Annotated in this window: 249 protein-coding genes, 11 tRNA genes and 3 pseudogenes (2 of these 263 only partly in view); 145 read left to right on the top strand and 118 right to left on the bottom strand. The window is 52.2% G+C overall.

Going from position 1 to position 225201, the window contains the following annotated elements:
• Window positions 1–44: the start of a phage late control D family tail protein gene (locus GC087_RS17545; RefSeq protein WP_324028917.1), read on the bottom strand. It extends 1093 nt beyond the left edge of the window; the window shows 44 of its 1137 coding nt (coding positions 1–44); the start codon lies at window positions 42–44; its stop codon lies beyond the left edge, outside the window.
• 153 nt (window positions 45–197) lie between these two features.
• On the opposite strand from GC087_RS17545, the gene GC087_RS17540 reads away from it, so the two are divergent.
• The 6 genes from GC087_RS17540 to GC087_RS17515 are packed head-to-tail and all read left to right on the top strand — an operon-like array spanning window position 198 to window position 5877.
• A complete protein-coding gene (locus GC087_RS17540; protein ID WP_324028915.1) occupies window positions 198–1379 on the top strand; it encodes a phage tail sheath subtilisin-like domain-containing protein in 1182 nt (393 codons plus the stop codon).
• Window positions 1380–1895, top strand: a complete 516-nt coding sequence (locus GC087_RS17535) for a phage major tail tube protein (protein WP_324028913.1) — start codon at window positions 1380–1382, stop codon at window positions 1893–1895.
• A 48-nt stretch (window positions 1896–1943) separates the two neighbouring features.
• Window positions 1944–2261 carry a phage tail assembly protein gene (locus GC087_RS17530; RefSeq protein ID WP_324028912.1) on the top strand — a complete coding sequence of 106 codons (318 nt, stop codon included), beginning with the start codon at window positions 1944–1946 and terminating at the stop codon, window positions 2259–2261.
• Between the two features lie 5 nt (window positions 2262–2266).
• The gene (locus tag GC087_RS17525) at window positions 2267–2422 is read left to right on the top strand and encodes a GpE family phage tail protein (RefSeq protein WP_032424037.1); all 156 of its coding nucleotides are present in this window, start codon (window positions 2267–2269) and stop codon (window positions 2420–2422) included.
• Window positions 2409–5375, top strand: coding sequence for a phage tail tape measure protein (locus GC087_RS17520; RefSeq protein WP_324028910.1), 2967 nt, complete (start codon window positions 2409–2411; stop codon window positions 5373–5375). The genes GC087_RS17525 and GC087_RS17520 overlap by 14 nt, the downstream gene beginning before the upstream one ends.
• A gap of 13 nt (window positions 5376–5388) precedes the next feature.
• Complete coding sequence (locus GC087_RS17515; RefSeq protein ID WP_324028909.1) at window positions 5389–5877, top strand: phage tail protein; 489 nt, start codon at window positions 5389–5391, stop codon at window positions 5875–5877.
• Window positions 5878–6070: 193 nt separating this feature from the next.
• Here GC087_RS17515 and GC087_RS17510 read toward each other — a convergent pair whose 3' ends face one another.
• The 16 genes from GC087_RS17510 to GC087_RS17435 form a co-directional block, all read right to left on the bottom strand.
• Window positions 6071–6604: a tail fiber assembly protein gene (locus GC087_RS17510; protein WP_324028908.1), complete on the bottom strand. Its 534-nt coding sequence runs from the start codon at window positions 6602–6604 to the stop codon at window positions 6071–6073.
• Window positions 6604–7911 carry a phage tail protein gene (locus tag GC087_RS17505; protein ID WP_324028906.1) on the bottom strand — a complete coding sequence of 436 codons (1308 nt, stop codon included), beginning with the start codon at window positions 7909–7911 and terminating at the stop codon, window positions 6604–6606. Before GC087_RS17505 ends, GC087_RS17510 begins: the two co-directional genes overlap by 1 nt.
• Entirely contained in the window at window positions 7901–8515 is a 615-nt protein-coding gene (locus GC087_RS17500) for a phage tail protein I (protein ID WP_324028904.1), read from the bottom strand. The genes GC087_RS17505 and GC087_RS17500 overlap by 11 nt, the downstream gene beginning before the upstream one ends.
• Window positions 8508–9404 (bottom strand): baseplate assembly protein, encoded by an 897-nt coding sequence (locus tag GC087_RS17495; RefSeq protein ID WP_324028902.1) that lies wholly within the window; start codon window positions 9402–9404, stop codon window positions 8508–8510. Before GC087_RS17495 ends, GC087_RS17500 begins: the two co-directional genes overlap by 8 nt.
• Window positions 9391–9759, bottom strand: a complete 369-nt coding sequence (locus tag GC087_RS17490; protein ID WP_324028900.1) for a GPW/gp25 family protein — start codon at window positions 9757–9759, stop codon at window positions 9391–9393. Before GC087_RS17490 ends, GC087_RS17495 begins: the two co-directional genes overlap by 14 nt.
• Entirely contained in the window at window positions 9756–10337 is a 582-nt protein-coding gene (locus GC087_RS17485; RefSeq protein WP_324028898.1) for a phage baseplate assembly protein V, read from the bottom strand. Before GC087_RS17485 ends, GC087_RS17490 begins: the two co-directional genes overlap by 4 nt.
• Window positions 10334–10972, bottom strand: coding sequence for a phage virion morphogenesis protein (locus GC087_RS17480; protein ID WP_324028897.1), 639 nt, complete (start codon window positions 10970–10972; stop codon window positions 10334–10336). The genes GC087_RS17485 and GC087_RS17480 overlap by 4 nt, the downstream gene beginning before the upstream one ends.
• Window positions 10965–11435, bottom strand: a complete 471-nt coding sequence (locus GC087_RS17475; protein ID WP_324028895.1) for a phage tail protein — start codon at window positions 11433–11435, stop codon at window positions 10965–10967. Before GC087_RS17475 ends, GC087_RS17480 begins: the two co-directional genes overlap by 8 nt.
• A 210-nt stretch (window positions 11436–11645) precedes the next feature.
• Window positions 11646–12083 carry a DUF2570 family protein gene (locus GC087_RS17470; RefSeq protein WP_064352817.1) on the bottom strand — a complete coding sequence of 146 codons (438 nt, stop codon included), beginning with the start codon at window positions 12081–12083 and terminating at the stop codon, window positions 11646–11648.
• A complete protein-coding gene (locus GC087_RS17465; RefSeq protein ID WP_064352816.1) occupies window positions 12080–12625 on the bottom strand; it encodes a lysozyme in 546 nt (181 codons plus the stop codon). Before GC087_RS17465 ends, GC087_RS17470 begins: the two co-directional genes overlap by 4 nt.
• A complete protein-coding gene (locus GC087_RS17460) occupies window positions 12609–12911 on the bottom strand; it encodes a phage tail protein (protein ID WP_324028893.1) in 303 nt (100 codons plus the stop codon). The genes GC087_RS17465 and GC087_RS17460 overlap by 17 nt, the downstream gene beginning before the upstream one ends.
• Window positions 12902–13102 (bottom strand): tail protein X, encoded by a 201-nt coding sequence (locus GC087_RS17455; RefSeq protein ID WP_324028891.1) that lies wholly within the window; start codon window positions 13100–13102, stop codon window positions 12902–12904. The genes GC087_RS17460 and GC087_RS17455 overlap by 10 nt, the downstream gene beginning before the upstream one ends.
• On the bottom strand, window positions 13102–13626 hold the full coding sequence (locus GC087_RS17450; RefSeq protein WP_324028889.1) for a head completion/stabilization protein: 525 nt from the start codon (window positions 13624–13626) through the stop codon (window positions 13102–13104). The genes GC087_RS17455 and GC087_RS17450 overlap by 1 nt, the downstream gene beginning before the upstream one ends.
• Before the next feature lie 98 nt (window positions 13627–13724).
• Window positions 13725–14582, bottom strand: coding sequence for a phage terminase small subunit (gpM, locus tag GC087_RS17445; protein ID WP_324028887.1), 858 nt, complete (start codon window positions 14580–14582; stop codon window positions 13725–13727).
• Window positions 14583–14627: 45 nt separating this feature from the next.
• Complete coding sequence (locus GC087_RS17440; RefSeq protein WP_324028885.1) at window positions 14628–15677, bottom strand: phage major capsid protein, P2 family; 1050 nt, start codon at window positions 15675–15677, stop codon at window positions 14628–14630.
• A gap of 23 nt (window positions 15678–15700) precedes the next feature.
• Window positions 15701–16537, bottom strand: a complete 837-nt coding sequence (locus GC087_RS17435) for a GPO family capsid scaffolding protein (RefSeq protein WP_324028884.1) — start codon at window positions 16535–16537, stop codon at window positions 15701–15703.
• A 159-nt stretch (window positions 16538–16696) separates the two neighbouring features.
• Here GC087_RS17435 and GC087_RS17430 point away from each other — a divergent pair, with 159 nt between their 5' ends.
• Together GC087_RS17430 and GC087_RS17425 are read left to right on the top strand one after the other, a co-directional pair.
• Entirely contained in the window at window positions 16697–18427 is a 1731-nt protein-coding gene (locus tag GC087_RS17430) for a terminase large subunit domain-containing protein (protein WP_324028883.1), read from the top strand.
• Window positions 18427–19485 (top strand): phage portal protein, encoded by a 1059-nt coding sequence (locus tag GC087_RS17425; RefSeq protein ID WP_324028881.1) that lies wholly within the window; start codon window positions 18427–18429, stop codon window positions 19483–19485. The genes GC087_RS17430 and GC087_RS17425 overlap by 1 nt, the downstream gene beginning before the upstream one ends.
• Before the next feature lie 397 nt (window positions 19486–19882).
• Here the strand turns inward: GC087_RS17425 and GC087_RS17420 are convergent, their stop codons facing one another.
• The 4 genes from GC087_RS17420 to GC087_RS17405 are packed head-to-tail and all read right to left on the bottom strand — an operon-like array spanning window position 19883 to window position 21890.
• On the bottom strand, window positions 19883–20335 hold the full coding sequence (locus tag GC087_RS17420) for a hypothetical protein (protein WP_324028880.1): 453 nt from the start codon (window positions 20333–20335) through the stop codon (window positions 19883–19885).
• 3 nt (window positions 20336–20338) lie between these two features.
• A complete protein-coding gene (locus tag GC087_RS17415) occupies window positions 20339–21241 on the bottom strand; it encodes an endonuclease/exonuclease/phosphatase family protein (RefSeq protein ID WP_324028878.1) in 903 nt (300 codons plus the stop codon).
• A 17-nt stretch (window positions 21242–21258) separates the two neighbouring features.
• A complete protein-coding gene (locus GC087_RS17410) occupies window positions 21259–21618 on the bottom strand; it encodes a type II toxin-antitoxin system HicB family antitoxin (protein ID WP_324028877.1) in 360 nt (119 codons plus the stop codon).
• The gene (locus tag GC087_RS17405; protein WP_324028875.1) at window positions 21615–21890 is read right to left on the bottom strand and encodes a type II toxin-antitoxin system HicA family toxin; all 276 of its coding nucleotides are present in this window, start codon (window positions 21888–21890) and stop codon (window positions 21615–21617) included. Before GC087_RS17405 ends, GC087_RS17410 begins: the two co-directional genes overlap by 4 nt.
• A gap of 275 nt (window positions 21891–22165) precedes the next feature.
• On the opposite strand from GC087_RS17405, the gene GC087_RS17400 reads away from it, so the two are divergent.
• Entirely contained in the window at window positions 22166–22480 is a 315-nt protein-coding gene (locus GC087_RS17400; RefSeq protein ID WP_324028873.1) for a hypothetical protein, read from the top strand.
• On the opposite strand, the gene GC087_RS17395 is transcribed toward GC087_RS17400, so the two are convergent.
• From GC087_RS17395 to GC087_RS17355, 9 genes are all read right to left on the bottom strand, one after another.
• Window positions 22477–23298, bottom strand: a complete 822-nt coding sequence (locus GC087_RS17395) for a DUF4225 domain-containing protein (protein ID WP_324028872.1) — start codon at window positions 23296–23298, stop codon at window positions 22477–22479. The genes GC087_RS17400 and GC087_RS17395 overlap by 4 nt on opposite strands.
• 95 nt (window positions 23299–23393) lie before the next feature.
• Window positions 23394–25784: a replication endonuclease gene (locus GC087_RS17390; protein ID WP_324028870.1), complete on the bottom strand. Its 2391-nt coding sequence runs from the start codon at window positions 25782–25784 to the stop codon at window positions 23394–23396.
• Complete coding sequence (locus GC087_RS17385; protein ID WP_324028868.1) at window positions 25781–26695, bottom strand: DNA cytosine methyltransferase; 915 nt, start codon at window positions 26693–26695, stop codon at window positions 25781–25783. Before GC087_RS17385 ends, GC087_RS17390 begins: the two co-directional genes overlap by 4 nt.
• A 10-nt stretch (window positions 26696–26705) precedes the next feature.
• Window positions 26706–27704, bottom strand: coding sequence for a Dam family site-specific DNA-(adenine-N6)-methyltransferase (locus GC087_RS17380; protein WP_324028866.1), 999 nt, complete (start codon window positions 27702–27704; stop codon window positions 26706–26708).
• 1 nt (window position 27705) lies between these two features.
• Window positions 27706–27918 carry a hypothetical protein gene (locus GC087_RS17375; RefSeq protein WP_324028864.1) on the bottom strand — a complete coding sequence of 71 codons (213 nt, stop codon included), beginning with the start codon at window positions 27916–27918 and terminating at the stop codon, window positions 27706–27708.
• A gap of 86 nt (window positions 27919–28004) precedes the next feature.
• Window positions 28005–28235, bottom strand: coding sequence for a phage filamentation protein Fil family protein (locus GC087_RS17370; protein WP_324028862.1), 231 nt, complete (start codon window positions 28233–28235; stop codon window positions 28005–28007).
• Between the two features lie 12 nt (window positions 28236–28247).
• Entirely contained in the window at window positions 28248–28421 is a 174-nt protein-coding gene (locus tag GC087_RS17365) for a hypothetical protein (protein ID WP_324028860.1), read from the bottom strand.
• Window positions 28411–28671: a hypothetical protein gene (locus GC087_RS17360; protein ID WP_324028859.1), complete on the bottom strand. Its 261-nt coding sequence runs from the start codon at window positions 28669–28671 to the stop codon at window positions 28411–28413. Before GC087_RS17360 ends, GC087_RS17365 begins: the two co-directional genes overlap by 11 nt.
• Window positions 28672–28683: 12 nt before the next feature.
• Window positions 28684–29148: a hypothetical protein gene (locus tag GC087_RS17355; protein WP_324028857.1), complete on the bottom strand. Its 465-nt coding sequence runs from the start codon at window positions 29146–29148 to the stop codon at window positions 28684–28686.
• Window positions 29149–29270: 122 nt separating this feature from the next.
• On the opposite strand from GC087_RS17355, the gene GC087_RS17350 reads away from it, so the two are divergent.
• Window positions 29271–29570, top strand: coding sequence for an XRE family transcriptional regulator (locus tag GC087_RS17350; RefSeq protein ID WP_324028855.1), 300 nt, complete (start codon window positions 29271–29273; stop codon window positions 29568–29570).
• Window positions 29571–29639: 69 nt separating this feature from the next.
• Entirely contained in the window at window positions 29640–30662 is a 1023-nt protein-coding gene (locus GC087_RS17345) for a phage integrase (RefSeq protein WP_324028854.1), read from the top strand.
• Window positions 30663–31083: 421 nt separating this feature from the next.
• Here the strand turns inward: GC087_RS17345 and GC087_RS17340 are convergent, their stop codons facing one another.
• On the bottom strand, window positions 31084–31416 hold the full coding sequence (locus tag GC087_RS17340; RefSeq protein WP_033738713.1) for a seryl-tRNA synthetase class IIa: 333 nt from the start codon (window positions 31414–31416) through the stop codon (window positions 31084–31086).
• Between the two features lie 400 nt (window positions 31417–31816).
• Between GC087_RS17340 and cueR the strand changes: the two genes are divergently transcribed.
• The gene (gene cueR / locus GC087_RS17335; protein ID WP_006117867.1) at window positions 31817–32233 is read left to right on the top strand and encodes a Cu(I)-responsive transcriptional regulator; all 417 of its coding nucleotides are present in this window, start codon (window positions 31817–31819) and stop codon (window positions 32231–32233) included.
• On the opposite strand, the gene GC087_RS17330 is transcribed toward cueR, so the two are convergent.
• The 5 genes from GC087_RS17330 to tesA form a co-directional block, all read right to left on the bottom strand.
• Window positions 32209–32667, bottom strand: coding sequence for an NfeD family protein (locus GC087_RS17330; RefSeq protein WP_033738715.1), 459 nt, complete (start codon window positions 32665–32667; stop codon window positions 32209–32211). The genes cueR and GC087_RS17330 overlap by 25 nt on opposite strands.
• Window positions 32667–33581 (bottom strand): SPFH domain-containing protein, encoded by a 915-nt coding sequence (locus GC087_RS17325; RefSeq protein WP_006117865.1) that lies wholly within the window; start codon window positions 33579–33581, stop codon window positions 32667–32669. Before GC087_RS17325 ends, GC087_RS17330 begins: the two co-directional genes overlap by 1 nt.
• Window positions 33582–33639: 58 nt before the next feature.
• Window positions 33640–34497 (bottom strand): co-chaperone YbbN, encoded by an 858-nt coding sequence (locus GC087_RS17320; RefSeq protein WP_006117864.1) that lies wholly within the window; start codon window positions 34495–34497, stop codon window positions 33640–33642.
• 79 nt (window positions 34498–34576) lie between these two features.
• A complete protein-coding gene (locus GC087_RS17315) occupies window positions 34577–35350 on the bottom strand; it encodes an SDR family oxidoreductase (RefSeq protein WP_033738720.1) in 774 nt (257 codons plus the stop codon).
• 20 nt (window positions 35351–35370) lie between these two features.
• Window positions 35371–35994, bottom strand: a complete 624-nt coding sequence (gene tesA / locus GC087_RS17310) for a multifunctional acyl-CoA thioesterase I/protease I/lysophospholipase L1 (RefSeq protein ID WP_174250603.1) — start codon at window positions 35992–35994, stop codon at window positions 35371–35373.
• Here tesA and ybbA point away from each other — a divergent pair.
• Both ybbA and ybbP read left to right on the top strand, forming a co-directional pair.
• Window positions 35962–36648 carry a putative ABC transporter ATP-binding protein YbbA gene (gene ybbA, locus GC087_RS17305; protein ID WP_058701138.1) on the top strand — a complete coding sequence of 229 codons (687 nt, stop codon included), beginning with the start codon at window positions 35962–35964 and terminating at the stop codon, window positions 36646–36648. The two genes, tesA and ybbA, sit on opposite strands and share 33 nt — an antisense overlap.
• Complete coding sequence (gene ybbP / locus GC087_RS17300; RefSeq protein ID WP_282498974.1) at window positions 36645–39062, top strand: putative ABC transporter permease subunit YbbP; 2418 nt, start codon at window positions 36645–36647, stop codon at window positions 39060–39062. The genes ybbA and ybbP overlap by 4 nt, the downstream gene beginning before the upstream one ends.
• A 43-nt stretch (window positions 39063–39105) precedes the next feature.
• On the opposite strand, the gene purK is transcribed toward ybbP, so the two are convergent.
• The 4 genes from purK to ppiB form a co-directional block, all read right to left on the bottom strand.
• Window positions 39106–40170, bottom strand: coding sequence for a 5-(carboxyamino)imidazole ribonucleotide synthase (gene purK, locus GC087_RS17295; protein WP_058701136.1), 1065 nt, complete (start codon window positions 40168–40170; stop codon window positions 39106–39108).
• A complete protein-coding gene (purE, locus tag GC087_RS17290; protein WP_006117858.1) occupies window positions 40167–40676 on the bottom strand; it encodes a 5-(carboxyamino)imidazole ribonucleotide mutase in 510 nt (169 codons plus the stop codon). The genes purK and purE overlap by 4 nt, the downstream gene beginning before the upstream one ends.
• A gap of 312 nt (window positions 40677–40988) precedes the next feature.
• Entirely contained in the window at window positions 40989–41705 is a 717-nt protein-coding gene (gene lpxH / locus GC087_RS17285; RefSeq protein ID WP_033738726.1) for a UDP-2,3-diacylglucosamine diphosphatase, read from the bottom strand.
• Complete coding sequence (gene ppiB / locus GC087_RS17280) at window positions 41705–42199, bottom strand: peptidylprolyl isomerase B (RefSeq protein WP_006117856.1); 495 nt, start codon at window positions 42197–42199, stop codon at window positions 41705–41707. The genes lpxH and ppiB overlap by 1 nt, the downstream gene beginning before the upstream one ends.
• Window positions 42200–42414: 215 nt before the next feature.
• Here ppiB and cysS point away from each other — a divergent pair, with 215 nt between their 5' ends.
• Complete coding sequence (gene cysS, locus GC087_RS17275) at window positions 42415–43800, top strand: cysteine--tRNA ligase (protein ID WP_058701135.1); 1386 nt, start codon at window positions 42415–42417, stop codon at window positions 43798–43800.
• Window positions 43801–43842: 42 nt separating this feature from the next.
• Window positions 43843–44949, top strand: a complete 1107-nt coding sequence (locus tag GC087_RS17270) for an AAA family ATPase (protein ID WP_058701134.1) — start codon at window positions 43843–43845, stop codon at window positions 44947–44949.
• 26 nt (window positions 44950–44975) lie between these two features.
• On the opposite strand, the gene ybcJ is transcribed toward GC087_RS17270, so the two are convergent.
• The gene (ybcJ, locus tag GC087_RS17265; protein ID WP_006117853.1) at window positions 44976–45188 is read right to left on the bottom strand and encodes a ribosome-associated protein YbcJ; all 213 of its coding nucleotides are present in this window, start codon (window positions 45186–45188) and stop codon (window positions 44976–44978) included.
• Window positions 45188–46054: a bifunctional methylenetetrahydrofolate dehydrogenase/methenyltetrahydrofolate cyclohydrolase FolD gene (gene folD, locus GC087_RS17260; RefSeq protein WP_006117852.1), complete on the bottom strand. Its 867-nt coding sequence runs from the start codon at window positions 46052–46054 to the stop codon at window positions 45188–45190. Before folD ends, ybcJ begins: the two co-directional genes overlap by 1 nt.
• A gap of 174 nt (window positions 46055–46228) precedes the next feature.
• On the opposite strand from folD, the gene GC087_RS17255 reads away from it, so the two are divergent.
• The 6 genes from GC087_RS17255 to GC087_RS17230 all read left to right on the top strand — a co-directional run bounded on the left by GC087_RS17255 (window position 46229) and on the right by GC087_RS17230 (window position 50026).
• Entirely contained in the window at window positions 46229–46732 is a 504-nt protein-coding gene (locus tag GC087_RS17255) for a DUF1198 family protein (RefSeq protein WP_054634384.1), read from the top strand.
• Window positions 46733–46826: 94 nt separating this feature from the next.
• A tRNA-Arg gene (locus GC087_RS17250) sits at window positions 46827–46903 on the top strand.
• A gap of 166 nt (window positions 46904–47069) precedes the next feature.
• On the top strand, window positions 47070–48284 hold the full coding sequence (locus GC087_RS17245; protein ID WP_324030658.1) for a tyrosine-type recombinase/integrase: 1215 nt from the start codon (window positions 47070–47072) through the stop codon (window positions 48282–48284).
• Window positions 48285–48427: 143 nt separating this feature from the next.
• Window positions 48428–49309: a DUF6387 family protein gene (locus GC087_RS17240; protein WP_324028851.1), complete on the top strand. Its 882-nt coding sequence runs from the start codon at window positions 48428–48430 to the stop codon at window positions 49307–49309.
• 196 nt (window positions 49310–49505) lie between these two features.
• Window positions 49506–49703: a helix-turn-helix transcriptional regulator gene (locus GC087_RS17235; protein WP_022622636.1), complete on the top strand. Its 198-nt coding sequence runs from the start codon at window positions 49506–49508 to the stop codon at window positions 49701–49703.
• A gap of 101 nt (window positions 49704–49804) precedes the next feature.
• Window positions 49805–50026, top strand: coding sequence for a hypothetical protein (locus GC087_RS17230; RefSeq protein ID WP_324028849.1), 222 nt, complete (start codon window positions 49805–49807; stop codon window positions 50024–50026).
• A 37-nt stretch (window positions 50027–50063) separates the two neighbouring features.
• On the opposite strand, the gene GC087_RS17225 is transcribed toward GC087_RS17230, so the two are convergent.
• From GC087_RS17225 to GC087_RS17175, 11 genes are all read right to left on the bottom strand, one after another.
• Window positions 50064–50306, bottom strand: coding sequence for a hypothetical protein (locus GC087_RS17225; protein WP_324028847.1), 243 nt, complete (start codon window positions 50304–50306; stop codon window positions 50064–50066).
• Window positions 50299–50643 carry a hypothetical protein gene (locus GC087_RS17220; RefSeq protein WP_324030656.1) on the bottom strand — a complete coding sequence of 115 codons (345 nt, stop codon included), beginning with the start codon at window positions 50641–50643 and terminating at the stop codon, window positions 50299–50301. Before GC087_RS17220 ends, GC087_RS17225 begins: the two co-directional genes overlap by 8 nt.
• Window positions 50644–50645: 2 nt before the next feature.
• Window positions 50646–51491 carry an ORF6N domain-containing protein gene (locus GC087_RS17215; protein ID WP_324028846.1) on the bottom strand — a complete coding sequence of 282 codons (846 nt, stop codon included), beginning with the start codon at window positions 51489–51491 and terminating at the stop codon, window positions 50646–50648.
• Complete coding sequence (locus GC087_RS17210; RefSeq protein WP_324028844.1) at window positions 51484–51723, bottom strand: hypothetical protein; 240 nt, start codon at window positions 51721–51723, stop codon at window positions 51484–51486. Before GC087_RS17210 ends, GC087_RS17215 begins: the two co-directional genes overlap by 8 nt.
• Window positions 51724–51789: 66 nt before the next feature.
• Window positions 51790–52302, bottom strand: a complete 513-nt coding sequence (locus tag GC087_RS17205; RefSeq protein ID WP_324028842.1) for a hypothetical protein — start codon at window positions 52300–52302, stop codon at window positions 51790–51792.
• Window positions 52280–52519, bottom strand: a complete 240-nt coding sequence (locus GC087_RS17200) for a ParE family toxin-like protein (protein ID WP_324028840.1) — start codon at window positions 52517–52519, stop codon at window positions 52280–52282. Before GC087_RS17200 ends, GC087_RS17205 begins: the two co-directional genes overlap by 23 nt.
• A complete protein-coding gene (locus GC087_RS17195) occupies window positions 52516–52854 on the bottom strand; it encodes a hypothetical protein (RefSeq protein WP_324028838.1) in 339 nt (112 codons plus the stop codon). Before GC087_RS17195 ends, GC087_RS17200 begins: the two co-directional genes overlap by 4 nt.
• Entirely contained in the window at window positions 52851–53054 is a 204-nt protein-coding gene (locus GC087_RS17190) for a hypothetical protein (RefSeq protein WP_324028836.1), read from the bottom strand. Before GC087_RS17190 ends, GC087_RS17195 begins: the two co-directional genes overlap by 4 nt.
• Entirely contained in the window at window positions 53051–53266 is a 216-nt protein-coding gene (locus GC087_RS17185) for a hypothetical protein (RefSeq protein WP_324028834.1), read from the bottom strand. Before GC087_RS17185 ends, GC087_RS17190 begins: the two co-directional genes overlap by 4 nt.
• A gap of 67 nt (window positions 53267–53333) precedes the next feature.
• Complete coding sequence (locus tag GC087_RS17180; RefSeq protein ID WP_324028832.1) at window positions 53334–53657, bottom strand: hypothetical protein; 324 nt, start codon at window positions 53655–53657, stop codon at window positions 53334–53336.
• 215 nt (window positions 53658–53872) lie between these two features.
• A complete protein-coding gene (locus GC087_RS17175; RefSeq protein ID WP_416383421.1) occupies window positions 53873–54610 on the bottom strand; it encodes an XRE family transcriptional regulator in 738 nt (245 codons plus the stop codon).
• Between the two features lie 108 nt (window positions 54611–54718).
• Between GC087_RS17175 and GC087_RS17170 the strand changes: the two genes are divergently transcribed.
• Genes GC087_RS17170 through GC087_RS17150 form a run of 5 tightly spaced genes read left to right on the top strand, consistent with a single transcriptional unit; the run spans window position 54719 to window position 58420 of the window.
• Entirely contained in the window at window positions 54719–54937 is a 219-nt protein-coding gene (locus GC087_RS17170) for a transcriptional regulator (RefSeq protein WP_324028831.1), read from the top strand.
• 21 nt (window positions 54938–54958) lie between these two features.
• Window positions 54959–55768, top strand: coding sequence for a helix-turn-helix domain-containing protein (locus GC087_RS17165; RefSeq protein WP_324028829.1), 810 nt, complete (start codon window positions 54959–54961; stop codon window positions 55766–55768).
• On the top strand, window positions 55765–56637 hold the full coding sequence (locus tag GC087_RS17160) for an ATP-binding protein (protein WP_324028827.1): 873 nt from the start codon (window positions 55765–55767) through the stop codon (window positions 56635–56637). Before GC087_RS17165 ends, GC087_RS17160 begins: the two co-directional genes overlap by 4 nt.
• Window positions 56634–58007 (top strand): replicative DNA helicase, encoded by a 1374-nt coding sequence (locus tag GC087_RS17155; protein WP_324028825.1) that lies wholly within the window; start codon window positions 56634–56636, stop codon window positions 58005–58007. The genes GC087_RS17160 and GC087_RS17155 overlap by 4 nt, the downstream gene beginning before the upstream one ends.
• Window positions 58004–58420: an antiterminator Q family protein gene (locus GC087_RS17150; protein WP_324028823.1), complete on the top strand. Its 417-nt coding sequence runs from the start codon at window positions 58004–58006 to the stop codon at window positions 58418–58420. The genes GC087_RS17155 and GC087_RS17150 overlap by 4 nt, the downstream gene beginning before the upstream one ends.
• A 143-nt stretch (window positions 58421–58563) precedes the next feature.
• Here the strand turns inward: GC087_RS17150 and GC087_RS17145 are convergent, their stop codons facing one another.
• Complete coding sequence (locus GC087_RS17145) at window positions 58564–59109, bottom strand: super-infection exclusion protein B (RefSeq protein WP_324028821.1); 546 nt, start codon at window positions 59107–59109, stop codon at window positions 58564–58566.
• Window positions 59110–60167: 1058 nt separating this feature from the next.
• On the opposite strand from GC087_RS17145, the gene GC087_RS17140 reads away from it, so the two are divergent.
• The 33 genes from GC087_RS17140 (at window position 60168) to GC087_RS16980 (ending at window position 86190) form a co-directional block, all read left to right on the top strand.
• Complete coding sequence (locus tag GC087_RS17140; RefSeq protein WP_324028819.1) at window positions 60168–60410, top strand: hypothetical protein; 243 nt, start codon at window positions 60168–60170, stop codon at window positions 60408–60410.
• Window positions 60411–60580: 170 nt separating this feature from the next.
• The gene (locus GC087_RS17135; RefSeq protein ID WP_205956718.1) at window positions 60581–60934 is read left to right on the top strand and encodes a phage holin, lambda family; all 354 of its coding nucleotides are present in this window, start codon (window positions 60581–60583) and stop codon (window positions 60932–60934) included.
• Window positions 60918–61343 (top strand): lysozyme, encoded by a 426-nt coding sequence (locus tag GC087_RS17130; protein ID WP_324028816.1) that lies wholly within the window; start codon window positions 60918–60920, stop codon window positions 61341–61343. Before GC087_RS17135 ends, GC087_RS17130 begins: the two co-directional genes overlap by 17 nt.
• Complete coding sequence (locus GC087_RS17125; protein WP_324028814.1) at window positions 61340–61792, top strand: Rz lytic protein; 453 nt, start codon at window positions 61340–61342, stop codon at window positions 61790–61792. The genes GC087_RS17130 and GC087_RS17125 overlap by 4 nt, the downstream gene beginning before the upstream one ends.
• 126 nt (window positions 61793–61918) lie before the next feature.
• On the top strand, window positions 61919–62158 hold the full coding sequence (locus GC087_RS17120; protein ID WP_324028812.1) for a hypothetical protein: 240 nt from the start codon (window positions 61919–61921) through the stop codon (window positions 62156–62158).
• A gap of 313 nt (window positions 62159–62471) precedes the next feature.
• Entirely contained in the window at window positions 62472–62708 is a 237-nt protein-coding gene (locus tag GC087_RS17115) for a DUF4282 domain-containing protein (RefSeq protein WP_205957428.1), read from the top strand.
• A gap of 385 nt (window positions 62709–63093) precedes the next feature.
• Complete coding sequence (locus tag GC087_RS17110; protein WP_324028810.1) at window positions 63094–64551, top strand: glycosyltransferase family 2 protein; 1458 nt, start codon at window positions 63094–63096, stop codon at window positions 64549–64551.
• Window positions 64533–65123 (top strand): hypothetical protein, encoded by a 591-nt coding sequence (locus GC087_RS17105; RefSeq protein WP_324030652.1) that lies wholly within the window; start codon window positions 64533–64535, stop codon window positions 65121–65123. The genes GC087_RS17110 and GC087_RS17105 overlap by 19 nt, the downstream gene beginning before the upstream one ends.
• Window positions 65120–65461, top strand: coding sequence for an HNH endonuclease signature motif containing protein (locus GC087_RS17100; RefSeq protein ID WP_324028809.1), 342 nt, complete (start codon window positions 65120–65122; stop codon window positions 65459–65461). The genes GC087_RS17105 and GC087_RS17100 overlap by 4 nt, the downstream gene beginning before the upstream one ends.
• The gene (locus tag GC087_RS17095; RefSeq protein ID WP_324028807.1) at window positions 65461–65661 is read left to right on the top strand and encodes a hypothetical protein; all 201 of its coding nucleotides are present in this window, start codon (window positions 65461–65463) and stop codon (window positions 65659–65661) included. The genes GC087_RS17100 and GC087_RS17095 overlap by 1 nt, the downstream gene beginning before the upstream one ends.
• A gap of 151 nt (window positions 65662–65812) precedes the next feature.
• Window positions 65813–66298: a phage terminase small subunit, hendrixvirinae-type gene (locus GC087_RS17090; protein ID WP_082999236.1), complete on the top strand. Its 486-nt coding sequence runs from the start codon at window positions 65813–65815 to the stop codon at window positions 66296–66298.
• A gap of 6 nt (window positions 66299–66304) precedes the next feature.
• A complete protein-coding gene (locus GC087_RS17085; RefSeq protein WP_324028806.1) occupies window positions 66305–67819 on the top strand; it encodes a terminase large subunit in 1515 nt (504 codons plus the stop codon).
• A complete protein-coding gene (locus tag GC087_RS17080) occupies window positions 67819–69090 on the top strand; it encodes a phage portal protein (protein ID WP_324028804.1) in 1272 nt (423 codons plus the stop codon). The genes GC087_RS17085 and GC087_RS17080 overlap by 1 nt, the downstream gene beginning before the upstream one ends.
• Before the next feature lie 17 nt (window positions 69091–69107).
• Window positions 69108–69785 (top strand): HK97 family phage prohead protease, encoded by a 678-nt coding sequence (locus tag GC087_RS17075; protein WP_324028802.1) that lies wholly within the window; start codon window positions 69108–69110, stop codon window positions 69783–69785.
• A 1-nt stretch (window position 69786) separates the two neighbouring features.
• Entirely contained in the window at window positions 69787–70944 is a 1158-nt protein-coding gene (locus GC087_RS17070; RefSeq protein ID WP_324028800.1) for a phage major capsid protein, read from the top strand.
• A gap of 33 nt (window positions 70945–70977) precedes the next feature.
• Window positions 70978–71310, top strand: a complete 333-nt coding sequence (locus tag GC087_RS17065) for a head-tail connector protein (RefSeq protein ID WP_082999231.1) — start codon at window positions 70978–70980, stop codon at window positions 71308–71310.
• A complete protein-coding gene (locus GC087_RS17060) occupies window positions 71310–71651 on the top strand; it encodes a phage head closure protein (protein WP_324028798.1) in 342 nt (113 codons plus the stop codon). The genes GC087_RS17065 and GC087_RS17060 overlap by 1 nt, the downstream gene beginning before the upstream one ends.
• Window positions 71648–72094 carry an HK97-gp10 family putative phage morphogenesis protein gene (locus tag GC087_RS17055; RefSeq protein ID WP_324028797.1) on the top strand — a complete coding sequence of 149 codons (447 nt, stop codon included), beginning with the start codon at window positions 71648–71650 and terminating at the stop codon, window positions 72092–72094. Before GC087_RS17060 ends, GC087_RS17055 begins: the two co-directional genes overlap by 4 nt.
• Window positions 72091–72438, top strand: coding sequence for a tail completion protein gp17 (gene gp17, locus GC087_RS17050; protein WP_324028795.1), 348 nt, complete (start codon window positions 72091–72093; stop codon window positions 72436–72438). Before GC087_RS17055 ends, gp17 begins: the two co-directional genes overlap by 4 nt.
• 55 nt (window positions 72439–72493) lie before the next feature.
• A complete protein-coding gene (locus GC087_RS17045) occupies window positions 72494–72949 on the top strand; it encodes a phage tail tube protein (RefSeq protein WP_324028793.1) in 456 nt (151 codons plus the stop codon).
• Between the two features lie 70 nt (window positions 72950–73019).
• The gene (locus GC087_RS17040; protein ID WP_064352391.1) at window positions 73020–73430 is read left to right on the top strand and encodes a phage tail assembly chaperone; all 411 of its coding nucleotides are present in this window, start codon (window positions 73020–73022) and stop codon (window positions 73428–73430) included.
• 23 nt (window positions 73431–73453) lie between these two features.
• Window positions 73454–73726 (top strand): phage tail assembly protein T, encoded by a 273-nt coding sequence (locus tag GC087_RS17035; protein ID WP_164482262.1) that lies wholly within the window; start codon window positions 73454–73456, stop codon window positions 73724–73726.
• 20 nt (window positions 73727–73746) lie between these two features.
• Window positions 73747–77091 carry a phage tail tape measure protein gene (locus GC087_RS17030; protein WP_324028791.1) on the top strand — a complete coding sequence of 1115 codons (3345 nt, stop codon included), beginning with the start codon at window positions 73747–73749 and terminating at the stop codon, window positions 77089–77091.
• 9 nt (window positions 77092–77100) lie between these two features.
• Window positions 77101–77442: a phage tail protein gene (locus GC087_RS17025; protein WP_324028788.1), complete on the top strand. Its 342-nt coding sequence runs from the start codon at window positions 77101–77103 to the stop codon at window positions 77440–77442.
• A gap of 51 nt (window positions 77443–77493) precedes the next feature.
• Window positions 77494–78231 carry a phage minor tail protein L gene (locus GC087_RS17020; protein ID WP_324028786.1) on the top strand — a complete coding sequence of 246 codons (738 nt, stop codon included), beginning with the start codon at window positions 77494–77496 and terminating at the stop codon, window positions 78229–78231.
• Between the two features lie 2 nt (window positions 78232–78233).
• Window positions 78234–78953 carry a C40 family peptidase gene (locus GC087_RS17015; protein ID WP_324028785.1) on the top strand — a complete coding sequence of 240 codons (720 nt, stop codon included), beginning with the start codon at window positions 78234–78236 and terminating at the stop codon, window positions 78951–78953.
• A complete protein-coding gene (locus tag GC087_RS17010; RefSeq protein WP_324028783.1) occupies window positions 78946–79569 on the top strand; it encodes a tail assembly protein in 624 nt (207 codons plus the stop codon). Before GC087_RS17015 ends, GC087_RS17010 begins: the two co-directional genes overlap by 8 nt.
• Before the next feature lie 51 nt (window positions 79570–79620).
• Entirely contained in the window at window positions 79621–82863 is a 3243-nt protein-coding gene (locus GC087_RS17005) for a TipJ family phage tail tip protein (RefSeq protein ID WP_324028781.1), read from the top strand.
• Window positions 82863–83174 carry a hypothetical protein gene (locus GC087_RS17000; protein WP_324028780.1) on the top strand — a complete coding sequence of 104 codons (312 nt, stop codon included), beginning with the start codon at window positions 82863–82865 and terminating at the stop codon, window positions 83172–83174. Before GC087_RS17005 ends, GC087_RS17000 begins: the two co-directional genes overlap by 1 nt.
• Before the next feature lie 3 nt (window positions 83175–83177).
• Complete coding sequence (locus GC087_RS16995; protein WP_324028778.1) at window positions 83178–83849, top strand: hypothetical protein; 672 nt, start codon at window positions 83178–83180, stop codon at window positions 83847–83849.
• Window positions 83850–83936: 87 nt separating this feature from the next.
• A complete protein-coding gene (gene cor / locus GC087_RS16990; RefSeq protein WP_324028777.1) occupies window positions 83937–84161 on the top strand; it encodes a phage exclusion lipoprotein Cor in 225 nt (74 codons plus the stop codon).
• Window positions 84162–84224: 63 nt separating this feature from the next.
• Window positions 84225–85529, top strand: a complete 1305-nt coding sequence (locus tag GC087_RS16985) for a tail fiber domain-containing protein (RefSeq protein WP_324028776.1) — start codon at window positions 84225–84227, stop codon at window positions 85527–85529.
• 298 nt (window positions 85530–85827) lie between these two features.
• Entirely contained in the window at window positions 85828–86190 is a 363-nt protein-coding gene (locus GC087_RS16980) for a helix-turn-helix domain-containing protein (protein WP_324028774.1), read from the top strand.
• 440 nt (window positions 86191–86630) lie between these two features.
• Here GC087_RS16980 and GC087_RS16975 read toward each other — a convergent pair whose 3' ends face one another.
• From GC087_RS16975 to GC087_RS16965, 3 genes and pseudogenes are all read right to left on the bottom strand, one after another.
• Window positions 86631–87449, bottom strand: coding sequence for a DUF3037 domain-containing protein (locus GC087_RS16975; RefSeq protein ID WP_416383440.1), 819 nt, complete (start codon window positions 87447–87449; stop codon window positions 86631–86633).
• Window positions 87446–88186 carry a HipA family kinase gene (locus GC087_RS16970; protein ID WP_324028770.1) on the bottom strand — a complete coding sequence of 247 codons (741 nt, stop codon included), beginning with the start codon at window positions 88184–88186 and terminating at the stop codon, window positions 87446–87448. Before GC087_RS16970 ends, GC087_RS16975 begins: the two co-directional genes overlap by 4 nt.
• Window positions 88187–88667: 481 nt before the next feature.
• Window positions 88668–89114: pseudogene (locus GC087_RS16965) on the bottom strand (site-specific integrase); the annotation flags it as partial.
• A gap of 31 nt (window positions 89115–89145) precedes the next feature.
• Here GC087_RS16965 and GC087_RS16960 point away from each other — a divergent pair.
• Both GC087_RS16960 and GC087_RS16955 read left to right on the top strand, forming a co-directional pair.
• Window positions 89146–89319, top strand: a pseudogene (locus GC087_RS16960) (Rha family transcriptional regulator); the annotation flags it as partial.
• 98 nt (window positions 89320–89417) lie between these two features.
• Window positions 89418–89912, top strand: coding sequence for a hypothetical protein (locus GC087_RS16955; RefSeq protein ID WP_058701132.1), 495 nt, complete (start codon window positions 89418–89420; stop codon window positions 89910–89912).
• 82 nt (window positions 89913–89994) lie between these two features.
• Here GC087_RS16955 and GC087_RS16950 read toward each other — a convergent pair whose 3' ends face one another.
• Complete coding sequence (locus GC087_RS16950; RefSeq protein ID WP_324028768.1) at window positions 89995–90363, bottom strand: hypothetical protein; 369 nt, start codon at window positions 90361–90363, stop codon at window positions 89995–89997.
• 98 nt (window positions 90364–90461) lie between these two features.
• On the opposite strand from GC087_RS16950, the gene GC087_RS16945 reads away from it, so the two are divergent.
• Window positions 90462–90644, top strand: coding sequence for a hypothetical protein (locus tag GC087_RS16945; RefSeq protein WP_324028766.1), 183 nt, complete (start codon window positions 90462–90464; stop codon window positions 90642–90644).
• 23 nt (window positions 90645–90667) lie between these two features.
• Here the strand turns inward: GC087_RS16945 and GC087_RS16940 are convergent.
• A pseudogene (locus GC087_RS16940) lies at window positions 90668–91794 on the bottom strand (IS3 family transposase).
• Window positions 91795–91999: 205 nt separating this feature from the next.
• Here GC087_RS16940 and GC087_RS16935 point away from each other — a divergent pair.
• A complete protein-coding gene (locus GC087_RS16935) occupies window positions 92000–92446 on the top strand; it encodes a hypothetical protein (RefSeq protein ID WP_058701129.1) in 447 nt (148 codons plus the stop codon).
• Window positions 92447–93778: 1332 nt separating this feature from the next.
• Here GC087_RS16935 and GC087_RS16930 read toward each other — a convergent pair.
• A complete protein-coding gene (locus GC087_RS16930; protein ID WP_033738740.1) occupies window positions 93779–93988 on the bottom strand; it encodes a hypothetical protein in 210 nt (69 codons plus the stop codon).
• A 1532-nt stretch (window positions 93989–95520) separates the two neighbouring features.
• Between GC087_RS16930 and GC087_RS16925 the strand changes: the two genes are divergently transcribed.
• Complete coding sequence (locus GC087_RS16925; RefSeq protein ID WP_324020298.1) at window positions 95521–97122, top strand: ArnT family glycosyltransferase; 1602 nt, start codon at window positions 95521–95523, stop codon at window positions 97120–97122.
• 30 nt (window positions 97123–97152) lie between these two features.
• Here the strand turns inward: GC087_RS16925 and GC087_RS16920 are convergent, their stop codons facing one another.
• A complete protein-coding gene (locus GC087_RS16920) occupies window positions 97153–97596 on the bottom strand; it encodes an ECs1072 family phage-associated protein (protein ID WP_039342951.1) in 444 nt (147 codons plus the stop codon).
• Window positions 97597–98544: 948 nt separating this feature from the next.
• Here GC087_RS16920 and GC087_RS16915 point away from each other — a divergent pair.
• The gene (locus GC087_RS16915) at window positions 98545–98736 is read left to right on the top strand and encodes a hypothetical protein (RefSeq protein ID WP_164483039.1); all 192 of its coding nucleotides are present in this window, start codon (window positions 98545–98547) and stop codon (window positions 98734–98736) included.
• 255 nt (window positions 98737–98991) lie between these two features.
• Here the strand turns inward: GC087_RS16915 and GC087_RS16910 are convergent, their stop codons facing one another.
• Window positions 98992–99147, bottom strand: a complete 156-nt coding sequence (locus tag GC087_RS16910; RefSeq protein WP_164483040.1) for a hypothetical protein — start codon at window positions 99145–99147, stop codon at window positions 98992–98994.
• A gap of 282 nt (window positions 99148–99429) precedes the next feature.
• On the opposite strand from GC087_RS16910, the gene GC087_RS16905 reads away from it, so the two are divergent.
• The gene (locus GC087_RS16905; protein ID WP_164483041.1) at window positions 99430–101058 is read left to right on the top strand and encodes an ABC transporter substrate-binding protein; all 1629 of its coding nucleotides are present in this window, start codon (window positions 99430–99432) and stop codon (window positions 101056–101058) included.
• 268 nt (window positions 101059–101326) lie between these two features.
• On the opposite strand, the gene GC087_RS16900 is transcribed toward GC087_RS16905, so the two are convergent.
• Complete coding sequence (locus GC087_RS16900) at window positions 101327–102871, bottom strand: methyl-accepting chemotaxis protein (RefSeq protein ID WP_324028763.1); 1545 nt, start codon at window positions 102869–102871, stop codon at window positions 101327–101329.
• A 12-nt stretch (window positions 102872–102883) separates the two neighbouring features.
• The gene (locus GC087_RS16895) at window positions 102884–103153 is read right to left on the bottom strand and encodes a hypothetical protein (protein WP_058701125.1); all 270 of its coding nucleotides are present in this window, start codon (window positions 103151–103153) and stop codon (window positions 102884–102886) included.
• A gap of 138 nt (window positions 103154–103291) precedes the next feature.
• Here GC087_RS16895 and GC087_RS16890 point away from each other — a divergent pair, with 138 nt between their 5' ends.
• Window positions 103292–103999, top strand: a complete 708-nt coding sequence (locus GC087_RS16890; RefSeq protein WP_324028761.1) for a DUF1868 domain-containing protein — start codon at window positions 103292–103294, stop codon at window positions 103997–103999.
• Between the two features lie 357 nt (window positions 104000–104356).
• Here GC087_RS16890 and GC087_RS16885 read toward each other — a convergent pair whose 3' ends face one another.
• Entirely contained in the window at window positions 104357–104527 is a 171-nt protein-coding gene (locus tag GC087_RS16885; protein ID WP_033738761.1) for a hypothetical protein, read from the bottom strand.
• 216 nt (window positions 104528–104743) lie between these two features.
• Between GC087_RS16885 and GC087_RS16880 the strand changes: the two genes are divergently transcribed.
• The 16 genes from GC087_RS16880 (at window position 104744) to GC087_RS16805 (ending at window position 119704) form a co-directional block, all read left to right on the top strand.
• Window positions 104744–104878 carry a hypothetical protein gene (locus GC087_RS16880; RefSeq protein ID WP_255421286.1) on the top strand — a complete coding sequence of 45 codons (135 nt, stop codon included), beginning with the start codon at window positions 104744–104746 and terminating at the stop codon, window positions 104876–104878.
• A 118-nt stretch (window positions 104879–104996) separates the two neighbouring features.
• Window positions 104997–105689, top strand: a complete 693-nt coding sequence (locus GC087_RS16875) for a hypothetical protein (RefSeq protein WP_239001166.1) — start codon at window positions 104997–104999, stop codon at window positions 105687–105689.
• A gap of 867 nt (window positions 105690–106556) precedes the next feature.
• Window positions 106557–107975: a sugar porter family MFS transporter gene (locus GC087_RS16870; protein WP_072209526.1), complete on the top strand. Its 1419-nt coding sequence runs from the start codon at window positions 106557–106559 to the stop codon at window positions 107973–107975.
• A 686-nt stretch (window positions 107976–108661) separates the two neighbouring features.
• Window positions 108662–109189 carry a fimbrial protein gene (locus tag GC087_RS16865; protein ID WP_033738765.1) on the top strand — a complete coding sequence of 176 codons (528 nt, stop codon included), beginning with the start codon at window positions 108662–108664 and terminating at the stop codon, window positions 109187–109189.
• An 89-nt stretch (window positions 109190–109278) separates the two neighbouring features.
• Window positions 109279–109824, top strand: coding sequence for a fimbrial protein (locus GC087_RS16860; protein WP_158281340.1), 546 nt, complete (start codon window positions 109279–109281; stop codon window positions 109822–109824).
• A 22-nt stretch (window positions 109825–109846) separates the two neighbouring features.
• Complete coding sequence (locus tag GC087_RS16855) at window positions 109847–112360, top strand: outer membrane usher protein (RefSeq protein WP_172912263.1); 2514 nt, start codon at window positions 109847–109849, stop codon at window positions 112358–112360.
• A 90-nt stretch (window positions 112361–112450) separates the two neighbouring features.
• Window positions 112451–113191 carry a fimbria/pilus periplasmic chaperone gene (locus GC087_RS16850; RefSeq protein WP_324028758.1) on the top strand — a complete coding sequence of 247 codons (741 nt, stop codon included), beginning with the start codon at window positions 112451–112453 and terminating at the stop codon, window positions 113189–113191.
• Between the two features lie 5 nt (window positions 113192–113196).
• On the top strand, window positions 113197–113817 hold the full coding sequence (locus GC087_RS16845; RefSeq protein WP_324028756.1) for a fimbrial protein: 621 nt from the start codon (window positions 113197–113199) through the stop codon (window positions 113815–113817).
• On the top strand, window positions 113810–114097 hold the full coding sequence (locus GC087_RS16840) for a fimbrial protein (protein WP_324028754.1): 288 nt from the start codon (window positions 113810–113812) through the stop codon (window positions 114095–114097). Before GC087_RS16845 ends, GC087_RS16840 begins: the two co-directional genes overlap by 8 nt.
• Window positions 114098–114379 (top strand): fimbrial protein, encoded by a 282-nt coding sequence (locus GC087_RS16835; protein ID WP_324028752.1) that lies wholly within the window; start codon window positions 114098–114100, stop codon window positions 114377–114379.
• Window positions 114376–115005, top strand: coding sequence for a hypothetical protein (locus GC087_RS16830; RefSeq protein ID WP_226375890.1), 630 nt, complete (start codon window positions 114376–114378; stop codon window positions 115003–115005). Before GC087_RS16835 ends, GC087_RS16830 begins: the two co-directional genes overlap by 4 nt.
• A 13-nt stretch (window positions 115006–115018) precedes the next feature.
• Window positions 115019–115588: a fimbrial protein gene (locus GC087_RS16825; RefSeq protein ID WP_324028750.1), complete on the top strand. Its 570-nt coding sequence runs from the start codon at window positions 115019–115021 to the stop codon at window positions 115586–115588.
• Window positions 115581–116564, top strand: a complete 984-nt coding sequence (locus GC087_RS16820; protein ID WP_033737423.1) for a hypothetical protein — start codon at window positions 115581–115583, stop codon at window positions 116562–116564. Before GC087_RS16825 ends, GC087_RS16820 begins: the two co-directional genes overlap by 8 nt.
• A gap of 48 nt (window positions 116565–116612) precedes the next feature.
• Window positions 116613–118325, top strand: a complete 1713-nt coding sequence (locus GC087_RS16815) for a PglL family O-oligosaccharyltransferase (protein ID WP_324028747.1) — start codon at window positions 116613–116615, stop codon at window positions 118323–118325.
• 123 nt (window positions 118326–118448) lie between these two features.
• A complete protein-coding gene (locus GC087_RS16810) occupies window positions 118449–119027 on the top strand; it encodes an EAL domain-containing protein (RefSeq protein ID WP_324028745.1) in 579 nt (192 codons plus the stop codon).
• Between the two features lie 344 nt (window positions 119028–119371).
• Window positions 119372–119704 (top strand): DUF6694 family lipoprotein, encoded by a 333-nt coding sequence (locus GC087_RS16805; RefSeq protein WP_033737428.1) that lies wholly within the window; start codon window positions 119372–119374, stop codon window positions 119702–119704.
• A gap of 224 nt (window positions 119705–119928) precedes the next feature.
• On the opposite strand, the gene GC087_RS16800 is transcribed toward GC087_RS16805, so the two are convergent.
• From GC087_RS16800 to GC087_RS16790, 3 genes are all read right to left on the bottom strand, one after another.
• Window positions 119929–120600, bottom strand: coding sequence for a class I SAM-dependent methyltransferase (locus tag GC087_RS16800; protein ID WP_324028743.1), 672 nt, complete (start codon window positions 120598–120600; stop codon window positions 119929–119931).
• A gap of 146 nt (window positions 120601–120746) precedes the next feature.
• On the bottom strand, window positions 120747–121193 hold the full coding sequence (locus tag GC087_RS16795; protein ID WP_033737433.1) for a DUF421 domain-containing protein: 447 nt from the start codon (window positions 121191–121193) through the stop codon (window positions 120747–120749).
• Between the two features lie 9 nt (window positions 121194–121202).
• A complete protein-coding gene (locus GC087_RS16790; protein WP_054688007.1) occupies window positions 121203–121697 on the bottom strand; it encodes a hypothetical protein in 495 nt (164 codons plus the stop codon).
• 292 nt (window positions 121698–121989) lie between these two features.
• Between GC087_RS16790 and GC087_RS16785 the strand changes: the two genes are divergently transcribed.
• Window positions 121990–123285 (top strand): glycoside hydrolase family 28 protein, encoded by a 1296-nt coding sequence (locus tag GC087_RS16785; protein ID WP_416383439.1) that lies wholly within the window; start codon window positions 121990–121992, stop codon window positions 123283–123285.
• 17 nt (window positions 123286–123302) lie between these two features.
• On the opposite strand, the gene GC087_RS16780 is transcribed toward GC087_RS16785, so the two are convergent.
• Window positions 123303–123812, bottom strand: a complete 510-nt coding sequence (locus tag GC087_RS16780; RefSeq protein WP_324028741.1) for a hypothetical protein — start codon at window positions 123810–123812, stop codon at window positions 123303–123305.
• A 495-nt stretch (window positions 123813–124307) separates the two neighbouring features.
• On the opposite strand from GC087_RS16780, the gene GC087_RS16775 reads away from it, so the two are divergent.
• Window positions 124308–125033, top strand: coding sequence for a YoaK family protein (locus tag GC087_RS16775; protein WP_058701116.1), 726 nt, complete (start codon window positions 124308–124310; stop codon window positions 125031–125033).
• On the opposite strand, the gene GC087_RS16770 is transcribed toward GC087_RS16775, so the two are convergent.
• Complete coding sequence (locus GC087_RS16770; RefSeq protein WP_110267786.1) at window positions 125030–125932, bottom strand: lipid kinase; 903 nt, start codon at window positions 125930–125932, stop codon at window positions 125030–125032. The two genes, GC087_RS16775 and GC087_RS16770, sit on opposite strands and share 4 nt — an antisense overlap.
• Window positions 125933–126092: 160 nt before the next feature.
• Here GC087_RS16770 and GC087_RS16765 point away from each other — a divergent pair, with 160 nt between their 5' ends.
• The 3 genes from GC087_RS16765 to GC087_RS16755 all read left to right on the top strand — a co-directional run bounded on the left by GC087_RS16765 (window position 126093) and on the right by GC087_RS16755 (window position 127264).
• A complete protein-coding gene (locus tag GC087_RS16765) occupies window positions 126093–126365 on the top strand; it encodes a cupin domain-containing protein (protein ID WP_033737438.1) in 273 nt (90 codons plus the stop codon).
• Between the two features lie 21 nt (window positions 126366–126386).
• On the top strand, window positions 126387–126806 hold the full coding sequence (locus GC087_RS16760) for a DUF4186 domain-containing protein (RefSeq protein ID WP_324028739.1): 420 nt from the start codon (window positions 126387–126389) through the stop codon (window positions 126804–126806).
• Window positions 126807–126946: 140 nt separating this feature from the next.
• Window positions 126947–127264: a KPN_00521 family repetitive protein gene (locus GC087_RS16755; protein ID WP_033737439.1), complete on the top strand. Its 318-nt coding sequence runs from the start codon at window positions 126947–126949 to the stop codon at window positions 127262–127264.
• Between the two features lie 48 nt (window positions 127265–127312).
• Here GC087_RS16755 and GC087_RS16750 read toward each other — a convergent pair whose 3' ends face one another.
• Window positions 127313–128506 (bottom strand): AI-2E family transporter, encoded by a 1194-nt coding sequence (locus GC087_RS16750; protein ID WP_033737441.1) that lies wholly within the window; start codon window positions 128504–128506, stop codon window positions 127313–127315.
• A gap of 376 nt (window positions 128507–128882) precedes the next feature.
• On the opposite strand from GC087_RS16750, the gene GC087_RS16745 reads away from it, so the two are divergent.
• Window positions 128883–130145 carry an acid phosphatase gene (locus tag GC087_RS16745; RefSeq protein WP_324028737.1) on the top strand — a complete coding sequence of 421 codons (1263 nt, stop codon included), beginning with the start codon at window positions 128883–128885 and terminating at the stop codon, window positions 130143–130145.
• A gap of 33 nt (window positions 130146–130178) precedes the next feature.
• Here the strand turns inward: GC087_RS16745 and GC087_RS16740 are convergent, their stop codons facing one another.
• On the bottom strand, window positions 130179–131372 hold the full coding sequence (locus GC087_RS16740; protein WP_054634334.1) for a zinc-dependent alcohol dehydrogenase: 1194 nt from the start codon (window positions 131370–131372) through the stop codon (window positions 130179–130181).
• Window positions 131373–131765: 393 nt separating this feature from the next.
• On the opposite strand from GC087_RS16740, the gene GC087_RS16735 reads away from it, so the two are divergent.
• The 4 genes from GC087_RS16735 (at window position 131766) to GC087_RS16720 (ending at window position 136059) form a co-directional block, all read left to right on the top strand.
• The gene (locus tag GC087_RS16735) at window positions 131766–133049 is read left to right on the top strand and encodes an HAAAP family serine/threonine permease (protein WP_054634333.1); all 1284 of its coding nucleotides are present in this window, start codon (window positions 131766–131768) and stop codon (window positions 133047–133049) included.
• A gap of 159 nt (window positions 133050–133208) precedes the next feature.
• Entirely contained in the window at window positions 133209–134303 is a 1095-nt protein-coding gene (locus GC087_RS16730) for an ABC transporter substrate-binding protein (RefSeq protein WP_039342958.1), read from the top strand.
• Window positions 134304–134683: 380 nt separating this feature from the next.
• A complete protein-coding gene (locus GC087_RS16725) occupies window positions 134684–135115 on the top strand; it encodes an RcnB family protein (protein ID WP_033737446.1) in 432 nt (143 codons plus the stop codon).
• A 107-nt stretch (window positions 135116–135222) separates the two neighbouring features.
• On the top strand, window positions 135223–136059 hold the full coding sequence (locus tag GC087_RS16720; RefSeq protein ID WP_205951376.1) for a Cof-type HAD-IIB family hydrolase: 837 nt from the start codon (window positions 135223–135225) through the stop codon (window positions 136057–136059).
• Between the two features lie 46 nt (window positions 136060–136105).
• Here the strand turns inward: GC087_RS16720 and GC087_RS16715 are convergent, their stop codons facing one another.
• Window positions 136106–137254 (bottom strand): iron-containing alcohol dehydrogenase, encoded by a 1149-nt coding sequence (locus tag GC087_RS16715; RefSeq protein WP_282498591.1) that lies wholly within the window; start codon window positions 137252–137254, stop codon window positions 136106–136108.
• Between the two features lie 290 nt (window positions 137255–137544).
• Here GC087_RS16715 and gntT point away from each other — a divergent pair, with 290 nt between their 5' ends.
• Window positions 137545–138861 carry a gluconate transporter gene (gene gntT, locus GC087_RS16710; RefSeq protein WP_110267785.1) on the top strand — a complete coding sequence of 439 codons (1317 nt, stop codon included), beginning with the start codon at window positions 137545–137547 and terminating at the stop codon, window positions 138859–138861.
• Window positions 138862–138913: 52 nt separating this feature from the next.
• Here the strand turns inward: gntT and GC087_RS16705 are convergent, their stop codons facing one another.
• Window positions 138914–139159, bottom strand: a complete 246-nt coding sequence (locus GC087_RS16705) for a hypothetical protein (protein ID WP_006118397.1) — start codon at window positions 139157–139159, stop codon at window positions 138914–138916.
• Between the two features lie 863 nt (window positions 139160–140022).
• Here GC087_RS16705 and pagP point away from each other — a divergent pair.
• The 5 genes from pagP (at window position 140023) to tatE (ending at window position 142845) form a co-directional block, all read left to right on the top strand.
• Complete coding sequence (pagP, locus tag GC087_RS16700) at window positions 140023–140556, top strand: lipid IV(A) palmitoyltransferase PagP (RefSeq protein ID WP_110267826.1); 534 nt, start codon at window positions 140023–140025, stop codon at window positions 140554–140556.
• 150 nt (window positions 140557–140706) lie between these two features.
• Entirely contained in the window at window positions 140707–140916 is a 210-nt protein-coding gene (cspE, locus tag GC087_RS16695) for a transcription antiterminator/RNA stability regulator CspE (RefSeq protein ID WP_006118399.1), read from the top strand.
• 311 nt (window positions 140917–141227) lie between these two features.
• Complete coding sequence (locus tag GC087_RS16690) at window positions 141228–141659, top strand: GNAT family N-acetyltransferase (protein WP_110267784.1); 432 nt, start codon at window positions 141228–141230, stop codon at window positions 141657–141659.
• A 39-nt stretch (window positions 141660–141698) separates the two neighbouring features.
• Window positions 141699–142496, top strand: coding sequence for a deaminated glutathione amidase (locus GC087_RS16685; RefSeq protein ID WP_324028735.1), 798 nt, complete (start codon window positions 141699–141701; stop codon window positions 142494–142496).
• Window positions 142497–142641: 145 nt separating this feature from the next.
• Window positions 142642–142845 carry a twin-arginine translocase subunit TatE gene (gene tatE / locus GC087_RS16680; protein ID WP_006118401.1) on the top strand — a complete coding sequence of 68 codons (204 nt, stop codon included), beginning with the start codon at window positions 142642–142644 and terminating at the stop codon, window positions 142843–142845.
• 111 nt (window positions 142846–142956) lie between these two features.
• Here tatE and lipA read toward each other — a convergent pair whose 3' ends face one another.
• From lipA to leuS, 13 genes are all read right to left on the bottom strand, one after another.
• Window positions 142957–143922, bottom strand: coding sequence for a lipoyl synthase (gene lipA, locus GC087_RS16675; RefSeq protein ID WP_006118402.1), 966 nt, complete (start codon window positions 143920–143922; stop codon window positions 142957–142959).
• Between the two features lie 169 nt (window positions 143923–144091).
• Window positions 144092–144748, bottom strand: a complete 657-nt coding sequence (gene lipB / locus GC087_RS16670) for a lipoyl(octanoyl) transferase LipB (protein ID WP_039342901.1) — start codon at window positions 144746–144748, stop codon at window positions 144092–144094.
• Between the two features lie 173 nt (window positions 144749–144921).
• Entirely contained in the window at window positions 144922–145185 is a 264-nt protein-coding gene (ybeD, locus tag GC087_RS16665; protein ID WP_006118404.1) for a DUF493 family protein YbeD, read from the bottom strand.
• Window positions 145186–145288: 103 nt separating this feature from the next.
• Window positions 145289–146500 (bottom strand): D-alanyl-D-alanine carboxypeptidase DacA, encoded by a 1212-nt coding sequence (dacA, locus tag GC087_RS16660; RefSeq protein WP_324030650.1) that lies wholly within the window; start codon window positions 146498–146500, stop codon window positions 145289–145291.
• A gap of 132 nt (window positions 146501–146632) precedes the next feature.
• Window positions 146633–147763 (bottom strand): endolytic peptidoglycan transglycosylase RlpA, encoded by a 1131-nt coding sequence (gene rlpA, locus GC087_RS16655; RefSeq protein WP_054687999.1) that lies wholly within the window; start codon window positions 147761–147763, stop codon window positions 146633–146635.
• Window positions 147764–147773: 10 nt separating this feature from the next.
• On the bottom strand, window positions 147774–148886 hold the full coding sequence (mrdB, locus tag GC087_RS16650) for a peptidoglycan glycosyltransferase MrdB (RefSeq protein WP_006118407.1): 1113 nt from the start codon (window positions 148884–148886) through the stop codon (window positions 147774–147776).
• 8 nt (window positions 148887–148894) lie between these two features.
• Entirely contained in the window at window positions 148895–150799 is a 1905-nt protein-coding gene (gene mrdA / locus GC087_RS16645) for a peptidoglycan DD-transpeptidase MrdA (RefSeq protein ID WP_033737455.1), read from the bottom strand.
• A gap of 34 nt (window positions 150800–150833) precedes the next feature.
• Window positions 150834–151304 carry a 23S rRNA (pseudouridine(1915)-N(3))-methyltransferase RlmH gene (gene rlmH, locus GC087_RS16640; RefSeq protein ID WP_006118409.1) on the bottom strand — a complete coding sequence of 157 codons (471 nt, stop codon included), beginning with the start codon at window positions 151302–151304 and terminating at the stop codon, window positions 150834–150836.
• A gap of 3 nt (window positions 151305–151307) precedes the next feature.
• Window positions 151308–151625, bottom strand: coding sequence for a ribosome silencing factor (gene rsfS, locus GC087_RS16635; RefSeq protein ID WP_006118410.1), 318 nt, complete (start codon window positions 151623–151625; stop codon window positions 151308–151310).
• Window positions 151626–151715: 90 nt separating this feature from the next.
• Window positions 151716–152357 carry a nicotinate-nucleotide adenylyltransferase gene (gene nadD, locus GC087_RS16630; RefSeq protein ID WP_006118411.1) on the bottom strand — a complete coding sequence of 214 codons (642 nt, stop codon included), beginning with the start codon at window positions 152355–152357 and terminating at the stop codon, window positions 151716–151718.
• Window positions 152350–153381: a DNA polymerase III subunit delta gene (gene holA, locus GC087_RS16625; protein WP_162286302.1), complete on the bottom strand. Its 1032-nt coding sequence runs from the start codon at window positions 153379–153381 to the stop codon at window positions 152350–152352. Before holA ends, nadD begins: the two co-directional genes overlap by 8 nt.
• Window positions 153378–153977: an LPS assembly lipoprotein LptE gene (lptE, locus tag GC087_RS16620; RefSeq protein ID WP_006118413.1), complete on the bottom strand. Its 600-nt coding sequence runs from the start codon at window positions 153975–153977 to the stop codon at window positions 153378–153380. Before lptE ends, holA begins: the two co-directional genes overlap by 4 nt.
• A 14-nt stretch (window positions 153978–153991) precedes the next feature.
• Window positions 153992–156574: a leucine--tRNA ligase gene (gene leuS, locus GC087_RS16615; protein ID WP_039342889.1), complete on the bottom strand. Its 2583-nt coding sequence runs from the start codon at window positions 156572–156574 to the stop codon at window positions 153992–153994.
• A gap of 222 nt (window positions 156575–156796) precedes the next feature.
• On the opposite strand from leuS, the gene GC087_RS16610 reads away from it, so the two are divergent.
• The gene (locus tag GC087_RS16610; RefSeq protein ID WP_006118415.1) at window positions 156797–157279 is read left to right on the top strand and encodes a zinc ribbon-containing protein; all 483 of its coding nucleotides are present in this window, start codon (window positions 156797–156799) and stop codon (window positions 157277–157279) included.
• A 33-nt stretch (window positions 157280–157312) separates the two neighbouring features.
• Here GC087_RS16610 and GC087_RS16605 read toward each other — a convergent pair whose 3' ends face one another.
• From GC087_RS16605 to miaB, 9 genes are all read right to left on the bottom strand, one after another.
• Window positions 157313–158038, bottom strand: coding sequence for an amino acid ABC transporter ATP-binding protein (locus GC087_RS16605; RefSeq protein ID WP_324028732.1), 726 nt, complete (start codon window positions 158036–158038; stop codon window positions 157313–157315).
• Window positions 158039–158716, bottom strand: a complete 678-nt coding sequence (gltK, locus tag GC087_RS16600) for a glutamate/aspartate ABC transporter permease GltK (RefSeq protein WP_006118417.1) — start codon at window positions 158714–158716, stop codon at window positions 158039–158041.
• The gene (locus tag GC087_RS16595) at window positions 158716–159456 is read right to left on the bottom strand and encodes an amino acid ABC transporter permease (RefSeq protein WP_006118418.1); all 741 of its coding nucleotides are present in this window, start codon (window positions 159454–159456) and stop codon (window positions 158716–158718) included. The genes gltK and GC087_RS16595 overlap by 1 nt, the downstream gene beginning before the upstream one ends.
• 153 nt (window positions 159457–159609) lie before the next feature.
• Window positions 159610–160506 carry an amino acid ABC transporter substrate-binding protein gene (locus GC087_RS16590; RefSeq protein ID WP_033739290.1) on the bottom strand — a complete coding sequence of 299 codons (897 nt, stop codon included), beginning with the start codon at window positions 160504–160506 and terminating at the stop codon, window positions 159610–159612.
• A gap of 492 nt (window positions 160507–160998) precedes the next feature.
• Window positions 160999–162522, bottom strand: coding sequence for an apolipoprotein N-acyltransferase (lnt, locus tag GC087_RS16585; RefSeq protein WP_110267825.1), 1524 nt, complete (start codon window positions 162520–162522; stop codon window positions 160999–161001).
• Between the two features lie 4 nt (window positions 162523–162526).
• Window positions 162527–163408: a CNNM family magnesium/cobalt transport protein CorC gene (gene corC, locus GC087_RS16580; protein ID WP_324028730.1), complete on the bottom strand. Its 882-nt coding sequence runs from the start codon at window positions 163406–163408 to the stop codon at window positions 162527–162529.
• Window positions 163409–163489: 81 nt separating this feature from the next.
• Window positions 163490–163963: an rRNA maturation RNase YbeY gene (gene ybeY, locus GC087_RS16575; RefSeq protein ID WP_033739295.1), complete on the bottom strand. Its 474-nt coding sequence runs from the start codon at window positions 163961–163963 to the stop codon at window positions 163490–163492.
• Entirely contained in the window at window positions 163960–165021 is a 1062-nt protein-coding gene (locus GC087_RS16570; protein WP_033739297.1) for a PhoH family protein, read from the bottom strand. The genes ybeY and GC087_RS16570 overlap by 4 nt, the downstream gene beginning before the upstream one ends.
• 207 nt (window positions 165022–165228) lie before the next feature.
• The gene (gene miaB / locus GC087_RS16565; protein WP_033739300.1) at window positions 165229–166653 is read right to left on the bottom strand and encodes a tRNA (N6-isopentenyl adenosine(37)-C2)-methylthiotransferase MiaB; all 1425 of its coding nucleotides are present in this window, start codon (window positions 166651–166653) and stop codon (window positions 165229–165231) included.
• Between the two features lie 168 nt (window positions 166654–166821).
• Here miaB and ubiF point away from each other — a divergent pair, with 168 nt between their 5' ends.
• Window positions 166822–167994 (top strand): 3-demethoxyubiquinol 3-hydroxylase, encoded by a 1173-nt coding sequence (gene ubiF, locus GC087_RS16560; RefSeq protein ID WP_324030648.1) that lies wholly within the window; start codon window positions 166822–166824, stop codon window positions 167992–167994.
• Between the two features lie 93 nt (window positions 167995–168087).
• On the opposite strand, the gene GC087_RS16555 is transcribed toward ubiF, so the two are convergent.
• From GC087_RS16555 to nagB, 12 genes are all read right to left on the bottom strand, one after another.
• Window positions 168088–168162, bottom strand: a tRNA-Gln gene (locus GC087_RS16555).
• 26 nt (window positions 168163–168188) lie between these two features.
• A tRNA-Gln gene (locus GC087_RS16550) sits at window positions 168189–168263 on the bottom strand.
• 6 nt (window positions 168264–168269) lie between these two features.
• Window positions 168270–168346, bottom strand: a tRNA-Met gene (locus GC087_RS16545).
• A 22-nt stretch (window positions 168347–168368) separates the two neighbouring features.
• Window positions 168369–168443: transfer RNA gene (locus GC087_RS16540), tRNA-Gln, on the bottom strand.
• Window positions 168444–168477: 34 nt separating this feature from the next.
• Window positions 168478–168552 (bottom strand) — tRNA-Gln (locus tag GC087_RS16535).
• 22 nt (window positions 168553–168574) lie between these two features.
• A tRNA-Leu gene (locus GC087_RS16530) sits at window positions 168575–168659 on the bottom strand.
• Between the two features lie 10 nt (window positions 168660–168669).
• Window positions 168670–168746: transfer RNA gene (locus tag GC087_RS16525), tRNA-Met, on the bottom strand.
• Window positions 168747–168963: 217 nt separating this feature from the next.
• The gene (gene asnB / locus GC087_RS16520; RefSeq protein WP_324028728.1) at window positions 168964–170634 is read right to left on the bottom strand and encodes an asparagine synthase B; all 1671 of its coding nucleotides are present in this window, start codon (window positions 170632–170634) and stop codon (window positions 168964–168966) included.
• A 304-nt stretch (window positions 170635–170938) separates the two neighbouring features.
• Window positions 170939–171691 (bottom strand): HAD-IIA family hydrolase, encoded by a 753-nt coding sequence (locus GC087_RS16515; protein WP_033739305.1) that lies wholly within the window; start codon window positions 171689–171691, stop codon window positions 170939–170941.
• A gap of 40 nt (window positions 171692–171731) precedes the next feature.
• Window positions 171732–172952 carry a DNA-binding transcriptional regulator NagC gene (nagC, locus tag GC087_RS16510; RefSeq protein WP_033739308.1) on the bottom strand — a complete coding sequence of 407 codons (1221 nt, stop codon included), beginning with the start codon at window positions 172950–172952 and terminating at the stop codon, window positions 171732–171734.
• 7 nt (window positions 172953–172959) lie between these two features.
• On the bottom strand, window positions 172960–174108 hold the full coding sequence (nagA, locus tag GC087_RS16505) for an N-acetylglucosamine-6-phosphate deacetylase (protein ID WP_324028726.1): 1149 nt from the start codon (window positions 174106–174108) through the stop codon (window positions 172960–172962).
• 60 nt (window positions 174109–174168) lie between these two features.
• Entirely contained in the window at window positions 174169–174969 is an 801-nt protein-coding gene (nagB, locus tag GC087_RS16500; RefSeq protein ID WP_039337946.1) for a glucosamine-6-phosphate deaminase, read from the bottom strand.
• A 318-nt stretch (window positions 174970–175287) separates the two neighbouring features.
• Here nagB and nagE point away from each other — a divergent pair, with 318 nt between their 5' ends.
• From nagE to GC087_RS16485, 3 genes are all read left to right on the top strand, one after another.
• Entirely contained in the window at window positions 175288–177321 is a 2034-nt protein-coding gene (gene nagE, locus GC087_RS16495) for an N-acetylglucosamine-specific PTS transporter subunit IIBC (protein WP_058701104.1), read from the top strand.
• A gap of 151 nt (window positions 177322–177472) precedes the next feature.
• Complete coding sequence (gene glnS / locus GC087_RS16490) at window positions 177473–179140, top strand: glutamine--tRNA ligase (protein WP_324028724.1); 1668 nt, start codon at window positions 177473–177475, stop codon at window positions 179138–179140.
• A gap of 232 nt (window positions 179141–179372) precedes the next feature.
• On the top strand, window positions 179373–179768 hold the full coding sequence (locus tag GC087_RS16485) for a hypothetical protein (RefSeq protein ID WP_033739315.1): 396 nt from the start codon (window positions 179373–179375) through the stop codon (window positions 179766–179768).
• Window positions 179769–179827: 59 nt separating this feature from the next.
• Here the strand turns inward: GC087_RS16485 and fur are convergent, their stop codons facing one another.
• From fur to ybfF, 5 genes are all read right to left on the bottom strand, one after another.
• Window positions 179828–180271, bottom strand: a complete 444-nt coding sequence (gene fur, locus GC087_RS16480) for a ferric iron uptake transcriptional regulator (RefSeq protein ID WP_033739317.1) — start codon at window positions 180269–180271, stop codon at window positions 179828–179830.
• Window positions 180272–180295: 24 nt separating this feature from the next.
• Window positions 180296–180466, bottom strand: coding sequence for a hypothetical protein (locus GC087_RS16475; RefSeq protein ID WP_158281339.1), 171 nt, complete (start codon window positions 180464–180466; stop codon window positions 180296–180298).
• 142 nt (window positions 180467–180608) lie between these two features.
• A complete protein-coding gene (gene fldA / locus GC087_RS16470; RefSeq protein WP_039337955.1) occupies window positions 180609–181139 on the bottom strand; it encodes a flavodoxin FldA in 531 nt (176 codons plus the stop codon).
• Window positions 181140–181270: 131 nt separating this feature from the next.
• The gene (ybfE, locus tag GC087_RS16465; RefSeq protein ID WP_006118432.1) at window positions 181271–181546 is read right to left on the bottom strand and encodes a LexA regulated protein; all 276 of its coding nucleotides are present in this window, start codon (window positions 181544–181546) and stop codon (window positions 181271–181273) included.
• A gap of 163 nt (window positions 181547–181709) precedes the next feature.
• The gene (ybfF, locus tag GC087_RS16460) at window positions 181710–182474 is read right to left on the bottom strand and encodes an esterase (protein WP_054634318.1); all 765 of its coding nucleotides are present in this window, start codon (window positions 182472–182474) and stop codon (window positions 181710–181712) included.
• A 250-nt stretch (window positions 182475–182724) separates the two neighbouring features.
• On the opposite strand from ybfF, the gene seqA reads away from it, so the two are divergent.
• Together seqA and pgm are read left to right on the top strand one after the other, a co-directional pair.
• On the top strand, window positions 182725–183276 hold the full coding sequence (gene seqA / locus GC087_RS16455) for a replication initiation negative regulator SeqA (RefSeq protein WP_006118434.1): 552 nt from the start codon (window positions 182725–182727) through the stop codon (window positions 183274–183276).
• A 25-nt stretch (window positions 183277–183301) separates the two neighbouring features.
• On the top strand, window positions 183302–184942 hold the full coding sequence (pgm, locus tag GC087_RS16450) for a phosphoglucomutase (alpha-D-glucose-1,6-bisphosphate-dependent) (protein WP_033739321.1): 1641 nt from the start codon (window positions 183302–183304) through the stop codon (window positions 184940–184942).
• Window positions 184943–184981: 39 nt separating this feature from the next.
• On the opposite strand, the gene kdpE is transcribed toward pgm, so the two are convergent.
• On the bottom strand, window positions 184982–185656 hold the full coding sequence (kdpE, locus tag GC087_RS16445; protein WP_006118436.1) for a two-component system response regulator KdpE: 675 nt from the start codon (window positions 185654–185656) through the stop codon (window positions 184982–184984).
• A 256-nt stretch (window positions 185657–185912) separates the two neighbouring features.
• Here kdpE and GC087_RS16440 point away from each other — a divergent pair, with 256 nt between their 5' ends.
• The gene (locus GC087_RS16440; protein WP_054634317.1) at window positions 185913–186113 is read left to right on the top strand and encodes a YbfA family protein; all 201 of its coding nucleotides are present in this window, start codon (window positions 185913–185915) and stop codon (window positions 186111–186113) included.
• Window positions 186114–186486: 373 nt separating this feature from the next.
• On the opposite strand, the gene GC087_RS16435 is transcribed toward GC087_RS16440, so the two are convergent.
• Window positions 186487–186957 (bottom strand): carboxymuconolactone decarboxylase family protein, encoded by a 471-nt coding sequence (locus tag GC087_RS16435; RefSeq protein WP_110267778.1) that lies wholly within the window; start codon window positions 186955–186957, stop codon window positions 186487–186489.
• A 57-nt stretch (window positions 186958–187014) separates the two neighbouring features.
• Here GC087_RS16435 and GC087_RS16430 point away from each other — a divergent pair, with 57 nt between their 5' ends.
• From GC087_RS16430 to GC087_RS16375, 12 genes are all read left to right on the top strand, one after another.
• Window positions 187015–187485 carry a MarR family winged helix-turn-helix transcriptional regulator gene (locus GC087_RS16430; RefSeq protein ID WP_282498598.1) on the top strand — a complete coding sequence of 157 codons (471 nt, stop codon included), beginning with the start codon at window positions 187015–187017 and terminating at the stop codon, window positions 187483–187485.
• Window positions 187486–187618: 133 nt separating this feature from the next.
• Complete coding sequence (locus tag GC087_RS16425; protein WP_324028720.1) at window positions 187619–188578, top strand: YbgA family protein; 960 nt, start codon at window positions 187619–187621, stop codon at window positions 188576–188578.
• Between the two features lie 12 nt (window positions 188579–188590).
• The gene (gene phrB / locus GC087_RS16420) at window positions 188591–190018 is read left to right on the top strand and encodes a deoxyribodipyrimidine photo-lyase (RefSeq protein WP_039337966.1); all 1428 of its coding nucleotides are present in this window, start codon (window positions 188591–188593) and stop codon (window positions 190016–190018) included.
• Window positions 190019–190035: 17 nt separating this feature from the next.
• Window positions 190036–190779 (top strand): type 2 GTP cyclohydrolase I, encoded by a 744-nt coding sequence (locus GC087_RS16415; protein WP_133745081.1) that lies wholly within the window; start codon window positions 190036–190038, stop codon window positions 190777–190779.
• A gap of 155 nt (window positions 190780–190934) precedes the next feature.
• Entirely contained in the window at window positions 190935–191591 is a 657-nt protein-coding gene (pxpB, locus tag GC087_RS16410) for a 5-oxoprolinase subunit PxpB (RefSeq protein ID WP_324028718.1), read from the top strand.
• A complete protein-coding gene (gene pxpC / locus GC087_RS16405) occupies window positions 191585–192517 on the top strand; it encodes a 5-oxoprolinase subunit PxpC (protein WP_324028716.1) in 933 nt (310 codons plus the stop codon). The genes pxpB and pxpC overlap by 7 nt, the downstream gene beginning before the upstream one ends.
• Entirely contained in the window at window positions 192507–193244 is a 738-nt protein-coding gene (pxpA, locus tag GC087_RS16400) for a 5-oxoprolinase subunit PxpA (protein ID WP_324028714.1), read from the top strand. The genes pxpC and pxpA overlap by 11 nt, the downstream gene beginning before the upstream one ends.
• 57 nt (window positions 193245–193301) lie before the next feature.
• On the top strand, window positions 193302–194033 hold the full coding sequence (locus GC087_RS16395; RefSeq protein WP_006118446.1) for a DUF969 domain-containing protein: 732 nt from the start codon (window positions 193302–193304) through the stop codon (window positions 194031–194033).
• A complete protein-coding gene (locus tag GC087_RS16390; RefSeq protein ID WP_324020211.1) occupies window positions 194030–195046 on the top strand; it encodes a DUF979 domain-containing protein in 1017 nt (338 codons plus the stop codon). The genes GC087_RS16395 and GC087_RS16390 overlap by 4 nt, the downstream gene beginning before the upstream one ends.
• Before the next feature lie 6 nt (window positions 195047–195052).
• Window positions 195053–195700, top strand: coding sequence for a pyroglutamyl-peptidase I (gene pcp / locus GC087_RS16385; protein WP_324020210.1), 648 nt, complete (start codon window positions 195053–195055; stop codon window positions 195698–195700).
• An 11-nt stretch (window positions 195701–195711) separates the two neighbouring features.
• Complete coding sequence (nei, locus tag GC087_RS16380) at window positions 195712–196500, top strand: endonuclease VIII (protein ID WP_324028712.1); 789 nt, start codon at window positions 195712–195714, stop codon at window positions 196498–196500.
• Between the two features lie 94 nt (window positions 196501–196594).
• Window positions 196595–197182, top strand: coding sequence for a GNAT family N-acetyltransferase (locus tag GC087_RS16375; RefSeq protein WP_110267774.1), 588 nt, complete (start codon window positions 196595–196597; stop codon window positions 197180–197182).
• Window positions 197183–197262: 80 nt separating this feature from the next.
• Here the strand turns inward: GC087_RS16375 and GC087_RS16370 are convergent, their stop codons facing one another.
• The gene (locus GC087_RS16370) at window positions 197263–198546 is read right to left on the bottom strand and encodes a citrate synthase (protein WP_006118451.1); all 1284 of its coding nucleotides are present in this window, start codon (window positions 198544–198546) and stop codon (window positions 197263–197265) included.
• 625 nt (window positions 198547–199171) lie between these two features.
• Here GC087_RS16370 and sdhC point away from each other — a divergent pair.
• The 22 genes from sdhC (at window position 199172) to GC087_RS16260 (ending at window position 218980) form a co-directional block, all read left to right on the top strand.
• Complete coding sequence (gene sdhC / locus GC087_RS16365) at window positions 199172–199561, top strand: succinate dehydrogenase cytochrome b556 subunit (RefSeq protein WP_033739345.1); 390 nt, start codon at window positions 199172–199174, stop codon at window positions 199559–199561.
• Window positions 199555–199902 carry a succinate dehydrogenase membrane anchor subunit gene (sdhD, locus tag GC087_RS16360; RefSeq protein WP_006118453.1) on the top strand — a complete coding sequence of 116 codons (348 nt, stop codon included), beginning with the start codon at window positions 199555–199557 and terminating at the stop codon, window positions 199900–199902. The genes sdhC and sdhD overlap by 7 nt, the downstream gene beginning before the upstream one ends.
• On the top strand, window positions 199903–201669 hold the full coding sequence (gene sdhA / locus GC087_RS16355; protein WP_006118454.1) for a succinate dehydrogenase flavoprotein subunit: 1767 nt from the start codon (window positions 199903–199905) through the stop codon (window positions 201667–201669).
• 14 nt (window positions 201670–201683) lie between these two features.
• Window positions 201684–202400 (top strand): succinate dehydrogenase iron-sulfur subunit, encoded by a 717-nt coding sequence (locus tag GC087_RS16350; RefSeq protein ID WP_006118455.1) that lies wholly within the window; start codon window positions 201684–201686, stop codon window positions 202398–202400.
• A gap of 200 nt (window positions 202401–202600) precedes the next feature.
• Complete coding sequence (sucA, locus tag GC087_RS16345; protein WP_006118456.1) at window positions 202601–205408, top strand: 2-oxoglutarate dehydrogenase E1 component; 2808 nt, start codon at window positions 202601–202603, stop codon at window positions 205406–205408.
• 15 nt (window positions 205409–205423) lie between these two features.
• Window positions 205424–206647: a 2-oxoglutarate dehydrogenase complex dihydrolipoyllysine-residue succinyltransferase gene (gene odhB / locus GC087_RS16340; RefSeq protein ID WP_006118457.1), complete on the top strand. Its 1224-nt coding sequence runs from the start codon at window positions 205424–205426 to the stop codon at window positions 206645–206647.
• Between the two features lie 68 nt (window positions 206648–206715).
• Window positions 206716–207882 carry an ADP-forming succinate--CoA ligase subunit beta gene (sucC, locus tag GC087_RS16335; protein WP_006118458.1) on the top strand — a complete coding sequence of 389 codons (1167 nt, stop codon included), beginning with the start codon at window positions 206716–206718 and terminating at the stop codon, window positions 207880–207882.
• Complete coding sequence (gene sucD, locus GC087_RS16330; RefSeq protein WP_006118459.1) at window positions 207882–208757, top strand: succinate--CoA ligase subunit alpha; 876 nt, start codon at window positions 207882–207884, stop codon at window positions 208755–208757. Before sucC ends, sucD begins: the two co-directional genes overlap by 1 nt.
• Window positions 208758–209499: 742 nt before the next feature.
• Window positions 209500–211071, top strand: a complete 1572-nt coding sequence (cydA, locus tag GC087_RS16325) for a cytochrome ubiquinol oxidase subunit I (RefSeq protein ID WP_006118460.1) — start codon at window positions 209500–209502, stop codon at window positions 211069–211071.
• Between the two features lie 11 nt (window positions 211072–211082).
• Complete coding sequence (gene cydB, locus GC087_RS16320; protein ID WP_324028711.1) at window positions 211083–212222, top strand: cytochrome d ubiquinol oxidase subunit II; 1140 nt, start codon at window positions 211083–211085, stop codon at window positions 212220–212222.
• A 15-nt stretch (window positions 212223–212237) separates the two neighbouring features.
• Window positions 212238–212351, top strand: coding sequence for a cytochrome bd-I oxidase subunit CydX (gene cydX, locus GC087_RS16315; RefSeq protein WP_006118462.1), 114 nt, complete (start codon window positions 212238–212240; stop codon window positions 212349–212351).
• The gene (gene ybgE, locus GC087_RS16310) at window positions 212351–212644 is read left to right on the top strand and encodes a cyd operon protein YbgE (protein ID WP_006118463.1); all 294 of its coding nucleotides are present in this window, start codon (window positions 212351–212353) and stop codon (window positions 212642–212644) included. Before cydX ends, ybgE begins: the two co-directional genes overlap by 1 nt.
• A gap of 181 nt (window positions 212645–212825) precedes the next feature.
• Window positions 212826–213230: a tol-pal system-associated acyl-CoA thioesterase gene (gene ybgC, locus GC087_RS16305; RefSeq protein WP_006118464.1), complete on the top strand. Its 405-nt coding sequence runs from the start codon at window positions 212826–212828 to the stop codon at window positions 213228–213230.
• Window positions 213227–213913 carry a Tol-Pal system protein TolQ gene (gene tolQ, locus GC087_RS16300; RefSeq protein WP_033739349.1) on the top strand — a complete coding sequence of 229 codons (687 nt, stop codon included), beginning with the start codon at window positions 213227–213229 and terminating at the stop codon, window positions 213911–213913. The genes ybgC and tolQ overlap by 4 nt, the downstream gene beginning before the upstream one ends.
• Window positions 213914–213926: 13 nt before the next feature.
• Complete coding sequence (gene tolR / locus GC087_RS16295) at window positions 213927–214355, top strand: colicin uptake protein TolR (RefSeq protein ID WP_006118466.1); 429 nt, start codon at window positions 213927–213929, stop codon at window positions 214353–214355.
• 26 nt (window positions 214356–214381) lie between these two features.
• A complete protein-coding gene (tolA, locus tag GC087_RS16290; RefSeq protein WP_324028710.1) occupies window positions 214382–215671 on the top strand; it encodes a cell envelope integrity protein TolA in 1290 nt (429 codons plus the stop codon).
• 115 nt (window positions 215672–215786) lie between these two features.
• Window positions 215787–217082 carry a Tol-Pal system beta propeller repeat protein TolB gene (gene tolB, locus GC087_RS16285; protein ID WP_033739351.1) on the top strand — a complete coding sequence of 432 codons (1296 nt, stop codon included), beginning with the start codon at window positions 215787–215789 and terminating at the stop codon, window positions 217080–217082.
• A 52-nt stretch (window positions 217083–217134) separates the two neighbouring features.
• The gene (gene pal / locus GC087_RS16280; RefSeq protein ID WP_006118469.1) at window positions 217135–217656 is read left to right on the top strand and encodes a peptidoglycan-associated lipoprotein Pal; all 522 of its coding nucleotides are present in this window, start codon (window positions 217135–217137) and stop codon (window positions 217654–217656) included.
• Window positions 217657–217665: 9 nt separating this feature from the next.
• Window positions 217666–218472, top strand: a complete 807-nt coding sequence (cpoB, locus tag GC087_RS16275; RefSeq protein ID WP_033739354.1) for a cell division protein CpoB — start codon at window positions 217666–217668, stop codon at window positions 218470–218472.
• Between the two features lie 166 nt (window positions 218473–218638).
• Window positions 218639–218714, top strand: a tRNA-Lys gene (locus tag GC087_RS16270).
• A gap of 60 nt (window positions 218715–218774) precedes the next feature.
• Window positions 218775–218850 (top strand) — tRNA-Lys (locus GC087_RS16265).
• Between the two features lie 54 nt (window positions 218851–218904).
• Window positions 218905–218980: transfer RNA gene (locus GC087_RS16260), tRNA-Lys, on the top strand.
• 311 nt (window positions 218981–219291) lie between these two features.
• Here the strand turns inward: GC087_RS16260 and GC087_RS16255 are convergent.
• Window positions 219292–221127: a methyl-accepting chemotaxis protein gene (locus tag GC087_RS16255; RefSeq protein ID WP_324028709.1), complete on the bottom strand. Its 1836-nt coding sequence runs from the start codon at window positions 221125–221127 to the stop codon at window positions 219292–219294.
• Between the two features lie 111 nt (window positions 221128–221238).
• Window positions 221239–222699 (bottom strand): AlkA N-terminal domain-containing protein, encoded by a 1461-nt coding sequence (locus GC087_RS16250; protein ID WP_324028708.1) that lies wholly within the window; start codon window positions 222697–222699, stop codon window positions 221239–221241.
• A gap of 158 nt (window positions 222700–222857) precedes the next feature.
• Between GC087_RS16250 and GC087_RS16245 the strand changes: the two genes are divergently transcribed.
• From GC087_RS16245 to pnuC, 3 genes are all read left to right on the top strand, one after another.
• Window positions 222858–223367 carry a methylated-DNA--[protein]-cysteine S-methyltransferase gene (locus GC087_RS16245; RefSeq protein WP_058701088.1) on the top strand — a complete coding sequence of 170 codons (510 nt, stop codon included), beginning with the start codon at window positions 222858–222860 and terminating at the stop codon, window positions 223365–223367.
• Between the two features lie 130 nt (window positions 223368–223497).
• Window positions 223498–224559, top strand: coding sequence for a quinolinate synthase NadA (gene nadA / locus GC087_RS16240; RefSeq protein WP_006118473.1), 1062 nt, complete (start codon window positions 223498–223500; stop codon window positions 224557–224559).
• Window positions 224560–224584: 25 nt separating this feature from the next.
• Window positions 224585–225201, top strand: the 5' portion of a protein-coding gene (gene pnuC / locus GC087_RS16235) for a nicotinamide riboside transporter PnuC (RefSeq protein ID WP_324028707.1). Its footprint extends 106 nt past the window's final position; the window shows 617 of its 723 coding nt (coding positions 1–617); it begins with the start codon at window positions 224585–224587; its stop codon lies beyond the right edge, outside the window.

Genomic DNA, 225201 nt, shown 5'->3' with positions numbered 1-225201 from the left:
TTGACGGCGTCATTAAGTGATTTGGTCAGGTCTGTAAGTGCCATGCTTTCCCCCTTCTTCCGGCGAAGGATCCCACGCGCGCGGGAGACGCCAAACCGGTTTTTGTTGTCGCCGTCCGGCCAGACCTGCAATAGCGTGAGTGGCGGTCAGACATGGGGGATTATCACTGCGAACTCAATAACGTAATGGTGGAAACTATGGCGGAATCTCGCTTTCATGGTGCCCGCATCCGGGAGAATACCGACCTTGTGGCGGCTATCAATGACATTGAATCCAGTGTCATTGGGGTTGTCACTGTTGCGGATGATGCCGATTCGGAAACCTTTCCCCTGAATACCCCCGTGTTACTGACACGGGTTAACAACGTGCTGGGTAAGGCGGGTAAAACCGGCTCCCTGTACAAAACGCTCAAAGCCATCGCTGACCAGACCAGCCCGAAGGTGATCGTTGTGCGCGTGGCAGAGGCCACTGAAGAGGAAGGAGGTAAAACGCAGGCACAGCTTATCATGGGCGGCACGGCAGAAGACGGCGGCTATACCGGTATGTACGCATTTCTGACGGCAGAACAGAGGGTCGGCTATCGTCCGCGCATTCTGGCTGTGCCTGGGTACGACACGGAAGAAGTGACCTCCGCGTTGTGCGTCATTGCACAAAACCTGCGCGCGTTTGTCTATGCCAGTTGTTACGGCTGTAAGACGATGGCAGAAGCCATCACCTACCGCGCAACCTTCGCCTACCGCGAACTTATGCTTATCTGGCCTGATTTCATCGCCTACAACCCGCTGACCGGAGAGAACGAAACCTTTCCGGCCCCGGCGTATGCCTGCGGCCTGCGTGCGCTGACTGACAACAATCAGGGCTGGCACAAATCGCTTTCCAACGTGTCGGTCAAGAACGTGCTGGGTATTTCGCAGGATGTTTTCTGGTCGCTACAGGCCGAAGACAGCGACGCGAACGAACTCAACAACAAGGAGATTACGACGCTTATCAAGCGTAACGGTTTCCGGTTCTGGGGCAACCGCGTCACGGATACCAAAGATTACATCTTTGAGGTTTATACCCGTACCGCCCAGATTCTGGCTGACAGCATTGCAGAAGCGCAGTTTGAGGTCATTGACGAACCGCTTACCCCGGCCAACGTCAAGGATGTGGTCAGCGGTATCAGCGGAAAACTCAGCTCGCTGGTGACGCAGGGGCGGCTAATCGGCGCTGAATGCTGGTTTGATATCCTGGATAACCCGACAACCGGTCTCCGTCAGGGGCAGGTGCGCATTCGCTATAAATATACGCCCGTTCCACCGATGGAGGATCTGACGATGTACCAGACCTTCACCGATGAATACTTTGAATCGGCGTTCTCTTCGCTGGGAGGTGCATAAATGGCCGTTCCTCACAAACTGCGCCTGTTCACCTGCTTTGTGAACGGCAGCAACTGCATTGGCAAAGTCTCGTCCGTGACGTTGCCAAAACTGACCCGTAAGACTGAAGATTTTCAGGGCGGCGGAATGATTGGCTCCGCTGCGGTAGATCTCGGTCTGGACAGTGGCGCACTGGATACCACGATGGTGGTGGGCGGTCTGGTTCAGTCGCTTCTGCTGAACTACTGCGGCGATATCGACGAAACCCGCTTCCGCTTCGCCGGTGAGTATTACACCGATGGCGAAAGCCTGCTGGTTGAGGTCGAACTGCGTGGCCGTATCACCGAAATGGACGGCGGCGAAAGCAAGCAGGGAGAAGACACCTCCGTCAGTTACACGATGAAGAACACCTATTACAGGCTCACCATCGACGACAAGCCGCTGTTTGAGTTTGATCTGCTGAACTTCATCTACAGGAAAGACGGCAAGAATATCTACCCTGACCGCATCACGTCTGCGCTGGGAATGGGTAACTGATTAACCTGATAAGTGGCGGTACCCCCGTGCCGCCCGGAGTATTCAACGATGAGCAAGAAAACCGATAACGCCATTACGCTGGCTAAGCCCGTTGTACGCGGCGATGAGAAAATCACTCAGGTAGCAATCACGGATGAGATCAAACAGGCTGGCTCCCTGCGTGGGCTGAAGCTGGTTAACGTGATGAATATGGATGTGGATTCAGTGGCGGTACTGCTGACCCGCGTCACGTCACCGCGCCTCAAACAGACTGAGATTAACGAAATGGATACCCGCGATTTCGTCAGCCTGTCAGAAGCGCTCGTCCCTTTTTTGACACCTGCGGGGTCTGGAGCATCGAGCGAGGTGGAGACGGAGAATCAGTAACACTTCTGCGGTTCGACCTGATCGACGATCTGGTTGCTGATATCGCGGTTGTTTTCAACTGGCCGCCCTCTGAAGTCTTCACGATGGAACTGGGTGAAGTCATAGCCTGGCGTGAGCGGGCGGCTGTCCGAAGTGGAGCCAGTGACAGTGAAAAGCCTTAGTATCCGCGTCGCGCTCAGCGCGATCGATAAACTTACCCGCCCGGTCAATGCCGCCCGCCAGAGTGCGGGCGGTTTGTCTGAATCCCTCAAAAGAACACAGTCCCGCATTAAAGAACTGGACAGGCAGTCACGCACGTTCAACCGCCTGCGCGACAGCGTACAAACGACCTCCCGCAAAATCGACGACGCCAGCCGGACGCTTCAAGGGCTGAATCAGGCGCAGCGGGAAGGTACACAACTCACAGACAAGCAAAAAGCCCATATGGCAGCGCTGGCCGCAAAGCTGGAGCGGCTTAACTCTGCACGCACCCAGGAAATGGTTAAGCTGCGCGCCGCCTCACAGGCACTGCGCAGCCACGGCGTTTCACTGGTCGGCAGCGATCGCACCATTCAGAGCGCCATACGCCGAACCGAACAATATAACCAGACGCTTGAGCGGGAACGGCGACAGCTTGCCGCTGTCACGCAGGCTCGTGCGCGCTACGACCAGATGCAGCTAACGGCGGGCAAACTTCGCGGTCATGGCACAATGGCCGTTGCCGGGGCCACTGCTGCCGGTTACGCAGCGGGACGCTTCTTGTCCCCCGCCGTTGGGTTTGACCGTGAAATGTCGCGCGTGCAGGCGCTGACCCGCATAGATAAAAGCTCAGCGGACTTTTCAGCACTGCGCGAGCAGGCCAAAAAGCTGGGCGCTGAAACACAGTTCACCACGACTGACGCCGCCAGCGGGCAGGCTTTTCTGGCTATGGCCGGTTTCACTCCGCATGCCATTCAGGCCGCACTGCCCGGCGTGCTCAATATGGCGCTGGCCGGTGGCATGGATTTAGGCGAAAGCGCTGATATCAGCTCAAACATCCTGTCTCAGTTTCGCCTCGATCCCAAAGAAATGGATCGCGTCAGTGACGTATTAACGGGGGCATTCACCCGCACCAATACCGATTTGCAAAATATCGGTGAGGCGATGAAGTACGCCGGGACGGGCCTTTCCAGCCTGGGCGTCAGCGTCGAACAGACCACGGCCATGATTGGCGTGATGGCGAATGTAGGCCTGCGCGGGAGTATCGCCGGTACGGGCTTGCAGGCCACATTTTCACGTCTCGCCGCGCCAACCGGCAGGGCGAAAGATGCCCTTAAAGAACTGGGCGTGCAGGTCGCTGATGCAACGGGGAAAATGCGCCCTGCTGAAGCGGTTCTCACCGACCTCTATAAAAAGATCAGCAAATACGGCGACACCGATAAGCTCTCTTTCTTTAAAGACATCGCAGGTGAGGAAGCGTCAAAGTCATTCCAGGCGCTGGTTATGTCAGCCGGGAGCGGCGAACTTCAGAAGCTGCTGGGTGAACTGAAAAACGCCAAAGGTGAAGCACAGAAAGCCGCAAAAATAATGGCGGATAACCTTGATGGCGATCTCAGGAATCTGGACAGCGCATGGGAAGGCTTCCGCATCCAGATTAACGATCTCGTCGATAATCAGCTACGCGGCCTGACTCAGGGACTGAGTGACGTTGTGGGGAATATGACGCAGTGGGCGAAGGAAAGCCCGAAGCTCGCTCAATCCCTGCTGGTTGTTGGTGGTAGCATTTTGGCACTCACCGCCGCCATTGGTGGCCTATCGCTGGCGGTCGGCCTGCTGATGGGGCCGCTGGCTAAACTCCGGTTAGGTTTTACTCTGCTGACAGGGGACAGGGGCATAGCCGGAGCGGTTGCCGCTCTGCGAACACTCGGCACGGCTTCCGGCCCGGCAATGGCCGGCTTGCGCGGATGGGCGCCGGTTCTCGGCTCATTAGCAGGGAAAATGCGGGGTGTTTCAGCCATCATACCCGCAGTGCGTGGCGCACTTATGGGAGTATTTCTTGCACCTGGTGCCGCGCTGGGCGCACTGACCAGAAACCTCGGAATGCTTGCTCTTCGCCTCACGGGTTTTACGACCATATGGACCATTATCACAACTGCTGTCTCTGTGCTGGGTACTGCGCTGTCACTGCTGTTGAGTCCGATTGGCCTGATAGTAGGGGCGTTTATTGCTGCCGGTGTGCTTATCTGGCGTTACTGGGAGCCTCTCAAGGTGGTTTTTTCGGGCGTATTTACCGGCATCATGGAAAAGCTGGCCCCGTTACGCGAGACCTTCGCGCAATTCAGCCCCATCTTTGACGCGATGGGCAACGCCATCAGCAAAGCCTTTAACTGGTTTAAATCTCTGCTTTCCCCGATTGATGCAAGCAAAGATACCCTGGATAAATGCACCAGCGCGGGGCAGGTGTTCGGCAGGGTGCTGGGCGGTGCACTTAATCTGGTTCTGGCACCCGCAAAAATGCTGCTGGACACGCTCTCATGGACGCTTGAAAAGCTGGGCGCCTTGCCGGATGAGGCCGAGAAAGCACGTAAAAAGATAGAAGAGGCGCAGGCGATGACACTTCTCCGTGGCAAAGTCGCGCTTCTTCAGGGCGATATCGCTGAAGTTGCACCGAAAAAAGTTGAGGTGAAAAACGTTCCGCCTGGCGCACCGCAACCCTCTTCACCGCTGACCGGCGATAACGGCACTATGCGCCGGTTGCAGAATATCGACAGCAACACCAAAGCAACAGCCGATAACACGAAGAAGATCGGCCCCGGCGATATCGTTTTTAAAAACCTGCCGCGTGCGCTGGCCGTTCGTGGGGAATGGAAGGAGTCGCAGCTTGCCACCACCACCACGGCAGGCCGGTTGAGTGCACGCCCCGCAGTAGTGGCGGCATCGCTTCCCGTCAGGCAGGCGGAACTTCCGCCAGTCAGCCGCAGCACCAGCAATATACCGGTTGCCCCGGGCGGCTTTACGGGGGAAATTCACGTTCATCTGCACGGCGTTGACCGGCAGGACGCGCGAGAAATTGGCCGGATTGTCGCCGATCAAGTAAATGCCGAACTGGCCCGGCGTGAACGGCTCAATCGTGGCAGCTTCAAAGACAGAGATTAAGGGACGCAACATTATGATGATGATATACGGGATGTTCGTTTTTGAACTGAAGACGTTGCCCTACCAGCAGTTACGCCATTCGCTTAACTGGCGGCATGTGAAAAATGACCGCATCAACCGATCGGCAAAATGGCAGTACATTGGCGCTGGTGAAACGCAGATCAACCTTGACGGGGTGCTGTACCCTGAAATTACGGGCGGTGACGTGTCTCTTACCGTTCTGGCCACGCAGGCATACACCGGGCGTCCCTGGCCTTTAATCAGCGGTGCTGGGCAGATTTACGGCATGTATGTGCTGAGCGGACTACAGGCTACACATACGGCATTTGATCGCTACGGAAAGGCGAAAAAGATTGAGTTTTCAATCAGCTTTCAGCGCTGTGATGAAGACCTGCGCGAGCGCCTGCAAGCGTCATCTGTTGGCGATTTACTTTCGGGGCTGAAGGATAAGGCCATGTCCGCCTGTAACTCTGCCAGTAGTACGCTGTCTGGCCTGTTTTAGGTTGAGGTACTTGCAGTACCCTGAAAAGCATTAAAAGATGAGGGGTGAGGGGTTTTTAAGAGTTTTCTGAGCGACGATGCTACGCTTAAGAATCAATATAATCACGACGCAAATAGTTGCGTTGGTAAATTGCTATATCGGCCTTGCCCGCTTCCAGGCGGGCTTTTTTCTCTTTTCTGTCGCCTTAATACCTTCAGGCTGGCGCTTCCGGCCAGACCGGCTTATTAGTGTCCACTCGGTTGAGCATGACGCGGTATTTTTTCCAGTCAGTCAGTTGCGCTTTTTCCTCATCCGTTGCGATGTCTAAATCCTGCGCATCCTGAAGTGGCGCAATAATATTAGATGCAACAGCAAGTTTCCGTTTTTTTTCAGCGTCTGCTAAGGCTGTAAGTTCCTGTTGGGTGTATACGCGCTCAGTTATCCCTTTACCATCAAAGACCCAGCCGCCGGTAATATCGGCGCGACGGTTCTCCTCCGTGGCCTCAACCTCTGCCACGCTCATGCCGTCAGGGAACAGTGACGACACGTCAGTAAAGTTCGTCGCAATCGCGGCAATCACGCCGCTTTCCCGGTACGCAATTTTCATCGTATCCGGCGCAAACAGCGCCTGGCTCTCATACCATTCGTTACCGTCTTCATCAAACAGCAGCCACGCGCCGGACTGCGCCAGTTCTTTCTGCTGCTCTGTCTGCGGTTCACCGCGTCTGAAGTTTTTCAGATTTACCATTATGAACGTCCCACCGTTATCCATTGACCACTTCTGTAATACTGGATATAGCTCCAGAAAAGCCCCTCTGCGGAATAATCCCCGTCGCCGTTGGTGAAGCCGGTCAGAACGGTATTCCCGTTGCGGTAGTCATATATGCCGACAGCACCCACCTGGTGCTCCGCCGTAAAGCGAATGTCTGATACTTTTAAGTTAATCTGCGTATTCAGCCAGTCCCAGAGAGTCCCGCCCCATGCGCTGCCGTAAATATTGCCGTCCGTCTGCATGAACGCGTCCTGGGCGTAAACGTTGCCCTCAATGCGCGTGTTTGCCCCCAGATAAAGCCGCCCGTCTCCGGCATTAATACGCAGCGGACGCGCACCATCCCAGCTACCGTCCGGGTCACCTGCCGCCGTTTTCAGGATGTAAAAATCACTGCCGTCAAAACGCAGGAAAAACGCCCGGTCTCCGGCTTTTATCCGGTAACTGTCCATATTTGTTGTACTGAGTTCGCCCGACATAACATCGCCTGATTTCTTAACAGCGTTGTTAACTGCCATGGTAATACCTTCAAGGCCGAGATAATCCAGTAATGCCGCCACTGACTTACCAGAAAGCGCGGTCAGCGTGTCGTCAAGGGGCTGCTTTCCACCCAGCGCGCTCTCCACCTTTTCGGCAAAATCTGGATCGTTTCCCAAAGCCGCTGCCAGCCTCTCAAGCGTGTTAAGCGCTTCTGGTGTGGACGCCACAAGTGCAGCAAGAGCGGATTTGAGTGATTTCGTGGTGGCATACTGGGAATGGGGATTTGCAGATTTGATGTGTTCTTCTAATAACGTGTCAGCGTAGCCTCTGACCTCCACTGCTACACCATCCACATACTGGCGTGTTGACAGCACCACAGACGGATCGATTTTCAGCGTTACCGCATCAGTGCTGCTTACAATGAGGATTACGCGAATCACCTGCACTCGTCCGCTACCTTCCTGCAACTGCGGTTTATAGGTCTCTGCGCAGTTGGCAACCGCAATCATATCGCCGTCTTTATCAAACAGACCGATCTCACGGATCCACCATCCGCCCACTTCTTCCGGTATGACCTGTTCCGCAATGATCTGGTTGGTGTTTACCGGGTCGATGGTCAGCTTGTTCAGTTGCGCGCGGCGCAGTTCATGCGTAAGTTCAGTCTGTGCCGGGTTAGGTGTCGGCAGTGCACCATTGCCATCGCCTACGGCCATCTGGGTGATCTTAACCTGCGCACCCAATGCCGTCGCGTTTGCCAGTTTAGCCGCACCGATGTTGGTCAACAGTGCAAAATATTTAGTCGTCAAATGCTACCTCCACGGTATCAGTTAAATGGATTGCCGCGCCGGTGTAGCCGCTACCGCCCACGGATAGAGTTTCAGGAAAATAGGGGGAAACGGTCAGCGTATCGCCGGTATAACATCCCGCCACGGCTTCAATATAACCCTGCGACTGAAGCGAAAGAGACAAGCCAGTAAGATGGCGACTTCTCGGTTTCGCATCGTCAATAAGGCGCTCAAGCTCAAGATAGGTTTCCTCCGTAATCCCCTGCTCCTGAATGCCGATTTCAAGCCTGAAGGTTCCCGGCTCTTCACCGCTCTGCCACCACTCAATCACGCGCAGCAGAAAGCCGAAAGGTTCAACAATTCGGCGCAAAGCGGAAATTGTGCCTTTCTGGCGGTGAACCAGCCAGGAGGCTTTAATTACCTGCCGTTTGGTCTGTTCTGACCAGTTCTTATCCCAGCGGTCAACTGACAGCGCCCAGGCGAGATAAGGCAGAAGATCAGCCGGGCATTCGTCCGGGTTCCACAGCCTGCGCAGGTCAACAGGAATATCGGTAAGCCGTTCCGTCACCTTCTCTGTATTGCGCATAAAACCACTGGCCGAAGGCGGCAGCATGTTCTTATTCATCGGTGCCCCCGGTCTCGATCGTGAAGGATTCACACCGCGCAGCCTGCGTATCAGCGATCACAATATCGCTGGCTGGCTCCAGCAGTTCCACCCTCTGCACGCCCTGAACATGCAGCGCAGCCATAATGGCTGAGCGGGCAACGTCACGGCCAATCTTTCCCTGTTGATTCAGCCAGGACTGAAGCGCGTCCTGCGCGGCAATATGGATTGGTTCAGACTCCGGGCCGGGGTAGAAATACAGCAGCGCATTGATCTGATAATTCACGATCTCTGCCGCCTGAACGGTCAGGCGATCGGCAACGGGGCGCTTATCGTCAGCAGACAGCGCTTTATCCACCGTCGCCAGCAGTTCCGCACTGGCAGTGCCGTCGCCTTCGGTGGACAGCACAGAGACCACCACCACGGCAGGCGACGGGCTGATCGCTTTGGCGTCCGCCACTTTGCCGCTGGCACTTTTGGCAAAATATTCATAGGCGCCGGTTGGCCCCGCCACGCTCAGCCCTTCAAACGCAGCCTGCGCCCGCAAACGCAGTGCGGTATCACCTTCCGTTACCGCGTCAGTGGTTGTCGTCTCCGGGGTGATGATCAGACGTTCGGTGTTCAGGTTGCCCGCAAGATTATCAAGATCGGACGATACGGCATGGCTCAACATACACGCCGCCGCACCGTCATTAATCCGCTGCTTGAGCATCATTTCACGGTAGGCAACTACCTGGGCGATCACGTTCAGCGGTTCGGATTCCAGCGCCAGCGCGGCGGCAACGGATGCCTGCTGTTCCTGCGGGAATGCCGCAAGCATGACGGCTTTGACCTCGCTGAGAATGACCTCAAAGTCCGGGACGTCGATAATTTGCGGCTGCGGTAGCTGTGATAAATCAACGGTTGCCATTGCTGCCACTCCTCAGCGTCAGCGCAGTGCCTGCCGTCTGCATGGTTTCGGTGATAATGCCGACCAGCTCAGCGGTGACAGCGCCACTCTTTGAAAAACTGATACTGATGCCGTTCAGGGCAATACGCGGCTCCCACATCGTCAGGGCGATTACCGCCGCACTCATACATTGCAGGCGCGTCACGTCGTTCTGTGGTGCATCCAGCAGCTCGGGGATCATGCTGCCGTAATCCCGCCGCATCACCCGGCTTGCCAGCGGCGTGGTCAGTATGTCGCGTACTGAATTCCACAGCTGATCGGTGTCTGTAAGCTGTCCCGTGCCGTCCGGGTTCATGCCGGTATAGCGGACTGTCATTTCGGCCCCCCGGTGTTGCTGCTGCCACCCTGCACACCACCATGCACGTGCGAATGAACCGTTACCCCGTTAGATGAAAGCGATCCGCCAGAATGGGTTACATTGCCCGTCATCGTGCCGCCTTCCGTCAATTCGAACGTCCGCGCTTTCAGATGGCCGGTGCATTCCACCACCGGCGTTTCAAGCGTGACGCTGGCAGAGGCTTTGATATGTGCGGTTTTCATGCCCTGGGCTTCCAGCGCGCTGGTCTCCGCGTCATAGCGGAAAGAGGCACCGTCTGGCGCTGTCAGCACAATCTCTTTCAGGCTGCTGCCCGGCGCAGGGTTGTCACTGCTGTAGAGACTGGCGATAATGACCGCCGTTTCAGGGTTGCCACCGATACAGCCCAGCCAGACCTGCTCACCCACGGAAGGCGGCACCCAGATACTGAATGCCCCGGCGCGCGTGGTGTTCCAGCGCAGCCAGTCGGTCTGAAGTTCGCCGCTTTGCACGCGCACGCGCCAGCTCTCTTCATCAACGGCAATAACGACGCCGACGCGGAGGATATTCTCCAGCAGGCGAATCAGTTCAGCGCTCATCGTGCGGCACTCCCCAGGCTGTTAATCACCTGTTCCGTAATCATCTGCTCATCGCCAGCGGTAAAGCCCAGCAGCTCACGCACCGGATATTTAGCAAAGGCACCCGGCCCGACCTGATCACGCTGGCCGTACTGGTGCACGCGCGCAATGCGTGCCGCCACACCGTCATAACCCACGGATGTGCCGCCTGCATCAGCGCGCATTTTGAGAAAGCGATAGCTGCGCAACCGCTGAAACATCGGCACTTTCTTCGCAGTGCTGCGGCGCACTGAGCGTGTATTGATCTCGATGTAACGCTCAATATCGCTGCGGTAAAACGTGCGAATATCGTTGCGCTCTTCGTCAAAGCCGGTGATGGTGCGCCCGTATTTTCCCCGGCCACCGTGCCAGTTTTTCAGGCGACGAATCTCACCCTGCCAGACAAAAACAATACCCTGCTGAGAACGCAGCACCCTGCGGCGTCGGGCCGGATATGGCGATCCTTCAGGGCTTTGCTGCGCTTTGATGCGCTGTTGCTGGCTCTTTCTCAGTGCCTGGCCAATAGAGCGGGCGGTACGAACACGTCCGGCCTGCGAGGTGCCCGACAGTATGTCGCTGAATACCTGATCCAGCTCACGGAAGAGATCGTTACTCATGGACGTCAGCCTCCCACGTTACATCCTCAAAGATGGTGCTCCAGTCGCCGTCCGATGACGGAATGCGCGGTTTAGGTTCCGGCAAATGCTCCGCGCAGGGAATGCCGTTTTCGTCCAGAGTGACCTTCACGCGCTCGCGCAACGGCATTTCAAACAAAATATCGGCGGTATCGTCGTTGTTGATAAGGGTCGTAAACTTAATGTCCCGGTTCTTTTCCGGGTTCAGCAGCAGATCGGGCTGGTTGTGCCAGAGCCATGCCATTAGCGGCAACGTGAAATCATCAATATCACCGGCGAAATTCATCACAAACAGCACCAGGGTATAGCGATACATAAACGACGGGGTTTCGCCGGTCGTCTCGATATTCCCTTCTTCCACAAAAACGGTGAAGGCTTCGGGATTGGCTCTGCACCATTTGTTTGCTCGGGTCAGGGTCTCGCGGAGTGAATCAGCTTTCAGCATGGTGATACCTTCTCAGCGCCCGAAACGTTCAATCGCGCCCGCAATGATCAGCAGATAAATAAGCGTCCAGTAAGGGTGAGCGCTCAGGTAGTCGAATAAGGTCATTGTGTGGCCCTCGCGTGGTCAGTCGGTCTTTTCAGGCGGCGCAGATCGAGATCGGCTATCGCCGCCTTATCGGCGTTGCAGGTATCCAGCGCATCGCGCAGGCGATCACTCCAGATAGCTATCGCGCCCCACGTTACCGGGGCGACCAGTTGCGGCGCTGGCGTTGCTGCCGTCAGACTTTCCGGCACCGGTTCGTGCACGATTTTCATTTGTGGCTGCGGCGGTACGGTGTTGCAGGCTGTTACTGACAGAAGCAGGCACAACAGTACTGGCACACGTATCGTCTTTGATGGCATCGCGCATGTTTTCACGTCGCTTTTCTCCCTCGGCGTTTCTTTGCTGTTCGGTTGCACGCAACTGTGCAAGGACTTCGCGGGCGTCAGCAGTCAGTGCCCGCAGCTCATCCAGCACCTCACCATTACTTTTCAGCTCGCGGGAAAGCGCTTCATTGCGAACGGAGTCTTTACCGCGTTGATGTGTCTGCCAGAGCAGGCCACCAGAGGCCAGCGCCAGCAACGCGCATAAAATGGCTGTAATCTTCACTTTTCAGCCTTCACGTCACGCAGGCACCATGCCTTGAAATCCGTTCTCCGGTTAACCAGCCCCTGGCTGCGCTTACCACTGCTGTTGACAAAGTCCGTCAGCCGGTTACACATCGCCTGCCACTCATGCGCCTGCGCCTTCTTCCAGATGGTCGTGCGCTGTTTTCGCTTCTGGCTGTCCGTGAACCACATCAGGCCAGTACACCCCACATTAAGACCGGCATCCGTCATGGCTTCAAAGGCGGACTGTGGCATATGCCTGCCTTCAAAATTCTGGTTAATACAGTTTTCAGCGTGCCGCATATCGTTAATCCAGCGACCGGCGATCTCGCTGTCGCTGTACTCCCGCTTTTCAACACGTCCCGTCGAACCAATTCCAACCGTCAGCACGCCAGCCGTGCAGTAGTAGGGCGTATTTCGGCAGTCCTCCCAGCCAGCAATCTTCTGCTGGCCTTCAGGCGTTGTGCGCAACGCGCCCGGACTCAGCGTGATACCCAGCGCAACAATGGCCGCAATGGAGCATTTTTTAATAAGCTGTTTCATCTTCCGGCTCATTCTGTTGCAGAAGTTCAAGCGCCCGGCGCTCTGACTCACTCATCTGCCTGTGTTCTGCCTGCTCAAGGATCTTGTTAATCAGTTCGTTTCGACGCTGCTGCCCCCGTTCGATGCGGGCGCGATAGAGCCATCCTCGGGCACCAAAAACCATCCCGACGAGAAGACCGGCCAGCGCAATCTTTTCGCTCAGTGTCATGACGCCGATACTCGTGACCATCGCTGACATCGTGAATGTCAGCCAGTCATTCAGGCGTTGAAAGAAACTTAATCCCATAGCTGCACCCTCTCCTGTGTCGCTTTGTGCGCGATTTCCGGCAGTTCAATCTCCTGACCGGCATCAAGAAAAACCTGCTGGCTCAGTCCGGGATTGGCAGATAACACTTTTTCGGTCACGCCCTGCGTGGTGCCGTAGTGACGCCAGCAAAGCAAATCCACCGTATCCCCCTGCAATGCCTTTACTTTCATCAGCAAAGCTCCGCATAGAGTCGCGGCGTGTCGCGAATGTCAGCGAGACTCCAGCGGGCATCCCGCCAGAGATCATCCCGTTGCAGGTCAAGCGCGGTGGCGTCTTTGTCGCCTTTCGCCGTGGTATCGACGTCGCGATAGCCTTCAAGTACCAGCGCCCTGGCAATCGAATAAACCGCACGCCGGAAGCGGCAGACCTTCACGTTTTCACCGTTGATCATCAGCTTTTCCATCTCACCTGATGGCAGGGCTGAAGGCACATCTTCCAGCGCCTGAAAACCTGCTTTAAGCTGACTGGCGCGCCAGTCCAGCAACTGCGCGGTGACATGGGCTACCGCCTCCGTGGTGACGTGCATCAGCCTGGACGTGGTGATACCACCTGTAATGCGCGCGGCCAGACGGAGATCGGCCAGTTTAATCACCGGCCAGAAGTCCCCGGCGCTGACGGTGGCATCACCATCATCAACATCGGGGGTATCACTGTCGGCAGGCAAAATGCGCTTATTTGCCACAAGGCTGCTCATGCACTTATCTCCCATAAATCAGGCGGTGGGCGGGTGGTTAAAAGACCGTAAACGGGCAGATATCCACCCGCGCCGCCTGTCGGACGGGGCCGAAGTCATTAATTCTTTTTCTGGCTGGCAGACTTGCGCTTTGTCGATTTGCCTGTTGCCGTCTTAGTCGTGGTTTTACGCGCCGTCGCTTTACCTGCTGCGCTGACGGTGGCGGTCTTTTCAGGGGCAGGTTCTGCAATATCGTCAGTTTTGTCGATACTGGCCGCGTAGCCTTCACCCGTGCCGCCATCCGCAGACAGCTTCTTAACTTCACGGGCAAGCGTGGCGATCTCTTTTTTTACCCCGGCGTTAGGGTTGCGCGTCAGCGCCTCACGGAACAGCGCCAGCGCTTCCGCTTTGGTCGTGATATCAGTCGCACCACGGCGGGCAAGCGCACGGGCCTTGCACAACTTGGCGCGCACTACATCCGGCATATCACTGTCGGCGACAATGTCCGCCACTTCGTCAAGCACTGCGATACCGGACGATAAATCAGCGTCAGCATCAGCAGCCGCGAGCGTCAACAGTGGTTTGCTCATTTCTTCGGTCAGGAATGTTGCTGCCGTGCGGTTGAAGTTATCCGGCAGTGTCAGACCGTGGCGCACCACATAACGCCCCAGCTTCATCACAAGCACATAATCACGACAGTCAATCGCCCAGACCATCAGCCGGGTAATGACTTCATCCTGCCGCCCGCTGTCGCCGTCGAGCGTGCCTTCAATCCATCCCTCGTATTCAGGCAGCATGGATTTTTTCATTTCGGCTTTGGTTTCTTCGGACTGCACGCCGCTGAGGCGGGACAAGTCCATGCGCAGGCGATGCAGAATTTGCTCATGCGCGGTGCGCTGAATATCGGATTCTTCATCCGCCTGGCCCCGGCGTTCTGCCATGACCTTCTGAAAATGTCGTTGTGCCGGTGTTAACATCGTCACTTCTCCCCGTCATGGCGGGGCAATGCCCCGCCGCTTCTGTCACTCGCCTGCCGGTTCGGCCTGAGCGAACTGAATGCCGTCAATGAACGCAACATTGCCGTAGTCTTCAATGACGAAGTCATCGTTTGAAGACTGATACGTTGCGATACGGTTGTATTCCGGCTCTTCTTTGATCGTCCGGCGCAGACCGCCGCGCAGGTAGTACACCGACAGGTTTTTGAACGGCGTGATCAGCACACCATTCGCCGGAAAGTAAGGTGCGATAAAGGTCGGCATGTTGCCTACGCGCTCCTGCGCGACAATCAACTGACCGGCCAGCATTTCGGTGTTCGGGTTGGTCTGGCTCAGGGCATTGATGGCTGAGAAATTGCTGGTCGTCAGCAGGTCACCCGCCAGAATCACCACGTTATCCGGGTTACGTTTGTGCCACTCATCCATCAGGGTGTTTTTGGCGTCGTACACCGCAGCGCCAATGTTTCCGTAGGTGCCTTTGGCCACAACCTTGTTATCTTCATCGCGCGATGTGATCGTCACATTTGAAATGACGCGGTGCGGCGCTTCCTTACGGATTTTTTCCAGCCAGCCAGTGCCACAGTCCTGCAACAGCGGGTTAGCGGCACGGTCAGACGGGTCGCTGTACTTCACGCCGTTAAAGCCAATCATGATGCGGTCAAGCGACATCTGACGGGCCATTGCCTTGCTGATCAGCGGCTGGAACTCCGGCATGTGCGCCCACGCATCAAGCTGTTCATAGCTGATGCCGTAGTCATAGTTGACCTTGCGGCACATGTAGTCGAAGGGCTCCATTGAATGATTAGAGCCAGGATTGCGACGACTGGTGACGCTGTTGTTTACGCCAGCCATCGGGCCTTTACTGCCGATAAGGACTTTCTGACCGATCTGCTGGTTGACGCCAAACACGTTAATTTTGCTCAGGAAAGAATCATCCTGCTGTGCGGCCTGCTCCAGGCGCTGCTGACGCGTCGGATCTACGGCAAATTTTGCAGCAACAGCGGCGGTGGAAACGCCGTTGAGCTGTGCCTGCCGGGCGATGTACTGATCAAACAGCTTGCGGGTAGTGTTATCCATGTTCTCTGCTCTCTTTGTGAATATCAGTAGTCGGCCAGTTGCGCGTCAGCGCCACCGCTCGCGGGTGCCCGCTGGCTGAAACTGGCGTCTGTGCTTCCCAGCTTGCTGGTCAGCGCGGCAAGGTCGGAAGTCAGCCTCTGGATTGCCTGGTTGTCCTGTTCGCGGGCGCGGCTCAGGTCGTTGAAGCTGTCCAGCAGATCGGCATGGGACTGGGCGACGTTCTCCACGGCGTCACGCACCTGGCTGAACTGCTCGCCGTCAGATTTCCGGCCTTTACCGATGATCCCCATGACGCGCCCTAACCACTGCTTACCTTCATCGCTGCGCTGCTCAGCCAGTTCGATGATTTCAGCCTCAATGGCATCGGTGAACAGCGGGGCTTCACCCTGCTGATTGTTGAAGGACATAACCTGCTGACGCTGCTGCGCGGCAAACTTCAGGCGTTCGGTGCCGAGGCTCGCCGGGGTATCGGTCATCGCCAGCCCCATGACATACGCCTTGCCGTTAAGCGCAAACTGCGGCTGCAGCTCAATGCTGGAGTATATTTTCTTGCCTTCTTCCGTCAGCTTCTTCATGCGCTCAGAAGGTTCAATTTCGGCGTAAAGCGCGGTGCGTCCGGCGAGTGGGCCTTCGCTGATATCTTCCGCACTTAGCGCCGTCACATCCCCCATCGCGCCGAAATCACTGCCGGGAAACGGCGAAAGGTAGTGCTCCACGTTGACGCGTGCGCCGTACACGTCCGGGCTGTAGTTTGCTGCTGCATCACGAAGGTGCTCAGGGCGAATCTCACGCCCGTCAACGGTGGCACCGGAGACAGCAACGCGGAATTTCTTACGGGCTAGTTTAGCTGCGCTGGCCATGTCGATAATCCTGTTGAGTGGTTTCTGTACAGCCATGATGGCAGAGCGTAACTTGCTGTCTCAACGAGGTTTTGTTGTAGGAGAAAGGTCAGACCCTAAAGGGGGCGATAGCGGGATCGCGCGCGGGGTAATCTTCACTCCGTAAACGGTGGAGGGCCGATGATACAGGACGCTTTTGTACGTCAGAGGGCAAAACAACTTTACTGGCAGGGCTACCCGCCAGCGGAGATCGCGCGCCTGATGGGGATTAATCAGAACACAATTTACGCCTGGAAGAAACGCGATGAATGGGATGAAACGCCGCCCGTCCAGCGCGTCAGCCAGTCTATGGATGCCCGCCTCATCCAGCTTACGGACAAGAAAGACAAGACCGGGGGAGACTTCAAGGAGATTGATCTGCTTACCCGGCAACTGAAAAAGCTGTCTGACGGACAACCGGCAGGGGCCGGCACGGGCAAAAAGCCGCGCAGGCGCAAGCTGAAAAATCACTTCACCGAAGAACAGATCGTCGCGCTGCGGGAGAAAATACTTGATTCCCTTTCGTGGCATCAGCGCGGCTGGTATGAACAACGCCACCACCGAAACCGCATGATACTGAAGTCACGCCAGATTGGCGCAACCTGGTACTTTGCACGCGAGGCGCTCCTTGATGCGCTGCGCGATGATGTGAAATACCCGTACCAGCGCAATCAGATATTTCTGTCTGCATCCCGCCGTCAGGCACACCAGTTCAGGGGATTCATTCAGAAGATGGCGGAAGAGGTGGACGTTGAGCTTAAGGGCGGTGACAAAATCGTACTGAGTAACGGCGCAGAGCTGCATTTTCTCGGCACATCTGCGGCGACGGCGCAGTCATATACGGGCAACCTTAAGTTTGACGAATTTTTCTGGGTCAGCAACTTCACCAACCTGCGAAAGGTTGCAGGTGCGATGGCTACGCTGAAGGGGCTGACGCGTACCTACTTTTCCACGCCGTCAGGCGAGACCCATGAGGCTTACCCGTTCTGGACGGGCGATCGCTGGAATGAAAAACGCCCTAAGGCACAGCGCAAAGCGTTTGATGTGGGCTGGAAGACGCTGAACAGCGGGCTGTTATGCCCGGATAAAACCTGGCGTCAGATTGTCACTCTGAAGGACGTGATAGACCACGGCTGGGAGTACACCGATCTTGAAGAAATTCAGGATGAAAACAGTGAGGATGAATTCCGCAACCTGTACATGTGCGAATTCGTTCGCGATGGTGAGTCCGCCTTCAACCTTAACGCCCTGATTGGCTGCGGCGCAGATGGTTACGACGAATGGCCGGACTGGAAGCCTTTTGCGTCCAGGCCGATGGGTAATCGCCCGGTCTGGATCGGCTATGACGCCAACGGCAGCAGCGGCAACGGTGACAGCGGCGCGATTTGCGTTGTGGTGCCGCCACTGGTGCCAGGCGGTAAATTCCGCACGGTGGAAACGGAACAGGTGCGCGGCCTTGAGTTTGAAGAGCAGGCGAAAGTTATCGAAAACTTTACCTTCAAATACGACGTGCAGCATGTCGGCATCGACGTGACGGGCGGTAACGGTGAGGCCGTTTACCAGATAGTGAAGAAGTTTTTCCCGATTGCGATGCCTTACACCATGTCAATGACGTCAAAGCGTGCCCTGGTGCTGAAAATGCTACAGCTGATCCGCGCTGGTCGCTGGGAATATGACCGCAGCGAGCGCGCCCTGATCAACGCCTTTAACTCTGTTCGTAAGGTAAAGACGCCTGGCGGATTCATCACCTATGACACTGACCGCTCGCGCGGCGTCAGCCACGGTGATTTAGCCTGGGCGAATATGCTCGCCATTATTAACGAACCGCTGGGCCAAGAGAGTGGCAGCGGCGGGTTTGCTATGGAGTTCTGATGAAGAAGCGCACCTACAAAAACAATCCCACTGCCAGCAGAGGCAGTGCCGGACAGCCTGATATCTCTGACGCGCTCAGAAGCGATCCGGCGCTCAGCGCCTTCACATTTGACGGGCCATATTCAGTAACAGACGGCTATGATCTGCTGGACAGCATGTGCTGCGTCGATAATGGCCGGTACTATGAAACGCCAATAGACTGGAAAGGGTTAACCCGTGCGTTCGCACAATCTCCGCTGCATCAGTCGGCGCTTTACTTCAAGCGCAATGTGCTGACCGGGTGCTATATCCCTCACCCCTTACTGTCACGTCAGGCCTTCTCTGCATTTGCACTGGACTGGTTTGTCTTCGGCAATGCCTATCTTGAGCGCCGGTCTAATCGCCTGGGAGAGCCACTAAAACTTAAGCATGTTCCGGCGCTGAACACGCGAAGGGGTAGCGACCTTGATACCTACTGGTTTATCCGGCAGTGGAAAGATGAATACGAGTTTAAGCCTGGTCAGGTCTGCCACATCATGAACCCGGACATTCATCAGGAAATCTACGGTATGCCGGAATACATGGGGGCGCTTCTGTCCGCCAGCCTGTCACATTCCGCTGATAAGTTCCGCAAACTCTATTACGACAACGGCTCCCATGCCGGATGTATTCTCTATGTCGGTTCGGAGAAGGTGGATCAGGAAAGCATAAAGGTGGTGCAAAAGACGCTGTCACAGGCCAGAGGGAAAGGCTCCTTCAAAAACGTGCTGATCCACGCGCCGGGCGGCGGCAAAGACGGCGTGCAGCTGTTGCCGTTCAGCCAGATATCGGCAAAGGATGAGTTTCTTAACATCAAATCAGCCACGCGCAACGATTTGCGCGACGCTCACCGCATCCCACCGCAGCTGATGGGCGCAATGCCCGAAGGCAACGGCTCGCTTGGTGATGTTGAGAAGGCCGCGCGCGTCTTCGCCATCAACGAAATGTTACCCGTGATGGAAGCAATGAAGGGCGTCAATGACTGGCTCGGCCAGGAAGTGATCCGCTTTAATCCCTACGCTCTGCTCAAAGACGAGTAAGCCGCTCCACCCGCCGCACATCCTGCGGCGGTTCTCCTTCAGTAATTTTCAATCCCAGCATGACCGGCCACCACCTGGGCACCACTTGGCACGACATTAAATGCCCCTCACTCAGAGCGCATGAGCGCCATTCTGGCGGGCGCAAATTGCAATCGACCCCACACGCACCCAGAAGTAAGAAATGGGGCTGAGAAGGGGAAATAGGCCGAAGAATGCCAACTAAAGTCATCACCTCCCGACCCTCCGTCGCGTGGGCTGTTCCCCCGTCACCTGCGCGCAACGTTTGCTTCATTTTTTGTGCATTTGCTGATCCTGAGCGAGAGCGCGCCATCACAGGGCGGAAAGGGCATAAACAGCATCAAAAAAATTGTGCAAAATTGTGCACTATTGTGCGTAATTATTCCGGCTGTGCCTCATCGATAAGCTGTAGCATTCGCTCGCCAGTTGAAGCATTAGACAAAAGATCATTCAAAGCCCTTTCAAGAGTTTCTTTGCTTCGACAGTTAACATCTTTACCGTTATAAGAAATCACACAAGGATAACCGTCACTCTCATTAATTTTCCATTCGGCAATTACTTCTTTCCTATTCATCCCTTTATTTAATTTTAATGATAGGGCATTATATTTAATTGAGGAATTGATGCCCACTAATGCTACTAAACCGGTCGCTAAGGGATTAACGTTTTTATTAACCTTTTGCTCATTGGTTACCTCCAGAGAAACTAATCCATTGCTGAACTCTTGTATTTGATGGTTTAAATCTTCAATTAGCTTTTGAATTTCCTCTTTGTTTTTTCTTGCAGCTTTGGCTGCATCAAGACCAACAATTAGTGATTTTTTAAAATCCATTACTTATACCCTCTTGACAGATGCTACAACAGGAAGATGATCAAACTTATTTTCACCATTTAGTATTAAGTTAGAAATATTATCATCGTTGACGATTCTTACAGTATCTTCCAACAATGACCATTTACCACCTTTTAAAAATGAAGAGGAAAACATAATCTGATCAAAAGTGTGCCACTTTGTAACTTTCCCTGACTTATAATAATATGTCCCGTAAGTTTTGCTCTGATTTTCATCATTTGAATAACTTACTTTAGCACCCAGATGACGCCAGAAAGGATTATAAAAAAAGCCTATATCTTTTAAAACGATGCCTATATCTCTTGTGGCATATAGAGCATGCGTTAATGAATAATTGAAAGGTTCATCGTTATAATCACCAACAAGTATAAAATATTCACCGTTCATTTCTTCTTTGCAGCGGTCGATAGCCTGTCTAAGGGACTTCCCTAAATCATTTCGTTGCGGCATACCTTCAGCATTATCATAATTTCTACTGGGCCAATGTGATATATATAGAAAAAAACTGTCTTGGCTATTAACATGCATTAAGTGCAACTCTTGACCTGCCCTTATTGAACCAAGCAAAGATTGCTCTGTGATGCTTTTTGTTGAGATGAGTATAAATTTCTCAGTTTTAATCAATGCACATAGATCGTGCTTTATTCTCCCTTCATTGTATGTACCATCATATACAGAGTAACCTATTTCATAGAAGCAGGATTTTAATTTTTCTATTTCTTTAGGTGAAATTTCTCCGAGGCATATGATATCTAAGTTATAATCAGAAATCATTTTTGCAATAATTAATACTGCCAACTCAAAACTTCCATCAGAGGCTCTGTCTCTATTAACTGCTGGTGATAATCCCGTATTCCACCATGCGACAGAAATTAAATCATCCATTAGCACCTCAGAATAAATTATACATGCTTTATGCGTTCGTTCAGTGTTTCAATAATAAAACTATTAACTGAGGTTTCATTTTCTGCGGCGGCTTGGTTCAGACGCTCCCCAAATGACTCTGGATAGCGTAGAGTAAATGTTTTGACTCTTTCCTGCGGAGAAAAAGGCTCAACTCCCGCATTTTTACAATCCTCAACATATTCGTGCAATGAGATTTCTCCCTCCTGTTTCAGTCCCTGGATACTATCCGAGACAAAATCACAATATCCAGTTAGCCCCAGAAACTTACCGCGAAACGCATTTAGTTCAGGCACAAAATTTATAACAGCAGGTTGTCCGGAAATAATAATAGTATTAGGTTTCAAGTGCTTAGTCATAGCTTAACTCCTGTGCTCTCAAGCCATTCGCGCAGATTAACTACTGCGCCTTTATCCGTATCTGGTGAAGGGTGAGGACGATGAAAGTTAGCGATGCTGCCGTTGAGGATAAACTTGCAGCGGGAACCGCGCCCCTCTTTGACTTCCCCTCCCAATGCCTTAATCAGTGACTCGATATCAGCCCACTTGATGCCAGACTGAACTGGCGTTTTAAATATCTGCTCAAGCGTGCTTTTTTGCTTCTTCCGTAGTGACGAAACCTGCTCTTTCATTCCTTGCCCCACGAAGTCACTCTATGAAGTCATTATCTCGCGCATCGGTTATGAAGTCAAACTATGAAGTCATTCAGCTAGAGGCCTTACATTGGTTGCCCAACATGTGATACAAAGCAGATATTCCACGTTTCACCTGAACGTGAGAAACGCTCAGTATCATATTTACATAAAAATTGCGTGAAATAGCTGTCCAAATTGATAAGGTCAATTGATAGCAAAAATTCTGCTATATCTGCCACCTACATGGTTCAAACAAGTCAGGGATTAAGGCTATGTTAGTAAGTGAAGAGAGGTTATTACGTTCTGGCTTCAGTTCTTTAGAGCTACAGACGGTAAAAAAAACTGTCGAAAAATATGGCGGTACACTGGAACAGGCAATCCTTGATCTGGCAAGGCGATTCCGCACTCTCACATGGATCATCGCCGCGTGCACAGTCGTTTTTTTATTGCTGTTGCTGTTTAGTACCGGAATAAAAATTATTGCAGGTGGCGTAGCATTTCTGTTCGGCATTGCAGTTATGATGATCGGCCAGCCCCCCGTGCTCTGCTACAAGTCATGGCGCTACTGGCGGGCAAACCGGCATTAGTGTGATGAATTATCCATTGTCAGCAGGTCAAAAACTACTTTTGCTTTCAGACCATAGCCTACAATCTTCATTGTGAGTTTTGGCCTGCTCATACTGTCAACTTTGCGGTAAAAATCTGTCGGCATCGACCTGAAAAGACGCCACGCACCGGCCTTTCTCGCTACACCAAAAACGCTATAAACACTGGCTGTAAGTGTGACTGCATTATAGAGAGCGAGTCCCTTCTCAGGCTTGAAACCCAGGAACTGAGCACCTTCCATAGCGGCGTCACCAAAAATCCCTTCTGAATGAGCACTGCCAGCAGGAGAGAAATTATTGATAACTTCCTGTGATACTCCGTTAAACCCGTCAGTGACGAGCACAGCCCCAGCGAGCATACCAACAGGCGTCATCGTTGATATCATCATGAAGCCAGTAAAAAGAGCAATGCCCGATATGACAACATGAACAGCAGACAGTGTGTAACCGACAATTTTGTTATTCTGCCTGACAAATTCGACCTTCGCGTATAGCTGCGCAGCCTTTGCTTTCAGTAACCTGTCTTGCTCAATCAGATTATCTGTCTCTTCACGAAGATTCTTTACGCAGATAATGCATTCTTCATCGGTCTTTGCCCGCCTGGCAATCATGAACTGATTTTCAATAACATGTCTTATTTCCTCCACAAACTTCAGTCGGGTAAGCCCATCTTGTATGTGGAAGCTTCCTAAACGGTTTGCTGTTTCAATCAGCTTGCGGGCTTCAAGATTTACCATCGTTTCTGCCCAGGCCTTATTGCGACCATTGGAGCGCATCATAGAGAGCAGTACTTCATCCATTTCACAAATCCTTTGTAGGTGTAATGAACCGATATTACTCAATCAGCTCTATCTGTAAAATGAGAAATTGAAGCGATGTAGGCCTAAAGTGCCCCCTAGCGTTTCCCAGAAAATGCAGCCTTCATCCTGTTCACGAGGTCGCTTGTCTTAATCTTAGTCGCCATTATTTGCGATGGCAGCTTATCTATTCCCGACGCGACGCGGTTGCGCGATATCAGCCGCCCGTCCTGCACTGTTATAACAAGATCACCGCACGCCAGTGACGCACCGCCCATCATCGATCTGACTATTTCGACGCTGACATCAACCCCTCGCAGCGCCAGGAGTTCACTGATCTGCTGCTCTTTAATGGACAGCCCATCCCTTTCTTCCCGTCGCGGTGGCGGTTTTTTACGCTTACTCAGCAGTTCTTTACTGAGCCGCTGCGCCAGTTCACGCTTTTCCTGTCGGGAAAGCGCATCAAAATTCACCGTCACACCCTCAGTTTGCACAGTCATTTCCGACTGTCCTGCACCTTCGCGGGCGGCATGTTCAACACTGTCAACACCTGTTGCGGGATCCCGCGTACAGTTATTGACAGAACTCCGAGGGGCGGCGCTGCCGCCTGAAAAACCAACGTCAACGGCCAAACCGTCAGCGCTCTGGCGCTTCGGCAAGATTTTGTATTGAGTGGTGCGGGTGAAGATCAAAGAGTCATTGCCCGTAATCGGGCAGTAAATACCAGTGATTCGCTGGACGTTATCGCCGTATGCGTTGCCGTTTTCAGTGGTTTCATAATTCAGACGGATGTGCAGCTTATCGCGCTCAACCAACGGGCCACCCTGGGCTAATACGTAGTTATCCCATTCGCCACTGTTAGCGGCCTGCCGGGCGGTTTCCAGTTCAGGGTGTAACACCAGTTCGCGATCGCCTAGGCGGCGAAGTTCGCGATATACCGTGACCGGCGCACCGCCGATCTGCTGAAACTGGCGAATAGCCCAGCGCGATGCCCACGCGCTAACGCGTAGTGACATTTCTTTCAGGTCTTCCCCGGTTTCGTCGTCCTTCTCACCATCCAGCGCGAAGCCGTCGATATTCTTCGAAATGTATTTCGCTATATAGCCGGTTGCGCTGCCGTGGGCATCGTCGATCGGTACAACCTGAAAGCGGTTTTCCTGCGCTCCCGGTTCGTTGCCGTCTTCTTTCAGGGCATATTTACGGAAGATTTCGCGCGCCTGCTCGACGCATTCCGGGCGCATAAAAAGAAGTAAATGCCAGTGTGGCGTTGCATCGTGGTGCGGTTCGACCACGCGGAAACCAAAGACGCGTATCCCTTTTCTCTTCCATGCGGCGCGGGTTCTCGCCCAGACTTTGCAAAGATATTGCTGTGTTTCACGCGGCGACGCGCCACAGTATTTGTTATTACGGCGCCCGTTATGCTGCATAGCGTGATAGCGGGAAGGCGCTGTCAGCGTGTAGAAGTCACCGGCCAGCCCTTCCAGCTTCGCCAAATCTTCAAATCCGCGCATTCTCGTCATGAGTTCGCGGCGGCGGTTGGCCGGATTGGCAACACTTCCAGTAACTTTGTCGATCAGTGAAATGCGCTCGCCCGTGTCCTGGTCTTCCAGTTCCATAGCCTTGAGGTATTCGCGGTTAGCCTTTTTCTGGGCAAGCCATTCCGTAAGGCACGGGGCGCTACTGTATGGGGAAGATTTTTTCTGGACGTATCCCGCTGCGATCATCAAATGCTCACGCCAACGGGCATGGATACGGCGCAGGCGGTTTAACCACCACTGCGGTGACTCAAGACGAAGAACCGCGCGTAACGCGTCCTCCGCTTCTAGTTCTTCATTGCAATACGCTGTCCAACCGGGGATAGGCGTTTTCAGATGCACCGCCAGCGACGCAATGCGACCATAGCCAGAAAGCGCCGCGAACTCAGGATCGCCCGTGCGCGCCAACTGGTGATCGGACTCGCGTATAAACTCGCTCGTAAAGATATCGGCAAGCGTATAAGCCAGTCTTTTTAACTCTTTCTTCCCTGCCCAAAGCATACGGAAAAGCTGTTCGCGGACTGGCAGCAGAATGCCGGGCATTATAGTGTCAGGCTGGTAAACACTGTTAACGCTATCAATACGCGTTAATACGTGGCGCTCAAAGGTATTAACCAGCCAGTGATCTGCCGCTTTACGGTCTTTCGCGTCCAGTGCATCCAGCTTCGCGGCAAAGTGGCGGCGGATATACCGCGGAAGAGAAGCCAGACGGCGGCGCATCAGCTTGCTGCGCTCCGGCTTTTCTTCTTCCGCTACCAGTTCACTGAACGCAATATGCTTCCGCGTGCCGTCCGGTGTGAGATAGTCGAAACCATCCAGCCCCGGCGCTACATCAACGCTAATCGGCTGGTATGGTTTGTTCCCGCCATAAGCGTAAGGGATAGCATTGTCAGTGCTACCCGGATACGGTGGAGGTGGAGAAGGGGCGCGACGGCCACGGGGTGCCGTGGTCATTGCACGATATCCATGTAGGCTTTTAAGAAGGTTGCTGCTGCATAGATATTTACGGCGTTTCCGCTGGCGCGTAATTTTCCCACTCTGGAGGGAACCCCATTAACCAGAGGCTTAAGGCCGGGTTTAACTGGCCTCCACTTTCCATCTCTGCAAAAGAGCCAGTCAGCAGATCCCCAGAAGCTGTTAACCGGGCCGGGCCTGCTATCTGCGCTGTCACATCCAGCGTATCCGTTGACAGCTTCCCGTGCCGCATCCTTCCCCCCTGATACCCGCCCTTTCCATCCCTCGCCGCAGGGGTGGGCCAGCCCGCAAGACAAGCAAAGTCCTGTAAGTTCGACTGCCGACCAGCCAGCTTCCTGGCGATCACCTTCTCGGCATCTTGATAAGCGTTCTTCGTATTGCTCGCGGTTGGAGTCGGCCAGCCAGTAAGTACGCTCCCGGATGTGCGGCGCACCGACGCCCGCAGAAGGAAACGCCGACGCCCCGAAGGCATAGCCCAAACTTTCCATGTCAGTTTGTACAAGGTCGATCCAGACATCTGCATCTTTGCTTGAAGACTGTTCGCCAAATATAACGACAGGGCGTTGCTGGCCTGCAAGCCAATGAACGGCGGGCCATAAGTGCCGCTCATCATCAAATTGCTTTCCTTCGCCTGCCTGGCTGAAAGGTTGGCATGGGCAACTTGCTGTCCATACGGGGCGATCGTCCGGCCATCCGGCGACGCGCAAGGCGCGGGGCCAGCCTCCAAAACCTGCGAACAGGTGGACTTGTGAGAATCCTTTAAGGTCATTTGGGGTTACATCCTCAACAGAACGGGAATCAACAACGCCGGAAGCGATAAGCCCGGCATCAATGAGGTTGCGAAGGTAGTGCGCGGCGAAGGGATCGATTTCGTTGTAGTAGGCGGCCATAGAGGGCGTCTCACAGTGGAATCGGTTTTTCTTCTGATTTCCAATAGCCGGGGATCACATCGCTATCGGATTCATCTCCGCATCCGGCTGAATACCCAGTGCATGGGCCGCAGTCCGGGCAATAGCCACCACCATGACGCCCGCAGCAGTCGCAGACAGGCAGCACGCCGATCACTTCTTTGGCCTTCTGGCGGTTGTCTTTGTCAGTGCTGACGGAACGTTGCACGCTGATTTCGTGCATCTTGTAGGGCTGATAAATCTCGCGGGTGGCTTCGGTGTCGCTGTTGGATATGACAACCTTCACGCCATGCTTACGGTTAACTTCCAGCAGTGCCTGGACTAACTGGCGGTGGTTGTCTTCCGTGAATGGTTCGGTGTGGTATTGGGTAAAATCGGCTGTTTTGCTTTCAGGCAGGTAAGGCGGATCGCAATAAACGAGAACATCGCCACCCGTGACTACCTGTAGAGAACGCTGGAACGGCGCGCAAAGAAATATTGCCTTTGTATCGTTGGCCTTTTCGGCAAACAGGCGGATTTCATTTTCAGGAAAATAGACGCTTTTATACTTGCCAAACGGCACGTTAAAGCCGGTCTTCCTGCTGTAACGGCATAAGCCGTTATAACCGTGGCGGTTCAGATACAGGAATTGAGCAGCACGCATGATGCACGCCATTTCAACGCCATAACGCAACCCTCCGCTTTTTACCGTACCCACATGCTTATTGAACGCGGCACGGACTTCGTTGTACCCCTGCGGGGTGTTCTTACTGATGAATAGCTCGCGGGCCGCATCGATCACTAAGTCCGGGTAACGGGTGACTTCCCGATACAGGTTAATAAGATCCGGATTGATATCAGCCAACACATAGCGGCGGTACTCAGTAGCCAGAAATACCGATGCACCGCCTACGAACGGTTCGATCAGGCAGTCGGCTGTAGGAAGGTGTGGCAGCAGGTCAGGAAGGACACGGGTTTTGCCCCCTGCCCATTTGATGAACGGGCGGATCATTTTACAGGACTCCGTAATGGGAAGCTGGAATAGAAGGGCGCTGCAATTCTTCAATGCAGTGCTGGCGGAGATTGCTTACAAAATTGGTGGCTACTGACCCACTGGCAGAAAGGGTTAACTCACCATAACGGCGGGTTTTAATGGTTAATCCTTCGTTTTCGATAGCAGGTAAAAGAACATGCAAAATGAAGCTATATTGCTCACGTCTGGTCATAATCTCTTCCTCATAAAAAGAATGAGTTGAACCGCCGCCACTTAATAAAGAGGCGGAGAAAACAGAGTTGATTTTTTAAAACCGAATTACTTAATTAGCGTTTTAAATAACTCAGCTAGTGTAAACAGGAAAACTTTATTTATTTTTTTGGTATAAATAAACGGTTTATTTTTACCTTTGATAAATTGAACTTTCGCCGGTTCTGGCTTAAAAAATCTTCCGTCCGGCGTTTCCAGCCAGCCGCGTGAGTTCTTGAAGTGCGTGACCTGACAACCGTGCTTTAACAGGCTGGCAAGTGATGGGGCGTTATCGTTCATATCGTGTACCTGCTACAGTTGCCTACGGGCTTTTAGCTCAACTTCTTCACGGCGGGCTTGATATTCAGCAAGCGCCTTAATTCTTTTCTGCTTAGCGTTTTCTATTCGCTGTCTGATCAGGAATTGAATTAGATACAAACCGAGCACAGCAAAAATAGAAAGGCCGATAATTACTTCAACCTTCATGATCCCTTCCGCTATTCAGTCGCTCAATTGTTCGCATTGCTTCAGCTAATGCAAAATCACGCCCATAATAATTATCTACATTGCCGTTATCATCCCGCTTATTAATCAGGTATGAATTACTCCTGTTAAAAGCATTGCGCGGTGATTTACGGATAGTGAAGCCGTTAAAGACATAAACGTTTTTGCTTAACTGAACCAAACCCGGAATGCTTCCAGCATGTGATCCATGTTGTGAATAGCGTTTTTTCATTTCTGCTTTTCCCTATGCCCGGCCATGAGATAGCGCATTGCGGCTATTTCGCTTCAATACATTGTGTTTGTTTCCAGTGGTGCGTCGATAAGTGGCTTTGTCGTGCATCAGTCTGTCGATGTAATGCCTTTCTTCTGGGGTGATCAGAGCGCGGCAATGTGCAACGGCATCCCAATACTCTTGCAGCATGATGAAACGTTTGGGACGCTTTGAACCTGGCATACCTTCGCGATGAACGGGAAGTTGCGAGCGGTCCATCAGGTTGCGAACACTCTTTAGTGTGCGGCCAGTGAGATAAGCAAACTCGACCGGTGTAACGAAAATCTGCTTTTGCAGTTCTTCGGTATTCATATCCCGGATGCCTTCAGCCTGCGCAGTGGTCATTTTGCAAGTGCGGGCAATGCGGGCGTTGTCCAGCGGGAATTGGCGTAAATGTTGAGATCCCGCGTTTAATTCGATTTCTCGTGATTGTGTCATTTGTTAGACTCCCTAATTAGCCATTACTGAGGCTTGTTTAGTCCAGTTTTGGTAATGTCAACACAATCGTTAGATGAGTAAATTGTGTTGAGTTTGGTTGATTATGTTGAGAACTCTATATTATGTCAATGACTCAAGGTGAGAAGTTAGCGCTCATTCGTGATTCGGAAAGGCTAACAAAAAGACAACTAACTGATTTAGTTGAAATAAATTACGGTACTTATCACGGGTATGAGAGTGATAAATCAAAAATGACTTTAGAGTCGGCAGTGAAAATCTTTGGGCACCCCCGATTTAACAAGTATCAAGACTGGTTTATGTATGACCGGATCGACCCAAGCCGGGGCCAGATCGCACCGGCTCTCGCACACTATGGGCAAGAAACAACACAATCAGACCTATCCGGGAAACAGATTGGATAACTTTATATAAACATTACATTTTCACTATTTGTTACCAAGATAGTGAACTGACGATCGGAGGGTCTTCTTATGTCCGTTAAGAAACTCGAAGATGGTCGCTATGAAGTGGATGTAAGGCCGCGCGGGCGTGATGGAAAACGCATTCGGCGGAAGTTTGACAGAAAGGCAGAAGCGCACGCATTTGAACGCAGTATCATTGCCAAATTTCAGAATCATGACTACCTGAACAAACCGGCAGATAAACGAAAGCTAAGCGAGTTCATTGCGCTTTGGTGGCAGTTAATCGGACGAAACAAAAACTATGCGAACCGCAGATTGAGCGCGGTTAACTGTATTTGCCAGGATATGGGTGACCCTATGCTTTACCAGCTTGATGCACGATGCATTATTGATTACCGGGCATACCGGCTGGAGCAGGGGATTAAGGCTTCAACGATAAATCATGACCTTTTCGCCTTGAGTGGTATTTTCAAGTCAATGGCAGAGATCGACGAGTTCCACGGAGAAAACCCCGTGGCGTCTGTTGCAGCCTTGAAGGAACCCAAAACCGAAATGTCATACCTGACCCAGACAGAGGTTGATCGGCTCTTGTCGCTATGCTCCGGGGATTACTACCGCATTGCGATTTTACTGTTGGCTACCGGTGCTAGGTGGGGAGAGGCGTACAATCTGAAAGCGGAAAATATTGTCGGTAACAGGGTTATGTTTACCCTGACAAAGAACGGTGAAAGGCGCGTTGTTCCGATATCAGATGATATCGCCAGGATAATCAAAGACAGGGAGTCAGGGCGGCTTTTCCGGGTAAGTTATAAAACGTTCCGCTTGAGGATGAAAGAAGCAAAACCCAATTTGCCAGATGGACAGGCGGCCCATGCTTTGCGGCACACGTTCGCAACGCACTTCATGATGAAGGGGGGAAATATCATTGCTTTACAGCGGATATTGGGCCATGCGGATATTTCTCAAACGATGGTTTATGCGCACTTCGCACCAGACTATTTACTGGATGCTGTGAGCTATAATCCTCTCAGCGGAATGTCCACATTGTGTCCACACTCTGGAGGCAAAGCGGGGGATTTGCGGGTAAGTTAAGTCTGTAAAATACTGATTCGGCGCAGTACATTACGGGGCTGCGCCTGTCAGAATCCCACCATCAAGGGGAAGGTCAAATACAGGCTGTTAAAAGGGACAGAATGCCAGAATGGGTGGATAAAAAATGTGCAGCCCGTGTCGCGGGTGGGGGTGGAAAAGCAAAAGCCCCGGGTTATCCGCGGGGCTTTTATGCATCGTTTCGGCGTCAGACGAGCTGTGTGACAACTAACCCGAATCGGATTATCTGAGCGGCGAGCCTTAGCCGGAATTACGCAGCAGGGCGCCTTCAGGGCCTGTCCGCTTCACTGTCAGACTTAATCGTTAATGATGGTCACGATACAGGGTTTTTTACGCGTTATCGCGGGGTGACGCACTGGCGCATTTAACGCAAAAATACTCTACAACACCGCTGTGACGTCCATCATCCCTTCGGTCTTGTGAAGAGGACCAGTATGCCCAGAATAATGTCGCCAATCACCCAAATGCCGCCAATAGCCATGACACCTAAACCGGCACCGATCGCAGCACCCGCTCTTTCCGCATCAGAAGCCGCGTTGTTGACCACCTCGCCGCTTCCACTTAATCCGGCAACAAGGCAGTAGATCATGAGAATGTTGAACAGGATGAAAGCCCATTTGATGACTTTGCCAAAGAACGAACGGCGTGGTTTTCTGAGCTGTTTGGCACATGACGGACAACGTAATGCTGAATCACTTACTTCCTTATGACACTCCGGGCAGCTGACTAAAGCCATAATCACTCCTTAATTTATGTGATTAACAGTTACAAATGGGCGGAATTTTATAAGATTTTTACGCATTGACAAGATTTATGTAGCTGTTTTTTATGGCGTTGCTTTGAGTGCCGTGCTTGTGCACGGGCGGCCTGGGGCAGAGGAAGAGCTGCCAACGTAAGCAACATAAGGGAAACAGGAATCAACGCGCGGTCTCTGAAGCCTGATGATGAGCAGGCTCAGACCTCAGAAACGGAGTGATGTGCGCTATAGTTTCTCAGGAAAGCGGGTCAACATAGTGAAATGAAACCAGGGTGATAAGGCAGAGGCTAAACAGGTAAACTGAGCATTAAGCCAGCAGCGTGCGAACGTTGTTTTCATCATCCCGCTAACTGTTAAGGGGAAGGGCAGGGAATCCATTATGAATATTAGTGCCGTAGCGAAAAAGACCGGACTGACCAGCAAGGCTATTCGTTTTTATGAGGAGAAGGGCGTCGTGACGCCCCCGTTGCGCGGGGATAATGGTTACCGGCATTACAATACGCATCATCTTGATGAGCTGAATCTGCTGCGCCAGGCGCGCCAGGTTGGCTTTACGCTGGATGAATGCCGCGAACTGGTTGCGCTGTTTAACGATCCTGAACGTCACAGCGCCGATGTGAAGGCACGTACGCTGCAAAAAGCCGATGAGATTGCTGCGCATATTGAAGAGTTGCACGCCATGCGCGCACGTTTGCTGGCGCTGGCGGCAGCCTGTCCGGGCAACGACAGTGCAGACTGCCCCATCATTAATGACCTGGCAGGTTGCTGCCGTCAGGCTGACGGCAAACGTGGCTGAATACGTAGCGTGATGCCTTCAACGGCCACGATGACCACTTCGGTTCCGGCAGGCAAATTGTGTTCGGCCTGAACGCGCCAGCTGCTGTCACCGATGCGCACATGTCCGATACCGTTTTGCAGCGTCTGTTCCAGCGTCAGGTGTAAACCAATCATCTGACTGCCGCGCTGATTCAGTGAACTGGGCTGCTGCTGACGTTCGCGGTAGCGCAGCCAGCGAGACCATAAAAATACGCTGACCAGTGTGAACAGGGCAAACAGCATCCCTTGTGCGGCCCAGTTCATGGGGAGAAACCAGACTACAAGGCCAACCAGCATCGCGGCCAGCCCGCTCCAGAGCAGATAACCACTGGTACCCAGCATCTCAGCCGCCAGCAGTAAGCCGCCCAGCGTCAGCCAGAATCCGTGCGGATGCGCCACAATTTCGCTGAGCATCAGCGCGTTGACTCGCTACGGGTTTCTTTTAACAACTCACTGATACCGCCAACGGCGCCCATCAGGCTGCTGGCATCCAGCGGCATCATCACCACTTTACTGTTGCTGGATTCGCCAATTTTTTGCAGCGCGTCGGTATATTTCTGCGCCACAAAGTAGTTCACGGCCTGGATATTGCCTGAGGCAATGGCGTCCGACACCATTTTTGTCGCACGGGCTTCCGCTTCGGCCTGGCGCTCACGCGCTTCTGCCTGAAGGAAAGCTGACGTTCTTTCCCCTTCCGCTTTCAAAATCTGGGCCTGTTTCTCTCCCTCCGCGCGCAAAATCTCTGCCTGACGCACGCCCTCCGCCGTTAAAATATCGGCACGTTTGGTGCGTTCGGCCTTCATTTGCGCATTCATAGCACCGATCAGCTCCTGCGGCGGCCGGACATCGCGGATTTCGATACGGGTGATTTTTACGCCCCAGGGATTGGTGGCTTCGTCCAGAATATGCAGCAGGCGCGTATTAATGCTGTCACGCTGGGACAGCATCTCGTCAAGTTCCATGCTGCCCAGTACGGTGCGCATATTGGTCATAGTGAGATTGAGGATAGCCAGTTCAAGATTACTGACTTCATAGGCAGCCCGTGCCGGATCGATAGCCTGAACAAAACAGACGGCGTCGATGGTCACGTTCGCATTATCTTTGGAGATGATCTCCTGGGAGGGAATATCCAGCACCCGTTCCATCATGTTGATCTTATGCCCGATACGATCCATGAAAGGCACGACCAGACTCAGGCCGGGCTGCAGTGTACGGGTATAACGACCAAAGCGTTCAACTGTCCACTGGTAACCTTGCGGCACAATTTTCACGCCGGACCAGACAATGACCAGTGCGACCAGAATAAGAACGGGAATAACCGTGAACATATAACCTCCGGGTTGTCAGCGTGACGGGCCAAGTCGTTCGGCCCGTTTTCTGCTTACCTCAGTAAAGCAGGGAGTAAAGCTGGCGGCGGTAGCGTGCAGCGAGGGCGTCGCCGGTGCCTAATGCAGCCAGAATCTCCTGCAACATTTTACGCGCCTGGCCATCTGCAGCATTCAGATCGCGCTTAATAAAGCTGAAGAGCAGTTCCAGCGCTTCTTCATTGCGTCCGACCTGATGCAGCTGAAGCGACAGTTTGGTTGCCAGTTCGGCGTTGTCCGGATCACTTTCCAGCTGCGACTGCAACTGCTGAATTTCTGGCGTGTCAGCGGCCTGTTTCAGCAGGTCGATCTGCGCGACCAGGCTTTGATAACGGGTGTCCTGATCCTGGAGGGGAACGGCCTTTAATACGGTTTCAGCTTCGTCGCTACGATTTAACGTAATCAGCACTTCTGCCAGCAGAAAGCCGATTTCGCTGTCTTTATTACTGAGCTGCCAGGCGTCTTTCAGCAGCGGCAGCGCGTCCAGCGGTTTGCCTTCCTGCATCAGCGCCATCGCCTGTTGGGCTTTTAGCTCTTCTTCGCGCGGCAGCACTTTTTCCAGCAGGGCGCGCACGGCCTCTTCTGGCTGCGGCCCCTGGAAGCCATCGACGGGCTGGCCATTCTGGAACAGGTAAACCGTGGGAATGGAGCGTAACCCAAACTGTGAGGCAACCCGTTGTTCCTTGTCACAATCCAGTCTGGCAAGAATAAACTGGCCTGCATATTCCTGCGCCAGGCGTTCCAGCAGTGGCGTCAGTTCCTGACAGTGTTGGCTGCGATCCGACCAAAAGTAGAACAGCACCGGAATCTGCATTGACTGCTCAAGGGTCTGATGCAGGTTGGATTCGTTAATGTCGATAATCGAAGCGTGTGGTGACATGACTAAGTCTCTTTGCAGAAAATGTTTAAAGAATATGGGGCCGACCGACCCGGCTTCAAGTTGTATTCGCGGATTCGCCTCACTGACTGCGAATTATGCGATCCAGTATCCAGCCAGGCAGCAGACGTTTCAACAGGCTCATGATATGCGCGACCAGCGTCACCGGATAACGCAGGCGAGGATGGTTGCTCTCCAGTGCGTGGCGCAGTTTGGGTAAAATGGCCTCAGGTGGTAATGTAAAACGTGCCGCAAGGCCCGGATTTTGCACCGGATTATCCTGCTCACCCTGAGTAACATTATCCGTGAAGCGGGTATGAATGGGGCCCGGTTCGATTAAACTGACACGCACGCCACTGGTATGCAGTTCCATACGTAACGCGTCGCTCCAGGCTTCCAGCGCGTATTTACTGGCCGCATAAGCGCCGCGGCCCGGCGTCGAAATAATGCCCAGCACCGAGCTGGTATTAATGATTCGGGCATTGCCCCAGGCCTTTAAGGCCGGGAGCAGGCGCAGGGTGAGCTGATGAGTGCCGAACACATTGCTGGAAAACTGCTTTTCCAGTTGCTGGCGCGTCAGGGTATTTAAGGGACCATAGGTGCCAAATCCCGCATTGTTAAACAGCGCAAACAGTCGGCCATGCGTCAGCGCCAGTACCCTGTCGGCAGCGCGATCAACGCTGTCAGGATCGTCCAGATCCAGTTGCAGCCCTGTGAATCCCAGGCTGTCCATCCGTGCAACATCGTCGGCTTTACGACAGGCTGCGATGACGTGATAGCCGCGTGCCAGCAGATCTTTGGCGGCGACCAGACCAATCCCGCTGGAGCAGCCCGTTATCAAAATGGTTTTTTGCATGCGTTACCTTTTTTGCACAACTACTGCTTAACTAAGGGAGCCAGCTCTTTTGCCATCAGGTCGGCGATAAACGGTTGGGCATCAGGATTGGGGTGAATCCCATCCTGCTGCATCCATTCCGGTTTCAAATAAACCTGCTCCATAAAAAAGGGCACTAAAGCAATGTCGTACTGTTTTGCCAGTTGCGGATAAATATCGCGGAAGGCATCAGTATAACGGCGGCCATAGTTCGCGGGTAAACGTATCTGCATCAGAATCGGTTTTGCCTTTGCGGCTTTCACCTGATCGATGATGGTGCCCAGCGTTTGCGCCACGTCTTTGGGAGGAAAGCCGCGCAGACCGTCATTACCGCCCAGTTCGATTAACACCCACTGCGGCTGATGTTGTTTTAATAGGGCAGGTAAGCGTGCCAGCCCTTGTGCGGCGGTATCGCCACTGATACTGGCATTCACGACGCTGGGCTGCTGCTGCCACTGTTTATTCAGCAGGCTGGGCCAGGCCTGACTGGCTGACATTTGATAGCCTGCGCTCAGGCTGTCACCCAGCACCAGCAACGTATCGGCCGCAGCAAGACGGGACACCAACAGACAGCACAATAACAGGAAAGGATAATGCCAGCGGAAAACATTCTTGAAGTTCATCATCTTACTAAGTCCGTGGGTCAGGGAGAGCATCAGTTAACCATCCTTACCGGAGTTGAGTTAGTTGTCAAACCAGCAGAAACGATAGCCCTGATTGGCGAGTCAGGATCCGGTAAATCTACCTTGCTGGGCATTCTGGCCGGGCTGGATGACGGCAGCGAAGGTGAAGTGCATCTGTTGGGGCAGCCGTTACATCACATGAACGAAGAACAGCGTGCCGCGTTGCGCGCGAAGCAGGTCGGGTTCGTGTTCCAGTCATTTATGCTGGTGCCCACGCTCAACGCGCTGGAAAACGTCCAGTTACCTGCACTGCTGCGCGGTGAGAGCGATCGGCAGAGTCGCGATCAGGCGCGCGATCTCCTGACGCAGTTAGGCCTGGCCGGGCGTTTACAGCATCTGCCTGCGCAGTTATCCGGCGGCGAACAACAACGCGTTGCGCTGGCGCGGGCGTTCAGCGGCCGTCCGGGGCTGCTGTTTGCCGATGAACCCACAGGCAATCTGGATCGCCACACCGGCGATCGCATTGCCGACCTGTTATTTTCCCTCAATCGCGATTTTGCCACGACGTTAATTCTGGTTACCCACGATGCGCAGCTGGCGGCGCGTTGTGACCGCCGTTTGCGTCTGCGCGAGGGAAAATTATGGGAGGAAAAATGATCTGGCGGTGGTTCTGGCGTGAGTGGCGCTCGCCCTCATTATTGATCGTCTGGCTGGCGTTAACGCTGGCTGTCGCCTGTGTGCTGGCGCTGGGATCGATTAGCGATCGCATGGAAAAGGGGCTGAGCCAGCAGAGCCGGGATTTTATGGCAGGCGATCGCACGTTGCGCAGCAGCACGGCTGCGCCGACGGCATGGCTGGATAAAGCCCGCGAAACGGGGTTGTCAGTCAGTCGACAGTTAAGCTTTATGACCATGACTTTTGCCGGTCAGACACCGCAGTTGGCTGCGGTGAAAGCCGTAGAAAACACTTATCCGATGTTTGGTGAGCTGAAAACGCAGCCGCCAGGCCTGAAGCCCCAGCCCGGTACCGCGCTGGCCGCGCCGCGTTTAATGGCACTGCTTAATCTGCACGTCGGCGATGAACTGGATGTGGGCGATACCACGCTACGTATTACGGGTGAGATTATCCAGGAGCCAGATGGCGGTTTTAATCCGTTTGAGATGGCCCCGCGTTTACTGATTAACCTGGCTGACGCGGATAAAACCGGCGCCATCCAGCCCGGCAGTCGCCTCACCTGGCGCTATAAATTCGCAGGCAAGCCTCAGCAACTGGACAGGTATGACCGCTGGATAACGCCACAGATTAAAACCGGGCAGCGCTGGATCAGTATTGAAAATTCGGAAGACGCGCTGGGCCGCTCCATGCAGCGTGCCCAGCAGTTTTTGCTGTTATCTGCTCTGTTAACGCTGATGCTCGCCATTGCCGCGGTGGCGGTCGCCATGAGTCACTACTGCCGCAGCCGCTACGATCTGGTGGCCGTGCTGAAAACGCTGGGTGCCACGCGCGGCGCGTTACAACGATTGATCATCGGTCAGTGGCTGGCGGTGTTGCTGCTGGCCGCCCTGGCCGGTGGCGCAGTCGGTCAGGTGGTTGAAGCCATCCTGATGGCGATGTTGAAACCGGTGCTGCCGGCGTCTCTGCCAGCGGCCAGCCTGTGGCCGTGGGTGTGGGCAATCGGTTCGCTGTTTATGATTTCCCTGCTGGTGGGATTACGTCCTTACCGCTTGCTGCTGGCGACACAGCCGTTACGCGTGTTGCGACGCGATGCCGTTGCCGCCGTCTGGCCGCTGAAAATCTATCTGCCCGCGATGGGCTTACTGGTGGTGGCGCTGCTGGCGGTACTGGTCGGCGGCAGCAAAATGCTCTGGGCACTGCTGGCGGGCGTGATGGTGCTGGCAGGGCTGCTGGCCCTGCTCGGCTGGGGCACATTACTGCTTCTGCGTCGTTTGTCCGTACGTAATCTGGCGCTGCGGCTTGCCATTAATCGTTTACTGCGTCAGCCTGCTATGACGCTGAGCCAGCTTGCCGCCTTTTCCCTGTCGTTTATGTTACTGGCGTTGCTGCTGGTGATGCGGGGTGATCTGCTGGATCGCTGGCAGCAGCAGTTGCCCGCAGACAGCCCGAACTTTTTCCTGCTCAACATCACGGCGGAGCAGATTCCGCAGGTGCGTGAGTTTCTGCAGTCGCATCAGGTTAAACCTGAAACCTTTTACCCGATTGCGCGCATGCGCCTGAGTGAGATTAACGGTCAGCCTGCCGATCCCGCACGGGACAACGCGCTGAACCGCGAACTGAATCTGACTGCGCTGGCAACGCTTCCCGATCATAATCCGCTTGTCGCGGGGAGCTGGCCGCCGAAAGCCGGAGAAGTGTCCATGGAGGTGGCGCTGGCCGATCGCCTGGGGGTAAAACCGGGCGACAGTTTGACCTTTGAGGGCGATACGCAGCGGTTCAGCGCCAAAATCACCAGTCTGCGAAAAGTGGACTGGGAAAGCCTGCGCCCCAATTTCTTCTTTATTTTTCCCCCCGGCGCGCTGGACAGCCAGCCGCTGACCTGGCTGACCAGTTTCCGTCTGGACAACCGTGCCGCATTACTGGCGCAGCTTAACCGCACATTTCCCACGCTGAGTCTGCTGGATATCGGCAGTATCCTGCGTCAGATTGGACAGGTTCTGACCCAGGTCAGCCAGGCACTGGAAATCATGGTGGTGCTGGTCACGGCCTGCGGTGTATTACTGCTCATGGCGCAGATTCAGGTGGGGATGCGCCAGCGCCGACAGGAGCTGGTCGTCTATCGCACGCTGGGCGCGGGCAAACGTCTGCTGCGCACTACGTTGTGGTGTGAATTTGCGCTGATTGGCGTCGTCTCGGGCATTGCGGCGGCGCTCGGTGCTGAGGCCGCACTCTGGGCATTGCAGCGTAAAATCTTTGATTTTCCGTGGCAACCCGACTGGACATTGTGGCTGGCCTTACCGCTGGGCGGCGCGCTCTTACTGTCGCTCTGTGGTGGCTGGCTGGGCGTGCGTTTGTTGAAAGGCAATGCGTTGTTCAGGACGTTTGACGCGACGTAAAACCGACCGGGCGCGATGATACTGCGCCCGGTCGTGAACAGATTTACAGCTTGGCTGCTGCCCAGCGAATACCGCTGGCATACCCGGCAGGTAACAGCGGCAACAAGGCCTGCAAGGCGGCAGCGAGACGGCTCTGGTCGCTGTCGGTCAGGTTGAGGTGACCGACTTTGCGTCCTTCACGCACCGCTTTGTCGTACCAGTGCAAATGCACCAGCGGCTGCTGGAGCCAGTCAGTATTTAACGCTGTGCCAATCAGGTTAACCATCACTGAGGGCGCAATGACCACGGGCTGTGGCAGAGCCAGACCCAGAATAGCGCGCAGGTGAAGTTCAAACTGACTGATTGAGGCCCCGTTCTGAGTCCAGTGCCCGCTGTTGTGAACGCGAGGCGCCAGTTCGTTAATCAGCAATCCCTGCGGCGTGACAAAGCATTCCATGGCCATGACGCCGACGTAGTTCAGCTCGTGCAGGATGGCGCTTAACATCGCCTCAGCCTGCTGTTGCTGCGCGGCATCTGCCTGCGGGAACGCAACGCTGGTACGCAGAATGCCTTCTTCATGCAGATTATGTGTCAGCGGATAAAATACGGTGCTGCCATCATGGCCGCGCGCGCCGACCAGCGACACTTCCCCCGAGAAGTTAATGCCTTGTTCGACAATGCATTCACCATAACAGTCGTCGGGTAACGTATCGGTTTCACCGGCACGTAACCGCCATTGACCACGACCGTCATAACCGCCCGTGCGGCGCTTAACAATAGCCAGTTCGCCCAACGTTTTGAAAACGTGCGGCCATTCACCTTTATCCGCCAGCAGTTGCCAGGGGGCAGTCGCCAGACTGAGCTGATCCAGCAGCTGTTTTTGCGTCAGACGGTCGGCCAGCCGCGGGAAGATATCGCGATTCACAAAGGCCGGGTGGCTCGCGAGTTCGCGCGTCAGTGCCGTCTCGGGCCAGCGTTCGATCTCAGCCGTAATCATGCTCCCGGCGATAGGCAGGGCAGCAGGGTCGGCATCCAGGCCAACCGGATGCACGGCAATGCCCATAGGCTCGCCCGCCTGACGTAACATACGGCCAAGCTGTCCGTTACCCAGTACGCAAACCGGCTTCATGCTTCCTCCCGCGGGTCCGGATTGTCCAGTACCTCATCGGTCTGTGACTGACGCCAGGCGGCCAGACGTGACGCCAGCGCGCTGTCATGAATCGCCAGAATCTGCGCCGCCAGCAGGGCTGCGTTAGCGGCGCCCGCTTTGCCAATGGCCAGCGTGCCGACCGGAATGCCGCGTGGCATTTGCACAATCGAGTAGAGGCTGTCGACGCCGCTCAGCGCGGCGCTCTGTACCGGCACACCGAGTACCGGCAGCAGGGTCTTGGCAGCCAGCATCCCTGGCAAATGCGCCGCGCCACCGGCACCGGCAATAATCACCTGAAAACCGTTGTCCGCTGCGGTTTCCGCAAAGCTAAACAGTTTATCCGGGGTACGGTGCGCTGACACCACTTCCACATGGAAGGGCACGTCCAGGCTGGTAAGGATTTCCGCAGCGAACTGCATGGTGGACCAGTCACTTTTGGAACCCATAACAACTGCGATGCGGGCCGGGGCGGCATTCGACGACATGCGGTCAACTCCTGTGAATAAAAACACACCTGACCAGGCGGACAGGTTTTGAAGGGCACAGAGAATACCATGAGAAAGGCGCAAGGAAAACGGTTGCGTCGGGCGGGTTAGCGTCAGACGATAAGCTTATCGCATCAGGAATGAATGCGGCCTGAGTGAGTCAACTCAGCTCACTGCAGAGCGGGGAAGGCAGGCGGCAGGGCGTGAACGCGTTTCACTATGCTGACCTGCCGTCCGTTCGCACAGTCCCCGGGTACCTTGCGCCGCTCGACGGGCCTCAGCGCAGATGTGCAACGCGATGTCACCGGACGACTAAAAATCGAAGTCGATGAGCTGGATGCCGTTTGCATCCAGTTGGATCATTGATCCCCGGCTGTGCCAGGCACCCAATACCGCGCGCTGTGCGGGGGCTCCGTTCAGCGACACATCATGGATGGCGGGGCGGTGCGTATGACCATGAATCAGTAAAGGCACCTGCTGACGTACCATCGCATCGACCACGGCCTGTTGATTGACATCCATAATCTCCAGCGACTTATGCTGGTTGGCCTGTTTACTGTTGGCGCGCATCCGTGCCGCAATCCGTTTACGAATAAACAGCGGCAGCGTCAGGAACAGACGTTGAATCCAGGGATTATGCACTTTCGCCCGGAACTGCAGATAACCCGCATCGTCGGTGCACAACGTATCGCCATGCATGATCAGAAGTCGGTGACCATAAAGCGTCAGAACCTGCTCCTCGGGCAATAAGGTCATGCCGCTGGTGCGGGCAAAGCGTTTGCCGATCAGAAAATCGCGGTTGCCGTGAATAAAAAAGACCGGCACGGGCAGGGCATGAAGGGCGCTGGCAACCTGTTGATGCAGCGGATTCGGATCGTCATCACCGATCCAGGCTTCGAACAGATCGCCCAGAATATAAAGCGCGTCGCAGTGAGGCGCTTCGCGCTGCAAAAAATGCAGAAAACCGGCGGTAATCGCCGGTTCTTCCTGACACAGATGGAGATCTGCGATAAACAGCGTGCGCGACATTACTCGCTAACGGTCACTTTCTGAATGATGACGTCATCTTTCGGTACGTCCTGATGCATACCGCTGCGACCAGTTGAAACCGCTTTGATTTTCTCTACCACGTCCATCCCTTCAACTACTTCAGCAAATACACAGTAACCCCAGCCCTGCAGGCTTTCGTCACGGAAGTTCAGGAAATCGTTGTCCGCCACGTTGATGAAGAACTGTGCGGTCGCAGAGTGCGGCGCAGAGGTACGGGCCATGGCCAGCGTGCCTTTGGTGTTTTTCAGACCGTTGTTGGCTTCGTTACGGATCTCTTCTTTGGTGGCTTTCTGCTTCATGCCAGGCTCAAAACCGCCGCCCTGAATCATAAAGCCGTTAATCACACGGTGGAAAATGGTGTTGTCGTAGAAACCTTCACGGCAGTAATCCAGGAAGTTCTTTACGGTTGCGGGCGCTTTGTCATCGAAGGTCTTGATCACGATATCGCCATGGTTAGTCTGGAAAGTTACCATTTTTTTCGTCCTGTAAAGGTTGTCGTCAGTAGCATAGGGTGTGCTTTTAAGCGCACACGCCTTTTTCTCGAACGTTCTTATATCATAATTTCCGATAATACGTCAGCCAGGCAGCGCAGTTGGCTTGCTTTGCGTCGCGTGACAGATAAAAATACGGCACAATAACAGGATACTCAAAACGGTGCGTTACGCACGCCTCACTACGGAAACCCCCAATGCTGAAGATTTACAACACCCTGAGTCGACAAAAAGAGGAATTCACCCCTATTCATGCTGGCAAAATCGGCATGTATGTCTGCGGCATCACGGTGTATGACCTCTGTCACATTGGGCACGGGCGCACGTTTGTGGCCTTCGACGTGGTCTCGCGCTATCTGCGCTACGTCGGTTATGACGTCAATTATGTGCGCAACATTACCGACATTGATGACAAAATCATCAAACGAGCCAACGAGAACGGCGAGAGCATCGAAACGCTGACCAACCGTATGATCGGCGAAATGCACAGCGACTTCGATGCGCTGGGGATTTTACCGCCGGATGTGGAGCCGCGTGCCACGCGCCATATTCCTGACATCATTGCGCTGGTAGAAACGCTGATTGCCCGCGGTCACGCCTATGTCGCGGATAACGGCGATGTCATGTTTGATGTCCTGAGCGATGTTAATTATGGCGCACTGTCGCGTCAGGATCTGGAGCAGCTACAGGCAGGTGCGCGTGTAGAGGTTGCCGACGTGAAACGTAACCCGATGGATTTCGTGCTGTGGAAAATGTCCAAAGCGGACGAACCTTCATGGCCATCGCCGTGGGGCAACGGTCGTCCGGGCTGGCACATTGAATGTTCGGCGATGAACTGCAAACAGCTGGGTGCGCACTTTGATATTCACGGTGGCGGTTCTGATCTGATGTTTCCCCATCATGAAAACGAAATCGCCCAGTCGACCTGTGCCCACGATGGTCCGTATGTGAATTACTGGATGCATTCCGGCATGGTGATGATTGACCGTGAAAAGATGTCGAAGTCACTGAACAACTTTTTCACCGTGCGCGATGTGCTACAGCATTATGATGCCGAAACCGTGCGTTACTTTCTGATGTCGGGCCACTATCGCAGCCAGCTAAATTATGGTGAAGATAACCTGAACCAGGCACGCGCCGCGCTGGAACGCCTTTACACCGCGCTGCGTCATACTGACCGCACCGTAGCGGCCAGCGGTGGCGAGGCGTTCGAAGCCCGTTTCCGCGAAGCAATGAACGACGATTTCAACACGCCAGAAGCCTATTCGGTGCTGTTTGATATGGCGCGTGAAGTGAATCGTCTGAAAGGTGAAGACATGACGGCCGCCAGTGCGCTGGCAGCAAAACTGCGTGAAATCGCCAATGTATTGGGGATTCTGCAACAGGAGCCGGAAGTGTTTTTGCAAAGCAGTGCCCAAGGCAATGACGATGAAGTGGCTGAAATTGAACACTGGGTCAAAGCCCGCGCCGATGCGCGTGCGGCGAAAGACTGGGCGCAGGCGGATGTGGCACGCGATAAGCTCAATGCGCTGGGCGTGATTGTGGAAGACGGCCCGCAGGGTTCCACCTGGCGACGTAAATAACACGCAACACAGGAGAGGGCGAGCAATCGCCCTTTTTTGTCGATGACGATAAAGCAGATTCACATTCGCGGTTTCCGTTCGGTACGCGATCTCACGCTTCCGCTGCACCCGCTCAACGTGGTGAGCGGTCCCAACGGCTGTGGTAAATCCAATCTTTATAAAGCGGTGCGGCTGCTGCACGAGGCGGCTAACGGACGGCTTGCGCTGGCGCTGGCCGAAGAGGGCGGGGGGCAAAAAGTGATGTGGGCGGGCGGATTGCGCCGTGGCGACCGCCGACATGATCCTAAGCGGCTCATCCTGGCCGTGACGATGGATGATATGGATTACCAGCTGGAAACCGGTTTTCCTGAACCGCTATCAACCAGCCTGTTTAACCTGGATCCGCTGGTTAAAGAAGAACGCATCTGGCTGAGTGGCCAGCAGCGCCGACCGTCTTCCTGCATTATGCAGCGCACTAATCAGACCGCCTTTCTGCATAACATCGACGGAGAGCGCGTCAGTTATGCTGGCGTACTGCATCCTGAAGAATCCCTGTTTGGACAACTGGGGGAGCCGCACCGCTATCCCGAACTTTCCCGGATGCGTGAACGCCTGAAAGCATGGCGCTTTTATCATGAGTTTGCCGTCTGGCCAGGTTCACCGATTCGTTCGCCGCAGATTGGCGTGCGCGCACCCGTTCTGGCCCATGATGGCAGTAATCTCGCCGCAGCATGGGCAACGATAGTGGAACGTGGGCATCATGAACTGTTGTATAAAGTGATGAAAACAGCCTTCCCGGACACTGAGTTTCAGGTGGATGTGCAGAACGGACGTTTTCAGATGCTGATGCAGCGCCAGGGCATTTTGCGCCCGCTGGAAAGCGCCGAATTTTCCGATGGTACGCTGCGCTTCCTGTGCCTGGTCGTGGCGCTGCTCAGCCCGCGCCCGCCTGCCTTTATGGCGCTGAACGAGCCTGAAAACAGCCTGCATGAGGATTTACTGCCTGCCCTTGCCGCCCTGATTGCCGAGGCCAGTCAGTTCAGTCAGTTATGGATCACCAGCCATTCGCCCCGGCTGGCGACGCTGATTGCACAACATGCAGAGGTCAGTCACATTGCGCTGGAGCAGGTTAACGGTGAGACGCGGATAGTGGGAGAGGCGCGGATTTAAGGTGCCCCACCTGGGGCACCAGCGGATCAGGCAACAACGGTAACGCGCTGCCCGGCAAACTCGACCGTTTGCCCCTGAAAGATTTTGCAGCGCTTACGGGTTTCGACTTCGCCGTCGACCCGCACCTCGCCGTCACCGATCGCCACTTTAGCCTGTGCACCGCTTTCTACCCAGCCTTCAAGTTTCAGCAGATCGCAGAGATCAACGTGGGGAAATTTGCCCAAAGAAAACGTAGCCATTATGCCTGCTCCCCATCATGAAACGCTTCGCATGCCTGCAAGGTATTTTGAATAAGTGTCGCCACGGTCATTGGCCCTACGCCACCCGGAACCGGGGTGATATAAGAAGCACGTTCAAAGGCAGCCTCATAATCCACATCCCCGACCACTTTGCCGCTTTCAAGACGGTTAATACCGACATCGATGACGATTGCGCCCGGTTTAATCCAGTCGCCCGGAATAAAATGGGGTTTACCGACCGCGACAATCAGCAGATCGGCGTGTTCAACATGGTGGCGCAGATCGCGGGTAAAACGGTGCGTGACGGTGGTTGTGCAGCCGGCTAACAGCAGTTCCATGCTCATGGGACGGCCCACAATGTTTGATGCACCGACAACCACCGCATTGAGCCCGTAAGCATCAATGTTGTAGCGCTCCAGCAGTGTCACAATGCCGCGCGGGGTGCACGGGCGCAGTTTTGGCGCACGCTGGCACAGGCGACCAACGTTATAGGGATGGAAACCATCAACATCTTTATCGGGCGTGATGCGCTCAAGCACTTTGACGTTATCAATGCCGGCTGGCAAAGGCAGTTGCACCAGAATGCCATCGATCGTGTTGTCGCTGTTCAGAGTATCAATCAGCTGCAGCAATTCCGCTTCACTGGTGGTGTCGGGCAGATCGTAAGAGCGGGAGATAAAGCCGACTTCTTCACAGGCGCGGCGTTTGCTGCCGACATAAATCTGTGAGGCAGGGTTCTCACCTACCAAAACTACGGCCAGACCCGGTGCACGTTTACCGGCGGCCAGGCGTTGTTTCACTTTTTCTGCAACCTCAAGCCGTACCTGCTGCGCAATCGTTTTACCGTCAATAATTTTTGCTGCCATCAGAGCGTAAATCCACTGTGTTGAGTTTGAATCGGGAATGGCGCCTATTTTGTCAGAAGCACGTCCGGCTGTCAGGTAGAGATTCTGACCACAGTGTGGTTACCGACATTTCGCCGTGACGAAAGTATGGGTTAACGCTTATGATGCCAGACAGAGAAATGAAGGGAAGACGTAATGATTTGGTTAATAATCGCCACTTTAGTTGTCGTGTTTGTTATAGGCTTCCAGCTGCTGACCGCCGGTTCACGCCATGCCGCGCAGGCGCTCAGTAAGCGTCTACAACTCCCGCCGGTTCACATCGAATCCATGCTTTCCCTGATGGGAAAGGAGGCGGCAAAAGAGTTTACCGACTACATCAGCGGTGATAATGAAGCACATCTGAATAATGGTGCGGCAGTGCTGGTAATCTGGCAGGTGATGATTGTCGATGGCAGCGATGAAAATCTCTGGCGCTGGCACGGCGCACTCAGCCGGGCAGGCTTTACCGCGACGATTTCCCGCCAGCAGTTGTTGCTGGCGTTGGGCTTTTTGCGCCAGCTGGAACCGGATAGTCATGAGCTCAATGCGCTACGCGAGCAATATAATACGCGCGTGACTCAGCAAGGCGTTGAGCTGGAAGGTGAAACTGCCGAGGTGAGTAACCTGGTGTCGCTGAGCGCCTGGCGAGACAAACATTAGCGAAAATTGGTCATTACCTGGGCACTCACCGCGTCGGCGCGGCAAAAACGTTGACGTAACAGCGTTCAACCGTATAATTCGACCCAACCTCTCCGCGCCCTTAGCTCAGCTGGATAGAGCACCGGCCTTCTAAGCCGTAGGTCACAGGTTCGAATCCTGTAGGGCGCGCCACTTTCTCTTCTTTTAACGTCTACCGAAGTCCATAAAATCCCAGCACTCAAGCCATTTTCCAATAATCCGGTTATCTCAACGTCTACAGCTATCTCTTGAAATCTACGCTCCTGTGGGGGTACATTTGGGGGTAACTTGCCGTTCAATGAAAAGAGATACCCCCAAATTGAAACTAAACGCCCGTACAGTGGACACTTCTAAGCCTAGAGAGAAGGCATATAAGCTTTCAGATGGCGGTGGCCTCTACCTCCTGGTGAACACTAACGGTGCGCGTTACTGGCGTATGAAATATCGTGTAGCTGGCAAAGAAAAGCTGCTGGCTATCGGAGTTTATCCGGACGTGTCTCTGGCTGAAGCCCGAATGAAAAGGGATGAGGCGAAAAAGATTCTGGCCTCTGGAGGAGATCCGGGAGAGGTCAAGCAGGCTGAGAAGCAGGCGAGAATCGAGGCCGTCAATAACAACTTTGAGGCTCTCGCTATCGAATGGCATGAGCATAAGCGTCCTGGTTGGTCCAAAGGGTACGCCGATGACATCTACGAATACCTCAGGAAGGATGTCTTCCCTTATATTGGAAAAAGAGCTGTAGCTGAGATTAAGCCAGCCGAAATGCTGGCCGTGCTTAAAAAGATGGAGCAGCGGGGCGTCCTTGATAAGCTGAAAAAGACCCGACAGGCTTGCCGCCAGATATTCACATACGCTGTGATAACGGGCAGAGCAGAGCATAACCCAGTTGTAGACCTGGCTGGTGCGCTCAAATCACCAAAGCAAAAACACTTCCCCCACCTTCTCTCGGATCAGATTGGCGGTTTTCTCCGTGCTCTCAACAATTATCCCGGCAGTACTGTCACGAGAAATGCCACCAAGCTATTGATGCTGTCAGGGACGCGCACCATTGAGCTTCGTGCTGCTGAATGGGATGAGATTGATTTAGAGAAAGGTGTCTGGCAGATCCCCGGAATAAGAATGAAAATGCGTCGCCCACACGTTGTTCCACTTTCCACTCAGGCTCAAGACTTGTTTAAAGAAATCCAGCAAATCACCGGTCGCGGGCGCTTTGTTTTTCCGGGCAGAAATGATGCTGGTAAGACAATGAGCGAGGCCAGTATCAATCAGGTCATAAAAAGGATTGGTTATGATGGCAAAGCGACGGGCCATGGCTTCCGCCACACTATGAGTACCATTCTTCATGAGCAGGGTTTTAACACTGCTTGGATTGAAGCACAATTGGCTCACGCTGATAAAAACTCAATTCGCGGCACCTATAACCATGCTCAGTATCTGGATGGTCGCAAGGAAATGCTTCAGTGGTATGCCGACTACATTGATGCGTTGGAGAAAGGTGAGAATTTAGTTCGTGATTTCATTGGAAAACGTTCTTAACTGGATGAATAGACAGTATTAGGTGAAGGTAGTAGACTTCAACAAAAGAACAAAGAATAGCCTATATCTAGGCTGATCCCTAAAAATCCGTACTCCTCTACGGGCTGGCATAGCCGCCAAATCAAGAGGGCGTGAGGTGGCGTATGATTAGAGCAACAAAAAAAGATTTAGCATGGTTCGACATAGACAGTTACGAATTTATTAATGAGATAACCCTTCTCAATTTTGTTGAAGAGTTAGAGTGGCGTGATTTCTTATATCGTAATGTCAGTGATGACTCATTGATTTTCCAAGAAGAGTACGACATAAAATATAATAGAATATTCAATGGTGATCCAAATCTTACTACGCTTAATAAAGATGAAAAGGAAATAGATGATTTTGTGAACAAGGTAAATAGTGAGTCACCTTCCTTATTAAATGATTACGGATGTTTACCACAGATTGATTCTAGCGAGGGAGTGAGCCCAATTTCCTTTTCGGAGCTTTCTATGTACTCCTATGCAGCAGAAAAACAAGGGTTTATCAAGAATGACGAAGACAATACTTATCTTAGAACTGACGCAATGCTGGCAAGCGTCGCAGGAAATTTAGATGATTGCTTTAGTGGAAGCGTCTTAGCTTCGATTAACCTGGATGACGCTACTGATGAGGAGATTCTCGCCAGCTTAAGACGGCTTTTGCCCTTATGGCGGCATCAACTATCACTTCCAGAACGTGAACATTTAGCTCAAAAAAAGATTGGGCTAAAAACACTTCAAAAGCTGATATCTAATAGAGTAATACCTATTCTCGACTTGATTATTTGGGGGAGTAGGTTTGGAAAAGAAGTATCCAATCCAATGATTTCAGCATTGGTATTCAGTGATGATCCGAAAGATACCCAAGCTATCAAAGAGTCTATAAGACCTTTTGCTATAGAAGCTATGTCCGAACAATACACTCGATTACTACGACTATACATCAACAAGGACAGAGAGATGGAAACCACCAGAATCACTGACTTGATGGGTAGAGTTCTGTAGTAACTAAAAGTCTACGAAATTACTTATCCCAATTTTATAGATTTCCGCTTTGGGAATTCCCCCAAGATTTTCGAAGCGGTAAAAAATTCTAGAAAACTTACTTATGTTATCCTCTATTGCCCGCAATTTATTTATCTAAACTCTGTTCCTGTCTACAGATGTCTATTTAAGAATATGGCAGTATATAGGAGTAAACATGTCTCAATCATTTATCCGCCTTCCAGAAGTTCAGCGACGTACTGGTTATAGCAAGGCATGGATTTACCGGCTATTAAAAGAACAGCGCTTTCCTCAATCTGTAAAGATTGGCAGCCGAGCAATCGCCTTTGTTGAAAGTGAAATCGATGAATGGATCGATCAGCGCATTGCCGAATCTCGCGTGAGCAGCGCTTAGATTTTACTCAATAAAGAACTTGCGTTTGTTTGCGTATTGATTGGTGAATAATGATCAATGTGTACCAATCGTATCAATCAATATTGATAGAGAGCATAAAAGTGAAATCGAATATTCCCTGCTCAGATAGCTATGGATTTACCCCAGAAGTTGAAAATGCACTAGCATATGTTAAACAGGCTGATGCTATTTTGTGCATCTGGTTGGATGGATTGAGCAATCATAATGAAGATGAAAGCTGCCGAGTGTCAGCAGTACAGACGCTCATCCACGAAGCGAAAACACAGTTGAATAATCTACTGACATTTAAGGATGAATGTTGAAACTTTTAAAATGCCAGTAGAATTATAACTCACCAGTTTATACAGCACCTATTGCCTGCTGAACAACTTTATAGCCGCATTTACGCGGCTTTCTTTTCTTCTGTATGGTTGCCGGCACAACTTGAGGTGCATCTGGTTTTGGAGCCACCACGCCGTTTCGCATGTGTCGCTTCTGATTCATTTGCCACACAATGCGCTGTGAGTAGTCGCGGCCATCATCGACTTTTACGCCGGTGTTAGTCAGTGCCTCCTGAGTTTCAGCTTTATCGATATCACGCATTCTCGTTGCCCTCCACAGTCGCGCCCATGTCCGAAACCATGCTTTCCCAAAATGAAATCCCTTTCGGGGTTAAAGATCCCTCGTCACTTAAACACTTGCCAAGCGTTGCCAGGCCGATAGCTTCCCAACCCCGATAGTTAACTTTGAGCGCCTCAAGGAAATAGCTGTCAATAAGCTGACGCATGCCAACAATGCCTCCGATGATATCCACTCTCAAAGGCTCGTCGTGAGCCATGGTATAGAAGTGATCCCCGCCGTTCTGCGCTTTGACGTGATGATAGAGTGCAGTGGCATAGCTGTTAGCCAGGGCATTGAGTCGGTAGTTTTTAGTCAACACTTTCATTTGGTCGCCTCCGGCGTGTAAGTGGCTTTATCGTGGCTGTACTCACCATTCCATGACTTTTTCATTGGCAGTTCGCCTTTCATGTAAAGTTGATAGAGTCGGTGACAGCCTTTTTCCAACAGCACAGGGGAGTAACGAGTAAAGGTTTCCATGCCGTGCGGAGTGACCTGCGTCTGATCTTCCGTCAGATATTTATCCCTGGCGTAACTAGCGACACGCCAGCGCGGGTCTTTTTCCGGATCACGCTGCTCGTTGAAAACCCAGTCACGCTCGAAAGCCCACCACATTATTTTGCTGATGTTGACGCCGTTCAGCCCTTTGCAGAAGGCCGGGATAGTCATTCCTTTGGTGAAATGCTTTTCAAGGCTCTCAACCGTTGCATTAAGGGTTTTGTTGGCAAGCTCCGCAGCTTCTGCTCGATCTTCTGCATCGATTACCATCAGGGCCAGTTCTTTTCGGCTGACCGGCGCAGCTATCGCCGATCGCTTAGTGAAATAAAAATCAACCAGGTCTTCGTGGTAGCCCCACGCCTGTTCTGTTTCGAGCATTTTGGCGTGATTAGCCGCGCCGCGTTCGGTCCAGAGGATAAGCTGACTTGCATATTTACTAACCAACCCTCTTAAAGAGGGGAGGCTTTTTAGCTCCTGCAGGTCGGGCCCATCAACTTTGAAGAAGTGCTTACCCTCTACGAAACGTGATTCATTGCGAGAAAAATTGTTATTGATCATCTTATCGGTAGCACCGTATCCAGCCGCCATTTGCTCAGTGGTTATTACGCGATGCCCGCGATACTCGACGACCTGCAGATCGCGAGCAGCCAGGGTTGTAAGTTCATTAGTCATTTTTGCTCTCCTGAAAAACGGCGGCATGCTGGTGTATTGCCTTTTTGAGTTTCTTCCCGTTGCACACCGAGCAGTAAAGCTCAGCGAGTTTAGGGGATATCCAGATATTTCCGGTTTCCTCGTCAACGCAATATTGTGCTGGCCCGTCTTTGATTATTTCCTGCACCATCTGCAGGGCGATAAATTCCTCAGGGGAGTAGATGCAGCTTTTCATCCGCTGATGTTTGGTCACAGGCACCTTGTGCCGCGACTCCGCCGAAAACACATTGACGTTATTCTGGTTTGCCATAATCAGCCCTCAGTGAATTACAGGGTTATCCTCATTTGCCGAATGGCTGTCTTTTAGCTTTCTAATAATTTCAATAAACATGTCGTCGAAAAAATCACTAAACCAGCAATAACCCTTAGCTTCTTTCTCCGCTTCGTTGCGGGCGTAAAACTGGTAAACAGAAATATATTTATCTTCGCTTTCTTCCAGAAAAGTTTTCTCAACGTGAACCTTTAACGCGCTCTCAAGAATGTTCTGATTAATGACAAATTTATAAATGCCACTTTTGAATATGTGCATATCGTTAACCTTGCCCCACCTTTCAGCGCATTCAATTAAATAGCGAAGGGCAACATTCGCCCTCATAGCTCCGCATACGCATTCAGACCATTCCTGCATTTCTTCTTTAGAAAGAGAACCCTCCCCATAGCGGTTCTTATCCAGCATCCACGCAGGAGGATTAAACGTACCGTTTGAGCGCTTAACCAAACTCTCCAGACGCTCAACCAATCTTGCTACGTTAGCTTTTTCGATGTCGTTCATTTCCTATCCTTCGCGCCGTATACGTTTCATGCGTCATTAACTGCCAGTCTTTGCCGCTATTCCGCGACAGCAGACGCCAACGCGGATTAACTGCCAGACTCAGGAAGCCGGTACTGCGAATGCGACAGGCGAATATCCGGCGCTTCCTGTATTGCGTTAATTTCTTCGTTGCCTGAACGATTACCCATTCAGGTGCTTTAAAGGTGGTCAGGCTCATTTATCTACCCGCTGATGAAAAGCCTGCTCTACAAGGTTCTCCAGCAGACCAGATATAAACTGGCTGCCAATCGTGGTTAACTTTTCATAACTGCGAGTCAGGCAGCGGCTGTAGTGAGAGCTGATCGTTATCTCTGCCTCATCGAGTGACGCACTGGCAAACGCTGGCTTTTCGAACGTTTTGATAAGCGCCTTTTTAAGGATTTCGGCGTCCAGTTCGAGAGTGGTCATGGAGCCATCAGGCAACTTCACAGGCTCCATATTTCCACGCGCCGACACCTCAGCCATCTTTGCGACAATTAAACGGTTACGGTTACGCTCAAGGATGTTGGTCATTTAGTTTCTGACTCCGATTCAAACTTGCTAAGAAGAATTGAAACCTTTCCGCTGAGGTCATAAGCCAGTCCGACTAACTCGTCATCCTTCGCACAACCTTCCGTGCCGTTTTCAAACATGGTTTGAAGAAGGGCGGTTAACTGACGGGCGCGAGATGCCGCGTTTAATACCTCTGAAATATCAACAGCGCTGGCTTTCATTTCTCCGACACCTCGGTCAGCAATGCGTTAATTTCGTTTTCAAGCACTTCAAAGGCGTACATTCCAGAGTTAGTTGCAACGCCTATAATTGAAACGATATCCGATGCATCTTTCTCGCTACTGTAATTACGATATGCAAATTCAAGAGCAGAGAAAGCATCGCAAATTTGACCGAGGCGTAATTTAATTTTTCTTGCTGATTCGTCTTTCATTTCTAAATCTCCGGGTTTAGATTGAGAGAGTCCCTAGCGGATTCGCTACGAATTAAGATTGTTTTTATTATTTTTTCTTTGATGGTGATTCTTTTTCTGCGCTCTGATAACCAGCCCAATAATTTGCAGTGTTACTAATTTTTGAAGTTGCTATGGCAAGGCCAGTAAGATCATTAATGATGCAAGCCAAGTTATTTATAGATTCTTGGGGGCTTTCAGTTTCATTCACTTCTAAAATTTTGAATGACAGAATTTCAATTGCTTCAATTATAGAAGCGGTTTTAGTTTCACAATCTGTAGCTACAGAACCGTAATCAATGCCGTTAGCATCACCCGTTGAAGGCTCATAGTTGGGAATGTCTACTACCTGATAAATCTTTTTGCTGGTCATCTCACTGGCTCCGTTGTTTGCCGATGAGTTGATAATAGAATATGCTATCAATTGATTCAATAGCATATTCTATTGATTGTGCTGATTTTGGAATAAGTAACTGATTTTTACAGTTTTATTTTTTTGTTTCGCTATTTTTATAGATAAAAAATGCAAAAAAACCGCCAGAAGGCGGTTTTTGCTAGTGCTTGGGCATTAAGTATTCTATTGGTTTTTCATAGCAGTTCGGATGTCCAGAACACTCTTCCTATGATTTCAACATCGCCAAGATTCCTTGTTTCGTCGGGATAATCTCGCTTGTTGTAACTGCGTATGCTTACGGTGTCTGGGCCAATCTGATACAGCATTTTTATTCGTTTCCAGCCGTTTTCGTTAATTGCATAAATTTTCCCATCAATGATTTTCTTGTCATCTACGTTTACTGCAACAGTTGCGCCGTCAAATATTCTTGGTTCCATACTGTCCCCCCTGACCGGGAAGCAAAGTACGCCACTGCCGTCAGTTCTGGCACCAACTCTAAGAAGAGTGGCTTTTGGGAATCTCAGTTTATAACCGTTATAATCTTCTTCTGACACGCTGCCATCCCCGCTGGCGAATTCAATATCCTTAAGAAATGGCACTTCAACTTCATCATTGCCTAATGCGGTTGAGGAGTTCCAAGTCCTAGTCTCCATCCACTCACTGTCAGGTGGCATATCAGAACGAGGGTCATGATGTTCTTTAAGGTTCACCCTCATCGAACCTTTACCGCTGGCTAACCATTCTGGGCTAACGTTCAACGCCATCGCAATATCAATTACTTTTGACGATCCGTTACCCTTTCCATTAGCAAGCCTCCATATCGTAGGTTGTGCCAAGCCTGATGCTTTAGCTAAAGCACCCTGACTAAGTCCCGCTTCCTGCATAGCAAGATTCAAGCGGTCTGCGAACGTAGTTTCATTTTTCATGCCCATAATATATAGACCCCGCTATCGCCTTTCAATACGCAAATAATAAGTCTCTCTATTGCTGGCTTCAATAGCATATGCTATTATAGTTTCAATCTGAGCATGGAGATAAGCATGAAAAATAAAACCGCCATTGAAACAGCTATCGAGGCAGCAGGTGGTGTTAATGCACTGGCCCGAGCTGTAGGGGTGAAGCAGCCATCGGTTTCACGCTGGAAGAAAGTAGGTGTTGTTGGCGTGGATTACGTCCTTGATGTTGCTGATTTTACAGGTGTGCCAGCGCATGAACTGCGCCCTGACAAGCCGAAATTGTTTCCTAAGCCTACTAATTAAAAATTTCATGAGGGTTTCAGAATGAGCATGGAATTGATGGTTAAAGCCATGAAAACAAAAGTGGGTAATCCTCTCCGAAAGCTGGTGCTCATTAAGTTAGCTGATAACGCCAGTGATAAAGGCGAGTGCTGGCCTTCATATCAGCACATCGCTGATCAGTGTGAAATTAGTAAGCGTTCTGTGATGAACCATATCGAAGATTTATGCGTTATGGGTCTTATAAGAAAAGAGTCCAGAACTGGACCAAAAGGTAATTCCAGCAACGTTTATTTCCTCTCTTTAGATGGTGCAGGAGATTCACTACCTAGTGCAGCAAATTCACTAGGTGGTGCAGGAGATGCACTAGGGGGTAGTGCAGGAGCTGCACCCAGAATCAGTCACTCTTCTGAACCAGTCAATGAATCAGTCAATGAACCTAAATTAAATGGCACACAGGCTAATGCCAGTGAGCCGAAGAGGGTTTTAAAAACTCAGTATTCAGATGATTTTGAATTTGTCTGGCAAGGATATCCAAAGCGTGCCGGCGGCAACAACAAACAAACTGCCTGGAAAGCATGGTCGGCACGTATACGTGAAGGCGTAAGCATTGCTGACATGCAGTCAGGCGTTCAGCGCTATGCAGCCTTCATCGCTGCAACTGGCAAGACGGGTACAGAGTACGTCAAGCAGGCAGCTACGTTCTTCGGCCCGGATCGCCATTTCTCTGATAGCTGGACAGTGCCAGCGCCGCAACCAACCCGAAATACCGCCATGAGTAATCACCACGGCTTTGACCATCGCGACTATGGGCAGACACAAACACCAGATTGGTATGATGGAGATCAGGAATGAACCCACGACAGAACCAGATTTATAACCTCAAGCTGAAAATTGATGACCTCAACGTAGAACAGGCATTTACCCGGGGTGAAATATCTTACGCTGACCGCATTTTTGACCAGAAAGAAACCCTGACGACCATCTGTGATGTGCATGGAGAGTTCACACAACACCGTATCTGGATGAATTCATTTGGTGGCCGCATCGCTGAAAAGCGTTCACGCTGCCCAGCTTGTATTGCAGCAACCCTGGAAGAGACTCACACCAGCCGAAAAGCTCTGCAGGTTGAGCACCTCACGGAGAAGGCAAACATCGCTGAGCGCTTCGAGGGCTGCACACTGGAAAATTATGAGGCCGTGAACGATAAAGCCAGTCGTAACCTCGGTATGTTGAAATCCTACGCCAGGCGCTGGCCGGAAATGTATGCTGCTGGAACAAGTCTTATCCTGAGTGGCAAACCTGGAACCGGGAAAAACCATCTGGCGGTAGGCCTGGCTAAAGCGCTTATCGCTGAGCACCAGGCATCTGTATTGCTGACTTCTGTTCTGAAAATCATCCGTGCCGTTCGCCGTAGCTGGGATAAAAACGCTGAGTACAGCGAGGAAGAAGTTATCGCCATGTACACAGACAGAGACCTGCTGATTATCGATGAGGTGGGCGTTCAGTACAGCTCAGACTCGGAAAAAATCACCCTTTTTGAAATCCTCAACACCCGTTATGAGCGCATGCTGCCTACAGTGATGATTAGCAACCTGACGCCTGACGAAATATCACAGGCAATCGGCGAGCGTCTTACTGACCGGATGGTTGAGGGTAAGGGGACGACATTGATTTTTGACTGGGAGAGTTACCGCAGCCGCAAAGGAGTTACAGCCGTATGAGCAAGGTATTGTGGCGGGATCAGGATATTGAAGCTGCGGTGCTCGGCGCTATGTTCTTGCGTGGAGCTGATACAGAGGTGATGGAAGTCATCGCCTCTGTGCCTGACTCTGCGTTTAATTTTTTCCAGTATCGTGAGATTTATGGTGCCGCCTGTGCTCAGGCGAGAGGAAAGGGCGTCATTGACCCGATTTTGATTGCTGAACAATTGCCTCAGCACCAAGTGATTATCAGTGAAACAGGTCGTCAGGCTTGGGCGAAGTCGTCACTCAGATCCTATTCCCAGCAGCTTTTGCGTAATGCGGCGTTGCGTGACGCGCAGCAGGTTCTGTCAAATGCGCTTAGAAACCTGGAGGCAGCACACAATAGCGATACAGGGATTAGCATCATAGAACAGGCCAAAGCCGCTTTCAGCGCAATTCAGGTGGATTCTGATGTTGTGCGCCCCGTGTCCATTGACGAACTGCTGCCTACCATCATCAACAGGATTGATGAGCGCATGGCGTCAGACAGCACAGGTCGCACAGTGATGACCGGGATCGACGATTTGGACAGAGTTACGGGTGGATTTGACCAGACGGATCTGGTCCTACTGGCTGCCCGGCCATCTATGGGTAAAACCGAAACGATTCTAGATATAACTGATCACATCACAGCTGGCGGTGCCGGAGTGCTGTTTTTCAGTATGGAAATGAGCGACATCCAGATTGCGGAACGTCATGTTGCCGCTGCTGGTGGCATGTCTGCCTCGACGCTGAAATATCCTGAAAAACTCAAAGATGAAGACTGGGCAAGAATTTCCAACGGCATCGGAAGAATGACTGGTCGCAAAATTTGGATAGTGGATGCCAATAACCTGACCGTTGAGCAGATTGCGCAGATCGCAACCCGGCATAAGCAGGCACATCCAGAAACGGCGCTATTGGCCATCGATTATCTGAGACTGATTAAAATTCAGAGCACTATCCGTCACGATCTGGCCGTTGGTGAGGTTTCCAAAGGCTTAAAGTCACTGGCAAAGGCAATTCGAACGCCTGTAGTGGCGTTGAGCCAGCTTTCGCGCAGTGTGGAGCAAAGAGCGAACAAGAGGCCGGTAAACGCTGATCTGAAAGACTCAGGTGAAATTGAGGCCGACGCAGACATTATCATGATGCTTTATCGTGACGACGTTTATGACCCTGAATCACCAGCCGCGGGTATCGCAGAAATCAACATTACTAAAAGCCGAAACGGCCCGCTGGGTACCGTCTACCGCCGCTTCTACAACGGACATTTCCACGACATTGACCAGGCAGAGGCAAAGCTCCGCAGCACTGAGACTGCAGAGCCGCAATTCAGCCATAAACGATACTCAAAGAAAGGGGCAGCATGATGCGTGACATTCAGATGGTCTTATCTCGTTGGGGAGCATGGGCGGCGAGCGGAGAAAGCAATATCGGCTATCCTCGTATCGCTGCCGGCCTTTCAAGGCTTCTTCCTGCAAGCCGCCAGGGGCGAGTTTCTTGCTGTGATGATGACGGGATGTTTATCAATGAGGCTATGATCCGCCTGAGTAAGCACGATGAATATCTTTGTGCGCTGCTTGAATGGCATTACATCGAAAATATGACTCTGAGAGCAATGGCAGCCAAGCTGGGTATTTCCCACAATCACGTTGCAGTGCGCCTACAGTCGGCGGAAAGCTTTATTCAGGGGAGCTTGTGCGCCCTTGATATTGAGCTGGAAATGGACCGGGAATGCATGAAAGGAAATATTTTTCCGGTGAAGTTTAAAAGGGTTGTGTAATTACAAAACTGCTATTATTCTGCTATGAGTTGACACAACGCACTGACACATAACATTCAAGACCTCGCCTCGGCGGGGTTTCTTTATGCACGTAATACGTCCTTTGAGGATTACTTCCCGGCAGGGAGCTATATTCTATGTAACTAATCAGTAAAAAAACCAGAATAGAATTTGTAAATAACCGGTTGAAAAATCTCATTTAAAATTAAGGTGTCTTCTCTCGGATTGAGTGATGAAGATCCATGATTCACTAATATTCCTTTTTGACAGAGAGAAACTGAGCGTGAGTCGCCGCGAACAAGGTAAACATAGTTGTTTCCTTGCTCAACCATCATTGAAAGAAGCAAATCATCATCGCTATCAAGTTCACTTAATAGTTGAATAAAAGCCTTATGAGCGTTTTCTTTATTTTTTTCTTCTACTTGTATCTGAAAATCTTTACGCCAGCAATTAATCGAATTCTTAATCGATTTCCCTATTCGGTGGGTAATATCTACTAGGGTGAAGGCCAAACAGAACACGACAATCTGGTACGCATAAACCAAGCCAGATCTGAGCTGAATTTTTTCAGCAATCCAGTCCGGTATTAAAACGATTAAACATACCCACACAATTATGGAATACATAATTTTCACCACTGGTTCGTTGCCTAGCAGTCTGGCAACCCATGAGCTTAACCATTCGGGCATGTTACATCTCTTGAAATGTAGGGGTTATTGCATTTTACACAGAATCTCGTTGTAGGGGTATGACGGGCAGCACGCGCCGGGCGTGGCTAAACATTCCCGGCACTTATTCGCTCTGGGTAGATATGCTAGGCAGTTAATCGCAGTAGTACTAGATAAAAAAATCCCCGCCAGCTACAGGCACGCGACTGGCGGGAAATGGACTATATAGAGGTTGCTTATATTTTTCATAGAGTTGTCTTAACTACGCACTGGAATCGTAGATTAATTCAGCAGGTTTTAATCAAGTAAGTATATTGATTATCCGAGTGATAATTACTCGTTTGACGTTTTTATTACAGCCTGATTCGTGTTTATACTGGTACTAATGCGGTGAATCCCCCTGTGCGGCGGGGCAAAACCAGTAAACACTAAATGCTGCGGGTCAGGTTCTGGTTTTTCTGACTCACCGGGAGGCACCCAGCACCGCAGATGGTACCTGGCGAAGTTATCACCGTAAGAGTTCATTTAAAAAATCCCGCCGGTAACCATGGATTACGGTGGGCAAGTACATAAATGAATTACTTCCTGGACTCAACCAGTAAAGTAATATTAACCTTTTCGGGTTAGGTTGATGGGAAGAAAAGTGATGGTTGAGTTAGCTATTTCTTTAGACTGAAGACTTTTGGTCGAATCACATCGTTAACAAGTCACGATTTTTTAATAAAAAAATTCCCTCAAGTCATCAACGGTCTCGGCAACCTGGGAGGGATGGCTTGAGGGAGGCCAAAACGGCCAACTCCAGGGAAAATCCTTGTTTATAATAATATAGTTTTGTGGGGTTATTAATTGACCCTCATCAAATACTAAGTTGTTCTCGGTCACGTATGGTTCTAATAATTCTTATTGGTTAAATTTTCTAATGAAGGTGCTATGTAGATACCACTTCTTAGGGTTGTACATGCAATGTATTGTTTGGCAAATTTTTTCTGAGTGGTAATAGAACTTTGTTATGAAAAAAACAGAACTTATGATGATCGGATTTGTCTTAATCACTCCTTTCACATGATAAGGACGTGGTTTTGAAAGTCTCTAGAAGAGTTACATGGATACTGGTTATTCTGTTTTGTGTCGTTGTATGGAGCATTGTCGTTGCTATTGCTTTCGCTGGAAACAATGAAAAAGTTGCTCCTAAGATTCAGCCAGGTGAGTCTAGCCATCAGGTCGATATCAAGAAAATCCATAAACTCAATCTAAATCAGCAGCAAAAAAAATTCATCGAGTCGTTAATTGAATCACCGTCAACAAAGCTTAACGGTAACTAAAGAGTCGAAGACTTTTTTCACATAAAGCAAACATAAAGGCCGCCATTGAGCGGCCTTTTCTAGTTTTTGCGCTCGCCAATCAGCAACCACTCATATTTTGACGCCGTGGCGATGCGCAATCTTTTCCTCAACGACAAGCCGCCATCATTCAGGTGGCGGGAACTAAGCGCATGCCTCCAGAAAAAGACCCGGGCTTTTGGGCCACAGTGCTGCTGTGGCTGTACGCCCATAAAACAGAATGGGGATATGCCGGGGTAGCAGGCATGTTTTCACTATTACGCAGTGCCTATGCAAAAAGCCCGTGGAGCAAGCGGGTTCTCGACGCTGTTTCCTGTAGTGCGCTGGCGTTTTTCGCCGCGCCAACCCTTCAGGTTGCAGGCTCAGTATTCAACTGGACTATCCCTGATGCCGCTGCACAGGTTCTGGCGGTTTATATCGGGTATGTCGGAAATGATTTCATCAGCGCCAGATTGCGCGGATGGATAGACAAAAAGACTGGGGGCACCAATGAAGGTCAGCAATAACGGCATCAACCTTATCAAGCGCTTCGAAAGTCTGAAACTTGAGGCATATCGTGACAGTGTAAACATACCGACTATCGGCTACGGCCATACTCACGGCGTAAAGATGGGCGATATCATTACCGGAGAACAGGCCGATGCATTTCTTCGTGAGGATTTGCAGGTAGCAGAACTGACCATCAACACCAACGTAAAGGTGAAGCTGACTCAGAACCAGTTCGACGCCCTGGCGTCATTTGTGTTCAACCTTGGTTCAGGTAACTTCGTTAAATCAACACTGCTCAAAAAACTCAACCTTGGCAATTATGCAGGTGCAGCCGATGAGTTTGGAAAGTGGGTTAACGCTGGTGGTAAGAAACTGAACGGGCTTGTTAAACGACGTGCCGCAGAGCGTGAGGTATTTCTCTCATGAATCCACTTCAGACCATCAAAAACTTCGCGCCAGTAATCGTCATAGGGCTCATATGCGTGGCCCTTTGGGGGTTAAATGCCCGCAACTCGCAGTTATCAGCAACCAATGACCGTCTTGAGAAGCTGGCAAACAGCAAAGACGAGCAGATTAACGACCTGCGTTCTAAAAATGACGGCCTAGCTACCAGCGTTAACGAGCTTGTGACAGCCGTTAAGCACCAGAATGAAGTAATGGGGCAGGTCACCGAACAACGCGCCGTAACAGCCCAGCAGAACCGGAAACTACAGAATGAAATCAAGCAATATCTTGCAGCGGATAAGTGCGCTGTTGCTCCTGTTCCCGCTGATGCTGCTGACAGGTTGCGGAGTGCAGCAAAGGCCGCAGGTGGAGTACCGGACAATCAGCCAGCCACGTCTAAACCTGCCAGCGGAACTGACAAGCCCCATTAGTGTACCTTTGCCGCCCGATAATATGACCTACGGCAACAGCGTTGGCCTCAACGTTGAACTCTATGGCGTTATTGAGCAATGCAACACGGACCGCGCCGCAATCCGTACCCTTGAGGCTAAGCAACAATGAAAGCACTCATCACTTGGCTGAAAAGCCTTTTAGCCAAGCTTAAGCAAGGAAAAACGCAAATGTCTGAACCATTAAATGACGGTGCAGTGGCAGTAGAGCAGGACCAGCCAGCGCAGCTGGCAACCGACCACACTGATGCAGTACTGGTGAAACTGAAAGAACTGCTGAAGGTAGCAGGCCATGACATTGAAGCAGTATTTGACGATGTGGTAGCCTTGGCTAAAAAGCTGGTGTAGTCATCACAGGGCGTATTTACGAGTGCGCCCGATGATGGTTGCTTAAAAAAAAGGCCCCTTGAGGGCCGAACTTGCGGAAAACAATTTCTTATTGTGCCTTTCATGTTAACAGCCGGTATCTGTATCACAAGCACAAGCGGCAAATCTTTACGAATCTCTCCGACAAGGGATAACGGTTAGCGACGCTGTGAATCGTTGCGACGCTGGCCTATCAGCTACTCTGCAAATTTGCGAGCGCGCGAGGTGATGAAAGGTTGAAAGGTAATATTACAAATATTAAGATTATTCCTCTTTTAATCAGGATGATTATTTAATGTTTGGATTCGATAAGTTAATTACGCCAAAAATTATCACTGCTCTTTACCTTGTAACAGTCGTGTTACTCGCGATTGCTGCTGTGATTACTTTCTTCACAAAAGGCGTCAATGGGGTAGGTTTGATACTTATACTAATGGCTTTATTTGCGAGAGTTTTTTTCGAGAGCATCATGGTATCGTTCAAAAATAACGAATATCTGCGTCGAATAGCTGAATCGCTAGAAAAAAAATGACAACAGTCAAGCCGCCTACGGGCGGTTTTTTATTGGAGTAAATATGGCAACACCAGATTGGGAGGCCATCGAGCCGGCTTACCGTGCTGGTTCTGATTGATGGGAAGGAGTGCCAGGTTCCATTCCACATTGAAGAAGAGTCTGGAGGTAGGATAATCAAAGTGCCAGACCTATGCGGTGATTTTGCTGAGGTAAAGGCGCTTGGAGATACGGTTCCATCGTTTGTTAGTTTGCGTTGATGTCACATTCACTCAAATGTTCTTTTTATTTTGTGCTGAAAACTGCATTCATTGAGTTCACTTTTCAGCATAAACACAATGATTCATCGGCTGGTGGTATCACCATCGCCGGGGGTTATATCTATCTGACCAGCAGGAAACTCTGAATGGAAGTCGTGATTGATGGCATTGCCTATGCGCCAGTGAATGAACGGGCATCTAATATCGGTATAGCCATCAGCACACACAACCGCCATGACGTTTTATCCCGTGCCCTGGAGCATCAACTTAAGTTCCTTCCTACTGGTGCGCTGGTGGTTGTGATAGATGACGGGTCAAATACTCCTGTATCTGTTCCATCTGGAGTCAGGGTTATTCGCCGTGACGTGTCACGAGGCATAGTGGCATCAAAGAACGCCAGTTTACAGGCGCTGATGGATGCTGGCTGTGAGCATCTTTTCCTTTGGGATGATGACGCATGGCCTTTAGCTGGTGGATGGGAACAGCCTTATATCGATTCACCGGAACCGCATCTTGCCTATCAGTTTCAGGATTTCGCCACGGGCCAAAAGCTCAACGACATAGCCGTGTTGTACCGCGACGATAAGCACGTTGCCTATACGGGCCAGCGCGGCGTGATGCTTTACTACCATCGCAGCGTGATTGAAAAGGTGGGTGGCTTTGACCCCATCTATCAGCGCGGCATGTACGAGCATTCAGATTTAGCGTTGCGCATTCACAACGCCGGCCTCACTTCATGGGCGTTCGCGGACGTTGTAGGTTCGGAAAAACTTATTTACTCGCTTGATGAGCATCAGGCCGTTGAGCGTTCCGTACCTAAGCCAGACCGAGAAGCACAGGTTAAGCGCAATGTGACTATTCACAATGAGCGCCGTAACAGTGGCTACACCGGATATGCAGAGTACCGCGACAAGCGCAATGTGGTTATCACCACGTTACTGACCAGCCAGCCGGACCCACAGCGCGGCACAAAGATAACACCTTCACCTGACCTGCTGGCTAAGTGGGCGTCATCGCTAAGTGATTGTGGCCGCATCGTCCTGGCTGATGAGCTGGACACTGTTCCGGCAGATGCCGAGTTATTCCGTGTGCCTGATGTGAAGATGAACGTTTACTTCCGGCGCTGGCTGCATATCTGGCATCACTTACGCGATCACCCTGAATATCACCTTGTCTGGTGTACCGATGGTACTGATGTAGAAATGCTTCAGCAGCCCTGGCAGGGAATGGAAGAGGGCAAGATTTACGTTGGCTCTGAGCCTAAGACTTACGCCGACACCTGGGCTAAGCAGAATCACCCCGAAGCCATCTGTCAGGCATTCATTGAAGAGCATCGCAACGATGTGATGCTTAACGCTGGCCTGCTGGGTGGCACCCGCGATGATGTGATGGCAATAGCGCATGGGATTGTCCGGCTGTATTACCACATCGAATCGTTGCGCTTCTGGAGCCAAGAACACTCAGCGGCATCAGTAGGCGACATGATCGCTTTCGGCATAGTCGCTCATCGTTACCGTGACCGCCTGGTGACAGGCCCGCGTATACATACCGTGTTTAAGTCTGATGGCCTTGGTAAGGAGTTTGCCTGGTGGAAGCACAAGTAAAGTTTGCCATTGTGGCGCATCACTCACGATTAGAAGCAGTGATGAATCTGAAGCGCGTGCTTAATGCTCACTTCCTGCTTGATGATAAAGATGGTGGTGCCAATGCCAATCACCGCCGCGCTATCGAGTGGGCCAGCATGCAGGACTGTCGCGTGGTGATACTGGAAGATGACGCCGTTCTGGTTGATGGCTTCATTAATAAGGTGTCTGCCTGGCTGAGTCGGTTCCCTGATGACCTTTTGTCATTTTATCTTGGGACCGGCAGACCGCCTCAATACCAGCATGAAATTGCGGGCATGCTGGTGGATGCCGACCGCACTCGAGCCGATTATCTGGTCATGAGCAGACTGATTCACGGCGTCTGTTACAGCCTGCCACAGCATAAGATTCCTCAGATACTTGAACGATGGGACAGGACGCTGGCCGCTGATTACGCTGTCGGTGATGCTTATGGTGGCCGCGTTATCTATCCGTGTTATTCGCTGGTGGATCATGCAGACCTGCCCACGGTGGAGCGCCACCCGGACAATGAGCCTCGAACAGAGCGCCGCAGAGCCTGGAGGCTGGCATGAGTAAAGAGCCTCGCATTTACGGAAGCCGATGGGATAAGGCGAGACTGAGATTCCTTCAGCAGTATCCGCTGTGTGTGATGTGTGAAGAGCAGGGGCGAATCACAGCGGCCACAGTTGTTGACCACATCGAACCCCACAAACTTAAAGATGCGCTCAAGTCCGGCAATCCGCTGGCTATATCGAAAGCACAGCACCTGTTCTGGAGTAAAGAGAACTGGCAACCACTGTGCAAAGCACATCACGACTCAACCAAACAGAGAATGGAAAAGAGCGGGATAGCGATAGGTTGTGATGCTAATGGCTACCCTCTGGACCCCGCGTCTCACTGGAGTAAGTAATGACACAAGACCAACAGACAATCCTAATGTTCAAAGGGCTCATTGCTTCATTGCCTGAAGAGAGTCAGGCGAAAGTGAAGAAAGCTGAGCAGGCCATGCGTGAAGTGCTGTCAGCCTATCCTGATGGCGAAGCAACCATTGCGATGGGATTGATTGGTGCAGAGCTACAGTGTGACGCACCAGAAATGATTACCAATTGAAATCATTCACCCTGAAATCAATACAAATGAGAATGAATATCATCAGGGCAGGGGGGGAGGTCAAAACTTCAGGATGAAGTCCCCAAATGACCGCCGCCAAAGTTTGATTTTAACGCTAACCCGATTTTTTCAGTTTTAAGGGTGTTGACATATGGCAGAAAAAAGAACCCGCTCCGACAGTTCGGCGGCGGCAGTTCGGGCCATGCAAAACGCAACCGTGGACACCATCCAGCCCCCGGTTCATGCGGGTCTGGAGAAAAAAGCCGAACCATTCTGGCACGACAATATCAGATCAAAAGCTCTGGACAGTTGGACGCCTGCTGACCTTCTGGCTGCTGCGGAACTGGCAAATAATCAGCTCTATATCACCGTTTTACGAAAAGATTTGCGCAAAGAAGAGCGCGTGCGAGGTGAGGCACGTAACGAAGCGTTGATAAAAGACCTTCGCAAACAAATCACCGAATTGCAGCGAACCATTCTGGCGCAGCGGCGCGATTTGCAGATTCACTCACACGCCACCAACGGCGAGAGTCGTGACCAGCAGAAGCGCAATCAGAATGATCGTGATGCGCGTAATACCAGAGATGAACATGAAGATCAGGACGACAACCTGATAGCCTTTCCCCAACACGGATAAAATTCTATGACGCGAGGTGAGCGTGTAATAGCGTTCATTGAGCGCTTTTGTATCGTGCCGGAAGGCAAGCTTATAGGTAAGCCAATGCGGCTTGACCCGTTTCAAAAAGATTTCATCCGGGCGATTTACGATAATCCTGTCGGTACCGATATGGCGATCCTCAGCATCGCCCGTAAAAATGGGAAGACAGGATTGATAGCCGGAATTCTTCTGGCGCACCTGGTTGGTCCAGAGGCGGTACAGAACTCACAAATTGTCAGTGGCGCACTCAGTCGTGAGCAGGCGGCAATCGTTTTTAACCTGGCTGTAAAGATGGTTAACCTGAATCCAAAACTTCAGGACATTGTGCATATTACCCCCAGTGGTAAAAAGCTTATCGGGCTTCCCTGCAACGTCGAGTATAAAGCCCTGTCGGCTGAGGGAAAAACTACCCACGGTCTTTCCCCGATACTCGCAATCCTGGATGAAACCGGACAGGTGCGCGGGTCGCAGGACGATTTCATTGATGCGATCACCACTGCGCAGGGCGCACATGAAAACCCACTGCTTATTGTCATCAGCACGCAGGCGGCAAATGACGCTGATCTGCTGAGCATCTGGATAGACGATGCGGTCAAATCGAAAGACCCGCACATTGTCTGTCATGTTTACGAGGCACCGAAAGAGGCGGATATCAGCAGGCGGGAATCCTGGCTGGCTGCTAATCCCGCTCTGGGTACCTTCAGGTCAGAGAAAGACATGGCCCGCCAGGCTGAAAAAGCAGGGCGCATGCCAAGCTTTGAAAACACCTTCCGTAATCTCAACCTGAATCAGCGCGTGTCTACCGTGTCGCCGTTTATTTCCCGAAGCATCTGGGAGCTGTGCGGTGCTGAGGCGGTAAATACGCCGCGCAAATGGTATGCCGGACTGGACCTGTCGGCGCGGAACGACTTAACCGCGCTGGTGATAGCCGGTGAGGCCGAAGACGGTATATGGGATGTATTCGCTTTCTTCTGGACTCCAGAAAAAACGCTGGCCGAGCGGGCCAAAACTGACCGCGTCCCTTATGACGTATGGGTAAGGCAGGGGCTGTTACGCACAACGCCCGGTGCTTCTGTTGACTACTCATTTGTGGTGAGCGACATAGCCGAAATCATCAGCGATTTCGATATCAGCTCAATGGCCTTCGACCGATGGCGTATAGACCAGTTCAGGAAAGAAGCCGACGACATTGGGCTGACACTTCCTCTTATTGAGTTTGGTCAGGGATTTAAAGACATGGGGCCAGCAGTAGACACGCTTGAATCGCTCATGCTTAACGGGCGGGTAAGGCACGGCATGAACCCGGTGCTGACGATGTGCGCCGTTAATGCCGTGATCGTCAAAGACGCAGCGGGCAACAGAAAGCTGGATAAATCCAAAGCAACAGGCCGCATTGACGGCATGGTCGCAATGACCATGTCCATTGGCGCGGCAAATGGTGAGGTCGCCGATCCTCAGGGCGACTTTGACGACTTCTTAAACAGACCGCTGAGCATGTGATGGATGAACCCAAATATTCTATTGACCTGAGAACCAACAACGGACTCTGGGCGCGTCTTCAGTCGTGGTTTGTAGGCGGCCAGCTTATAACGCCTGGGCAGGGCTCACAGGGTGGTCCCGTGTCAGCCTCTGGTCACCTCGGTAATTCAGCCGTGACCGACGAGCGTATTCTCCAGATTTCCACGGTCTGGCGCTGCGTGAGCCTGATTTCTACGCTGACCGCGTGCCTTCCACTGGACGTTTTCGAAACTGACCGCGACGACAACCGCAGCAAGGTCGGCATGGATAACCCGCTGGCCCGCCTGCTGCGTTATGCACCTAATCAGTACATGACCGCACAGGAATTCCGCGAGTCTATGACCATGCAGCTCTGCTTCTATGGCAACGCTTATGCTCTCATCGACCGCAACGGTGCAGGTGACCCGGTCAGCCTGCTTCCGCTTCAGTCTGCCAGCATGGACCCGCGCATGGTCGGGAAATCACTGGTTTACCGCTATCAGAAGGACGGAAGCTACGCAGATTTCAGCCATTCTGAGATTTTACACCTCAAAGGGTTTGGATTTAATGGTCTGGTGGGGCTGTCACCCATCGCGTTTGCCTGTAAATCGGCGGGCGTAGCGGTGGCTATGGAGGACAATCAGCGGGACTTCTTCGCCAACGGTGCAAAATCACCTCAGATTCTTTACTCCGACAGAGTGTTGACCAAAGAACAGCGCGACCAGTTAGAGGGAAATTTCCGTGAAATAGCGGGTGGTCCGGTTGAAAAGCGCCTGTGGATACTGGAATCAAACCTTAAAAACTCGCCGATAGGAGTTACGCCACAGGATGCTGAAATGATGGCGTCCCGCAAGTTTCAGGTCAGCGAACTGGCGCGTTTCTTTGGCGTGCCGCCGCACCTTGTCGGCGATGTTGAGAAGTCAACAAGCTGGGGAACCGGCATTGAACAGCAGAATCTGGGATTTCTTCAGTACACGCTTCAGCCCTATATCTCCCGCTGGGAAAACGCTATTCAGCGCTGGCTTATCCGGCCCGATCAGGTCGGACGCTATCACGCTGAGCACAATCTTGACGGTCTTCTGCGCGGCGATTCGGCTTCCCGTGCTGCATTCATGAAGGCCATGGGTGAAGCGGGACTGCGCACGATCAACGAAATGCGGCGCACTGACAACATGCCGCCGTTACCTGGCGGCGATGTGGCCATGAGACAGGCACAGTATGTGCCAATCACGGAATTAGGTACCAACAAAGAGCCCCGCACTGACGGGGCTTAATTTTTATGGGGGCCGTAATGGCTGAGATCGTAAAAACGCTGGCGTTTGAAGAAACCGAAATCAAGTTTTCCGGTGACGGAAAGCAGGGAATTTTTGAAGGCTACGCCTCCGTGTTCAACAACACGGACTCAGACGGCGACATTATCCTGCCCGGGGCATTCAAAAACGCCCTGGCAAACCAGAGCCGCAAGGTTGCCATGTTTTTCAATCATAAAACGTGGGATTTGCCGGTGGGCAAGTGGGACAGCCTGGCAGAAGACGATAAAGGGCTTTACGTGCGCGGCCAGTTGACGCCAGGACACAGTGGCGCGACAGACCTCAAGGCGGCGATGCAGCACGGCACCGTTGATGGAATGTCGGTTGGCTTTTCCGTCAATAAAGATGATTACTCGCTGGGTACCAGCGGGCGAATCTTCAAAAACATTGCGGCGCTACGAGAAATCAGCGTCTGCACCTTTCCGGCCAACGAGCTTGCGGGCGTCTCTGCCATGAAGAGCGTGGTCGGGATCGAAACCATCCGTGACGTTGAGAACTGGCTGAGGGATTCAGTCGGACTCAGTAAGTCACAGGCAGTCGGGTTAATCGCCCGGTTTAAGTCAGCAGTTCGGAGCGAGTCCGGGAGCGGCGAAAACGAAGCGCAAATTAACGCTCTGTTAGAGAGCATCAAATCTTTTCCCTCTAATTTAGGTAAATAACATGTCCGAACTCGTACAGATTCAGAAGGCCATCGAAGAGTCACAGTCTAAAATGACCCAGCTTTTCGAGGCGCAGAAGTCCGAAATTGAAAGCACCGGTAAAGTGTCAAAGAAGCTTCAGGATGACCTGGGCAAGGTTCAGGAAGAACTGAGTAAATCCGGTGCCCGCCTGTTTGATCTGGAACAGAAGCTGGCAACCGGCGCACAGAACCCGTCTCAGGAGAAATCATTCTCTGAACGGGCTGCTGAAGAGCTGAAGAAGTCCTGGAACGGCAGCAAAGGTGAGTTTCAGGCGCAGACCTTCAACAAGTCGCTGGGCAGCGATTCCGCATCAGCCGGCAGCCTGATCCAGCCAATGCAGGTGCCGGGCATCGTGACGCCGGGCCTGCGCCGTCTGGTAATCCGTGACCTGCTGGCGCAGGGTCGCATTTCCAGCAATTCTCTGGAATACGTGCGCGAAGAGAAGTTCACCAACTCTGCTGCATCGGTGAAAGAGAAGGCAATGAAGCCTGAATCCGACATCACCTTCAGCAAACAGACGGCGAACGTCAAAACCATCGCCCACTGGGTGCAGGCGTCACGGCAGGTCATGGACGATGCACCAATGCTTCAGTCCTACGTCAACAACCGTCTGATGTACGGGCTGGCGCTGGTGGAAGAGGGGCAACTGCTGAACGGTGACGGTCAGGAAGACAACCTGACGGGCATCAACACCGTGGCAACCGCCTACGACACCACACTGAATGCCCGTGGTGATACCCGTGCTGACATGATCGCTCACGCCATCTATCAGGTGACCGAGTCAGAGTTCAGCGCATCAGGCATCATTCTTAACCCGCGTGACTGGCACAACATCGCGCTGCTGAAAGACGGTGAAGGCCGTTACATTTTCGGCGGTCCGCAGGCTTTCACCAGTAACATCATGTGGGGTCTTCCGGTTGTTCCTACCCGCGCTCAGGCACAGGGTACCTTCACGGTAGGCGGCTTCGATCTGGCGTCTCAGGTCTGGGACCGTATGGATGCGACCATTGAAATCAGCCGTGAAGACCGCGACAACTTTGTCAAAAACATGCTGACCATTCTGTGCGAAGAACGCCTGGCGCTGGCGCACTATCGCCCGACCGCCATCATTAAAGGCACCTTCGAATCTGGCTCATAACCGGGAGGGGCGGGGAAACCCGCCCTTGATGCCATGGCAATAAATGTTCTTGATGTGGTACCGATTACTGAGCTTCGTCAGCACATCGAGATGGATTCAGATGACCGTGACGCCGTATTAACCCGTTACGCTCAGGGCTCCCTCGACTACTGCATCCGCTTTTGTGACGATCCTCGCTGGAAAACGGCCTCCGACCTTCCCTCACAGGTAGTGAACGCGATGCTGCTTTTTTTCTGTGACGCTTTCGAGCACAGAGGGGCGCAGACTGACGTTCAGCTCTACAGCAATGCCCGAGCAAATGACCTGCTTTTACAGGTTAGAAACTTTCGCGGCGTTATTGACCCGCCCGACGAAAGGGGTAGCTGATGGAGCCAGGACGACTCAGATACCGTGTTACGGTGCAAAATGCTGTTCAGGTCAAACTCCCGTCCGGCCAGCCAAAGGATGAGTGGCACGCCGTTGCAACAGGCGTTCCCGCTGAGGTTAAAGGCATCAGCGGTCGTGAAATCGTCGCCTCTGGTGCAGAAAAAGCAGAGGCCACCATTCGCGTGTGGATGCGATACCGTAACGACATCACCGCAGCTACCCGTCTCGTCTGTGAAACGGGTCCCTACCGTGGGTATATCCTTGACGTGATCGGGATACCCATTGCAGATAACCGGATGACGAGGCTGGAAATTCTCTGTAAGCAGGGGGTGAAGACATGATCGAAACGCGACTGGACTTTTCCGGCCTTATGGACCTGTCAGAAGACCTGAATACTCTCAGCAAAGCCGAAAATCGTAAAGTACTTCGTGACGCGACCCGCGCCGCGGCTACGGTGGTCCGTGACGAAGCCAAAAAGCGTGCCCCACGTAAAACCGGTCGGCTGGCCCGTAATATCGTTGTGGCCACGCTCCGGGAGCGCGATGGCGGCATTGCTTCCGGTGTGCATGTGCGTGGCACCAACCCGGTTACGGGTAAAAGTGACGGTAAAATGAAAACGGGCGACCGCAATAATGCTTATTACTGGCGCTTTCTGGAACTGGGCACATCAAAGATGCCGCCGGTGCCGTTTCTGCGCCCTGCCTATGACGCCCGACAGGAAGATGCTGCGAAAGCGGCCTTTGAGGTGGCGAACCGGTCAATCGATAAGGTGCTGGCAAAATGACAGAGGCAGACGTTTACCCGCTGCTGACTGGTATAGCAGGTGGCAGGGTTTATCCCTACGTTGTGCCACTTAATCCGCAGGGCGAACCGGCAGTCACCGCGCCGTGGGTGGTGTTTTCCATCATCACTGAAGTCTCAGCGGATGTACTGTGTGGTCCGGCAGAGAAAACCGCTTCGCTTCAGGTGGATGTTTACGCCAGCAGTATCGATGAGGCCAGGCTGATTCGTGAAGAGGTCCGCAGTGCGCTTGAGCCGCTCGGTTACAGCGACATGAGCGACACTAACGGCTTCGAGCCGGACACGGCACTTTACCGCGCCATGCTAGACGTGCGCATTATCAACTGATCCACACCAAATCACCATGCCACCTTCGGGTGGCTTTTTTATTTTGGAGAAAAGCATGTCCAGTAAGTATGAAAAAACGAAGGGGATGACCTTTGGCGTGTCATCTGGCCCGGTGACGGTTGCCAATCCTGACAATGTTCAGTGGCTTGAAGCCGCCTGTGCGACGAAGGAGATCACCTACACGGGCGGCCAGAAGTCAGATATTGACGTGACCACGCTCTGCTCGACCGAGCAGGAGCAGACTAACGGCCTGGCTGCACCGGCTGAAATGTCCATTTCCCGTAACTGGGTGGGCGATGAAGAGGCGCAGATATCGCTCCAGACCGCCTATGAAAACGATGAACTCCGCGCCCTGCGGATTCTGTTCCCGTCCGGTAACGGCTTTTACGTACTGGTTGAGGTCCGTCAGAGTTCCTGGACGGCGGGCACATCGGCGGTGGTCAGTGCGACCTATTCCCTGCGTGTGAAAGGCAAGCCGGTTCCGATCAAGGCCAGTCAGCCCGGTTCTTAATTTCAACTGATGCGCCTGCGGGCGCTTTTCCTCTTTTATATATGGCATTGACGCCAGCAGGAATTATGAAATGTCCAAAACAGCACAGAACAAAGCATCACCGGCTTCACTTCGCGCTCTGGCGCTTGCTCCATCGTCCGGTTTCCGTACTGCCTGCGTCACCGTGCCAGAATGGCAGGGCGTGCGCGTAAATATCCGCGAACCCTCGTCACAGGCGTGGCTTGAGTGGGAATCCGTCATTCGCCCTGCGCTTAAAGAAGGCGAGGAAGAAGACGTGCTGACTCCGGCGCAGATCGCGCACCGCAACATTAAAGCCGATGTGATGCTGTTTATTGACGTGGTTCTGGATGAAGACATGATGCCGGTATTCCTGCCTGAAGACCGTGAGCAGGTTCAGGGCATCTACGGGCCCGTTCATGCCCGCCTTCTGAAGCAGGCTCTTCAGCTCAGCACGTCACAGGCAGACGCAGAGGCAAAGTAAAATCGCCCGGCATGTTCTTCCTGATGACGCTTGCGCTCCGTCTGGGGCGCACGCTGCACGAACTCAAGACTTCACTGACGGCTTCAGAACTCAGAATGTGGATCGAGTTTGACCGCATCAGCCCGATTGGTGACAGGCGCGGCGATATTCAGGCGGCACAGGTTGCCGCTGCCACGCTCAACGCTCAGGGCGGTAAGTTCAGTATTGACGATCTTCTGCTCAGGTGGGGCCAAAGCGAACAGCAGCAGGAAGAATCTGACGGGCTGGAAAACTTTCTCGGCGAACTCAGCGCGTAACCGGACATAAAGGGTAAAAAATGGCTACGCTCCGCGAACTCATTATCAAAATTTCCGCAAACTCATCCTCGTTTCAGTCTGAGATTTCGCGCGCTTCACGTATGGGTGCCGATTATTACAAGACGATGGAGCAGGGCGGGCGCAGGGCAGCGGCGGCCTCGCGTGAATCACAGCGGGCGCTGACAGAACTCAATTCACAGCTTGCTTCAGTGCGGGCCACGGCAACCGGCATGGCGGGGGCGTTTGCGGGTGCGTTTGCAACCGGCCAGCTTATCCATTACGCCGATACCTGGAATCAGCTCAGCGGTCGCCTTAAGCTGGCCTCTACCTCTACAGAGGATTTTACCAGCGCACAGAAAACGCTGATGGACGTCAGTCAGCGCACCGGCACGTCTTTTGAGGCCAACGCCAACCTTTACAGCCGTATCGCGTCATCACTGCGTGATGCGGGCTATGCATCACAGGACGTGGCGAAAGTCACCGAAACCGTAGCCACCTCGCTTAAGCTTTCCGGTGCCAGTACGGAGGAAGCCAGTTCCGTTATTACCCAACTCAGTCAGGCGCTGGGTTCCGGCGTCCTGCGCGGCGAAGAGTTTAACGCCATCATGGAAAACGGCGGCAGGCTGGCAAAGCTGCTGGCTACCGGGCTGAACACCACGATTGGCGGTCTGCGCAACATGGCGAATAACGGCCAGTTGACGACCGACAAGCTTATTCCGATCCTGACCAACGTCGAACTGTTGCGCAAAGAGTTTGATACCCTGCCTGCGTCCGTCAGCGGCTCCGCTCAGAAGGTGGAAAACGCCTTTATGGCGTGGGTGGGCGGCACCAACGAGACAACCGGCGCATCAGCCGCGCTGGCGCATACTCTGGACGGTCTTGCGGGTAACATCAATAACGTGGCAACCGCCGCAGGCGTGCTGGTGGCCGTGGGCGTCGCCCGCTATTTTGGCGGCGTGACGTCCGGTGTTGCCAGTGCTACCGCAGCGCTGCTCGAAAACCGCAGAAACCAGATAGCGCTTGCCGATGCACAGGCGGTTGCCGCCGTCCAGGCTCAGCGTAAAGCGCTGGCGAACGCCGAAGCCGCACGCTCTGATTACAACCTTGCCCTGGCTGAAGCGAATGTAGCCAAAAACACCAACGCCTCCGCACTGGCGACGCAGAACCTGACGCAAAAGCGCAGTGCCATGATAGCGGCCAACGCGAATCTGGTCCTTTCAAACCGCGCCGTCACCACGTCACAGGAATCGCTTAACACCGCCACATCGGCAGTGGGCCTGATGAAAACGGCGGGTGCAGGTCTGCTCTCTCTGGTTGGCGGCATTCCGGGGCTGGTGCTGCTCGGTGCCGGTGCCTGGTATACGATGTATCAGAATCAGGAGCAGGCCAGAAAGTCAGCGCAGGAATACGGCAGCACGATTGATGAGGTAAGGAAAAAGGCACAGTCGCTGGCGCTGCCACAGGTTGATGAAAATCGTGGCAAAACCATTGAAGCGCTGAACGAGCAGAACCGACTGATTGATGAGCAGAAGGCCAAGGTTGCCGAAGTTAAGCAGCAGATGGCAGACCTCAGCAGCGCACGGGGCAGCACCGGACTCAGCAGCGAAAATGAGGCCAATATCACCCGTGCAATGGCGATCCTCACGGGCAATCTCAGGGTTGAAGAGGAACGGCTGTATCAGCTTCGCGGCCGCTCTGCAGACATTCAGCAGGCACTGGAGGCGATTGAGCGCCGACGCAATGATCTCATCCGTGAACAGGCATGGCGTCAGAACGCCGCTTACCAGTCGCTGGTGAGCATGAACGGCGAAAACACCGAGTTTAACCGTCTGCTTTCGCTGGGTAACCAGCTTCTGGCTTCACGTAACGGCCTGGTCAGGTCACCAATGGCGGTTCCGCAGGCGGCAGTCAGTGCGCCGGATCAGCAGACACTTCAGCAGAAGCAACAGGCCGCTGAGCTGGCCGGATTAATCGGGCTTGCGAAAGTCAGGAAACAGGCTCAGTTTGACCTGGAAAAAATGGGCCGGACTGGCGTTGAAAATGCCAAGTACTCCATGCAGTACGTCAAGGCGCTGGAGGATGAATACAACAATACGCAGAAAGTATCAGCAGCCAAAAAAGCTGACACTTCCGCGACCAACGCAAAAAACAAGGCAGAGCGTGAAGCGGCCACAACCGCAGAACAGTACAGCCGTAAAATTGCCGATCTGAGCGTAGCCATTGAGGTGCAGAAGGTCAGGGCAACACAGGGGGAAAAAGCCTCAGAGCTTTATGCTGCTTCTCATCAGGCAGGTACCAAATGGACAGAAGATCAGCGCAAAAGCATCCGTAACAATGCGACAGAGCTTGAGCGCTGGACGCAGAAGGCCGATGCAAACGTTAAAAAGCAAAAAGAACAGGCTGAAGCGTTAAAGGATTTAACGCAGGCCGCCAGAAAGCTTCGCGATGAAGCGACGCTCACGACTGAAACCCGTGGGCTGAGCGACAGGCAGCGTTCCCGTTTTGATGAAACCCAGCAGATTAACCGGGTATTCGACAAAACCGACAAAGGGACACAGGCGGTTGCCGCTCAGAAAGCCGCACTGGATGAGCTGGACGCCAAATATAAAGCCATCGCGGCATCTGATGCAGACTGGCGCTCAGGTATCAGTAAAGGTTACGAAAACTGGCTTGAGAGCGTCAGTAATGTGTCCGGCACGGTTTCTCAGGGCATCACCAGTACCATGAGCAGTGCGCTTGATAACATGTCTTCCATGCTGGTTGGCAGTAAAGCCGACTGGAAGTCGTGGGGCCTGTCTGTGCTTCAGATGATATCGAAGGTCGCGCTTCAGATTGCGGTTGTCAATGCAGTCGGCAGCAGCGGTTCGTCGCTGGGCAGTATTCTTGGCTCGGTAGCGGGAAGCTTCGGCGGCGTGGCGACTGGCTCAGCAGGGGCAGCATCTACCGGGGCCATGGGGCTTGCAACCAGTTATACCGGCTATGACGGTGGCGGCTTTACCGGATGGGGTGGAAAACATGAGCCTGCTGGCGTGGTGCATAAAGGCGAGTTCGTATTTACCAAAGAAGCCACTGAACGCATTGGCGTTTCCAACCTTTACTCCATGATGAAAGGCTACGCCGATGGCGGCGTGGTGGGTAATGGCACACCTGCATTCTCATCAGGCGTTGATCGCGCTGGCGGTAATGGCGGCGGTATTGTTGTGAATGCATCGGTGAGTGTCGTCCAGGGCGAGGCTTCGGGTGATGCATTATCCAGCGGTACCCTGAGTGCGGCGAAACAGCTTAAAGGCATCGTTGAAACCACGCTGACTGAACGGATTAAAAAAGAAATATCACCGGGTGGCCTGCTCTACAGGCCCGCTTAAGGGGAATTTATGGCTACAGATACATTTACCTGGTGTGCTCGGGTAGAAGCCAGTGAGCAGGTCGCTGTCTCAGTCATACAGGCACAGTTCGGAGACGGCTACAAACAGGTGGCAGGCCGGGGTATTAACGATCAGTCAGAGTCATGGTCGCTGACGTGTAACGGTAACAAAACAGTAATGGCAGAAGTCCGGGCTTTTCTCCGCAGCCACGTTACAGCGTCATTCTGGTGGACTAACCCCTGGGGAGAGCGAAAGCTGTACCGCGTTAAGGCTGACTCCATCAATCCGAAATTTGTTAACGGCAGCTTTGCGGAGATCGCCTTCACGTTTGAGCAGTCTTTCGCGCCGTGACATGTCACGCATCAACAGGACGCTACGGCGTCCTTTTTTTATGGGTGAAAAATGAGTTTTAATCAGGATGTACAGACCCTTGAGCCTGGCAGTCTGGTGCAGTTGATTGAAATTGACGGCACCAGTTTTGGGCTTGATACCGTTCTTCGCTTTCACGCCTACAACATTGCATCAGAAGGGTGGAAATCCTTTGCGGCTGAAAACCTGCCCTCCATCATCTGGCAGGGAAAAGAGTACGATCCGCACCCCTATGAGCTGAGCGGGGTTGAAATGACCAGTTCAGGGACGCAGCCAACCCCAAAACTTTCGGTTGGAAACGTGGGTAACTACGTCACCGCGCTTTGCCTTCAGTTCGATGACATGGTTAAGGCCAAAGTCAAAATACACACCACGATGGTGAAGTATCTGGATGCGGCCAACTGGACGGCGGGTAACCCTAACGCTAACCCACAGGAAGAGCGGCTTCAGGTTTTCTACGTCAATGCCAAGACCGCCGAAAACCGTAATCAGGTCGATTTTGAGCTGTGCTCTCCCTTTGATATTCAGAGCCTGCAACTTCCTTCCCGTCAGATTACGCCCGTCTGTACCTGGTGTATGCGAGGCTGGTACCGGACCGGAACCGGCTGCGATTATGCCGGTTCCCGTTATTTTGCTAAAGACGGTTCAGCGACTTCTGACCCGTCAAAGGATGTGTGCGGTGGTCGCCTGGCTGACTGTAAGGCGCGGTTTGGTGACAGCGAGCCGCTGCCATTCGGGGGCTTCCCCGCTGCCAACCTTCAGGGGAAATAGCGATGCGCGAAAAGCTGATGACGGCAATACGCGAACACGTAGCCGCAGAATACCCAAAAGAAGCCTGCGGGCTGGTGGTTCAGTCAGGCAGGGCGCAGATATATATTCCCTGTAAAAACATTTCAGAGAATCCGACCGAGCATTTTGCAATTTCGCCAGAGGAAAAACGCCAGGCTGAGCAGCAGGGCTCAGTTCTGATGGTTATTCACTCTCACCCTGATGTGCCTCAGCTTATCCCGTCTGAGCGTGACCGGGTGCAGTGTGATTATTCCGGCGTGGAGTGGGGGATCATGTCCTGGCCGGACGGCGATTTCTGCACCATCAGCCCGCGGGGTGAACGTGAGCTGGTCGGGCGTCAGTGGGTGCTGGGGTTTGCTGACTGCTGGACGCTCATCATGGATTACTACCGTCAGGAACACGGCATCACGCTGAATAACTGGTCGGTGGATTATGAATGGTGGGTAGATGGCAAAGAAAACCGTTATGACGATAACTGGCAGGCTGAGGGCTTTACCGAAGTGTCACTTCAGGACGTGCGCGAAGGCGACATGATCATGATGCGCATTCAGTCGCCTGTCACCAACCATGCAGCAATTTATCTGGGTAACAACCTCATTCTTCATCATAACTCGGGCAATTTATCCACGCGCGTTCCCTATGGGGATTACTGGCGTAACCGTACCGTGCGTGTCGTGCGCCGAAAGGAGCTGGCTGATGCTTAAAATGATGCGTTTAAAAGGGATCATGGCAAAAAAGTTTGGAAAGGTTCACAGGTTTCACGTTGCAGACCTGCGCGAGCTTATCCGCGCTATGTGTTCACAGGTGCCTGGCTTCAAAAAGTACGTATCTAACGCGCATCTTAACGGTATACGTTTCGCGTTCTTCAGTGGCAGAGACAATATCTCGCTACAGGAGTTTGATATGTGCTCAGCGTCTGCTGAGTTTGAAATGGAACCGGTTACTGAAGGTTCCAAGCGCGGCGGCACGCTGCAAATTATTATTGGTGCTGTTGCTATTGTGGCCGCATTTTTTACAGCGGGTGCGTCTCTGGCTGCATACGGCGCAGCCCTTGGCACCGCGACGGCAGCAGGGTTAGCGACATCAGCACTGACCAGCCTGGGTATCAGTATGTTGCTGGGTGGTGTGGTTCAGATGCTGACCCCACAGCCTAAATTTAACGTTGGGGCTTCATCAAGCACGGATAACAAACCCAACTATGCCTTCGGTGCGCCGGTCAATACCGTTGCAATGGGATATCCGGTGCCGGTGCTTTACGGCCAGCGGGAAATTGGCGGTGCGATCATCAGCGCGGGCAGTTTTACCAGCGACCAGCAATAAAATTCAGAATCAGACAGGCCACCTACGGGTGGCTTTTTTTATGGGTGAAATATGCGGCTTCTTGACGGCGAAATCATTTACCAGGGTAACAAGGGCGGCGGCGGCGGTGAGGCGCATACGCCCGTTGAGCAGCCAGACGACCTGCTTTCCGTCGCCAAATTAAAACTGCTGGTTGCAATCTCTGAAGGCGAAATTCAGGGAGACTTAACGGCGCAGCATATTTACCTGAACGACACGCAGCTTGCCAATGATGACGGCACCTATAATTTCACTGGCGTGGTGTGGGACTGGAGGAAGGGCACGCAGGACCAGACCTATATTCCGGGCATGCCTGAAGTGGATAATGAGCTGTCCGTTGGTGTGACCGTCACGCAGTCTGTACCCTGGACACGCCAGTATACTAACCTGTCGCTGGATGCCGTGCGCATCAAACTCAGCCTGCCCGTTCAGTATCAGTATAAAGACAACGGCGATATGGTCGGCACCGAGACGCAGTATGCTATCGACCTGTCAACCGATGGTGGTTCATGGGTGCAGGTTGTGGACGGTCGTTTCAGCGGCAAAACCACGTCCGAATACCAGCGCGATCACCGCATCACACTTCCGCGTGCAACAAGCGGCTGGTCAGTGCGCGTGCGCCGGATCACCGCAGATTCGAATTCCTCAAAGCTCATTAACGCCTTTAAAGTTTTTTCGTTCGCTGAGGTCATCGACAGCAAACTACGCTATCCCAATACCGCATTGCTTTACATTGAAGTCAACGCGCAGCAGTTCAACGGTCAGGCTCCGAAAATCACCTGTAAACCTAAAGGCAAGCTGGTGCGCGTGCCGACCACGTATGACCCGGTAAGCCGCACTTACAGTGGTAGCTGGTCCGGTGATTTCAAATACGCCTATACCAACAACCCTGCGTGGATTTTTTACGACCTGGTGCTGGATAAGATTTACGGGATGGGAAACCGCGTTGATGCGTCCATGATTGATAAATGGGAGCTTTACAGCATCGCGCAGTACTGCGATGAGCCGGTTTCAAATGGCGCGGGCGGCACTGAGCCGCGCTTTACCTGCAACGTATTCATCCAGAGCCAGCAGGACGCCTACACCGTTCTGAAGGACATTGCCGCAATTTTCCGTGGTATCACTTTCTGGGGCAACAACCAGATATTCATCAACGCAGACGTGCCGCAGGTGGACTCCGGCGGCAATGTTGATGTGGACTTTGTTTATCACGCTGCAAACGTCATCGACGGCATGTTCAGCTACGCCGGGGGCAGTTACAAAAACCGCTATTCATCCTGTCAGGTGAGCTGGTCAGACCCGGTAAACCATTATTCCGATACGGTTGAGGGTGTGTACGATTCAGAGCTGGTGCAACGCTATGATGTGCGTGAGATGAGCCTGACGGCGATTGGCTGTACGTCACAGAGTGAGGCGCACCGCCGTGGCCGCTGGGCTATTCTGTCGAATGCCAAAGACGGCACTGTATCATTTGGTGTAGGCCTTGACGGTTATATTCCGGTTCCGGCTGAAATCATCGGCGTTGCTGATCCGTTCCGAAGTGGCAGACAAAACGGCGGTCGGCTGAGTTCGGTTAACGGGCGCAACTTCGGACTGGACCGCGCCATTGATTACGCCGCGGGCGACAGACTTGTGGTGAATCTGCCAGACGGAACGGCACAGACACGCACCATATCCGCCGTCAGTGACGATAAAAAAACAGTAACGGTTGCTACCGCATTCAGAACGCAGCCTGTTGCCGGTGCAGTCTGGGCGATAGACAGTGACAATCTGGCTATCCAGTATTTTCGCGTCACTTCAATCTCCGGCAATGACGATGGCACCTTTACTGTCGCGGGCGTCCAGCATGACCCGAACAAGTATCGCTACATTGATGATGGTGTGCGCATTGAGCCTGCGCCGATCACCGTTACTCCCATAAATGTTCTCAAGGCCCCGTCCAGTATCAAACTGGCAGAGGTCAGCTATGTTGAGCAGGGGCTGTCTGTTGCTTCGATGCAGGCCACATGGGACAGTGTTGAAGGTGCAATCAGCTACGTGGCTCAGTGGCGCAAGGACAAGGGCGACTGGGTTAACGTCAGCCAGACCAGTGCACAGAGCTTCAGTATCCGGGGCGTTTACAGTGGTGTTTACGACGTGCGTGTCAGGGCGGTGAATGCCGCTGAAGTCTCTTCACCCTGGGGATTTTCCGACAGCACGACAATAACAGGCAAGGCGGGCAAACCCGGAACGCCTGTTAACCTGATGGCCACGGACAATGTGGTGTGGGCTATCGATGTCACATGGGGTTTCCCTGATGGCTCTGGTGATACGGCGTACACCGAGATTCAGGTGGCTACAACCGCAGACGGTCAGAATCCGCAGTTCCTGGCTTACGTACCCTATCCGGGGGTGAGCTATCAGCATGGCCCGATGCCCGCTGGCGTTCGTCGCTGGTACCGCGCGCGGCTGGTGGACAAAATCGGTAATACCGGTGACTGGACAGACTTTAAAGCGGGTATGTCCAACGTCAATGCCGATGATCTGATAGGCAGCGTGGTTGAAGAATACCTTCAGTCTGAAGACGGCAAGGCGCTTCTTACGCCGCTGATTACTGACCCGGGTGCACTGGCCGAAAGCATTCTCGCCAATTATGACGATGTGCAGCAGCAGTGGGCCAACTTTGGAGAGAACCGTGCCGGAATCATTGAGGCCAGAAAGGTTGCAGCAGACGCCCAGAGTTCAGTTGCTGAGCTGAACACAGCCGTTACAGCCGGATTCAAAGCAACCAATCAGGCTATTGCGGATAACTCCGCCGCAATTCAGCAGAAAATGACCGCTTATGCTGATGCTAACGGCGGTTCGGCCATTTACACACTGAAAGCCGGTATCAGCTACGGTGGGGTGAACTACGATGCGGGTATGTCCGTCGCCGTGACTATCAACGGCTCTCAGGTCAACACGCGCTTTGCAGTCAATGCTAACCAGTTCGTCGTTATCAATGGCAGCGGAAATAACGTGTATTCACCTTTCGTTATAAAAGACGGGCAGGTTTTAATCAGCCAGGCTTTTATTGGTCAGGCATGGATTGGCAGGGGGAATATCACTGATGTGCTCCAGTCTGATAATTACGTGCAGAATCAGGTGGGTCTGAGCATTAACTTTAAAACCGGCGTTATTGAAAACTACGGCTCTGTATCTGGTGAAGGAAAGTATAAACAGACCAACACCGGAATATCAGTATTGTCTGCCGATGGTTCGCTGGTTCAGGTGGGCCGTTTAACTGGAGAGTTCTGATGGCTAACTGGGGGTTTGGTACCTGGGATGCTCAGAAGCGAGATACCAATACCGGGATAGTAAGAATTCTGGTTGCCGGAACCCTCGAAGTGGCAAATGGTCAGCAGAACGGATCATTTTCCTTTCAGGTTCCGGCTGGTTATCGCCTTGACTATACCTTTCAGGCCAATATGGGGGCATCACCTTCAGCAAGGCGAAGGGTAAGTATCTCAGGTAATAATTTCAGCATCAGTGCCGCAGGCGATTCTGATTACTCAACAGGAACGCTTCAGGCCTATGCAGGAACATTTCTTTTTTTCGTCAGGAAATAGAATATGGATTTTGGGGTTGCTCTTTCTGATAATTCAGGTAATCCCTTTTACATAAAAGGGACCATGCCATTAACCTTGATGGGAAAACAAACTTTTTCAGTACCTTCTGGTGGGTTAGCATCGTCGGTTGTGCATGAGAATGATAATGTTTTAAGGTTGTTTTACTACTATGCATCTGGAGGTGATGGTTATGCGTTCTATTCCAGAGACGCTCAAAATCGCGGGGTGCTTACATACGGGGGCAATAACACTGCATGCGTAATTACGCTTTACACATTCGGATATCAGTATCAAAATCCGCCTAAGTTCGGTATAGCTATTTTTGATAACGCCTCTCCGCGCCGGTGCATTATTCATAATCAGTCTAAGGTGCTCAGTAATGTTCAGAACCTCGGAACGGAAGGGGATTCTAACGCTGGCTACAACATTTCAGTCAATCTGTCGGGGAGATGGGCCATAAGCCCGGTAATGACAGGCGTCATTAATGGTGTTATCAATCAGGGAGGGCAACCCTATCCTTTTCAGTCAATATTTTATGCCAGGTCATTTTATGATGGAAATAATTCAGCGATTGCCTCAGTATTAGATAAAGGGTTGCCGGGAGGTGGTACAGGCAACGTCACATATTCAAACTTCCGAAACAGAATTTTTGCTGTCGATATGTCAAGGTATTAAAAATTAGATCTTTAAGATCGAATATTCGGTTTGAAATAATACACATGATGAAATAAAAAAACTGGAAACCACTTTAAGGAAGAAAAAATGAAAGCAATTGCTGTTTTATTTCCGTTATTTTTGATCTCTGGGTGTCAGACTTTGCCGCCTGTACAGTGCACCGCAACAGCGAGAATCGGTGGTCAGGATACCACTGTTCAGATATACGGCGTCAGGAAGCAGTCTAACCAGACACAGTATTACGCCGGAAACCCCTTCGGGTGGAAGTGGGTATCAAAAAATAACTTCACGCAGTCTACTTGCGAAAAATAAGCAACAAACCAATCACAAATAACCCGGCCATTGAGCCGGGTTTTTTATTGCCCGGAGATCGCCATGGCAGCAGGCACTATCGCATTAACCAATAACTCAACCACAGTAAACGGGAGCGGTACCAGCTTTACTACAGAGCTGAAGACGGGCGATTTCGTTTACGTCACGGTAGGTGGCGCGCCCTATACGCTGGTGGCTGCTAACATCACGTCGGATACTCAACTTACCCTTGCCGTAGCTTTCGACGGCCCGACAACCAGCGGATTAGCCTGGAATGCTGTACCCGCATCTTTGCAGGTTGCTATAACGCAAAAAATCCTCAATGACTTTGCAAGCGTGGCGCGTGGCCGCATTCTGGACTTCCAGAACTGGCAGAAGATTTACAGTGATGCTCAGTCAGTAGATGTAGTCCGCCCGGACAGGACCACGTTCACCGGCCCTTCATGGGGATACATGGCGAACCAGTACAAAAACAAGATGGATAAAAACCAGAACCTGAACGACCTGGCAGATAAAGGGACGGCATGGAATAACCTTGCACGATACGGAAGTGAAGCTAGCACTGCCGCTCAGGGTAATGACTCCAGGCTTAATACTGTCAATGGTAAGTCGGGTGGGACCATTTCCAGCGCGGTGACGATTAACAGTTCTTTAACTGCGGGTCAGGCGGCGGGGCTTGCTGTTGCAGCAGGTGAAAACAACCGTGTTGAGCTAAATAATACTTCATCAGGTGGTAATACCGGCAATCCCGTAGGCTGGACAGTTTACCGCTGGTATAACGAACTTGTGCAGACCGGCATCCGTCGAGCAGGCGACACAACCATTCAGTCGTATTTTATAGCGATGTCCGCCGTGGGCTCATTTGAGTTTCAGCGCTCAGGCAATGCTTCTGCTCCTGGCTCATGGGTTAACGGATCGGATGAACGTCACAAGACGAAAATTAAGACTGTCAGCGACCCCTTGTCTGCTGTTCTGTCCTGGAGGGGAGCGACATACGATAAAAAAGATGGTCTGTCTGAGGTAGGTCTGATTGCTCAGGATGTGGAGAAGTGCTGTGCAGAAGCCGTAACGACTAATGGTGACAGGAAGTTTATGGACGGGACTGTCATTCCAGACTTCAAATATCTGAACACGGCGGGCGCGGCGGCGGCGTATCACACTGAAGCCATCAAGACTATTTTTGAAATTCTTTACCAGCTTGCAGAATCACCCGAAGAAGCACTGAAAACGCTGGAAGTTATCCGCAAAAGAGCTGAGGAAATCAAAAATATCAGTATTGAACAGGAGTCTCCCCGTAAAGAGAAGCCACCTGTATTTGATGTCCCTACCAATGAAGAACCGGTCAACAACGAAGAGACAGGATCGTAAAAAAGCCCGGCGACCGGGCAATGGCTCAGACGCTCCTGTCTCAGCAGGTCTACGGGGTGGGTGATTAAAGCTTAGTCATTCATCCTTATCCTTCTAGCTTCTTTGCCACTTTGGACCCTTTTACCCCTCCTATAAGACTTCCAGTTGAAAACCACCTCACGTTATGGCCAGTATATACTGGCTGCTGCTGTGCATTTCCCTTAACCTATTTTCTACCGAAGCCAGCAATCTGGCTTAATTATCACAAAACAACCGATTTTACGTCGTCTGTCATTCTTCTTAGTTATAAGAGGCGGTCATGGATAAAGTTGTTATCGAAAAGGTGACCCTTACCAAAAAGGAAGCTACTGCTTTTCTAGGCATATCTCAGAGAATACTTATGGAGTGGATTATGGAAGGGAGACTCACTGCCTACAGACTAAGCAGCAAACCGAAATCGCCATATCTTTTTCTTCGTGAAGATTGTTTAGATGCATTGACGAAACTCAAGTACGAGCCTGTATGTCCGACTGATTTTAAAGGTAAAAATTACCAGAGTGTTGATTGCACGTCACCTTGGTATAGGGCAAAGGTAAAAGAGGAACTTGACGAGCTTTTAAAACCAAGACCCAAGCGGCAGAAAAAAACTGAAGCAGGCGAGGATAAGCGCTCAAAGGAGTGACCGCTATGCTAACTCGACGTAATGAGAAGGGAGTTTACCGGGATGTGGCGGGGATGGTCAGAATGGTGAAGTAGCGGCAAAAAAAGCCTGCACGGAGACGGGCTCTTAGCTTTGAGGTATCAGCTTGAGTATCTGACGGAGTTCATTGCTGGCTTTCCAAATGTCGTCCTGAGTGTCGCCATCCCATTCGGGCGTCATTGCTCTCTCTGCCTCAAGATACTTTAGCCTGATGTGTATCTCAGCGATTTCGTCCCGCCCGCATCTGGCGGCTATTCGGTGAAGGCTCTCAATGGGTGTCGGCTCCCATGGCTTCAGGTTTAATCGTTCCTGTTTAAATAGTACTGCTAGTTTTTTGCTCATAAGGTAAATTTAAAGACCCCACTCGGTGGCGCGCTATCGATGTTACAGGCATAAAAAACCCGGCGCGGCGGCCGGGTTAATCACAAAGCGTGTTTGGCAAATTCAATAATCGATTTTTCATCATCATGCTTGAAATGAGCAAGGTCATATTTGTCGAATGTTTTTCTGATCTCACTCATGGCCTTAGACTCGGAAGCTGAGGGAGAGGTATGGCCATCGATTGTAAAAAGTACCTTAGCAAGATTGAGTAAATTTTCATTAGCAGCTCTTGTTACACGAGCAACCCAATGGTCACAATGCTCCATCATTTTACCTGGTTCTTTCTGATTGAACGCTAAAGGCTTAATTGCGCACAATATTTTTCCATCATCTTTGGCAACAAATGGCATCTTAAACCGGGTTAGCTCTCCGCCGAGAGTTTCCTCTTTGAACGCACCCTTAAGTTCAGAATATGAGTTAATCCGTGACCTCAATTCCTTAGTTAATATCTGTTCCCTGCGTTCCTTGCTGTATTCAGAGTGATTAATGAACTTATCATAAAGGATGTTAAGTTCCTTCTCTGGGTTTTGGGCCATGACTACACGGGTAGAGCTGAATTGAAAGATTGATTCCTTTTTTGCCGTTAAGTGGCTGAAGAATGTGGCAAAATCAGAAGGTGTTTTAAATGAATGAGTATGTGCTTGCGCAAGTTGCAACTCACGAGCAACAGCATCTTTCGCAAGAGGAAAAATAGTATCATCTCGGAAGAAAGCGCTAACCCTGGCATCGTTACTATTTGTAAGCTTGAACTGAAGGATTCTTTTTTTTGGCGCGCACAAGACTACCCCTATGTTTGCAAACTCTTCAGTTTCTGCATAAGGTGCATATCTTACGATGCTGTAAAGACATGGCGTAGTCACTTGATATTGCTCCAAAATTTATCTTCCAATATCCGATCTAAAGTTGAACCTATAAAATCAACATAGTTGTCATGCTCTTGTTCATCTTCAATTTTCCATTCTTCAGGTATTTCTGAAATCGAATTAGGAAGAACCCCCCTCACTCTTTTGGTTTCTTCTTCATAAGATTCTCTATCAACCAGATCGAAAATCCATGAACGGTGCCTTTCACTATAGACATGGTAGTCAAACTCACCAGGAACCTCATCATGATCGAACGCGAGGTTGTGGTCAATTAGGTAATGTCTATTGTTTCTGTAATCAAAAATAATATTTACGTTACCGCCCGCTGGAGACAATGATCTGTCTGAATTATTTATCCATTTATCAAATAGATAGATCTTTTTCTGGTTAGTGGTATCGATGTTGTGGTGAGCTTGAGGGAAGGTAATCGGAGAAACGCCAGTGATAAACTTGGTGGCAAAAGCGTAGCCCTCATTTAACTCATTTTTCCATTCAGGCACAAATTCAGTCAGCGACTTGTCAACGTAGACGATTTTGAAGTCTGGCAACGATAGTCCTAACTCTTTTGCTAGGCATGCAGAAACCCACTCTGCTATCAACTGTTTTTTTGGTAAGCATGGCATGCCTTTAACAACATAGAGCTCATCGTCATCACACCTACATAGAAATGGCAGGGTGGCACAGTCCGGTATGCGCCTAACTATTTCTATAACATTAAGATTATTTGCATTCATTATCTTAAATTACGTCCATGAATGTATAAACACTATGCTGTCGCAGTTATCATTTAAGAAACATACGTGAAATCTTCAACCAAACGCCTTTGTCGGCCACTGAGCCTTAAATCCCTTCGCCATCCACTCGCGGAACATTCTAATGATTAGCATTAGCGGGAGGTGAGTAAAGGTATCATGCTAGACGCTGATATGATCAGCTAAACATTGAAGCAGAAAAGCCTTGGTGCTCAAAACTACTATAGCTGAGGATGAGCGCGCCTTAAAGTCAGCTATAGGAGTAATTAACCGGAGCAAATCATACCTGTTTTGAAGTTTTTTCTTCTCAGTCATGTCAGTCTGCTAACCAAATTGAAATCTAGCAAATAGAACTTGGGGGTATTTTTGGGGGTATCCTGCTTTATGTAAACAGCATGTTTTGATAAATATCAATCGCTTGAATGTTAATATTTAATCCTGTAGGGCACTATATTTCAATGATTTAAGCAAGCTTCAAACCTACCTGATTTACTCCTTGTGTCGTATTTGTGTCGTTATCACCTAAAAGCGAGTCAATTTTGCGCGCATGTTCATTCAGGTGGTTGGGTGCCAGGTGTGCATACCTGCGTACCATTTCGATGCTTTCCCATCCTCCCATTTCCTGCAATGCCGAAAGTGGAACACCTGCCTGTATCAGCCAGCTTGCCCAGGTATGCCGTAAGTCGTGAAAACGGAAATCCTCAATACCTGCCCGCTTGAGTCCTATCCGCCACGCCGTGTTATCATCACAGCGCATTTTTCTGACTGATGGCGTCTTGGTGCCGTCTGGTCTGGTTGCCTCTTTGGTGTGAACGAAAACCCATCGTGAATGTTTTCCTATTTGCTCCTTCAGTACCCGGCATGCGGTATCATTCAGCGCTACGCCAATAGCCTTGCCCGCTTTGGCGTTCACCGACATGATCCGGCAGGGCGTCGCCAACCTTGAGGCGGAGCGAAACGCAGCCATGCTTGAGTTTATGAAAGAGAAAGATGTGGCGAGCATGTCAGGCCGATTGCTGAACCGTTGGGGAAGGGTAAAGAAACCACAGTTGCTGGCACGAATAGAGCGAATCGACCAGCACGGGCAAATCACCATCCCTGGACTGTCAAAGTGATCATCACAAGGCGCATTTGCGAGGACGCCTGACAATTTACATAAAGATTTTTTACCGATTGCCGATTAACAAATGCAAATCTCAATCGGAAGGTCATTATGAAAAACTCATTGATAGCGGCAATAATTGGATGCGCCTCACTAGTAAGCTTTAGCGCTAATGCTGAATGGGTAACTAAGGTCGAAGATGACCTTTTCTCAGGCGGCAAGCAAGCCATGATGTACGGCACCATTTCACCAATGAATGGGATTATTTTTGACTGCACAAAAGATGAGCTTTCATTATCTTATGTTGAAAAGGGGCCATTTAATGCTAAAGAGCTGATTCCTGTAACGATAATTGTGAAAGTGGATGGCAATGACCCTCAAAGGTTAGAAGGCAACTTCAAAAAACGTAACGATGAGTACATGCAGGGCACAACCAATCAAGCTGGTATTATTCAAGTTCTAACTCAATTGAAGCAGGCAAAGTCAAAAATGCTTATTGGCTTGAACGTTCAAGCTGTGAATAAAAAAATGAGCTTTAGTGCCGATGTCGTGGGTTCAACCAAGGCTGTGAATGAATTTGCTGAAGCTTGTGAAATCAAGATTTAACGCCGCATAAACTTTATCAAAAAATTGTATTAAACCGCCTACGTGCGGTTTTATCGCTATCACAAATTGGATCCGGAAATATTCACTCCCATAGGAATGATGTTTTTTCTTGATTGAACACAATACTGGCTCTATGCCATTCCTTGCCATCAAGCAGCATTTCTACGCACTGCGTAGGATAAAGGTCATCAGCAGGTTCAAACCGTTCATACCCTGATTCAGCACTAAGCATCACATCGTGATTCACGCTGACTATCCAACCATCTGGATTGGTAGGATTGGGCTCCCTGAGACACAAAAGCCTGGCCTGAAAAAAATTATCAGGAAGGCCATTGAGCATACAGCCTGTTGCCCATTGAAGAAGCTCTTCTGTTGAATATTCTGGCTTAGAGTCTTGTTGTTTTTGCTGGTCAGTGATTAGTCGCTTGAATGTGGTGAGAAAAGAAAACATACCGCCTCCTTGGTTGTCCCAAAGATAACATATTATTGCCATCACCACTGGCTCTCTAATTTTGATGGCAATATATTCGGGGGATAGAGAGGCTCTCAATGTCCTACACCTACCGCATCACCGTCACGACGACATATGGTGAGACGCATGTTGGCCTGATGAACCGATCACAGCCGGAGATAGTTAACGGCTTCATCGGCATTGCTCAGGAAGATGGCGCTTGGGTGTACCTCGCGCCGGATGACGTACTCAAGATGGATTTTAAGCCTGAACCAAAATAGTTGTCTAGACTAAAGAAAGGACATCATGAATCGCCACGGATAATCCAGACACTTCCGAGCCGTTGATAATATTGGTTTTTGTATTCTGCCGGTGGTATCTGATTGCTCGAACCATGCCGACGCCCACAGTTATAAAACATTTCGATGTAATCAAAAATATCGCTGCGGGCATCTTCCCGTGTTCCGTAGATCTTTTTCTTAACCCGTTCGCGTTTCAGTAGCTGGAAAAACTTTCCGCAACCGCGTTATCATGGCAGTTACCGCGACGACTCGTGCTGCCTTCCAGACTGTGTGATTTCAGGAAAGATTGCCACTCATGGCTCGTGTATTGACTGCCCAGATCAGAGTGAACCAGTATCTGTTTTTGAGGATTACGCCTCCGCACTGCCATAAGTAATGCGTTCAGGACAATATCTTTTGTCATGCGGCGTTGCATTGACCAGCCGATAACTTTACGGAAACGTCAACCACCACGGCCAGATAAAGCCAGCCTTCGTGGGTTCGGATGTAGGTTATGTCCGCCATCCAACGCTCATCCGGTGAGCCCGGATTAACCTGCCGCTGGAGCCTGTTGGGTACCACGACACTGGCTTCGCCTTTACATGCCCTTAGGCTACGGTACCCAACCTGAGTTTTATTCCGGCACGATTCATCAGCCGCCAGACCCGGTTCACTCCATACTGCTGCCCGGTATCACGCAGATCGAGATGGATCTTGCGATAACCATACACGCACCCAGACTCAAACCAGAACTGTTTGATCTGCCCGGTTATCATCTGGTCTGCCTGGTGACGCTGTGAATGTGGCTGCTAAAGCCAGAAATAAAATCCACTCGGATGGACGTCCAGAACCCGACAGAGCAAACGAACAGGCCAGCAACGGCTGTTGTCGCGGATAAAGGCGTACCTCAGTCAGACAGTTTTGCGAAGTACGCCGCGGCTTTTTTTTTATAATTTGCGTTCGTCTGTAACCCGCTTCAATTCTTTCTGAAGACGGCGGATCTCGGCCTGAGCATCTGTCTGTTCATTATTAATGGAAGAATCAGGACCGTACTTTTTTAACCAGGCATAGAGACTGTGGTGATATCAAGTCTGCTGGCGACGCTTGCGATGGAGTGACCACGTTCATCGACCTGTTTAACCGCTTCAATTTTGAACTCGTCGGGAAACGTTTACCGCTCATGGGTACCTCTCTTTTAAGTCATCTTAAATGACTTTCAGGAGTCTGTTAAACCTGTGGCGATTCACAGCGATGATCTTGTTTAGCCTTTAATGAGTAAAATTTATCAGCTTAACGAATGAATTAGACATCGATATATATAAGACGCTGATTAACTCTGTTTAGGAAATTTATATATGTTTAATTTCATAAAAGCCTCAATCGTTGCATTTTCTGTTGTCACATCATTTTCTGCCATGGCGGGCTGGCAACCTTATAAAACCGTCACTTTGGATGGATATAACAATACCATTCCCGGTGGGAGTTTTTACAATGAAACTAATGTGGCTTCTGGAGTGTATCGTTTTCGTATTGACCCGGAATCAGCCGGCGTCGATTACGCAACGGGGCAGGCAGGAAACACACGTTCTAAATCTGCTGCTTTAATGATCTACGATCGCACTACTACTTCTGATAAATCAGCCGCTGTAAGTTTTTATGGCTTGAATGATGATGGGCTTGAGGCTTCATCGCTTATGCATGCTTTTCCACAAGGTGGTGGATTTGATTTGTATCTACAGGACTGGCAACGTGCAGATAATTCTGGCTCTGTAAGCGTAATTATCGAAAAGTGGCAAAATTAACGTTGCTCTGAAGCGTAAATAGCATCAGGCGCTCTGTATCCAGAGCGCTAATTTATTTGTCGTCTTTTATATCTCTTTGGTTAAATTATAAATATTTCATGTGGTTATAAAAGTGAATTATGAAGATCGCGACCTGGTCTACCAAAGATTACCACTAAAACAGGTCATTAATAGCAGGATGTTACATTAAAGCGGACCATGCTTATCTTTAAATGGAAATTAATAATTTAACCTAACTCTTATACAATTAATGGGTTGATAAATTTATGCCGGGTTTTCCGTCTGTTGATGTGCTAAGGATAATCCACTCAGGCTGATGAGCACGGAGAATGCGCCACTATCAAGATTCACCTCACTTTGAATGAATCAGATTTGTGACAGGAGTTAAATAACATTATGGTGCCGTTAGTGCGATTTACTCTGTTAGTGCTGTTATCGCCATCGTATTGTCATATGGCCATGCTCATACTCATCCGTACAGGGAACATCATAATGCTACGGCAGTGCACATAGTTGCATGCTGCTCATGATGAACTGTTCGATGCTGGTCTTAGCAAAAAATGTTGAGAAATGAACAGGCGGACAGGTAATTTTTCTGCTCATAAGTATAAACCCGTTATCAGGTTTTAACGATTGTCACATCGTTATTATCCGTAGTCGATGCGGAAAGTTTTTATCACCTACAATTACTATTGTAGGGTCAGTACTAAGGACCAGTGCTTTTAGCTAATGACTGAAGGTAAGGGTAAAAAAAATATGTACTGTTTCTGGGCGCAGTTCACCTGAAAGATTTCGAAAATGGATGTGTCTTTCTGACCGTTCGGTTATGCGGTTTCTGTGGGGCAGAGATATAGCGACTTTTGTCATCAGGTCTTTCATCGCCGAACGTATTTCAACGGTGCCAGGCCTTAGGTATGGAGAAAAACATAATGCAGCCATTAAAGAGTGAGAACCGGCCAAAGCTGACCCCCGCAATGCTGTTACTGCCATTCGACATTTTAATGCTGTCTCAGCGTTTCGCTAAAACGGGTCACAATAAGCACGTATCAAAAGACCGTAATTTACTCGCTTCAATCAGAATGTCTCCGCGAGTGATAAACGTGGTGCTTTGTGTCGTTCTGCTACTGCTTACGGGCTGTACCGGCACGCTGAACTGAGATGTATAAGGATTTTGACGGGTCAGGCAGCACTATACCCGGTTTTACTGGAGGGATTTCCAGCGCTATTCAAAAAGCAAGCCGTGAAAAAACACCTACTGACTGTCGTTGCGTGTATAAAAACGCGGTTAGCGTCTCGATCGTTAAGACCGCAGTCAGCAGGCAAAGAACAGAATTACTCTGGGTCGGAGACCGAAGCGGAAGGCTTCAGTTTAACGACAAAGTGTTCTTTTTTTAGAATTTTTGCCCCTTTATCACACCAGTGATCGGTGAATCTGAAAAACTCATCCGTGGTCAATTCAAAACACAACTCAACATTCTTAGCCAGTCCTTTGGACAGTAATTCATTAGCCTGTTCTAAAGAGTGGGCTTTTGTCGTTTTCATGTAACAACTCCAGTGCGTTTAAGAAGAGCGTGTATAACCCCTCAGAGAACCTATCACAGGATGATGACAATTATACGACGATGTAAAACATACGTGGGTCCGGCGGAAGAGAATTCAGTGAAACCAGGAGAAGGGGTGAACTGGCACCAGGTGCTGTACGTGGAAGGGCAGATCGGCTCAGCTTGCAGCGCAGCATACTCGGTTAGTATCAATTTTTCTGATGGTTTTATTCTTTCCGGGGGCAGGGAATCAGTCTGAAGGCGTTTGGAAACGACGTGCTTGCAGAGCATAATGCTGCTCAGGTGTTTGTGTGGTTAATTAAAGGTGATGAACAAAAAACTCAAGCGCAATCCGAAGTTAGCTTGAGAGGGTTCTCGCTTATGCATCTGATTACAAAGTGATAAAGCTCACTTTGCTATCCTTTAGTATAGTTTTTTTTGATCTAAAGTCTAGTTGTTATGAAGCGGGTTAAGGTTCAATATAATTTATGATTTAAAAAAGAAACCCCCACACCACCAGTGGCCTCGGAAACCTCAAGGGTTGATGTGAGGGTGGCTAACACAGCCAACACCAGGGAATACTCCGCGCTCATCATACACTTTTTATAAGAAATAGATAAATTTTTTTGAATGGTTATCAGCCCTGCTCGTTACAGGGCTTTTTTTCGTTTAAGCGTCTCATAATGCTTCTTAGTCAATGGGCGACTTGCCTCGCTCTGGCTCATATCTGCACCTTTTCAGAAAGGCGTTAGATCCTGTGATCGTATTGCGGCACAGGGCACTTAGAGACGTTCGTCCTTAGGTCCGAATAATAGGTGATTTAATGGTGCCTCAGCTGACTTATTGAGGGGAACATTTCGTGCATTTCGTGCTTTCTTTAAACGGAAACACTATGCCAGATGCTTCTGCTTTAGTGACGCGTTTAACACATCTATCATGATCAGATCCCGTAATTGAACCGGACCCATAAGTCATTATTCCGTTCTTTACATTCATCTTTTTAGATTTGGTGGTGGCTCCTCATCAGTTCTTATCCTCAATGTCAGTCTGGGCTAAGCGTTTAAACTCAAAGCGCAGAATGTTTATTTCTCGTTTACTTCCGCTTCTTTATCTTATTAACAGTGAATTTTTTGTAAGCTCGGAGCTCCGGATGTTCAAATCCTCGCACTAATAAGCGCTTATAAACTTCAAAAAGTGCTGAGCGGATAAAGGGATTCAGCATTTTGCTTAAGAAGCACATTTTGCATCTTTATTGGGCCGTTTCTGTAAAGATTTTTGCGAACAGACATAGAGCTTATACACCGTATTTTTACTCTAAAAGTCGGTAAGACAAGCGAGTAACGCGTGAACACAAAACATTTTCAGGTTATTTTTCCTGCAACACGGGCCGCTGCCCCGGATGCATTTATACCTCTGACATCCACAGACAGCAGCGATACTCGCACGCAGCGTATTACGACTCTCTTTCCTCTTGCGCAGCAAATTCCCTTATTTTTATGCTTTATTTTTTTTAGCTGCTGGTTATTACCAGGATTGGTAGGACATGAACCCTGGAAGCCTGACGAAGCTTATACATTTGGGTTAATTCGCCACATCGCGCAGACCGGTGACTGGGTAGTGCCTACGCTGGCAGGTGAGCCTTTTATGGAAAAGCCGCCGCTCTATTTTGTGGTGGCGTCGTTTTTCCTTCGGTTGTTCAGTCCGTTATTAGGCGAGCCGGATGCAGCGCGTCTGACTACGGGCTTCTTCATCCTGATCGCCTGTTACGCTATTGCACTATCTGCCAGAGAGTTACTGGGTAAGGGCGCCGGACGCTGGGCTGTTCTTATTCTCTTTGCCTGCGTCGGTTTTCCCATTCGGGCGCACCAGATGATTACCGATACGGCTTTGCTGGCGGGCGGTGCCATCGGCATTTATGGTTTCGTGTTGGGGATTCGACGCCATGTTGCTGGCGGCATTGTACTGGGCGTGGGCGCTGCCGTTATGTTTCTCTCAAAGGGGCTACTGGGTCCCGGGATTCTGGGAGTAACGGCGATGGGGTTACCGTTGCTCAATACTGAATTTCGCAACAGGCGCTACGTCATCTTTTGTGCCATTGCTTTTTTGGTTTTTTGCCCGCTGGTCGCGCCCTGGCTTTACGCGCTCTGGATGCGTTCAGAAAAACTGTTTTCAACCTGGCTTATGGTGAATAACTTTGGCCGATTTGACGGTACCGCCAGACTGGGTCCGAAAGCGAAGCCGTTCTTTTATCTTAAATTGCTTCCGTGGTATGCATTTCCAGCGCTTCCTATGGCGGTATGGTGGTTATGGCGCAGCGGGGCAAACGGCATTAGCCCGGCAGTCAAAGTCCTGTTGACGTTTTTTGTGGCAGGTTTTGCTACATTGTCTGCCGCCGCAGATGCACGCGAACTCTATGCCATGCCGTTGTTGCTGCCACTGGCAATATTAGCGGCGGGGGCGTGTCAACGAAAAGCGGAGTGGGCTGAAAAATTGCGGCCCTGGTCTCTGGGCCTGTTTTGTCTGCTTCCTGCGGTGATGTGGGGCGCGGGGATTATACTGATAACCGGTTGGCCTGTCCCGTTATGGAATAAGTGGGTGGCGCCAGGCGCACCTGGATTTATGCCTGAGTTCCATCCGCTTATGTTTAGCGTGGCACTGCTGGTTACCCTGATGATGAGTGGCATCGTATTTTTCCATCGGGCAGCGCGACAAAGCCCCTTATATATCTTCACCAGTTGTATAACCCTGTGCTGGGTGTTGGCCATGACGCTTGGCATGCCTTATCTGGATTATACGAAGCGTTATTCAGACGTCTTTATCCCGATGCGAGCCTGGCTGCCTAAAGATGAGTGCGTAGCCAGTCGGCACCTTGGCGAGCCACAGCGCGCGTTACTGGAGTATTACGACGGCTTAGTCACGCTAAGGGAAGGAAAGCACAGAGGTGCCTTTCGCTGTCACTGGCTTCTGGTACAGCACGATAAAAAGCATCCGCAGGAATTTGTGGATGGCACGCTTGTCTGGCAGGGAGAAAGACCAGCAGATAAAGAAGAAAGCTATCAACTTTATCGGCTTGATGGCCAGGACATTTTTTCTTTAGCGCCAACGGTGCCTGGGATAGTCTCACAGGCACAGTGATATCACCTACGGCATCCTGTTACGTTTGTCTCAGGGAAGGGACAGATGTACCTCGTTTTCCTTAGGTGCCCAGTCTCTGTCTGAAAACTCATCAAGGGGATAAGAGACATTTCGCAGTCCCTGCGTGCCCAGAAAGTTTCTGACGCCTTCCTGTAGATTGCCATCGCGAAACAGTTCTGCGATAACAAAAAGTGCATCAGAAAGTGAAAGGGTTCTGATTTGTGCCGGTAACCAGTTCGTGCGCGTAAAGATCAAATGATAAAGCGCTTCTTCGCCGGATAACGGGAAATAACGCGTGCCAAATTGTTTACGATGTTTATCCAAAATGATTTCAAGAATAAATATCTGCGCGGTGCGTTGTTTCACCTGGTTAACCATCAGATTATCGGAATGGCTCATATCCAGCGTTGAGGCATCATTGTTCTGCTTAACGCGCGTTTCGATAGCATTCCAGAGGTTGTCATACTGATTCATAGCTTGCCTTGTCTGAAGTTAACGTTTTCATAACAAAGTTAGCAGAAGTCAGACGCAGGGCAAAGATCGCTGACCTGAACATCGCAGGCCTTCCGTTAAAATTTTCAGGTCGTTGCACGTTCAGATACTGCTTAGCGCTGTGACTCTGCAACGAAGAGATAAGGCAGAGCCGGTAGAGGGCGTTATGATATTGACCAAAATGGCCACGAATGGCCATATCGTGGATTTCCCGCGCAGCTAATGGATGACACCGGATGTCGTCAGGCAAAGGGCACAAAAAGCAACGCTGAATGCAGCAAAACCAACCAGACCTATTACGACGAAACCGAAATTTCTCATATCGACCTCCACCGTGTCCACATGGCACCTTACAATCATAAGTCTGGTGGGAAAATAAGTATATACTGTAAAAAAAGACATAGAAAATGGCATTGAGAGGGAGTAGATTTCATTCTTAACAGCTTAATGATTTATTGTTAATCATCTATTTTACTGATTTCGGCACGTGTTTTTTGTCCCGGGTGTGATATTAACTTTTATTTTGTAATGCGGTTGTTTTATTAGTGAGGGGGCTTTATTTTAATTAGTGCTGGTTTTATCTTTTTTTAGTTGATAATTTTAATTGAAATGGATGTCAGGGATGGATTTTATGATGAAGTAAACGATTACTCTGCAGGCTTCAGCTTACCTGCTAAAAAAGTCAGGCATTTTATTTATACTTTTAAAAATAGCAAACCCAGCCTGGTGGCTGGCTTTGTTTTTTAATCACACATTTCATCTGTAGAATATATAATTTCAATTTTCAGGAGATTTTCTTTGAAATAAAAAATCAAGATTATCATGCTTTATTACTCTTCACAGAAATACAGATGGATTTCTCTGAGGAGCAAAAAAACAACCCAATTCAGGCTCACCGTGATGTAAGGTGCGTCTGCCCGGGCGGTCGTCATGCCGTACATTCTCACGCACTTCCTGACTGTGGCAGATTTCCCGAGGCAGGCGATAACGGGTAAATTCACTGACCAGTTACTGATTAAAGCGAATGGTGTTGACGTGGCGGGAGCTGTGATGCAGCCACGTGAGCTGCTGTTCTCCTGGCAGGGTAAGGTGAATGAGGTTGCCGGGTGGATCCCGTCATAGCAGATTAGCGCGCGTATTAAAATGTCCGCGCCGCGTACGGCCAAGGCGATCGGTCAGGATGATCAGTAAGCCCAGCGTGTTATCGGCCGGCGCACTTCGTCTGCCAGCGGATCGTGTCATACGCTGAGTTGTCAATTTAAGTTCCAGTGCAGTATTTCGCAGTTGTCGCGCGCATCTGGCAACACAGGTGTGAATGCCAGAATGATTTTGATTAGGGAAGCAGGACGGCTTCATGAAGAGACCGTCCTGGGTTCTTTAGCCGTGCGGGCCACCGCCCGGACCACCACCGGGTCCGCCGCCCGGTCCCATATGCCCTGGGCCGCCACCGCCCGGTCCCCAGAACGGCCAGACACAGCCCGACAGCGCCGAGACGCTGGCTAACGCAATCACTAACAGGATGACTTTTTTCATACAGGCTCCAGATTGATATCCCATTACTCTATCAATTTGGCTGTGCCGAGGTGTGAAGCGGGTGAAAAAGGGTTGCTGGCATAGCGTAAAAGTTCTGTTAATCGCAACGGGGCAAACGGCACAGCCCGTTTGTCGTTTTGCATCAAAACTGTGCAGTGATAACGCTTTTTACCACCTGACCTTTGGCAGACTGGCGCAGTACAGCGCCTCGCCTCTGGCCCATAAATTGCAACATTGCTGGCGCGAAGTCACATAATAATTTATCCAACAGGAGTCAGACGAATGCCAGTAAGCCGTTCATATGCTATCCGTTTATGTGGGCCGGTTATTTTTACAGGGCTGCTATCTTCCTTTCCCGCCATAGGGGCAAATGTGCCAGCGGGAGTAACGCTGGCTCCCTTACAGGAAATCGTGCGCGGTAATGGTGCTGAACCTGCCACACTGGACGTCGAAAAAGCGGAAACGAATGATGCTTTTTCAATTCTTAACGATCTGTTTGAGGGGCTGGTGCAGACCACGCCCGACGGTAAGGTGGTGCCCGGGCTGGCAGCCTCATGGGAAACGGCGGATAACAAAGTCTGGACCTTTCACCTTCGCCCGGATCTGACCTGGTCCGATGGATCGCCGTTGACCGCACAGGACGTTGTATTTAGCTGGCGTCGTCTCACCGATCCCAAAACGGCTTCGCCTTATGCCTCTTTTGCCAGCTATGCCCACATCCTCAATGCGGATGCGGTAACGGGCGGAAAAAGCCCGACTGACAGTTTGGGGGTTAAGGCACTGGACGACCATACTGTTCAGGTCACGCTCGATCAGCCGGTATCGTATTTTTTGCAGTTTGTCGCTCATCCTTCCCTGTTCCCGATTAGCGAAAATAATGTCAAAAAGTTTGGAGAAACCTGGACACGGCCCGGCAATATGGTCAGCAGCGGAGCGTTCAAACTGGACCAGTGGGTGGTAAATGAAAAAATTACGCTCGTCCGTAACGATCGCTATTGGGATAACGCACATACGGTAATCAACAAGGTCACTTTTTTACCGATCAACGATGTATCCGCAGAGCTTAATCGCTATCTTGCGGGCGGCATTACCATCACGGATAACATCCCTGCCGTTGACTTTCCTCGTATGAAAAAAGAGCGGCCAAAAGAGGTGCGCAGCACACCGATATACAGCGTGTTCTATTTTCAAATTAATAACCGCAAGCCGCCCTTTACGGATGTGCGTGTGCGGCAGGCGCTCAACCTGGCGCTGGATAAAACCATTATTGCTGATAAAGTCATCGGTATGGGCCAGCGACCGGCCTGGGCTATGCTGCCCTTATCTATGGGGGAGGTGACGCTCAAGGCACCAGCATGGGCGGGCTGGACGCAGGAACAACGGGTGAAAAAAGCCCAATCGCTGCTCAGTGAAGCCGGTTATTCCGCCAGCCATCCTTTAACTTTTACTCTGCTCTACAACACCAATCAGGATAATCAACGTATCGCGATCGCTGCCGCGTCGATGTGGGGGAAAGTGCTGGGCGCCCGGGTCACCCTGCAAAACCAGGAGTGGAAAACCATGGTGGATAATATGCATCAGGGGCAGTTTGATCTGGTGCGCTATACCTGGGTCGCCGATTACAGCGAACCGTCCACCTTCCTTAACACCTATCGTACCGGCGACAGTCAAAATACGGCGGGTTATGCCAGCCCGGCCTTTGATGCCGCTGTAAAAGCCGCAGGCATGGATACCAGCCTGGATGCCGTGACCCGGGATTATCAAAAAGCCAGCGATATTATTGCTAATGATACGCCAGTCATTCCGGTCTTTTACGGCGCTCTGAATCAGATGGTCAGTCCAAAAGTAGGCGGCTACGCGCCGTCGCATCTGCGTTTCTACTATACCAAAGACCTGTATCTGGTTAAGTAACGTAGTCTTTGTGTCTGATGTTCTCAGCACGACGAAAATGTCCGGGGTCGCTCATCGACCCCGGCGAATGTAAGCGACATGAAGATAGCGAAGGTGGCAGCCCGGTCCCGCACATACTGAAAACCATAACAGCATGTCCGATATTCACTGTTGGTCAGTGCGATTTTTATACAAATGAAAAAAGCCCGGCATCCGGGCTGGTGGTGATACGATAAAGAGGGCGGATTGCTGCCCTCAGGCGAAAAACCGTCTCGCCGCGCCATGATAATCAGACCCGGAAGGTTTCCACCATGCCCCGAAGCGCATGGGCCTGAACTGACAGGGACTGTGACGCGGAAGAAGACTCTTCTACCAGTGCTGCGTTATTCTGCGTCACGCTGTCCATCTGGCTGACCGCCACGCTGACCTGAGAAATACCCTGCATTTGTTCTGAAGAGGCCAGCGACAGGTTGTCCATTGCGCTGGCAAGCTCTCCGACCATGCCGACAATCTTCATGATGCTTTCGCCCGTGCCTGACGCCACTGCAACACCGCTTTCAACCTGGCTTACGGCCTGTTCAATTAACGTTTTGATATCGCGGGCTGCGGTAGCGCTGCGCTGCGCCAGCGTTCGGACTTCGCCCGCCACCACGACAAAACCGCGTCCGCCTTCTCCGGCGCGTGCCGCTTCCACTGCCGCGTTGAGCGCCAGAATATTGGTCTGAAAAGCGATGCTTTCGATTACCGCAGTGATGTCCCGCACTTTGGTCGCGCTGATAGCAATCGCGTTCATGGTATCCGACATGCGATTCATATCCGTTTCGCCGGAACGGGCAAGTCGGGCGGTTTCGCGCGCGGATTCAGCCGTCTGCTGCGCACCAGCGCTGTTGCTTTTCACCGTGGCTGTGAGTTGCTCCATGCTGGCGGCAGTTTCCTGCAGCGCGGCGGCCTGCTGCTCGGTGCGTGAGGACAGTTCGGTATTGCCCTGGGAAATTTCATCGGCGGCCTGAGCAACAGTAGTAGAGGCATGTTTAATCTGCGACACCAGGCCGCGCAGATTTGCCTGCATGGTATCCAGAGAAGCGAGCAGACTGCTCCTGTCGTGGCGGCGTAACGTAACGGACGTAGTCAGATCACCCGCCGCAATCGCGGCGGCCAGCTGCTGGGCCTGAGCCGGCTCTCCACCCAACTGCGCCATCAGTTTCCTGCTCATTAATACACAGATCACGGCGCCAGAAATCAGGGACGCCAGAACCAGAAAAATAAAGATCTTAATGATGCGGCTGACAGAGTCATTGCTCTTCTCTGCCGTTTGCTCTGCAAAGGCCCGCTGCATCTCGGTCAGTTCATTAAGGCTGCCAATAAGGATTTGCTGGGGCGGGCGGACAACATTGGTCAGATAGTCCGCCAGTCCGGTCAGTTGCCGCTGTCTGCCCATTGTGGCCGCTGTCGCCAGGGTGGTAAGCGCGGCGTTTTCATTTTCCTGCACTTTTTTAAGCAGACCGAGCTCTTCGGGGTTTTTGTTGATTTCAATCAGCGAGGCCAGTTCAGCGCGCTTTTGTGTATAAACGGCCTTCTGGCCCTCGAAACGGCCCCATTCATTCTCGATGGCTTTGGGATCAGAAAACAGGGCCATGTTCCTGACTTCGACCAGCATATTTCGCAGAGCCGTTCCCGCATCATTCGCCAGCGTGACTTTTTTCAGATTAGTGTTGACGATTTCGTTGATATTTTTTCGGGCTTCAAGCAGATGATTCAGTGCAACCCCAGAGCTAATGACAAAAAACAACATTAAAAAAGCAAATCCAGCAGATAATCGCGTCGATACTTTCATTTTTCACCCCAGTTAAGATTTTATATGGCCCATGATGTTTTCGGCAAAAGCCTTCCGGGCATAAGCGGTAAATGGCGTGAAATTTGTTGCAGAATGAAACTTCATCGCACGCGCGTGCGACGTGGGTAGCCAGCACAGGAATACAACGTCTGTCCGGCGCAGCAGGGTAAAGAGACATAAAATTTTAACAGTCTTTGCGCGCCCCTTTCCGCTGCTGATATGCAGCCACCTTGCATGACGGCGTTCGTTGCCTGCTTCGTGCAGCGCAATAAAAACGGTCATGTTTCGGCATTATTGTCATAAGCCCGTGAGGCCACACTTTTCAGGCGTGGACGATCATGTTGTGCGGCGCTGTCTTTTGTTGTGCGAAGCACGCGCGCCTCAAACGCAGGCATTTATCCATTGATTAGGGCAGAAGCTATGTCAGAAGTGCTTGAGTACGACGGCTGGAAAGAGAATGCTATCGGTGAAAAATTTGCGGCTGATGGTGCATATTTGCCTTTCAGAGGTAACACGCTCATTTGCCAGTTGGATCAGGGAAGCGAAATCGTTAGCGTGATCTCTGAGATGGTGGAGGCCATGAAGGCGGAAGGACTGGCACGGTGTTATACCTTTCTGCCGTCGGCGAGCTACCACATGACCGTCTTTAATGGTGCGAATGACAGGGCGCGTTATTTGCCGGCCTGGCCCGCAGACCTGAGCCTCGATGCGCCCATGTCGGCGTGCGATCGGTTATTTGCCCAAAAGCTGACCGACTTTAGCGTAACTGAATTTCCCGTAAAAATGCGGATTGGGGCTGTTGTATTAAAGTGCGGCGTCTCGATCTCGTTGGCACCAATGAATCAGGCGGAAGAAACAAAAATTCGCGGGCTGAGAGATCGTCTCAGTCATGTCCTGCGCTGCAGACGACATAATCATGATGTTTACGAGTTTCATATCAGTGTGTCATATCTGATTAACCCGCCGGTCGCCGAGGAGTGCCGCCTCCTTCAGAGGTTAAGAGCGGTTTATCTGGAAAAGCTTATGCGGGTTTCTCCGATCATTGAACTGAATGCACCGGCGTTTTGCGTGTTTGAGGATATGACGGAATACAGACCGGTTTTCCGGCTGTCGTCGTCCATTCAGTAGGGCAGGAGAGGTTGACGTTAAAGCGGACTGCCATGGGGGTTGTCAGTTCGTTGCGCGTTACTGAAATAATCATGTATTGAGATACCGTGTTCGCGCCAGGTCTTATATTGCCTGAAAATGCTTTCGTTATCGTGTGCCACAGATATGACGGGGATTATATCCCGTATCCGGTGTGACGATACCTTTAAACGCGGTGTGAACCCACATTGTGCAATTGTTACAGCACGCAGCAATATGACCATTGCCGTTAAATACTACGCAGGAGTAATGTCGCGGATGATGGTTACGTGCATAAAGTTCAAGCCACAGGTGGGCTTCTGCGCAGACATAAAAAAAACCGGCACATGGCCGGATTTTTTATGCCTGCGGCTGACCAACCGGCCCTTTGCCCAGTGGACCGCCAGGCACTGACTGACCGCTTGGCGCATGCGGGCGACCATCGTTGCCGACGGCGCTGCTGTCCTGCTGACAACCCGACATCATTAAAAGACTGGAAACAATTAACAGACCGCTCAAAATGCTTTTCATCTCTTTCCCTCGTGATTAACACACTTAAAAAACAGCTCGCCTGATAAGTCTGGTCGGTATTTTCGCTAAGTCAATGTAGCGAAAAAAAAGTGCGTGATATCAATGCTTTTGTGAAAGCGGATACGTGCAGCGCCATCCCACGAGGGGAAGCCGCTGTGCTTACCCGCTTTTTGTGAGCCAGACTTAGTGTTCGGTTTGCTAACCAGAGAGGCCTGTATGACAGAAAGACCAGTAGAGGGTGATCATCCGGATTATCAACCGGGGAAAAAAAGCCCGTCACAAGGCGGCACCGACGGCGCGGAAGATGATGTAACCCACGCGCCTGAATCCGGCGATAAACAGCCAGATTAAGTCTGCCGGCCCACCTGCGTGAAGTGGGCCGGAATATATCCGCTGTAGAAAGTGCTGTATTTCCCCGCTCGTCTGGCTATGCTGTGGACACCTCGTTCAGGGACATTCAGGAGAGAAGGTGAAAAAGGCGGCTTATTTTGACGCTCTCTATGCAGACCGAAACAGTGAAACCCTGCGGCTGTGGCAACAGGAAAACAGGCAAGCGCATCACCATGCTGAAAAATTCTTTTACCCTGACGGGCTTAAAGCGCTGAGCTGTGGCATTTTGCCTGACCTGAATCCCGACATCCTTGCTCTTCTTGACGACATCCGCCGTTTAACCCGCGATGACCCACTTGCAGAGGTTATGCAGGCAAAAAACTTTCATGTCACCTTCCTGCCGCTTACACCTGCCCGTTATCACGAGCGCCAGCAAATCCCGATGATAAGCGAAGTGACTGGCACCTTCCGCCAGTGCGTAACGGATTCATCACTCAGGGTAGAGGGATTGCGTTTGGTCGCGCTTCCCGATCAGCTGTTGCTGGCAGGTTTTCCTGACGGCAGCGCAGTCGCGCAGAGAGCTGCGTTCTGGAATGCGTTGATGTCATCAGCGACGTGGCGGGATTTACTGCTCGAAAGGCACAGTGGAAAAACGACCCCGCCTGAATTCTGGCATACGACAATACTTCGCTATCGCGCTGCCAGCTTGCCCGACTCGCTTAAATCGTATTTTATTGACAATATGCACCGTAGGTATGGGAGCGTAGCTGGCGATATCCGGCTGGTCTTTGCGGTTTATAACTGGGCTGATCCAGAAACGATAACGGTGTAAACAGGTCGGGTGGTCATGAACGATTATAAGCGTTCAGGTTGAAAGCCATGACAGAAATACGAAAATTTAATCGTAATCCTTACTTTCATAATGAGGTGAATAACGCTCATCAAGCACTTCCTGAATCAGAAGCAAGATGAGAATGAGCAGTAATAATAAAATGATGCCGGTCATGACTAATTTCCTGTGTTCACTTTTCTCCGTAACTGAAGCACGTATTCACGGCAGCCTGTTCTGGCAACGGTTTAAACGATCATTCAGTAGATCAGGTTATGCTCAGAGCTCAAACAGGACAGTCATTAAAACAGGTTGAACCAAAACGGCGCACACCATTTCCTTCGTCCTGTCCTATCCTGATAAACGTTATGCATTGTGCTGAGCAGTATTGTATTTCCGTAGTGCGGCGAATAAACCCTCGACAACGAAATAAGCCTGGAACGAGATTCAAGCGGGCGAGTCGTGGCTGGCTTTCATTATAAAGGGGGATTCTGTTATGAAGGGTGTCTGGGCGATACATCATATCGTCAGACCGGTTGCGGCCAGGGCAGATTTTTAGCGATGTTGACAGCGCTTTAATTCATATACTGCGTCAGTGGTGAAGTATTGCAGAGTGTCTGCCGGACCTGAACATTCCGCCGCATTAAGCGGCCCATCAATGGGTTGTTTTACACATTATCGCCAGAAAAGACGTGTAGCAATATTACGTCATAAAACGAAAAACAGACGCTCACTCTGTCGATGAGATCTCCATCACACTTAGAGTGAGATCAGTAAAATCGTCCATATCCAGACCTTATTTGCCCTCATCGCCCGCTGTCTCTGCTTTATATGCTGCATGGACACTACATGTTGTGTGAGCGGAGCTTAATGATGTCTCATGTAAATACTTTCAATCTTCAAAGCGAACATAAGCAAAAAGTTCGCCGTATGAACCTGTTTATCTCTGTTTCCGCTGCGTTAGCAGGACTGCTGTTTGGACTGGATATTGGCGTGATTTCAGGGGCACTGCCGTTTCTCACCCATCACTTTAATCTGAGCAGCCATGAGCAGGAATGGGTGGTGAGTATCATGATGCTGGGTGCCGCAATAGGGGCAGTATGTAATGGCTGGGTATCACATCGTCTTGGCCGCAAATACAGTCTGATGGCGGGCGCAGTGCTGTTTGCTATTGGATCGCTGGGTTCAGCCGGTGCAACCAGCGTTGAAATGCTCTTGATCTTTCGCCTCTTGCTGGGCCTGGCTGTGGGCGTAGCCTCCTATACCGCACCGCTTTATCTGTCTGAAATGGCAACCGAAAACGTCCGTGGCAAAATGATCAGTCTGTATCAACTGATGATTACATTGGGCATTGTACTGGCCTTTGTATCGGATACGGCTTTTAGCTACAGCGGTAACTGGCGAGCCATGCTGGGCGTCCTGGCTATCCCCGCCGTCGTACTGTTTGTCATGGTTATTTTCTTGCCGAACAGCCCGCGCTGGCTGGCTGCAAAAGGCATGCATGTTGAAGCAGAAGATGTCTTGCGGATGCTGCGCGATACGTCTGAAAAAGCCCGTCAGGAACTGAACGAGATTCGGGAAAGTCTGCGCATGAAGCAGGGGGGTTTTTCGCTGTTTAAAAGTAACAGGAACGTCAGGCGTGCGGTCTTTCTGGGCATGTTATTACAGGGCATGCAGCAGTTTACCGGGATGAACATCATTATGTATTACGCGCCGCAGATTTTTAAAATGGCGGGTTTTAAAAGCACACAGGAGCAGATGATCGCCACGGTCATTGTTGGCCTGACCTTTATGTTTGCCACTTTTATTGCTGTTTTTACCGTAGATAAAGCGGGCAGAAAACCGATTCTGAAAATTGGTTTCTCAGTCATGGCGTTTGCTACGCTGGTGCTGGGCTATTGCCTGATGAAAGCGGGACAGGGAGAGATCAGCCATGGGTTATCCTGGGTTTCTGTGGGCATGACCATGTTGTGTATCGGTGGATATGCGATGAGCGCAGCGCCTGTCGTCTGGATCCTGTGCTCTGAGATTCAGCCGCTTAAATGCCGCGACTTTGGTATCACCTGTTCGACGACCACTAACTGGGTGGCAAACATGATTATCGGTGCCACCTTCCTGTCCCTGCTGGGCAGCATTGGCGCGGCGGGCACGTTCTGGCTTTATACCGGCTTTAATCTGGTGTTTATCGTAATAACGGTTTATCTGGTGCCGGAAACCAAGAATGTCACGCTGGAGCGGATTGAGAAGAATTTGATGGCGGGTGAGAAGTTGCGGGATTTGGGGCGCTAGCACTTGTGTAATTGACGATTTATCCTCAGCATCAAAAAAGCCAGCGTTAGCCTGTAACGCTGGCTTTTTTTCCTGTCTTTTACCGTAATTAACAATCCTGTGTTTTATTACTGTTATTAATAACTATTATTTATCTCATCAATGCCATTGATATTACCTCTCGCAATAACATTAAAGTTTTTATAGCGTGCTTAAGTGTTGAGATGCAGTTGCATAAGGCATTATTTTAATAATAAATTAATGGGTGCATGAAATTACCCTTTGCCGGGAGTTTGTGTAAGTTTTAAAGAAAAAGTGGGTTCCGTCTCTTTTGTATTTTTTTCACTAATAAATAAGTCGATAACTATGCCGCGATTGTCTTTTGATTGGTTTTTTGAGCTATTTTAAAAGGTTTTTAACTTAATAAGACGCTATTAATGTAACCATGTGCGATATTTTGTACTTCTTATATGCTTTTGTTTGGTTTTATTATATTTATTTTTATTTGGGCGTGGAGCAAGATGAGTAAATATCTCGTTGTTATAGTTTGCATGATTTTTTCTGGCTGATTAATTCAGGTCGGTATTATTATTTATTCCGTTCAGAAGCACATAGGTTCTCTTCTGCAACCATGCTTTTCATTAAGCGTATGAGCGATGAATGCGTATTTCGCATTATAAAAAATCTAAGTTTAAGGGATTGTTGTAATGAAATTGAATAAAGCGGTTAAATCAATCGGACTGTGTGCAATGATGGTTGCATTTGGCGCTACTGCAGCTGACCAGGGGCATGGCGAAATCAACTTCAAAGGTTCAATTGTTGATGCACCTTGTTCGATCACTGCAGAGTCTGCAAATCAGACTGTGGATTTAGGTGAAGTGACCAATGCTGCGCTGAAAAATGGCGGAAAATCAGCACCTAAAGCATTTAGCATCAAGCTTGAACAGTGCGATACAGCAACCTCTAACAGCGTAACGGCAACATTTACCGGTGCAGCTTCTGCAGGTAATAAAGATCTGTTAGGTATTACAGGTACGGCCAGTGGTGCATCAATTGCTATCACCAATGGTGCCGGTCAGATCATCAAACTGGGTGAGGCTTCACCTGCACATGATATTCAGGATGGGACTAACACCCTGGCATTTTCTGCATACCTGCAGGGCGACGGTGCTTCCGCAACTATTGTCCCAGGTGATTTCACCTCTGTAGCAAACTTTACTCTGGCTTATAAATAAGACAGAAAGCGAACGTTAATATTATACATTAGCCTTCGATTGCATGAGCAGCGTGATCTGCTCATGCCTTTTCAGGAAAGGCATCTTTTATGGAAATAATATTGAAAAAATTTTTATGGATGCTGCCTTTCATACTGACATTATGCGTGCCTGAATCTGGAATTTGCCACTCGCAGGAACATGGACAGGGTGTTGTCGGTATGCAAGGCAGCATTCTTGATGCTCCCTGTGCCATAGAAGTCAATGACAGAGAGCAGCTTATTGACATACCAGCGTTAACGACAGGTGAACTCATTCATGATGGCGCAGGCTTCACCAGAAATTTTTCTATTCATCTTATTCATTGCTCGCTTTTTGATTCCAATACCACTGGCGGAGATAAAACCCACTTCCAGGTGACTTTTGATGGAATCCCCGATGGAAAATTATTTGGTGTCAGTGGTGCCAGCGGTATAGGCATCGAAATTAAAGACATGGCTGGTAATTATGCTTTTCCAGGTAAACCGATGCCATTTGGTCAGCTCACGCAAGGCAGACAAACACTCGATTATCAAATGAGGATTGTTGGAGATGCGCACCATATGCATTCGGGGAAATTCCGTGCTGTTGTGCGTTTCAAAGTTGATTATTACTAATTTTTCCCTGACATAAAATATTATGAGAAATCAGAATTATAAAAATCGCAATCTCACGTTATCCATTTGTCCTGTCGCCTTTGCCGTATTCATCGCATGTTTTATGTCTGAAAGTGTTATCGCGGCCAGCGATGAGGTGGAATTTAATATTGACGTGCTCGACGTTAAAGAACGTAATGAAGTCGATATTAATCGATTCTCACGCGCGGGTTATTTGATGCCGGGTGAATATCTATTCAATGTTGTTGTTAATAAATCTGAATTTCCAGAGGAAAAAGTTAGCTACTTATCCCCTCAAGATAAACCTGATGATTCTTTAGCGTGCCTTTCTCCTGATTTAGTCAGCCGCTTTGGTTTTAAAGAAAATGAAATAAGAAAAGCAGGCTGGTGGCAGGATGGCCAGTGTCTGGATGTAAATTCATTGCCGGGCATGACAGTCACGCCTGATTTGGGGTCGGGTATATTAAAAATTAATATACCGCAGTCTTTGCTGGAATATACCTCTGAAAACTGGGAGCCACCTTCTCGCTGGGATGACGGCATACCGGGATTTATTCTGGATTACTACTTGAATGCGAGACACACTCAGTCGAAATCTAGTTCGGATGCACAGTCATTAAGCGGTAATGGGGTGGCAGGATTTAACATAGGCCCCTGGCGCTTACGCGCAAACTGGCAGGGCGATTATGAACGTGAATCTGGTAAAGATGGTACTTTAAGGAAAAATTTCAAATGGGACCGGTTTTATATTTTTCGCGCCATCAAATCGCTCAAGTCTGAACTGACAGTAGGGGAATCTTATTTACCCTCAACGATATTTGACTCATTTCGTTTTACAGGTGCCAGTTTAACGTCGGATGATGCGCAACTTGCTCCAAACTTACGGGGCTATGCGCCAGAAGTTGTGGGCGTGGCCAAAAGCAACGCTAAAGTAACAGTAAGTCAGCAGGGCAGCGTTATTTATGAAACGACAGTAGCATCCGGGCCATTCCGCATTCAGGATCTCAATAATGCGGTAATGGGCAAACTGGATGTCACTATTCAGGAACAGGATGGCACCAGACGTACATTTCAGGTCGATACTGCGACGATTCCCTACCTGACCAGGCCAGGGAGTGTGCGTTATAAACTGGCAATAGGTAAGCCATCGGATTACGAACACCACACACAAAATATTCATTTTGCTACGGGTGAACTGTCGTGGGGGATCTCAAATGGCTGGTCAGTCTATGGTGGTGGGCTTTTTGCCAATGATTACCTGACCGTTGCGGCAGGTATGGGACGAGACTTATTAGCATTAGGCGCCCTTTCTCTGGATGTCACCTCAGCGCGGGCTAAATTAAATGAGCATGTTACCCGAAAAGGAAACTCTTACCGTTTAAGTTATTCCAAACGGTTTGATGATTATGATAGTCAAATTACCTTTGCAGGCTATCGGTTTTCTGACCGCAACTATATGACGATGTCACAGTTTTTAAGCTCAAGAACGTCGGCTTACAGTAATCCGGGAAAGGGTAAAGAGTTATATACCATTACCATTGCAAAACAACTCAGAAAGCTTAATGCAGGAATATACCTGAGTTATAACCACCAAACTTATTGGGAGCGTGCTGCGAGTGATACATGGAATCTTTCACTTTCCAGCAATTTTGATATGGGTCGCTTCAAAAATGCCAGTCTGAGTCTTACCGGCTATCGAACACAATATGATCACACTAATGACGATGGTGTTTATTTAAGTCTGTCTCTACCTTTTGGCGAAGGTACCTTGTCCTACAGTGGTCAAACTTCAGGCGGGACGCAAAGCCAAAACGTGGGTTGGCGTGACAACCTTGGCGATAACAGTGATTACAACGTCGATATTGGCACGTCTTCGGATGGTGAACATTCGATTAATGGCTATCTCGACTACACGGGCAGTATAGCTGAAATGACTGCCTCCGCCGGATTTGAAAATAATGGATATCGTACACTGGGTCTGTCTGTAGAAGGGGGAATGACAGCAACAGCACAAGGCGCAGCACTCCACCGCTCATCCGGTGTTGATGGCACCCGACTGATGGTAGATACGGCAGGGATCAGTGATGTTGCTGTCTCCGGGGGCGGAAACGATGTCAAAACCAATTACTTTGGTAAGGCCGTGGTAACAGACATAAATAGTTACTATCGCAGCAACGTTAATATCGATCTGGATGAATTACCAGATGATGTTGAAGCGACGCGTTCTGTTGTTGAAGATACCCTGACTAAGGGCGCTATCGGCTATCGCAAATTTGGTATTTTAGCCGGACAAAAAGGAATGGCTATCGTCAAACTCGAAGATGGTTCTGTTCCGCCTTTTGGTGCGATGGTAAAAAATGAAGATAAAATCCAGACGGGTATCATTGCTGAAAACGGAAGAGTCTGGCTATCTGGTATGAAACCGGGTGGAAAAATGGATGTAAGCTGGAACGGCAAAGAACGATGTATCTTTATTCTTCCTGAAAAACCAGACGAAAAGACTGCTAGCTTATTACTGCCTTGTATTAATGAGTAATGTTTATTATTGGCTTGCGTTAACGCAAAACCACTATTTTTAAACGCCTTTAAACATTACTTCCTGTGAATTGCTAAATTAGAGGTTTATATGCTTACGAACAACAGAAAGTTTCTATTGCGTTTTATAACGTCAATCATGGTGATGACTATTCCTGCAGCAAATGCTGCTGTAGGACTCGATCGCACGCGTCTGATTATTAACGGCGATAAAAAATCTGAGACATTAACGATTACTAATCACAATAAAGAAGCCCCTTATCTGGCACAGTCATGGGTTGAAGATGATTCGGGCAAAAAACTTGAAAACGAGTTTATTGCGCTCCCCCCTTTGCAACGGATTGAACCCAATTCAAAAGGTCAAATCAAAGTACAGACCATGGCGGGAAGTTCACATCCTCAAGACAGAGAGTCACTTTACTATTTTAATGTCCGGGAAATCCCTCCTAAAAGCAAAAAACCGAATACGCTGCAGATTGCATTGCAAACACGTATAAAAATGTTTTACCGACCAGAGGCACTTAAGTTAGCAAGTGGAGATGTACCTCAGACAGCATTAACATTGCGTCGTGAAGGCGACCGTTACCGTATTATCAATCCAACGGGATACTATATTACGATAGTCAACATGAGTGCTAATAACGCTGCCAGTAACAATTATTTTAAATCGGTAATGATTGCACCGAAAAGTAGCGAAATAGTTGAAATGAGTGCGGCAAAATTAGGAGCCCAACCCGTATTGACTTACATAAACGACTGGGGGGGAAGACCAAAATTAATTTTTAGTTGCTCAGGTAATGCTTGTAAGGTCACCGAGCAGAAAGCAGGTTAAATATTTTGTTCAACGTTCTCCTGAGACATCTAAAAAGTAGACTAGTACCCGGGTGTTATGCTGGTTGTCTTATTCTTTCTTCATTTTTTGTAAGTGCCACATCGAAAGTAGATGATACCTGGCAGGTGGAGGGAGAGCATGGCCAAATTGTTGTGAACGGTTTACTAAGCGAAGGCGCGTGCCGTCTGGATCTTAATTCGGTTTTACAACAAATTGATTTAGGTGTATTAAATGTGGCTGAGCTTGAAGAGCCAGGAAGTGAGACGACACCAGTAACGTTTAGTATCCGGCTGACTGATTGTTATCGTTCATTTAAAGATCAATCAGAGATGCCTGGGAAAAAAAATCTGTTTTCATATATAGAACCATTAGCCACGATTACATTTTCAGGATTAGCTGATGACGACTTCACTTCGTTGCTGAAAGTACAGGGGACCAAAGGGATTGCGTTAAAAATAAGCGACAAAGATATGAATATGGTCTCATTAAATCAGCGGGTCGGTAAGTACTTTATCTCTCATAAAACAGAGCGGTTTGTTTTTTTTGTATCGGTCGTTAAAACGAAATCACAAGTTTTATTTGGTGATTTTTGGGCGGTAGCCAATTTCAAGGTCGATTATGAATAACATGTTTATTTATCGTCACTTAAAAATTATTGCAATTATCATTCTTTTTACTGCGGGTTTTTTATTATCTGTAAAGACTTCTGCAAGTGATGAATTTGTTGACATTGATAATATCAATGTTTCAGGAAAACTTGTTATATCGACCTGTGAAGTTATTGATGCTAGTGAAGATCATCTGGTTGATTTTTCAGAGGTGAACGTAAAAGACATTTATTCATACTCGCCTGATTTAGCGAAGGAATTTACTATCATTGCGAAAAATTGCCAGCCGGGGAATTAATTGACCATAGATTTCAGTGGAGTAGAAAGTGAAACACTTCCTGGTTTTCTTCATATATCCGGGCAGGCCGAAGGCATTGCAATAGGTTTAAAGTCCGGAGGTGTTAATGGTTCCCCCGTTTTAATTAACAGTCATTCGCCTGTTCGGGGCTCTGTCAATAATGATGATGTTTTTTTCGTATTGGGTGCTTATATACAAGGTGAACCTCAGGCGGTAAAAAATAAAACTGTAATGCTTGGTGATTTCACAGCAACAGCAAACTTCACTTTGAGGTATGAATGATGTTAAACACCTCTCTAAAGAAAATGAATTCGACTTTGATGATGGCTGCGTTATGTGTCTTTTTTTATGCTTTTGATGCTATTGCTGGTGAAACGTTTAAAACTAATATTTATTTTGATGGCAATATCGTTACCGATCCCGGCATGTGCTATTTTAACGTTGAAGGACTTAATCCCGGACCTGGTGATGCACTAAGCGGTCTTATCGAAAATGATAACGTCTATAATTATAATTTTGGTGAAGTGGTATTTAGATCATACAATGGCCGCTATATATTAGACAGAAAATATCGTAAAAATTTCAACGTCGAATTTACCTGCACTGGCGAACTGGCACTGGAAAGTTACATGCTGGTTCAGGTGTATCCTGTCTACGGTACCGTCAAGGGACAAAAAAACAGTGTAATGAGTCTACTGTCTCTCCCTCTATTCAAGTATGTAAAATCTTTAGGTTTACAACTTTTGTTTAATGGAAATCCTGTGACCACTCAGCGGCCTCATTGGATGCGTGTAGGAAAAAATACAGGTATGGCGTTTCAGTTAATTCAGTTGGATCCGTATGGTGCTGACTTAGAGGATAATATGTCATTATTTGCCGTCGTCAATGTGATTGTCCAACCTAATTAATGTGTTCAATAATATGAAAAAAAACAGGATATTCTTTTCAATTGCCATACTCATAGTATGCATATCCTCTCATTTTGCGTTAGCCTTTTACGACGGTAGTAATGATGGTTGTCAGAGCGAGGTAGATGATAATGGTGAAGTAACGGGATCTTGTGGTTTTTCCGCATTTGTATTAATGCAGACCAGACTCGATACTTCTCCCTGGTGCATCATTAATAACAACGAATCTATGGATGTTGTATTTGATGCGGTAGATCCCAATAAAATCTCATCCGGGAAATATAAAAAATCGTTGCAGTATGAATTTATTTGCTCGGATGCTACGCCGGGCTATAACGTTTTTTTTAAATTAGAAGGTAATAAAGCTGCCGGATTCGATGATGAAAAAACGATTGAAACCAGCATTAATGGCTTAGGAATGAAAATTCTGATGGACGGTGCACCAATGACGATTCATGAGAAAAAAAGGGTTAATTTGGCTTCACCGCCTCAACTCGAAGTAATATTAGTTAAACAGTTAACCAAAACACTGGAAGGCGATGACTTTTCCGGTTCTGCCAGCATGACGGTGGTATATGATTAAGCATTACTATTTAAAATACCTTTCAGGAATAATTTTTCTTTTACTCATTGGGCTTCCTGTTACTTCCCTGGCGAATGTTAAAGGCATTCCTTTACCCAAAAGTTGTCCTAAGGGATCAAAACATATGACGGATGGTTTGCTGGGTTTTGGCGACTGCCATCCAACTCAGGAAGGGCTTGAATCCGGATTTTTGATAGGTGAAGGATGGTCTATGCCCACAGGGACTAACCATGTCACTGAATTAGACGGCTACAAAGTTTATCCACAGTATAGTGGAAACTATAATGCAGTGTTGTTTTTTTGTCAGAGCAAAAAGGCAGTAAAATGTACAATTTCAACAGCTAATTTTCAATTGCATACACGGACAACTAACACTCTCAATACAACTAAAACGATATCCAAATCGAAGCCTAACTTTGGTGGGGCTGCCAGTGCATTACAAAATCAGCCATCAGCATCATTTTGTGTTGCGTTGCAAAATATGGATGGCACGGATAATGCTTATTATGTCGATCCCAATGAATCTTATTCATGCAGTGACGGTGTACCACTACCGGTCGAAGCAGCGACCTGTTACATTAACCGGGGCAGAGATATTCATGTTCGTTTCGGGAATGTTACAAGAACAGATCTAACTACCAGCCCAGAAGATCCTGCCGCAATTTATAAAGAGATTAATATCCCTGTTACCTGTACGCGTGACGCGGGTATCTCTTTAAAAATGGAGGTTCTGCATAATTCAATGGTAGGGAAATATCGTACTATCTATACATCCTCCAGCGGCGTCGAAATTGTTCCTTATATTGATGGACACTTTGCGCAGGAGGACGCACAGAGCATAAGTACTGTTTATCAAAATGGTATTCATGAAAAAACCGTGAGGTTTTATCTTTTCCGCAATCCAGACGTAAAGGTCAAGGATATTCGATTAGGTGCTTTTAGTGCCAGTTCTGTGGTTGTTATGTCAGAAGATTGATTTTATAAATTTATTTTTCTTATAAGAACGCATCCTGCGATAAATACTATGAAAGTTTTAACTAATAAAAAGATGATGCCTAAAATACATATGTATATATCAGGTGTTATCATGTGTTGGTTGTGTGGTGGATTCTTATATGTTTTGCCTAATAGCGGCGGTTCAGGACTTTCACTGCCGCAAAATTTATTGACATGGCTTGTTATCGCTCTTGTTTTATTGTTTTGTGCTTTTTCTAAACAATTTGAAGGGGTCAAAATATCCTCGCTTTCAGGCGGAGAGAGAGTGATTTTATTGGGCGTGATTTTATGGTGTTTCCCCCTTTTTCTTACCCGAGATCTTAATTGGTTTCAAAATGCTTTGCCACGAGTTGTTGCTCTGATTGTATTAATTTTTCTCTATTTAACCCTTAACCACACGTTATCCTACCGATTAAAATCTCGTTACTTATTTTTGCATGTCATTGTGAATGCGTGTTTACTCCAGGCTGGTTACGTCATTCTACAATTGATTTTTTCGCCGGGTGAAAGGCCTTACGGAAGTTTTCAGCAAGTTAATGTGCTTTCTTCTTTTTTGGCAACAGGTCTGGTATGTCTGTTATTCGTTTTTAACAGGAATAAAACAGAACAGAAAACGATATTACGTTATTATTATGGTTTTAGTATCGCATTACTGGCGGGCATAATCGTCGTGCTTCAATCCCGAGCCGCTTTTATTGGTGTCATTGGCGGTGCAGGTATTGTTCTGTGGAAGGGGTTCACAGAAAAACGTACCAGATCTTATACTGCTCTTATACTGTTGCTGACAGGCACTGGATGCGGGCTTTTCATCCTGTATGTTTTACCCATTTTTTTCCCTGGCCCGCTTCTGCCCGTTATCGTTAAAACCTCATCGAATAGCGCCCGTTTTTATATGATGCGGTTGACAACAGAATTAATCATGCAGTCACCTATTACAGGGCAGGGTTATGGCAGCTTTGAGGCGGTTTTTGGTCAACTGGCCTCGACTGTCTGGCCCGGTCTTGAAGCCGCTACGGTAACGCATCCTCACAACGAATTACTTTTTGCCTGGGTAGAAGGTGGAGTCATCGCTCTGTGTGGGGGAGTGCTAATCGTTGCTGGTGTCATCAGGCAACTATGGGAACGAGGGGCACTAAAGTGGTATGGTGTGGCGTTTTTATTGCCTGTAGCAGTACATATGAATCTGGAATATCCTCTTTATCAGTCGGCAGCTTATGCTCTGGTAATAGTGCTATTACTGCTCGCTGCTGGCGTGGCTGCATCACCTGTTAAAGAAGAAATAATGAAGAATGGAGTGCAAATAAAACCGACATTTTTACGGGCAAGAATTTTTTGGGGATCAGTGTCCCTTTTTATGATTTATTTTTCGTTCACCGGTTTGATAACGCAGCAAAAGTTGACACAAATTGAAAAAAATGGCCTGCAGGCATTTGTGGTAGAGCCCGAAAAAACGATGTCGGCCTTTCCAAATCGCTATAGCCAGCGAGCACGCGTTGATTTTGATTATCATGTGGCTCTGCTTTTAAGATTTAATAAAGATCGCGATCTCACACTGCTGTATGCTTTTCAAAAATGGGCAGACGATTTCTTAAAAACTCATAATGATCCAAATATTTATAACAGCATGATTAGAATAGCGCTTCTTCAGCAGCCTTCGCAGTACCGTTATCTCTGTAATGAGGCTCATGGACGCTGGCCGAAAGATAAAAGATTTATTTGTGATCATTCGGGTGGGAAATGAAAAAATCTCTTTCATAATTAATTTATCAAAAACTATGGGCCTTAAATGCTTAGTGATGTTGAGGGAATCAGATTCCAACCTCTTGTTGCTCTCAAAACTGGAGAGATTATTGCTTGTTAAGTATTGTCAAGCATCAAAAACAGTAACCCTGAAAAATGGTTCTCACAACTGTCTTCTGGTAAGGTTTTTTCTTTATTTATATGGCAGATGGAATATTTAGCAAAATTTCCTGGTGAGTACTGGCTTAATTTACCCGTGAAGATATTTTGTAATACCCATAAGATTAAGCAACTTGTAAACATAAATCATGATAATCGTATTATTTTGGAGGTTCAGGATCCCGAAAACCTGCCCCACCTTTCCTGGGATGAGCTTACCGCTTTTAAAAAAGGCGTTGATGTTCTCAGACAGGCAGGATGGCGTATCTGGTTGGATGATGTCACTTCTACGCTTATCCCTTTAATCAGCAGGATGCCTTTACAAGTAAATGGGATAAAAATTGACCGAAATGAAATTAAAGATTCAGGCAGAATCGTTGCCCTCATCTCAAAAGCTTCTGTAATTTACCCACAGATTCTGGTTGAAGGTATTGAAACGCAGCAAGAAAGACAACGTATTCTGCTTACACATGCGCAGTACGGGCAAGGTTTCCTGTGGCCGGAAAGAAAGGTATTACTCAATGCGCCCAAAAAAATGTATTAATTCAAAATCAGAAAATGTGCCGATGACTTCGTTAACTGTTTTCATTCATGTATTGCAATGTCTGGCATACTTCGGACAGGTCTTAAGCTGTCTTCAGACATGTTTAATACTCAGTAAACTTGCATGAACAGTTTTGACTGGCAGCCGGTGGACCTGGCATCTCCCCCTTTTATCCATCGACGAATCTACACGTTACCCTCTTTTGTCGTTTATCTGAAAACTCAACGTAACAGACGTGTAGCGGCGTTTAGGTAGTAATCAGTCAGTAAGTGTTAATAAAAAAAGCTTTATTAAACTGCTACAAAAACTTACGATTGATAAGAATTTTTTAGGATAAAACCCATATGAAAAAAGCAATCGCAGTCGTTTTGTTAGCATTCGTCCTCACTGGATGTGGAGAGCCTAAGATCGATGGTTCTTCCGAAGAGGCTTTTCAGACATCGCTTCAAAAAGTTCGGGAGTCACTTGCAGAGGATAAGCGCGCCGCGTTTAACGATGCTATTCAGGTTGTCGCCTTCAGCCAGGTCAGCATGAAAGAGCTGATGCAGGCGGGCAGCGGTGATGAAGGTGGACGCGCGCTGATTGATAAAAAGATCAAAGGCGCACTGGCCGGTAAGACCGGCGAAGAAGTTATTGAGTACGCAGATAAGATTAAAAAAGAGCGCGCAGCCAACTAATCTCAGCGTGTTTGTTTCTCAGCCCGGCTTATTTACGGTCTGATTAACCTGTTACTACACTATGAGGCATACTTAGTATGCCTCTTTTTTACGCCATCTTTACAGGAATCTTGATGCCGACGGTCTACAGGCGTTTTGTTGGCATTGAACTGCCAACCGCGTCGGGCAAAAAGCGGTAAGTATTCGGGTAAGGGCAATCCGCACCAATAAGATGACGGGCTGCACTAACTGGAAGCCTTGTGGCACACAAGCGTTGCATGATCCCACCACGAATTCTGATTAACTGAAAAATAACGGATGTTAAAACCGGCTGCTGTGATTTCTGCGGTCAGGTCGTCCAGCGGTTTCAGCGTGCGCCAGGGAATGCCGTCTTTCAGTAACAGGTGCTGTCCAGGGTCATAACGCAGAGATTCGCTTATTTGTTTAGGCGAACCACACATGCTGCTGATAATTAACGCGCCGTCACAGGCCAGTACACGGCACACGGCTTTAAGGCAATGTGTACGTTGTGTTCCCACCAGACAATGAAAGCAGCTGCCGTCAACGATGACATCGAACTGAGCATCGTTATAGAGAGAAAGGTCGCATACGTTGCCTTGGTTAAAATGACCGACCAGACCTGCTTCCCTGAAGCGTTCCCGGGCCCAGCAAATCGCCACGTCTGAGATATCGACCCCGTAAACGACGAATGATTGTCGGGCAAAATAATGTGATGCCATGGCACCATTGCCACATCCGAGCTCAAGAACAGTCCCTTTGTCAGGAAGCCATGCTGCTTCTTCAAGCTCATAAAGCACCTCGCTGAGCCGCTGACGGGCTCGCGAAAAGCCGCTTCCTGTCCAGGATTCATAGCCCTCATTTTTGAGGCGCCGATAGATATCGTCATAGCTTTCCACGACCGCCCATCTCCTCCTGCCGTCACTGAATCCTCTTCTGACGCATTTTATACAGGCTATGCGTGATCCGTATCTGACTTTTCGGTCCTTGTGTCGTTTCTCACATGATGAAATGCCGCCATGGCCAGGTGCGGATTAAACGGGTTTCATTTCTCAGCAGGAATAATCGAAATCTGCCCGTTACTTTCCAGAATGGCATAGCGAATTTCATCGAGTTCGCACAGCCCATGATTTTGTCGCGCGACCAGCAAAATATCATCCTCGCTGACGTTCACTTTTTTCATCTTATCGGGAAAAGGCTGGCCGTTTTCAACCAGGATGGCCGGGCTGCCATCAATCAGTTGTTCAAACCCTTTGTGTTTCCTCTTGATGTAACCAAACAGCATATCCATCACTATCAGTGTGATAATGGTGATCATTGCGCCGGTGACGGAGAAATCGCTTCCCAGCAGCGCCTGTTGGGTTGCCTCACTGATGATGAGGAGCAGGATCAGATCAAAACTGGTCATCTGAAGCAGGGCTCTTCGCCCGGCTATTTTGAACACAAGGAGGAGGATCAGGTATATCGCAGCGGCTCTGAGGACCATTTCCATAAAGGTTACCTACGGATAAATAAACTGGCTGAAATGGATTTCGGGTTCATTGTTGACCTGCAGGGTATTACTAAAAGCGCCCGGCTTCCTTGGGGTAAGGGCCAGCCAGACTGAGAAGGTCGGCTGTTTGTCGGCGTGGTTATAGACCAGGTAGACATAACCCTTTTCGCTGTACATCCGGTCAGGCTGAGGTTTAATGCTGCCAATCTGAAATTCGTCCAGAAACGTTTTTCCAAAGCTGAGAATATAGTCCGGTGCGTTGAGCTCTTTGATGGAGACTTTGATTTCGTTTTCGCTGGTCAGGCGGCCAAACCGATCGTAATCGAGACGTAAGGTGTGCGTTTTATTCTGCAAGTGCTGCTCGCTAAACAGGCCGTTAGAAAATAACCCCAGCACTGCCGCCACAACAATACTTGTCAGTAAAATAAACCCTGCACGACTAAACTGATATTCAAAATTAAGGTTTTTTATATTTTCCTTAATACGGGGTTTTCTGAGCATCATGCATCAATACCTCAGCGTTTAATGGCCGCCCGGCCTCGCGAAGGCTGCCAAAAAATCAGTCGGTTATATGACAAGAAGCGTAGCACTGGCCCTGGTGCTGTCAAACCCATCCCTTGGGCGAATAAAGGTCAAAATCCGCTGTATCCAGGCTGCGGACGGCGGCATTTCAAAGGGGAAAACGAAGCCATCCCGCTTTTATTTCGCTGACCCCTGCGCATCAATTTAACATTTTGACCACTTCCGGCGACGGACTCATTTTTCTGCTTTACCTGCCAGGAAGGACTTGCGTATTGTGAAGGCCTGTCCCTCTGTCGCCCCTTTCACTATGACTGACCCGATTGTGACGATGTATCGCTCTCCCTTTGTTCTGTTAGCCATGATTGTTGGCCTGGCGATCAGTTTTACCGCTCAGGCACAAATGGGCGATCGACGAACGGTAACACAACCGGTTTATCCGCCGGTCTGCCAGCGTATCCCGGCCATGGATCAATACACTGTCAGTCAGACTATTCAACAGGCGCTGGATAGCTGCCCGCCCGGCAAAATGGTGCTGTTAGTACCCTCAACCCGTGCGAAGGTATTTTATAGCGGGCCACTGTCTTTACCTTCGGGTGTCAGTCTGGGCATTGATAAGGGAGCGGTGTTGCGCGCGCTTCCGGATCCACGATTGTATGATAACGGGCGCGGAAGCTGTGGCACGCTGGATTCGCAGGGCAACGGTTGCAGGGCGTTTATTACTCTCAGTCATGTCCGCGGTAGCGGAATATACGGGCAGGGCATGATCGACGGGCAGGGTGGAGCCTCTGTCACCGGTAAGACGCAAACCTGGTGGCAACTGGCGGCCAGCGCCAAAAGTGATGACGCAAAGCAAAATGCGCCGCGGCTGATCCAGGTTGATCACGCCCGGGATATCACGCTGTATCAGATCACCCTGAAGAATGCGCCAAACTTTCACGTGGCTGTCAGTGACAGTGAGGGCATTACGCTATGGGGCATCACCATCGACACGCCCGCGACCGCACGAAACACCGACGGTGTGGATCCCATGGGGTCCAGCGATGTTACGTTAATCAACAGTCGGATCAGTACCGGTGATGACAATGTGGCGATTAAAGCCGGAAACGCACCGGCCTCGCATATTTCCATCGTGAATAACCAGTTTGGCTCTGGTCATGGTATGTCGATTGGCAGTGAAATAAACCGAGGCGTCAGCGATGTGCTGGTGAACGGGCTGACGTTAACCGGCACGACCAATGGCCTGCGCATCAAAAGCGACCGCTCGCGCGGTGGGCAGGTGCGGGCGGTTCGCTACCAAAACATTTGTATGCAGGATGTGGACAATCCCGTGGTCATTGATACGCATTATGATCCGCACGCCAGCGGCACGATGATCCCCGATTACCGGGATATCACCTTCGACAACGTCAGGACAGGCAACGGAAAAATTACGCTGGACGGGTACAGCGAGACGTTTCCGCTTGAGATGACGATAAAAAATGTCTCTATCGCTGAGCAGGCCACGGTAGTACAACGCTTTGCCATTATTCATGGTCAATTTACGCGGGCGCCTCAGACTGCGTGCCGTTAAACAGGTCGAGGGTTGCGCTATTCCCTGAGCGCTTTTTTCTCTGCCGCAGTGCCAGCATCGCTGCTATCCGGCTCACCGTACAACTGGTTTGCCGTATCATTCGGCCAGGACTCAATGGCACCGCAGGAATAGGTGTAACTGCCTAACGCCAGTGTATAGCGCAGCACGTTCTTATCGTCTTTTGCTGCGCCCCAGATCACCTCCAGCACAGCGTTATGCGTTTCGATAAAGTGCTTCGACAACTGATCGAACTTCACGGGCACGAAGCGGGAATAGCTATTGTCTGCAGTAAACGGGCTGCTGGACATGAACAGATCGGCTTCGCCACTTTCCCGGTTTTTCAGGCCCATAAGCATGATGTTATCGGTCGTTTTCAGCAGTTGCAGTGTGATGTCCTGTCCACAGCGCTGGTGCGCGCTGGCCTGCAAATTTCCCAGCAGCGGTGCGCGTAACGGCTGAGCGAGCACATTGCCAGCCAGCCATCCTGTCGCTGTTAACGTCAGTAATGCTTTAGAAATCGGTTTCATACTCTTAATAAATGAGTCGGTGGACAAAGCGCAAAGCATGAAGCGTTGCGCAGCGTGGTACCTTGATCTGCCACAGAGTAGGGTGCAACGGGCTGAAAAGTGAGGCGCTTACTGTTTTAGCGAGGGGTTTTATCGCGGCGTTCGGATCTGACGAGATAACATATGCTCTCCTGACGATGTGCCCTGATGCTGTTGCTATGAACAGCGTGAAGCGGGGCAGCAGAGGCCAACACAACAGACGCGAACACAGCCTGATAAGGTGCGGCATTGTTGCCGAAACAGTCTCTCTATGGCGGTAAGTAGCAGAACAGGGGGAGACCGGCCACGCCAGCCGAAAAGGCCATCCGGCTTCGCGCCGAATGACACAGTAATAGCTTCTACCCTCGCGTGAAACAGAGTCAGGCAGACGGAGGTCTACGTCGCTGAATTAGCGCTTGTTTCCTTAACGAACTCAGCGAATGATAGAGCCAATCGCATCGTATCTGAGTGAACATTATGTTGATCAGCACGGAAACCGAACGGACGCATATCGCGGACAGCCGTCTTGCCTGCACGCTTGCCGCTGTCGCCGGCGCGTTAAACACGGCTGCCTTTGAGATAGTCGGTTTCTTCTCGGCCAATATGACAGGCAACGTATCCTCACTGTCGGATTATCTGGCCAAAGCCAATGTGCATCAGGGCATCTTTTTCCTGCTGATTGTCTTCATGTTTATTTTTGGCGCGATGGTATCGACGCTGATTATTAATGCCGGACGCCGACGGCAGATTCGCACAATCTACGCTGTGAATATTCTGCTGGAAGGTGCGGCGTTGGTGGCGCTGGGCATAACCGAAGCCCATTACACGCTGGCGTCGTCCGGCGCGCTGTTGATTCTGAGCCTGAGTTTTTTGATGGGCCTGCAAAATGCGGTGGTGACCCGCATCTCCAATGCGCGCGTCAGAACGACACATGTCTCCGGGACCTCCACCGACATTGGAATCGAGCTGGCGATGCTGTTTGATGTGCTTCGACGTAAGGCGTCGCCAAAAGACGCGCCGCTGTATGTTGAGCGCCTGCGGCTGCATACCTACACGATCCTCTCTTTCCTGGCGGGCGGGATCGCCGGCATCGGGCTCTGGCATTTACTCAATTACTACTTCCTGGTGCTGATTGGGCTGGGGCTGGTCATCCTGGCGCTGAGCGCTATGCGCAAGCGCCCCGCACTACCTGTAAGCTCTTAAGGCTTTTCCCTGCCGGAGGGAGCGGGAGCCAGCACCCTCAACGCATCATTAAGCAGGCGGAAATGGGCTGGCGTTTGCCCGATGATCTCACCATCTGCATTAATAAAGTGTGGCCGACGCGTTTGCAGTGTCAGGGCGGTCGTGCTGAACGTGCGGACATTGCGCCAGCGGCCATGAGTGCCGCGTCGCAGCGAAGGAAACAGCAACAGCAGTTGCCAGCTGCGTTTGATTTCGAGGCTGTAGACGTCCAGCAAGCCATCGTCAGGCGCGGCGCTTTGCTGTACGGTCATTCCGCCACCATAAAAGCGCCCATTGCCAACCGACACCTGCACGGTTTTAATGGCGGTTGCCTTGCCGCCATGAATCAGCGTGGCGCGGAAAGGCCGACTTTGCCGCAGAATGCGCAACGCGGCAAAGGCATAACCCAGCACGCCCCAGCGCTTTTTCGCCTGTGCCGTAAGATTACGAGCCAGCTCAGCCGAGAAACCAATACTGGAGACGTTGAGAAACAGGTGACCATTGACCTCACCGAGATCCACAGAGCGCGTATGGCCCTGGCAAATGACACTGACCGCCTGTTCCAGTTGAGTGGGAATCCCCAGCGTTCGCGCAAAATCATTGGCGGTGCCCAGCGGAAGAATCCCCAGCGGCAGCCCGGTGCGCATCAGTCCCGGCGCTGCCGCATTGAGCGTGCCGTCGCCGCCGCCCACAATCACCCAATCGATTTGGCCGGCGTAAGCAGAAATAAGATCGGGGTAACTACGTCGATCGCCCGGGGCGGGCAGGATCAGATCAATGCCCGCCTGCTGCAGCAGTTGTGTGGCGCGGGCGGCATCAATGCGGCCCTTGCGTGAACGTTGATTGATCAATAACAGCGCAGTCTTTACCCTGTGCGGCATGCTTAATCCGTGTAAGAGATGACGTGTTAACGAGACGATTAGCAGAAAGTACACATGCGGGATTCTCTGTTACAACCTTGCTTGCGCTATTTTACGTAACGGCAAAAAAGCACGCGAGTGACTACACTGCCAGTAAACCCAATGACAGACGAGGATGCCGATGACAGAACATCAATTCAGAACGCTGCTGGCTGAGAAAGGCTTTGCAGAACCGGTCATTGTCGAACGTGAAGCCCACAGTGAACTGGACCAGCACGATCATCCTTTTGAGGCGATGGCGCTGATTCTTGAAGGGGATATCACCCTGTTTACCGAAGACGGTGTCCGTACCTACCAGGTAGGCGACATTTTTCATTTGCAGGCCGGGCAACCGCACCGCGAGACGTTTGGCGCGCAGGGCGTACGTTATCTGGCAGGAAGAAAGTTGTCGTGATCGTTGAGACAGAGAAGAACAATGTTTGAGGACCTGTTTGCGCGTCTGTCGCGCTTGCCTTTTCGCCAGCGTTTTCGTCTGGGTCGTAAAGAATACGATTACTGTCTTGCGAAAGGGCAGGCCGGGGTGCAACAGCACGCCGCCGGGTTTATCCACCAGCGTCTGTCCGCCGCCCATCCGGTGAATGACGGCAAGCAAACGCCGATGCGCGGTCATCCGGTCTTTATTGCTCAGCATGCGACGGCGACCTGCTGTCGCGGATGCCTGGCAAAGTGGCACGGTATTGCGCAACATCAGACGCTGACTGATAACCAGCAGGCTTATGTGGTAGCAGTGATCATGGACTGGATTCACCAGGCTATGCAGCAACCCCCTCCTCCACGTCGCGTTCGCAAGCCTGCGGCACCGGACCCGTCGCCTCAGCAACTCGATTTGTTATAGGCAACGATTATACCTCTGGTGTCCTTTTAACCAGTCAGGTTCGCTATATTTCATTTCAGGTCTATTCTTAAATCGTTCTTTGGTCTCCTGTGCCAGGATAATTACGCAAGACGACAAATTTCACACAAGAGGGAATTACGATGAAGAAAGCAATTATTGCACTGTCTGCTGTTTTACTGGCCTCGCCAGTTTTCGCTGCTACCACAACGGATGAAACTGTCGCTGAAGCGCATAAAGGCGCAGATACCGCTAAAGAAAAATTGCATCAGACGCAGCACAAAGGCCAGGAGCTGAAGCTGAAGTCTGAGCATGCAGCGGAAGGTAAGAGCAACGCCACCTCAAGCAAAATCTCTGAAGGTGCGCAGAAAGGCTGGCACAAAACCAAAGAAGGCACCGAGAAAGGCTGGGATAAAACCAAGCAGGGTGCCGAAGACCTGAAAAACAAAGCGACCAACTAAGCCGCTTTTGTGTAGAAAAAACCCACCGCTGGTGGGTTTTTTTATTCCCTATTTCTGTTCGGGGTCGGCCGGAACGGTCTTAGCCTGTAAGGCTTCGGCCTTTGCCGCCTCTGCTTCTGCGGCATCCTGCTGCGCCGTATCAGACTGTTTTTTCCCCTCTTCGATAAACTCTTCATCGATTTCCTCGATGTTTTCGCGGTTATCGCGTCCGGACAGTAAATTCCAGCAGGCAATGAACAGGGCAGCAATCACCGGGCCGATGACGAAACCGTTGATGCCGTAGATTTCCATTCCGCCCAGGGTGGCGATCAGGATCAGGTAATCAGGCATTTTGGTGTCTTTGCCGACCAGCAGTGGGCGCAGGATGTTATCCACCAGCCCGACGATGACCACAAAGAAGCCCACAAGAAACAGCCCTTTCCACAACGCCCCGGTTGCGAAGAAGAAAATCGCAGCGGGCACCCAGATAATAGCGGAGCCGACGGCAGGAATAAGCGACAGGAAACCCATCAAGGCCCCCCAGAGCAGGCTGCCATCAATATCGGTAATCCAGAAGGCGAGCCCACCTAAAATCCCCTGTACCACACCGACCACGACCGTGCCTTTTACCGTCGCGCGCGACACGGCGGCAAACTTCTTAAACAGATGGTGTTTTACATAGGTAGACAGCGGCAGCGCTTCCAGAATCAGATGGACCAGGTACGATCCATCTTTCAACAGGAAGAACAGCAGATAGAGCATGATGCCGAAGCCGACGGTGAAGCTGAATGTCCCCTTACCGATGATAAAGGCGCTACCGGCCAGGTACTGGCCGCCTTTGAGGGCAAAGGCCGATAGCTTTTGCTGAATCTGCGTAGCATTGTCCAGGTTGTTTTCTGCAAGGTAATGTTTGGCCCAGCCTGGCAGATGTTGCAGCAGATCGGCGAAAACGACCGGGAACTGGGCCGAGTTGGTTTGCAGCTTGTGGTAAACCGTATTTACTTCGACCACCAGCGATGACGCAATAATCGCTAAAGGCGTAAAGACGATCAGACAGATGCACAACAGCGTCAGCAGGGCGGCAAGCCCGTTACGATCGCCCAGCTTGCCTCGCAAATACGTTTTCAGCGGATGGAAGATCACGGCCAGCACGGCAGCCCAGAGAATCGGCGAGAAGTAGGGCGCTAATACCTCGAAAAAAGCCACCGTCGCGATGGCCAGTATCAGCAGGAAAAACCCGATAGTAAGTCCTTTAAAGCGCATAGGATAACCTCATGTAAACATCCCTTGATAAGCACGTATGCCGATGCGGGCATTGGCCACCCGAAAGTGTATGAATGTGGCATCGGGAATCAACGATCAATTCTGTTTTTATTTTCTCCTCACGCTGCGTTCGCCAGCGCATTCTTCAGTCGCAGACAACCGACGAGAGACAGGCCATGTCGCGCCCCCGGCCGCGGCCGCGAACGATGCCTACCTTAGCGTAGCGGGTTCGGGCGGTTTTGCTGGCGCAGCGCGACAGATTTCTGAGATAAGCCTGCCACTGACGGCTGACGCGCGGCCCAGGCTTGCGAAATAAAACTGTCATACAGCAATGCTAGCGTGACAACCGGCAAGGTCAGAGAAAAAAGGAATAATAATGAAAATGCACATTACCCTGATTGCGGCGGCGCTGTTCGTGACGCAACAGGCGCAGGCAATCCCGTTGTCTGAAGCCAGTGCGCTGGCGAACAAAACGTCTCAGGGCTCATCCAGTCCGGTATTCAATGCGCTTGAACTGCAGGCGCTGGCGGCAGAGCGCACGGCCATCCAGAACGGTGCACCTACGCTCAGCCGTGACCAGCTAAAACAGGCGAAACAAAGTGACAAACTCGCCGACTATCGCTGGCTGAAAGCCAGTGGCTACAATTTCCAGACCCAACCCCTGCATCAGGCGGGCATTGCGCTGTTATCGGGATTCAGTACGCTGCCGGATAACGTGATGAACGCTAACCGGGCCACAGTGACATCAATTAATCTTAATGCCACGCAGGGCGAACGCCGTCAGGCGCTGGCGGACGCCGAAGGGATTAGCTATCTGTATTTCCTTGCCGATGCCCTGGGACCGCGCTTAGGTAAAGCTTTTCTTGCGGCCTATGAAAAAGGCGAGCTGAGTAAAGCTGCCGCGCTGATAAAAGCCAGTGAAGTCAGCACCAGCGCGGCAAAAAAACACTTCGACTATCCACGTCCTTTCCTGCACAAAGGCAATACGATTCATCTGGTGCCGGATGACACGGTGATCAAAGATAACCAGCCTTATACGGCCGATGGGGGGTCTTTTCCCAGCGGACATACCAATACCGGCTACACCGATGCGTTATTGCTGGCTGAGATGATCCCGGAACGTTTTGATGCGTTGCTGCAACGGGGCGCGCGTTACGGGTATTCGCGTCTGGTTCTGGGCGTACATTATCCGCTGGACGTGATGGGATCGCGCATGGTGGCCCAATATAACGTCGCACATTATCTGAATGATGCTGCTTACCGGACATTATTCGCAGAGGCTCGCCAGCAACTACGCAGTGCGCTGGAAAAAGAGTGTGGTACCACATTAGCGGTGTGCGCAAAACCCGCAGGACAGGATGATCCCTATGGCACTGGCAGCATGAAGCCGTTTTACCGTTTCACCATGAGCTATAACCTGCCGAAGGTGGCAGGCAATAAGGCCAGGTTAACGGTTCCCGACGGCGCAGAGGTGTTGCTGGAAACTGCCTTGCCTCAACTGTCGGCGAAGCAGCGCCGTGCGCTGATGGTGAAAAGCGCGTTACCCGCCGGTTACCCACTGGGTGGGCCGGGCGCGGATCAGGCATTCTGGCAGCGGCTGGATTTAGATGCGGCCTACGCTCAGGCGAAGCACCGTTAACCTGTAACGGGCGGGACACCCCGCCCGTGTTTGCTACAGCGTCGCCTGGGTTGGCGTCATGCCCGGCACCAGAATCACTTTTCGGCACGCTTCTTCCCGTTTTTCAAAGATGGCATAGCCCCGTGCCGCATCCTCCAGCGGCATATGGTGTGTCACAATCTCTTCCGGGGTTAAATGCCCTTTTTCGATGAGGCTGAGCAGGTCGGGCAGATAAGCATGAACATGCGTCTGGCCCATTTTGAAGGTCAGGCCCTTGTCAAACGCATCGCCGAACAGGAAGCCGTGAATAAAGCCGGCGTACACACCGGGCACGCTGACAATCCCGCCCCGGCGAACGGCCGCAATACACTGACGTAACGCTTTCCCGCTGCTGCCTTCCAGTTTCAGGTTAGTTAATACCGTTTCTGTCAGGCTGCCCTTGGCTTCAAAACCAACGGCGTCAATGACCGCATCCACGCCGCGATGGCCCGCACTGTGCTCAATGATCCAGGCGGCGGGATCGTCAGTTTTATCGAAATTAATCGGAATCACACCATAACGTTCCCTGGCAAAGTCCAGCCGGTAGTCATTATGATCGATCATATAGATCTGTTCTGCGCCCTCCAGGCGGGCGCAGGCGGCGCTGAGTAAGCCGACGGGGCCAGCACCAAAGATCGCGACGCTTGAACCCGGCTTGATTTCAGCGTTTTTGACCGCCTGCCAGGCGGTCGGCAGGATATCAGACAGAAACAGCACTTTCTCGTCCGGGAGCGTTGCAGGCACTTTAAACGGACCGGTATTCGCTTTGGGAACTCGGACATATTCCGCCTGACCGCCGGGGATACCGCCGTACAGTTTGCTGTAGCCAAACAGGGCCGCAGGTGGCGTAATTTTTTTGCGGTTTAAGATCGCGCCTCTTCCGCTGTTGGTGTTTTCGCACGCGGCGTACTGATGCAGATGACAAAAAAAGCAGTCGCCGCAGGCAATCACAAACGGAATCACCACCCGATCACCTTTTGCCACGGCGGTCACTGCGCGACCTGCTTCCACCACTTCGCCCATGAACTCGTGGCCAAAAATGTCGCCATGATCCGTACCCGGGATTTTTCCCCGGTACAGGTGCAGATCTGAGCCACAAATAGCCGTGGCGGTAACGCGAAGAATAATATCATCGGCCGCTTCCAGACCGGGATCGGCAACATTATCAACGCTGACTTTATGCGGACCATGCCAGGTTAAGGCTTTCATGTAGTTGACTCCTGTAAACCGGTGAAGGACAGCAACGGCGCGGTCGGCGATACCAGCCCGACAACAGTCGTCGCCAAAATTTGTAAGGGTGCTTGAAGTGTAGTGAGGGAAAAACGGGTAAGCAGAGCGGTGGGGTGAACCAGGAAACAACCACGGCCTGTAAAGCCTTTTCTGTAGGGGATGATGCGCATAACCCGCCCGGAATCTGCACGATATGACGCATTACTTGAACTCAGGTCGTCAGATAGTGTAAAAAAACGCACGCGCAATCGATTACGCAGCGGCAGCCTGAGGCATTCCTGTCGCCCGCGTTTACCTGTTCCCTCTGAGAACGGCCACACTTTTACCCGCAACTGGCCGCCTTTGCGGCTGATGCATACTCTGGAAAAGCTAATGAAAACCTCGCACACCCGCCCCCTGGAATCTGCCCGCATTACAGAAGAAACGGGCTGGCGTAAAACGGATACCGTCTGGATGCTGGGGCTTTACGGCACCGCAATCGGCGCAGGCGTCCTGTTTCTGCCCATCAATGCGGGGATGGGCGGTCTGTTGCCGCTGATAATTATGGCGCTGCTGGCTTTTCCGCTGACATTTTTTGCCCATCGCGCCTTAACGCGTTTCGTGCTGTCAGGCAGTCATCCGGCGGGCGACATCACGGATGTGGTGGAGGAGCATTTTGGGGCTGGCGCAGGCAGGTTGATCACGCTGCTCTATTTCTTTGCTATCTACCCCATTTTGCTGATGTACAGCGTGGCGATGACGAATACGGTCGAAAGCCTGATGGTCAATCAACTTGGGTTGACTGCGCCCCCGCGCGCCTTACTGGCGCTGCTGTTAATTGTGGGCATGATGACGGTGGTGCGCTTCGGCCAGACCATGATTGTCAAGGCGATGAGCGTGCTGGTTTATCCCTTCGTCGCGGTGCTGATGTTGATGGCCGTCTGCCTGATTCCTCACTGGCACGGCGCCGCACTACAAACGTTGCACAGCGGCGGCGGCAACCTGTGGAGCACGTTGTGGCTGGCCCTGCCGGTGATGGTCTTTTCTTTTAATCACTCGCCGATTATCTCATCATTTGCGGTGGCCAAACGTCAGGAATACGGCGCGCAGGCTGAGCAAAAATGCTCACGGATTCTGGCCTGCGCGCACCTGTTAATGGTGCTGACCGTCATGTTCTTTGTGTTCAGCTGTGTGCTGAGCCTGTCCCCTGATGACCTGCGGTCAGCGAAAGCTCAGAACATTACGATATTGTCCTATCTGGCGAACCATTTTAATGCGCCGCTGATCGCCTGGACGGGGCCGGTAATCGCCATGGTCGCAATCGCTAAATCCTTTCTCGGGCACTACTTAGGGGCACGCGAAGGGTTTAACGGCATCGTTAACAAAGCGCTGCGTAGCCGGGGCAAGACGATTGCGCCTCAGCGGCTGAATCGCCTGACGGCAGGCTTTATGCTGCTGACGACCTGGTTGGTGGCGACGCTCGATCCTAATATTCTGAGCATGATTGAAACCCTGGGCGGCCCGGTGATTGCGGTCATTCTGTTTTTAATGCCGATGTACGCTATTCATCGTGTTCCTGCCATGCGCCAATACAGCGGCAAGCTCAGTAATGTCTTTGTGGTGGCCAGTGGGCTGATTGCCATTTCCGCTATTTTCTATTCGCTTTTGCAGGCGTGACTGACGGGCGGCTGGCAACGCCGCCCTGTGTTTCTGCCGGACAGCGATCCTCCGTTCACGGCTTCAGACGTATTCGTTAAAAAAAGTTTTAAATTTTTTACGAATTTGCATGTTAAAGTTAACGAGAATAATTCTTATTCCTTAACAGGGTTACTAAACATGAAATTCGGTATTTTTGCAGCAACATTGTTGGCCTCAACCGTCTGTTCGGCAACGACGTATCCTGTCACCGTCACCGACATGGATGGCCAGCGTATCACGCTGCAGAAAGAGCCCCGGCACATCATTTTGCAGGACGGGCGCGACATTATGGCGCTGGCGTTGCTGGATCGTGATAATCCGTTCAAACGCGTCGTGGCCTGGAACAATCTGCCCAAAAAGCAGGACACGCAAACGTGGGCGCTGCTGGAGAAAACCTGGCCGCAGGCTGCCAGTATTGTGGATATGGGATTCAACGATCAGGGACAGGTGAACCTTGAAAGCGTGCTGGCGCAGAAGCCGGATCTGATGATTGCGCAACTGCGTGCCAAACCGGCGCTGATGCAATCTGGGGTACTGACCACGTTGAAAAGCCTGAATATCCCGGTCGTGTTTGTCGATGACGAACTGCATCCTAAGCAAAACACGGTGCCAGGGATAACGTTGCTGGGCAGCGTGCTGAACCGTGAAGCGGAGGCGAAAGCCTATACAGATTTTTATCAACAGCGCTGGCATGCGCTGCAAACGAAAATCGATCAGGTCAAAAACAAGCCTACCGTCTTTATTGAACCTATCGCCGGTAACAGCGACAGCTGCTGTTTTACCCACGCTCACAGCGGCTGGGGCGGGCTGGTTGAGGCGGTCGGCGGCAAAAATATTGGCTCGTCACTGCTGCCCGGTAATGCCGGTTTTGTGTCGCTGGAGAAGATCATCGCCATGAAGCCGGACGTTTACATCATGACCGGCTCGAAACGGTCCAACAGCAACGTGTTGCCGCTGGGCTACGGGGCGAATAAACAGGATGTCGCCACCACTTTTACCACATTACTAAAACGCACAGGGCTGGCGCAGATTGAGCCGGTGAAACAGGGAAAGACCTACGGGATTTATCACCACTTTTATAACCATCCCTACAACATTATTGGTATGGAAATTCTGGCAAAAGATCTTTATCCAAAGCAGTTTAGTGACCTGGATCCTACCGCGGATTACCACAACATTATCCGCCAGTTTACTAAATTACCGGATGCGCCCGTCATGCTGAGTTATCCCTGATACCTTTCCCTGAGGCGCGAACCTGTTGACCGCCGCGTGCAGGCTGAATTATGTGTTGAGTCAGCCTGCATAACGCGCTGCGGTTGAGGCTGATCCGCTTATCGGAAAGGATTCCGTTACGTTGCCGATGACCGCGCGCCTCTGGCTGACGCGCTTTCGTGCCGTTTAACATCATGGTCGGGCTGACCCTGCTCGCCTGATTACGCGTGAGTCTCTGCTGTCACCCTGTTGTTCTTCCACCTGCGGCGTCGTTCAGCGCGTCCTGAGACACGGCGCTTTCATCTGCTGACTTTTAAGAGTTTTGGCGATACTTATTGTGACGCCTCATGCCGATAGTAGTCATAACGGCGCGTCGTCGCCGTTACACTGGAGGCAGTACCATGAAAAAAATAAAATCAGTTTTAGTGAGTGTCCTTTTAGCATACAGCACCCTGTACAGCCTGCCGGGACTGGCGGATGGCCCCGGTGGTCCTGGTGGCCCATGGCATCATCCGGGACGCGGTCCTGATGGTTTCGGCCCGCCGGGCCTGCGACGCGAAGGACCGCCGGGACCGGGTGGACCGCCACCGCCTGATGCGCGTCGTGACTACGACCACGATCGGTTTGCGTGGGAAGGGCATGAATTCCGGCGCGGCCGACCCGTTCCACGGGAATATTGCGGCGACAGATACCGGATCGATGACTGGCGTGAGCGCGGGTTGAGAGAGCCACCGGAAGGGCAGCACTGGGCGGATATCGATGGTAACTATGTGCTGATTGCAGCGGCCACCGGCATTATCACCTCACTCATCCTCAACAACGCGTTTCATTGATCACCATACAGGGATGGCAGATGCCATCCCTTTTTTATGCCACATGCGCTGCATTATCAGGCTATTCTGACAGTGAATCCTGAACGTTTCCCTGCTAAGGAGTTCTGATGACCACGGTAAAAATGGTTGCCGTTGATATGGACGGCACCTTTCTGGATGACAAAAAGCAGTACAACCGCGCCCGTTTTCTTGCCTGTTACCACCAGCTCAGCCAGCGAAACATCAGGTTTGTGGTCGCCAGTGGCAATCAATACCACCAACTGCGGTCGTTTTTTCCTGAGATCGCCAGCGAGATCGCGTTCGTCGCTGAAAATGGCGCACTGATTATCGACAGGGATGAAGAGCTGTTCTGTGGCGCGTTCTCACGCAGCGACATTGATGCCGTGCTCGATACGTTGAAAAACGGACACTATCCCGACCTGCGTTATCTGCTTTGTGGACGAAACAGCGCCTATTATTTTGAGGGAATGGATGAAACGTGGCTGGTGAAGATGCGTCACTACTGTCACCGGCTTAAGCCAATACGTACGCTTGATGAGGTGGCTGACGATCGGATACTGAAATTTGCGCTGAATCTGTCAGACGATTACGTCGAGCCTTTAATGGCGGATATTGGTCGCCTGCACGCAGGATCGGCAGCAGCCACATCCAGCGGTCACGGCTCGGTAGATTTAATCGTGCCCGGTCAGCATAAAGCCAATGGCCTGAACCTGCTGGCACAGCGCTGGGACATTTCCCACGATCAGGTGCTGGCCTTTGGTGATGGCGGTAACGATCTGGAAATGCTCCAGCAGTCCGGGTACAGCTTCGCCATGCGCAATGCGCCGCAACGGGTAAAGCAAACGGCGCGTTTTTTGGCTCCCGGAAACAATGAGGAAGGTGTCCTGCAGGTGATTGAACAGATGCTGGCAGGGGAAGCGCCGTTCAATACAGCAGCGGCGTAGCAGAGGTAGTGGCCTGATGCGGGCGGGCAAAACGCCCGCCCGTGGGCTACGTGGTGACGGTCCAGGCACGAACAAGCATGTCGTGCATCTCATCTTTACTGTAGCTGATCAGACTGTTTTTACTGTTCGCGCGGGCCAGAATCCAGGCCACGTCCGCTTCGCTCAGCGTCGGGCCATCCAGCCAGAATGCGGTAATCGCGGTACGTTGCAGCCAGGCTTTCAGGTCACGTGCCGGAGAGTCCGTGTGCGTGCCAAACAGCTGCTGATGCATGTCGGCCATCAACTGACGTTGTTCAGGATGCTGGCTCACGGCCAGGTGGTCCAGAAACGTGAATAACAGCCTGCCGCAGACTTCGCCATGATGGAAAGGCTTTATCGCCCCCAACTCGCCCGCAATACCGTGAATCACGCCCAGACCGGCAGTGCTCAGGCTGACACCGCCCAGCCAGGAAGCCATCATCATCGCCTCACGCGCCCGATCGCCTGTTTCATCCAACTGGTTCAAGGCCGGCCAGGCCTGGATAAACTGACGCAGCCCACTCAAGGCTATCTGACGGGTAAAGTGGTTGCCCTTGCCAGACAGGTAGGCTTCAAACAGATGTGTGAAGGCATCGATCCCGCAGGTCGCCAGCACAGTATCGGGGGCGCCTTTGAGTAAGTCGGGATCCAGGATGGCGACCTGCGGCACAAATACCGGATGACGCAGCGACGCTTTGATCTGGATATCCTGCTGGTCGGTCACCACCGCGTTTTGGGTAACTTCGCTGCCGGTGCCCGCCGTGGTCGGAACGGCGATGAGGGGAAGGGTAACCGGGTTGACCGCCGTATCGCCGACTTTTTCCAGATAACGTGCCGTGGAGAGTGGATGCTGAATCATGGCGCTAAAGGCTTTAGCCGCATCCAGTACGCTTCCGCCGCCTATCGCGACGACCCGATCAACATGCCCTCGCCAGCGGGTGACCCAGCCATCAATATCCGCCGGGGAAGCCTCATGGCTGACAATTTCATAACCCACAATATGATCGTTCAGGGTGGTTTTGATACGTGCATAAGCTTCCCCCTGCAAAAATGACCGGCCGCAAAAGAGCAGAGTGGCCTGGGGTTGGGCAGCCAGCAGAGGAATCAGCTTGCTGAGGCTTCCCCGGCCAAAAAGGGTATGTTGATTGCTGTACAGCTCACTCAGATTGTCACTCACCCGCGCATCCTTTTGTCTCTTCGCTAAGCTTTGAGTGTAACGAAAACCCAACGTCAGGCCTCAAGAAACTTTCTGATAGCGGTCGGTTAAAAAGTTGATCATCTTCGCAAAACGTAAATTCATCCACGGCGGGGTGGTGCGCGAGTCGGGATGTTACCCTTAACATGTTATCGGTAACAGGGTGTGTCAAAACATAAATGTCACGACATTTCCCTGATTTTAAGCGTCCTCCGGGACCACGATAACCAAGCGGCACTGACATCATTCAGGGCATCAGGTGGAGAAAAATTATGCCATTACTCTATGTGGCGATTGGCGTGGCATTACTGTTACTGCTGATGATTCGCTTTAAACTTAATGGTTTTATCGCGTTGATTCTGGTTGCGCTGGCGGTGGGCGTGATGCAGGGCATGCCGGTCAACAAAGTGATTATTTCAATTAAAAATGGCGTGGGCGGCACGCTGGGCGGTCTGGCGCTGATTATGGGTTTTGGCGCGATGCTCGGTAAACTGCTGGCCGACTGCGGCGGTGCGCAGCGTATTGCCACCACGTTGATTGCGAAGTTTGGCACGCGGCATATTCAGTGGGCGCTCGTGCTGACCGGCTTCATCGTGGGGTTTGCGCTGTTTTATGAAGTCGGTTTTGTCTTAATGCTGCCGCTGGTGTTTAGCGTCGCCGCATCAGCACGTGTCCCGCTGCTGTTTGTGGGCGTGCCGATGGCCGCGGCACTGTCCGTAACCCACGGTTTTCTGCCTCCCCATCCGGGCCCGACCGCCATTGCGACGCTGTTCAACGCAGATATGGGGAAAACGCTGCTGTTTGGCACCTTACTGGGCATTCCAACGGTGATCCTTGCGGGGCCGGTTTATGCCCGTTTCCTGAAAGGCATTGATAAACCGATTCCGGAAGGCCTGTACAACCCCAAAACATTCACTGAAGCGGAAATGCCGGGCTTTGGGGTCAGCGTCTGGACATCGCTTGTGCCTGTAATACTGATGGCGCTGCGCGCGGTGGCCGAAATGGTTCTGCCTAAAGGGCATGCCTTGCTCCCTTATGCTGAGTTCTTTGGCGATCCCATCATGGCGACACTGATTGCTGTGCTGATTGCTATCTTCACCTTCGGTCTGAATCGTGGTCGCAGTATGGAACAGGTCATGGATACCCTGAGCGACTCCATCAAGATTATCGCCATGATGCTGCTCATCATTGGCGGCGGCGGTGCCTTTAAACAGGTCCTGGTGGACAGCGGCGTGGATAAATACATCGCCGGTATGATGCATGCAACCAGTCTGTCGCCTCTCTTCATGGCATGGTCAATCGCTGCTGTGTTACGTATTGCACTCGGATCCGCTACCGTTGCGGCCATTACGGCAGGCGGCATTGTGGCACCACTGATTGCGACCAGCGGTGCCAGCCCTGAACTGATGGTCATTGCGGTGGGCTCGGGCAGTGTGATTTTTTCACACGTTAACGATCCGGGGTTCTGGTTATTTAAAGAGTATTTTAACCTGACGATAGGCGAGACGCTTCGCTCCTGGTCTGCGCTGGAAACCATTATTTCGGTGTGTGGGCTGGTGGGCTGTTTGTTGCTCTCTTACGTGGTATAGAAATCAGAGCGTAGAAAACAAAAGGGCCGCACAGAACGGGCGGCCCAAAAGGTTAATCTGCATCTTCAAAACCCGCTTTCACCATTTCTTCTCGCAGTGCGCGGGCAATCTCACGGTTACCGCCCGTAACCGGATAAATCACATTGTTGACCACATCATCAAGGTAATGCTCCGCAAACTCTTGTCGGGTCAGTTGCGTGCCGCCTTCATCATTGATGGCGAAAAAACCTTTGATTTTGTCGCCGCTGTACTTTGCCTTAAGGCTGTAGCGGCCCATACTGGTATTAATACTGCTCATAAGGTCTCTCCCTGCTCTGCATTTGGACTGTCAACATTCTCGGGCTTTCCTGTCGGCATAAATTTTAGCCAGGAATAATCTGCAAAACGAAACGGCAGGCCGCACTAAAGCCACGCGATGCGATACTTCTCACAGAAAGAAACCGCTAAAACCGATTATTGCCTTCCGGGATGCGATCACGGCTGGCAAAAAGCAAACGGCAAAATCTCGCCTATACTGTCAGGGGATTGTTTTATTAGGTAAGGGATATGAAATGAAAATAATTTTGTGGATCATCGCCATCATTTTTATCGTCGGACTGCTGACGCTGACAGGCGTGTTTAAGCTCATCTTCTGATCGTGTTTTTACGGGCATCCAGACGGGTGCCCGATGCCTAAAATTTTCCTGTGTGTTGTTTCTTTCCCCTTCGTATTTCAGCCTGCATCTCTGCGTCATCCCGACCGGCTGTGCCATCCCCAGGTATGTTGTGGCCGCAATCGCTGTTCTTCTCATCAAGGCCCTTGTACGCCCGCACAAGCAGGATCAACGCCCGGTTTCATAGAGGAGTAGGACAGGGACACACCATATTTTAGCGGGCTTCTCAGTAAGCCCGGTTGCCTGTAAGTTGCTGTTTCGCTAGCTGAAGGGCAGGTAAGCGGCTATTTGCCCTTGCCGTTTGGGATGTGTTCAGATTTTTTACGTTAAAATTTCCCCACTTTTCCGTAACATGAATGATAATTACATGCTGAAAATACCCGGAGAGGGACACGTATCCGGGATCGAGGCGTTTTTCCGTTACTGAGTTTCAGTGTGGAATACTGAATTTAATCGAAACGATACAGGTAGCATTGACGTGAATAAATCTCTTTTTTCAGGCCCCTTTTTGGCCCTGTTTGTCTCTTTTTCCCTCCAGGCCGCCACATTTACCCAGCAAATCAAATCCGGCTGGAACACCTTTAGCGATAATGTTCAGCAAACCTGGGAACAACCGCAGAGCATCGATCTTTATGTGCCTGCCATCACCTGGCACAACCGTTGGACCTATGACAGAGAGCATATTGATCGCTACAACGAACGTCCCTGGGGAGCGGGCGGTGGCGTTTCCCGTTACGACGAGAAAGGGAACTGGCATGGCCTTTATGCGATGGCGTTCAAAGACTCCTTTAATCATTGGGAACCCTTTACAGGCTATGGCTGGGAAGCGACCTGGCGCCCGCTCACTAATCAGGCATTTCATTATGGACTGGGCTATACGGTTGGGGTAACGGCAAGGGATAACTGGGGATATTATCCCATCCCGGCTATATTACCTCTGGCATCAGTAGGTTACGGCCCGGTGAACTTTCAAATGACTTATATTCCAGGGACTTATAACAACGGGAACGTGTATTTTGCCTGGGTGCGCTGGCAGTTTTAACTGTCCGCGCCAGTGAATAAGTCACCGAAGGGTAAATAAAATGGATATTTATCACTTTTTCATCAAATCAGGCTGGACAAAACCTTCAGCAATTGCTGTACTAGATGACGACACAGTTTAGTGTCCATTTTTCATGTAAAGGTAATATAGATGTCTAAGATTAAAGGTAACGTTAAGTGGTTTAATGAATCTAAAGGATTCGGTTTCATTACTCCTGAAGATGGCAGCAAAGATGTATTCGTACACTTCTCTGCGATCCAGAGCAATGGCTTCAAAACTCTGGCTGAAGGTCAGCGTGTAGAGTTTGAAATCACTGACGGCGCAAAAGGCCCATCTGCTGCTAACGTTATCAGTCTGTAAGTTAACAGTCAGAATTCTAAAAACCCGCCTTCTGGCGGGTTTTTTTATGCCTGCGTTAATCTGATTTTTGCGGCGGCGAGAACCCTACTTGCGGTGCTGCTCACTTTAACCTCACGAACGGCTGCTTTCCTGCTACCTTTCTTAATCCAGCCAGCCGCTTATCCGCCGTTAGGACGGTATTTCAGCGCATAAATTGCGCTACCAGTCACAGATAGCTCCTGTAACATAATTATAACAACCTCCCGAGGCAGCATTTTCGGGCTGATCGGGTTATAACTACCTTTCTACATCGCAGAGGAAGAGGTGACAGGATGAATATTCGCCCCGCCCAGGCCAGGGACAGTTTCGTGTTGAGCGCGCTGTTAAGTGAATTAGGTTATGGCGGCACAGAGTCGTTTATTGAACAGCGCCTTGCCCAGTTGATAACCGATCCCAGTGAAACGCTGCTGGTGGCCGAACACGGTAATCAGGTGCTGGGTTTTCTCTCTATGCACTTCATCCCACAACTGGCCCTGGCCGGTGATTTTGCCCGTATTAGCTATTTTTGTATTGCCGATGGTGAGCGCAGCAAAGGGGTGGGACAGACGCTGCTTAAGCAGGCTGAAGCGCTGGCGGCGCACCATGGCTGTGATCGCATGGAAGTACATTGTCATGCGTCACGCCTTAAAGCCAACCAGTTTTATGGCCGCGAAGGGTATGTTGAATCACCACGCTACCATGTGAAAGCCTTACAGCCATTATAAGCGCCACAGCAGGGCTGCTGTCGGCAGGGAGGATGACGAATGAAAGTCGCGCTGGGTCAGTTTGTCGTTAAACGGGAATGGCAGGAGAATGCGCAAGCCTGTATAAACATGATGGCACAAGCCCGGGAAGCCAGCGCCGATCTGCTGGTGCTACCGGAGGCCGTGCTGGCCACAGATATGACCAACCCTGACTGGATACGGGAAGCGGCCCAACCGCTGAACGGCCCGTTTCTGACCCAGTTACTGACCGCCAGCCAGGGGCAGACGCTGACGACCGTGTTCGGGATGCATGTGCCGGGCGACAGCCATAAAGTCTTTAACGTTCTGGTAGTCATTCGCGACGGCAAGATTCTGGCGGAATACCGCAAGCTGCATCTGTACGACGCCTTTTCAATGCAGGAATCGGCGCGGGTTGAGGCCGGTCAGGACGTGCCGCCGTTGGTGCCCGTGGCGGGCATGAACGTTGGGCTGATGACCTGCTATGACGTGCGGTTTCCGGAAATGGCACGACGTCTGGTGCTGGATGGTGCTGACGTGCTGGTCGTGCCATCAGCGTGGGTCAGAGGACCGCTAAAAGAGATGCACTGGGATTTACTCACCCGAACGCGAGCGCTGGAAAATACCTGTTATGTATTGGCGGTGGGCGAGTGCGGCGCACGTAATATTGGCAACAGTATGGTGATCGATCCGCTGGGCGTACCCATAAGTCGCGCCGCGGAGTCGCCTGCTTTGATCGTTGCCGATCTGGACCCACAGCGCATTGCGGCGGCGCGGGCTCAGCTGCCGGTGCTGGAGAACCGTCGCTTTGCCCGGCCAGAGCTGGATCCGGCGCGTTGATCCCCAAGGCGCAGGAGAACGGGCAAGGCGTAGCGCATAAAATGCGTCGGGCGTTTTCTTACTCTGTTACAGATTCCGCTTGAGGTTGCCCCTAAACTGCGCCTAAATAGTCATTACCGTTATTCGTCAGATTATAAGGTTAAATATGGAAGGTATCAGTATTGCCAAGCTGCTGATTATCGGTGCGCTTATCGTACTGCTTTTTGGCACCAACAAGTTACGCTCTCTGGGTGGCGATCTGGGCTCCGCAATCAAAGGCTTTAAAAAGGCTATGAAAGACGAAGATTCCAGTGCAGCACGTACCTCAGCGGAAGAAACCCCTGCAGAACGCGTTTCTCATAAAGAGTAAGACCGCGTCAGAATGACAGAAGTGTTACTTTTTATTTCTGACTGCAGAAAAAAACCAGATTGCGGACAATCTGGTTTTTGTTTTTTCTGCACCTGACACAACGGCGAATGCTTATTTCACTTCCAGCCCTTTTGCCTGCATATCCGCGTGATAAGAAGAACGCACAAAGGGTCCACAGGCTGCGTGGGTAAAGCCCATCGCCAGCGCTTCTTCTTTCATTTCATCGAACTCCGCCGGGCTGACATAACGCTGAACAGGTAAATGGTGACGGCTGGGCTGCAAGTACTGTCCCAGAGTAAGCATTGTCACACCGTGACGACGCAGATCGCGCATGACCTCAATGATTTCAGCATTGGTTTCACCCAGACCAACCATTAAACCGGATTTCGTCGGTACATCAGGATGCGCCTCTTTAAAACGCTCCAGCAGCTTCAGCGACCATTCATAGTTGGCACCCGGACGCACCTGACGGTATACACGCGGCACGTTCTCAAGGTTGTGGTTAAACACATCCGGTGGGGTGGCGGTCAGAATCTCGAGCGCACGATCCATGCGACCACGGAAGTCGGGTACCAGCGTTTCGATCTTGATATTAGGGCTTTTTTCGCGGATGGCGGTAATACAGTCCGCAAAGTGCTGAGCACCGCCGTCGCGCAGATCGTCGCGGTCCACGGATGTGATTACCACATAGCGCAATGCCATGTCGGCAATGGTCTGTGCCAGCTTACCGGGTTCATTCGCGTCGGGCGCGTTGGGGCGACCGTGTGCCACATCGCAGAACGGGCAACGTCGGGTACAAATTGCACCCAGAATCATAAAGGTGGCGGTACCGTGGTTAAAGCATTCGGCAAGGTTAGGGCAGGAGGCTTCTTCACAAACAGAGTGCAGACCGTTTTTACGCATCGCCGCTTTAATGCCCTGAATACGACTGGAGTCCGCAGGCAGTTTGATTTTCATCCACTCCGGCTTGCGTAAGATTTCTTGCCGGTCAACGGCCACGGTTTTCACCGGGATCAGCGCCATTTTGTCTGCGTCACGGTATTTGACGCCGCGTTCCATCTGAATTGGTTTACTCATAAATCAGCAGGTTCCGGTCGGATTGCGATTTGAAAGCTGTCTCACTCAACCCGAGAAGGCGGCTTTCAACTTTATTTGAAAAAAGTGCAAAAATTATATCATCTCAGCGGCCAGGAAGCAGCCACAGACGTGCGTGATAAGTTACATATTTGTAAATACGCACGCACCGTCAAGGTAAGGCCGGTTCCGTCTCATGCCATTCCACCTGCTGATAACCTAACTGGCGGGCGAAGGTCTCGGCAAGCCGTGGGCGGACATCCGCCAGCGTGACCTCCGGGCAAAAATGTTTTAACTGCGTCATGTGCATGCCCGCGTAACCGCAGGGGTTGATACGCAAAAACGGGCTGAGATCCATATCGACATTGAGAGCCAGCCCATGAAACGAGCATCCTTTGCGAATGCGCAGGCCCAGCGAGCAGATTTTTTCTTCTCCGACATAAACGCCGGGTGCATCGGCGCGCGCCCGAGCCGCCACACCAAAGCTGTCCAGTACGGCGATCACCGTTTCTTCTAACGCGGTGACAAGCTGACGCACGCCGGTTTTGCGACGTTTAACATCGATCAGCACATACATGATCTGCTGGCCCGGACCGTGATAGGTCACCTGGCCGCCGCGATCGCTCTGTACCACCGGAATCGAGCCGGGCATCAACAGGTGCTCGGCTTTGCCTGCCTGGCCCTGGGTAAAGACCGGCGGGTGTTCAACCAGCCAGACTTCATCACGGCTTTCGGCGTCGCGCTGGTCGGTGTAGCGATGCATCGCGTCTGAGGTTAACTGCCAGTCACATAAACCAGGCTGGCGAATAAGGAGCGTTTCAGCTGACAAAACGAATATCCGTTAAGAGGGCAGAGGCTGAGTATAACGCCGGCCGCGCGGAAGTGAAATGATGAGCGTAAAAGGAAGGCTGAGACGTTTTCCGCCGCACCGGCGCGGTCAGCAAACAAAAACGGGCCAGCCGGTAACACCGACATGGCCCGTTGGCAGTATGACTGACAGTGTTACAACACCATGCGCACGATTTCAATTTTGCCCAGTTCTTCATACAGGGTTTCAACCTGTTCGATATGTGTCGCATTAATGGTGACGTTGACCGAGTGATAGTTACCCTTGCTGCTCGGTTTCACTTCAGGGCTGTAATCGCCGGGAGCATGGCGCTGCACCACTTCAAGCACCAAATCAACCAGCTCCGGTTGTGCCAGCCCCATCACTTTATAGGTAAACGGGGTCGGGAATTCGAGCAGTTCATTCAGTTTGGTTTTCATAATCACTCCGGTACTTAAAAAACAGGCTCCCGCCGAAGCGGGAGCATCATATTAACCTGTAATGGGGGCGAGGTGGCGGTTTTTCAACCGCCGCCATGCACCTTTAACCAAACCAGTGATGGAACATCAGTTTGATGTAGTCAACGATACGGCTAAAGAAGCCGCCTTCAGAGACTTCGTTCAGCACCACCAGAGGGCGTTGATCGATGGTTTTGCCATCTAACTGGAAGTTGATGCTGCCCACAACCTGGTTTTTCTTCAACGGTGCATGCAGTTCAGTATTGCTCAGCACATAGCTGGCTTTCATGTCTTTCATACGGCCACGAGGAATGGTCAGATACGCATCTTTTTCCACGCCCAGCTGTACGCGATCGCTGTTACCAAACCACACGGGCTCAGAGGCAAACTCTTTGCCGGCTTTCAACGGTGCAACCGTTTCAAAGAAGCGGAAGCCCCAGGTCAGCAGCTTTTTGCTTTCGGTTTCACGGCCCTTAAAGGTATGTCCACCCATTACGGCGGAAATCAGGCGCATCTGACCTTCTGTCGCAGAGGCAACCAGGTTATAGCCCGCCGCTGCGGTGTGGCCGGTTTTGATCCCGTCGACCGACAGACTGGTATCCCACAGCAGACCATTACGGTTCATCTGGCGAATGTTGTTGAAGGTAAACTCTTTTTCTTTGTAAACCGCATACTCTTCCGGCACGTCACGGATAAGCGCCTGACCAATCAACGCCATATCACGGGCGGAGCTGTATTGGCCTTCGGCGTCCAGGCCATGGACGGTCTGGAAGTGCGTGTTCTGCAGACCCAGCGCTTTCACGTAGTTGTTCATCAGCCCTACGAAAGCATCCTGGCTGCCGGCAACATAGTCCGCCATCGCGACGCAGGCATCATTGCCGGACTGCAGGACGATACCGCGCGTTAACTGAGAAACCGGTACGCGATCGCCGGGTTTCAGGAACATCAGTGATGATCCTTTAAAGACCGGATTGCCCGTTGCCCAGGCATCCTGACCAACAGTCACCATGTCGTCCTGATGAATTTTCCCGGCTTTCACTGCCTGACCAATCACGTAGCTGGTCATCATCTTCGTCAGACTGGCGGGATCGCGGCGTGCATCGGCGTTCTTTTCAGCCAGCACTTTGCCTGAGTTGTAGTCGATTAGAACGTAGGCTTCCGCATCAATATCCGGAACGCCCGGAATCATGGTCTTAAGATTGACATCATCAGCAATGGCGGCATGGCTGAGAGAGAAAGCGATCAGTGATCCCACTGTCAGGCGTTTTAACAAACGAGAAGGTTTCAGCGTGTTCATGTGTGGGACGACAACATCCATGGGTTTAGGGTTAAAAAAAGTCATTCATCATAACAAATGCCTGATTAACAGGCATCCGGCTTGATAACTGGGTTGTTAACAGACGTTACCAGTCATGAGTAAAGCTGTTGTTTAACGACCTGCGGTGGTCACAAAAGCCGCGCTCTGGCCCTCACGGCTCAGGCGCTGCTGTAGCGCCACAGCTTCGGCACGGGTTTTGTAACCGCCGAGCTGTACGCGATAGACGTTGTTCCCCGCGTTTTCCACTGCGCCGGGTACGCCGAAGCGCTGGCGCAGACTGCTGAGCAGCTGGCGCGCACGTGCAGCATCATTGATAGCGCTGACCTGGACGACATAGCCGGACAGCGAAGCGCTGCTGCTCTGGCTGGCTGAAGCGGCGTGAGGCGCGGCGGCGCTGGCAACCACCGGTGCGGCAGCGGCGGGGGCCGCCTCTGGCTCACTGCCTTCCAGAACACCGCTCGGTAAGGGCTGAGGGGCCCCCAGGAAACCACTGCTCTGAACGGGCGCGCCCATGGCATTGTCCGTTTTCAGCGTCGCATTACTGATAGGCGACACGTCCTGTGCGGCAGGTGCCGTTTCCATTGCCGGTGCCGTTTGCGTCTGACCGCCGCCGTTCATGACGGAGGGCGAACTCATGACGGGGCCGTTCAGATCGGGACGCGCGGGCAGGGCGTAACTCTGTTTTGCCACAACAGTGCCGATAGTACCCGGACCCGAGAGCGTGCCATCTGGCGCGACGCTGATGTAATCCACGCGGACGCGGGTGTTATTGGAGATGTTCAGACGATCGCCGGCCGCACGCGACAGATCGATAATGCGTCCTGGCGTGTAAGGGCCACGATCGTTAACGCGCACGACAATCTGACGTCCGTTGGCCAGATTCGTGACGCGCACATAACTTGGCAGCGGCAGTGTCGGATGCGCGGCGGTCAGGGCATCCGGATCAAAAGCCTCGCCGATGGCGGTACGGCTGCCCTGGGCTTCGTCGCCATACCAGGCTGCTAATCCGACTTCACTGTAGTTAGCCGGATTTTTGATGATGTGATAAGTCTTGCCATTGACGCTGTAGTCCTGACTGGTCGACGGATTGACCGGCTCATAACGCGGCTCAACGCCAGGAATTTCCACCACCGGGCCATTGTAGGCGGGCTGGGGTGGAGCACTCTGCTGTTGCGGTTCCTGGGTAGAACATGCAGCCAACACCATTGAAGCCAATACAACGCCAAGCCAGTCCTTACGCATCTGCGACCTCTTAAACACTTTTAGATAACATTTTTCGGTGTGTGTGGATCGACATTACGATGCCAAATCCCGCCATAAGCACAATAAGCGCCGAGCCGCCATAGCTGACCAGCGGCAGCGGAACGCCAACCACCGGTAAGATACCACTAACCATGCCAATGTTAACGAAAACATAGACGAATAAAATCAACATTAATCCGCCCGCCATGACGCGCCCAAAGGTGGTCTGTGCCCGGGCGGCGACGATCAGGCCGCGCATGATTAACAGCAGGTAGAGCACCAGCAGTAACAACACGCCGACCAGACCCAGCTCTTCGGCCAGCACGGCAAAAATAAAGTCCGTATGACGTTCCGGCAAGAATTCCAGCTGTGACTGAGTACCGTGCAGCCAGCCTTTACCGCGCAAGCCGCCGGAGCCAATGGCGATTTTTGACTGAATGATGTGATAGCCCGCGCCCAATGGGTCGCTTTCCGGATCAAGCAGCATCATCACGCGGTCTCGCTGATAATCATGCATCAGGAAGAACCACAGGATAGGAATAAAGGCTGCGACCAGCAGGACGGCAATGCCAATCAGTTTCCAGCTCATGCCCGACAGAAACAACACAAACAGCCCGGACGCGGCGATGAGAATCGAGGTGCCGAGGTCAGGCTGTGCGGCCACCAGCAGTGTGGGAAGAAAAATCAGCACCAGCGCAATTGCGGTATTCTTCAGGGTAGGTGGACAGACATCGCGGTTAATAAAACGCGCCACCATTAACGGCACCGCAATTTTGGCGATCTCGGAAGGCTGAAAGCGGACAAACCCCAAATCCAGCCAGCGCTGTGCGCCTTTACTGATTTGCCCAAAAGCATCCACCGCGATCAGCAGAATGACGCAGATAATATACAGATAAGGTGCCCAGCCTTCATACACTCGCGGCGGGACCTGCGCCAGCACCAGCATCACCACTAATCCCATGGCGATCTGGCCCAGTTTACGTTCCATCATGCCGGGATCCTGGCCGCTGGCACTCCAGATAACAATGGCGCTGTAGGTCAGTAGCGCAAGGATGATCAGCATAAACAGCGGATCAATGTGCATGCGCATCCAGATCGTCCGCTTCTGCGGGCTGTCATTCATCGACATGATTATTCACCTTCATAGCCAGGTGGTGTAGGCGCAGCATCCGGCAGGACAGTATTGTTATCGCCTAACATAATGTGATCCAGAATCTGGCGCATGACCGTGCCCACTGCCGGACCGGCCCCGCCGTTTTCCAGAATCATGGTGACGGCAACGCGTGGTTTATCGTAAGGCGCGAAAGCGGTCATCAGCTTATGGTCACGTAAGCGTTCAGCGATTTTATGCGCATTATACGTTTCGTTCTCTTTCAGACCGAAGACCTGTGCGGTACCGGACTTCGCGGCAATTTTGTAAGGCGCATCGGCAAAGCTTTTGTGGGCCGTGCCGTTTGGCCGGTTGGCGACGCCGTACATGCCGTCTTTGGCAATTTCCCAGTAGCCAGAGTGGATATCGCCAATCGGCTGGGAAGGCGGCTGACGATAAGGCACCAGCGTGCGGCCTTCGCGGGTCGCGCGCAGCAAATGCGGCACTTTGATGATGCCGTCGTTGATAAGAATCATCATCGCTTTGTTCATCTGCAACGGTGTCGCTGTCCAGTAACCCTGACCGATGCCGACTGGAATGGTATCGCCTTGATACCAGGGCTTTTTAAAGCGACGCATTTTCCAGTCACGCGTCGGCATGTTGCCAGCGCTTTCCTGAGGCAGGTCAACGCCGGTGCGCATGCCATAGCCAAATTTCGTCATCCACTCCGACAGGCGATCGATGCCCATATCATAGGCAACCTGATAAAAGAAGGTATCAGCGGACTCTTCCAGCGATTTGGTGACATTCAGGCGACCATGTCCCCATTTTTTCCAGTCACGGTAGCGTTTCTCGGAGCCGGGGAGTTGCCACCAGCCAGGATCGAACAGGCTGGTATTACGGTTAATCACCCCCGCACTCAGGGCGGAGACGGCAACATAGGGTTTAACGGTAGAAGCAGGCGGATAAGCGGCCTGAATCGCACGGTTATAGAGTGGGCGATTTTCATCGTTCAGCAAGCCGCGATAGTCTTTGCTGGAAATGCCGTCAACGAACAGGTTGGGATCGTAGCTGGGGGTCGACACCATCGCCAGAATCTCACCGGTGCGCGGATCGCTGACCACGACCGCTGCACGACTACCGGCCAGCAGCGTTTCAATATACTGCTGCAGCTTGAGATCGATAGTCAGATAAATATCACGACCGGCCTGGGGCGACTGCTCATGCAACTGCCGTATGACCCGACCACGGTTGTTAACTTCGACCTCTTCATAGCCGGTTTTGCCATGCAGCAGGTCTTCGTAATAGGCTTCGATACCGAGTTTGCCGATATCATGCGTCGCCGCATAGTTGGGCCATTTTCCCTCTTTATCCAGACGGGCTACGTCGCGGTCGTTAATTTTCGACACATAGCCCACAACATGAGTCAGTGTCTGGCCATAGGGATAGTAGCGGCGCTGGTAGCCTTTCACTTCTACGCCAGGAAAGCGATACTGATTTACCGCAAAGCGCGCCACCTGCACCTCATTCAACCCGGTTTTAACCGGAATCGACGTGAAGCGGCGTGAACGTTTACGCTCTTTTTCAAACGCCTCGATATCCTCATCGGTGAGTTCGAGGACCGGACGCAAATTTTGCAGGGTTTGTTTCAGGTCATCGACCTTTTCCGGCACCAGTTCTGCCTGGTAAATGGTCCGGTTCAGGGCCAGCGGCGTACCCGTGCGGTCATAGATGATGCCGCGGCTGGGCGCGACCGGCACCAGTTTGATTCGGTTTTCGTTGGAGCGGGTACTGTAATCGTCGAAACGTAAAATCTGCAGGTGATAGAGATTAACCACCAGCACGGAGGAGAGCAGTAAGACGCCGACAAAAGCAATAAAAGCCCTGCGGACAAAGACTTTTTGTTCGGCGCTGTAATCGCGAAAGGCGTTGCTTTGTAATTTCATCCGCTACTTGTAATGTCTGGAGTGAGCTTATCGGTTATTCACGATGATAAGGATGATTTGTCGTAATGCTCCATGCGCGATAGAGGCTTTCGGCAACCAGCACGCGCACCAGCGGATGAGGCAACGTTAAGGCCGAAAGCGACCAGCTCTGTTCCGCCGCCGCTTTGCAGGCTGGCGCTAACCCTTCCGGGCCGCCAATCAGCAGGCTGACATCGCGGCCATCCTGTTTCCAGCGTTCCAGCTGTTGGGCCAACTGTGGGGTTTCCCAGGGCTGTCCGGGAATATCCAGCGTGACAATCCGGTTGCCTTTACCTGTGGCGGCCAGCATCGCTTCACCTTCCTTTTCCAGGATGCGTTTGATGTCGGCATTTTTACCCCGTTTGCCCGCCGGAACTTCCGTCAGTTCAAACGGCATGTCTTTGGGAAAACGACGCAGGTATTCCATAAAACCGGTCTGCACCCAGTCAGGCATTTTGGTGCCGACGGCAACAAGCTGCAATTTCACCGCTTAACCCCAGAGCTTTTCCAGTTCATATAACTGACGGCTCTCTTCCTGCATCACATGCACGATGACTTCACCGAGGTCGACCACAACCCAGTCAGCGGCCGTCTTGCCTTCAACGCCAAGCGGCATCAGGCCGGCGGCGCGGGATTCCTGCTCAACGTGTTCAGCGATTGAGGTAACGTGGCGCGTCGAGGTGCCGGTGCAGATGATCATGAAATCAGTAATGCTTGATTTACCCTGAACGTCGAGGGTGACGATGTTCTGACCTTTCAAATCATCAATCTTATCAACAACGAACTCTTGGAGTGCTTTACCTTGCAAAAGGTTCCCCTTTAAAAACTGGTGAGAGCGGGCTGGCTGACGCCCGGGATACAGCCGAAAAATTTAGCGGCGTAGTATATCACGCCCATATCAGTCGCGATATAAGCCGGCGCGGTCGATATAGTCGATTACCGAGGCGGGCAGTAAATCGTCACAGGCGAGATGCTGATGACGACGCTTGCGAATTTCGGTAGCTGAAATGGCATAGCGCGGGGTTTCTGCCAGCCAGATGCCGCCGGCCGGACGCTGCTGCAGTTCCTGAGGATCGTGGATCACGTGTCTGTCCAGCCAGTCCTGCATGTCCGGCGTCGCCATCTCAGTCGGATAGCCTGGTCGCTGGCACACCAGCAGATGACACAGGCTCAGTAAATCCTGCCAGCGATGCCATTTTGCAAGCGTCAGTAATGAGTCCTGACCGATAATAAACCCTAACGGCTGATCGCCACGTTCAGCCCGTATGGCTTCTAACGTATCGACAGTCCATGAGGGCGTGTCCCGTTGCAGTTCGCGCGTATCGATATCAAAAAGCGGCAGATCGCGAATAGCGCACCGCAGCATCGCCAGGCGCTGTTGCGGACTGGCTTCCGGCTGCGGCCGGTGCGGCGGCACATTGTTGGGCAACAGGGTAACCCGTGCCAGGCCAGTTTGCTGCGCCAGCGCTTCTGCCGGGCGTAAATGGCCGAAATGGATCGGGTCGAAGGTGCCGCCAAACAGGGCGTGTAAATCAGACATGGGCAAAACTCGCGGGAAAAGCACGGTTGGCAATCAGCATCGACAGCGTTTGCAACTGTGGCCAGACCGATTGTCCATAATCCTGTTTCAGCGTAATTTCGATTTGCGTCAACAGATGGATTGCCTGTTGTAAGCGCGCTGCATCAAGGCGCTGCAACGCCTCAGTAAAGAGAGGACGGCGATTTTGCCAGATGCGTTGTTGATCCATCAGTGTACGCAGAGGTTGCTGTGTCTGATGACGTTGCAGGTGCAGCAGGGTCATCAGATCGCGCTGCAGCGTCCGCAGCAATATCGTCACTTCGCTGTCTTCACTTTCCAACTGTTGCAGGATATGCAGTGCGCGACGGCTCTTGCCTGCCAGTAGCGCGTCGACCCAGTGATAAGGCGTAAAGTGCGCGGCATCACTGACTGCGGCTTCAACGCGCGGTAGCGTGAGCTTGCCATCGGGCCACTGAAGAGACAGGCGTTCAAGTGCCTGCGCCAGCGCCAGCAGGTTACCTTCGTAGCAGTAACAGAGTAGCTGGACCGCCGCATCGTCGATCGCGAGCTTCATCGCTTTGGCCCGGCTGGTGACCCAGCGCGGCAGTTGCGCCTGCTCCGGCGTCTGGCAGGGAACCAGCACCGCATGGGCTGACAGCGCTTTAAACCAGGCGCTGTTTTCCTGCGCTTTGCTGAGTTTCGCCATCCGGCAAATTAGCAAAATATCCTCATGAAGCAGCGAGGCGAGCGTGATCAGATGTTCGGCGATGGCGGCATTGGGACCATTTTCAGGAAACTGCAATGTAAGCGTCTGTCGCTGAGTAAACAGGCTCATTGACTGGCAACTGACAAACAGGCTGTCCCAGTCTGTTTGTGCATCCAGGGTAAAACTCACATGTTCTTCAAAGCCCTGCGCCACGGCGCTGGCGCGAATGGCATCCGCACTTTCCTGCAACAACAGAGGTTCATTGCCGGTTAATAAATAACAGGCGCGCAGCCCCTCACGGAGCTGCGCGCTGAGTTGTTCCGGATAAATCCTGATCATTGCGTCAGGGGTGCCGCGGAAGAGGCCGTTCCCGCAGCAGAGTGAACCGGTTTTGCCACCGTTGACGAAGAGGATGTCTGCGGGCTGTCCATCTGGGCCGCATGTACCGCCAACAACTTACGAACCAGTTGTTCGGCTGCACGTTGACGCATCTCCTGGGTGATCATGTCCTGTTCCGCATCTTTCGCCAGGGCCGCGTTCGGGTTATCAAAGAACGAGCGATAAACGGTCGTGCTGATAGGGTAGATCCCTTTGTTGGGAATCAAGACCTGAGCCGTAACCACCATCGCCATCTGATATTCAGCGGTGGTGCCGCTGATGAAGACGGATGCGGTGCTTCGACCCTGAGATTCCCCGCCCAGACGCAGGGTCGGTACGACCATGCTGTTTTTCTGCGTCGCTTCAACGATGTTAACGTTGTTGATTCGCAACTGCTGACGCACCACACGCGTCAGCGGCCCGTAAGGATCGCCCGTTTCTAAGACCAGCGTTCGCAGTTCCGTCGGCACCTGAGTGGTGCCGCGCGGGTGAAAACCACAGCCAGCGGTGATCACCGCCGCCAGCATGACAAACAACCTGATAATCGGATGTCGCACAGTTCCTCCTGAACTTAACCCACAACCAGGTTAAGCAGTTTGCCCGGTACATAAATGACTTTACGAATGCTCACACCATCAAGGTATTTCGCCACCAGGGGCTCCTCAGCAGCGCGCGCCTGAACCTGCTCCTGTGTAGCCTCGGCTGCCACAGTAATTTTACCCCGCACTTTACCGTTGACCTGCACCACGACCAGCAGAGAATCTTCGACCATTGCGGCGTCATCTGCCACTGGCCATTCCGCATTGTCGATAGTGCCTTCGCCGCCCAGCGTCTGCCACAGCACGTAGCTGGCATGCGGGGTGAACGGATACAGCAAACGCGTCACGGCCAGTAAGGCCTCCTGCATCAACGCACGATCCTGCTCGCTGTCCTGCGGCGCACGCGCCAGCTTGTTCATCAGCTCCATGACCGCCGCAATCGCGGTGTTAAAGGTCTGGCGACGACCAATATCATCCGACACTTTGGCAATGGTTTTGTGCAGGTCGCGGCGCAACGCTTTCTGATCGTCATTCAGGCTGGCGACGTCCAGGGCAACCGTTGCACCTTTCTGTGAATGATCGTAGACCAGTTTCCAGACACGTTTCAGGAAGCGGTTTGCTCCTTCCACACCGGATTCCTGCCACTCCAGCGTCATATCCGCAGGCGAGGCAAACATCATGAACAGACGGACGGTATCGGCACCATAGCGCTCAACCATCAGCTGGGGATCGATGCCGTTGTTTTTTGACTTGGACATTTTGCTCATGCCCGCGTAAATCACCTCGCGGCCCTGAGTATCTACGGCTTTAACAATGCGGCCTTTCTCATCGCGCTCGACGGTCACGTCAACCGGCGAAACCCAGTTACGTTCGCCGTTAACGCCCAGATAATAGAACGCATCCGCTAACACCATGCCCTGGCACAGCAGACGTTTGGCTGGCTCATTCGAATTCACCAGGCCTGCATCACGCAGCAGTTTATGGAAGAAGCGGAAATACATCAGGTGCATGATGGCGTGTTCGATGCCGCCGACATACTGATCTACCGGCAGCCAGTAGTTTGCTGCAGCCGGGTCCAGCATACCGTCCTTATAGTCTGCACAGGTATAACGCGCGTAGTACCACGACGATTCCATAAAGGTATCAAAGGTATCGGTTTCGCGCAGCGCAGGCTGACCGTTCACGGTGGTTTTTGCCCAGTCCGGATCGGCTTTAATCGGACTGGTAATGCCGTCCATGACCACGTCTTCCGGCAGAATCACCGGTAACTGGTCTTCTGGTGTCGGCATGACGGTGCCATCTTCCAGGGTTACCATCGGAATCGGCGCGCCCCAGTAACGCTGACGAGAAACGCCCCAGTCGCGCAGGCGATAGTTGACTTTACGCTCGCCAACGCCTTTTGCCGCCAGCGCATCTGCAATGGCGTTAAAACCGGCACTGTGATCCAGGCCGCTGCACTCGGCAGAGTTAAACAGCGTACCTTTGTCGGTCATCGCGGCGGCGCTGACGTCAGGCTCGCTGCCGTCCAGATTGAGGATAACCGGTTTGATCGGCAGATCGTATTTGGTCGCAAATTCCCAGTCGCGCTGGTCATGCGCCGGCACGGCCATGACCGCACCCGTACCGTATTCCATCAGGACGAAGTTCGCGACCCACACAGGAAGACGTTCACCCGTTAACGGATGCACGACAGACAGGCCTGTCGCCATGCCTTTCTTTTCCATGGTGGCCATATCGGCTTCGGCTACCTTGGTATTGCGGCATTCTGCGATAAAATCAGCCAGAGCAGGGTTGCTGGCCGCCGCCTGTGCCGCCAGCGGATGACCGGCGGCGACAGCGACATAGGTCGCGCCGTAGAAGGTGTCCGGACGCGTGGTATAAACCGTCACTTTTTCGCTGCTGTCTGCCACGTCAAAGGTGATTTCCACCCCTTCAGAACGGCCGATCCAGTTACGCTGCATGGTTTTGACCTGCTCAGGCCACTCTTCCAGCGTATCCAGATCGTTTAACAGCTCTTCGGCGTAATCAGTGATTTTAATGAACCACTGTGGGATCTCTTTGCGCTCGACTTTGGTGTCACAGCGCCAGCAGCAGCCATCGATAACCTGCTCGTTAGCCAGTACGGTCTGATCGTTCGGGCACCAATTCACCGCCGAGGTTTTTTTGTACACCAGGCCTTTTTCATACAGTTTGGTGAAGAACCACTGTTCCCAGCGGTAATACTCCGGTTGACAGGTCGCCAGCTCGCGGCTCCAGTCATAGCCAAATCCCAGCAGCTTAAGCTGGTTTTTCATGTACGCGATGTTGTCATAAGTCCAGGGCGCCGGCGCGGTATTGTTTTTGACCGCCGCGCCTTCCGCAGGCAGACCGAAGGCGTCCCAGCCAATTGGCTGCAGCACGTTTTTGCCGAGCATGCGCTGATAACGCGCAATGACGTCGCCGATGGTGTAGTTACGAACGTGGCCCATGTGCAGGCGGCCAGAAGGATAGGGCAGCATAGACAGGCAGTAGTACTTCTCTTTGCCTTCCTGCTCAGTCACTTTAAACGTTTCGTTTTCATCCCACTGCTGCTGAACGCGGGATTCAATCTCTTCCGGGCGGTATTGCTCTTGCATGGCTGCCTGTGGTCCTTAATAGATGACACTTTGCTGACTTTACGATCCGCATAGCATACCCATAAGGCCGCACATCAACAACACTTCCCACTTTTACGGGGGCGATTTATCGTCAACGCATCCCTGCTTTCACTCTTTTACGCTTCCTTACCCAGCGAGCCGGGCAAATGTGACAAAGTAGCTAAACTTAGTACAGGTACTGAGCGCAAAAAGGAGAATAAAATGAATAAAGTGGCCCAGGAATATCACGCCTCACTGGCGGTATTAACCGAACGTCTTCGCCACGGCGATCGCGATCTGGATACGTTAGTCGACGATCGGCGCCGTCATTTACAAGCGCACTCCGATCTGACGCCGGACGAAATCGATCGGGCGCTGACGTCGGTGCGTCGCGATCTGGCAGAGTTTGGCCGTAACTATGCAGAGGCGGAAGAGCCGGTCGCCGACTCCGTTTTTATGCGCGTGATTCGGGAAAGCATCTGGAAGGAGCTGGCAGATATTACGGATAAAAGCCAGTTAGAGTGGCGTGAGGTTTTTCAGGATTTGCAACATCATGGTGTGTACCAAAGTGGTGAGGTGGTGGGCCTGGGCAATCTGGTCTGCGAAAAATGCCACTTCACTCGCGCCATTTATACGCCGGAAACGCTGTCACGTTGCCCCGAATGCAATCACGATCAGTTTTATCGTCAGCCTTTTGAGCCGTAGAAGAAACAGGCGGGCTTTGTGCCCGCCTGACGTTTAGTGCAGAATTTTTGCCAGGAAATCCTTTGCCCGCTCAGACTGTGGATTATTAAAGAAGTCATCTTTATGGGTGTCTTCGATAATTTTCCCTTCGTCCATAAAGATCACCCGATTGGCCACCTTTCGGGCGAAGCCCATTTCATGTGTCACGACCATCATGGTCATGCCTTCCTGGGCCAGTTCGACCATAACGTCCAGCACTTCATTGATCATTTCGGGATCGAGTGCGGAGGTCGGCTCATCAAACAGCATGGCAATCGGATCCATACAGAGTGCCCGCGCAATCGCGACACGCTGCTGCTGACCGCCCGAGAGCTGGCCGGGAAATTTATCTGCATGCGCTGACAGGCCCACGCGAGTCAGCAATTTGAGGCCTTTCTCGCGGGCGGCGATTTTGTCGCGCTTTAAGACTTTGACCTGCGCCAGCACCAGGTTATCAATAATGCTCAGGTGAGGGAACAGTTCGAAGTGCTGAAACACCATGCCGACCTTACTGCGCAGTTTGGCCAGATTGGTTTTTTTATTGTTCACTTCAGTACCGTTTACCGTAATGCTGCCCTGTTGCACAGGTTCCAGGCCATTCACGGTTTTGATCAGGGTCGATTTGCCCGAGCCTGACGGCCCGCATACCACAACCACTTCACCGGTCTTGACTTCGGTAGAGCAGTCGGTCAGCACCTGAAATTGACCATACCACTTAGAAACGTTTTTCAGGCTAATCATTTAAACCGTCCTTTTTCTTTTTAGATAGCTGACCAACAGTGACGCGCTCAGGCTGATCACGAAGTAGACCAGACCGGCAAACAACACCATCTCAACCTGGGTACCGTCACGCTCACCGATGGTGGAGGCGGTGCGGAAGAAGTCCGCCAGGCTCAGCACATACACTAACGAGGTATCCTGGAACAGGACGATGCCCTGGGTCAGTAACAGCGGAACCATGGCACGAAACGCCTGAGGCAGAATCACCAGGCGCATGGACTGCCACTGCGTCATGCCCAGCGCCAGCGCCGCGCTGGATTGCCCACGCGCAATACTGATGATGCCGGCGCGAATGATTTCCGAATAATACGCCGCTTCGAACAGCGAAAAGGCGACCATTGCCGAAATCAAACGAATGTCGGTTTTAGGGGAAATACCCAGCACCTGCTGCAGGAAACTCGGCACCACCAGATAAAACCACAACAGCACCATAACCAGCGGTACCGAACGGAACAGGTTAACGTACAGTTTGGCAAACCAGCTGATGGGCCTGAAGGTCGACAAACGCATCACCGCCAGCAGCGTGCCCCACAGGATGCCGAAGACCACCGCCGTAAGCGTGATTTTAAAGGTAATGACCAGACCATTAAGCAGGTAAGGCAGGCTGGGAGGAATGGAACTCCAGTCAAACGCGTACATCACTTGCCTCCCATATTGCCGGGCAGACGCACTTTGCGCTCAACCAGGCTCATCAAAAACATAATCACCAGGTTGATGGCAATGTAGGCCAGCGTAATGGCCGTAAACGATTCATAGGCGTGTGCGGAATAGTCCAGCAGCTTGCCCGCCTGTGCAGCCATGTCCACTAGGCCGATCGTCGACGCGATCGCCGAGTTTTTAACCAGGTTAAGCATTTCTGACGTCATTGGCGGCACAATCACGCGGTAAGCATTAGGAAGCAACACATAGCGATAGGTTTGCGGCAGCGTCAGGCCCATTGCCAGCCCGGCATTCTTTTGTCCCCGCGGCAAAGACTGAATCGCCGCGCGCACCTGTTCGCAGACGCGTGCGGCGGTAAACAGGCCCAGACAGATCACCGACGAGATAAAGAACTGCAGGTTGGGATCCAACTCCGACTTAAACCACATGCCAAGCTTCTGACCAACCAGCTCTGGCGCCACCAGATACCAGAAGAAGAACTGCACGATCAGGGGGATGTTACGAAACAATTCCACATAGCAGGTGCCAATCGTTGCCAGCAGCCGATTAGGCACGGTACGCAGAATGCCAAAGAATGAACCTACGCAGAAAGCGATAATCCAGGCACAGCAGGAGACAGCAATTGTCACCTGAAAACCGGACCACAACCAGCCGAGATAGGTGGTATTTCCGAACGGGGCCTGTTCGAGAAAAATGCCCCAGTTCCAATCGATACCCATAACGAACTCCGGTAAAAAAGGGTAGCAGAGCTACCCTGAAGATTGATGAACGGCTTAATGCGCCTGAGTCAGGGGAACGACCCGATCAGGCGGTCTGTCCACGCCGCGGTTTCAGCAATCGAGAGGGCGACAGCGCCGCCCTTGTTATCGTTGTTAATTCAGCGCTTTATCATTCGGCGTTTTGAACAGGGCTTTCATGTCATCAGACAATTCAAAGTTCATGTTCAGGTTTTTAGGAGGAATAGGCTGTTTAAACCAGGTGTCGAACCATTTTTCTGCCTGGCCGGAGGTCTGGGCTTTTGCAATGGTGTCATCAACCAGCTTTTTGAACTGCGGATCGTCTTTGCGCAGCATACAGCCATAAGCTTCTTTAGACTGTGGCGTACCGATAATGACCCAGTCATCCGGTTTTTTCGCTTTAGCGCGTTCGCCAGCCAGTAGGGCGTCATCCATCATAAAGGCCACGGCACGACCGGTTTCCAGCGTACGGAACGAATCACCATGGTCTTTGGCACTGATGATGCGCATATCCATCTTTTTCTCGTCGTTCAGTTTATGCAGCAGCACTTCTGACGTCGTACCTGAGGTCACCACGACAGTTTTGCCTTTCAGATCGTCAAAATCCTTAATTGGGCTGCCTTTTTTAACCAGCAAGCGGGTACCGATAACAAAAATGGTGTCGGAAAAGGCCGCCTGTTTCTGGCGCTCAAGGTTGTTGGTCGTTGAGCCACATTCGTAGTCATAGGTGCCGTTTTGCAGCAGCGGAATACGGTTCTGTGAAGTAATCGGGATCATTTTGATCTGCAGATCAGGTTTATTCAGCTTCGCTTTAATGGCATCAGCAATCGCGTTTGAATAAGCCTGTGAATAGCCAACGACTTTCTGTTGGTTGTCGTAATATGAAAAGGGAACTGACGATTCGCGATGCCCGATAACAATGACGCCACTGTCATTAATTTTTTTCAGGGTACCGCTGAGATCTTCCGCCTGGGCCGCTCCCGCTGCTGCGCTCAACAGCAAAAGAGATAATGCCACTTTGCGTAATTGCATGTTCCAACTCCTTCGTGTGGAAATTGCACAGGATCAACCCTGTACTGAGTGTGATGTTGTGTGTATTTTGCACTGCTTTTCTTATTATTCCCTCGCGCGTCTGCGCTTAAGAATATTCACTAACATAGCGGATTGTTAACCTAATGAAACAAAAAAGTTTCTTTTTTGCGATGGCATTCGCACCAAAAAAAGGCAATCGCGCGTCCATGCACGCGGAAGGTGCGCAGATTGAGCGTTAATGGTGCATTACGCCCATGCCATCGTGGGTAACAAGCCCCGCATTGCAGGAATACAGAAACATTTAGCAATCATCGTGCCAGAATAAAATGACAGTGGGGTGAACGGGCGGTTTGACTGAAGAAGCAGAAGCAGAAGCAGAAGCAGAAGCAGAAGCAGAAGCAGAAACAAAAGCAGTAAAAGGGGGAAGGGAAACAGCGTGCGGATTAAGACACCGCGAAAGGCTGTGGCGAAGCAGCGCTTCACCACAGCGTGTCAGCGCTGACGTCGGATGAAGGCCAGTAACCCGGCCAGCACTGTCGCTATCCATACCGGCCAGAGCCCGGCTTTCGAGTATGGCGTTTCGCCGCGGGTAGGCGTTACCTTATCCACGAGTACGCCGCGCGTGAATTGCGGCAGAACCTTTTCCACATCGCCATTGGCATTCACCACGGCGGTTACGCCATTATTGGTGCCGCGCAGCAGCGGTCTGCCCAGCTCAAGTGCGCGCATACGCGCCATCTGGAAGTGTTGCCAGGGACCAATCGAGTGACCAAACCAGGCATCATTAGAGACGGTCAGCAGAAAGTCGGTGTCCGGACGGAAGTTCGCCCGCACCTGCTCACCCAACACGATCTCGTAGCAAATCGCCGTCGTAAGGTGATAATTCGCCACATTGAGCTGAGGCTGCAAATAGGCACCGCGGCTGAAGGCAGACATCGGCAAATCGAAGAAGGGGGCAAGCGGGCGCAGCAAATCCGCCATGGGAACAAACTCACCAAATGGCACCAGATGGTTTTTCTGATAGCGGTTAGTGCTGAAGTAGTTGTAGGGCTTCGGCCCGCCCAGCACAATAACCGTGTTGTAATCATGATAACGATTCTGCTCCAGGCGCGAATCCACGATACCGGTCACCAGTGCGCTACCGCGCGCGCGGAGTTCGGCATCCAGCGAACGCAGGAACGGTTGCTGGTTACTTTCCAGATCGGTAATTGCCGACTCCGGCCAGATAATAATGGGGGCTTTCCCCATCAGCGGCTGGCTTAAATCATTATAAATGCGCAGCGTGTTCAGCAACTGCTGCGGGTCCCACTTCATCGACTGGGGAATATCGCCCTGCACCAGCGCGACATCGACCGCCTGCTGGGGTAAAGGTTGATACCAGTGCAGATAACGCAACGGCCAGCATATTGCCAGTACCGCGAGCGCGCCCACCAGGCTTTTCACCTGACGTCGCTGCTGCGCATAAACCAGCAAACCCGCAATGACCATCAGCAGGAAGGTAATACTTTCCACGCCAGCCAGCGGCGCAATCCCCTTTAGCGGGCCATCAATCTGACTGTAGCCAAACTGCAACCACGGAAAGCCGGTTAAAATCCAGCCGCGCAAAAACTCCGTCACCTGCCATAACGCGGGAGCGGCCAGCGCCAGTCGCCACAGTGTGGGACGTGGCCAAATCCGGTTCAGGATGCCGGTAAACAGCGCCGGATAAACCGCCAGGTAAGCCGCCAGCAGGACCACCAGAAAAACGTTCACCGGGCCAGGCATGCCGCCAAAAGTGGCAATGCTGACATAAACCCAGTTAATACCGCTGCCAAACAGGCCAAATCCCCAACTGAAACCAATGGCGCTGGCCTGAGGACTGGTGCGGTTCAACGTCAGAAGTTGCAGGCCGAACAGCGAAAGCAGGGCGGCAGGCCAGAAATCATAAGGGGAAAAGGCGAGCGTGCCACAGGCGCCGCTCAGTAAAGCCAGCAGCAGACGGACCCGCTGCTGCTGGTAAAAGGAGGCTAATGCCATAGCGTTATTCGTCATCCAGTTGAGGTAGCGCCGAATTTTCCGGGATTTTTACGTGAACCTGAATGATACGGCGGCTGTCGGCCATGGCAACTTTGAACTGGTAACCATCAATGTCGATGCTTTCACCGCGCGCCGGCAGATGACCAAAGCCCTGCATTACCAGTCCACCAATGGTATCCACTTCGTCATCGCTGAACTGGGTGCCGAACACCTCATTGAAATCCTCAATGGGGGTTAACGCACGCACCGTGTAGGTCTGGCGGTTGAGCTGGCGGATATCCCGATCTTCCTCATCGTCATATTCGTCTTCAATTTCGCCAACAATCAGTTCGAGAATATCTTCAATCGTGACCAGTCCGGACACGCCACCAAACTCATCGATCACAATCGCCATATGATAGCGCTGGGAACGAAACTCTTTCAGCATACGGTCAACGCGCTTGCTCTCAGGCACAACCACCGCAGGACGCAGCACTTTTTCGACGCTGAAGGCTTCTGATTCGCTGCTCATAAACGGCAGCAGATCTTTCGCCATCAGGATGCCTTCAACATGGTCCTTGTCTTCGCTGATCACCGGAAAGCGGGAGTGTGCGGAGTCAATGATCACATCCAGGCACTCTTCGAGGTTCTGGTTGCGTTTCAGGGTGATCATCTGAGAGCGCGGAATCATGATGTCGCGTACGCGCTGTTCTGCAATATCCAGCACGCCTTCCAGCATGTCGCGGGTATCCTGATCAATCAGGTCCTTTTGATTGGAATCACGGATAAGGTTCAGGAGCTCGTCACGGTTTTTGGGTTCACCGTGAAACAGTTGGTTGAGCAGTAGGGAAAAAAATCCCTTTTTACTACTGGGTGCATCGCTGTTTTGAGAATGGTCGTCGCTCATGGCGGTTTTTAAAGATCTCTCTGGTCAGTAAGTGATGCTGCCGGTCGGGTTACCGGCAGCAGGATGGCCTGAGTCCAAAACTCAGGCGTTTTCTTTCTCCGAAATGTACGGATCAGGATAACCAAGAGCAAGCATTATCTCGGTCTCCAGACCTTCCATCTCTTCGGCTTCGCTGTCTTCAATGTGATCATAACCCAACAGATGCAGCGTACCGTGAACCACCATGTGCGCCCAGTGGGCTTCAACGCTTTTCCCTTGTTCCTGCGCTTCCTGTTCCACGACCTGACGACAGATGATCAAATCGCCCAGCAGGGGCAATTCAATACCGGGTGGCGCTTCAAAAGGAAATGACAACACATTGGTGGGTTTATCTTTACCACGGTAGGTCAGGTTAAGCTCATGGCTTTCCTGTTCATCCACCAGACGAATAGTCACTTCGCTTTCCGGCTGAAACGGCGTCACCGCAGCTTCCAGCCAGCGCTGAAACTGGCTTTCCGTGGGGAGATTTTCTGTTTGTTCACAGGCCAGTTGCAGGTCGAGAATCACGTCGCTCATGGTTTCTCCTGAACGCTATGTTGGGCGGCAAGGGCTTCACGCTTACGCTCTTCAGCCTGCTGATCGCGACGTTTCTGATCGGCTTCTTCCCAGGCTTCATAAGCGGTCACGATGCGTGCCACGACCGGATGACGCACAACGTCTTCACTGTGAAAGAAGTTAAAGCTGATTTCTTCCACCTCAGACAGGACCTCAATCGCGTGACGTAAACCCGATTTTGTGTGGCGCGGCAGGTCGATCTGCGTGACGTCGCCGGTGATCACCGCTTTTGAGTTAAAGCCGATACGGGTCAGAAACATCTTCATCTGCTCGATAGTGGTGTTCTGGCTTTCATCAAGAATGATAAACGCGTCATTCAGCGTACGGCCGCGCATATAGGCCAGCGGCGCGACTTCGATGACGTTGCGTTCCATCAGCTTCTCGACTTTTTCAAAGCCCAGCATCTCAAACAGGGCGTCGTAAAGCGGACGCAGGTAGGGGTCCACTTTCTGGCTCAAATCGCCCGGCAGGAAGCCCAGTTTTTCACCGGCCTCGACGGCGGGGCGCGTGAGCAGGATGCGACGAATCTCCTGGCGTTCGAGCGCATCGACCGCGGCAGCGACAGCCAGGTAGGTTTTACCGGTACCCGCCGGGCCCACGCCAAAGGTGATGTCGTGGTCGAGGATATTGGCAATATACTGTGCCTGATTTGGGGTGCGCGGCTTGATGACGCCACGCTTGGTCTTGATATTGACCGCTTTACCGTAGTCGGGCACGCTTTCTGCCGTTTGTTCCAGCACCCGGCTTTCTTTGATCGCCAGATGAATCTGCTCGGGTTCGATATCCGGAATTTCGCCGCGCACGGGCGCGGTATCGACATAAAGTGTTTTCAGGATCTCGACCGCGGCATTCACGCACAGCACCCGACCAACCAGTTTAAACTGATTGTCCCGGCGGTTTATCTCAATGCCAAGACGACGTTCCAGCTGTTTTACATTGTCATCAAATGGACCGCACAGGCTCATCAGACGGCGGTTATCAGCCGGTTCAAGGGCGATTTCACGGGTTTCAATATTCAAACGAATCCTTTGGGTCACTCAGGGCCAGTTGAAAGGGATTGCGGGTGCATCAGATGTGTTAAGCGGATGCATCATAACGAAATTATTTATGCGGTCACGCCGGGGCGCAAGCTTACGAGGTGATATTTGGGCGGCACCGGCAGAAACCAAGTGCAAAACAGCAGAATGTGCGGCAGCCGACGGTTAGCTGCCGCACATAACGGAAGATCAGGGCTGGAAGACGCCAACGCCGATATCATTTTCTTTGCGGGTACGGGCGATAACGGAGGCCGGGCTTTCAACCACACGTAAGCCCATTTCCTCTTCAGTCCGCACCAGCTTGCCGCGCAAGGAGTTGGTATACACATCGACAATTTCAACGTCGACAAACTTACCGATCATCTCTACCGGACCTTCGAAATTCACCACTCGGTTGTTTTCGGTCCGGCCGGTCAGCTCCATCACATTTTTACGTGAAATGCCTTCTACCAGAATCCGCTGCACGCTGCCCAGCATACGGCGGCTGATCGCCATGGCCTGCTGGTTGATGCGATCCTGCAGAATATACAGACGCTGTTTTTTCTCTTCGTCGCTGACGTCGTCAGGCAAGTCTGCCGCAGGTGTGCCCGGCCGCGCTGAGTAGATAAAGCTGTAGCTCATATCAAAGTTAATATCACCAATCAGCTTCATCGTTTGCTCAAAGTCCTGCTGTGTTTCACCCGGGAAACCTACGATAAAGTCAGAACTGATCTCAATGTCAGGGCGTGCAGCGCGCAGTTTGCGAATGATAGCCTTGTACTCCAGCGCAGTGTGCGCACGCTTCATCAGCGTCAGAATTCGGTCGGCGCCGCTCTGCACAGGCAGGTGGAGGAAGCTCACCAGCTCTGGCGTATCGCGATAGACATCAATGATGTCATCGGTGAACTCAATCGGATGGCTGGTGGTGAAGCGAATACGGTCAATGCCGTCAATCGCCGCCACCAGACGCAGCAGTTCAGCAAAGGTGCACACGTCGCCGTCAAAGGTTTCGCCGCGATAGGCGTTCACGTTCTGCCCTAACAGGTTCACTTCGCGTACGCCCTGCGCAGCCAACTGCGCGATCTCCAGTAGAATATCGTCTGACGGACGGCTGACTTCTTCACCGCGCGTATAAGGCACCACGCAGAACGTACAATATTTGTTGCAGCCTTCCATGATGGAGACAAACGCGGTGGGGCCTTCGGCCCGCGGTTCAGGCAGGCGGTCGAATTTTTCGATTTCCGGGAAGCTGATGTCCACAACCGGACTTTTGCTGCCGCGCACGGTATTAATCATTTCAGGCAGGCGATGCAGGGTTTGCGGACCAAAGACAATGTCCACGCAAGGCGCACGCTGGCGAATATGATCCCCTTCCTGCGACGCGACGCAGCCGCCAACACCGATGATCAAATCCGGGTTGCGCTCTTTGAGTTTTTTCCAGCGCCCCAACTGGTGGAAAACCTTCTCCTGCGCTTTCTCGCGGATTGAGCAGGTGTTGAGCAGCAGAATATCCGCCTCTTCGGCTTCCTCTGTCAGGGTATAGCCGTGCGTGCTGTTCAGCAGGTCAGACATCTTAGATGAATCGTACTCATTCATCTGACATCCCCAGGTTTTGATATGCAGTTTTTTTGTCATCGAGCTAGCCATTAAATCAGTGCAGTGAAGTGCTGGGCGCGTATTGTAATGCTTTGCTGCGGATGTGACCAGCCTGAGGGCTTTTCTGATCGTGCCTCATTTTTCCGGTACACTTTGCAGGAATACCACCGCGCTGAAAAGTGGCGGCCTAAGAGAGGGATACAAGTGATGCAGGATAACCAGTTTGATGTGGTGATTGTCGGCGGCGGCATGGTCGGAGCGGCGCTGGCCTGTGGTTTAGCGCAGCACCGCTTCCGGGTGGCGGTGATTGAGCGGGCAACCCCGCCACCTTTCGATCCCGACAGCCTGCCGGACGTGCGCATTTCCGCTGTCGGCTCCTCGTCGGTGGCGCTCCTGAAACAACTGAACGTCTGGCAACGCGTAGAGGCGATGCGCTGTGCGCCTTACCGCAAACTGGAAACCTGGGAGTGGCAGACGGCGCAGGTCAGTTTCGATGCGGAGTCGCTGGGTTTGCCTGAACTGGGTTATATGGTGGAGAACACGGTGCTGCAACGTGCGCTGTGGGAAGAGATGACGCAGCGAGGGATCACCTTGCTGTGCCCGGCGACGATGGAGGATCTTCAGCCCTGTAATGCGGGCTGGACGCTGTCATTAAGCAATGGCACGACCGTAACCGCAAAATTAGTGGTGGGGGCAGACGGCGCAAATTCACAGGTGCGACAGATGGCGGGTATTGGGATTCACGGCTGGAGTTACGCACAGTCCTGCTTACTGATCAGCGTCACCTGCGAGCATCCGGCTGGCGATGCGACCTGGCAGCACTTTACGCCCGACGGTCCACGCGCTTTCCTGCCGCTGTTCGGTCATCATGCCTCGCTGGTATGGTATGACGCCGCCGCCCGTATCCGACAGTTACAGGCCATGCCTGTCGCGCAGCTGGAGAAAGAGATCGCCCATCACTTTCCGGCCCGACTGGGCCGTTTTCATGTGCATGCAGCCGGTGGCTTTCCCCTGGTGCGTCGTCATGCCGCGCGTTATGTCCTGCCGGGGCTGGCGCTGGTCGGCGATGCGGCGCACACCATTAATCCTCTGGCAGGGCAGGGCGTGAATCTGGGATATCGTGACATCGATGCGTTAATGGATGTATTAATTGCTGCGCGTGACAATGCTGAAACCTGGTCGTCGGAACGGGTGCTGTTACGTTACCAGCGCCAGCGCCGCCACGATAATCTGCTGATGCAGAGCGGGATGGATCTGTTCTATTTTACGTTTAGCAACCGCGTCGGCCCGTTAAAGCTGGTACGCAATCTGGGATTGATCGCCGCTGAGCATTCCGGCGTGCTGAAACGTCAGGTCTTGCGCTATGCGTTAGGCTTGTAAGCCTCAGCCACGCGTCGCACGGATGTGACGCGTGGTCATGAGCCGGAAGCCAGAAACAAAAAAGCCCGCTATTGCGGGCTTTTTTGCTTAATTTGGCTGGGGTGCAGGGATTCGAACCCCGGAATGCTGGTATCAGAAACCAGTGCCTTACCGCTTGGCGACACCCCAATGGTGTCAAATCAAATTGTCTAAAATGGCTGGGGTGCAGGGATTCGAACCCCGGAATGCTGGTATCAGAAACCAGTGCCTTACCGCTTGGCGACACCCCAAGAAAATGGTGGCTACGACGGGAATCGAACCTGTGACCCCAGCATTATGAGTGCTGTGCTCTAACCAGCTGAGCTACGTAGCCAAATTGTATTGCCTTTCGATGATGGCTGGGATACCTGGATTCGAACCAGGGAATGCCGGTATCAAAAACCGGTGCCTTACCGCTTGGCGATATCCCATTCGTCCACTCGCAGCCGCGAGATACATCGAAATTGGCTGGGGTACCTGGATTCGAACCAGGGAATGCCGGTATCAAAAACCGGTGCCTTACCGCTTGGCGATACCCCATCCACGCTGCCGACTCGTGAAATGGTGCGGGAGGCGAGACTTGAACTCGCACACCTTGCGGCGCCAGAACCTAAATCTGGTGCGTCTACCAATTTCGCCACTCCCGCAAAAAAAAGATGGTGGCTACGACGGGAATCGAACCTGTGACCCCAGCATTATGAGTGCTGTGCTCTAACCAGCTGAGCTACGTAGCCATCTTTTTTCGCGCAACCTTCATCGGCGTTGCGGGGCGCATTATGCGGAGTTGACTACACAGCGTCAACAAGTTTTTTGCCGTTTTTTGCCTTCAAACGCCTGTTTGTCTGGCTTATAACCAGGGTGGTGCTTTATTCGGCAATTTTTCAGTGAATACAACGGCAACTCCACAAAAAATGGGCCATTACTGGCCCATCTGTTCACTCAGTATAGCACTTATTTGTAAGCGGACTGGTGCACGCCCACGGCACGTCCTGAAGGATCGTCCATGTTTTTGAAGGCTTCATCCCACTCAATCGCTTTTGCCGACGAACAGGCAACAGACGGCCCACCTGGCACGCACTCGGCAGCACTTGGGAGTGGGAACAGTTCTTCGAAAATTTCGCGATAGAGATACGCTTCTTTCGAACCCGGCGTGTTATACGGGAAGCGGAAATGCGCCGTCGCCAGTTGCTGATCGCTAATCTGCTTAGCCGCCACTTCTTTCAGCGTGTCAATCCAGCTGTAACCTACGCCGTCAGAGAACTGCTCTTTCTGACGCCAGGCAACGCTTTCAGGCAGATAGGAAGAGAAACATTCGCGCAGGATGTGTTTTTCCATTTTACCGTTGCTGCCGCACATCTTGTCCTGTGGGTTGATACGCATGGCGACATCCAAAAATTTCTTATCCAGGAACGGCACGCGCGCTTCTACGCCCCAGGCGGACATCGCTTTGTTGGCGCGAGCACAGTCAAACATGTGCAGAGCCAGCAGCTTACGCACGTTCTCTTCATGGAATTCTTTGGCATCAGGCGCTTTATGGAAATAGAGGTAGCCACCGAAGACTTCATCTGCGCCTTCGCCTGACAGCACCATTTTAATGCCCATCGCTTTGATCTTACGCGACATCAGGTACATCGGCGTGGAGGCACGAATGGTGGTCACATCGTAGGTCTCGATGTGGTAGATCACGTCACGGATAGCATCCAGACCTTCCTGCACCGTGAAGTGGATTTCATGGTGAACCGTACCCAGGTGCTCGGCAACCAGTTTGGCTGCTTTCAGATCCGGTGAGCCTTCCAGACCGACGGCGAAAGAGTGCAGCTGTGGCCACCAGGCATCGCTTTTGTCCTGATCTTCAACGCGCTTAGCGGCAAAACGCTTGGTCACGGCTGAGATAATAGAAGAATCCAGACCGCCAGACAGCAGCACGCCATAAGGAACGTCTGACATCAGATGACTTTTTACCGACTCTTCCAGCGCATGTTTCAGGCCAGCCGCGTCAGTCACGTTGTTTTCAACGTTTTTGTATTCCATCCAGTCACGCTGCCAGTAACGACGAATTTCACCGTCAGTACTGGAGGAAAGGTAGCTTCCCGGTGGGAATTCTTTAATGGTGCGGCAAACCGGCACCAGCGCCTTCATTTCAGACGCCACAAACAGGTTGCCGTGCTCATCGTTGCCCATATACAGCGGAATGATACCGATATGGTCGCGACCAATCAGATACGTTTGCTTCACGGTGTCGTACAGGATAAAGGCAAACATGCCCTGCAACTCGTCCAGGAAATCGACGCCTTTTTCCTGATACAGCGCCAGAATGACTTCGCAGTCCGAACCGGTCTGGAAACTATAACGATCGCTTAACTCTGCGCGCAGGGCCTGATGGTTGTAGATTTCACCGTTGACGGCCAGAACGTGAGTGTGATCGGCGTTATACAGTGGCTGTGCACCGTTGTTGACGTCGACAATTGAGAGACGTTCGTGAGCAAGGATCGCGTGGTCGTCAGCATACACACCTGACCAGTCCGGCCCACGGTGACGCATTAAGCGTGAGCTTTCCAATGCTTTTTTACGTAACTCAACGGGATCGCTTTTCAGATCCAGCACACCAAAAATAGAACACATATCTGACTCCTGAACTCACCTGCGGCGATGTAATTTTACGTTTGTCCGGCAGCCGTTCGCTGCGTGATGTATAAGAAAATGCGTTATTTCAGGTACACAATGCAAGAGGAATCGTGTTTCACTGATAAAAAGGTTGTTGAATAACCCTGGATATTGAATTTTATCTAATGAAATTGTCTTTTTATTGATGAATCGGCAATAAAAAGTGATTTTGGGGTGTTTTTTGAACGATCTCAAGCCAGCAGAGAGGGGCAAGGAAGGGGAATGCACTGCCTGAGGCGGCAGTGCGTCATAAGCTGAACGTTTAGAAGAGATCGATATCGGCCACGGAAGGAAAAATCCAGTCAGGACGGAAAGGCATCGCGTCAATATCGCTCAGGGTTGACACCCCAGACAGGACAAGAATGGTTTCCAGTCCGGCCTGAAAACCGGCCAGAATATCGGTGCGAAGGTTGTCACCCACGATCACCGTGTCCTCTGAGTGCGCCTGCATTTTATTCAGCGCGGCACGCATGATATACGGGCTGGGTTTGCCGACATAAAACGGCCTGCGACCGGAGATCTTTTCAATACCGGCACACAAGGCACCGCAGGCGGGCACGAATCCCCTGGCGTGCGTGTCGGGGTTGGTGGCAATGAAACGCGCCCCGTTTGCCACAAAGAAAGCCGCCTTATGCATCATGTCCCAGTTAAACGACCGGGTTTCGCCCACGATGACAAAGTCCGGGTTAACGTCAGTGATGGTAAAGCCCGCTTTGTAGAGTTCGTGCACCAGCGCACCCTCACCAATGACATAGGCCTTTTTGCCTTCCTGACGACGCAGAAAGTCAGCGGTCGCCATGGCTGAGGTGTAAAACACCGAATCCGGTATGTCGATGCCCGCGGAGGAGAAGCGATTGGCTAAGTCCCGCGCCGTCTGGGAAGGGTAGTTGGTCAGCACCACTAATGGCATATCTTTAGCCAGAATGCGCTGCAAAAACTCTTTTGCACCGGGCACCGCGGTATTGTCGTGCATCAGCACGCCATCAATGTCACAAATTACATTTTTAATCGTCATAAATGTGTTCCGATGCGCGCTGTCAGAAAACAGGCTGCGCTTAGTCTTCCAAAAGATGTTGCAGCAGGATGCCGTTTAACATCGCTCGTTTCGCCAGCGCAAAGGCGCCGATCGCCGAGCGATGATCGAGTTGTGAACGCACCACAGGCAGATTTTTACGAAAGGCCGCCAGTGTCTGCGTATTAATGCAACTTTCAATCGCGGGTAGCAAGACACGTTCTGCTTCGGTGATCTCGCCTGCCAGCACGATTTTTTGCGGGTTAAACAGGTTGATCGCAATCGCAATCGCCTTACCCAGATAACGCCCCACATGCTCGACAACTTCGCAGGCTAACGCATCGCCCTGATTGGCGGCCTGGCAGATATGCTGCATCTGGCACGCCGCCTGAGTCAGGATGCTCGGGTAGCCTTTATTCAGTAGCTCGCTTACACGATGTTCAATGGCGCTGTTTGCCGCAATGGTTTCAAGACAGCCAAAGTTGCCACAGTGGCAGCGTTCCCCCAGGGGATCGACCTGAATATGACCGATTTCACCGACATTGCCATTACTGCCCAAAAAAATCTGCCCGTTGGCGATAATGCCTGCGCCGGTTCCCCGATGCAGGCGCACTAATATCGAGTCGGCACAATCGCGCGTTGCGCCAAAATAGTGCTCAGCCAGCGCCAGGCTGCGAATATCATGGCCCACAAAACTGGTGACGTTAAACCGGTGCTTTAGATTAGCAACCAGCGGCCACTGATTCACATGAATATGCGGCATGTAGCGGATTACGCCATTAAGCGGATCAACGAGGCCGGGCAAAATCACGGAAATCGCGATCAGCTCGCGAATTTTCGCTTCACTCTGCTGGATAAAATGCGCAATGGCATCGAACAAGGCCTGTTCGAGTGCTTCCTGCGTGCGTTGGGGCAGGGGATAATCCTGCTGAGCCAGGGATTTACCGCTTAAATCGAACAGGGTTAGCGTGGCATCATTGCGGCCAAGGCGCACACCGATGGTGTGAAAGTGGCGGGTTTCCGTCACGATAGAAATGGCGCGGCGACCGCCAGTGGACGCCTGCTGGTCCACTTCTTTAATCAAACCGCGCTCAATAAGCTGACGTGTAATTTTGGTGACACTGGCGGGAGCAAGTTGGCTTAAATCCGCAATCTGAATACGTGAAATCGGCCCTTGCTGGTCGATTAACCGGTAGACGGCCGCGCTATTCAGTTGTTTGACAAGATCGACATTTCCAATTTGAGTCTGGCCGCCAGTGGTCATTCAGTGCTTACTCGCTCAGGACGTTATCTCCATTGACTAACGTCTTAATAATTTTAAAGTCGCGTGTAAAAACCGTCAGGTTGGCGAGTTTCCCTGCCTGAATCGTACCTGACTGTTTTTCAACGCCCATTGCCTGTGCGGGATAAAGTGATGCCATGCGCAGGGCTTCATCCAACGCAATGCCCGCATGCTCAACGCAGTTTTGTACGGCTTCAATCATTGTCAGTGCTGAACCGCTTAGCGTGCCCTGCTCATCCACGCACAGCCCGTTACGATAATAGATTGTTTTACCAGCAAAAATAAACTTATCGATAGCAGCGCCCGCCGGTGCTGTCGCGTCGGTGACCAACACCAGTTTGTCACCTTTGATGCGTTTAGCATTGCGGACGTTAGCGTAATGGACATGTAAACCATCTGCAATAATGCCGCAGTATACATCAGGCGCATCAAACAGCGCACCGATGAGGCCGGGCTCACGTCCGGCAAAGGCAGGCATCGCATTATAGAGATGCGTGGCGAACGTAATGCCCGCCGCAAACCCCGCTTTTGCCTCTTCATAAGTGGCACTGGAATGCCCGGCTGAGACCATGATACCCGCTTCGCTCAGTTGGCGAATCACCGCGCTGCCCACCACTTCAGGTGCCAGCGTAACTTTGCTGATCACGTCTGCGTTGTCGCAAAGGAATTGCACCATCTGCGCATCGGGCTCACGGATCAGGGCAGGGTTATGTGTGCCCTTTTTCGCCACACTCAGCCAGGGGCCTTCCAGATGTAAGCCCAGCATAACGTGAGGATACTTCTGCAAAAAGGCGCGCATTGTTTCCACCGCGCGCACCATCAGCGCGTCACTGCTGGTAATCAGCGTAGGCAAAAAGCTGGTGCAGCCCGATTTCACATTGGCGCGATGCATGGTTTCCAGCGTTTCCACGCTGATGGCGTCTATATCGTCATTAAACTGGACGCCGCCACAGCCGTTAAGCTGCAGGTCGATAAAGCCGGGCGCGATAATGGCGCCGCTTACGTCCTGCTGTTCAATGCCTGACGGCAAGGCAGTAACAGGGCAAACCCGTTCAATGCGTCCGTCAGCGATCACCACGGCATGGTGATCCAGAATTTCGTAGCCGCTGTAGATTCGGCCATTGACTAATGCGTACATCTTCTTCTCCCGGCTTACCTGCCGCTCGTGCATCTGACAGCAGGTGACGTAATAACGGTATTAAACGCCCTGCATATTTTCCGCTTCCATTTCACGGAAGTACTTCACCGTTTTAACTTTCAACTCCATGGTCGCGGGCTCGTCGCAGACCACCACGGATTTAGGATGGAGTTGCAGGCAACTGATTGTCCACATGTGGTTCACGTTTCCTTCCACGGCAGCCTGCAACGCCTGTGCTTTAACGTGACCAGTAACCAGAATCATCACTTCTTCAGCGTCCAGCAGCGTGCCCACGCCAACGGTCAGGGCATATTTCGGCACCTGATCAACATCACCGTTAAAAAAGCGTGAATTTGCCACACGTGTGTCGTGAGTCAGCGTTTTGATACGAGTGCGTGAAGATAATGACGACGCGGGTTCGTTAAAGGCGATATGGCCATCATTACCGACGCCGCCCATGAACAGGTGGATTTTGCCCAGAGACCGAATTTTATCTTCATAACGGCGACATTCTGCGTCAATATCGGGCGCATTACCATTCAGCAAATTGATGTTTTCGGGTTGAATATCAACGTGGTCAAAGAAATTACGATGCATAAAGCTGTAGTAGCTTTCCGGATGCTCTTTCGGCAGCCCGACATATTCATCCATGTTGAAGGTAATGACATGTCTGAAGCTAACCTGGCCCGCTTTGTGCATATCGATCAAGTGCTTGTACGCTTCCAGAGGCGTACCGCCCGTAGGCAGTCCCAGAATAAAGGGCTTGTCAGCGCTGGGATTAAACGCATTAATACGGTTCACAATATGGCGCGCTGCCCATTTGCCGACCTGAGTGGGAGTAGATAAAGGAATCAGTCTCATGTTGCACCTCAAATGTGAGTGAAGGATTCGACGCGCAGCAAAGCCATGTTGCCGGTGAGGACAGGCGAATGGGAAGGAAACGCGCGTCTTGATATTTCGCATCATAAAATAAGTGGGCGTTCATAGCCAGTCATGTCGATGTTAAAAATCAATTTTTGGTGATTTTTGTCACAAATGGCTGCTATTAATTTGTAGAGCGAATTAATTTGTTATTACACTCCTCAGCACTGAGTGTAATGCCGTCAGAAGCGGGCTGCTGACATAACAACATTAAGCGGCAGCCATGCAATAAGTCAGTTTCAATGGGGGAAAAGGTCAATGTTAAGTTACTTACAACGTGTGGGGCGGGCCCTGATGGTGCCGGTCGCTACGCTGCCCGCAGCAGCAATTTTAATGGGAATAGGGTACTGGATCGATCCTGACAGCTGGGGTGCAGGCAATGCCTTTGCCGCGTTGTTAATTAAATCCGGTGGCGCGATCATCGAAAATATGTCGGTGCTGTTCGCCATTGGCGTTGCATACGGCATGTCAAAAGATAAAGACGGTGCGGCTGCACTGACCGGCTTTGTGGGTTTCCTGGTCGTCACTACGCTGTGTTCACCGGCTGCTGTAGCCATGATCCAGAAAATCCCGGTGGCGGACGTGCCGGCGGCGTTTGGAAAAATCAGCAACCAGTTTGTCGGTATTCTGGTAGGCGTGCTGTCCGCAGAAGTCTATAACCGTTTTAGCCATGTAGAACTGCCCAAAGCGTTCTCATTCTTTAGCGGGCGTCGGCTGGTGCCTATTCTGGTGTCCTTCCTGATGATTCTGGTGGCATTTATCCTGATGTACATTTGGCCTGTCATCTTTAATGGTCTGGTGAGCTTCGGTGAGCATATACAAAAACTGGGATCGGTTGGTGCGGGTGTTTACGCCTTCTTTAACCGTTTGCTTATTCCGGTTGGCTTACATCATGCGCTGAACTCCGTTTTCTGGTTCGACGTAGCAGGCATTAACGATATCCCTAAATTCCTCGGCGGTGCGCAGTCACTGGCAAATGGCACTGCTATCCCGGGCATCACTGGCCGCTATCAGGCGGGTTTCTTCCCAATTATGATGTTCGGTTTGCCGGGCGCGGCGCTGGCAATTTACCATTGCGCTCGCCCTGAAAACCGGGCAAAAGTGGGCGGTATCATGCTGGCGGCCGCTTTCGCAGCATTCTTTACCGGTATCACCGAACCGCTGGAATTCTCCTTTATGTTCGTGGCACCGGTACTGTATGTCATCCATGCTGTACTGACCGGCATCTCGGTCTTTATCGCTGCCAGCATGCACTGGATTGCCGGTTTTGGCTTCAGTGCGGGATTAGTGGATATGGTGCTCTCTACCCGTAATCCCCTGGCGACGCAATGGTACATGCTGATTCCGCAGGGCCTGGTGTTCTTCGTGATTTATTATCTGGTCTTCCGCTTTACCATCAAAAAATTCAACCTGATGACCCCAGGTCGTGAACTGGCGGTAGCGGGGGATGAAGCGGACGGTTATGACGTGAACGTTGATACCACTGATAATGGTGAAAGCGCCACGGAATCACTGGCACGCCGCTACATCGGCGCGGTGGGCGGTTCAGACAACCTTACCGCCATTGATGCCTGTATTACCCGTTTACGTCTGAACGTGAAAGATGCGGGCCAGGTTAACGAAGGTGTGGCAAAACGGCTGGGTGCGTCGGGTGTGATTCGCCTCAACAAGCAAAGTGTCCAGATTATCGTGGGTACCCAGGCGGAAAGTATCGCCACGGCTATGAAAAAAGTGCTGGTGAAAGGCCCGGTTGCTGGCGCAGCCAGCAGTGGCAGTGCGCCAGCCCCCGCTAACGAGGCCAAACCCCAGGCCGTCCTGAACAGTGAAAAACGCGTTATCGCAACGCTGGTGGCCCCGGTGAGCGGTGAGGTTATCGCACTGGATGCGGTGCCGGATGAGGCTTTCGCCAGTAAAGCCGTGGGTGATGGCGTGGCGATTAAGCCGAGCGACAAGCGCGTCGTTGCGCCTGTTGCCGGTACGGTGGTGAAAATTTTCAACACGAACCATGCTTTCTGTCTGGAAAGTGAAAACGGGGTAGAGATCGTCGTGCACATGGGGCTGGATACCGTGGCGCTGGACGGTCAGGGCTTTACCCGTTTAGTGGAAGAGGGTGCACAGGTCACAGCAGGCCAGCCGGTGCTGGAGATGGATCTGGACTATCTTAACGCCCATGCCCGCTCAATGATCAGTCCGGTGGTGGTGAGCAATATTGAAGACTTCGCCGGTTTAACGCTGCTGACGCAGGGCCAGGTCATCGCCGGTGAAACCCCGCTGTATGAAGTAAAAGGCTAATTCCCTGTATCCTCAACAAAAGGCAGGAAGCGATTCCTGCCTTTTTTATTTTAATCGCCCAACAAACGGTTGTTTCTCTGCAACGCTTTGTGGATCATACCCGGATATTACGTGGTATAAACCACCCATTCTATGCGTTGAGGATTTTGAGATGAGTGAGGCTGAAGCCCGCCCAACGAACTTTATTCGTCAGATTATTGACGAGGATTTGGCGAGCGGTAAGCACAGCAGTGTGCATACCCGTTTTCCGCCAGAGCCAAATGGTTATCTGCATATCGGCCATGCTAAATCAATCTGCCTGAATTTCGGTATTGCACAAGATTATCAGGGCGAGTGCAATCTGCGTTTTGACGATACCAATCCGGTCAAAGAAGATATGGAGTTCGTCGAATCCATTAAGCGTGACGTGCAGTGGCTGGGTTTTACCTGGAGCGGCGAGGTTCGTTATTCATCTGACTATTTCGACCAGCTTTATCACTATGCCGTTGAACTGATCAACAAAGGCCTGGCCTACGTTGATGAACTGACGCCAGACGAAATTCGTGAATACCGCGGTACCTTAACGGCACCGGGTAAAAACAGCCCTTACCGTGACCGCAGTGTGGAAGAGAACCTCGCGCTGTTTGAAAAAATGCGCAATGGCGAGTTCGCAGAGGGCAAAGCCTGTCTGCGCGCGAAAATCGACATGGCTTCCAGCTTTATCGTCATGCGCGATCCGGTGCTGTACCGCATCAAGTTTGCCGAGCATCATCAAACCGGCAATAAGTGGTGCATCTACCCGATGTACGATTTCACCCACTGCATTTCGGATGCGCTGGAAGGCATTACGCACTCCCTTTGCACGCTGGAATTCCAGGACAACCGCCGCCTGTATGACTGGGTGCTGGATAACATTACTATTCCTGTTCATCCGCGTCAGTATGAGTTTTCGCGCCTGAATCTGGAGTATGCGGTGATGTCAAAACGCAAACTGACGCAGCTGGTCAGCGAGAAGCATGTTGAAGGCTGGGACGATCCGCGCATGTTAACCGTGTCGGGTTTGCGTCGTCGTGGTTACACCGCGGCCTCCATTCGTGAGTTCTGCCGCCGCATTGGTATCACGAAGCAGGACAACATCGTTGAAATGGCTTCGCTGGAATCCTGTATCCGCGACGATCTCAACGAAAATGCGCCGCGGGCGATGGCGGTGCTGGATCCGGTGAAAATTGTGCTGGAAAACCTGCCTGCCGGGCACAATGAAGTGCTCAGCATGCCAAATCATCCTAACAAACCGGAAATGGGCACACGCGATGTTCCCTTTAGCCGCGAGATCTGGATCGATCGTGCCGACTTCCGCGAAGAGGCGAATAAGCACTATAAGCGCCTGGTGCTGGGTAAAGAAGTGCGTCTGCGTAATGCCTATGTCATCCGTGCGGAACGGACCGCGAAAGATGAAGAAGGCAATATCACCTGCATCTACTGCACCTGTGACGTCGATACGCTGAGCAAAGATCCTGCTGATGGCCGTAAAGTCAAAGGGGTTATCCACTGGGTCTCAGCTGAACATGCACTACCGGCAGAATTCCGTCTGTATGACCGTCTGTTCAGCGTTCCGAATCCGGGTGCGGCGGATGATTTTCTGACGACAATCAATCCGGATTCGCTGGCGATTAAACACGGCTTCGTTGAACCCGGTCTGCGTGACGCAGAAGCCAGTGCGCCTTATCAGTTCGAACGTGAAGGCTATTTCTGCGCTGACAGTGTGTATTCAACACCGTCGCAGTTAGTGTTTAACCGTACTGTTGGTCTGCGCGATACCTGGGCGAAAAACGGCGAATAATTTACGCCGCATGGTCATCAGATGATCGGTAAAGGGCGAGCAATCGCCCTTTTTTATTGGGTGGATTTTTTTTAGCGCCGACATTTGTCCTGAACCCGTTTAATTCGATTAATTTTACTTCTGTGGAATCGCTCTCAGTTTAATTTTTTTAATAACTTTCCCGGTGTGAATTATTTTTTTTCAGGTACGCTAACCCTCTGTAGTCTTTGTTTGCGGGTTAAAAAGGAAAAAAATGACAGTTTTCGCACAGGAAGCCAAACACAGCGTTGTCGTCTTACATCAACTCATTGAACATATTTTTAACCACAGCCGTGACAGTGGTGACAGCTTTCATCTGCTGCTTTCTCATTTTCATCCTGACTTCCAGATGGTCACGCCACAGGGCAAGATGCTGAACCTCAATGAGGTTGAAGAACTCTTTCGCCGCTTACAAGGCGCACGGGAAGGGATGCGCATCGCGACCAGCGAACATGTGATCCTGTCAGAGCACGCTAACGAGGTTACCATTCAGTATCGGGAAGTGCAGATGATGAATGGGGAAAACAAAAGCCGCATTTCCGTTGCGATTCTGGACTGCTCCACCTCGGTGCCCCGCTGGCGCTACCTGCAGGAAACGCTGGTGGCGTGACTGACAGGCACAAAAAAGCCGATGCAGGCATCGGCTTTTTCTTTACCGTCTGACAAACGTTACTTGTCGTGCAGTGTTTCGTCTTCGCGGCAATCGCCCAGGGCACAGTGACCATACAGGTACAGGCTGTGGTTGGTGAGCTTAATACCGTGACGGGTCGCGATATCACGCTGACGCGTTTCAATAGACTCATCACTAAATTCAATGACTTTACCGCAATCCAGACAGATCAGGTGATCGTGATGGTGCTGCTGCGTCAGCTCAAACACCGATTTACCGCCTTCAAAGTTGTGGCGGGTCACAATGCCGGCATCGTCGAACTGGTTCAGTACACGGTAAACCGTGGCCAGTCCAATCTCTTCGCCCATATCAATCAGGCGTTTATACAGATCTTCCGCGCTGACGTGATGGCATGCAGGTTCCTGAAGCACTTCCAGAATTTTGAGTCTGGGCAGGGTGACTTTCAGGCCAGCCTTCTTTAATGCGGTGTTGTTGTCAGTCATGCGGATATTGTCCTGTTACTTTGGTCACTCTTGTGGCATGTAGCCTGTATGTCGATCGACCGCCATTCTCATTTGCGTCTCATTATAGAACTGATGCGCTGAAATGAAAACCGATGCTGCCTGCGATGAAACCGTGGCGATGTTCGCGGTACAAAGCATGGAGGGCGGGCTGGCTACCATTTCGCGTTGTGTCATCTCAATTCCAGGGAAATAAGCAGATGATCGATGCGGGTATTCTACAGACTAAATGCGGAAAGTTACAAAAATGTAGCTATTATTTTTATAGGAAAAGCCATTGATGCAGTGTGGACCAGCGCCCACACTGCGCTCACGGCTATCAGGCTTCGATAATTTCTTTGAGTTGCAGTTCATCGAAGATCTGCTTAACCCACTTGTCGACGCGTTCGTTCGTCAGTTCTGGCTGGCGATCTTCATCAATCGCCAGGCCCAGGAAGTGGCTATCGTCTGCCAGACCTTTTGAGGCCTCGAAATGGTAGCCCTCGGTTGGCCAGTGGCCCACGATAATGGCACCGTTAGGTTCGATAATGTCACGAATGGTGCCCATCGCGTCACAGAAGTACTCGGCGTAGTCTTCCTGATCGCCACAACCGAACAGCGCCACCAGCTTACCGTTGAAGTCGATCTCTTCCAGCGTCGGGAAAAAGTCATCCCAGTCGCACTGTGCTTCACCATAGTACCAGGTCGGAATACCCAGCAGCAGGATGTCAAAGGCTTCCAGATCTTCTTTAGTGCTTTTCGCGATGTCGTGAACCTCTGCAACGTCTTTGCCCAGTTGTTTCTGGATCATTTTTGCAATGTTTTCGGTGTTACCGGTATCGCTGCCAAAGAAGATGCCTACGATTGCCATGGGTAAAATAACCTCTTAAATCCTGATGATAGAATGAATGCCTGAGCATATTCAGCAAATGATAGCAGACCACGAAAAAGGGCGGAACTTGTAAAGCCGCGACATTTGTTTCTGTGTGCGGTTTGCGTGCGTTAGTCCAGTTTGAGTTGCGCCAGCAGCATTTGTTCAATTAATTCACTGCGGCTGAGATTACGCTGTTCAGCCAGCGTATTAAGCGCTTCTACCGCCTGGCTGTTCATTTTGAGTTCGACACGGCGAAGCCCGCGCCCTTTGTCACGTTTCAGTTGATTGCGTTTATTGATACGCAGTTGTTCATCACGCGTAAGCGGACTGGTTTTAGGGCGACCAGGGCGACGCTCGTTAGCGAACAGATCGAGCGTCGTGCGGTCAGTGTTTTCTTTTGCCATGGCTTAGTACAACTGAATGGGCGCAAACGGATCGTGCCGCTGCGCAGATTAAATTACTGGCTTTTACCGTGGATACGCGCCCACGGCAAAAATTTAGCGCGCCATCATACTCCAGGCTAACCATGGACGCCAATCCTAAACTTTTACAGCCAGTTAAGCGGATTTATCGTGCAAAAAAGCGGCGAATGCTGCGTAAGACAGCATCAGGTTTTTCGGCGTGGACCCAGTGACCTGCACCGCCAATCACGTGCGCCTGCGCGGCGGGAAACTGTTGCAGTATCGCGTCACGGTACTGATTGTCCAGATAAGGGGAGTCACCACCGCGAATGAACAACGCCGGGTGCGGCCACGCGGGCACCGTTTCCCAACCCGTGATATACGCATAGTTGTCCCAGAGCGCTGGAACGTTAAAGCGCCATTCACCGCTACTGAACGATTTCAGGATGAACTGAATCACACCTTCTTCGTTAAGATGCTGACGCATAATCCCGGCCGCCTCACTGCGCAGCGTCACGCCCGCGTCGGTGACGGCTCGGATCGCGGCAAAAATTTCGTCGTGGCGGCGCGTCTGATAGTCGACGGGCGCAATGTCAATCATCACCATCTGTTCTATCCGCTCAGGGGCCAGGGCGCTCATCGTCATGGCAATTTTACCGCCCATGGAGTGACCAATGACGGAAAGGCGCTCAATGCCCTGCGCATCAAGCGTGTCCAGCATATCCTGGGCCATAACCTGGTAGGTCATCTCGTCAGCGCGCGGAGATAAGCCATGATTACGCACATCAACCTGGATAAGCGGATGGTCATCTTTCAGACCGCGCGCCAGAACGCCGAGGTTATCAAGACTGCCAAACAAACCGTGAATGAGCAGAACGGGTGTGGAATCAGCAGAAGATTGTTCAGTTTGCAGACGGGCATTCAAAATCATAGCAAAGTTCTTAAGTGTGAGACCTGCGCTTAGGTTATCATGGTTTCACCTTTTCAGGTGCGCTGCTTCCGGTGGCATTAGGACATATTCTGACTTTTGCCCCTAAACCGTTTGAATGCTATCAGCCTGTCTGAATTTAACTTTATAATCTTCATGTTAGAACCTGCACACGGCCTGAAACCCCGGTGTTTACCTCTGGATTTTCAGAAAATCGCGGGTTCTGTCGTGAGTCAAAACCGTACGGAATAAGATGAAAACGATCGAAGTTGACGAAGAGCTCTACCGTTATATTGCCAGCCACACGCAACATATTGGCGAAAGCGCATCCGATATTCTGCGCCGTATGCTGAAGTTTACTGCGGGTCAGACAGCCACCGCGACCGAAACACAGCCTGTTGCCGCCTCGCAGCCGTCTAAAACGGCACAGTCGGCAGGGAATGAGTCACGCCCTCAGGATCGTGTTCGTGCGGTGCGCGAGTTGCTGCTTTCTGATGAATATGCAGAGCAGAAGCGGGCGGTAAATCGCTTTATGCTAATCTTGTCAACGCTCTATCGTCTGGATACGGCCGCGTTTGCTGAGGCGACCACCTCCATGCAGGGCCGTACGCGCATCTATTTTGCAGGCGATGAGCACACGCTGCTGCAAAGCGGCACCCATACCAAGCCGAAGCATGTGCCCGGCACGCCGTACTGGGTCATTACGAATACCAATACCGGTCGTAAACGCAGCATGATCGAACACATTATGCTGTCGATGCAGTTCCCATCGGAACTGGCTGAGAAAGTTTGCGGCACCATTTAAACTGAAGCGTCAGGGAGAAGCGCCAATGGCCAATCACCCCCGTGCCGGGCAGCCTGCCCAGCAGAGCGATTTGATTAACGTTGCACAATTAACTTCACAATATTATGTCCTGCAGCCCGATGTGGCGAATCCAGAACATGCGGTGAAATTTGGCACATCAGGCCATCGCGGTAGCGCAGGACGTCACAGCTTTAACGAAAAGCACATTCTGGCGATTGCGCAGGCGATTGCGGAAGAGCGTAAAAAGAACGGTATTACCGGCCCGTGCTATGTGGGTAAAGATACGCACGCGCTGTCTGAGCCCGCGCTACTGTCCGTGCTGTCCGTGCTGACCGCAAACGGGGTTGATGTGATCGTTCAGCAGGATAACGGTTATACGCCAACGCCTGCGATTTCGAACGCTATCCTTGAACACAACAAATCCGGCGGCCCACTGGCGGATGGCATTGTGATTACGCCGTCGCACAATCCCCCGGAAGATGGCGGCATTAAATACAATCCGCCAAACGGTGGTCCGGCAGATACCAACGTTACCAAAGTGGTGGAAGACCGCGCGAATCAGCTGTTGAAAGACGGCCTTAAAGACGTTAAACGTCTGTCACTGGATCAGGCCTGGGCCAGCGGCCACATCCATGAAAAAGATCTGATTCAGCCTTACGTGGAAGGTCTGTCACAGATCATCGACATTCCTGCGATTCAGAAAGCGGGCCTGAAGATTGGTGTCGATCCGCTTGGCGGTTCCGGGATCGCTTACTGGCAGCGTATCGCTGAGCACTACAAGCTGGATCTGACGCTGGTGAATGACGCTGTCGACCAGACTTTCCGCTTTATGCACCTGGATAAAGATGGTGTGGTGCGCATGGACTGTTCGTCCGAATGCGCCATGGCGGGGCTGCTGGCCTACAAAGACAAATTCGATCTGGCCTTCGGAAACGATCCAGATTATGACCGTCACGGCATTGTTACCCCTGCCGGGCTCATGAATCCAAACCATTATCTGGCCGTTGCGATCAACTATTTGTTCCAGCACCGTCCGCAGTGGGGTCAGGATGTTGCCGTGGGTAAAACCCTCGTGTCCAGTGCGATGATTGACCGGGTCGTGGACGATATTGGCCGCAAGCTGGTAGAAGTTCCGGTGGGCTTTAAATGGTTCGTGGATGGCCTGTTTGATGGCAGCTTTGGTTTTGGCGGCGAAGAAAGTGCGGGCGCGTCATTCCTGCGCTTCGACGGCACACCCTGGTCAACCGACAAAGACGGGATCATCCTGTGTCTGCTGGCGGCAGAAATTACGGCCGTAACGGGTAAGAACCCGCAGCAACACTATGATGAACTGGCTGCACGCTTCGGTGCGCCAAGCTACAACCGTCTGCAGGCACCGGCAACATCAGCGCAGAAAGCCGCATTGTCGAAGCTGTCACCTGAAATGGTCAGTGCAGATACGCTGGCGGGCGATCCGATTACCGCGCGCTTAACGGCCGCTCCCGGTAACGGCGCGTCTATCGGTGGACTGAAAGTCATGACGGAAAACGGCTGGTTCGCTGCGCGTCCATCGGGCACCGAAGACGCGTATAAGATCTACTGTGAAAGCTTCCTGGGCGCAGAGCACCGTGCGCAGATCGAGAAAGAAGCCGTCGAGATTGTCAGTGAAGTGCTGAAAAACGCCTGATAAATCTGTTAAATAAAAAAAGCGCCGCTGGCGCTTTTTTTATGGCATGAACCGGTAGCCGATACCGGTTTCCGTCAGCAGGTGAACGGGTTGTGTCGGATTGGCTTCAAGCTTTTGACGCAGATGGCCCATATAAATGCGCAGATAATGGCTGTGTTCGACAGCATTGGGTCCCCAGACCTGATTCAGCAGCTGACGCTGCGTCAGAACTTTCCCCGCGTTATTCAGTAATGTGGTCAGCAAACGAAACTCGATGGGCGTAAGGTGAACTTCTTCGCCCGCGCGCAGCACACGCCGTGCGGCAATATCGACGACCACGTCGGCGAAGCTGACCTTCGGATCGGGGTGCTTCCCGGCATGACGCCGCAGGGCGACCCGAACACGCGCCAGCAGTTCACCAATCCCAAAAGGTTTAGTCAGGTAATCATCGGCACCAGCATCCAGTGCGTCAATTTTGTCCTGCTCGTCAGTACGGGCAGAGAGAACAATAACCGGCAGCGTGCTCCACTGGCGGAGTTCACCAATAAACGTCTTGCCGTCGCCATCAGGTAAACCCAGATCAAGGATGACTAAATCGGGCTTTCGCGTGGCGGCTTCGATCAGCCCACGTTGCAGCGTCTCAGCATCGAAAACCTTCAGGCCTTCACTTTCCAGCGCGAGGCGCACGAAGCGGCGAATTTCTTTCTCATCTTCAATGATTAAAACCGTGGTCACACCAATCCTGCCATTGCCTGAAAAGGGGAAACACACTGTATCAACTTTTCTGGCGTTCGTCCGTGTTGCCATGAAATCCGTTGAAGGATCACCTCTGTAACTCATAATTAACCTGGGTATAACGGCCAGGTAAACTTACCCGTGCAGAACAAAAAAGACGCAAATTTAGTGGTCAGATGAGTAGTAAAATCATCCAACCCGGCGTAATATTAGACACAGATCACATTTATGACGTTTTTTTACTCAGGAGGCTGCTATGTACCGCACCTATCCACTTCACAAAATTATTTTGCGCCGAACGCTGGTCATCCTCTCAGGTCTGCTCGCTCTGCCGGTTATGCTGTTTCGTCAGGATCGGGCGCGCTTCTACAGCTACCTGCATCGGATGTGGTGCAAAACCAGCGCCAAACCGGTCTGGCTGGCGCAGTCTGAAGCAGCGGCGGGTATTTTCTGGTAAGTCCCTGCTGTGCGGTTGATTTTACGCCGCGCAGGCAGGGGGACACATCCCTACAGCGGGGATTGCCAGCGTTTTCTCAGACGTGCTTATCTGTTTTTCACCTACAGTGTGCTGTGGCACGGTGTTAAGGGCGACACAGCGCCTCTTTTTTCCCTGTTCGTTCCGTCACGCAGCTTAGTTGCGCCTTAGCTTTGCGCCAGTGAAGCAGGAAACCTTCTCAGTGTCCGGGCAAACCGCCCCGTCCGCCAGTGCCCGTTCACGGGCAACCCTTCCTTATTATCTGACCGGCGGCCCCGACGGGCACCGCACTTTACGCGCTTCAGAACCCGCTGCAATATCGCCCACAGGCAGAAGCACTGATGACGGCAGACCGCTAGCGTTTAGGCACCGGCGGGGCAAACTGCAGCGCGCCTGCGATACGGTTCCAGGCATTGATCGCGGCAACAGCCGAGGTAAGAAACGCGATCTCCTGTTTATCGAAGACGCGGCTGACCTCAGCATACACCGCATCAGAAACCGGCTGCTGCGCCATTAAGGTCAGGGCCTCTGTCCAGGCCAGCGCCGCACATTCCCGCTCCGAATAGATACCGGCTTCGCGCCATACGGCGACCAGATCCATTTTTACCGGACTCAAATCGGTCTTACGCGCCAGATTGAGATGGTACTGGAGGCAAAAAGCGCACGCATTCAGCTGTGAAGCGCGCAGTTTGATCAGCTCAGTGAGCGATTTTTCCAGCCCGGAATCGTCAACGGCTTTGCCCAGCATCGCTAAGGCTGCCACCACATCGGGTGCGGTATGTTCGAACGAAGACCAGTCGCTGCGACGGTGATTAAGCGATGTCACGATATACCTCATCTGCTAATATAAGAGTTCGAATAACAATATACGAACTCTTATATTATGCGCAAGTCAGATCTGCAGAGCACCACCATCCCCGAACCCGGTGAAGGGAAACGCGGTGAGTCAGGCCATATTGGTTATCTGCTGCGGCAGGCCCATGCGGCTCATAAAATCAGAATGGAAAATGCGCTGAAGGATAAAGGCGTCACGTTGCCGCAATTTTCGGTGCTGACCATGCTTGCGGCCTATCCCGGCGCATCGGGTGCCGACCTTGCGCGTCTGTCGCTGCTGACGCCACAGACGATGAGCGTCATTGTGGCGAATCTGGAGCGGGCCGGAATGATTCGTCGTCGTCCGCACGCGGTGCACGGCAGAATTCAGGTGATTGAGATTGCTGACGCCGGGCGTGACGTTCTCGCGCAGTGCAAAGTAGCGGTTCAGACGGTTGAGGCCAGCCTGCTTTCGGGTGTCACGCCTGAGGATGAAAAGGTGATTCGGCGCTGGCTGGTCAGCGTGGCAGTGGGAGAATAAACCGTTAAAAAAGATCACGGGCTGGTCATCTGAAAGGCTTCGCGGCGTTCACTTTTGCTACGCAGAATCTGTACCATCCCGGTCGTTTTACGCTACACTTAAACCTCTACAAGTTTTCGGAGGTTGTACAAGTATGAGCGAAAAAATTCCCGTTGGGATCAGCGCTTGCCTGCTTGGTGAGAGCGTCAGATTTGATGGCGGCCACAAGCGGCTTGCGTTCGCCACTGAGCAACTGACGCCTTTTGTTCGTTTCGAACCCGTTTGCCCTGAAATGGCGATTGGGCTGCCCACGCCGCGCCCGGCGCTGCGCTTAGTTAAGCAGAGCGACGACGATGAACTGCATCTTTGCTTCAGCAAAGAGGGCGGCGATGACATCACCGATAAGATGCGCGACTGGTCCGAAAAACGCGTGAAATCGCTGCATCACCTGTGCGGCTACATACTGTGTGCAAAATCACCCAGTTGTGGGATGGAGCGCGTGCGTATCTACGAGCCCGCCACCAATAATAACCGTAAAGCGGGAACCGGTATATTTACCCGTTTTCTGCAACGTGAAATGCCCTGGTTACCGCTCGAAGAAGACGGGCGTATGAACGATCCGACATTACGTGAAAACTTTATCGGCCGGATTTGCGCGCTGCACGAGTTTCATGAAATGTGGAAAAAGGGGCTGACCCGTCATGGCCTGATTGCCTTCCACAGCCAGTATAAATTGTTACTGCTGGCGCATTCGCAAAAAAAATACCGTGAACTGGGCCCCTTTGTTGCCTCGATGAACCAGTGGGAGTCACTGGAGGCGTTTGCCTTCGAGTACCGCAACCGCCTTATGGATCTGATGTCACAACCGGCCTCGCGCACTAACCACACCAATGTGTTGATGCATGTTCAGGGTTATTTCCGCAGTCAACTGAGTTCGCCGCAACGCAGAGAACTGACGTCACTGATTGATTGTTACCGTCAGGGCACGCAACCGTTACTGGCACCGATTACGATTCTTAAGCATTACATGGCTGAATATCCTCATCCGTGGCTGACGCAGCAGCGCTACTTCGATCCTTACCCGGAAGCGCTGCGCCTGCGCTACGGACAATGAGTCGGGAGCATGATGACGACCCATCTTGTCTGGTTCCGTAATGACCTGCGCATCAATGATAACCTTGCGCTGCATGCCGCCTGCAGCAAGTCAGATGCCCGTGTCATAGCACTGTTTATTGCCACGCCGGGACAGTGGCAGCAACACGATATGGCCCCCCGGCAGGCCGCGTTTATTCACCAGAATCTCTGCAGCCTGCAGGCATCACTGGCCGAAAAAGGCATCCCGCTGCATGTTCATCAGTGTGATGATTTCGCTGCCAGCGTGGATTTTCTCGTCACGTTTTGTGAACAGCAAAACGTTGATCAACTGTTTTATAACTACCAGTACGAATTTAACGAACGTCAGCGCGATGCGCAGGCGGAAAAGCGGTTAGATGAAGCGGACGTGATCTGTCAGGGGTTTGATGACAGCGTACTTTTGTCGCCCGGCAGTATCCAGACCGGCGATGGTGAGATGTACAAAGTGTTTACCCCGTTCAGCAAAGCCTTTATTCGTCGCCTGCAGCAGGGGTTGCCTGAGTGTGTCCCGGCGCCTAAAGCCCGGGATGGCGCCCCCCTGAACACACCAAAAGCGATTTCGCCATTTGATTACGACCATGCTGAGGTTGATGATGCGCTGTTTCCGGCCGGTGAACAGGCGGCGATTAAGCGGCTACGTGCGTTTGCGCAGCATGCCGTGCTGGATTATCCAAAGCAGCGTGACCTGCCTGCGCGCGACAGCACCAGCCGGTTATCGGCTTACCTGACCATCGGCGTGCTTTCACCGCGCCAGTGTCTGCATCGGGTGTTGCATGAACATCCCGGGGCGCTGGAAGACAGCCCGGCGGCCGTCTGGATCAATGAACTCATCTGGCGTGAGTTCTATCGCCATCTCATCGTTGCGTTTCCCCGACTGTGTAAGCATCAGCCTTTTGTCCACTGGACGCGTCATGTCGCGTGGCAACGAAACGAGGCGCATTTTGACGCCTGGAAAGCCGGGAAAACCGGTTATCCCATCGTCGATGCGGCCATGCGACAGATGTTGCAGACCGGCTGGATGCATAACCGGCTTCGCATGATCACGGCCAGTTTTCTGGTAAAGGATCTGTTAATCGACTGGCGCCAAGGCGAGCGCTATTTCATGCAGCAGCTTATCGATGGCGACCTGGCCGCCAATAACGGCGGCTGGCAGTGGGCGGCGTCCACGGGGACCGATGCCGCACCGTATTTCCGCATTTTTAACCCTACGACGCAAAGTGAGCGTTTCGATGAACAGGGTGATTTTATTCGTCACTACCTGCCCGAACTGAAAGACGTGCCGGACAGTGCGATTCATCAGCCGCACGAATGGGCGCGGAAAAACAACAAGACACTCGATTATCCAACACCGATCGTGGAACATAAGGATGCACGTAAAAAGACACTCGACGCCTTCGAGCGCGCAAAAAATGCGGCCTGAGGTGGCAAGGAGCAGAAATGAATCACTATGCGTTAGAAAAAATCGTTAACGATCAGCTGGCAACCCATACCTTCAGCGATTATGCGCCAAACGGGCTACAGGTCGAAGGCCGACCTGAAGTGAAAACGATCGTTACCGGCGTGACCGCCTGCCAGGCGCTGCTGGATGAAGCGGTGGCGCGCAAAGCCGATGCGGTGCTGGTACATCACGGTTATTTCTGGAAAAGTGAACCGGCGGTGATTAAAGGCATGAAACGCCAGCGTCTGCGCACGCTACTGGCAAACGATATTAACCTCTACGGCTGGCACCTGCCGCTGGATGCGCACCCTCAGCTGGGCAATAACGCGCAGTTGGCTAAGCTGCTGGGTATTAACGTGATGGGCGAGATTATGCCGCTGGTGCCCTGGGGCGAACTGACTCAGCCTGTGAGCGGCCATGCGTTGGCACAGCGTATTACTGAGGTGCTGGGACGGGAGCCGCTTCACTGTGGTGATAATGCGCCGGCAGCGATCCGTCGTGTTGCCTGGTGCAGTGGCGGCGGTCAGGGATTTATTGATAATGCGGCCGCCTTTGGCGTAGATGCCTTTATTACGGGCGAGGTCTCTGAGCAAACCATTCACAGCGCCCGTGAACAAGGCCTGCACTTTTTCGCCGCAGGCCACCATGCCACCGAACGCGCGGGTATTCGGGCGTTGGGTGAATGGCTGGCGGAGCATCATGGCCTGGATGTCACGTTTATTGATATTCCCAATCCCGCCTGATCCCCCTGGGTTCTGCCATCTGCGCAGAACCCAAACCTGTTGACACATTACCGTCACTTTCGCATAACTACCTTCCTGGGTTGTAAAACACATTTGGCTTTTGCGCGCCAGAATCCTGTCTGAGCGCCGCAAAGCTGTTTACCAGGAGGTACGTGTTGCAAAAAACACGATGTTATATGCTGGGCGAGCGCGCGGTGGTACTGGAGTTGTCTCCGCCCGTTTCGCTGGCCAGTCAGCAGCGAATCTGGCATCTGTGCCAGCGTTTGCAGTCACACGACGCGACCCGGGAAGTGATTCCCGGCATGAACAACCTGACGCTGCTGTTACGGGAGCCGCCCAGAGATACCCGACAGGCGACGGCGCAACTTGAACAGTGGTGGCAGGAAAGTGAGGCGCAGGACACAGAGTCGCGCCTTGTGACCATACCGGTCATCTATGGGGGCGAGGCGGGGCCGGATTTGCGTCAGGTGGCCGACCACGCCGGCATGACGGAAAAGCAGGTCGTCGCGTTACACAGCAGCACGGATTACGCGGTTTTCTTTATTGGTTTTCAGCCCGGCTTTCCTTACCTGGCCGGCCTGGATGCGCGCCTGCATATGCCGCGCCGCGCCGAACCGCGCGTTGCGGTTCCGGCTGGATCGGTGGGCATCGGCGGCAGCCAGACCGGTGTTTATCCGCTGGTCTCACCAGGCGGCTGGCAGTTGATTGGCAGGACGCAGGTCGCGCTTTTCACACCCAGCCAGCAGTCGCCAACCTTACTTCGTCCGGGTGACAATGTCCGGTTTGTGCCGCAAAAGGAAGGGATATGTTAAACATTCTTCGCGCGGGTCTGGCAACCAGCATTCAGGATTTCGGACGCTATCACTGGCGACAGTATGGCATCGGCGTCAGTGGTGTTCTGGATCAACCCGCCATGATCACAGCCAATCTGCTGGCAGGCAATCCGCCGGGCAGCGCCGTGCTGGAGATTGTCCTCGGACAGTTTAAAGCGGAATTCCGTCGGGATGGGTGGTTTGCACTAACGGGAGCGGGTTGTCAGGCCGAACTGGATGGCAAGCCTGTCTGGACAGGCTGGCGTTTACCGGTAAAAAAAGGGCAGGTCCTGGTGTTGAAGAAACCGATTCACGGCATGCGCAGCTACCTGGCTGTGCACGGTGGATTCGCTATTCCGCCAGTGCTGGGCTCATGCAGCACCGACATTAAGGCCGGTTTTGGCGGCTTTGAGGGGCGGACGCTGCAGGACGGCGACGTCATTCCGCTAGGCAAACCGCAACAGCACTTCACGAGCAAAAAAGGCGTGCGCCAGTTGCTCTGGGGTAACCGTATTCGGGCGTTACCCGGACCGGAATACCATGAATTCAGCGAAGCGTCACAACAGGCGTTCTGGCGAGCAGCCTGGAAGCTGAACCCTCAAAGTAATCGCATGGGCTACCGTTTGCAGGGGCTTGCTTTGCAACGCGACGTGCCGCGCGAGTTGTTATCGCATGGTCTGGTGCCCGGCGTCATTCAGGTGCCTGGAAACGGTCAGCCTATCGTCCTGCTGGCGGATGCACAGACCACCGGCGGCTATCCACGTATCGCCTGCGTCATTGAATGCGATCTTTATCATCTGGCGCAGATTCGTCTGGGCGAGCCGATTCATTTTATGCCCTGTACGCCCGAAGAGGCGCTGGCGGCAACGCGACAGCAGCAGCACGTATTGGGGCAAATGGCCTGGGGACTGGCAAATGAAAATTGATTTAAACGCCGATCTGGGCGAGGGGAGCAGCAGCGATCGTGCACTGTTGCAACTGGTGAGTTCCGCCAACATCGCCTGCGGCTTTCACGCAGGCGACGCGCAGATGATGTTGCAGGCCATTCGCTGGGCCAGCGAATTTGGCGTGGCGATTGGCGCGCATCCCAGCTTTCCCGATCGTGAAAACTTTGGCCGCAGTGCGATGCAACTGCCGCCGGAAACCGTCTATGCGCAAATCATCTATCAGGTTGGTGCGCTCAAAAGTCTGGCGGAGAGCGAAGGGCAGTCGCTTGTTCACGTTAAACCTCACGGTATGTTGTATAACCAGGCGGCGGCGGATGCCACGCTGGCCGAGGCGATTGCGCGAGCCGTCAAAGCCGTCGATGCCCGGCTGATCATGGTGGGGCTGGCTAACAGTGAGTTGATTCGCGCGGCGGCCCATCACGGCCTGAAAACCCGGGAGGAGGTGTTTGCCGATCGCGGCTATCTCAGCAGCGGCGCGCTGGTGCCCCGTGGCCAGCCCGGCGCATTGATTGAAGAGGAAGACCAGGCGATTCAGCAAACCCTGATGATGGTGCGACAGGGGCAGGTCATCAGTGTGACCGGTGAGGCGGTTCAGGTGAACGCAGAAACCGTCTGCCTGCATGGTGACGGGGCGCATGCACTGACGTTTGTGCAACGTCTGCGTGCCAGCTTTGCCAGCCATGCTATCACCGTCACCAGTCAATAAAAAAACGGCATAACCAGCCTGAACGTCTCGGGCTTACTATTTCACGAGGGGAAAAGTATGGACAGCGTAGTAAATCTCTGGCCGCTGCTGGGCATTGCTGCCATCGTCGTTGGCTTCGTTTTGCGTTTTAATCCGGTGCTGGTGGTCATTGTTTCAGGCTTCGTCACCGGGATCGCTGCCCTGATGCCGCTGGGCGATATTTTACAAAAGCTGGGTGAGGGATTTCTGAATACCCGCAACCTGCCGTTGATCCTGCTGCTGCCGCTGGCGGTTATTGGCTTACTGGAACGCCATGGTCTGAAACAGCGCGCGCAGGCGTGGATTGCCCAGATCAAAACGGCGACGGCGGGACGGTTGCTCATTGTCTATCTGTTTGTGCGTGAGGTGACTGCGGCCCTCGGGCTGACCAGTCTCGGCGGTCATCCGCAAATGGTGCGACCGCTACTTGCGCCGATGGCCGAGGGGGCCAGCGAAAACCGCTACGGGGCCCTACCGCCCGAGGTCCGTCATCGCCTGCGTGCCATGTCCGCTGCCACCGACAACGTCGGGCTGTTCTTTGGCGAGGATATCTTTGTCGCCTTTGGCGCCATTATTTTTATGCATAATTTTATGCAGGAGTCCGCCGGTATCCAGACTGAGCCACTGCATATTGCCCTGTGGGGCATTCCCACGGCGCTCTCAGCCTTTCTGATTCATTCCGCCCGCCTGATCAGGCTGGACCGCCAGCTGGCACGAGAACTGCGCGTCATCAACAGCGAGGCCATGAAAGCCAAAGGAGAGCCGTCATGATTCAGCAACAGTATCTGATGTGGCTGGCTGGCCTGATTCTGCTGGTTGTCGCGGTTTTATCCTGGCGCGACAGCGCAAATCCGCGCCGTTTCACCACTGGCTTATTTTGGGGACTCTATGGCCTGATTTTTCTGGTGGGTGACTGGACAACCGCTCTGATGACCCAAATGATGGGCTCTGCCGAAAGCGGCACACGTACGTTGCAAATTAGCGTGGGCGTAGCGGTGGTTATCATGGGGATCCTTGCCGGTTGTGGTGGGGTAAAAATGGGCCGCTATCACCAGCGCAGTGAGGCGGAAAAACAGGCCAGTGCCCAGCGTCTGGGCAACAAACTTTTCCTGCCAGCCCTGGCGATCCCCGTCGTGACAGTGATCGGTGTGTTAGCGTTTAATAACCTTCCCGGTCTGCAAACGTGGGTGTTCGGCGCGGGCAACCATTCCACCCTGATTACGCTGTTCTCCATGGCCACAGGCTGTCTGCTGGGCTGGCTGATCGCCATGAAAATGACGCGTGAAACCCCAGTGCAGTCGATGCAGGAAACCCGACGTTTGCTGGACTGCATCGGCTGGGCGTTTCTCCTGCCGCAAATCCTGGCAACCCTGGGGCTACTGTTTACGGCCGCGGGCGTCGGTGGCGCGATCTCCCATCTCACCGAACATTATCTTGCCGTGGATAACCGCTTCATTGCGGTCACGGTTTACGCGGCAGGGATGGCACTGCTCACCATGGTGATGGGGAATGCGTTCGCGGCGTTCCCGATTATTACCGCGGGCATCGGCATTCCCATTCTGGTGTTACAGCATGGCGGTAACCCGGCGGTCATGGCGGCAATCGGGATGTTTTCCGGCTACTGCGGTACGTTAATGACGCCGATGGCAGCAAACTTCAACATTGTGCCTGCTGCCTTGCTGGAGTTACCGGATCGCAACGCGGTCATCAAAGCTCAGGTGCCAACCGGTGTGCTACTGTTAATTGTTAACATTTTCTTACTCTACTTCCTGATGTTTTTGTGAGGCAGCATGAAAACGGTATTAATGACGGCATTTGAGCCCTTTGGCGGCGAATCCATTAATCCCTCCTGGCAGGCGGTCAGTGCCCTTGAAGGCCAGACTATTGCCGGCGCACGCATCGTGACGCGCCAGTTGCCCGTCGTATTCAGCGAGGTGCTGGATGTGCTGTATCAGGCGCTGGAAACGATCAGGCCCGATGCCGTTATCGCTGTCGGGCAGGCAGGCGGTCGCAGCGATATCACGGTAGAGCGAATTGGTATTAATGTGGATGATGCGCGCATCCCGGATAATGCGGGCAGGCAACCCGTGGACGAACCCATCGTTCAGGATGGCCCGGCCGGATATTTTTCACGACTGCCGATCAAAGCCATTGTGGCCGCGGTGCGGGAAGCGGGCATTCCGGCATCGGTGTCGCAAACCGCAGGAACCTTTACCTGTAACCGGGTGATGTATGGTCTGTTGCACTGGCTTGAAAGCAACGGCAGCCCGGCATGGGGCGGTTTCATTCATATTCCCTACCTGCCTGAACAGGCGGTGCATCACCCGGGTGCACCCAGTATGCCCGCCGCAACCGTTATTGAGGCGCTGAAAATTGCCGTACAAACGACCCTGACCACCGCTCAGGATGTGAAGGAAGTGGGTGGCGCAACGCATTAAGAGGACGAGTGATGCCTGAAGGACCGGAGATTCGCCGCGTGGCGGATCAGCTTGAAGTGGCCATCGTCGGCCAGCCCCTGACCGACGTCTGGTTTGCGTTTCCCGAATTAAAAACCTATGAGCCCGCATTGCTGGGAGAACAGGTGGCGTCGATAGAGACGCGCGGTAAAGCGTTGCTGACCCATTTCAGTAACGGCCTGACGCTGTATTCGCACAATCAGCTGTACGGCGTCTGGCGCATCGTCCCGCCAGACATGCAGCCCGAGACAAAACGGCAGTTACGTGTGCGTCTCGCGACGGCTAATCAGGCGATATTGCTTTACAGCGCGTCGGATATTGAACTCCTGAATGCGGAAACGCTTGCCCGTCATCCGTTTCTCAATCGCATCGGGCCGGATGTACTGAATGCGGAGTTGACCGTAGAGGCGGTCAGGGAACGGCTGTGCTCGCCGCGTTTCTGTCGTCGCCGGTTCAGCGGACTGTTACTGGATCAGGCTTTTCTGGCCGGACTGGGCAACTATTTACGTGCTGAGATCCTCTGGCTGGCCCAGTTGCTTCCCCGGCATAACGCACAGTCGCTGAGTGAGGCGCAACTGACGGCTTTCTGCGAAGCGCTGTTGTCCGTGCCGCGTCATGCCTATCGCATGCGCGGCACCATGAAAAAATACCACAGCGAAGCGGCATTTCGGTTTGAAGTGTTCCACCGCCAGGGCAAGACATGTCGCCGCTGCGGCGAAGTGATCGAAAAGGGCCTCCTGTCCGCCCGACCGTTTTACTGGTGCCCTGGCTGTCAGAGATAAAAACGCTGGCCTGTCCCGCCGTTGCACGCGGGCAATGTCACTCGTCAGCGAAGGATATCGTCACCCGGTTTTCTTCACAGCATAAGGAATCATCATGACACCTGAGATTGTGACGGAAAGGCTGCGCTTAAAACCCCTGTCGCTGGAGGATGCCGATGCCATGCAGATCGCGTTTCCGCGCTGGGAAATTGTACGCTACCTGATCGATTCGGTGCCCTGGCCTTATCCCGAGGGCGGGGCACGAGACTATATTGCCAATGTCGCCTTACCGGCGGTCGCGGCCGGGACGGGCTGGTACTGGACATTGCGGCCTAAAACGGCGGAACAGCAACTGATTGGCGTTATTTGCCTGATGGAGACGCCGGATAATAACCGGGGCTTCTGGTTGGTACCGGAGTGGCAGGGGCAGGGCTATATGACAGAAGCCTGCCTGGCCGTGACGGATTACTGGTTTACCGATCTGAAAAAACCGCTGCTGAGAACGCCAAAAGCGGCACTGAATCAGCGATCTGTGAACATTTCTGTCAACAGTGGTATGCGCTGTATCCGCACAGAGAAAAAACAGTACGTTTCAGGCACACATGACTCGCAATTATGGGAAGTGACGCGAGAAGAATGGCAGGCCTTTCGGGCATCTCAAACGTCCGCCGTTCATCCTCTCACTAAGATTCGCTCACGCTGACCGGCGGCGTCAGTAAAAAAAAGCGGCGGTGCCCGTAAGGACACCACCGCTTTTCGCCTTACCGCCCGTTGCCGGACAGCTTATTTATCCAGCTTCGAGCTGAACTCGCGTTCGGTGTAACCGGTATACAGCTGACGCGGACGGGCAATTTTCATGCCTTCGTCGTGCATTTCTTTCCAGTGCGCGATCCAGCCAACGGTACGCGCCATGGCGAAAATCACGGTAAACATGGACGAAGGGATGCCCATGGCTTTCAGGATGATACCGGAGTAGAAATCCACGTTTGGATAGAGTTTGCGCTCGATGAAGTACGGGTCGTTCAGCGCAATGTGTTCCAGTTCCAGCGCCACTTCCAGCAGATCGTCTTTCATGCCCAGTTCGTTCAGCACTTCATGGCAGGTTTCACGCATAACGGTCGCGCGCGGGTCATAGTTTTTATAAACACGGTGACCAAAGCCCATCAGGCGGAAAGAGTCATTTTTGTCTTTGGCACGGCGCACAAACTCAGGAATGTGCTCGACGGTGCTGATCTCTTCAAGCATACGCAGACAGGCTTCGTTCGCGCCGCCGTGTGCGGGTCCCCACAGGGAGGCAATACCGGCCGCGATACAGGCAAACGGGTTAGCGCCTGACGAGCCAGCGGTACGTACGGTAGAGGTCGAGGCGTTCTGTTCATGATCGGCGTGCAGAATCAGAATGCGATCCATGGCGCGTTCAAGCACAGGGTTAACCTTGTATTCTTCACACGGTGTTGCAAACATCATGTGCAGGAAGTTACCGGCATAGGAGAGGTCGTTACGGGGATAGACGAACGGCTGACCGATTGAATACTTGTAACACATCGCTGCCATGGTAGGCATTTTCGACAGCAGACGGAAAGCGGCGATTTCACGGTGGCGCTCGATGTTTACATCCAGCGAATCGTGATAAAACGCAGCCAGTGCGCCGGTCACGCCGCACATCACCGCCATCGGGTGTGAATCACGACGGAAACCGTGGAACAGACGGGTAATCTGCTCATGAATCATCGTGTGGCGCGTAACCGTTTGTTTAAACTCTTCAAACTGGGCTTTCGTGGGGGCTTCACCATTTAACAGGATGTAGCACACTTCCAGGTAGTTAGAGTGGGTAGCCAGTTGGTCAATAGGGAAGCCGCGGTGAAGCAGAATGCCTTCATCACCATCGATAAAGGTGATTTTTGATTCGCAGGACGCTGTAGACGTGAAACCAGGATCGAAGGTAAACAGGCCGTTGGAACCCAGTTGACGGACATCGACGACATCCTGGCCCAGCGTGCCTTGCAGTACACCCAGTTCAATGGACGTTTCATCTGATAGGGTTAGCGTCACTTTTTTATCTGTCATTTTCGTCTCCATAGCGCCTTAGGCAGGTAAGGATCTTTCGACACCTGAAACGCGTGCATGTTGCAATTTGGCAGTACTTCACGGTGTCACTCTGCATTATAAGCAGTGAAGGGTACAGAGTGAGAGGCGCGTTCCACTGGAAATGTAAAGCCGTGACATGTGCATATCGCGGTTGTTAAAGATCCGGTCAGGACATAACTTCTTTGTAACCAATAACCTGATGGTATTTAAAGCGGTTACCGACAATGTTACATAACTTCAGCTTAGGAGAAAGTGTATCCCCATAACTTTTGTGCATCATAGGATTTTATCGGACTAGTTTGTAACTGAATTGTTGAACTATTGTCAAATCAGATAATTAAATTTGTATGAATTGTGAAAAACGTGAGTGGGATCACTGTTCCATCGAAAATTCTCCAAAGAGTTTGTAGGGGAATTGTAATCAGAATGTGATCGTCCTATACTTCCGGCCAGGTCTCCGGAACACCCTGACACCAGGAGCCACCCAGCGTTTGTACCACGTCATTTAACACTGGATGTTGCTATTTTGGTGACGGATTAAGACTGAACCTTTTTTTCGGGTTTGGGCCTGTCTTCCGGAGGAAGCAAAATAAAAAAGAGCTGTGTGGGCAAAACCGTGAAAAAACAAAGACCTGTCAACTTGGATCTCTCGACGATCCGGTTTCCCGTTACTGCAATATCGTCCATTCTCCACCGTGTCTCCGGCGTCATCACTCTGGTTGCTCTCGGCATCCTGTTGTGGCTTCTCGGTCTTTCTCTCTCCTCTCCTGAAGGTTTTCAGCACGCGGCATCTATCATGAGCGGCTTCTTTGTGAAGTTTATCATGTGGGGCATTCTGACCGCGTTGGCCTATCATACGGTGGGCGGGATACGTCATATGTTAATGGATTTTGGTTATCTGGCGGAAACGCTCGAAGCAGGTAAGCGTTCTGCGCAGGTGACATTTGGTATTACTGTCGTGCTTTCAATCTTAGCAGGAGTCCTCGTATGGTAAGCAATGCATCCGCGTTGGGTCGCAATGGCATTCAGGACTGGCTGTTGCTGCGCGCGTCGGCAATCCTTATTACGCTTTACATCATCTACATGCTCGGTTTCGTGGTGATGACAGACACGCTGACGTATGACATCTGGCGTGGCTTCTTTGCCTCAGCATTTACAAAAGTGTTCACGCTCCTGACGCTGTTTTCCATCCTGATCCACGGCTGGATTGGTATGTGGCAGGTCTTAACGGACTACGTGAAATCGCTGGCGGCGCGTTTGCTGTTACAGCTGGTTATCGTGGTGGCACTGTTGTCATATGCAATTTATGGGTTTGTTGTGGTGTGGGGTGTGTAAATGAAGTTACCAGTCAGAGAATTTGATGCCGTGGTGATCGGCGCAGGTGGCGCGGGTATGCGCGCGGCACTGCAAATCTCCCAGTCGGGCCAGACGTGCGCCCTGCTGTCCAAAGTGTTCCCAACCCGTTCTCATACGGTATCCGCGCAGGGCGGTATTACCGTTGCGCTAGGCAATACCCATGACGATAACTGGGAATGGCATATGTATGACACCGTCAAAGGCTCCGACTATATCGGCGACCAGGACGCGATTGAATACATGTGCCACGTCGGTCCGGAAGCGATTCTGGAACTGGAACACATGGGCTTACCTTTCTCCCGTCTTGATGACGGCCGCGTTTATCAGCGTCCGTTTGGTGGTCAGTCAAAAAACTTCGGTGGTGAGCAGGCGGCGCGTACTGCCGCGGCAGCTGACCGTACTGGCCACGCCCTGCTGCATACGCTGTATCAGCAGAACCTGAAAAACAAAACCACCATCTTCTCCGAATGGTATGCACTGGATCTGGTCAAGAATGACGACGATGCGATTGTGGGTTGTACTGCTATCTGCATGGAAACCGGTGAAACCGTCTACTTCAAAGCCAAGGCGACCATTCTGGCGACCGGTGGTGCAGGACGTATCTATCAGTCGACGACCAATGCCCACATTAACACTGGCGACGGTGTTGGCATGGCGCTGCGCGCAGGTGTACCGGTGCAGGACATGGAAATGTGGCAGTTCCACCCAACCGGTATCGCAGGTGCGGGTGTGCTGGTCACCGAGGGCTGCCGCGGTGAAGGCGGCTATCTGCTGAACAAACACGGTGAGCGCTTCATGGAGCGCTATGCGCCAAACGCCAAAGACCTGGCAGGTCGTGACGTGGTGGCCCGTTCTATGATGGTGGAAATTCGTGAAGGCCGGGGCTGTGATGGTCCATGGGGCCCGCACATCAAGTTGAAACTTGACCATCTGGGTGCCGAAGTGCTGGAGTCACGTCTGCCGGGAATCCTGGAACTGTCCCGTACCTTTGCGCACGTTGACCCGATTAAAGAGCCGATTCCTGTTATCCCAACCTGTCACTACATGATGGGCGGCGTACCGACCAAAGTGACCGGCCAGGCGCTGCGCGTCAATGCGCAGGGCGAAGATGAAGTGATTCCGGGCCTGTTCGCTGTGGGTGAAATCGCCTGCGTATCTGTTCACGGCGCGAACCGTCTGGGCGGAAACTCACTGCTGGACCTGGTGGTCTTTGGTCGCGCGGCGGGTGTTCATCTGCTTGAATGTCTGGAAGAGCAGGGCGAACTGCGCGAAGCCAGTCAGGAAAACATCGATGCTGCCATGGCGCGCTTCAATCGCTGGGAGAACAACACCACGGGTGAAGATCCGGTTGAAATCCGTAAAGCGTTGCAACGCTGCATGCAGAACAACTTCTCGGTTTTCCGCGAAGGTGATGCCATGCGTGAAGGTCTTGAAGAGCTGAAAGTGATTCGTGAGCGCCTGAAGTCTGCGCGTCTGGATGACCGTTCACCCGACTTCAATACACAGCGTATCGAGTGCCTTGAGCTGGATAACCTGATGGAAACCGCCTATGCCACAGCGGTTGCGGCTAACTTCCGTACAGAAAGCCGTGGTGCACACAGCCGCTTCGACTATCCGGAACGTGATGATGCGAACTGGCTGTGCCATAGCCTCTATGTTCCGCAAACGGAAAGCATGACGCGCCGTGAGGTGAACATGCAACCGAAACTGCGTGCGGCCTTCCCGCCAAAAGCGCGTACCTACTAATTGCGGAGATCATCATGAGACTAGAATTTTCGATCTATCGTTATAACCCGGACGTCGATGATAAACCTCGCATGCAGGATTACAGCCTGGAAGCGGAAGATGGCCGTGACATGATGCTGCTGGACGCGTTGATCCGTTTAAAAGAAAAGGATCCTACGCTGGCTTTCCGTCGCTCGTGCCGTGAAGGCGTGTGCGGATCAGATGGCCTGAACATGAACGGTAAAAACGGCCTGGCCTGCATTACGCCGGTTTCCGCCTTAGGCAACGGTAAGCAGAAGATTGTGATTCGTCCTCTGCCTGGCCTGCCTGTGGTGCGCGACCTCGTGGTAGACATGAGTCAGTTTTATACTCAGTATGAGAAAATTAAGCCTTTCTTGTTGAACAACGGTGAAAACCCACCTGCGCGTGAGCATCTGCAGACGCCGGGCGAGCGTGAGCATCTGGACGGCCTGTATGAGTGTATTCTCTGCGCCTGTTGCTCAACCTCATGCCCGTCGTTCTGGTGGAATCCCGATAAATTCATCGGGCCTGCGGGTCTGCTGGCGGCATACCGCTTCATTATTGACAGTCGCGACACCGAAACCGATGCGCGTCTGGATAATCTGAGCGATGCATTCAGCGTGTTCCGCTGCCACAGCATCATGAACTGTGTCAGCGTGTGTCCTAAAGGTCTTAACCCCACGCGCGCCATCGGCCATATCAAGTCGATGCTGCTGCAACGCGGGGCATAGTGATACAGCCGGGAACCTCAGGTTCCCGGTGTTTTACGGAAGCCTCTTTAAACGCGGTTTCGACCACGTTTACAAAGGTTCCCTTACGGGCCGGGCGCGCGCTGCGCACAGTGCTCGTATCGCTGAACTCACTACGGCAAACCGCGAAAGCGGCAACAAATGAAACCTCAATAAAGCATAACATTGCTTAAGGGATCACAATGCAGAACAGCGCGATGAAGCCCTGGCTGGACTCCTCCTGGCTGGCCGGCGCGAATCAGTCTTACATAGAGCAACTCTATGAGGATTTCCTGACCGATCCTGACTCTGTGGATGCAGTGTGGCGCTCGATGTTCCAACAGTTACCAGGCACGGGAGTGAAACCTGAGCAGTTCCACTCCGCGACCCGCGAATATTTCCGTCGCCTGGCGAAAGACGCATCTCGTTACACCTCCTCAGTCACCGATCCGGCAACCAACTCCAAGCAAGTGAAAGTGCTGCAACTGATCAACGCGTTTCGTTTTCGCGGCCATCAGGAAGCAAACCTGGATCCGCTTGGCCTGTGGAAACAGGACCGTGTTGCCGATCTCGACCCTGCTTTTCACGATCTGACCGACGCCGATTTTCAGGAAAGCTTTAACGTAGGTTCTTTTGCTATTGGCAAAGAAACCATGAAGCTGGCCGATCTGTTCGAGGCGCTGAAGCAGACTTACTGTGGTTCGATTGGTGCAGAGTACATGCACATCAACAACACCGAAGAGAAACGCTGGATTCAGCAGCGTCTCGAATCCGGTGCTGGCCACTGTTCGTTCAGCGGTGAAGAGAAAAAAGGTTTCCTGAAAGAGCTGACTGCGGCAGAAGGCCTTGAAAAATATCTGGGCGCAAAATTCCCGGGTGCCAAACGCTTCTCGCTGGAAGGCGGTGATGCACTGGTGCCTATGCTGCGTGAGATGATTCGTCATGCAGGTAAAAGCGGCACCCGCGAAGTGGTGCTGGGGATGGCGCACCGTGGCCGTCTCAACGTCCTGATTAACGTGCTGGGTAAAAAGCCACAGGATCTGTTCGACGAGTTCTCAGGCAAACATAAAGAACACCTGGGCACCGGTGATGTGAAATATCACATGGGCTTCTCATCGGATATCGAAACCGAAGGCGGTCTGGTGCACCTGGCGCTGGCCTTTAACCCGTCTCACCTGGAAATTGTCAGCCCGGTGGTCATGGGATCGGTGCGTGCCCGTCTGGATCGTCTGGCTGAGCCGGTCAGCAACAAAGTGCTGCCCATCACTATTCACGGTGATGCGGCGGTCATTGGTCAGGGCGTGGTGCAGGAAACCCTGAACATGTCTCAGGCCCGCGGCTATGAAGTCGGTGGCACCGTGCGTATCGTGATCAACAACCAGGTGGGTTTCACCACCTCGAATCCGAAAGATGCGCGTTCTACACCGTACTGTACTGACATTGGTAAAATGGTGCTGGCACCGATTTTCCACGTCAATGCGGACGATCCGGAAGCGGTGGCCTTTGTGACCCGACTGGCGCTGGACTATCGCAATACCTTTAAACGCGATGTGTTTATCGATTTGGTGTGCTATCGCCGCCATGGTCACAACGAAGCGGATGAGCCAAGCGCCACGCAGCCGTTGATGTACCAGAAAATCAAAAAGCATCCCACACCGCGTAAAATCTACGCCGATCGTCTGGAAAGCGAAGGTGTCGCGTCGCAGGAAGATGCCACCGAGATGGTCAATCTGTACCGTGATGCGCTGGATGCCGGCGAATGCGTGGTGCCAGAATGGCGTCCGATGAGCCTGCACTCCTTCACGTGGTCACCGTATCTGAATCACGAGTGGGATGAACCCTATCCGGCTCAGGTGGACATGAAGCGTCTGAAGGAGCTGGCGCTGCGTATCAGCCAGATCCCTGAAGAGATTGAAGTCCAGTCTCGCGTCGCCAAGATCTATAATGATCGTAAGCTGATGGCCGAAGGCGAGAAAGCGTTTGACTGGGGCGGGGCTGAAAATCTGGCGTACGCCACGCTGGTCGATGAAGGCATTCCGGTACGTTTGTCGGGTGAAGACTCCGGCCGTGGCACCTTCTTCCACCGTCATGCCGTAATCCACAATCAGACCAACGGTTCAACCTACACGCCACTACATCATATTCATAACAGTCAGGGTGAATTCAAAGTCTGGGACTCCGTCCTGTCTGAAGAAGCCGTGCTGGCCTTTGAATACGGTTATGCCACCGCAGAGCCGCGCGTGCTGACCATTTGGGAAGCGCAGTTCGGCGATTTTGCTAACGGTGCGCAGGTGGTGATTGACCAGTTCATCAGCTCCGGCGAGCAAAAATGGGGCCGTATGTGTGGCCTGGTGATGCTGCTGCCACACGGCTATGAAGGTCAGGGCCCTGAGCACTCCTCCGCCCGTCTGGAACGTTATCTGCAGCTCTGCGCTGAGCAGAACATGCAGGTCTGCGTACCCTCAACACCGGCTCAGGTTTACCACATGCTGCGTCGTCAGGCGCTGCGCGGTATGCGCCGTCCGCTGGTGGTGATGTCACCGAAGTCGCTGTTGCGTCATCCTCTGGCGATTTCCTCGCTGGATGAACTGGCAAACGGCAGCTTCCAGCCAGCGATTGGCGAAATTGACGATCTGGATCCGCAAGGCATCAAGCGCGTCGTGCTGTGCTCCGGTAAGGTCTACTACGATCTGCTGGAACAGCGTCGTAAAGACGAAAAAACCGATGTCGCTATCGTGCGTATCGAACAACTTTACCCGTTCCCGCATCAGGCGGTACAGGAAGCGTTAAAAGCGTATTCCCACGTACAGGATTTTGTCTGGTGTCAGGAAGAGCCACTGAACCAGGGTGCCTGGTACTGTAGCCAGCACCATTTCCGTGATGTGGTACCGTTTGGTGCAACGCTGCGTTATGCAGGTCGCCCGGCATCGGCTTCACCGGCCGTGGGTTATATGTCCGTACATCAACAACAGCAGCAAGACCTGGTTAATGACGCACTGAACGTCAATTAATTAAAAGGAAAGATAATGAGTAGCGTAGATATTCTCGTTCCCGACCTGCCTGAATCGGTTGCAGATGCCACAGTAGCAACCTGGCACAAGAAACCAGGCGATGCAGTCAGTCGCGATGAAGTCATCGTCGAAATTGAAACCGACAAAGTGGTTCTGGAAGTGCCGGCGTCTGCGGACGGCGTGCTGGAAGCCGTACTGGAAGAGGAAGGGGCAACCGTTACCTCTCGTCAGATTCTCGGCCGCCTGAAAGAAGGCAACAGCGCTGGCAAAGAAAGCAGTGCGAAAGTCGACAGCAACGAATCCACACCAGCCCAGCGTCAGACCGCTTCTCTGGAAGAAGAGAGCAACGATGCGCTGAGCCCGGCGATTCGTCGTCTGATTGCCGAACACAACCTTGATGCCTCACAGATCAAAGGCACCGGCGTGGGTGGACGTTTAACGCGCGAAGATGTTGAAAAACATCTGGCGAACAAACCGCAGGCAGACAAAGCCGCGGCACCGGCATCTGACGCGCAGCCTGCCCAGCAGCCTGTGGCTAACCGCAGCGAAAAACGTGTGCCAATGACGCGCCTGCGTAAGCGCGTCGCGGAACGTCTGCTGGAAGCCAAGAACAGCACCGCCATGTTGACAACCTTCAACGAAATCAACATGAAGCCGATTATGGATCTGCGTAAGCAGTACGGCGAAGCGTTCGAGAAGCGTCACGGTGTGCGTCTGGGCTTTATGTCGTTCTACATTAAAGCCGTGGTGGAAGCGCTGAAGCGTTACCCTGAAGTCAACGCCTCAATTGATGGCGAAGACGTGGTTTACCACAACTACTTTGATGTCAGCATCGCCGTTTCTACCCCACGCGGCCTGGTGACCCCTGTTCTGCGTGATGTGGATGCGCTGAGCATGGCTGACATCGAGAAGAAAATTAAAGAACTGGCAGTAAAAGGCCGTGACGGCAAGCTGACGGTTGACGACCTGACGGGCGGTAACTTCACCATCACCAACGGTGGTGTGTTTGGTTCACTGATGTCAACGCCAATCATCAACCCGCCACAGAGCGCAATCCTGGGCATGCACGCCATTAAAGATCGTCCTATGGCGGTGAATGGTCAGGTTGTGATCCTGCCAATGATGTACCTGGCGCTCTCTTATGATCACCGTTTGATCGATGGTCGTGAATCTGTCGGCTATCTGGTCGCAGTGAAAGAGATGCTGGAAGATCCGGCGCGTCTGCTGCTGGATGTCTGATTCATCACTGGGCACGCGTTGCGTGCCCAACCTCAATACTCTTTTCAGATCTGAATGGATAGAACATCATGAACTTACACGAATACCAGGCTAAACAGCTGTTTGCACGGTATGGCATGCCAGCACCGACCGGCTACGCCTGTACTACACCACGTGAAGCAGAAGAAGCGGCATCGAAAATCGGTGCAGGCCCGTGGGTAGTTAAATGTCAGGTTCATGCCGGTGGCCGCGGTAAAGCGGGCGGTGTGAAGGTAGTTAACAGTAAAGAAGACATCCGTGCTTTCGCTGAAAACTGGCTGGGTAAACGTCTGGTGACCTACCAAACTGACGCCAATGGCCAGCCGGTAAACCAGATTCTGGTTGAAGCGGCGACCGACATCGATCAGGAGCTGTATCTGGGGGCCGTGGTCGACCGTGCAACGCGTCGCGTGATCTTCATGGCGTCAACCGAAGGTGGCGTGGAAATCGAGAAAGTGGCGGAAGAAACCCCGCACCTGATCCACAAAATGGCGCTTGATCCGCTGACCGGTCCTCAGCCTTATCAGGGCCGTGAGTTGGCGTTCAAACTGGGCCTGACCGGCAAGCAAGTCAGCCAGTTCACCAAAATTTTCATGGGTCTGGCGACCATGTTCCTGGAACGTGACCTGGCGATGGTTGAGATCAACCCGCTGGTCATCACCAAACAGGGCGACCTGATCTGTCTGGATGGCAAACTGGGTGCCGATGGCAATGCCCTGTTCCGTCAGCCAGAGCTGCGTGAAATGCGCGATCCAAGCCAGGAAGACCCACGTGAAGCACACGCAACGCAGTGGGAACTGAACTATGTTGCGCTGGAAGGCAACATCGGTTGTATGGTTAACGGCGCAGGCCTGGCGATGGGCACCATGGACATCGTTAAGCACCACGGCGGTCAGCCAGCAAACTTCCTGGATGTCGGCGGCGGCGCGACCAAAGAGCGCGTAACGGAAGCCTTCAAAATCATCCTGTCTGACGACGCCGTGAAAGCGGTTTTCGTTAACATCTTCGGCGGCATCGTGCGTTGCGACCTGATCGCAGACGGCATCATCGGTGCAGTGGCAGAAGTGGGTGTGAACGTACCGGTTGTGGTACGTCTGGAAGGTAACAACGCTGAGCTGGGCGCTAAGAAACTGGCGGACAGTGGTCTGAACATCATTGCAGCAACCAGTCTGACAGACGCGGCACAGCGTGTTGTTGCTGCTGCGGAGGGTAAATAATGTCCATTTTGATCGACAAAAACACCAAAGTCATTTGCCAGGGTTTCACCGGCGGACAAGGGACGTTCCACTCTGAGCAGGCGCTGGCTTACGGCACGCAGCTGGTCGGCGGTGTGACGCCAGGCAAAGGCGGCACCACTCATCTGGGGCTGCCGGTGTTTAACACCGTGCGTGAAGCGGTTGAAGCCACTGGCGCAACGGCTACCGTCATCTACGTTCCGGCTCCGTTCTGTAAAGACGGTATCCTGGAAGCGATCGATGCCGGCATCAAGCTGATCATCACCATCACCGAAGGCATCCCGACGCTGGATATGCTGACCGTGAAAATGAAGCTGGATGAAGCGGGCGTTCGCATGATCGGGCCAAACTGCCCGGGTGTGATCACCCCAGGCGAATGTAAGATCGGTATCATGCCGGGCCACATTCATCAGCCAGGCCGCGTCGGTATCGTATCGCGTTCAGGTACGCTGACGTATGAAGCCGTTAAGCAGACTACCGATATCGGTTACGGCCAGTCTACCTGTGTCGGTATTGGTGGTGACCCGATCCCGGGTTCTAACTTCATCGACATCCTGAAAATGTTCCAGGACGATCCACAGACTGAAGCGATCGTTATGATCGGTGAAATCGGGGGCAGCGCGGAAGAAGAAGCGGCTGCCTTTATCAAAGATCACGTGACCAAGCCGGTTGTGGGCTACATCGCAGGCGTGACCGCGCCGAAAGGCAAACGTATGGGCCATGCAGGCGCCATCATCGCCGGCGGTAAAGGTACGGCAGACGAGAAGTTTGCTGCACTGGAAGCGGCGGGCGTGAAAACCGTACGCAGCCTGGCTGACATCGGTGATGCTGTTAAAGCCGTTCTGCCAGCGAAGTAATCGCATCCACTGAAAAAGCCACCTTCGGGTGGCTTTTTTTATGGCTGGCAAAACATTGCCACACAGCCACAAGGCCGGTCACGAACGTGGGTAGTGAAAAAAGGGCGCTGGCCGGACGGGCAGGGCGGATTGCAGGCAGGATGATTGCCTGTCACTCACTTAAAAAATACGCTGCCCTCAGGCCCGTTTTTAGATATTGAATAAGAACGTGAAATAACCATTAAATTAATTTAAGTATTGCCCCGTTTATTTGCTATGATGAATTCAGCCCACCGCATCGTCGTCGCGGATCGTTAAGTTATTAAAAAGGGATCAAAGTTAAATTTCTTTATAATTAAAAATTAATAAGAGACAATTTCTTAACAAAGAACGCTTAAGAACATATTTCTATCTTTGCTTCATTATTCCAGATCAACTTCCCCTTATATATAACAAACTTTACCGCTAGCAAAGCCTACCGTTAAGCGCTTAAATTGCGCTGCATCAATCCAGCCTTTTAAAAAAATAAACAAACGTTTGTTCAAATACGGGAAAGCATCAATTTTTATTTATCCCCCGTTAAGCGTTTGAACCACGCCGCTGCGTTGATGTTTAACCAGGTTAGATTAACCGCTACTCCCTCATCTCAGGCCGCACAGCGTTATGACCTGCCGATGATAAAACTGGAATCAATAATCAGTCGTTCCTGACGCTTATTCGGCCCACACGGCTCAGGCGTTCATGCGAGGAGCAAGGAGTTTTTATGCTAGATATCGTCGAACTGTCGCGTTTACAGTTTGCCTTGACGGCGATGTACCATTTTCTGTTTGTGCCATTAACGCTCGGTATGGCGTTTTTACTGGCCATCATGGAAACGGTATACGTCCTGAGTGGTAAACAAATCTATAAAGATATGACCAAGTTCTGGGGCAAGTTGTTTGGTATTAACTTTGCCTTGGGCGTGGCCACCGGACTGACAATGGAATTTCAGTTCGGCACCAACTGGTCTTATTATTCTCATTATGTTGGCGATATTTTTGGTGCGCCGCTCGCGATTGAAGGCTTAATGGCTTTCTTCCTGGAATCCACCTTTGTGGGCCTGTTCTTTTTCGGCTGGGATCGCCTGGGTAAAGTGCAGCATCTGGCGGTGACCTGGCTGGTCGCAATCGGTTCGAATATGTCGGCACTGTGGATTCTGGTAGCGAATGGCTGGATGCAAAACCCCATCGCCTCTGAGTTTAACTTTGAAACCATGCGCATGGAGATGGTGAGCTTCTCTGAGCTGGTATTAAACCCGGTTGCGCAGGTGAAATTCGTGCATACCGTGGCGGCAGGCTATACCACAGGAGCCATGTTTATTTTAGGCATCAGCGCCTGGTATTTACTGAAAGGCCGTGACATGGCGTTTGCAAAACGCTCTTTTGCCATCGCGGCCAGTTTCGGCATGGCGGCGGTGCTGTCGGTGATTGTGCTGGGTGACGAATCCGGTTACGAGATGGGCGACGTACAGAAAACCAAGCTGGCCGCTATTGAAGCGGAATGGGAAACCCAACCGGCACCGGCCGCCTTTACGCTCTTTGGCGTGCCCGATCAGTCAGCACAGCACAACAAGTATGCGATCCAGATCCCTTATCTCCTAGGGCTCATTGCCACGCGGTCGACCGATACGCCGGTGACCGGACTAAAAGAACTGCTGGCGCAACACGAAGTGCGAATTCGTAACGGTATGAAGGCTTACGCGCTGCTGGATGAACTGCGACAGGGCAATACCGATCCGGCCGTCCGCGATGCCTTTAACCACAGCAAAAAAGACCTGGGTTATGGTCTGCTGTTAAAACGCTATACCGCGAACGTGTCGGATGCCAGTGAAGCGCAGATTAAACAGGCCACGCAGGATTCGATTCCTCGCGTCGCACCGCTCTACTTTGCGTTCCGTATCATGGTGCTTTGCGGCGTGCTGCTGCTCGGCGTCATTGCACTGTCATTCTGGAGTGTGATTCGAAATCGCATTGGTCAACAGCGCTGGTTACTCAAAGCCGCACTGTACGGCATTCCGCTGCCGTGGATTGCGGTAGAAGCGGGCTGGTTTGTGGCGGAGTATGGTCGTCAGCCCTGGGCGATTGGGGAAGTCCTGCCCACCGCGATTGCGAACTCCACGCTGACCGTGGGCGATGTCCTGTTCTCAATGATACTGATCTGCGGACTGTATACCCTGTTTCTGGTGGCCGAGATGTACCTGATGTTTAAGTTCGCGCGTCTGGGGCCCAGCAGCCTGAAAACAGGGCGCTATCACCATGAACAGATCGTTAAAAACGCTCAGCCGGTGCGTGGATAAGGAGAAGCCCCATGTTTGATTATGAAGTTCTGCGCTTTGTCTGGTGGCTGCTAATCGGCATTCTGCTGGTGGGCTTTGCCGTCACCGATGGTTTCGATATGGGCGTCGGGATGCTGACGCGCGTATTAGGCCGGACCGATACCGAGCGTCGTGTGATGATCAATTCTATCGCGCCGCACTGGGACGGCAATCAGGTCTGGTTGATCACCGCCGGTGGCGCACTGTTTGCCGCCTGGCCGATGGTGTACGCCGCCGCGTTTTCCGGCTTCTACGTGGCGATGATTCTGGTGCTGGCCTCGTTGTACTTCCGTCCGGTAGGCTTTGACTATCGCTCAAAAATCGAAGATGCACGCTGGCGCGGTGCCTGGGACTGGGGCATTTTTATCGGCAGCTTTGTCCCGCCGCTGGTGATCGGCGTCGCCTTTGGCAATCTGCTGCAGGGCGTGCCTTTTCATGCCGACGAGTACATGCGGCTGTATTACACCGGAAACTTTTTCCAGTTGCTGAACCCCTTTGCGCTGCTGGCCGGTGTGGTGAGCGTTGCCATGATACTGACGCAGGGTGCGACCTATCTGCAAATGCGCACCACGGGCGAACTGCACCTGCGTTCACGCATCACGGCGCAGATTGCCGCGCTGGTGATGATGGCGTGTTTCGCGCTGGCTGGCGTCTGGGTAAGGTACGGTATTGACGGCTATGTGGTGACCAGCACGCTTGATCACTTCGCTGCTTCTAATCCCCTGGGGAAAACCGTGGTGCGCGAAGCGGGGGCCTGGATGGTGAATTTCCAGCAGCATCCTGTGTTGTGGTTATTCCCGCTTCTGGGCGTGGTGTTGCCCTTACTGACCGTAATGTGTTCGCGCGGAGAGAAGGGCGGCTGGGCGTTTCTCTGCTCATCGCTGACGCTGGCCTGCGTCATCATGACCGCCGGCATCGCGATGTTTCCGTTCATTATGCCGTCCAGTACCGTTCCCGGCACCAGCCTGACCATGTGGGACGCCACCTCCAGTTTGCTGACGCTGGAAATAATGACCTTCGCGGCGATAATTTTTGTGCCGGTTATTCTGCTCTATACCAGTTGGTGTTACTGGAAAATGTTTGGTCGTATCACTAAAGAACATGTTGAGCGCAACAGTAACGCACTCTGTTAATAAAGGAGACGACATATGTGGTATTTTGCCTGGATTCTCGGCACCCTGCTGGCCTGTGCCTTTGGCATCATCACCGCGCTGGCGATAGAACATATCGAAGACAGCGCCGACGCGGAACGCCAGTCGTAATGCGCACAGGCATTCAGACAGGTTATCGCCTGATGGATAAGGGCCCGCTCCGGGCCCTTTCTCTGATACTCGCCTTATGGCTGGCCGGCTGCCTGTTATGGGACCCCGCGCGCTATGCAACCCGCCCGGAAGGCATCCTGCTATGGCAGGGCATCGTACTGATTTGGGCGGTCTGCACGGGGGTTATTCACGGCAGCGGATTCCGTCCGCGCCGTTTACGCTGGCGTGCGTTCTTTGCGCCATTGCCCGCCTTACTGGTACTCTTCTGGGCGCTGAGTCATTTTTATCGCTGACGACCTGTCACCCTTCACCCCAGGCGCGTGAGTTTACTTCAGCGTCTGGTCAAGAAACCTCCATTAATGACGTCCGGTTGTAACCAACTGATAATTATTTTCTCCTGGCTCTGACAGCCCATTCCCAACCCTAATTGTCTTGCGTATAGTAGCAACGTTTAAAACGAGGCCGGGATGTAGAGTGAGTACAACGCTGTTTCGCTGGCCGGTTCGGGTCTACTATGAAGATACCGATGCCGGTGGTGTGGTTTATCACGCCAGCTATATCGCTTTTTATGAACGAGCACGTACCGAAATGCTGCGTCAGCACCATTTCAATCAGCAGGCGCTGTTAGAACAGCAGGTTGCTTTTGTGGTACGGCGCATGACGGTGGACTATCTTTCGGCGGCACGTCTTGATGACCTTCTGGAGATCCAGAGCGAAGTGACATCAATGACGCGGGCGACGATGACATTCTCCCAGCGTATCGTGAACGCAGAAGGCAAAGTGCTCAATGAGGCAGAGGTCCTGATTGCCTGCATCAACCCACACCTAATGAAGCCGATTGCGCTTCCCAAGTCTATTGTCGCGGAGTTCAAGCAGTGACTGACATGAACGTTCTTGATTTGTTCCTGAAGGCGAGCCTTCTGGTCAAACTTATCATGTTGATTTTGATCGGCTTTTCGATTGCCTCCTGGGCAATCATCATCCAGCGCACGCGAATTCTGAATGCGGCGGGAAGGGAAGCTGAAGCCTTTGAAGACAAATTCTGGTCCGGCGTTGAACTGTCTCGCCTCTATCAGGAAAGTCAGGGACGTCGTGAAGAGCTGGCGGGTGCCGAGCAAATCTTCTACGCCGGCTTCAAAGAGTTTGCCCGTTTACATCGCGCGAATAATCATGCGCCTGAAGCGGCTGTTGAAGGCGCGAGCAGGGCCATGCGCATTTCCATGAATCGCGAACTCGAAGCGCTGGAAACCCACATTCCTTTCCTGGGCACGGTTGGCTCAATCAGTCCTTATATCGGTCTGTTTGGTACGGTCTGGGGGATTATGCATGCGTTTATTGCCCTGGGGGCGGTCAAACAGGCCACCCTGCAGATGGTGGCACCGGGGATTGCAGAAGCATTGATCGCCACCGCGATCGGTCTGTTTGCTGCGATTCCTGCCGTAATGGCGTACAACCGACTGAACCAGCGCGTCAATAAACTGGAGCAGGGCTACGACAACTTTATGGAAGAGTTTACGGCTATCCTGCATCGTCAGGCTTTCTCCAGCGACAGCGCTAAGTAAACAGAGGTAAATGATGGCCCGAGTGCGTGGTCGCGGTCGCCGCGAGCTAAAGTCGGAAATTAACATCGTTCCACTGCTGGACGTTTTGCTGGTGCTGCTGCTGATCTTTATGGCAACGGCCCCCATCATCACGCAAAGCGTGGAAGTGGATTTGCCCGATGCAACAGATTCTAAGACGGTTTCCAGTGATGATAACCCACCCGTGATTGTTGAAGTGTCCGGCGTGGGACAATACAGCATGGTCGTCGATCACGATCGTTTGCCGCAGTTGCCGCCAGAACAGGTGATTAGCGAAGCGCAACGTCGTCTGGAAGCCAATCCGAAAACCGTCTTTTTGATCGGTGGTGCCAAAGAGGTACCTTATGATGAAATCATCAAGGCGCTGAACCTGCTGCATCAGGCAGGGGTTAAATCTGTCGGTTTGATGACGCAGCCGATTTAAAGTCGAACCGTTTTTGGGAACCGAGTGTGTCGAAGGCAACCGAGCAAAACGAAAAGTTAAAGCGCGCGATAATCATTTCGGTGATTCTGCATATCGTGCTGATCGCCCTGCTGATATGGAGCTCGTTTAATGAGCACATTGAGGCCAGCGGCGGCGGTGGCGGTAGCGATATAGAAGCGGTCATGGTCGATCCCGGTGCGGTGGTTGAACAGTATAACCGTCAGCAGAATCAGCAAAGCGACAGTCAGCGTGCGGAGCAGCAGCGCCAGAAACAGGCCCAGCAGCAGGCCGAAGAGCTTCAGCAGAAACAAGCGGCTGAACAGCAGCGGCTGAAAGAGCTGGAAAAAGAGCGACTGCAGGCACAGGAAGACGCGAAACAGCAGGCGAAAGCGCAGGCTGAACAGCAGAAGGCCGCCGAAGCCGCAGCGAAACAGGCCGAGGCGCAACAGAAAGCCGCCGAAGCGGCCGCGGCGAAAGCCAAAGCCGATGCGAAAGCGGAAGCGGATGCACAGGCGAAAGCCGCGGCAGACGCAAAGATGAAGGCGCAGGAAGAGGCGAAGAAGGCCGCAGCAGAGGCGAAGAAGAAGGCTGAGCAAGAGGCGAAAGCCGCAGCCGCAGAAGCGAAGAAGCAGGCCGAGCAGCAGGCGAAAGCTGAGGCTGCCGAAGCCGCAAAACAAGCTAAGGCCGAAGCGGCGAAACAGGCTAAAGCGGAAGCCGCGAAAGAAGCGAAAGCGGCTGAAGCCAAAGCCGCAGCGGAAGCGAAAGCCGCAGCCGCCCAGGAAGCGAAAGAGAAAGCAGCCGCCGCAGCGAAAGAAAAGGCCGCCAAAGAAAAAGCGGATGCCGCCGCCAAAGCGAAAGCTGCTGCCAAAGCAAAAGCGGATGCGAAGGCAAAAGCCGAGGCGAAAGCGAAAGCGGCCGCTGATGCCGCCAATGACAGCGACGTCGATGACCTGCTGGGCGGCTTAGCGTCCGGTAAGAATGCACCGAAAAGCGGCGCGTCGGGTGGAGCAGCAGGGCAGGGTAATCAGAAGAAGGCGGGTGCTTCTGGCGCAGATGTGAATGCGTATCTTGGGCAGATCACCAGCGCAATTCAGAGCCGTTTCTACGATGCGGACCTGTATAGCGGCAAAAGCTGTGACTTACGTATTAAACTTGCTCCTGATGGCATGCTGATTGATGTTAAATCAGAAGGCGGCGATCCGGCGCTGTGCCAGGCCGCTATCGCGGCGGCGAAGCAGGCACATATTCCGAAACCGCCTTCACAAGCGGTGTACGAAGTGTTTAAAAACGCCCCGATGCGTTTCAGACCGCAATAATGCAGTAACCTGCGGCAGGTTGATCTATGGTTAGCTTGCCGTACTCTAGTTGTACTCGTGGTTTTCAGGAACAGTGCCAATTATCGCGGACTCAGGTTCAGATAAGGGAGATAAAATGAAGCAAGCTCTTCGCGTAACGTTAGGCTTTTTTATCCTGCTGTGGGCAGCGGTGCTGCATGCAGAGGTTCGCATTGAAATCACCCAGGGCGTCAACAGCGCGCGCCCTATCGGTGTGGTTCCGTTTAAATGGTCTGGCCCAGGCGCGGCACCGGAAGATATCGGTGGTATCGTCGCAGCTGACCTGCGTAACAGCGGGAAATTTAACCCGCTTGATCGTTCACGTCTGCCGCAGCAGCCGACCAGTGCTCAGGAAGTGCAGCCTGCTGCATGGAGCGCACTGGGTATTGATGCCGTGGTTGTTGGACAGATTCAGCCGAATGCTGATGGCAGCTATCAGGTGTCCTATCAGCTGGTGGATACCGCAGGTGCACCAGGCACCGTGCTGGCGCAAAACTCCTATAAAATTACGAAACAGTGGCTGCGCTATGCGGCGCACACCGTCAGTGATGAGGCGTTCCAGAAACTGACCGGCATTAAAGGGGCGTTCCGTACCCGTATCGCCTATGTGGTACAGACCAACGGCGGTCAGTTCCCGTATGAACTGCGCGTTGCCGATTACGACGGTTACAACCAGTTTGTCGTGCACCGTTCACCGCAACCGCTGATGTCGCCTGCCTGGTCGCCCGATGGCAGCAAACTGGCGTATGTAACCTTTGAAAGCGGCAAGTCAGCGCTGGTGATTCAGACCTTGTCTAACGGCTCTGTCCGTCAGGTCGCTTCATTCCCGCGTCACAATGGTGCGCCAGCTTTCTCACCGGACGGCACCAAGCTGGCCTTCGCCCTGTCTAAAACCGGTAGTCTGAATCTCTATGTTATGGACCTGGCCTCCGGGCAGATTCGTCAGATTACAGATGGTCGTTATAACAGCACTGAACCAACCTGGTTCCCGGACAGCCAGACGCTGGCGTATACCTCTGACCAGGCCGGTGCGCCGCAGATCTACAAAATCAGCATCAATGGTGGTGCATCACAGCGCATTACCTGGGAAGGCGCTCAGAACCAGGATGCGGATGTAGCCAGTGATGGAAAATCAATGGTGATGATTAGCACCAGTGGCGGTGCTCAACACGTCGCCAAACAGGATCTGGTAACGGGAGCCGTTCAAACGTTAACGGACACGTTCCTGGATGAAACGCCGAGCCTGGCTCCAAACGGCACCATGGTAATCTACAGCTCGACTCAGGGCATGGGTTCTGTGTTGCAGTTGGTTTCAACCGACGGTCGTTTCAAAGCGCGTCTTCCGGCAACTGATGGACAGGTCAAATTTCCTGCCTGGTCGCCGTACCTGTAATGTCTGAGCTTTCTGACATTACAAAAAAATAAACAATAATGGGAATTTTCAAATGCAACTGAACAAAGTACTGAAGGGTTTAATGCTGGCTCTGCCAATCATGGCAGTTGCGGCGTGTAGCTCACACAAAAATAACAACAACGACCAGTCTGGCGCAGGTGCTGACGGCGCTTACGGTGCTAACTCTGGTATGAACAACGGCAACATGTCTTCTGATGAGCAGGCGCGTCTGCAGATGCAACAGCTGCAACAGAACAACATCGTTTACTTCGGTCTGGACAAATACGATGTTCAGCCTGACTACGCTCAGATGCTGGATCAGCACGCTAACTTCCTGCGTAGCAACCCGTCTTACAAAGTGACCATTGAAGGTCATGCGGATGAGCGCGGTACGCCAGAGTACAACATCGCCCTGGGCGAGCGTCGTGCTAACGCCGTTAAGATGTACCTGCAAGGTAAAGGCGTGTCTGCGGATCAGATGTCTATCGTATCTTACGGTAAAGAGAAACCAGCTGTTCTGGGCCACGACGAAGCGGCTTACGCTAAAAACCGTCGTGCCGTACTGGTCTACTAAGAGAATCACATGGTTAGTAACTTCAGACATCACCTGTTGAGTCTGTCGTTACTGATTGGCGTAGCGGCCCCCTGGGCCGCTCATGCCCAAGCGTCAATCAGTAGCGTTGGCTCCGGCTCGGTCGAAGACCGTGTCACCAGTCTCGAAAGAATCTCCAATGCCCAGGCACAGCTGATGCAGCAACTGCAGCAGCAGATGAGTGATAACCAGCGGGATATCGACTCATTGCGTGGGGAAATCCAGCAAAATACCTATCAGCTGAATCAGGTTATTGAGCGCCAGAAGCAGATCTATCAACAGATCGACAGTCTGAGCAGCAATAACAGCAGCAATGCCAGTCAGCCTGCCGCGGGTGCCGGTGACAATGCGGCTGCGGGCGCTGCGACAGCGGGCAACGATGCAGGTGCGGCCGCAGCCGGCAGCAGTGCGCCTGTTCAGAGTGGCGATGCTAACAGCGATTACAATGCTGCTGTTGCGCTCATTCTGGAGAAAAAACAGTACGATCAGGCCATCACTGCGCTGCAGGCGTGGGTGAAGCGTTACCCGGACTCGACGTATCAGCCGAATGCCAATTACTGGCTGGGGCAGCTGTTTTATAACAAAGGTAAAAAAGACGACGCAGCGTATTATTACGCCACGGTGGTGAAGCAGTATCCAAAATCCCCCAAGGCGGCTGAAGCGTTGTTTAAGGTTGGCGTGATCATGCAAGAGAAAAACGACACGGCAAAAGCCAAAGCCGTTTATCAGCAGGTGATCAAACTTTACCCGAACACCGAATCTGCTAAGCAGGCACAAAAACGCTTGTCTGGTATGTAATTTGTGCAGGTTTGACCGGATATCGATGGATTTCTGGTCTTGCCGCATGAAAGGTAGGCAATTGAACCCCTTAACAGAAAATAAGGGTTGCGCTACCTCGGTAAATCAGTAATATATGCCGCCGTTGCCGGGACACATTGCAAATGTGTCTGGCAAGCCTGAAGATGGGTCGTTAGCTCAGTTGGTAGAGCAGTTGACTTTTAATCAATTGGTCGCAGGTTCGAATCCTGCACGACCCACCATCTCCCGCAGGACGCTGTTCCCCAAGAGAACCTTCAGTATTGCTTCACAACCATTAAGATGGGTCGTTAGCTCAGTTGGTAGAGCAGTTGACTTTTAATCAATTGGTCGCAGGTTCGAATCCTGCACGACCCACCATCTTATTCTCAGGCAGCATGCAGGCATGTGTTTGAGCGGTTGTCAGCCCCGAGCGGGTCGTTAGCTCAGTTGGTAGAGCAGTTGACTTTTAATCAATTGGTCGCAGGTTCGAATCCTGCACGACCCACCAATACAGAAAAGCGCGCCCACGGGCGCGCTTTTCGTTTATGGGGCATTACAGTCAAACGTGCATGATGAGAACCTGCAGCAGGTTCGACTGAATCGCGTTGCGATTCAGGCTGATGCGTCAGCATCCACCCGCAGGGCGAGGCCTACGGGCCCGCAAAATCTGTCGTACTCCCGTCAGGGCCCAACACCCTGCGTCCGCACTGTTCCTGTCCGGCAGCGTGCCGTCGAACGGGCGTCACGCAGGCGGATCTAATCATCTGCCATAAAAAAAGCGCCCGACAGGCGCTTATAGGGCGTAATACGTCAGCCGGATTAGCGTGCGGCTGTCTGACCGGGTTCCAGGCTAAACTGTTTGACCAGCGTTTCAAGCCGGCGCGCCTGATCTTCCAGCGCGGTGGCTGAAAGGGCAGAGGCAGAGACCAGCGAGGCGTTTTGCTGGGTGGTGCTGTCCAGTTCTGAGACCGCACGCGCAATCTGCTCAATGCCACGGCTTTGCTCATCCGAGGCGGAAGAGATCTCACCCACGATGTCATTCACACGGGAAATCGCCTGAACTACCTGTCCCATTCTCTCGCCCGCGCGCGCAACGCGGTTATTGCCTTCCGCGATTTGACTGACCGATGCGCTGATCAGCTGATCGATATCCTTCGCCGCCTGCGCACTGCGCTGCGAAAGGTTACGTACTTCGCTGGCGACGACCGCAAACCCCCGGCCATGCTCGCCAGCGCGTGCCGCTTCCACGGCGGCATTCAGAGCCAGGATATTGGTCTGGAAAGCAATACTGTCGATAACGGCCGTGATCTCGGCGATTTTCTTCGAGCTGGCAGAAATATCGCCCATGGTTTGCACGACTTCCGTGACGGCGGCACCGCCTTGCTCCGCCGTTTTAGACGCTTCAGCAGCAATCTGGCTGGCGTGGCGCGCGTTATCTGCGTTGTGCTTCACCGTAACGGTTAACTGTTCCATGCTGGCAGCCGTCTGCACCACGGCGGCGGACTGCTGTTCTGTGCGTGACGAGAGCGTGTGGTTGTCGCTGTTAATACTGCTCGCCGCCTGCGACAGCGTGAGCACGCTGTCGCGGACCTCCAGAATCATTGTCCGCAGACGCTGATTCATCGCGCCCATCGCGCCAGCCAGTTTGCCCAGCTCATCACGGCCCGCCGGTTTGATATCGGCGCTTAAATCGCCCTTAGCAATGCGCTCCGCCAGCCATAAATTCTTTCTGACGGGATGAGTAATCTGTCGGCCAATCAGCCAGGCAATCAACATGCCCAGCAGCACAGTAAGGCCAACCGTCAACAGCGTCAGGTTAACAGAACTCCTGGTCAGGTCGCTGTTTTCTACCTTCATCTGCTGCAGAAGCGTTTTGAGGATAGCACTGCTCTTATCGCCATCGACCTTCACCGCGTTCTCCGCCTGACTGAGGGCCAGAAAGCCTGCCGCGTAACGTTCACTGAGTTGCTTAACCTCAAGGGTTGCATTCCACAGCGCGTTGAGCTGCGTCTGAGCATCGGGAGGTAATTGCGGTAGCAGGGTGGTGAGGGCGGTCTGGATGGCGTTGACCTGCGGGGTGAGCTGAGACTGAATCGCGCTGGCATGAGCGGGATCATAACGGAGTAACTGAAGCTGATCGCGCAACTGGCTGATTGCAAGCAGTTGCTGAAACAGTGCACTGGCATCGGTCATCTGGGTTTTAATCAACGCTTCGTACAGCGTTGACTGGCTCTGCATGTTGCGCTGATCGAGCTGCTTACCCGTTTCTGCCAGAGACTGCATGGCCTGGGTCATTGCGCTGATGCTGGCCTGAAAGTGGCTGAGCTGGCTGGCGATATCCTGGAGCTGTGTTTCCTCCTCGGGCAGCCATCGGTACTGTTGGGCATCATGTGTCAGCTGAGCGGCATGGGCGATATAATCCGCCATCACTTTCCCCGCTTTCTCATCGCCATACAGCAGTTTCAGCCGGTTAACCTTAGCCTGAAACACGTCAATATTAATGTCGTAAATCAGGTTGCTCTGTTCATAAACGTCATGGATAGTTTTAAAACGCGCGATGCTTACCGCGCCCGATCCCACCACCAACAGCAAAACGAGTCCAAATCCTAAACTGAGTTTGTGCGAAATTTTTGTATTTTCTAACCGCAACCCCATGACCTCTGCCTCCTGCCCATGTCAACGATGTTAAGCCAAATTGGTTATCGGTTGAGCAGGCCAGGAGTTTAGAGGCGAGGCGTGATATTTCTTTTCAGGACAACGGGCTGCTTACTTCGCACTGGCCGGTGACAGGCTTTTCCAGATATGCATCACGGCGTAGCTGCGCCAGGGACGCCATACCTGTGAGCGCGCGTCTGCCGCTTTGGGTGTTAATCCCCCCAGATTATTGCGCACGGCGATATCCTCTTTCGGGAAGGCGTCCGGCCAGCGCAGCGCTCGCATGGCAATGTAGTGGGCGGTCCAGGGGCCAATGCCCGGTAAGGCCACCAGGCGCGCCATGATGTCGTCAGGCGAAAGCGTCGCATTGAAACGCAGGCTGCCCTCGTTACAGGCGGCCGCAAAGGCCAGAATCGCTCTGGCGCGCGCACTGACAATGCCCAGGCGGGCAATCTCATCGACCGTAGCCTGGGCAATGCGCTGGGGTTGCGCAGAATAGCGCGACAGATCAGGGAACGGCGTGGTGCAGGGTTCACCAAATGCCTGAGCAAAGCGGCTGCTGAGCGTCGTGGCGGCTTTAACGGTGACCTGCTGGCCCAGGATGGCGCGTACGCCAATTTCGACACTGTCAAATGCTCCGGGGACACGCAGGCCGGGATAATCCTGAATACTTTGCGCCAGCAGGGGATCCTGTTGCAGGTGTTCGGCAATGCGCTGCGGCTGTGCATTCAGGTCAAACAGGTCACGCAGCCGACGCAGCAGGGCAGGCAGCACAGGCGTGAGAGAGCGGGTGAATTCCACCTGGAGCGCCTGCTTTGCCGGAAGATGCGAAATGCTGACCCAACCCCGGTATTCGCCCAGCGCCACCGTCCGGCGGTAGGTTTCACCATCAACGGCTTCAATGTCGTTCATTAACCGCAGGCGTAAAAAGTCCAGCATCGCCTGCCAGTCGTAAGGCGGACGATAGCTGAGGCGTAACCGCATTGTGTCCGTTGCAGGTTGCGGCGACAGGTTGCCGCTTTTGCGCAGTGCGCCCGGCGTCATGCGATAGCGCGCCTGAAACACGTCATTGAAGCGCCGTAAGCTGCCAAATCCACTGGCGTAAGCGATCTCGGTTACCGGCAGCGTGGTTTCGGTCAGAAGCTGCTTAGCCAGCAACATACGACGTGTCTGTTTAAGCTCCAGTGGCGTGACGCCCAGCTCCTGCTGCACAATGCGCCGCAGCTGACGGGCGCTGATGCCAAACTCTGCAGCAATCGCATCCAGGCCGCTGTGGGCTTCCAGCAAGCCCTCTTCAATGCGCTGCACCAGTCGGTCGGCCACGCGGTGGGCGTTGTCCACGGGGGCGTTGCCGGGTGCCAGCTCCGGACGACAGCGCAGACAAGGGCGAAAATGCGCTTTCTCTGCCGCCTCAGCGCTGTTGAAGAACAGACAGTTTTTCTGCATTGGCGCTTTCACCGGGCAAATCGGGCGACAGTAAATGCCGGTTGAGGTCACGCCGACAAAAAACACGCCATCGAAGCGCGTATCACGCGAGGTCAGTGCCTGGTAAGCGGTATCTGAATCAAACATGGTTTTTCTCCGGCAAAGAGCGACAGCGTAGCGCGGGCATTGGATATTGACTGGCTGTTTTCGGACAGCACAACAGTTTATTGTAATGACCGAAAACAGCCAGTTTCGCGTGGCGAAAATGCGATAATGCCAGACAGCAATGTGATGGAGGGAACAGCATGTATTACTGCAAACCTGTGATAACGCCGGTGGGCGAACTGACCCTGATCGCCAGCGATCGCGGTCTGGCGGCCATTTTATGGCAGGACGAAGTGCGCAGACATCCCCGGTTGTCGCCGCGTGAGCGCGACGATAATCATCCTGTTTTACGCGAAACCGAAACGCAGTTACGTGAGTACTTTGCCGGCACTCGCCGCGTTTTTGACTTACCGCTGGATATGGACGGCACAGCATTTCAGAAAAAAGTCTGGCAGGCGCTACTTTCTATTCCGTTTGGCGAAACCCGCAGTTACCGCCAGATCGCCGAGCAGATTGGGCATCCGGCAGCGGTACGTGCCGTCGGTGCTGCTAACGGCAAAAATCCGTTGTCCATTGTGGCACCGTGTCATCGGGTCATTGGGGCCAATGGAAAACTGACGGGATTTGCCGGTGGCCTGACGGTCAAAGCCTTTTTGCTTCAACTGGAAGCCCCTCAGCCCGGTCTGGTGGGGCTTTCTGCATCGTCATGACCAAATAAAACGCGACAGGCTGCTGCTTTTTCGCTATCGTGTTTAGCATATAAAACACGATGGCGGTATTTACGTCCTGTTAAGCCAGAAACGGCTATTTTCGTTAATTTTACAGAACGAGAGCGGTGTCATGAGCGCAATCTTTGATCCTGAACATGCGGTGTATCCTTTTCCTCCTAAACCCGCCCGGCTGAGTGACGAGCAAAAAACGCTTTACCGGGAAAAAATTAAAGCCCTGCTGAAAGCCCGTAACGCCGTGATGGTGGCGCACTATTACACGGATCCGGACATCCAGGCCTTAGCCGAAGAAACCGGCGGTTGCGTCTCTGACTCGCTCGAAATGGCGCGTTTTGGCAGCCAGCATCCCGCCACTACGCTGCTGGTGGCCGGCGTGCGCTTTATGGGCGAAACCGCCAAAATTCTCAGCCCGGAGAAAACCGTGTTGATGCCGACGCTGGAGGCCGAATGCTCGCTGGATCTGGGCTGCCCGATTGAGGCGTTTACGGCCTTCTGTGATGCGCATCCTGACCGGACGGTAGTGGTATACGCCAATACTTCTGCGGCGGTAAAAGCGCGCGCCGACTGGGTTGTCACCTCCAGCATTGCCGTCGAACTGATTGAACATCTGGACAGCCTGGGGGAAAAAATCATCTGGGCACCGGATCGGCATCTCGGGCGCTATGTTACGCAAAAAAGCGGGGCCGACGTGTTATGCTGGCAGGGCGCCTGCATCGTCCACGACGAATTCAAAACTCAGGCGCTGCAGCGGATGAAAGCGCTGTATCCGGATGCGGCAGTGCTGGTTCATCCCGAGTCGCCGCAGGCGATTGTGGATCTGGCCGATGCGGTAGGTTCAACCAGCCAGCTAATTCAGGCGGCAAAAACCTTGCCACATCCGCAGATGATCGTTGCCACCGATCGCGGCATCTTTTACAAGATGCAGCAGGCGGTTCCTGACAAAATATTGCTGGAAGCGCCTACCGCCGGTGAGGGCGCAACCTGCCGAAGCTGTGCGCACTGTCCCTGGATGGCGATGAACGGACTGCAGGCCATTGCCGAGGCGCTGACGTCGGGTGGGCGGGCTCATGAGATCCACGTAGACGCGGCGCTGCGCGAGGCCGCGCTGGTGCCGCTAAACCGTATGCTATCCTTTGCAGCAGACCTCAAACATAACGTGAAAGGAAACGCGTAATCCGCGTCGTTGACAGGTGCCTGATATGGATTTTTTTAGCACGCAAAACATTTTAGTTCACATCCCGTTGGGCGCGACCGGGTACGATCTGTCCTGGATTGAAGCCGTTGGCACCCTGGCGGGCCTGTTATGTATCTGGCTGGCCAGCCTGGAGAAAATCGCTAACTACGCGTTCGGCCTGATAAACGTGACGCTGTTTGCGGTGATATTTTTTCAGATTCAGCTCTATGCCAGCCTGCTGTTACAGCTGTTCTTTTTTGTGGCCAACGTTTATGGCTGGTACGCCTGGAGCCGACAAACCATTGATAACCAGGCGGCGTTAACGATTCGCTGGCTCCCGCTGCCCAAGGCCATTGGCTGGGCGGCGGTTTGCGTTATAGCGGTGGGGCTGATGACGATCTACATCGATCCGGTGTTTGCCTTTCTCACCCGTACCGCGGTGGCCCTGATGAATGCACTGGGTTTTACGGTGGCGATGCCGACGTTGCAGCCGGACGCCTTCCCTTTCTGGGATGCCTGCCTGATGGTGCTGTCGATTGTGGCAATGGTGCTGATGACGCGGAAGTATGTTGAAAACTGGCTTTTGTGGGTGGTCATCAACGTGATCAGTGTGATGGTGTTTGCCCGTCAGGGGGTGTATGC

The organism is Pantoea sp. JZ2, assembly GCF_035191405.1.
Classification (GTDB): Bacteria; Pseudomonadota; Gammaproteobacteria; order Enterobacterales; family Enterobacteriaceae; genus Pantoea; species Pantoea stewartii.
This window is presented reverse-complemented; position numbering and strand designations above follow the sequence as displayed.

Excerpts from the sequence above, each read along its gene's own strand:
- GC087_RS17540 (WP_324028915.1), top strand. The coding sequence starts at position 198 with ATGGCGGAATCTCGCTTTCATGGTGCCCGCATCCGGGAGAATACCGAC.
- GC087_RS17535 (WP_324028913.1), top strand. The coding sequence starts at position 1,380 with ATGGCCGTTCCTCACAAACTGCGCCTGTTCACCTGCTTTGTGAACGGC.
- GC087_RS17530 (WP_324028912.1), top strand. The coding sequence starts at position 1,944 with ATGAGCAAGAAAACCGATAACGCCATTACGCTGGCTAAGCCCGTTGTA.
- GC087_RS17515 (WP_324028909.1), top strand. The coding sequence starts at position 5,389 with ATGATGATGATATACGGGATGTTCGTTTTTGAACTGAAGACGTTGCCC.
- GC087_RS17510 (WP_324028908.1), bottom strand. The coding sequence starts at position 6,604 with ATGGTAAATCTGAAAAACTTCAGACGCGGTGAACCGCAGACAGAGCAG.
- GC087_RS17500 (WP_324028904.1), bottom strand. The coding sequence starts at position 8,515 with ATGAATAAGAACATGCTGCCGCCTTCGGCCAGTGGTTTTATGCGCAAT.
- GC087_RS17495 (WP_324028902.1), bottom strand. The coding sequence starts at position 9,404 with ATGGCAACCGTTGATTTATCACAGCTACCGCAGCCGCAAATTATCGAC.
- GC087_RS17490 (WP_324028900.1), bottom strand. The coding sequence starts at position 9,759 with ATGACAGTCCGCTATACCGGCATGAACCCGGACGGCACGGGACAGCTT.
- GC087_RS17485 (WP_324028898.1), bottom strand. The coding sequence starts at position 10,337 with ATGAGCGCTGAACTGATTCGCCTGCTGGAGAATATCCTCCGCGTCGGC.
- GC087_RS17480 (WP_324028897.1), bottom strand. The coding sequence starts at position 10,972 with ATGAGTAACGATCTCTTCCGTGAGCTGGATCAGGTATTCAGCGACATA.
- GC087_RS17475 (WP_324028895.1), bottom strand. The coding sequence starts at position 11,435 with ATGCTGAAAGCTGATTCACTCCGCGAGACCCTGACCCGAGCAAACAAA.
- GC087_RS17465 (WP_064352816.1), bottom strand. The coding sequence starts at position 12,625 with ATGAAACAGCTTATTAAAAAATGCTCCATTGCGGCCATTGTTGCGCTG.
- GC087_RS17460 (WP_324028893.1), bottom strand. The coding sequence starts at position 12,911 with ATGGGATTAAGTTTCTTTCAACGCCTGAATGACTGGCTGACATTCACG.
- GC087_RS17455 (WP_324028891.1), bottom strand. The coding sequence starts at position 13,102 with ATGAAAGTAAAGGCATTGCAGGGGGATACGGTGGATTTGCTTTGCTGG.
- GC087_RS17450 (WP_324028889.1), bottom strand. The coding sequence starts at position 13,626 with ATGAGCAGCCTTGTGGCAAATAAGCGCATTTTGCCTGCCGACAGTGAT.
- gpM (WP_324028887.1), bottom strand. The coding sequence starts at position 14,582 with ATGTTAACACCGGCACAACGACATTTTCAGAAGGTCATGGCAGAACGC.
- GC087_RS17440 (WP_324028885.1), bottom strand. The coding sequence starts at position 15,677 with ATGGATAACACTACCCGCAAGCTGTTTGATCAGTACATCGCCCGGCAG.
- GC087_RS17435 (WP_324028884.1), bottom strand. The coding sequence starts at position 16,537 with ATGGCCAGCGCAGCTAAACTAGCCCGTAAGAAATTCCGCGTTGCTGTC.
- GC087_RS17430 (WP_324028883.1), top strand. The coding sequence starts at position 16,697 with ATGATACAGGACGCTTTTGTACGTCAGAGGGCAAAACAACTTTACTGG.
- GC087_RS17425 (WP_324028881.1), top strand. The coding sequence starts at position 18,427 with ATGAAGAAGCGCACCTACAAAAACAATCCCACTGCCAGCAGAGGCAGT.
- GC087_RS17420 (WP_324028880.1), bottom strand. The coding sequence starts at position 20,335 with ATGGATTTTAAAAAATCACTAATTGTTGGTCTTGATGCAGCCAAAGCT.
- GC087_RS17415 (WP_324028878.1), bottom strand. The coding sequence starts at position 21,241 with ATGGATGATTTAATTTCTGTCGCATGGTGGAATACGGGATTATCACCA.
- GC087_RS17410 (WP_324028877.1), bottom strand. The coding sequence starts at position 21,618 with ATGACTAAGCACTTGAAACCTAATACTATTATTATTTCCGGACAACCT.
- GC087_RS17405 (WP_324028875.1), bottom strand. The coding sequence starts at position 21,890 with ATGAAAGAGCAGGTTTCGTCACTACGGAAGAAGCAAAAAAGCACGCTT.
- GC087_RS17400 (WP_324028873.1), top strand. The coding sequence starts at position 22,166 with ATGTTAGTAAGTGAAGAGAGGTTATTACGTTCTGGCTTCAGTTCTTTA.
- GC087_RS17395 (WP_324028872.1), bottom strand. The coding sequence starts at position 23,298 with ATGGATGAAGTACTGCTCTCTATGATGCGCTCCAATGGTCGCAATAAG.
- GC087_RS17390 (WP_324028870.1), bottom strand. The coding sequence starts at position 25,784 with ATGACCACGGCACCCCGTGGCCGTCGCGCCCCTTCTCCACCTCCACCG.
- GC087_RS17385 (WP_324028868.1), bottom strand. The coding sequence starts at position 26,695 with ATGGCCGCCTACTACAACGAAATCGATCCCTTCGCCGCGCACTACCTT.
- GC087_RS17380 (WP_324028866.1), bottom strand. The coding sequence starts at position 27,704 with ATGATCCGCCCGTTCATCAAATGGGCAGGGGGCAAAACCCGTGTCCTT.
- GC087_RS17375 (WP_324028864.1), bottom strand. The coding sequence starts at position 27,918 with ATGACCAGACGTGAGCAATATAGCTTCATTTTGCATGTTCTTTTACCT.
- GC087_RS17370 (WP_324028862.1), bottom strand. The coding sequence starts at position 28,235 with ATGAACGATAACGCCCCATCACTTGCCAGCCTGTTAAAGCACGGTTGT.
- GC087_RS17365 (WP_324028860.1), bottom strand. The coding sequence starts at position 28,421 with ATGAAGGTTGAAGTAATTATCGGCCTTTCTATTTTTGCTGTGCTCGGT.
- GC087_RS17360 (WP_324028859.1), bottom strand. The coding sequence starts at position 28,671 with ATGAAAAAACGCTATTCACAACATGGATCACATGCTGGAAGCATTCCG.
- GC087_RS17355 (WP_324028857.1), bottom strand. The coding sequence starts at position 29,148 with ATGACACAATCACGAGAAATCGAATTAAACGCGGGATCTCAACATTTA.
- GC087_RS17350 (WP_324028855.1), top strand. The coding sequence starts at position 29,271 with ATGTCAATGACTCAAGGTGAGAAGTTAGCGCTCATTCGTGATTCGGAA.
- GC087_RS17345 (WP_324028854.1), top strand. The coding sequence starts at position 29,640 with ATGTCCGTTAAGAAACTCGAAGATGGTCGCTATGAAGTGGATGTAAGG.
- GC087_RS17340 (WP_033738713.1), bottom strand. The coding sequence starts at position 31,416 with ATGGCTTTAGTCAGCTGCCCGGAGTGTCATAAGGAAGTAAGTGATTCA.
- cueR (WP_006117867.1), top strand. The coding sequence starts at position 31,817 with ATGAATATTAGTGCCGTAGCGAAAAAGACCGGACTGACCAGCAAGGCT.
- GC087_RS17330 (WP_033738715.1), bottom strand. The coding sequence starts at position 32,667 with ATGCTCAGCGAAATTGTGGCGCATCCGCACGGATTCTGGCTGACGCTG.
- GC087_RS17325 (WP_006117865.1), bottom strand. The coding sequence starts at position 33,581 with ATGTTCACGGTTATTCCCGTTCTTATTCTGGTCGCACTGGTCATTGTC.
- GC087_RS17320 (WP_006117864.1), bottom strand. The coding sequence starts at position 34,497 with ATGTCACCACACGCTTCGATTATCGACATTAACGAATCCAACCTGCAT.
- GC087_RS17315 (WP_033738720.1), bottom strand. The coding sequence starts at position 35,350 with ATGCAAAAAACCATTTTGATAACGGGCTGCTCCAGCGGGATTGGTCTG.
- ybbA (WP_058701138.1), top strand. The coding sequence starts at position 35,962 with ATGCCAGCGGAAAACATTCTTGAAGTTCATCATCTTACTAAGTCCGTG.
- tesA (WP_174250603.1), bottom strand. The coding sequence starts at position 35,994 with ATGATGAACTTCAAGAATGTTTTCCGCTGGCATTATCCTTTCCTGTTA.
- ybbP (WP_282498974.1), top strand. The coding sequence starts at position 36,645 with ATGATCTGGCGGTGGTTCTGGCGTGAGTGGCGCTCGCCCTCATTATTG.
- purK (WP_058701136.1), bottom strand. The coding sequence starts at position 40,170 with ATGAAGCCGGTTTGCGTACTGGGTAACGGACAGCTTGGCCGTATGTTA.
- purE (WP_006117858.1), bottom strand. The coding sequence starts at position 40,676 with ATGTCGTCGAATGCCGCCCCGGCCCGCATCGCAGTTGTTATGGGTTCC.
- lpxH (WP_033738726.1), bottom strand. The coding sequence starts at position 41,705 with ATGTCGCGCACGCTGTTTATCGCAGATCTCCATCTGTGTCAGGAAGAA.
- ppiB (WP_006117856.1), bottom strand. The coding sequence starts at position 42,199 with ATGGTAACTTTCCAGACTAACCATGGCGATATCGTGATCAAGACCTTC.
- cysS (WP_058701135.1), top strand. The coding sequence starts at position 42,415 with ATGCTGAAGATTTACAACACCCTGAGTCGACAAAAAGAGGAATTCACC.
- GC087_RS17270 (WP_058701134.1), top strand. The coding sequence starts at position 43,843 with ATGACGATAAAGCAGATTCACATTCGCGGTTTCCGTTCGGTACGCGAT.
- ybcJ (WP_006117853.1), bottom strand. The coding sequence starts at position 45,188 with ATGGCTACGTTTTCTTTGGGCAAATTTCCCCACGTTGATCTCTGCGAT.
- folD (WP_006117852.1), bottom strand. The coding sequence starts at position 46,054 with ATGGCAGCAAAAATTATTGACGGTAAAACGATTGCGCAGCAGGTACGG.
- GC087_RS17255 (WP_054634384.1), top strand. The coding sequence starts at position 46,229 with ATGATTTGGTTAATAATCGCCACTTTAGTTGTCGTGTTTGTTATAGGC.
- GC087_RS17240 (WP_324028851.1), top strand. The coding sequence starts at position 48,428 with ATGATTAGAGCAACAAAAAAAGATTTAGCATGGTTCGACATAGACAGT.
- GC087_RS17235 (WP_022622636.1), top strand. The coding sequence starts at position 49,506 with ATGTCTCAATCATTTATCCGCCTTCCAGAAGTTCAGCGACGTACTGGT.
- GC087_RS17225 (WP_324028847.1), bottom strand. The coding sequence starts at position 50,306 with ATGCGTGATATCGATAAAGCTGAAACTCAGGAGGCACTGACTAACACC.
- GC087_RS17215 (WP_324028846.1), bottom strand. The coding sequence starts at position 51,491 with ATGACTAATGAACTTACAACCCTGGCTGCTCGCGATCTGCAGGTCGTC.
- GC087_RS17205 (WP_324028842.1), bottom strand. The coding sequence starts at position 52,302 with ATGAACGACATCGAAAAAGCTAACGTAGCAAGATTGGTTGAGCGTCTG.
- GC087_RS17200 (WP_324028840.1), bottom strand. The coding sequence starts at position 52,519 with ATGAGCCTGACCACCTTTAAAGCACCTGAATGGGTAATCGTTCAGGCA.
- GC087_RS17195 (WP_324028838.1), bottom strand. The coding sequence starts at position 52,854 with ATGACCAACATCCTTGAGCGTAACCGTAACCGTTTAATTGTCGCAAAG.
- GC087_RS17190 (WP_324028836.1), bottom strand. The coding sequence starts at position 53,054 with ATGAAAGCCAGCGCTGTTGATATTTCAGAGGTATTAAACGCGGCATCT.
- GC087_RS17185 (WP_324028834.1), bottom strand. The coding sequence starts at position 53,266 with ATGAAAGACGAATCAGCAAGAAAAATTAAATTACGCCTCGGTCAAATT.
- GC087_RS17180 (WP_324028832.1), bottom strand. The coding sequence starts at position 53,657 with ATGACCAGCAAAAAGATTTATCAGGTAGTAGACATTCCCAACTATGAG.
- GC087_RS17175 (WP_416383421.1), bottom strand. The coding sequence starts at position 54,610 with ATGGGCATGAAAAATGAAACTACGTTCGCAGACCGCTTGAATCTTGCT.
- GC087_RS17170 (WP_324028831.1), top strand. The coding sequence starts at position 54,719 with ATGAAAAATAAAACCGCCATTGAAACAGCTATCGAGGCAGCAGGTGGT.
- GC087_RS17165 (WP_324028829.1), top strand. The coding sequence starts at position 54,959 with ATGAGCATGGAATTGATGGTTAAAGCCATGAAAACAAAAGTGGGTAAT.
- GC087_RS17160 (WP_324028827.1), top strand. The coding sequence starts at position 55,765 with ATGAACCCACGACAGAACCAGATTTATAACCTCAAGCTGAAAATTGAT.
- GC087_RS17155 (WP_324028825.1), top strand. The coding sequence starts at position 56,634 with ATGAGCAAGGTATTGTGGCGGGATCAGGATATTGAAGCTGCGGTGCTC.
- GC087_RS17150 (WP_324028823.1), top strand. The coding sequence starts at position 58,004 with ATGATGCGTGACATTCAGATGGTCTTATCTCGTTGGGGAGCATGGGCG.
- GC087_RS17145 (WP_324028821.1), bottom strand. The coding sequence starts at position 59,109 with ATGCCCGAATGGTTAAGCTCATGGGTTGCCAGACTGCTAGGCAACGAA.
- GC087_RS17135 (WP_205956718.1), top strand. The coding sequence starts at position 60,581 with ATGCCTCCAGAAAAAGACCCGGGCTTTTGGGCCACAGTGCTGCTGTGG.
- GC087_RS17130 (WP_324028816.1), top strand. The coding sequence starts at position 60,918 with ATGAAGGTCAGCAATAACGGCATCAACCTTATCAAGCGCTTCGAAAGT.
- GC087_RS17125 (WP_324028814.1), top strand. The coding sequence starts at position 61,340 with ATGAATCCACTTCAGACCATCAAAAACTTCGCGCCAGTAATCGTCATA.
- GC087_RS17120 (WP_324028812.1), top strand. The coding sequence starts at position 61,919 with ATGAAAGCACTCATCACTTGGCTGAAAAGCCTTTTAGCCAAGCTTAAG.
- GC087_RS17115 (WP_205957428.1), top strand. The coding sequence starts at position 62,472 with ATGTTTGGATTCGATAAGTTAATTACGCCAAAAATTATCACTGCTCTT.
- GC087_RS17110 (WP_324028810.1), top strand. The coding sequence starts at position 63,094 with ATGGAAGTCGTGATTGATGGCATTGCCTATGCGCCAGTGAATGAACGG.
- GC087_RS17100 (WP_324028809.1), top strand. The coding sequence starts at position 65,120 with ATGAGTAAAGAGCCTCGCATTTACGGAAGCCGATGGGATAAGGCGAGA.
- GC087_RS17095 (WP_324028807.1), top strand. The coding sequence starts at position 65,461 with ATGACACAAGACCAACAGACAATCCTAATGTTCAAAGGGCTCATTGCT.
- GC087_RS17090 (WP_082999236.1), top strand. The coding sequence starts at position 65,813 with ATGGCAGAAAAAAGAACCCGCTCCGACAGTTCGGCGGCGGCAGTTCGG.
- GC087_RS17085 (WP_324028806.1), top strand. The coding sequence starts at position 66,305 with ATGACGCGAGGTGAGCGTGTAATAGCGTTCATTGAGCGCTTTTGTATC.
- GC087_RS17080 (WP_324028804.1), top strand. The coding sequence starts at position 67,819 with ATGGATGAACCCAAATATTCTATTGACCTGAGAACCAACAACGGACTC.
- GC087_RS17075 (WP_324028802.1), top strand. The coding sequence starts at position 69,108 with ATGGCTGAGATCGTAAAAACGCTGGCGTTTGAAGAAACCGAAATCAAG.
- GC087_RS17070 (WP_324028800.1), top strand. The coding sequence starts at position 69,787 with ATGTCCGAACTCGTACAGATTCAGAAGGCCATCGAAGAGTCACAGTCT.
- GC087_RS17065 (WP_082999231.1), top strand. The coding sequence starts at position 70,978 with ATGGCAATAAATGTTCTTGATGTGGTACCGATTACTGAGCTTCGTCAG.
- GC087_RS17060 (WP_324028798.1), top strand. The coding sequence starts at position 71,310 with ATGGAGCCAGGACGACTCAGATACCGTGTTACGGTGCAAAATGCTGTT.
- GC087_RS17055 (WP_324028797.1), top strand. The coding sequence starts at position 71,648 with ATGATCGAAACGCGACTGGACTTTTCCGGCCTTATGGACCTGTCAGAA.
- gp17 (WP_324028795.1), top strand. The coding sequence starts at position 72,091 with ATGACAGAGGCAGACGTTTACCCGCTGCTGACTGGTATAGCAGGTGGC.
- GC087_RS17045 (WP_324028793.1), top strand. The coding sequence starts at position 72,494 with ATGTCCAGTAAGTATGAAAAAACGAAGGGGATGACCTTTGGCGTGTCA.
- GC087_RS17040 (WP_064352391.1), top strand. The coding sequence starts at position 73,020 with ATGTCCAAAACAGCACAGAACAAAGCATCACCGGCTTCACTTCGCGCT.
- GC087_RS17035 (WP_164482262.1), top strand. The coding sequence starts at position 73,454 with ATGACGCTTGCGCTCCGTCTGGGGCGCACGCTGCACGAACTCAAGACT.
- GC087_RS17030 (WP_324028791.1), top strand. The coding sequence starts at position 73,747 with ATGGCTACGCTCCGCGAACTCATTATCAAAATTTCCGCAAACTCATCC.
- GC087_RS17025 (WP_324028788.1), top strand. The coding sequence starts at position 77,101 with ATGGCTACAGATACATTTACCTGGTGTGCTCGGGTAGAAGCCAGTGAG.
- GC087_RS17020 (WP_324028786.1), top strand. The coding sequence starts at position 77,494 with ATGAGTTTTAATCAGGATGTACAGACCCTTGAGCCTGGCAGTCTGGTG.
- GC087_RS17015 (WP_324028785.1), top strand. The coding sequence starts at position 78,234 with ATGCGCGAAAAGCTGATGACGGCAATACGCGAACACGTAGCCGCAGAA.
- GC087_RS17010 (WP_324028783.1), top strand. The coding sequence starts at position 78,946 with ATGCTTAAAATGATGCGTTTAAAAGGGATCATGGCAAAAAAGTTTGGA.
- GC087_RS17005 (WP_324028781.1), top strand. The coding sequence starts at position 79,621 with ATGCGGCTTCTTGACGGCGAAATCATTTACCAGGGTAACAAGGGCGGC.
- GC087_RS17000 (WP_324028780.1), top strand. The coding sequence starts at position 82,863 with ATGGCTAACTGGGGGTTTGGTACCTGGGATGCTCAGAAGCGAGATACC.
- GC087_RS16995 (WP_324028778.1), top strand. The coding sequence starts at position 83,178 with ATGGATTTTGGGGTTGCTCTTTCTGATAATTCAGGTAATCCCTTTTAC.
- cor (WP_324028777.1), top strand. The coding sequence starts at position 83,937 with ATGAAAGCAATTGCTGTTTTATTTCCGTTATTTTTGATCTCTGGGTGT.
- GC087_RS16985 (WP_324028776.1), top strand. The coding sequence starts at position 84,225 with ATGGCAGCAGGCACTATCGCATTAACCAATAACTCAACCACAGTAAAC.
- GC087_RS16980 (WP_324028774.1), top strand. The coding sequence starts at position 85,828 with ATGGATAAAGTTGTTATCGAAAAGGTGACCCTTACCAAAAAGGAAGCT.
- GC087_RS16970 (WP_324028770.1), bottom strand. The coding sequence starts at position 88,186 with ATGAATGCAAATAATCTTAATGTTATAGAAATAGTTAGGCGCATACCG.
- GC087_RS16955 (WP_058701132.1), top strand. The coding sequence starts at position 89,418 with ATGAAAAACTCATTGATAGCGGCAATAATTGGATGCGCCTCACTAGTA.
- GC087_RS16950 (WP_324028768.1), bottom strand. The coding sequence starts at position 90,363 with ATGTTTTCTTTTCTCACCACATTCAAGCGACTAATCACTGACCAGCAA.
- GC087_RS16945 (WP_324028766.1), top strand. The coding sequence starts at position 90,462 with ATGTCCTACACCTACCGCATCACCGTCACGACGACATATGGTGAGACG.
- GC087_RS16935 (WP_058701129.1), top strand. The coding sequence starts at position 92,000 with ATGTTTAATTTCATAAAAGCCTCAATCGTTGCATTTTCTGTTGTCACA.
- GC087_RS16930 (WP_033738740.1), bottom strand. The coding sequence starts at position 93,988 with ATGAAAACGACAAAAGCCCACTCTTTAGAACAGGCTAATGAATTACTG.
- GC087_RS16920 (WP_039342951.1), bottom strand. The coding sequence starts at position 97,596 with ATGAATCAGTATGACAACCTCTGGAATGCTATCGAAACGCGCGTTAAG.
- GC087_RS16915 (WP_164483039.1), top strand. The coding sequence starts at position 98,545 with ATGCCGTACATTCTCACGCACTTCCTGACTGTGGCAGATTTCCCGAGG.
- GC087_RS16910 (WP_164483040.1), bottom strand. The coding sequence starts at position 99,147 with ATGAAAAAAGTCATCCTGTTAGTGATTGCGTTAGCCAGCGTCTCGGCG.
- GC087_RS16905 (WP_164483041.1), top strand. The coding sequence starts at position 99,430 with ATGCCAGTAAGCCGTTCATATGCTATCCGTTTATGTGGGCCGGTTATT.
- GC087_RS16900 (WP_324028763.1), bottom strand. The coding sequence starts at position 102,871 with ATGAAAGTATCGACGCGATTATCTGCTGGATTTGCTTTTTTAATGTTG.
- GC087_RS16895 (WP_058701125.1), bottom strand. The coding sequence starts at position 103,153 with ATGACCGTTTTTATTGCGCTGCACGAAGCAGGCAACGAACGCCGTCAT.
- GC087_RS16890 (WP_324028761.1), top strand. The coding sequence starts at position 103,292 with ATGTCAGAAGTGCTTGAGTACGACGGCTGGAAAGAGAATGCTATCGGT.
- GC087_RS16885 (WP_033738761.1), bottom strand. The coding sequence starts at position 104,527 with ATGAAAAGCATTTTGAGCGGTCTGTTAATTGTTTCCAGTCTTTTAATG.
- GC087_RS16880 (WP_255421286.1), top strand. The coding sequence starts at position 104,744 with ATGACAGAAAGACCAGTAGAGGGTGATCATCCGGATTATCAACCGGGG.
- GC087_RS16870 (WP_072209526.1), top strand. The coding sequence starts at position 106,557 with ATGATGTCTCATGTAAATACTTTCAATCTTCAAAGCGAACATAAGCAA.
- GC087_RS16865 (WP_033738765.1), top strand. The coding sequence starts at position 108,662 with ATGAAATTGAATAAAGCGGTTAAATCAATCGGACTGTGTGCAATGATG.
- GC087_RS16860 (WP_158281340.1), top strand. The coding sequence starts at position 109,279 with ATGGAAATAATATTGAAAAAATTTTTATGGATGCTGCCTTTCATACTG.
- GC087_RS16855 (WP_172912263.1), top strand. The coding sequence starts at position 109,847 with ATGAGAAATCAGAATTATAAAAATCGCAATCTCACGTTATCCATTTGT.
- GC087_RS16850 (WP_324028758.1), top strand. The coding sequence starts at position 112,451 with ATGCTTACGAACAACAGAAAGTTTCTATTGCGTTTTATAACGTCAATC.
- GC087_RS16840 (WP_324028754.1), top strand. The coding sequence starts at position 113,810 with ATGAATAACATGTTTATTTATCGTCACTTAAAAATTATTGCAATTATC.
- GC087_RS16830 (WP_226375890.1), top strand. The coding sequence starts at position 114,376 with ATGATGTTAAACACCTCTCTAAAGAAAATGAATTCGACTTTGATGATG.
- GC087_RS16825 (WP_324028750.1), top strand. The coding sequence starts at position 115,019 with ATGAAAAAAAACAGGATATTCTTTTCAATTGCCATACTCATAGTATGC.
- GC087_RS16820 (WP_033737423.1), top strand. The coding sequence starts at position 115,581 with ATGATTAAGCATTACTATTTAAAATACCTTTCAGGAATAATTTTTCTT.
- GC087_RS16815 (WP_324028747.1), top strand. The coding sequence starts at position 116,613 with ATGAAAGTTTTAACTAATAAAAAGATGATGCCTAAAATACATATGTAT.
- GC087_RS16805 (WP_033737428.1), top strand. The coding sequence starts at position 119,372 with ATGAAAAAAGCAATCGCAGTCGTTTTGTTAGCATTCGTCCTCACTGGA.
- GC087_RS16795 (WP_033737433.1), bottom strand. The coding sequence starts at position 121,193 with ATGGAAATGGTCCTCAGAGCCGCTGCGATATACCTGATCCTCCTCCTT.
- GC087_RS16790 (WP_054688007.1), bottom strand. The coding sequence starts at position 121,697 with ATGATGCTCAGAAAACCCCGTATTAAGGAAAATATAAAAAACCTTAAT.
- GC087_RS16780 (WP_324028741.1), bottom strand. The coding sequence starts at position 123,812 with ATGAAACCGATTTCTAAAGCATTACTGACGTTAACAGCGACAGGATGG.
- GC087_RS16775 (WP_058701116.1), top strand. The coding sequence starts at position 124,308 with ATGTTGATCAGCACGGAAACCGAACGGACGCATATCGCGGACAGCCGT.
- GC087_RS16770 (WP_110267786.1), bottom strand. The coding sequence starts at position 125,932 with ATGCCGCACAGGGTAAAGACTGCGCTGTTATTGATCAATCAACGTTCA.
- GC087_RS16765 (WP_033737438.1), top strand. The coding sequence starts at position 126,093 with ATGACAGAACATCAATTCAGAACGCTGCTGGCTGAGAAAGGCTTTGCA.
- GC087_RS16760 (WP_324028739.1), top strand. The coding sequence starts at position 126,387 with ATGTTTGAGGACCTGTTTGCGCGTCTGTCGCGCTTGCCTTTTCGCCAG.
- GC087_RS16755 (WP_033737439.1), top strand. The coding sequence starts at position 126,947 with ATGAAGAAAGCAATTATTGCACTGTCTGCTGTTTTACTGGCCTCGCCA.
- GC087_RS16750 (WP_033737441.1), bottom strand. The coding sequence starts at position 128,506 with ATGCGCTTTAAAGGACTTACTATCGGGTTTTTCCTGCTGATACTGGCC.
- GC087_RS16745 (WP_324028737.1), top strand. The coding sequence starts at position 128,883 with ATGAAAATGCACATTACCCTGATTGCGGCGGCGCTGTTCGTGACGCAA.
- GC087_RS16740 (WP_054634334.1), bottom strand. The coding sequence starts at position 131,372 with ATGAAAGCCTTAACCTGGCATGGTCCGCATAAAGTCAGCGTTGATAAT.
- GC087_RS16735 (WP_054634333.1), top strand. The coding sequence starts at position 131,766 with ATGAAAACCTCGCACACCCGCCCCCTGGAATCTGCCCGCATTACAGAA.
- GC087_RS16730 (WP_039342958.1), top strand. The coding sequence starts at position 133,209 with ATGAAATTCGGTATTTTTGCAGCAACATTGTTGGCCTCAACCGTCTGT.
- GC087_RS16725 (WP_033737446.1), top strand. The coding sequence starts at position 134,684 with ATGAAAAAAATAAAATCAGTTTTAGTGAGTGTCCTTTTAGCATACAGC.
- GC087_RS16720 (WP_205951376.1), top strand. The coding sequence starts at position 135,223 with ATGACCACGGTAAAAATGGTTGCCGTTGATATGGACGGCACCTTTCTG.
- gntT (WP_110267785.1), top strand. The coding sequence starts at position 137,545 with ATGCCATTACTCTATGTGGCGATTGGCGTGGCATTACTGTTACTGCTG.
- GC087_RS16705 (WP_006118397.1), bottom strand. The coding sequence starts at position 139,159 with ATGAGCAGTATTAATACCAGTATGGGCCGCTACAGCCTTAAGGCAAAG.
- cspE (WP_006118399.1), top strand. The coding sequence starts at position 140,707 with ATGTCTAAGATTAAAGGTAACGTTAAGTGGTTTAATGAATCTAAAGGA.
- GC087_RS16690 (WP_110267784.1), top strand. The coding sequence starts at position 141,228 with ATGAATATTCGCCCCGCCCAGGCCAGGGACAGTTTCGTGTTGAGCGCG.
- GC087_RS16685 (WP_324028735.1), top strand. The coding sequence starts at position 141,699 with ATGAAAGTCGCGCTGGGTCAGTTTGTCGTTAAACGGGAATGGCAGGAG.
- tatE (WP_006118401.1), top strand. The coding sequence starts at position 142,642 with ATGGAAGGTATCAGTATTGCCAAGCTGCTGATTATCGGTGCGCTTATC.
- lipA (WP_006118402.1), bottom strand. The coding sequence starts at position 143,922 with ATGAGTAAACCAATTCAGATGGAACGCGGCGTCAAATACCGTGACGCA.
- ybeD (WP_006118404.1), bottom strand. The coding sequence starts at position 145,185 with ATGAAAACCAAACTGAATGAACTGCTCGAATTCCCGACCCCGTTTACC.
- dacA (WP_324030650.1), bottom strand. The coding sequence starts at position 146,500 with ATGAACACGCTGAAACCTTCTCGTTTGTTAAAACGCCTGACAGTGGGA.
- rlpA (WP_054687999.1), bottom strand. The coding sequence starts at position 147,763 with ATGCGTAAGGACTGGCTTGGCGTTGTATTGGCTTCAATGGTGTTGGCT.
- mrdB (WP_006118407.1), bottom strand. The coding sequence starts at position 148,886 with ATGAATGACAGCCCGCAGAAGCGGACGATCTGGATGCGCATGCACATT.
- mrdA (WP_033737455.1), bottom strand. The coding sequence starts at position 150,799 with ATGAAATTACAAAGCAACGCCTTTCGCGATTACAGCGCCGAACAAAAA.
- nadD (WP_006118411.1), bottom strand. The coding sequence starts at position 152,357 with ATGTCTGATTTACACGCCCTGTTTGGCGGCACCTTCGACCCGATCCAT.
- holA (WP_162286302.1), bottom strand. The coding sequence starts at position 153,381 with ATGATCAGGATTTATCCGGAACAACTCAGCGCGCAGCTCCGTGAGGGG.
- leuS (WP_039342889.1), bottom strand. The coding sequence starts at position 156,574 with ATGCAAGAGCAATACCGCCCGGAAGAGATTGAATCCCGCGTTCAGCAG.
- GC087_RS16610 (WP_006118415.1), top strand. The coding sequence starts at position 156,797 with ATGAATAAAGTGGCCCAGGAATATCACGCCTCACTGGCGGTATTAACC.
- GC087_RS16605 (WP_324028732.1), bottom strand. The coding sequence starts at position 158,038 with ATGATTAGCCTGAAAAACGTTTCTAAGTGGTATGGTCAATTTCAGGTG.
- gltK (WP_006118417.1), bottom strand. The coding sequence starts at position 158,716 with ATGTACGCGTTTGACTGGAGTTCCATTCCTCCCAGCCTGCCTTACCTG.
- GC087_RS16595 (WP_006118418.1), bottom strand. The coding sequence starts at position 159,456 with ATGGGTATCGATTGGAACTGGGGCATTTTTCTCGAACAGGCCCCGTTC.
- GC087_RS16590 (WP_033739290.1), bottom strand. The coding sequence starts at position 160,506 with ATGCAATTACGCAAAGTGGCATTATCTCTTTTGCTGTTGAGCGCAGCA.
- lnt (WP_110267825.1), bottom strand. The coding sequence starts at position 162,522 with ATGGCATTAGCCTCCTTTTACCAGCAGCAGCGGGTCCGTCTGCTGCTG.
- corC (WP_324028730.1), bottom strand. The coding sequence starts at position 163,408 with ATGAGCGACGACCATTCTCAAAACAGCGATGCACCCAGTAGTAAAAAG.
- ybeY (WP_033739295.1), bottom strand. The coding sequence starts at position 163,963 with ATGAGCGACGTGATTCTCGACCTGCAACTGGCCTGTGAACAAACAGAA.
- miaB (WP_033739300.1), bottom strand. The coding sequence starts at position 166,653 with ATGACAAAAAAACTGCATATCAAAACCTGGGGATGTCAGATGAATGAG.
- ubiF (WP_324030648.1), top strand. The coding sequence starts at position 166,822 with ATGCAGGATAACCAGTTTGATGTGGTGATTGTCGGCGGCGGCATGGTC.
- asnB (WP_324028728.1), bottom strand. The coding sequence starts at position 170,634 with ATGTGTTCTATTTTTGGTGTGCTGGATCTGAAAAGCGATCCCGTTGAG.
- GC087_RS16515 (WP_033739305.1), bottom strand. The coding sequence starts at position 171,691 with ATGACGATTAAAAATGTAATTTGTGACATTGATGGCGTGCTGATGCAC.
- nagC (WP_033739308.1), bottom strand. The coding sequence starts at position 172,952 with ATGACCACTGGCGGCCAGACTCAAATTGGAAATGTCGATCTTGTCAAA.
- nagA (WP_324028726.1), bottom strand. The coding sequence starts at position 174,108 with ATGTACGCATTAGTCAATGGCCGAATCTACAGCGGCTACGAAATTCTG.
- nagB (WP_039337946.1), bottom strand. The coding sequence starts at position 174,969 with ATGAGACTGATTCCTTTATCTACTCCCACTCAGGTCGGCAAATGGGCA.
- nagE (WP_058701104.1), top strand. The coding sequence starts at position 175,288 with ATGTTAAGTTACTTACAACGTGTGGGGCGGGCCCTGATGGTGCCGGTC.
- glnS (WP_324028724.1), top strand. The coding sequence starts at position 177,473 with ATGAGTGAGGCTGAAGCCCGCCCAACGAACTTTATTCGTCAGATTATT.
- GC087_RS16485 (WP_033739315.1), top strand. The coding sequence starts at position 179,373 with ATGACAGTTTTCGCACAGGAAGCCAAACACAGCGTTGTCGTCTTACAT.
- fur (WP_033739317.1), bottom strand. The coding sequence starts at position 180,271 with ATGACTGACAACAACACCGCATTAAAGAAGGCTGGCCTGAAAGTCACC.
- GC087_RS16475 (WP_158281339.1), bottom strand. The coding sequence starts at position 180,466 with ATGACACAACGCGAAATGGTAGCCAGCCCGCCCTCCATGCTTTGTACC.
- fldA (WP_039337955.1), bottom strand. The coding sequence starts at position 181,139 with ATGGCAATCGTAGGCATCTTCTTTGGCAGCGATACCGGTAACACCGAA.
- ybfE (WP_006118432.1), bottom strand. The coding sequence starts at position 181,546 with ATGGCAAAAGAAAACACTGACCGCACGACGCTCGATCTGTTCGCTAAC.
- ybfF (WP_054634318.1), bottom strand. The coding sequence starts at position 182,474 with ATGATTTTGAATGCCCGTCTGCAAACTGAACAATCTTCTGCTGATTCC.
- seqA (WP_006118434.1), top strand. The coding sequence starts at position 182,725 with ATGAAAACGATCGAAGTTGACGAAGAGCTCTACCGTTATATTGCCAGC.
- pgm (WP_033739321.1), top strand. The coding sequence starts at position 183,302 with ATGGCCAATCACCCCCGTGCCGGGCAGCCTGCCCAGCAGAGCGATTTG.
- GC087_RS16440 (WP_054634317.1), top strand. The coding sequence starts at position 185,913 with ATGTACCGCACCTATCCACTTCACAAAATTATTTTGCGCCGAACGCTG.
- GC087_RS16430 (WP_282498598.1), top strand. The coding sequence starts at position 187,015 with ATGCGCAAGTCAGATCTGCAGAGCACCACCATCCCCGAACCCGGTGAA.
- GC087_RS16425 (WP_324028720.1), top strand. The coding sequence starts at position 187,619 with ATGAGCGAAAAAATTCCCGTTGGGATCAGCGCTTGCCTGCTTGGTGAG.
- phrB (WP_039337966.1), top strand. The coding sequence starts at position 188,591 with ATGACGACCCATCTTGTCTGGTTCCGTAATGACCTGCGCATCAATGAT.
- GC087_RS16415 (WP_133745081.1), top strand. The coding sequence starts at position 190,036 with ATGAATCACTATGCGTTAGAAAAAATCGTTAACGATCAGCTGGCAACC.
- pxpC (WP_324028716.1), top strand. The coding sequence starts at position 191,585 with ATGTTAAACATTCTTCGCGCGGGTCTGGCAACCAGCATTCAGGATTTC.
- pxpA (WP_324028714.1), top strand. The coding sequence starts at position 192,507 with ATGAAAATTGATTTAAACGCCGATCTGGGCGAGGGGAGCAGCAGCGAT.
- GC087_RS16395 (WP_006118446.1), top strand. The coding sequence starts at position 193,302 with ATGGACAGCGTAGTAAATCTCTGGCCGCTGCTGGGCATTGCTGCCATC.
- GC087_RS16390 (WP_324020211.1), top strand. The coding sequence starts at position 194,030 with ATGATTCAGCAACAGTATCTGATGTGGCTGGCTGGCCTGATTCTGCTG.
- pcp (WP_324020210.1), top strand. The coding sequence starts at position 195,053 with ATGAAAACGGTATTAATGACGGCATTTGAGCCCTTTGGCGGCGAATCC.
- nei (WP_324028712.1), top strand. The coding sequence starts at position 195,712 with ATGCCTGAAGGACCGGAGATTCGCCGCGTGGCGGATCAGCTTGAAGTG.
- GC087_RS16375 (WP_110267774.1), top strand. The coding sequence starts at position 196,595 with ATGACACCTGAGATTGTGACGGAAAGGCTGCGCTTAAAACCCCTGTCG.
- GC087_RS16370 (WP_006118451.1), bottom strand. The coding sequence starts at position 198,546 with ATGACAGATAAAAAAGTGACGCTAACCCTATCAGATGAAACGTCCATT.
- sdhD (WP_006118453.1), top strand. The coding sequence starts at position 199,555 with ATGGTAAGCAATGCATCCGCGTTGGGTCGCAATGGCATTCAGGACTGG.
- sdhA (WP_006118454.1), top strand. The coding sequence starts at position 199,903 with ATGAAGTTACCAGTCAGAGAATTTGATGCCGTGGTGATCGGCGCAGGT.
- GC087_RS16350 (WP_006118455.1), top strand. The coding sequence starts at position 201,684 with ATGAGACTAGAATTTTCGATCTATCGTTATAACCCGGACGTCGATGAT.
- sucA (WP_006118456.1), top strand. The coding sequence starts at position 202,601 with ATGCAGAACAGCGCGATGAAGCCCTGGCTGGACTCCTCCTGGCTGGCC.
- odhB (WP_006118457.1), top strand. The coding sequence starts at position 205,424 with ATGAGTAGCGTAGATATTCTCGTTCCCGACCTGCCTGAATCGGTTGCA.
- sucC (WP_006118458.1), top strand. The coding sequence starts at position 206,716 with ATGAACTTACACGAATACCAGGCTAAACAGCTGTTTGCACGGTATGGC.
- sucD (WP_006118459.1), top strand. The coding sequence starts at position 207,882 with ATGTCCATTTTGATCGACAAAAACACCAAAGTCATTTGCCAGGGTTTC.
- cydA (WP_006118460.1), top strand. The coding sequence starts at position 209,500 with ATGCTAGATATCGTCGAACTGTCGCGTTTACAGTTTGCCTTGACGGCG.
- cydB (WP_324028711.1), top strand. The coding sequence starts at position 211,083 with ATGTTTGATTATGAAGTTCTGCGCTTTGTCTGGTGGCTGCTAATCGGC.
- cydX (WP_006118462.1), top strand. The coding sequence starts at position 212,238 with ATGTGGTATTTTGCCTGGATTCTCGGCACCCTGCTGGCCTGTGCCTTT.
- ybgE (WP_006118463.1), top strand. The coding sequence starts at position 212,351 with ATGCGCACAGGCATTCAGACAGGTTATCGCCTGATGGATAAGGGCCCG.
- tolR (WP_006118466.1), top strand. The coding sequence starts at position 213,927 with ATGGCCCGAGTGCGTGGTCGCGGTCGCCGCGAGCTAAAGTCGGAAATT.
- tolB (WP_033739351.1), top strand. The coding sequence starts at position 215,787 with ATGAAGCAAGCTCTTCGCGTAACGTTAGGCTTTTTTATCCTGCTGTGG.
- pal (WP_006118469.1), top strand. The coding sequence starts at position 217,135 with ATGCAACTGAACAAAGTACTGAAGGGTTTAATGCTGGCTCTGCCAATC.
- cpoB (WP_033739354.1), top strand. The coding sequence starts at position 217,666 with ATGGTTAGTAACTTCAGACATCACCTGTTGAGTCTGTCGTTACTGATT.
- GC087_RS16255 (WP_324028709.1), bottom strand. The coding sequence starts at position 221,127 with ATGGGGTTGCGGTTAGAAAATACAAAAATTTCGCACAAACTCAGTTTA.
- GC087_RS16250 (WP_324028708.1), bottom strand. The coding sequence starts at position 222,699 with ATGTTTGATTCAGATACCGCTTACCAGGCACTGACCTCGCGTGATACG.
- GC087_RS16245 (WP_058701088.1), top strand. The coding sequence starts at position 222,858 with ATGTATTACTGCAAACCTGTGATAACGCCGGTGGGCGAACTGACCCTG.
- nadA (WP_006118473.1), top strand. The coding sequence starts at position 223,498 with ATGAGCGCAATCTTTGATCCTGAACATGCGGTGTATCCTTTTCCTCCT.